This is a genomic window from Pseudomonas sp. HY2-MNA-CIBAN-0224 (assembly GCF_040310285.1).
GTDB classification, from domain to species: domain Bacteria; phylum Pseudomonadota; class Gammaproteobacteria; order Pseudomonadales; family Pseudomonadaceae; genus Aquipseudomonas; species Aquipseudomonas helleri.
Genome location: NZ_JBEOPQ010000001.1, coordinates 221,387 through 394,388, shown reverse-complemented (window position 1 = coordinate 394,388; position 173,002 = coordinate 221,387). Strand labels below are relative to the sequence as shown.

The window sequence follows — 173,002 nt, the reverse complement described above, 5'->3', positions numbered from 1 at the left end:
GGGATGCGCCAGGTTAGTCAGGTTTTCAGCGCACTCATGAACTTTTAAAAGATCGCGAGGCAAGCTCGCTCCTACAGATTGAACTGCCGAACAGGAAGGTTCACCCCAGCGGAATCGGGTACAACCCGTGGGCGCTGTCATGCCAGGCGAACTCCAGGCCGAAGGCCTGCTCCAGCCAGCCCGCTTCCCGCACCACCTGCGGGTTGCCGTGCCCCAGTAAACGCCCATCGGCCAACACCGCAATACGGTCGGCAAAGCGCATGGCCAGTCCCAGATCGTGCAGCACCAGCAATTGCGCGCAGTACGCCAAGCGGCTGCGCAGGTAGCTCAGCAGGTTGAGTTGATGGGTTATGTCCAGCGCCGCGGTCGGTTCATCGGCGAGCAAAATCGGCGAATCCGCCGCCAGCGCCCAGCCTATGCCAGCCCTGGCACGCTCGCCGCCCGACAACTGCGACAGTCGCCGTTGCAGTAAATGGCCGATATCCAGCGATTCAATCAATTGCGCCGACACCGGCTGCCCGACACGGGCGGCATTGCGCCGGGCACCCAAATCAAGCAGTTCCTGGACCTGTAAATCCCATTGGCTGCGAAAGTCTTGCGGCAGATACGCCAACGTTTGCGCACGCTGTGGCGCGGGCCAGTGCTGAAACGCCCGCTGCTGCAACTGCACGTGCCCGGCACTCAGCGCCTGCACACCGGCCAGCGCCCGCAAGGCGCTGCTTTTGCCCGAACCATTGGGCCCCACCAGGACCAGCAATTCACCGGGCATCAAGTCGAGATCAAAATCGTGCAGCACGGCTTTGCCAGCGTGGTGCACGCTCAAGTCGTGTGCCTGTAAAACCGGGTTCGCCTTCATGCTGCGGGCCTCGCACGGGTTAATAGCAGCAGAAAAAACGGTGCCCCCAACAAGGCGGTCAGCAGCCCCAAGGGGATTTCGGCAGGCGGCAAGACACTGCGCGCCAAGCCGTCGAGCAACGCCAGCAAGGCGCCGCTGGTGAGCGCGCTGGCGACTATCAAGCGTTTGTGGGTGGGACCAATCAGCCAGCGCACCGCATGGGGAGCCACCAGCCCGACAAACCCCACCAGCCCGCCCCAGGACACCGCCAATGCGGTAATGGCTGCGGCCAATAACAGCGACAGATTGATAAAACGCTGCGGGCGCAAGCCCATGCTGTAGGCCACATGATCGCCCAGGCCCAGCAGGTCCAGGCCGTGGGCCAGGCGTTGTGCGCAAATCAAGGCCAGCCCGGTCAGCAAGGCCAGCAAACCCAGTGCGGGGAAGTCCGGGGTGTGAATCCCGCCTAGCGTCCAGCTCAACACCACCTGCAAATTCACCGTTTCATCGGACAAAGCGAGCAACAGCAGGCTGCGCAAAGCCCCGAGCAGCGCCGCCACGGCAATCCCGGCCAGCAGCAAGCCGCTGGTGTCGTTGATGCGGGTCAGGCGAGTGATCAGCAGCACCAATAACGTCGCGCCCCAGGCACCGGCGAAGGCCAGCAGCGGCAAACTTAACGACATCGCCAAGGGCAAGGGCACCAGTAACGCGATGGCTGCGCCGACCGCCGCACCCGGCGCGCTGCCCAGCAAGTACGGCTCGGCCAGCGGATTACGGAACACCCCCTGAAAGATCACCCCGGCCAAACCCAGGCAAGCGCCCACGCAAAAGGCCGCCAGTACCCTGGGCAGGCGCCAGGTCATCAGCAGTTGCGCAAACGGGGTTTCATCGCCTCGCCACAGCGCCCACCAGTCACTCCAGTGCGCCAGTTCGGCGCCAAGCCACAGGCCGATAAAAATCGCTGGCAAGGGGGTCAGGCACAGCAGGCGATAGCGTCTGTTGGCGGCGCTCATGGCGAGGTCTCGGCAAGGGGCGGGAACAGTTCAGGGTGCAGCAGCGCGGCTAACTGCTCGACGCCTTCGACCACACGCGGGCCGGGTATTAACAACAAGGCGCTGGGGATGTTGTCGACACGGCCTGCTGCGACGGCCGGAATGCTTTGCCATCCCGGCCGTTGAGTCAGGCTGGCCGCCTGTTGCGGGCTGCCCGCGACGATAATGCGCGTTGGGTTGGCCTGAAACACCGACTCGCCGCCCACCTGGCTCAGGCGGCTGTTAACCAACGGGTTAGTGCCGCCAGCCAAGCGCAAAATATCACTGGTGTAATTGTGCCCGCGCAAGGTCAGGTACTGGCCGCGATCATTGCTGCCGGTCTCCAGATACACCGGCACTGCAGGCTGCCCGGCCAAGCGCGCTTGCACGGCATCCAGTCGCGCCTGCAGGCGTTCAATCAGTTGCTCGGCGCCCAACTCATGGCCGGTGGCCTGGCCCAGGAGGCGGATATTGGCCAGCACGGCCTCCAGATCGCGGTGGTTGAGCACTAGCGCCGGTATGCCGATGCGTTGCAGCGGCTCCACCAGGGTTGCCGCTTGCCGGGCCGGGGTCATGACCACCAGATCAGCTTGCAGGCGGGCGATGGCCTCCACAGAAAACCCTAGACGCCCGCCAACTTTGGCCCGTTCGGCAATGTCGGCGGGGTACCGGGTAAACGCCTCGACGCCGACAATGGCATCCCCGGCGCCGATCGCCGCCAGCATCTCGACGTTACTGGCGAAGATGGCGACGATCCGTTTGGGCGGGTGCGTCAGCGTGACTTCGCGGCCCAGGGCATCGACCACAGTCCGCGGGAAGCCGTCATCGGCCCTGGATACAAGGCTCACCAGCAGACACAGCAGCACAAGCCAGCGCATACGGCTTAGAACCGGTAATGCGCGCCGAGGTACAGCTCACGCCCCGGATTGCTGTTGCCCAAACCGCCGTTGGAGGCCCGTGGGTCGGCCAATGGCGAATCGTTGCCGGTGGCGATAAACAACGTGCTGCGCTCGATATCGAACAGGTTATTGACCCCGCAAAACAGGCTTAATTGCTCGTTCAGGTGGTAATTGCCGCGCAGGTTAAAGACCCAGAACGGTGCCTTGCGGTACACGTAATTGGTGTCCGGGTTGAGAAGTTTTTCTTCGGTGCGGTAGTACACCGGGCCGCGCAAAATGCCGTTGACTCCGACGTCCCAGTCACGTTCGCGGCCATAGGTCAGCGCCAGGCTGGCCTGGTATTGATACATGCGCTGGATCTTGTCGCGGTACGGGCCGGTCAAGGTCGACGCTGCGCCTTTGTCGTCCATGTCGAAGTTCCACACCGCATTGGTGTTGAGGCGCAGGATGCGTTCGTCACCGAGGGCCAGGGCGCTGGCCAGATCGTATTGCCATTGCGCTTCAAGACCCCGGATCACCGCATCGCCGTCGCCATTGACGTACTGGCTGATGCTCTTGGTCACCGGCTGCGTGGTGATGCGGTCCTGAATGCGGTTCTGGAATAACGCCAGGTCAAAGAACTGGTTGGCATTGGTCAGGGTCACGCCCGTTTCGAATTGCAGACTGGTTTCGGGCTTGAGGTTGGCGTTGCCCAGCGTCTGCGTGCCGCTGATGGTGGTGAAGTCTGCTGCCAGCTCGCCTGCCAGCGGCGCACGGAAACCGGTCGATACGCCAGCCCGCAGCTTGACCCCCGGCATGGCCTCGTAGGCGGCGCCGAGGCTGTAGGTGACTTTGTCGAAGTCTCGGGTTTTCTCGTCCAGCAGCGGCATGTAGTCGGTCTTGACCGTGCTCGACTGGCCATAGCTGTAGCGCGCACCCGCGCGCAGGGTCAGGCGGTCGTCCATCATCCGCTGCACGATTTCGGCGTACAACGCGGCGCTCAGGTCATCGGAGTTGATGTCATAAGGCGCCACCTGACTGCTGGTAGAACCGTTGACGGCAATACGGAAGCGATCGTTGCGCAGCTTGCTCTTTTCAAGGTCCAGGCCCACCAACAGATCAGTGCTTGGCGTCAGCAAAAACTGCGGCGTGAGCTTGATACCGTAAGCTTCAAGACGGCGCTCGATGTGGTCTTTGCTGAACCCCGGGTTGCCATTGCCCAGCACTGGCGAACCCCAGTGCAGATCGTCAATGTCACGGAAGGCATAAGCCTGCGAAGACCAGTTCAGCCACTCGGTGGGTTTGGCGACCCAGTCGAGCTCTACCGACTGGTTGTAGCGATTGTCGTAGTTGCCGTAGTTCCACTGCGAACCGCGAAAGCCTGCGTCATAGATGCCGTCTGAACGCACGGTCAGGTCGAGGCGCTGGTCTTCTGACAGCTCGTACCCCAATGCCAACAGGCCGCCGCGGCGTTTCCACGAGGTGTTTTTCTGGGTGCCATCGGCGCTGTGGTAGTCATTACGCCGACCGTTGTCCAGGCCAAGGTAGTAATCCAGCGGGCCTGAACTGCCACTTTGGTACACGCTGCCCTGTGCCAGCCCCCACGAACCGCCCTGCAAGGTTGCGCCACCGCCTTGGGTGTTGCGGCCATTGCGGGTGATGATATTGATCACCCCGCCAATCGCCTGGCTCCCATAAATAACCGAGGCGGGGCCGCGAATTACTTCAATGCGCGCCACTTGCGCCGGGGACAGCTTGGAAATATTCGCCGTACCTGCGCGGCGGCCGTTGACCAGTACCGTGACCTGGCTACGGTAATCGCGGCCCTGGCCATCAGTGTTGCCGCCACGGATGTTGATCGAGGTCTGGCCCGGCGTCCATTCACTGAAAAAGCCCACGGCGTTCTCGGCCAGCAAATCGGTAAGGTTGCGAGCCGAGGAGCGCTCGATCTGGTCACTGTCGATCACCTGCACAGTGCTGGTGACATCTTTGAGCGACTCACCGGCGCGCGGTGCGCTGACCAGGGTTGAGTCCATGTGCAGGACCGAGGGGTTTTCTGCGGCAAAGGCCGCAAGGCTGACACCGAGCCAAAGCGGCACGGCTGCGCTGAACGAATGGCGCAGAGGGGCGTTGCACAGGTTGAGCATGGAGAAGTCCGAAGGCATTTTTATAGGAGTTATTTACGCGTGCCAGATCAAGCTGGCCGCCCGTTTCGGGGCACTGGCAAGCCAACCCCCAGGCACTTTTTGCAGGTGGTCTTGCAGGTGGCGTTCAAGCAGCCCTTGCGCCGCACCATCCAGGGCACCGAGTTTTTCCATAAAGTGCATCAAGGCCGCATCCGGTGAGGCAAACAGCGTGCTAAAGGCCCAGTCGGTGAAGTGGATCTGGTCGGGTTGCCAGCGATCCGGCAGCTCGGCCAGCGTCAGTTGGTAGCCGGGGGTCATGTCACTGCGGTGCAGTTGCGGCGGCAAGAAGCCGGACAGGCAATACGTGCGCGGGCCTTCCTGCGCGGGCAGGTTCCAGACCAGGGTGCGCGTGGCCAGCGGGCGAACCTGCTGAACAAACGCCAGGGCCTGGCCGTCTGCCACCGGGATATTCGCGCACAACACGGTTGCGGTCGGGGTGATCGGCAAACTCGGCAAGTCCTGCCAAAGGCCGTTGTGCAGGTTCAGTTCAACACTCGGTGCCTGGGCTGCCAGTTGCTCAATGCTGCTACGCATGAAGGCGTTGGGTTCAACCACCGTCCACTGCCCACAAGGCATCAGCAAATGGCGACCGAGAATCCCCGAGCCGGCGCCAATATCGAGCAATTGCTGTTGCGGGCCGAGCAGCTCGAGCAAGCGTCCGCCCACGCGCTCCACATAATTGGAGGCGGCCAGATGCTCGGCATAAAACGCAGCCTCACGGTCGGGCCAGACAAAAGGGGTAGCAGCGGGCAGTCGGGTTGCAGGGGTCATGGAGGCGCCGTCGGGTTGAACCAAAACGGGCACTCAGGGAGCTCACGCAGAAAAATGACGGGCAGGGAGGGACTATGCGCGCGCCAAGGCCTGCATCCGCCCACCGCGGAGTGCCATATGTTGGATCAGGCCGGTCTCCGGGCTCACGAGGGTCATGAAACATTCGCCTTCCCATGCCAAAGCACAGTGGCTACTTGAATGTTTCGCTCGCATACCGTTGCGGGGGCAGCGCCGGATTGACCTGAAAAGGCGTACCGGCTTCCCGTTTCACCCTGGGCGCGATGGCCAAGGACACCTGAAACAGGCGCGCATCTGACCATTGGTCACCCGATGCGTCAACCATGAACATGAATAATTATTCATGAACATACGATCTGTAGGGGCGAGCTTGTCTCGCGATCTTTTGATCTTTTAAAAGATCGCGAGGCAAGCTCGCTCCTACAGAGTTTTATATAAATCAGATAGATAGGAGATAAATCTAAGGTTGAATATTAACTGCGATCATGGGCTGCATCCGCCAACTTCCCGGCATCGACCCGCACAAACACTGAGTCCCCGACCGCCGTCAGCACGTCCCCGGCATACACCTCGCAGATCACCCGGCTCTTGCGTCCGACATCCCCCTCAACCCAGGCACGCAGCGTTAGCGGGACGCCCATCGGGGTGGGTTTGATGAACTTGATGCCCAGGTTGCCGGTGACGCAGTTGATCCTCGGCAAGCTCTCTGGCTGGCGATCTTCCGCACGGTAGTGATACGCCATCACCGTCCAGTTCGAGTGGCAATCCACCAGCATCGCAATCAACCCGCCGTACACCAGGTCAGGCCAGCCGCAATAACGCGCATCCGGCAAATGCTCTGCGACAACGTGAACACCGTCTTCATGCCAGTAGCTCTTGATGTGCAGGCCATGGGGATTATTGCTGCCACAGCCATAGCAAACGCCTTCAGGCGCAGCGGTGTCTTGCAAGGAAGGGGAGATGTGGTGCATACCGTGATCGTCCTTTACTGGATTTCAAATCTTGCCATTCCCCTTACGTTAACGTAAAGATTGGTAACAGTGCGCAGATCTAAAATAAAAATCGCAAAGCTCACTGCTGTGGAGCGCCTGATGACTCTTACAAAAACACTTCTGCCCAAGCCCCTTCACGAAGTTCGCCTGGCCAGGGAAAAACTGCACCTCGAAGGTCTGGTGCCCAGTGGCGTATTGCGTGCCGAAATCGACGCCTCATGGCGTCGCAGCCTCAACCACGGTGTGCCCGTGAGTGGCCAGCATGAACTGAGCCTGCAAACCACCGCGAGCCTTGACCTGTTACTGGCCAACAACCAGTTACTGATCGACGCGGCCATGCCGGCCATTGATTACTTGAACCAGCGTCAGGGCAAGGACGGCTTGATCATTCTGGCCAACGCCGACGCCACTATTCTGGCCGTGGAGGGCCGCGCCGACCGCCTCAAAGGCAGCGGGGTGCCGGACATTACCCTCGGCGCCTGCTGGAGCGAAGCCGCACGCGGCACCAACGCACTGGGCACCACGCTGGTCGAAGGCCGACCCATGTTGATCGACTGTGGCGAGCACTATCTGGATCGTCTGAGCCGTTTTTCCTGCACCTCAGTGCCGATTCATTGCCCGCAAGGCGACATACTCGGCGTGCTCGACCTGACCCGTGAAGGGCCGCTCGGTCGCGTGCACGACAGCACGGCGTTACTGGGCATGGCTGTCAGCCAGATTGAAAGCCGGGTGTTCAATACCAGCTATTCGGAGCACATCGTGCTGGCCTTCCACAGCCGCCGTCAGTACCTGGAGTCCCCGTGGCAAGGCTTGTTGGCGGTCAGCCTGAGCGGGCAGATCCTCGCGGCCAGTGGCCAGGCCTGCCAATTATTGCGCACTGAACGCTCGGCGCTGGTAGGGCACCGTTGCGAAGCGTTCCTCGGGCTTGATGGCCTGCAATTGCTGGCTCGTCTGCAACAAGGCGCCCTGGGCAGCCTGCAAACTGCCCAGGGCGAATTTTTCTACAAAACCCTGCGTGCGCCACAACGTTCGCCGAATGTGCTGACGGCGCCACGCACGGCGCCGAAAACCACGCCGCCCGCGCCTGATCTGGAGGCGCTGGCCGGTAACAACGCTCGTTACGCCCGTGCCTTGCGTATGGCGCGCCAGGGCCTGGCCAATGAGCTGCCGGTATTGCTGCTGGGAGAAACCGGCACCGGCAAAGAGGTGGTCGCCCGTGCCTTGCACATGGCCGGCAGCCGCAGCGCCAAGCCGTTTGTTGCGGTTAATTGCGCGGCAATCCCTGAAGGCCTGATTGAGTCCGAGCTGTTTGGCTATCGCGAAGGGGCCTTCACCGGCTCGCGCCGTGGCGGCATGATCGGCCGCTTGCAACAGGCCCACGGCGGCACCTTGTTTCTGGATGAAATCGGCGACATGCCACTGGCCCTGCAAGCGCGCCTGTTACGGGTGCTGCAAGACCGCAAGGTCGCACCTTTGGGCGCAGGCGAAGAGCAAGACATCGACGTCGCGCTGATCTGCGCCACCCACCGTGACCTCAAACAACTGGTCCACGAACAGCACTTTCGCGAAGACCTGTTCTACCGGGTCAATGGCATCAGCGTGATGCTGCCGGCCCTGCGCGAGCGTGAGGATTTCAGTGCCTTGATTGCCCGCTTGCTGGGCAAGTTGCAGGCCCCGCACGTGACTCTGCACCTCGACTTGCAAGCCTTGCTCGACGGTTATCACTGGCCGGGCAACATCCGCCAACTGGAAATGGTCCTGCGCACGCTGCTGGCCATGCGCGAGCCTGACGAGTCCGAGCTGACCCTTGAGCATCTGCCTGACAGTCTGCTCGATGACCTGAGCGCCAGCGAGCGCCCACCGGCGGGCAGTATTCGCGAAAACGAACTCGAGCTGATTCGCCAATCCCTGGACAACCACCAGGGCAATGTGTCTGCGGCCGCTGAAGCGCTGGGCATTAGTCGGGCCACCCTGTACCGCAAACTCAAACAGTTGCGCGTGTGATGCGGCGCCTGATCGTCGGGCTGATCGACAGCCCCAACCCGCAAGCGTTGCATCAGGCATTGCACTGGCTGTACGGCTTTGTTCGCCCGCACCGCTTGGCGATTGCCGGGCTGCTGGGCTTGTCGGTGTGTGCCTCGTTGCTTGTGCTGGTACAGCCGTGGCTGACCAAACAACTGATTGATGACGGCTTGCTCGCGCGCAATTTCCCGGTGCTGGCGACGGTGGCCGGGCTGATGATCGTTGCCGGGCTATTGGGCACGGCGCTCTCGGGGGTGAATCGTTACCTGCACACCCGGCTGTCCGGGCGGATTCTGTTTGCCCTGCGTGATGACCTGTACCAGCACCTGCAAACCTTGTCGCCGGGGTTCTACGGGCAACGGCGTATTGGTGATCTGATGTCGCGGATCGACGGCGATGTCGCCGAAATTCAGCGCTTTGCCGTGGATTCACTGTTCTCGGCCGTGTCCAGCATCATTGGTTTGCTGGTGGCCTTGGGCATGTTGCTGGCCTTGTCGTGGAAGCTGTCGCTGCTGGCCTTGATCCTGATCCCGCTCGATGTGCTCTGGCTGCGCTGGATGCGGCGAAAAGTGGAACGTGATGTTCGGCAATTGCGCGAGCGCTCGGCTGACGTCTCATCGTTTATGGTCGAGACGCTGCCGGTGATGAAGTTTATTCAGTCGGCCGGTCAGCAGCAGCGTGAAGCCAAGCGCCTTGAAACCCTGGGCCAAGGCTATATGAGCCAGTTACTGCGCCTGCAAGTCACCGAGTTTTTCACCCAGGCCGTGCCAGGCACCTTGACCTCGTTGTCACGGGCCTGCGTGTTTTTGATCGGCGGCTATTGGGTCGTGCAGGGCACCTGGCAACTCGGTGCGCTGATCGCTTTTTCAACGTATCTGGGCATGGCCATCGGGCCGGTGCAAAGCCTGCTCGGGCTGTACGTGGCGATTCAGCGGATGACCGTCAGCCTCGGCCGGGTCATGGAATTACGCGGCGAACAGCCTGCCGTGCTAAGCCCTTCGAACCCCAAACCGCTTCCAGACGAGGGCGACCTGCGTTTCGAGGCCGTGCACTTTAGCCATCCGGGCCGCCCCAGCACCCTGAACGGCATTAATGCGCATATCCCGTACGGCAGCAAAGTCGCCCTCAGCGGCGGCTCCGGGGTTGGCAAGTCGACCCTGGTTGACCTGCTGCAACGCCACCACGACCCACAGTCCGGTCGGGTGTTGTTGGGCGGTGTTGACCTGCGCGAACTGGACTTGCTGGCGCTGCGCCGCCGGATTGCAGTGGTCAGCCAGGACATCGTGCTGTTTCGCGGCAGTCTGGCCGATAACCTGGCTTACGCGGTGCCAGGGGCCAGCCGTGAAGCGGTCGCCGCAGTTGCCAGGCTGGCGCAACTCGATAGCTTGATTGCCGAGTTGCCCGAAGGCCTCGACAGCCCGTTGGGCGAGCGTGGTCAGCAGTTGTCGGGCGGGCAAAAGCAACGGATCGCAATTGCCCGGGCGTTGTTGCAAGACCCGTTGATTCTGGTGCTGGACGAAGCCACCTCGGCCGTCGATGAGGCCACTGAACGCGAAGTGATTGAGGCCATCGACCGCCTGTTTGCGCGGCGTACGCGAATACTGATCAGCCACCGGCCTTCAACCCTGGCCAACGCCGACCTGTGTTTGCATTTGCAGGCCGGCCAACTGACAGCAAACAAGGTGCTGCATGAAGCCTGAACTCAGAATTGGCGTGGTTGACAGCGGCCATGCCCCCGCGCAACAGCCGCAGGTGGTGGCAGGGCGCAGGTTTGCCCTGCTCGATGGGCAACTGTTGCACAGCGAGTTGCAGAACGATCCCTTGGGGCACGGCACTGCGGTCATTCAGGCCATCGCCCAGAGGGCACCGGCTGCCGTGTTTTGCGTGGCGCAAGTGTTCGATGAGCGCGGGGTCACCAGCACCTTGCAGATTGCGGCGGCAATTGACTGGCTGCTGACGCAAAACGTGCGCCTGATCAACTTGAGCCTTGGCTTGCGCCAGGACCGCAGCCTGTTGCGCGAGGCGTGTGAATTGGCGGTGGCACGCGGGGTGTTGCTGTGTGCCTCAAGCCCGGCGCAGGGCGAGGGCGTGTACCCGGCCAGTTACCCGCAGGTGCTGCGAGTGACCGGCGATGCCCGTTGCACGCAAGACCAATGGTCGTGGCTGAATACCGCACAGGCGGATTTTGCCGCCTGCGTACGTTCAAACACTGCCGGACAATCGGGGGCGAGCCTCGGTTGCGCGGCCTTGAGCGGTCATCTTGCCAGCCAACTGCTTGCACAGCCGCAAGCAACCAATGCGCAATTGCTGGAGTGGCTCAAAACCAATGCCCACTATCACGGGCCTGAGCGGCGGGTGTGCTGATGAGCGCGATTGTGGTGTTGGGTGCAGGCCCCGCGGGTGCGGCGGTGGCCATGGGTTTGCGGCGATTGGGCTACCCGGTGACGCTGGTCAGCGAGTGGCGCCGGTTTGCCGCGCTGGAAGGCATTTCCCAGCGAGTGCTGGAAGCTTTACGTGCAGCGGGTTTACAGCGGGCAGTGGCCGACGCGGTATTGCCTTCACAGCGGCAAGTGGCGTGGAACGGCCAGCAGCACGCACAAAACATCGAGTGGTTGCTGGATCGGCCGTGTTTTGATCGCGGGCTGCGTGAAGACCTGCGTCTGGCCGGGGTCAACGTGATCGAGGCCCGTGTGTTGACAGTGGCGTCATCAACCACCGGCCACAGCATCAGCCTCGAAGGGCGCGAGCCGCTGCAGGCAGATTTTCTAGTGGAAGCCCGAGGACGTCAGGCGCCTGCCGCCAGCAAAGGCCTGCGCGGCCCGGAGACGGTGAGTTTGCTTAATCGCTGGCAAGCGACGCCGGGCCACACCGCCAGTGCCGTTGAAAGCCTGGCGCAGGGCTGGGCATGGATGGCACGCCGGGCGGACGGCCAGTGTTATTGGCAATGGACCGTGGACGTGGCCAGTGCCGAACTGCCGGGCAAGGCGCAATTGCTGGAGTACTGCCAGCAGCAGCGAATGGCCTCGCCGCTGGCCCGAGCATTTTTTCCCGATTCAGGGCAACACGGTGTGCAACTGCATGCCCGCAGCAGCACGGCAATCTTGAGCCCGCAGGTGTGCGGCGAAAACTGGATTCGGGTCGGGGATGCGGCGATGGCGGTTGACCCGCTGTCGGGCAACGGGATTTTCCAGTCCTTGTCATCCGCGTTACAGGCCCCGGTAGTGATCAACACGCTCCTGCGTAAACCTGAACGAGCGGCCCTGGCCCAGCGCTTTCACCGGCAGCGGGTCGAACAGCTGTTTATGCGCTTTGCGCGCATTGGCCGGGATTTCTACGCCGAAGAACAGCGCTGGCCGCAACAACCGTTCTGGGCTGCGCGACGCTACTGGCCGGACAGCCAGATAGCCCATGCCGAGGCAGATTTTGCCGCGCTGCGAATAGAGCGGGCGCCGGTGTTGCGCGATGGCTTTGTCGATGAAGCCGAGGTTGTGATCAGCTCGGACCAGCCACTGGGGATCTGGCATGTGCAAGGGGTAGAAGTCGCGCCTGTGCTGCGGCGTTTGCAGGCTGAGCCTGCACAAAACGTGTTGGCGGGCCTGACCCAGGAGCAAGCGCGCGCGCTCAAAAGCTGGTTAGTAAGCCAGGGCTACCAACCCGTCCTGTAGGAGCTGCCGCAGGCTGCGATCTTTTGATTTTTAGAAGATCGCAGCCTGCGGCAGCTCCTACATGGGTGTTAAAGCTTGATCAACACCGATTTCAGCTCGGTGTAATGCTCAATCGCCGCATAACCCATTTCACGGCCCACGCCGGACATTTTGTAGCCGCCAAACGGCAGCGCCGGGTCGAGGGCGCTGTGGCAGTTGACCCACACCGAACCGGACTTGATGCGCGGGATCATCCGGTGCACCGCGCCAAGGTCGTTTGACCAGATGCTCGCACCCAACCCGTAGGGGCTGTCATTGGCCATGCGCAGGGCGTCAGCTTCGTCATCAAACGGGATCGCCACCAATACCGGGCCGAAGATTTCTTCCTGCACCAGTGAATGTTGTTGATCAACGTCAACAATCACAGTTGGTTTAACAAAAAAACCGGGCCCGTATTGCTCGCCGCCACAGGCAATGGTGGCGCCACTTTCACGGCCCATTTCAATGTAATGCGCGACACGTTCCTGCTGGCGGGCGGAAATCAGCGGGCCCATGTCTACGCTGGAATCCAGGCCATTGCCCAGCTTCATGGCGTTGGCAATGTCGGCGATATCGGCCACCACATTGTCGAAATGCTTGCGCTGCACATACAGCCGCGAACCCGCGCAGCAGACCTGGCCCTGGTTGAAGAAGATGGCACTGGCCGCCCCGGCAGCGGCGCTTTTCAGGTCGGCGTCGGCCATGACGATGGTCGGGGACTTGCCGCCCAGTTCCAGGGTCACGCGGGTCATGGAGTCCATGGCGATCTTGCCGATCTGCTTGCCCACGGCGGTGGAGCCAGTGAAGGTCAGTTTGTCCACCAGCGGGTTGTGGGTCAGTGCCGAGCCTGCGGTGATCCCGGTGCCGGTCACCACGTTAAACACGCCTTCGGGGTAACCGGCTTCTTGCACCAGTTCGGCCAGTTTAAGCGCGCTCAGCGGGGTTTCATCGGCAGGCTTCAGCACCACGGTGCAGCCGGTTGCCAACGCCGGGCCGAGTTTCCAGCAGGCTAGCAGCAGCGGGAAGTTCCAGGCCACGATAGCGCCGACCACGCCCACCGCTTCACGGCGAATAAAGCTGTGGAACTGATCGTTGGGCATCAGCGGCAACGAAACTTCGACGCTGGAACCCTCGATCTTGGTCGCCCAACCGGCCATATAACGCAGGAAGTCGATGGACAACTGCACGTCCATGACTTGGGCCACGGCAGCACTTTTACCGTTGTTCAGGCATTCCAGTTGCGCCAGTAACTGCGCATCACGCTCCATCAGGTCGGCCAGTTTCCACAGCAGGTTTTGTCGTTCCCGTGGCCGTGTACGGGTCCATGCAGAGTCATCGAATGCGTGGCGGGCAGCCAGAACAGCGCGGTCAACGTCCTCAGGCGTAGCCTTGGGCACGACGCAAAGCACTTCGCCGGTGGCCGGGTTATGCAGGGGCATGGTCTGGCCGTCTGCGGCCTCGACCCAGGCGCCGCCAACCAGCATGCGCGGGGCGCGTTGAATAAAAGCCGTAGTGGCAGGGAGCAGAGCAGCAAGCGACATGATGAGTCCTCGTCTTGTTAGTGTCCGAGGGCATTCGCAACGGTTGTGCCAGTTTGTCGTTACCCCGTATTTGCAGGGTTTTGAGGCCATACAGCGTCTGCCCGGCTTGGCCAGTTGTCGCAATCTGCGACAGGTTTGAGACGGTTTTCGCAACAAGGGCGCCTTCTGGCCGCGTCTCAGAGTGCAACAGCTGTCTCGATATAAAACGCCCCAATGCCTGTAAACACGGGGGGCAAAACTCGTATCGCCGCCCATCTCGCTGATTTACCGGGCTTTTCGTAAGCTGGCACGCTCCGTGTATTACTCCATTCAGACGTTTCAAAACGATAAGCCACAACAATAAGAAAGCACCGTGCGAGGTCCGACGTTGATGAAGATAAAACTCCGATCAGGCTTGAACGCCAGCCTGCTGGCCCTGGCCGTTTGCGCAGGCTTGCATGCACCGGACAGCCTGGCTGCCCGCGATGCCCAGAGCATCCTCCAGCAAAACTGTATGGGCTGTCATATTCCCGAAGCCAACAACGGCCTGAGCCGTATCAGCCATCAGCGCAAAACCCCGGAAGGCTGGCTGATGAGCATTGCCCGGATGCAGACCATGCACGGCTTGCAGATCAGCGATGAGGATCGCCGCACCTTGGTCAAATACCTGGCCGACACTCAAGGCCTGGCGCCGAGCGAAACGGACGGCGTGCGCTATGCCCTTGAGCGACGCTTGAACACAGTCGAACATTTCGACGAGCAAACCACGCAAATGTGCGCCCGTTGCCACTCCGGCGCGCGGATTGCCCTGCAACGGCGTCCGGCCCAGGAATGGGAGCGGCTGGTGAACTTCCACCTCGGGCAATGGCCGTCGCTGGAATACCAGGCCTTGTCCCGCGACCGTGACTGGTTTGATCTGGCGCGTACCCAAATGGTGCCGATGCTGGCCGAGCGTTATCCGCTGGACAACCCGGCCTGGCAGCAATGGCTGAAAGCTGCTCCTAAAAGCCAAACCCTGGCAGGCAACTGGAGCTTTAGCGGGCACTTGCCGGGCAAAGGGGAAGTGGCCGGGGTGATGGCTGTTGCGCCAGACGGCGAGGATACTTTCAAGGTCAAGATCACCGGCCAATATGCCGATGGTGCGCCGTTCAACGGCGAAGGCAGCGCCTTGCTGTATAGCGGCTACGAATGGCGCGGCAACGTTAAGATCGACGGGGTCAACATGCATCAGGTGTTCGCCGCCAAGGACAACACCCTGCAAGGGCGCATGTTTGAAGCCGATCACGACGAGCGCGGGCTGGACTTTATCGCCGCCAAAGAGGGCAGCAACCGTGTGCTTGCGGTGCAGCCGGGCTACGTAAAAGCCGGCAGTGAAAGCGAAATCACCCTGATCGGCAGCGGCCTCAGCGGCACCCCGAATCTGGGGCAGGGCGTACAGGTGCTTGAAGTGCTGGAGCAGAGCCCGTCGCGTATCAAGCTGAAGGTAAAGGCTGGCGCCGATGCGCAGCCGGGCTTGCGTGAGGTCAGCGTGGGCGCGCTCAAGGGGCCAGCTCTGGCGGTGTACAACCAGATTGCCGAGGTCAAGGTGGTACCTGAGTTTTCGGTGGCACGGATTGGCGGTGGCGGCGGTTCGACGCCCAAGGTTCAGGGCCGCTTTGACGCCGAAGCGTGGGGCAAAGGGGCCGATGGCAAGCCTTACCGCATCGGTGTAGTGCCTGCAAAGTGGCATGTAGAGCCGTTCAACGAACAGGCCAAGGAAGACGAAGACGTCAAGTTCGCGGGTGTCATGCAGGCTGAAACCGGCATCTTCACCCCGGGCGATGCCGGGCCGAACCCTGCGCGCAAAATGTCCACCAACAATGCCGGCAACCTCAAGGTGATTGCTGCGGTCGATGATGCAGGCAACGCGCTGACTGGCGAGGGCCACATGATCGTCACCGTGCAACGCTGGAACAATCCACCCATTCCCTAAGCAAGGCCTTTGCAAGCACTGGCGACAAACACTTTTCGGAATGACCGCAAGCCCCGCCGACGGGGCTCGCACTGGAGGTTTGGCATGGGCGCAATCTTGAATCTGGTCGAACGCAACCTGCACGAAGTGCACGTGGATGCTGACCGCATGCTGTTTCACATACCCAGCTCATCGCTGTTTGCCAGCGATGAGCTGACCGGCACCATCATCGATACGCTGCGTGGCCCCGGCTGCTCATCGGATGACCTGATCCAACGCTTGGCTTCACGCTTTAACGGTGAAGAAATCACTGAAACCTTGCGTGAGCTGATGTCCCTGGAGCTGGTCAGCGACGGTTCACCACTGACTCCGGACATTGCCGCCAAGCGGGTTGAGCGCACGGCCATCAACACCGTGGTGCTCAACGTCAACACCGGCTGCAACCTGAGCTGCACCTACTGCTACAAAGAAGACCTGGACAAGCCCTCCGAGGGCAAAAAAATGGACATCGACACCGCTGTGGCGTCGGTGGAAATGCTCTTGCGCGAGTCCCCGGACGAAGAGCGCTTTACCGTGGTGTTTTTTGGCGGCGAGCCGTTGAGCAACCGCAAGCTGATCGAGCATATGGTCGATTACTGTGAGAAGCGCTTTGCCGAGGCGGGCAAGTCGGTGGAGTTCGTGATGACCACCAACGCCACGCTGTTGAACGAAGACACGGTGGACTACCTCAACGCCCATCGTTTCGGGTTGTCCGTGAGTATTGACGGGCCAAAAACCGTGCACGACCGCAACCGCATCACCGTGGGCGGGCAGGGCACCTATGACGTGGTGCGGCGCAAGGCCGAAATGCTCTTGTCGCGCTACAACAGCCGCCCGGTCGGTGCCAGGGTGACGCTGACCACTGGTGTCACCGATGTCGAAACTATCTGGGACCACCTGTTCAACGAGCTGAGGTTTGCTGAAGTCGGTTTTGCCCCGGTGACCTCCGGTGATATCAGCAGTTTCAACCTCAGCAATGACGAACTGGTTGAAGTCTTTGCCAGCATGAAGCGCCTGGGCCGCCGTTATCTGGAGGCGGCACTGGAGCACCGCAACATTGGTTTTTCCAACTTGCACCAGTTGATTACCGACATCCATGAGGGCCACAAAAAAGCCCTGCCATGCGGCGCAGGCCTGAAAATGCTGGCCGTCGACTACAAGGGCGAACTCAACCTGTGCCACCGCTTTACCGGCTCGACCTTGCCCACGTTTGGCAACGTGCACAGCGCGGTAAAACAAGTGGAACTCAATGACTTTTTGTCGCAACGCCTGGACCGCACCAACACGGGCTGCGATGACTGCCAGATCCGTAATCTGTGCTCCGGTGGCTGCTACCACGAGAGTTACGCCCGCTATGGCGATGCAACGCACCCGACTTATCACTACTGCGAATTGATGCGTGACTGGGTCGACTTCGGCATCGAGGTGTACACCCGGATCATGGCCCAAAACCCTGCGTTCATCAGCAGTTACATCACTCCGCGCAAGGCTCACTGATATGAAACATCTCAAGGCAATCAATAACAAAGCGTTGAAACTCGATGAGGCTGCGGCCGAAAACCGGATCGAGGAAGTGGTGGCGATGAACTCGGTGGCGGGGTGCACCTCGACCACCGACCCAGGTTGGGAAATTGATGCGTTTGGCGGCGTCTCGTCGTTGTGCCAGCCCATGGAGTCTGACCTGTACGGCTGTTCCGACCCGTGCTGGTGGCCAGCCCAGGTGCCCGACATGATGAGCACCTACCCGGACTGGAACAAGGACGCTCAAGCGTCCAACGAAAACTGGCGCAACCTTGGGACTGTCTTTCCAAAAGACAAATGACTTGCCTGGGTAAACAAGAATAAGGATTCCAGCATGCCAAGCATCAAAACCTGCGGCCAGGCCGCGCTTGCCGTTCTCAGCGCCTTTTCGCTGACCGTGTTGGCCGATGACAATCGCGCATTGCAAACCGGCCATGAGTACATGGTGCTCACCAACTACCCGAACAACCTGCACGTGGTGGATGCGGCCACCGACACGCTGTTTAAAACCTGCAAGATGCCGGACGCATTCGGGCCGGGCTCGGTGCAAATATCGCCGGACCATAAAACCGCGTACGTGCTCAATAATCACTACGCCGATGTCTATGGCGTCGAGCTGGACACCTGCAAGCAGGTGTTCCATGCCAGCATCACGCAAAAACCGGGGGAAAAGGCCCGCGCCATGTTCAGCTTCACCCTCAGCCCGGACGGCAAGGAGCTGTACACCATCGCCAACCCGACGTTGATGCTCAACGACCATTACGAGGTGCAGCAACCGCGGCTTGATGTGTACGCCACCGATGCCGGTCTGAATGCCAAGCCGATCCGCAGTTTTCCGGCGCCCCGGCAATTAAGCATCATGCAGGCGGGTGACGACGGCAGCTTGTACGTGGCCGGGCCAGACCTTTATAAAGTCAACCCGCAGACCGGCAAGTTCGATGTGCTGCTCCCCACCCGCCACTGGAACCGCCCAGGCTACAGCTCTCCGGACGTGCTGTATTTCTGGAACCATCAGAGCTACCTGCACGATTTCTCGCTGCTCTACACCGCGGCCAAGTTCAAGGACGAGAAACAGGATCTGGCCACTGCCGATTATGTGTATGGCCAGCTCAGCGTTGACCTTAAAACCGGCAAGGCGACAACCACCGATTTTGGCCCGCTGACCGAAATTTACTTCACCGGCATGCGTTCACCGAAAGACCCGAACCTGATGTTTGGCCTGCTAAACCGTCTGTCCAAGTACGACATCAAGCAACAAAAGCTCTTGCAGTCGGCGCCGCTGGACCATTCGTACTATTGCATCGCGTTCAACAAGGACGGCAGCAAAATCTACCTCGCCGGGACCTACAACGACGTGGCGGTGTTTGATGCTGACAGCATGAAACAAGTGGGCAACATCAAATTGCCAGGTGGTGACATGGCCATCACCACCTCGCAACTGTTTGTGCGTTAACCCCAGTCCCAAAACACTTATGTGGGAGCGGGCTTGTGTGGGAGCGGGCTTGCTCGCGATTGGACCGACGCGGTGTAAAAGTTACATCGTGTTGCCCGTATCGCGAGCAAGCCCGCTCCCACAAAAAGGGTTATCTAGCCACTGACAGTGTCGCAAAACTTGCGAATCGCTTTGCAGGCGGCCAGCAATGACGCCTCATCCAGTGCATAGGCAATGCGGATGTAAGGCGCCAGGCCAAACGCGCTGCCCGGCACCACCGCCACATTGGCTTCGTCGAGCAGGGCATGGGCGACGTCTTCGTCGGTGTGCAACACGCACCCACCGGCAGACGTTCTGCCAAGCAGCCCTGCACAGTTGGCAAACACGTAAAACGCACCCGCCGGTGTCGCGCATTCCAGTCCGGGTGTGGCGTTCAACTGTTCGACCAGCAAATCCCGTCGGCCCTGGAACGCGGCCCGGCTCTGCCCGATGAAATCCTTGGGACCCTCCAGGGCCGCCAGCGCCGCTTGTTGCGACACAGAGCACGCTCCGGACGTCTGCTGGCCTTGGAGTTTTTCCATGGCCTCCAGCAACCAGCGTGGCCCGGTGGCAAAACCAATGCGCCAGCCAGTCATGGCGTAAGCCTTGGAAACGCCATTCATGGTCAAGGTTCTGGCGGCCAGACGCGGTTCAACCTGAGCCAGGGTGAAGAACGCCTGGTCATCGAAAATCAGATGCTCGTAGATGTCGTCGGCCAGGATCAGCACATGCGGGTTGGCCAGCAGCACCTCGGCCAGCGCTTGCAGCTCCGCCCGGCTGTACACCGCGCCGGTCGGGTTGGACGGCGAGTTGAGGATCAACCAGCGGGTGTGCGGCGTGATTGCCGCGGCGAGCAAGGCCGGGGTCAATTTGAACTCGGCATCACAGGTGACAATACGGGTTTGGCCGCCGCACAACTGAACCATCTCCGGGTAACTGACCCAGTAGGGCGCCGGTACGATGACCTCGTCACCTTCGTTCAAAGTGGCCGCCAGGGCGTTGTAGATCACTTGTTTGCCGCCGCTGCACACCAGGGTGTCGGCCCAGGTCACGGGCAGGCCGTTCTCACGGCGGAACTTGGCCGCAACGGCTTCGCGCAACGAACGCACGCCCGCCACCTGGGTGTAACGGGTATGGCCCGCTTCGATGGCCTGGATGGCAGCGGCGCGCACATGCGCCGGGGTGTCGAAGTCCGGTTCGCCTGCGCACAACGAGATGATCGTCGCCCCTTGCGCCCGGCGTTCTGCCACGCGGTCCATGATGCGGTAAGTGGCCGAGGGTTGGGCGCTGGCCAGTCGCTGGTTCAGGCGCTGGATGTCAGTACTGATACTCATCGGTGCTTACTCTGCAAGTGGTGATAGCCCAACGCCGCGCGGGCGTCTTTCAAGGATTTGCCCTGAGCGATCTGCTGACGGATTTCGGCTTCTACCGACTCGATCTGACGGGCGCACGCGGCAACTTCAGCAGCACGGGCACGCGGCACGATGACCACGCCGTTGGCGTCGGCCACGACGATGTCGCGGGCGCACACACGGGCGCTGCCGATGGACACGGGCTGATTCACCGACTGCACTTGCACGCGGTCTTTGCCGGTGCGCATAAAACGCCCTTTGCTGAACACCGGGTAGCCGTCATGCAAGGCTTTGCTGACATCCCGGCAAACCCCGTCGATGACCGTGGCGGCGATGGCCCGGCTGCCTGCGTACTGGGTCATGATGTCGCCCCAGACCGTGCAGTCGGTACGCCCACCGTTGTCGATCACCACCACGTCGCCTGGGGCTACGTCATCAATAAAATCGCCCACTGTTCCCGGCGGAACACTCGCCGAAACGTATTGCACGGTAAATGCAGGCCCCACGACCACTTGGGTGTAGTTGGCCAGGGGGGCGATGCCCAGGCACTGGCCGGGCAAGCCGAGTTTGTCCAGGGCATCAGAGACGCCGGGAGTGTCCAGCCCTTCAAACAGGGCGACCAACTGCTGATCATTCATTGTGCGTGCTCCGTATTGATGGCATCGAACTGACTGTCGTGCATGACCTCGGCCACTGAGCGGCCGGCGCGAACGGCGTCAACCATGGCGTTTTGGCGGCGGGTGATGCGCTCGCCGATCGTCACAACCTGCTCAATGGAGGCTTGAGGCACAAACACCGTGCCGCAGTTGTCGGCTATTACGTAGTCGTCTTCACTGACCTCGACGCCTGCGACCGTGATCGTCACCGCCGAGTCGATCTGCACCACCCGGTTGCGTGCGCTGATCATGGTTACGCCACGGCCAAACACCGGGTAACCAATGGACGCGTTGCCGTCGATGTCACGGCTGAAACCGTCAATCACCGTGCCGCGCACACGTTTGCTGACAGCGGCATTGGCCAGGGTATCGCCCCAGCACGAGATGCCCTCAAGGCCTCCGGCGATCACCAGCACCCGGTCATCGCTGTCGATACGTTCAACTACCGGGGTGATCAGGTGCACGGTGGGCAGGTTGTCGCCTTTGGGGCCGAGCAGCACGGTGCTGGCGCGGCCGACGATTTTGGGGCAGTTCCACAAGGGCCGCAGGCCAGCGGTGGCGCCTTTGATGCCAAGGAAATCGAGGGCATCAGACACCGTGTTGGTGTCCAATGCGGCCAAACGGTCAAGCAAGCAGAGGGGCTTCATGGGGGGAACCTCGGTGGTGACGAAGGCGCCCAGTGTCGAGGAGTGTGTTTGATAGGTATATTACGAATCAAATAAGCGTTAGATACGCCAAACCTATGGATAAGCCATGATCAATTTCCGTCTGATCCGTCACCTCTGGTTGTTCCTGGCCGTGGCTGAAGAGCAAAACTTCGGCCGCGCCGCCAAACGCCTGGGCATGTCGCAGCCACCCTTGAGCGAGCAGATTCAGGTGCTTGAGCAAGCGCTTAAGGTCAAGTTGTTTGATCGCTCCCGGCGCGGTGCCAAATTGACCCCGGTGGGCGCGGCGATCCTGCCGGCGGTACGTAAATTCGCCGAGCAACTGGAGCGTCTGGAACTGGCCGTTGAAGAAGCCGTGGCCGGCCAGTCGGGGGTTCTGACCATTGGGGCAATTTCTACGGCGATGTTCGATGTACTGCCGGGCTTGATTGAACAATTGAAAAACGACTATCCGCACCTGACCGTCTCGGTGCGTGAAATCGACAGTGTTGAAGCCGTACCGGCCCTTGAATCATCAGACATTGATCTGGCGTTTGCCCGCCTGGACGGTGACTTGGGCGCATCAATCAAGTCGTTGCCATTGCTCGAAGACCGACTGGTGGTGGCGATGGCCGCGGATCACCCCCTGGCTTCGCGCAGCCGGATGAACCTGTCCAGCCTGGCCAATGAACCGTTGGTGATGTTCTCGCGCAAAGTCAGCCCGGTGTATTTCGACAACCTGATCGCCACCTGCAAGGCCAGCGGTTTTTCGCCACGGGTGTTGCACGAAGTACGCTCGGTGGCGTCACAGATTGCCTTTGTCAGTTATGGGCAGGGTATTGCGCTGGTTCCGGCGTCCTTGAAGAAGCTGGCCCCGGCCAACGTGGTTTTTCGCTCGTTGAGCCAGAAGCTCAATGTGGTGACCACCGCGGTAGCCTGGAATACCGAGCGGGCCAACCCGCTGATCGATGAAATCATTGCCAGGTTCCGCGACAAGGTTTGAGTCCGGGTCTGTGGTTTTGATAGGTTTGGCCTATCAAAATCTAACGGAATAAGGAATGTACAGCCGCAGCAATTGCCCCGACATTGGCGCTTTATTTTTAGTGCCAGAGGTTTTACGTGCCAACCCTTGCCAGCTTTACCCACCACCAGTTGCCGCTTAACGTCGAGGGCGTGCCGGTGAATGTCGCCGCCATCCACCGCGAAGGCGATTTGGCCCCGATTGTGTTCCTGCATGGTTTTGGCTCGACCAAAGAAGACTACGCAGACATTGCCTTGCAGCCAGCGTTCGCCGGGCATCCATTCCTGGCCTTCGATGCCCCGGGGTGTGGTGAAACCCGCTGCGATGACCTGTCGCGGGTCAGCATTCCTTTCCAGTTACAAACCGCCCTTCAGGTGTTGGAGCATTTCGCGATTGAGCGCTTTCACGTGGTCGGCCATTCCATGGGCGGGCTGAATGCGCTGTTACTGGCCCACCAGTACCCTGATCGGGTGCTGAGCTTTGTCGATATCGAAGGCAATATTGCCCCCGAAGACTGTTTTCTCAGCCGCCAGATCGTGGATTACCCGGCCCAGGATCAGCAGGCGTTTTTCAACGCCTTTATCGAGCGCACCCGCCATGCTCCGGCATTTGCCAGCGCGCTGTATTCAGCAAGCTTGCGCCACAAGGTGCGAGCTGAGGCGGTGCGCGGGATATTCGAGTCGATAGTCGATTTGTCTGATAACGCCGACCTGATGGGCAAATTCCTTGGCCTGAGTTGCCCGCGCCTGTTTATGTATGGCGAACAGAACGCCTCGCTGTCGTACCTGTCATCCATTCAACGTGCGGGCGTGCAACTGGCGCAGATACCGGCCTGCGGACACTTCCCCATGTACTCCAATCCGACCGAAATGTGGCGCCGGATCGCCGGGTTCTATGCGCAACACTGTCAAATTGGTTAATTGATGGCAGCCAGCGATAAGTATCCACGCGGCGGTAAAGTTTGTTTTTGGAATGGTCCGGGAGTCAATTCGCTTTGTTGAAGGTCGTACTGAGTGTGCCCATCACAGATCCGCACGATCACGCATGACAAGGAGAAGCGATGAACATCCAATTCAATGACAAACGCGCATTGGTAACGGCTTCCACCGGGGGTATCGGCTTTGCCATCGCCCAGGGCCTGGCAGAGGCGGGCGCGCAGATCGTTCTCAATGGTCGCAGTACGGAGTCTGTGGCTGAGGCCGTTGGCAGGTTGACGAAAGCGGTACCGGGCACGTCGGTGCAGGGTATTGCTGCTGACTTGAGCACCGCCGAGGGTGTTGCGGCGTTGGTTCGCGATGCCGGTGAGGTGGATATTCTGGTGAACAATGCCGGTATCTATGGGCCTCAGGACTTTTACGAAACCGATGACGAGGTCTGGGACAGCTATTGGCAAACCAATGTGATGTCCGGGGTTCGCTTGAGCCGGGCGTTGCTGCCGGCCATGGTCAATAAAGGTTGGGGGCGGGTGGTGTTTATGTCGTCGGAGTCGGCACGCAATATTCCGGCTGACATGATCCATTACGGCGTGTCCAAGACAGCGCTATTGGCGTTGGCGCGAGGGTTGGCCAAGCGGGTTGCAGGTAGCGGCGTGACGGTTAACAGCGTATTGCCGGGGCCGACCTTGTCCGAAGGGGTTGCAAACATGCTGAAAGACGAGGTTGAGCGTACGGGTAAAACCCTGGAGTCAGTGGCGACTGCATTTGTTTTACACAATCGGCCCAGCTCGATCATTCAGCGCGCAGCAACGGTTGAAGAAGTCGCCAACATGGTCGTCTACGTGTGTTCACCTCAAGCGTCGGCGACGACAGGGGCGGCACTGCGGGTAGACGGCGGTGTGGTAGATGACATCGTCTGACGTAACGCTCTCCATGCGGTCGTTGTCCAACCACAGGTCTATCAAGGTGGTGAGATAACGGCCGTGTTATCCAACCGGTGGTGAATCACTCTTTTACGTCCATGAACTCTTTGGCCCAGGCCACGTAGTCTTCCGGCTGGGTGTAGGTGTGGGTCAGTTCGGTCGCGCTGAGGTTATTGGTGCTGTTGGTGAGGTGACGCTGGGCACGCAGGCTGTCGTAGGTGGCCTTGATCGATGCAAAGTAAGCGGCGTGACCGGCGACGACAATGCGTACACCCAAGCTGGCCAGACGCTGGCTGTCATTGAGTTTCGGGTTGCCATAAGTCACCAGCATCAACGGCACTGTGAGCTTCTCGCTGATTTGCTCAAGCTGTGCAAAGTCGTCGATCCCCACGATGCAGATGCCGTCTGCACCGGCTTTTTCGTAAGCCTGGGTGCGTTTGATCACGTCTTCGGTAGACAACACGCCAGCGTTGGTCCGCGCGATGATCGAGAGCGCCGGGTCTACACGGGCTTCCAAGGCGGCCTTGATTTTGCCGATGCCTTCATCGATAGAGATCAGGTCGGTGGATTTGCGGCCAAATTGTGCGGGCAGCAAGGTGTCTTCAATGGTCAGTGCAGCAACACCGGCACGCTCGAGTTCTTCGACAGTGCGCATCACATTGAGGGCATTGCCATAGCCGTGGTCAGCATCGGCAATGAAAGGCAGTTGAGCGACGCGGCCGATACGGGTGGCCTGCTCGACGAACTCACTCAAGGTGATCAGGGCAAAATCAGGGGCTGCCAGGACTTGCAGCGACGCCACCGAGCCACCGAGGATACCGACCTCAAAACCCAGGTCAGCGGCGATACGTGCGGACATCGGGTCAAAAACCGAAGCCGTTTCGAAACACGCAGGGGTGGCAAGCAATTGGCGGAAATTATTGCGCAGGGCGGTGTGGGACTTTTTGGGCATGATCTTTCCTGTTTCTGGCCATCATCGAATTACGATCTATGCCTGTTCATGGTTCTGCGAGACTACCACGCAGCAAAACACAGGTTTATGACGTTTCAGAATGGGCTATGCCGCAACTGCATACCTTAAGTGTGGCGAGATGCCTTTATGAAGAAAGTTTCATCAATCGGAGGCTCCATTGAGGCTGAAGCGTTTCTGCCCCTCGCGGTTGCTGTGCGCATGGACGTCGCCTCGCAAAGCTCGACAACTGCTACGGGATTTGGGGCCGGGCAAATCAAAAGCGCCCTCTCCCGAAGGAGAGGGTGGCTGTTAATCAGAACTGATAGTTCAGCCCCAACGTCAACGAACGTTGCGGTGCAGGTTGGCGGCCCCACGGGCTGGTGTCGATGCCACGGAAGTAATACTCGCGGTTGAACAGGTTGCTGATGCCCGCAGAGGCAGTCAGTACGCTGTGGTCTTGCAACTTGAACTGGCGCTCGATGGCGGTATTCCACAGCCAGTAGGCGGGCAGCCGGCCGACCGAGGCAATGGCGTCTTCGTCGACGCTGTTGGCGGCGTCGGTGTAGGCGCTGCTCACGTACAGGCCATCGAGGCTGTAGCTCCAGTGTTCGGCAAAACGGTAATGACCGTCGACGCTGAACTGGTTGCGCGAAGCGAAGGGCACGTCATTGCTTTTGTAGATACCGTTACGCTGCTTGGCATCGAGGTAGGCATAACTGGCGTGCAAGTCAAGGGCGGGCAGGGCTTGCGGGGTCCAGAAGATTTCACTTTCGATGCCCTGGTGACGGGTGCTGCCCAGGTTGACGAAGCGGTCGGTGGTGCCGTTGTAGACGATCTGATCCTCAAAATCGATGCGGTACAGGCCCATATCGACGCGCAGGCCGTCCCAAGGTGTATAGCCCACGCCCGTTTCGTAGTTCCACGCCAGTTCAGCACCGACCTGACCTTCCTTGACGATCTGCGTGACTTGCGGCGGCCGCAGGGATTTCTGCGCGTTGGCGTACACGTACCAGTCGTCACTGGCCTGGAAGCCGACGGTCAGGCCCGGCAACCACTCCCGGGAGGTGTTCTCGTTGGTAAAGCCGGTGATGCCGTCGTCGTAATCCATGCGCGCATTTTCATAACGCGCACCGGGGGTGATGGTCAGGCGGTTGTCGAACAGGCCGATGGCGTTGCTGATGTAGAACGCCTTGGCCGAGTCATTGAACTGCCAGTCACGGAACGGCGTGGTTTTGCCCGTGGCAACGCTTTGGCGATCGACCTTGTAGTCGATGTCTTCCTTGACGTAGCGGGCACCCAGCAACCAGGTCTGGCTGACCTGGTCGCCGTCGATGTTCATGCTCAGGCGCGGCTCGCTGCCCCAGACCTTAAAGTCTCGCGGGCCATCCTGCTTGGTAACGGCGGTGCCATCCGGGGTGAAAGGCAGGCCCACGACAAAGTTGCGGTAGCTCTTGTGGGCGAAGTTGGTCCAACTGAACTGCACCGAATCGAACGGCCCAATAGCGCCCAATTGTTGGGTGTAGGTGCCCCAGACGCGGTCGGTATTGCCTTCGAAGTTGTCCAGCGGGCGGGTCGACTGGCGCGGGTTGTCTTTGTAGTCGCGCACGCTGAGGGCGCCCGGCAGGTCCATGTCGGCGCGGTAGTGCTGAATGCCGAAGCTCAGGTCACGGTCATCGTCGATGTTCCATTGGCCGCGCAGGCGGTAGTTCTGGATATCCGTGTCGGAGTGTTCACGACCGGTTTCACCGTTGATGCTGTTGAGGTCCAGTTGCAGGCCGAAATTGTCGGTCAGGTAACCGCCGGTGCCCACGTAGGTGTCCCATAACTGGCGGCCACCGGGGTTGAAGGTGGTACGCTCTTGAACCGTGTTTTGCCACTCGCGGGGGATGGGTTTGCTGATGAAGTTGATCACTCCGCCGACGTTGTTCGGGCCGTATTGCACCGCCGCGCCGCCGCGCACCACGTCGATACGATCCACCGTCGCCATGGTCACCGGGAATAATGAAAGCCCGGTCTGGCCATAGGGCGCCAATGCCAGCGGAATCCCGTCGGACAAAGCTTGAACCCGGCCGCTGCGGCTTTCATAGAGGCCGCGCACGGCGATTTGTGGCAGTGCGCCGGTGCCGGTTTCGTCAAACACCTTGACCCCCGGCACACGTTGCAAGGCTTCATCGACCCCGCGCACGCTGGCTTTTTGCAGTTGCTCGTTGCCAATCACCGTACGGCTGCCCGCGTAGGTGCGAACTTCCGGGTCGGTGGCGCTGCCCAGCACATCGCCCTTGATCACCATGGTGCCCAAAGCTACCGGCTCAGCAGGTGGTGGTGGGCTGAGGGTACTGGCCCGCGTGTCTTGCGCGACGATAAAAAACGTCTGCTCGTCGCGCTTTTGCACGTTAAGGCCATGTTTATCGAGCAGTCGGTGCAGGGCTTCTTCGGCGGTATAGCGACCCTTGAGCGCCGGGGTGGTGCTGTTGCCGACCACGTCGCTGGCGAAAATGATTTGCATGCGGGACTGTTGGGCCAGCGTATTCAGCGCTTGCTCCAGGTTGCTGCTCGGCAAGTCGACGTCGAAGGTGTCCTTGTCCTGGGCATTGGCCGAGAGGGCGAACAGAAGGCTGGTGGCGAGTACAGACAGCGACAGATACTGACGCGCCGGCAAGCGTTGTTTCATGGACGGGGCTCCTGAGAACGTTAGGGTTAGTTCTATTGCCGTCTCCCGCACGGCAAAACCCTACCTCGTCACTGAATTATTTTTTTGCAGGCTTGTGGGTGATGTGCAACGTACCGTCCGCATCCCGCGCCATCGTCAGCGGCAAGATATGCGGAAACAGGTCGAGCAGGTCTTCAACGTTGTCGGTGTTGAATACGCCGCTGATGGGCAATTGCGCCAGGGCTGGATCTTCGAGGCGAATCGGCGCCTGACGATAACGCTGGATCTGCGCAATGGCTTGTACCAGCGGGGTGCGGGAGAACACCAGCTTGCGTTCTTGCCAGGCCAGCACGCCGGGCAGGTCGGCGTTACGGGTTGGCTGTAGCTGACCGTCAAGGACCGCCAACTGCTGCCCCGGAATCAGCCGCTGTTGCTGTGCCGGATCGGTGATTGACTGCACGTTGACGCTACCGCGCACCAATGCCACGTGCACGGCATTCTCTTCGCGGGCCACATTGAACAGGGTGCCCAACACGGTCACGCGGGCAGCACCGGCATCCACCTGGAACGGGCGCCACAGCGTCTTGCTGACATCGAACAAGGCCTGTCCGCTGTTGAGTGCCACGCGACGCGAACGCAAGTGCCAACTGACTTCAACCTGGGTGCCGCTGTCTAGCACCACCCGGCTGCCGTCTGCCAGATCGAGCACGCGCCGCTCACCCAGTGCACTGCTGTACTGCTCGATGCGATAGCTGGGGTCTGTCCAGAGCAGGCCTGCACCCACCAGCGCGACCAGGGCCCCAACCACCAGCGGCGTGCGCGGTTTGCGCGGCTTGGGGGTGGGCATCGGAAAGCGCTTGCGCAGCTCTTCGCGATGGCGGGCCAGGGTTTGGTCTTCGGCGGACAGCGGTTGCTCGGGTGAAGAGGGCGTGTTCATAAAGGGCCGGGCGGACGATCCAGGTGTGCGCGGCAGGCAGCAATGCCCAGGCGCAGGTGTTTTTCAACGGTTTTTAGTGAAATGCCCATACGTACAGCCACTTCAGCCTGGGGCAACTCGTGAATCTTGTGCATGACAAAGACCATCTGGCAACGCTCCGGCAATTGGCTGATGGCCTGGGTGAGCAACTCCAGCTCCCGAGCCGACTCATACTGGCGCGTTGGTGACGGCGCCGGGCAGACAGCATCCAGCGGTTCGGGCATCTCAATGAGCCAGGCCTGGCTGCGTCGCTCACTGCGGTAGCGGTTGACCGCTTGATCGTGGGATATCTTGCGCAACAAAGCCAACGGCGTGTGGACGTTATCCTTTTCGCGTTTTTCAAGCAATTGCACGCAGACATCATGGACCACTTCGCGGGCAAAACCGCGATCGCCAAAACGCCGACGCACATGATCTACCAGCTCGTCGTAGTGACGCACCAGTGTACTGAGCAGTGAGGGTTTGACGGGGTCGAAGGGCATGATCGGCCTGAGCGGGAGCAGAGCGGCAGCAAATATAAATGAGAAATGTTTCCATTCATAGTGAAGATTGCCACGCCGTGCTTGCGCGCATGGGTGGAGGATTTACCGGCCGTAAAAGGGTTTCAAAACCCAAGAATGCGTCGTACAGTCTCGCGCGGCAAAACGCTAGTCGCTACGGCACGCACCCACGGTCAACCAAGGCATAACCATGATCGATTTGAACCAGGTCAGCGCTTTTCAACAGCAAACACAGGTCTTCGACCGCGTCTCGCTGCACATAGGCTACAACGAACGCGTGGCCATCCTTGGCCCTAACGGCGCCGGCAAAAGCACCCTGTTAAAGCTCATCAACCGCGAGATCTACCCGGTTGAGCGTGAAGGCAGCTACCTGAAGCTGTTCGGCGATGAAACCGTGAACCTGTGGGCCCTGCGCAGCAAGATCGGCTTTGTGTCCCAGGACATGCAAGAGGATTACACCCCGTACACCTCGGCGCTGGATGTGGTGGTGTCCGGCTTCTTTGGCGCCATGGGCGCCCACGCTCACTTGCAGCCCAATGAAGAACACATCACCTTGGCCCGCAACCTCATGCAGCAATTGGGCATCGATATTGAAGAACAGCGCATGTTCCAGCGCTTGTCCACCGGGCAAAAGCGCCGCTTACTGCTGGCCCGCGCCCTGGTTCACCACCCGCAAGCGCTGATCCTCGACGAACCCACCAGCGGCCTGGACATGGGTGCCAGCCTTGGTTTGTTGTCGCTGATGCGGAATTTCTGTGGCGAAGATCGCGCCATGATCATCACGACTCACCACATCGACGAGATCATTCCGGAAATCGACCGGGTGATTCTTATCAGCCAAGGCAAATTGATTGCCGACGGGCCCAAGCGCGAGATCCTCACCAGCGAGAAGCTTTCGGCGCTGTATCAAACTGAACTGCAAGTCTCGGAAAACAACGGCTGGTATCGCTGCTGGCACGCGTAACAGCGCTTTAGCCATGACAAGCCGGGCTTGGCAGCTTAACGCCCGGCAACCGATGACGCCTCGCCGCCCAGACCACGCCGCCCACCAACAAAGCAATCGACAGCAACTCGATGAGGCTGGGCAGGCGTTGGGCGTAAAAGAAGCCATAAATACAGGCGAACAGCGTTTCAAAGACAATCAATTGCGCGCTGAGCGACGCTGCCATGCGCCTTGAGCAGGCATTCCATAGCCCATTGGCAATCCACGAACCGCAGAACGCCAGGAACAGGCACACCCACAAAAAGTCCATCCAGCGACTGCTGTCGATGTTGGCAGGCATGAGGTTGGGGAACAGCAACCAGGCCACCAGGCCAAACACCACGGCGACGATCCCGGTAGCGATGCCTAGCAGGGTTGACCATTCGCTGCTGTTGAACGCGCTCTGTTTTAGGTAACGGGCATTGTGGGTGGCATACCACGACCAACTGACCACACCGCAGAACCCGCAAGCGATGCCCAGCAGTTGCGTGGTCAACTCTGTGCCCGATGAATGGGCCCCGGTATGTTCCAGGCTGATCGATACGATTCCGAGGAATACCATCAATAAAGGCAGCTTGAGTTTGCTGATCGGCAACGAGCCCGCATCGGCGCGGCCCAAAAACGTGATGGCCACCGGCATGATGCCGTTGATCAACGAGGCCGCCGTGACCCCGCTGAGCTGCACAGAGGCGCCCAGCAGTGCATAGTTCAACACGTTACCGGTGAGTGACAGACGCACCAGCATGCCGACATCGGCGCGGTTGATTTTGGCGAGCAAGCGTTTTGCCATGGGCAGTGCAACGGCCAGGGAAATAAGGCCATACATCGCAAAGCGGACGCTGCTGATCAGTACCGCATTAAATTCCGGCAGCAGGGATGGCCCAAGAATCACTCCGCCCCAAATGGCCCCGGCCAGCAACGCAAACACAATCCCGCTTTTCATCACGCCCACTCAAATAATGACTTTGGCGAGATTCTATCGGTAGCAATTCAACGTCACCTGCGATAAAAAATCAGTCACCCATTCCGCTACGGAATATCTTGCTGTTTGTCGCCACAAGGAGCTGCATCATAAACCGTTACCTGCGTGCCTTGCCGCCTTTGGAAACCCTGATCACCTTTGAAGCAGTCGGCCGCCACTCAAGCTTTACCGGCGCTTCCAGAGAGTTGTTCCTGACCCAAAGCGCCGTGAGCAAACAAATGCGTCAGCTGGAAGACTGCATTGGCGTGCCGCTGTTCGAAAGAAAACCGCGCGGCGTCATGCTCACGCCTGCCGCGCAGGAACTGCTGATAACGGTCAATACACTCCTGACCACGCTGCACCAAAGCGTGACGCGGATCCGCAATGTGCATCAACCCAACACCGTCTCAATTTTGGCGACCCATGCCTTGGCGCAGTTTTGGCTGTTCCCCAAGCTGATCGAATTCAACAAGGCCTATCCCGACATCGCCGTGCACGTGCACGCAATGAATGAATTCGATGAAGCCAGCCTCAAGGATTACGACCTGGGCATCCTCTACGGCCAAGGCGAGTGGGGGGCTTTAAACTGCGACTTCCTGATTCCTGAAATCGTCTTCCCGGTTGCCCATGCAGCCCTGGACGTCACGGATATACAAACCCTGGAACAACTGGCCAGCGCCAACCTGGTGCAGATCGACACCTCGGCCTGGCATTGCCTGGACTGGGAGCAGTGGTTTGAGCATTTCGGCATCGACTACCTCGCCCCGGAAAAAGCCCCGGTGTTCAACCAACTGACCTTGGCTTTTCGCGCGGTGCAACAAGGCATGGGCATTGGCCTGGCGTGGACCTTCATGGGCGACGAAGCCTTTGCCAAAGGCGAGCTGCAGCGCGTCACCGGGTTTGAATGCGTGACAGGGCGCGCCGAGTACCTGGTGTCGGTCAAGCATCGGCCGTTATCGCCCTGTGCGGTGATTTTTCGGGAGTGGGTGTTGGGGATGGGGGGGCTGACGCACTCCCAAGTAGTAATGGGTCCGAGCGCCCAAGGTTAAGCGCTCGGATTTAGCGAGAAAAACAGGTCAGAGCAGCGGCGGTATGGTCGCTTGCACCGGCACTTCCAGTACCGTTGGCACGTTACGGGTGAAGGCCTCGCTGCAGGCCTTGCGTATCTCATCGAGGGTATTGGCGCGCACCCCGTGGGCGCCATAGCCTGTTGCCAGAGCGACAAAATCCAGACCTGGCAAATCCAGCCCCGGCACGTTCGGCGTTTGTTCCAGCACAGCAAAGGACTTCAAAATCCCGTATTGCCCGTTGCGAGGCACGACAAAGAGAATCGGTAACTTGTGCTGCACCGCCGTCCATAAGCCTTGAATGGAGTATTGGAACGAGCCATCGCCGATGATCGCCAGCACGGGGCGATTGCGCCCACTGTCACGCTCAGCCAACGCAATACCGATACTGGCCGGAAGGTTCCAGCCCAAGCTGCCACTGGCAAAGGTATAAAACGAGTCGGGCTGATCCACAGGCCATGCGCTGTGCAGTTCTGCGAGGTTAGAAGGCGACTCTTCAATCAGAACCGTATTGGCGGGCGTTGCAGCGCGCAGGGCCTGGAACACACTGAGCGATGACAACAACCCATCGGTGCTTTCTGCGTGCGTAGCTGCTGGGTGCGGAGCCAAGCCATGTGCCTGGCGCTTGACCGCAGCACTGCCAACAGGGCGCGGCTTGACCTGAGCAATCAGGGCATCAAGTGACAGGACCGCATCCCCCAGCACACTGTCGCCGACCGGTGCGCGAGCTGCCTCACTGGGGTCGTCAGTGATGTGTAAAAGGCGTAAGCCCGCAGGCAAGTAGTCGCCGGCAACGTAGGGATAATAGCGAAACACTGGAGCGCCAATGACGATGGCCAGATCATGGCCGGTAAGCTTTTGCGATAAAGGCGCAATGGCAAAAGGCAAGCCGCCGGCATACAGCGGATGGCTTTCCGGGAAAGGACGGCGTTCAGAAGCAGGCGCGGCGTACACCGTAGCATGCAACTGCTCAGCCAGGGCAATGGCTTGCGGCCAGCCCTGGCCACGGGCGATGGCCGCACCATAAATCAGCGCCGGATTAGTGGCGTTGGACAATGCCTGAGCAAACGCGCTGAGCACCTTAGGGTCCGGAGCAATTCGCGTGGCCACAGAGCGCACAACGGCAGGGCCTTTGGCAGGCTTGTCCCAATCATCCAGTGGAATCGACAAAAACACCGGGCCGGCCGGCGGCTGTACGGCGATGGCGTAAGCGCGCATAAACGCGGCCGGGACATCTTCAGCGCAAACCGGCTCATAACTCCACTTCACCCAAGGCTTGGGCAAAAGAGCCGGCTCAATATTGGTCAGCCACGGCTCCATCAGCAACATGTCCCGGGTTTGGTTACCTGCGGTGATGATCAACGGCGTTCTGTTCTGGAACGCGGTCAAAATGTTGCTCATGGCATTGCTCAGGCCGGCACTGGTATGCACGTTAACGATCGCCGGTCGCCGATTGGCCTGCGCAAAACCATCCGCCGCACCAACCGCAGAAGACTCATGCAAGGTTTGGATGTAGCGAAAATCGGCCGGGAAATCCTTGAGAAAGGTCTCCTCAGTCGAGCCAGGATTGCCAAACATGGTGGTAAGCCCCAGCTCTCGTAGCAACTGATACGTCACATCGCGGACGGTTTTGCCTGTCATGGAAACTCCGATCAATTCATATTGAAGACATTGCGAAATAGCTGATGGGCAGGGTAGGTATCTCGCGTGTGTTCACCACAAGCCAGCGCTGGAGCTGCGCGGTGATCAGAACGGAGGGTAGGCGAAGAGGACGGTTAAAGGGTTATGGGCGACGAGTGGTTTGGGTGTGGGTATGGAGGATCAGGTTAAAGGCGGCCGTTTGACCCGTGAGGCGATTATATTTATTATTCTGGAAACCTACCGACCGGTAGGTTGTTAATAAATCGAGATCAAATAATGAATACCGTGCAACAGCAGCGGGTCCCCATGAAGTTGGCGATTGGCTTAGGGGCAATAGGGGCCTTGGGACCTTCCGCAGTGGACATGTACCTTTCTAGCCTTCCCGAAATTGCGCGTGATTACGACGCAGGCTTCGCCAGTGTCCAACTCACTTTGACATTTTTCCTGCTTGCCATGGGGGCAGGGCAACTACTGTTCGGACCCTTCGTGGACGCCTACGGGCGTAGACGGCCGCTATTGATCGGGTTGGTCGTCTTTATCCTTTGCTCCTTGGGCTCGGCGTGGGCGCCAACACTCTCAGTATTGTTGGGTTTTCGCTTCGTACAAGGCCTTGGGAGTGCGCTGACGCTGGTGGTGATCATGAGCACCGTACGTGATGTCAGCCGAGGGGCAACGGCAACCAAACTGTTTGCCTTGTTAATGACTATCGAAGGTGTGGCGCCCATCTTGGCTCCGGCATTGGGTGGATTTATAGACTCGTATTTTGGTTGGCGGGCAGTGATGCTCACCCTCGCCATTCTTGGCATGGCGGTGCTCATCAACAGTTGGCTGAACCTGCCTGAAACCTTGGCAACAGACAAACGTGAACCCTTGCAACTGGGCGCTGCATGCCGTACTTACCTGGCAATCGGCTGCGACCGGCGCTTTTTACTGCCTACATTGGCCGTTGCTGCGGTGTTTTTTTTCCTGTTCGCTTATATCGGTGGCGCGACACTGGTGTACCAGGAGATCTACGGGCTGACGCCGCAAGCATTCGGTATCTTGTTTGGCGTGACGGGCTGTTCGATCCTGTGTGGGGCAATGGTCGCTGGCAAATTAATCACTACGCTGGGCCTCAAACGTCTTACTTGGATCGGTGTGAGCTGCATTGTTTTAGGCGCATTCACGACTTTAGTAGCGACCGTCACAGGCGTTGGGCTTGCAGGTATTGTTACGGGCATGGCGCTGGCACTGTTCGGGTTGGGTATCGCTGAGTCGACGCTAATGTCGCTGGTCATGTCTTCCCAAGAGCGCGCCTTGGGGTCGACGGCAGCGTTGCTGGGGGCATTTCAACTAACCGTCTCATCGAGCGCCACACCCATTTCGGCTATAGCATTGACGCATGGAGCCATTGCGTGGACTGTGCTGCTGAGTCTAAGTGCATTGATAGTCTGCGCCTTGACATGGATTAGCTTGTCTACAAGCGACGATGCTTCCTTTAACCTCGCTGGGCACTGAGAAAAAGGGCAATTGATGACTTCAACGACTTTAACCCCGGCAGCGGAACGGATTGTTCATGTTGCCTTGTTACATTTTGCCGATCGCGGCTACGACGCGGCATCACTTAATGACATTGCCGGCAGCGCCGGGATCAAAAAAGCCTCGCTGTACGCTCATTTTTCTGGAAAGGATGAGTTGTACTCGGCTGTACTAAACCTGGCGTTGCAAAGTGAGCAGGCCTACGTAAGCGGGCAATTCTCGACTACACAGGCAAACCAGGCTCCTGGTGAGCGTTATGTTGACAACCTGCAAGGACGATACGCCGAAAGTGCGGCGTTACGGTTCTTGCTGCGCGCAGCTTTTTATCCACCAGCGGCCATTGAGCAAAACGTCAAATCCGGTTTCGAACGTTATTTGGCTGATATACGACGGCATTTCCAGGCGTCTCTGAAAGACACGTATCCGGCGTTTGAACAACCGCATGTCGACTTGCTGGCCGAGGCCTATCTGGCGTTGATCGACAGCCTGAATGTCGAACTTATCTATGGAGACGAGGCCGCCTATGCACGGCGTTTCGATGCGCTGCGCGAATTGTTCGGCTTGATTTATTTGCCGTTGGTGAGAGGTAATGCGCCTGAGTAGGCTCGGGCGCAACGTGATCAGTATCGATCAGCTTGCTGGAGCAATAGATGAGTCTTTTCTGACGACTTGCCATGTACACACGAAGTACATGGCTTGTCCAGAGAGTTGACGGCAAATGCGGGCTGTTAAACCTGTGGGGGAGCTATAAAGTCTTCGCAGCATGAAACATCATTTAACATAATATACATTATGCGAATATTGACATTACGCCAACAGACCCAGCGCAGGCCAGATTTAAAGCCAGGAAATGGCGATCCTCTACAACCCCTGAAATCTTCAGATCAATCCTTCTCTATCAATCCACACACACCATGCGCACCTCACTGAATGCTCTCCTGCATACATAATCACCACCTTCGCATTCACCAACCTTTGGAACTAAAAATGATCAGAAAATTTGAACCACGCGACATGGATCGACTGCTGGATATCTGGCTGAGTGCATCCATCAAGGCGCATGATTTTATCGACGCGTCTTTTTGGCAAGCCAATATTGAGTCGATGCGAGACGTTTATATTCCTGCTTCGGAGACCTTTGTCCTTGAGGATTCAGAGGATGTATTCGGGTTTTATTCTTTGTTGGATAGGCAATTGGCTGCTTTGTTTGTTGATCCCGCGCATACCCGCGCATAGATGTAAAGGCTTTGGTAAACAGTTACTCGATCATGCCAAGTGTCTTCGCAAGGAGTTGAGCCTTTCTGTTTACAAGGAAAACACGCCCAGTGTCGGCTTCTACACGTCGCAAGGTTTTAAACGGGTCAAAGAGCAAATTGACGAGCAAACAGGCCAGGCCGAATACCTGATGTGCTACCCAAGCTGATCTTTGTGCTAGATTTGGCCCCTTGCTACAAGCCCTCGTTCATGGAGAAAGCATTGTGTTTGCAGTAGGAATCTCGATGTTAGCCGTGGGTTTAGGCACTGGAAACGCTGGTTTCTGGATACCGGGCTGTGTCTTTATGGCTATAGGGTTTTCTCAAAAATCCAGCAGGAAATGAATAACAGTGCCCTGACCAGTCACACACATATGTTTAGCCGCCGCCTTCTCTAAGCACTCTTTGGGTATAACTCAACTAAACAGTCATTTAGTAGAGTTAAATAACCCCAACTTCTAACCTTTTACTTCGCTTTATAAGCCACCCGCCTTTGTTCGCGTTCTGCGGCAAATTGTTCGCTGATTTTTGCTTCCAGGTCTTTACGCTCAACGTGTATGCCACAGTTTGGGCACACAGTTCCCAAACCAATGTCGTGCCCGCACTCGCGATGGGTAAAACGTACGGCAATCTCATCTTCCTCGCCCTTGGACCAGGTTTCTCCCCACGAACGCGGCATCGTGCCTGTTCGTGGGCCCCACAAATAGCAAACAAACCCGCCTTTCTCCTTCTGTATCGCCCTCCTTCTCCCCTCGATTATTACGCGTTCCACAACAGTGTTTCTCGCTCATGACGACTGACAATTTGTCGCAGGCGCGATTTTTTTGATATTGTGTCGGTAATTAACCATTTAGTTCATAACCCATGTGCATCTGTCTGCTCCAGACGATGCGGCATCCGCCTGAGCTTCCTTCGCGGAAATCAGCGCTAGTGTTATGGGCTGGTTACCCTGAATTCCTTATCACTTTCATGCATCTATAGGGTCATGCGCCATGAATAAGTCTCAACCTGCGGCCACTGTCAGCCGTTGGCCAATCTGGATCGCCGCCTTGGGCGTGTTGGTCTTCGCCTTGCTGTTTATAGCGGGCGGCGGTTATCTCGCCACGCTCGGCGGCAGCCTGTACTTCGTCCTCGCCGGTATCGGGATGCTCGTTGCTTCGGTGCTGATGTTTAAACGCCGTGTGGTCGGTGCCTGGCTGTTTGCAGCGGTGATGGTGGCATCGGTTATCTGGTCGGTCGTAGATGCCGGTCTGGTGTTCTGGCCATTGGTTTCACGACTGTTTGCCCTGGCCGTATTGAGCCTGGTAGTGGCGTTGGCTTACCCGACGCTGCGCAAGGCCAATGGTCTGCAGGGTAACGGTGGTTATGCGCTGAGCGCTGCCCTCGCAGTGGCCATTGTTGTGGGTTTCTGGGGAATGTTTCAGCCCCACGCGTCGGTTGCACCTACAGGTAACGGCCCCGGCCTGACCAAGGTTGATCCAGCCAAAGCGCAGAAAAACTGGGAACACTACGGTAATGATGAAGGTGGCAGTCGCTTTGCCGCACTGGATCAGATCAACCGCAGCAACGTGTCCAAGCTGGTGCCGGCCTGGACTTACCACACCGGCGACATCGCGTTCAGCGATGGCAACGGCGCAGAAGACCAAATGACCCCGCTGCAAGTGGGCGACAAGGTGTTTATCTGCACCCCGCACAACAACATCATCGCGCTGGATGCCGACACCGGCAAAGAGCTGTGGAAGAACGAAATCAACGCCAAATCGGCTGTCTGGCAGCGTTGCCGTGGCCTGGCTTACTTTGATGCCACCGCTGCCATCGCTGCTCCAACCGATGGCAGCACCCCGGCCGCTACCGTCAATGTGGCGTCGGGTGCTGCTTGCCAGCGTCGTCTGTTGACCAACACCATCGACGCCCGCCTGATTGCTGTCGACGCCGATACTGGCAAATTCTGTGAAGACTTCGGTACTCACGGCCAGGTTGATTTAAAGGCCGGCCTGGGCGATGTGCCTGACTCTTATTACCAGCTCTCGTCTGCGCCGTTGATGGCCGGTACGACCGTGGTGGTAGGTGGTCGGGTTGCCGACAACGTGCAGACCGACATGCCAGGCGGCGTGATTCGTGGCTTCGACGTGGTCACCGGCGCCATGCGCTGGGCTTTTGACCCGGGCAACCCGCAAGACAAACAAGCTCCGGCTGACGGCAAAACCTATGTTCGCAGCACACCGAACAGCTGGGCGCCGATGTCTTATGACCCGCTGATGAATACTGTCTTCTTGCCGATGGGCAGCTCGTCCACCGACATTTATGGTGTTGAACGTACGTCGCTGGATCACACCTACGGCGCCTCGATACTGGCACTGAACGCTACCACCGGTGATGAAAAGTGGGTGTATCAAACCGTCCACAATGACTTGTGGGACTTTGACCTGCCGATGCAGCCAAGCCTTATCGACTTCACCAAGGCCGATGGTTCTCAAGTGCCTGCCGTAGTGATCGGTACCAAGGCCGGGCAGATCTATGTGCTGGATTGCCACACCGGTCAGCCGCTGACTGAAGTGAAAGAAGTTCCGGTCAAGGCCTCGAACATCCCGAACGAACCCTACTCTCCAACCCAGCCAAAATCGGTGGGCATGCCGCAGATCGGCGCGCAAACGCTGACTGAGTCGGACATGTGGGGCGCCACGCCGTTTGACCAGATGCTGTGCCGTATCGCCTTCAAGAAAATGCGCTACGACGGCCTTTACACCGCGCCGGGTACTGACGTTTCGCTGAGCTTTCCAGGATCGCTAGGTGGTATGAACTGGGGCAGCCTGTCGACTGACCCGGTGCACGGTTTCATCTTCGTCAATGACATGCGTCTGGGCTTGTGGAGCCAGATGGTGCCGCAGAAAAAAGACGCCAAGGCCTCTTCCGGTGGCGAAGCGCTGAACACGGGTATGGGCGCTGTACCGCTTAAAGGTACGCCGTATGCTGTAAACAAAAACCGCTTCCTGTCCGTGGCCGGCATTCCGTGCCAGGCGCCGCCTTTCGGCACGCTGACCGCTATCGACATGAAAACCCGGAAAATTGCCTGGCAAGTACCCGTGGGCACCGTTGAAGACACGGGCCCAATGGGCATCAAAATGAAGTTGCCACTGCCAATTGGCATGCCAACCCTGGGTGGCACCCTCTCTACTCAAGGCGGCCTGGTATTTATTGCAGGCACCCAGGACTACTACCTGCGCGCCTTCAACTCGGCCAACGGTGAAGAAGCCTGGAAGGCCCGCTTGCCCGTCGGCAGCCAAGGTGGCCCGATGACCTTTGTTTCGCCGAAAACCGGCAAGCAATACGTAGTGATCACCGCCGGTGGTGCACGCCAGTCACCTGATCGTGGTGACTACGTGATTGCTTATGCATTGCCTGACAACCAGTAAGTTGCTGTAAATAAAAAACCCGCCTCAACAGGCGGGTTTTTATTGTCCGGCTCCCAAGGGTTTCCATCGTAGCACTTGCCGAGCTCCGCGAGGCTACGTTCGATTGCGAAGCAATCGTACATCCATAACTCCGGATATGACTGAAGGCTTACGACGGCTGCGCCACCGGACGCAGCCTCGTAAAACTCGGCAGCTGCTACACCCCTTCCTTCGTCAAAAACACTCGCGTCACGCGGCGTTCTTCGACTTCAACCACGGTCAGGCTCCAGCCTTCCCACGTCAGTTTGTCGCCAACCACCGGCAATCGATCGAGCAAACTCATGACCATGCCGGCGAGTGTTTGATAATCATCCGTCGGCCTTGCGGTAAAGCCGGTATGCCGACTGATCTGGCTCAGGTTCAAGGCGCCACTGACCAAATACCCGTCCCCTTGCGCCACGATATTCGGGCCTGCAATTTCGCTGGCGTCCGGCAGTTCACCGGCAATCGACTCAAGAATGTCGGTCATGGTCAGGATGCCGATAAAGTCGCCAAACTCGTTGATCACAAACGCAATGTGAGTCGACTCTTTGCGCATCTGCTCCAGGGCATTGAGGATGGTGAAGCTGTCCAGCAGGTTGATTGCCTTGCGCGCCATCGCCTCAAGGTCGGGTTTGTGACCGGCCAACAGTTCCTTTAACAGCTCTTTTTTGTGTACAAAACCCAATGGTTCATCGATGCGCCCTTCCCTGATCAAAGGCAATCGCGAGTACGAAGAATGCATCAGAGTGGTGCGGATCTGTTCCTCAGAGTCGGTCAGATCAATATGATCAATCTCGGCACGCGGGGTCATCACCGTGCGAATCGGGCGTTCTGCCAATTGCAGCACACCGCTGATCATGATCCGTTCACGTCGGTGGAAGACCTCTTCAGACTCCCCGCCTTCGAGCATATCGGCAATTTCCTCACCCACTTCATCCTCGTTCAGCTTGCGACCGCCCAGCAGGCGCATTACCGCATGGGCCGTGCGCTCACGCATCGGCCGCAGGCCTTGCAAGCTGCGTTTGCGGCGCGAGCGGGCGATCTGGTTAAACAGCTCGATCAAGATCGAGAAACCGATGGCCGCATACAGATAGCCTTTAGGGATGTGAAAGCCCAAGCCTTCCGCCGTCAGGCTGAAACCGATCATCATCAAAAAGCCCAGGCAGAGCATGATCACGGTCGGATGGCTGTTGACGAATTTGGTCAACGGCTTGCTGGCAATAATCATCAGGCCGATGGAGATTACAACGGCAATCATCATGACCGACAAGTGCTCAACCATGCCCACTGCCGTAATCACGGCGTCGAGGGAGAACACCGCGTCCAGCACGACGATTTGCGCAACGATCGGCCAGAACATGGCGTACACCGCATTCGACTTGCGCTCGGCAACGTGGCCTTCCAATCGTTCATGCAACTCCATAGTCGCCTTGAACAACAGAAACAGGCCACCAAACAGCATGATCAAGTCTCGACCAGAGAAGGACTTTTCAAACACTTCAAACAACGGCTCGGTCAGCGTGACCATCCACGAGATGCTGGCCAGCAGGCCCAAACGCATCAACAGGGCCAGCGTCAGGCCGATAACCCGTGCACGGTCGCGCTGCTCAGGTGGCAGCTTGTCCGCCAGAATGGCAATAAACACCAGGTTATCGATGCCGAGTACCAACTCCAGCACGATCAAAGTCAACAGGCCAAGCCAGGCCGTGGGATCTGCAATCCATTCCATATCGGTTATTCAGCCTCTCGAAACATCGGGGTCAACGAATGACGCGCACAAGCATGCGAAGCAACGGGCGTATTGCCCGTGCCCAATAAATTTGGGAAACGCGTGGGAGATTCAAGGGTGGCGACTAAGCGCAAAACGGATGCGGGGTGCAAGAAAAAACTGGGAGGCTCCAGGAGGGTGTTCATATAGGCCTTGATGAAATTCGGGAGGCAATCCTACAGCGACTCCCGCATCAGTCAGCGCATATTGTTATTACAAGATTTTACATCACCTGCTGCTCCACCTTCCTATGCCACAGCAAGCGACACATGCGATGGGCGTTAGCGATTATCCGGGCTGGACAATCGCAACGTTCATCATCGCCAGGCATGGCGCTAGCTCGAAGACTTAGGGTGGGCGTGTTTTTTGGCGCCCACCAGCAACCACGCCAACATGCCGAACAGCGGCACAAAGATCACCACGGCCACCCACATGCACCGGCTGTTCACCGGTGCATTGCTTCTCAGCACCCCGCGAATGGTCCATAGCTCCAGTAGCAGCAGAATGACGGCTATCACAGCCCAAAACGTAGGAATTTCCATACATCACCTCGCTAGTTGTAAAACTTTAGGCGGGCTGTAGGCGCGAGGGTTCATTAATTTTTCAAAATGCTTCGGCGGCTGGTGCGGATTACAGCGAAAAGCGGTCAGTGGCATTGCGTCGCTCGTTGTCATCGCGCATGTCATAGCTGACGGTAGTGGCAATGTTGGCGTGGTGGGCGAGTTTCTGAGCAATCGACACGTCATATTCCTCAATCACCCGCGTAATGAACGAGCGCCGAAAGTCATGGGGCATGATATCCACGCCCACCTGTTTACCGCGCTGCTTGGCGATGTAGTAAATCGCATGTTTGGTGATGCGCTCACGGGTGATGTGGCTGCCACGGCGAATCCGGTTGAACAAAAACGTGTCGTCGCTGACGCCTTCTGGCAATTGCTCGCGGCGAAAATCGAGCCAGACCTGGAGCTTTTCGAAGGCCCAGGCCGGGGCGAACTTGATCAGCTCTTTGTTGCCTTTGCCCAAGACCTGCAAGCTGCGCTCGGCCATGTTGACCTGACGCAAGTCCATATTCACCGACTCAGATTTACGCATGCCCGAGCCATACAGAATTGCAATGATCGCGGCATCCCTCAGCCCCTGAGGGCGCGGGTCCGCAGCGCAGACATCCATCAGCTCGCGGATCAACGTGCGGCGCAGGTTGCGGCCCTTGATCAGCCGCGAACCACCGCCCGCCTTGACCGCGCGAATTTTAAGCAGTTGATCCTGAGTGATCAGGCTCTGCTGCCAGGCCTGATTCATCACGCCGCGAATCGCATTCACATACAAAGACGACGTATTGGGCGCATAACCATCGGTACGCAGGGCCGCCACCAACGCCGTGATATGCCCCGGCTGCAGTTGATGCCAGGGGAATTCCTCAATCGCGACATCATCGACGCCCAAACGATCAGCCGCGTCCTGCAGCACATAGCGCATGGTCTGGCGGCTGGACGCTGCCAACTGTTGCAGGTAAAGCGCTACAGGCGCTTGAACAAGCTGTAATGCTGCGGGGTCTTTAATCGACACAACCACTCTCGGTACGGGTTGAAACACGCCGTAATATAACCCAAACCTATAGATCCGACGCGCACTTATAGCCGCAGATTGACTCATTGCAGGCGTTGCCGAAGCACGCTGGCTGCAATCTTTTAATTATTAAGATCAAAAGATCGCGAGGCGAGCTCGCTCCTACGAGGTATAGGTGATCTGATATTAATTTGTAACTGTCATATAAGTGCCTTATTGAAACTTAATGTTCAATGCGCTCTTTCAAGTTTCTGAACACTCCCTGTACCGCCCGCACTTGCTGGTGTTTAACGTTGACTTGATATACCCGTCTCAGTAGATTGCATGGGCCGACTCAGTCGGCACTTTACTCACTCACAAAAGAAGCTAATGGACACAGTATCTAGTCGCTGCCCGGCCTGCGTGAAAACGCCTGACCGGGCACCCAATCCAGACATTGACGGGACTCGCCTGCTGGGCGAGGTCAACTGCGCTAGAGCTTGACGCTCCAACGTAACGACCTCCCCGGCAGCCGTCCGGTTACGAGGTGTGTTATGACCTTTAAAGCCTTTGTTCTACCTGGCGTTCGCGCCTTTACCTCAAGCATGCGGGTTAAATTGGCCCGTGAGCCCGGCACTGCGCGCTCCGCTCGCACGCCCTTCTCATCCCCCGTTTTCGGCGCAAAACCTGCGCACCATCAGGTGCATTGGCGCGTCAGCCCTGCCACAGGTCAACTGGAGCAGCGCTGGAGCATGGCCGACCTTCAGGAGCCTCAGAGTCGCGCCTGGCGCTGACCACTGACAGGCTTTAAACCACTGTTGAATAACTGGAGTTCCCTATGGAAGAAGCCAGTAGCCACCCGCTGCGCAACTAGTAAGTTAATTGTTGTAGCGGGATTTTAAAGCGCACTTAAACACTTATTAAAACCGATCGCGATATCTGCGACTCGGCATACTTTGGCTCGTCGTTAATACGGCAAGCCAAGGTATGTTTTGTCGAGCGTTGGCGACAGGAGCATGACCATGAGCGCGGTAAAAAACAGCAACGTTCGAGACAAGAACAATGCAGGCGAAAACAGCAAATTGTCGATGCGCGCTGCACGGGAAGCGCAAAACGGCCTGGCCGCCACCCTGGCCAATGTCCGGGCCACCACGGATGGCCTGACCCTGCTGGATGCAACTGATCGCCTGGAACATGAAGGCTATAACGAAGTGGCTCACGACAAGCCGCCTCACGCGGTCGTGCAGTTCATGATGGCGCTGCACAACCCTTTCATTTATGTACTGCTGACCTTGGGAGTTATCAGCTTCTTTACCGATTACTGGCTGCCTTTGCGTGACGGTGAAGAAACCGACCTGACCAAAGTCATCATCATCGCCTTGATGGTGGGCCTGAGCAGTTTTCTGCGCTTCTGGCAGGAGCACCGCTCGGCCAAATCAGCCGAAGCCCTGAAAGCCATGGTGCGCACCACGGCGACGGTATTGCGCCGCGAACGCGTTGGCGCACCCGCCAAAGTGCTGGAAATCCCCATGCGTGAACTGGTGGCCGGCGACATTGTGCAACTGTCCGCCGGGGACATGATCCCCGCCGACATACGCCTGATCGAATCCCGCGACCTGTTTATCAGCCAGGCGGTGCTGACCGGTGAAGCCTTGCCCGTAGAGAAGTACGACACCCTGGGCAATGTGGCGCAAAAGTCTGCCTCCAATGCAGCGGCTGATCAAAGCAACCTGCTGGACCTGCCCAACATCTGCTTTATGGGCACCAACGTGGTCAGCGGTACGGCCCGAGCTGTGGTGGTTGCCACCGGCCCGCGGACTTACTTTGGCTCTCTGGCCAAGGCGATTGTCGGCTCCCGTTCGCAAACCGCATTCGATCGCGGGGTTAACAGCGTCAGCTGGTTGTTGATCCGCTTCATGCTGGTGATGGTGCCGGTGGTGTTCTTCCTCAATGGCTTCTCCAAGGGCGATTGGGGCGATGCTTTCCTGTTTGCCCTGGCGGTGGCGGTCGGTCTGACCCCAGAAATGCTGCCGATGATCGTCAGTGCCAACCTGGCTAAAGGCGCCACCGCCATGGCCAAGCGCAAAGTCGTGGTCAAGCGCCTCAATGCCATCCAGAACCTCGGTTCGATGGACGTGCTGTGTACCGACAAAACCGGCACCCTGACCCAGGACCACATCATTCTGGAGCACCATGTCGGCCCTGACGGCCAACGCGATGAATCGGTACTGGCGCTGGCCTGGCTCAACAGCCATCACCAAAGCGGTATCCGCAACCTGATGGATCAGGCGGTGGTGCAGTTTTCCGAGCGCGATCCAAAGTTCAAGCTGCCTTTCGCCTACAGCAAGGTCGATGAACTGCCGTTTGACTTCGAGCGTCGTCGCCTGTCGATTGTGGTCAAGGACAACCGTGGCGATCACCTGCTGGTGTGCAAAGGCGCTGTCGAGGAGATGCTCGGCATTTCGACCCATGTGATGGAAAACGGTGTCCAGGTAGCACTCGATCCCGTGCGCCGCGCTGAACTGCTGGCACGGGCCACTGAATACAACGAGGACGGCTTCCGGGTACTGGTGGTGGCCACCCGAGACATCCCCAAGGCTAACGCGCAGAAGCAGTACACCACCAAAGATGAACGCGACCTAGTGATTCGCGGCTTCTTGACCTTCCTTGATCCGCCAAAAGAAACCGCAGGCCCGGCCATCCGCGCCCTGCAAGACATTGGCGTAGCGGTGAAGGTACTGACCGGCGATAACGCGGTTGTCACCAGCAAAATCTGCCGTCAGGTTGGCCTTGAACCCGGAACCCCGCTATTGGGGCCGGAAATCGAAGCCATGAACGATGCCACCCTCAAGCACGAAGTCGAGCAACGCACGGTATTTGCCAAGCTCACACCGTTGCAGAAGTCCCGGGTACTTAAGGCGTTGCAGGCCAATGGTCACACCCTAGGCTTCCTCGGTGACGGCATCAACGATGCCCCGGCGTTGCGTGATGCCGATGTGGGGATTTCCGTGGACAGCGGCACCGACATTGCCAAGGAGTCGGCCGACATCATCCTCCTGGAAAAGAGCCTGATGGTGCTCGAAGAAGGCGTGCTCAAAGGTCGCGAAACCTTCGGCAACATCATGAAGTACCTGAACATGACCGCCAGCTCCAACTTCGGCAACGTGTTCTCGGTACTGGTGGCCAGCGCCTTTATCCCGTTCCTGCCCATGCTGTCGATTCACCTGCTGCTGCAAAACCTGATGTACGACATCTCCCAACTGGCACTGCCATGGGACCGGATGGACAAGGAATACCTGCAAAAGCCGCGTAAATGGGACGCCAAGAACATTGGCCGCTTCATGATCTGGATCGGGCCAACCTCGTCGATCTTCGACATCACCACCTTTGCCCTGATGTGGTACGTGTTCAAGGCCAACAATGTCGACGTGCAGACCTTGTTCCAGTCCGGCTGGTTCATCGAAGGGCTGCTCTCGCAAACCCTGGTGGTGCACATGCTGCGCACCCGCAAGATCCCGTTCTTCCAGAGCAACGCCGCATGGCCGGTGATGATGATGACCGTCATTGTCATTGCACTGGGTATCTACGTACCGTTCTCGCCGCTGGGCACCCTGGTGGGCCTGGAGCCGCTGCCATTGGCGTACTTCCCATGGCTGATCGCGACGCTGGTCAGCTACTGCTGCGTCGCACAACTGATGAAGACTATTTACATCCGCCGTTTCAAACAGTGGTACTGACGTAAAAAGCCGGGCTGACGCGGTTTCGCGTCAGCCCGGCCTTGTGTGTAGATGGCGTAAACATGAATGTTTGTTTTGTGGAGATTCCTCATGTCAGGAACCACTCTCTTGCTCAACCTGGCCGGTGCGATTGCACTGTTGCTGTGGGGCACTCATATGATTTCTACCGCGCTGCTGCGCGGTTTCGGCACCCAACTGCGCAACTGGATGGGGCGCAATCTGAATAACCGCTGGATGGCACTGCTGTCCGGCATTGGCATCACCGGCGTGCTGCAAAGCAGCACCGCCGTGAGCATGATGGCCACCTCTTTTACCGCCGCCGGCACCTTGAGCCTGGCGCCAGCGTTGGCCGTGATGCTCGGCGCCAACATCGGCTCAACCCTGGTGGTGCAACTGCTGAGCTTCGACACGTCGCTGGCCACACCAATCATGCTGCTGGCCGGCTTTATCGTGTATCGCCTGCGCGACGACTCACGCTACGAAAGCATCGGCTGCGCGCTGATCGGGTTGGGGCTGATGCTACTGGCTTTGGGTTTGCTCAGTGCAACCCTGAGCCACATGGAGGCCACCTCGGTGTTTCGTGCGGTCATGCAAAGCCTGGATGGTGACTTGATCATTGCCGTCGTGGCCGCGGTGTTGCTGACCTGGCTGTGCCATTCAAGTGTGGCCGTGGTGCTGTTGATTGCTTCCCTGGCCGGTGCCGGAATGATGGCCCCGGTCACCGCCATGGCCTTGGTACTGGGTGCCAACGTCGGCGGCGCGTTGCCCTCGGTACTCAGTGCCGGCTCAACCGTGGCGCGTCGTCTGCCCGTAGGGAACTTGCTGATTCGCCTGCTGGGCACCGTGCTGTTGTTGCCGTGGCTGCCGCTGCTGGCCAACCAACTGGCCCAGACCAACCTCGGCCCTGCGCACTTGGTGGTGTACCTGCATACAGCGTTCAACCTGGCGTTGGCGGTGCTGTGTATCGGCCTGATCGAACCAATGGCCAACGGCCTGAGCCGCCTGTTCCCGCAGCAAGAACGTCCTGCAGACCCGGGCATGCCGCAATACCTGGACGAAGCCGGGCTGGAAGTGGCCAATATCGGCCTTTCCAATGCAGTGCGTGAAGCGTTGCGGCTGGCGGACATGGCGTCGCTAATGCTCAATCAGGTGCTGCAACTGTTCGAAAAGCCCGATCAAGCGGCTTTCGACAAAGTGCGCCAGCTGGACCACTCCGTGGATATGTTAAGCGCGGCGATTCGCGCCTATCTGGCGGACATAGGGCAGGACGGCTTGAGCGACGATGACGCCGATCGCGCCCAGGAAATCCTCATGTTCGTGATCAACCTGGAACATGCGGGCGACATCCTCAGCAACCTTGCGCAACTGGCGATTCGCCGGGCTCGCCGTGGCGAACATTTCTCGACCTTTGAGATGCAGCACATCCAGGGCCTGCACTTGGCCTTGCTGGACAGCCTAAACCTGGCGATCACCGCTTTCTTGCGCGAAGACATAGCGGCGGCAAACAGGCTGGTGAGTCACAAAGAAATCGTGCGCCAGCTCGAAGCCCGCGCCAGCCGCGAGCACTTTCGCAAACTGCAAAACGACAAAACCGCCTGGGCCGAGTCAGGCGATATCTTCCAGCGTGTACTGCGCGACTACCGCCGCGTGCACCACCACATTGCGGCGCTGGGCTATCCAGTACTCGAACGCAACACCCTAGACACCCCAAATCTGTAGGAGCGAGCTCGCCTCGCGATCTTTTCATCTTCTGAAAGATCGCAAGGCAAGCTTTACAGCGTTGCCCGCAGCTTAAGCGGATCCACCAGCCCCGCCGCTATCGCCATGCCCACCAGGTCCGGCAAGTGCTCAGCCTGCATGCGCTTCATCACGCGGGCCCGATACAGGTCGATGGTTTTTGCACTCACCGCCAATTGCTCAGCAATTTCACGGGTGGTGTAGCCCTTGACCAGCGGCAACAACACATCGCGCTCACGGGGTGTCAGGCTGTGCAGGCGAGCTTCAAGCTCCGTCAGTTCCTGGCCGGCGCTTTGCCGCGCATTACCGCCGCTCAAGGCCTGCTGCACACTGTCGAGCAGCAACTGCTGGTTGTAGGGTTTCTCGATAAAGTCATGGGCGCCCGCCTTGAACGCACGAACCACAATAGGCACATCGGCATGCCCACTGACAAAAATCACCGGCAGGGTTAACCCGCGTTCCTGTAACGCTTGCTGCACATTCAGGCCACCCATGGCGGGCATGCGGACATCCAGGACCACACAGGCGTTAAGGGCCGGATCCACGGCGCTCAAAAAAGCCTGGCCACTGGTAAAGGGCACTGCATTCAGGCCGACCGACTCCAATAACCAGACGGTTGAATCGAGCATGCCCTGATCGTCATCGACGACGTAGACCACGTGGTGCTGCGGGGTTGTCATGGCTTAATTGCTCTCTTCTAGTTGTGGGGTGACGGCCATTAATGGCAGACGGCAGCACATGCGCAGCCCGTGGGGTTGTGGCTCGGCATCAAGCTCACCGCCCAAGCCCTCGATGATACTGCGGCTCATCGACAAACCCAGCCCCAGTCCTTCGGCCTTGCTGGTGTAAAACGGGGTGAACAGTTGCTCAAATTGTTCGGCTGTGACGCCTGGGCCCTGATCCTCGACGCTAATGCTTAACTCGCCAGCACGTGCGGCCTGCACATTTATACGGATACGCGAAGGCTGCCCCGGCTGCTGCTCGCAATTGGCGTCAATGGCATTGCGCAGCAGGTTGAGCAACACCTGTTCCAGCAACACCCGGTCGGCATACACCAACGGCAGAATGGCCGGCAACTCCTGCTCAATCGTCACTTGACGCTCACGGGCTTCCCACGCGCACAGATTGACCGCTTGGCGCACCACTTCACTGACGTCCAGCGCTTGTAACGTGCGCCGGCCCTTGCGTAAAAAACCGCGCAAACGCTTGATGACTTCAGAGGCATGCCCGGCATGCAGGGTAATTCGCTCCAACCCTTTAGCGACACGGGTTGCAGCCTCGGGGGTGGTGGCCAGGTTTTGCAAATAACGCTGGCTGGCATTTGCATAATTCATCACCGCGGCCAGCGGCTGGTTGATTTCGTGGGCAATGCCGGACGCCAGTTCCCCCAGGGTCACCAGCCGGGCGGTATGGGCCAGTTCATCCTGATGATGGCGCTGCTGGGCTTCACGCAGTTCGCGCTCGCGCATGTCACGGGCCACCAGTGAGAAAAACCGTTCACCCGAGGTGGCACGATGGGCAAGCAGCAATAAAGACACCGGCACCGAGGGTTCGCCATTCAACGGCTGCAGACGGGCCTCACTGCTCCACAAGCCGTGTTCTTCAGCACTGCGCCAGCCCACAGACTGCAGTTGCGCCAGATCGCCAGCGCTTAAAAAATCCGCCAGCGAAATAACACTTTTCCCACACGATAAACCGAGAATTCGCTTGGCCGCCGGGTTGAGATAAGACACCCCGCCCGCCGGATCAATAAACAACACCGGATCAGGATTGACCTCGACTACTTCTGCCAGGCGCCGCTTGTTTTCTTCCGCCTGAATGCGCGCGGTGATGTCTCGCGACACGCTGACCACCTCAACCACCGCGCCGGTATAGGTTTCGCGAATTGCCCGGCTGGCGGTTTCAAACCACAGGTAATGCCCGGCTTGATGGCGAATCCGGTAGGTCATGGTGTGATACCCATCGAGCTCAAGTGCATCACGGGCCTGGCGCAACACCTGGGCCAGATCATGCGGGTGAAACAAACGCTGTGCCCGGCTGCCGCGCAGTTGCTCGGGCCAATAGCCAAGCAACGTCCAGGACGCTGGCGAGGCATCGAGAAAACGCCCGTCCGGGGTATGCCGTGAGATCAGGTCGGTGGTGTTCTCGGTAATCAGCCGATACAGGCGCCGGGCTTTGGCGGCTTCACGTCCGGCCAGCAGTTCGGCACTCGCCTCCCGGCCACGGGCCACGACACACTGGCTTTCAGGTATCGGTATCAGCGTCCACAGCCACAGGTGTTGCGCAGACTGCGCCTGGACCTGCTCAATCGCCCGTTCTTGTTGCAAACAGGCGCGAACCAGCTCATCGATATTGCCCGGCAGCAACTTGCGCACCTCGGCCAGTGGCGTGCCTGCCAGCAGCCGTGACAATGCCGGATTGACCGCCAACGGCGCGCCAACGGCGTCAAGGACTACTGAAGGTTGCGGGTCATGGGTGAGCAGTGAAACAGGCATGGGGCATCCGCGGGTCAGGTCACGATTAAATATAGAACAAATACTATATTGCTTAGGTATTACTTCCATATCAAATACAAACTGAGCTATAACTCAGACCGGACATAAAACTGACCCTCTCGACAGCATAAGAGCGGGCAGCCATTAGAGCTAACAATCAGCCACCGGAATGACCATCATGTCGATTTTTGAGCAGGGCCTTGAGCCTACTGCCGTCAACCATATTGCCCTGTCGCCTCTGAGTTTTATCGAACGCACCGCCAGCGTCTACCCCGACTACCCCGCCGTTATCCACGGTTCTATTCGCCGCACCTGGGCGCAAACCTACAGCCGTTGCCGTCGTTTGGCCTGCGCGCTGGCCGGGCGCGGGATTGGCAAGAACGATACCGTCGCCGTGATGTTGCCCAATATCCCGGCCATGCTCGAAGTGCATTTTGCCGTGCCCATGGTCGGCGCCGTATTGAATGCCCTGAATGTGCGCCTCGACGCCGAGGCCATCGCCTTCATGCTTGCGCATGGCGAGGCCAAGGTACTGATTGCCGACCGCGAATTCCATGAAGTGATCCACGCAGCAGTGGCCATGCTTGATCATCCACCATTGATCATCGACGTGGATGACCCCGAGTACGGTGAAGGCCAGCCGGTTAGCGCGCTGGATTACGAAGCGGTACTTGCCGAAGGCGATCCTGACTACGACTGGCAATGGCCCGCAGATGAATGGCAAGCCATTGCGCTCAACTACACCTCGGGCACCACCGGCAACCCCAAAGGTGTGGTCTATCACCATCGGGGCGCGTACCTCAACTCCCTGGGCAACCAGATGGTCTGGGCCATTGGCAATCACCCGGTGTACCTGTGGACCCTGCCGATGTTCCACTGCAACGGCTGGTGCTACCCCTGGATCATCACCGCGCTGGCCGGGGTGCATGTGTTCCTGCGCCGGGTCGACCCGCAAAAAATCCTTACCTTGATTCGTGAACACCAGGTTACCCACCTGTGTGGCGCCCCCATTGTGCTCAATGCACTGGTGAACATGCCGGAATCAGCAAAGGCAGCTATCGATCACCCAGTAAACGCCATGGTCGCAGGCGCGGCGCCCCCGGCCAAAGTGATTGGTGCCGTGGAAGAAATGGGCATTAAAGTCACCCATGTGTATGGCCTGACCGAGGTCTATGGCCCGGTGACCATCTGTGCCTGGCATGACAAATGGAACGAACACACCCTGGCCGAACGCGCCCAGATCAAATCTCGCCAAGGCGTGCGCTATCCCACGCTGGAAGGCGTGATGGTGGCCGACCCGAAAACCCTGAAGCCGACCCCGCGTGACGGTGAAACCATGGGCGAGATATTCATGCGCGGCAACACGGTGATGAAGGGCTACCTGAAAAACCCCAGCGCCAGCGCAGAAGCCTTCGAAGGCGGCTGGTTCCACACCGGCGACCTGGCCGTGTGCCACCCGGACGGTTATGTGGAAATCCGCGACCGCCTTAAAGACATCATCATTTCCGGTGGCGAGAACATCTCTACCATTGAAGTTGAAGGGGTCTTGTATCGCCATCCCGGGGTCATGGAAGCGGCCGTGGTGGCGCGCCCCGATGAAAAATGGGGCGAAACCCCTTGCGCGTTCATCACCCTGAAGGCCGATCACCAGCAGGTGCGCGAAGCCGACATCATCAGCTTTTGCCGCGAGCATCTGGCCGGGTTCAAAGTACCGCGCACCGTGATTTTCACTCTTCTGCCCAAGACTTCTACAGGCAAAGTCCAAAAATACGTACTGCGCGACATGGCCAAAGCCTTGTAACCCTCCATTTGTGTAAATGTTTGACGAGGTTTTGTGATGCCTGAATTCAATGCCCCGCTGCGTGACATGCGTTTTGTGCTGCACGAAGTTTTTGACGCGCCGGCGCTATGGGCGCGCCTGCCCGCCCTGGCCGAGCACGTCGATGTCGACACCGCTGACGCAATTTTGCAAGAAGCGGCCAAAGTCACCAGCCAATTGATCGCCCCGCTCAATCGCAGTGGCGACGAAGAAGGCGCGCAATGGCACGCGGGCAAGGTCAGCACGCCGCAAGGGTTCAAGGCGGCCTATAACACGTATATAGAAGGCGGCTGGGTTGGCCTGTCTGGTAACCCGGACTTTGGCGGGCTGGGCATGCCCAAGATGCTCGCCGTGCAATTTGAAGAAATGCTCTACGCCGCCAACTCCAGTTTTGCCCTGTACTCGGCGCTGACATCCGGCGCCTGCCTGGCCATTGACGCTCACGCCAGCACGACGCTTAAAGAAACGTACCTGCCGCCGATGTATGAAGGTCGCTGGGCAGGCTCGATGTGCCTCACCGAAGCCCATTCCGGTACCGATCTGGGGCTTATCCGCACCCGTGCCGAACCCCGGGCCGACGGCAGCTTCAGCCTCAGTGGCAGCAAGATTTTCATCACCGGTGGCGATCAGGACCTGACCGAGAACATTGTCCATCTGGTCCTCGCCAAACTGCCGGACGCGCCGGCCGGTCCACGCGGCATTTCGCTGTTCCTGGTGCCCAAGGTGCTGGTTAATGCCGACGGCACGCTGGCTCAAGCCAATGCTGTGAGCTGCGGTTCTATTGAACACAAAATGGGTATCAAGGCGTCCGCAACCTGCGTGATCAACTTTGACGGCGCCCAAGGCTGGTTGATCGGCGAAGCCAACAAGGGTCTGGCGGCCATGTTCACGATGATGAATTACGAGCGCCTGTCCATCGGTATTCAGGGTATCGGTTGTGCCGAAACGTCATACCAAAATGCCCGTACCTACGCCCGCGAACGCCTGCAAAGCCGGGCGCCAACCGGTGCAGTAGCGCCCGATAAAATGGCCGACCCGATCATCGTTCACCCTGATGTGCGGCGCATGCTGCTGAGCATGAAGGCCATGACCGAAGGCGGTCGCGCGTTTGCCAGCTATGTCGGCCAGCAACTGGACCTGAGCAAGTATTCAACCGATGCACAAGAGCAGCAGGACGCCGCAGCGCTGGTGGCTTTACTGACGCCGGTGGCCAAGGCCTTTTTCACTGACACCGGGCTCGACAGCTGCGTACTGGGCCAGCAAGTGTTCGGAGGCCACGGTTATATTCGTGAATGGGGACAAGAGCAATTGGTGCGCGATGTTCGCATCGCGCAAATTTACGAAGGCACCAATGGTATTCAGGCGCTGGACTTGCTGGGCCGCAAGGTCATTGCCAATGGCGGCGTAGCGCTGCGTTTGTTCACCGCGCAGATCCGCGAGTTTGCCGCGCAACCGGGCAAGCCTTATCAGCACCAACTGTTACAAGCGGTGCAACGGCTTGAAGACTTGAGCGACTGGCTGCAAGCGCAGGCCAAGCTCAACCCCAATGAAATCGGCGCGGCCTCGGTGGAGTATCTGCAGGTCTTTGGTTATGTGGCATACGCCTGGTTGTGGGCGCGCATGGCGGATGTTGCGCAGGGTTCCCTTGAGGCAGATCCGGCGTTTTATAAGGCCAAACTGGCCACAGCGACGTTCTATTTCAAGCGGCTTTTGCCACGCATCACGGGGCTGGAACAGTCGATACGCGCGGGCAGCGAATCATTGTATGAGCTGGACGCTGCGAGCTTTTAAGAGGCCCACTAAAAACGGCGGCCCTTTCAAGGCCGCCGTTTACGGGTTAGAGACTCAATTCATCCAGCACCAGCACCTCACGGTGCTCCAGCAAGTCCGCAACGGCCTTGGCCATTGCTAAATAGTGTGGCGTTGTTTTGTGGTGCTCGATGGCCGCCAGGTCTTTCCAGCCTTCGATAAACACAAAGCGCTGCGAGTCTGTACGGTCAATATGCAGATCGTAGAACGTGCAGCCCTCTTCTTCGCTCGAGCCTTTCACACACGTCAGCAGCGCTTGTTTGACGGTCGTTTCTTGACCGGCCTTGGCGCGCAATACAGCAACGATTTTGATGATGTTGGACATTTCGGCTTCCTGGGAGTGGTGTTCTTGAACACGCCAACCCTACTACGGCACAGAGACAGAAACATCTGCAGCGTGCAAAAAATTGGCCGCCAAGAACACCTTCAAAGGATTAGCGGGCCGCCTGGCTGGCCAGACGGCTTACGATGTCGTCCTTGATTTTCAGCCGCTTCTCCTTGAGCGCCAGTAACACTTCATCAGTCACACCCAGCGCACTGGGCGCCTCGGCCTCTACCACCTGCTTGTCAGCCACTGTGTATTTCTCAATTAACGCAGCCAAGTGCGGGTCTTGACCTTTAAGCGTGTCGAGAGCCTCTTTGGAGAAGCCCAAATCCAATGGCAAATCATGTTTGACTGGCATAGATGCACCTCATTGAACGTTTCGGTGACGGTTTCAGACTCTGAGGATGAGCCTGCGCAAAAGGTTCCATCCGTGATGAACCCACTACAGCAATAGCACGCATCCGGGCAGTGAGAAAGCCGCGCTTGTCTTTCTGTCAGCGAGCAATGAATGTGTACATAAAGCAATAGCCCCCTCACTGCCCTCTCCCGAAGGAGAGGAAACCGATTGGGGAATACTGAAGATACTCGATGGCCCAGGAGGCACCGTTTATGAATGGCTGCTCCAGAACAGCGCGGTGGCCGCTACCAGGATGACCAGGAAAAGAATGGCCCACGCATCGACTTTGCTGCTGGTTTTACGCACTTTCATTTGAGTTCTCATAGCATCGCCTTTTTTCGGTTTTATGGGTGAATGCTTAGAAGAATGTCTCTAAGTAAAGACCCGCAATACCCTTTGTTCAAGTAAGTGATTGAGAATCAGCCTCTTATAGTCGCTTTGGTTCTTTGCATATGCTTAAACATCACTTTTGCGCATAACTACAAACTGGTATCTTGCGACCGCTCCGTGGGGAGTGCGCGGCCGTGCGCGCAGATAAGCTGTAAGCAGCCTGAGAACAGGACCTATATGTACGTATATGACGAGTACGATCAGCGGATCATCGAGGACCGCGTAAAGCAGTTCCGAGATCAAACCCGACGCTACCTGGCAGGGGAGCTGAGCGAAGAAGAGTTCCGCCCTCTGCGCCTGCAAAATGGCCTTTATGTCCAGCGTTTTGCGCCAATGCTGCGGGTTGCCGTGCCGTATGGCCAACTGACTTCGCGTCAAGCGCGAATGATGGCAAAGATTGCCCGCGACTACGACAAGGGCTACGCCCACATCAGTACCCGCCAGAACGTACAGTTCAACTGGCCGGCTCTCGAAGACGTGCCCGATATTCTGGAAGAACTGGCCACCGTGCAAATGCACGCCATCCAGACCAGCGGTAACTGCCTGCGTAACGTCACCACCGACCAGTTCGCCGGTGTGGCGGCGGATGAGCTGATTGACTCGCGCCCATGGTGCGAAATCGTTCGTCAGTGGACCACCTTCCATCCGGAATTTGCCTACCTGCCACGCAAGTTCAAAATTGCGATCAATGGCTCGGCGTCTGACCGCGCAGCCATCGAAGTACACGACATCGGCCTGGAGCCTGTGTTCAACGAAGCTGGCGAACTGGGCTTCCGTGTGCTCGTGGGTGGCGGCCTGGGCCGTACGCCGGTGGTCGGCGCGTTCATTAATGAATTCCTGCCGTGGCAAGACTTGCTGAGCTACCTCGAAGCCATTCTGCGTGTTTACAACCGTTATGGCCGTCGTGACAACAAGTACAAGGCCCGGATCAAGATCCTGGTAAAAGCCCTGACGCCTGAAGTCTTCGCTGAACGCGTTGAGGCCGAAATGGTTCACCTGCGTGGCGGCTCGACCACGCTGACCGAAGCTGAAGTTCAACGGATCGCCAAGCACTTCATTGACCCGGCTTACAAAGCCCTGCCTGACTTCGGTGCTGAACTGGCCGAACTGGACAAGCAGCATCCAGGCTTTGCCCGCTGGCGTAGCCGCAACACCCTGGCCCACAAAAAACCGGGTTATGTTGCCGTTACCCTGTCGTTGAAACCCACCGGTGTTGCGCCGGGTGACGTGACCGACAAACAGTGGGACGCGATTGCCGATATGGCCGACCGCTACAGCTTCGGCCAGTTGCGCACCTCCCACGAGCAGAACATCATCCTGGCCGATGTTGAAGAAGGCCAGTTGTTCACCATGTGGGGCGAGTTGCGCGAACAAGGTTTCGCCACGCCGAACATTGGTTTGCTGACCGACATGATCTGCTGCCCGGGCGGTGACTTCTGCTCGCTGGCCAACGCCAAGTCGATCCCGATTGCCGAATCGATCCAGCGCCGTTTTGAAGACCTGGACTATCTGTTCGACATCGGTGAGCTGGACCTCAACATTTCCGGTTGCATGAACGCCTGTGGTCACCACCACGTCGGTCACATCGGTATTTTGGGTGTAGACAAGAAAGGCGCTGAGTTCTACCAGGTGTCGCTGGGTGGCAACGCCAGCCGTGATGCCAGCCTGGGCAAGATCCTTGGCCCATCGTTCGCGCAAGATGACATGCCGGATGTGATTGAAAAGCTGATCGACGTCTATGTTGAAAAACGCAATGAAGATGAGCGTTTTATCGACACTTACCAACGTATCGGCATCGACCCTTTCAAGGAGCGCGTCTATGCAGCGAATAATTAAGAACAACGAAGTTATCGACGAAACCTGGCACTTGCTGCCAAAGGACGCGACCTTCGACGGTATTTCCAACTGTGACGACCTGATCGTGCCGCTGGCATTGTGGCGCGAGCATGCTCACGCCCTCAAAGCCCGTGACGGCGGCCTGGGTGTGTGGCTGGACAGCGATGAAGAAGCCGAAGAGATTGGCCAGGACGTTGAACACTTCCAGGTAATTGCCCTGAATTTCCCGGCATTCACCGATGGCCGCAGCTACTCCAACGCCCGCCTGCTGCGCGACCGCTATGGTTTCAAAGGCGAGTTGCGCGCCATTGGCGATGTACTGCGTGACCAGTTGTTCTATCTTCACCGCTGCGGCTTTGACGCGTTTGCCATTCGCGCTGACAAAGACCCGTATGAAGCACTGGAAGGTCTGAAAGATTTTTCGGTGACCTACCAGTCTTCAACCGACGAGCCGATGCCTTTGTTCCGTCGTCGTTAAGCCATAAATGACAGCCCTGATCAGCATTCAGGGCTGTTTATGCGCCTTTAGACCCTTGTGGATCGTGTTTCTCCCGCTTTAGAAACCGCCAGTGGATGGGTCTCAAGGACCAATTTCGTTAGCTGTGTAACCACCTCAGCAATAGCCTTCTTGCGCTCATTGCCCACTCTTTCAGACTGTCGCTTGTATTCATCACTGCTGAGCGTGGCACGCTGCGAGTACACCTCATCAAGCAGCGCCTGATACCTGTCCATTACCGCGGTGAATGCCGACGGCGTTTTTTTCTGCAAATAATCGCCCCAGAAATCCTGCCCTGAGATGGACTCAAGCAATGCAGGCATCTGTTCTTGATCAAGTACGTACTGCCTGGCGGACTCGAGTTCCGCAGCGGATACGTTGGCAATGTTGCCGAAGCGCATGCTAGTAGGCCGTGCCGGAAGCTCCAGTGAATTGGCCAGATTGACGTGGTAAAACATCTGGATCTCCAGCGGATCAAGACGCGCTATCTGTTGTTGCACGCTTCCCGGGCTGAGCAAAGCGGCCAACCTTATACCCTCTGCAGAACCCAGCCGATAGGCAACACCTTGGCGCTCCACTGCGGGCATCTCGGCCAGAGGCCTTGGTGCCAGATTCGTGCCTGCGGCATCAACCAGTTCCTGCAGTTGCTGTACATACTCATTCTGAGTGGCATGGATGGTATTGATGCGCGCACTGATGATGCTCAAGACATGCTTGTTGAGCATATCGATACGAAACATCCCGCGTGCCAGCTTAAGCATTGCGTCTTCGCTATGGGCTGAATGCTCCGCCAGAAACACCAGGTGATCCAATTCAAGTTCAGCAAACACCATCGCAATACCATCACCACAGGTGCTCAGATGTCCGGCCAGACCGAACAAACGGTTGCGTAGCTCAGTGCTGTCATGGGCCGCTTGCAGCAGCGCCCAGACGCGCCGAGTCAAATCCACTCTGGCATTTGCAAATTGCGATGACGTACTCAGGTCTTCAATGACGGCAAAAAAATCAGCAGAGCCGGGTTCGCGCGCCAAAGCCGCCCATAGACTGCTTTGCACAGCAGAAGGTTCGTCAGCCCAATGATCAATGCCCTGAACTCTTGTGGCATGCTCACGGCCCCTCGCCATGCTCAGCGTATTTTGCTGATTGTCACGGTATAGATTTAAACGCCTTACCGAGTCTGGAGTCAGCGGATTGTCGTGCAAGGAGGTAACCCGATTGATAGAAGCCATTGCCTGGGTGAGCATTTCTTCCGGGATATGGCTAATGGTGTTGTTGCGCAGGTCCAGTGTTTGCAAATGATTGAGTGCCTGAATCCCTGTCGGCCAGGTGTTCAAGCCGGTGTGGCGCAGAATTAAATGCTGCAGGTCGGGCATCTGTTGCACCGAAAAACTTCTACCCAGCGGGTTACCGGTCAATACCAGCGTCTTCAGCTTTGTCATCGCCGATAAGACCTCCACACTCTCAGGGGTCAACACAATTTGATTGTTGCGAAGATTCAAATGTGTCAGCTCTGGCATATTGGCAATAGAGGCCGGAAGCTCGGTCAACTGAGTGGTATTGAGTGACAGATGGCGCAGTTCGGTGAATTTATCCAGCAAGACAGCGGGAACCTTACAGGTGGTGTTGGCCAGGTACAAAGAGAGGACATGACTAAAATTGGCTTCGAAAGAGGGCAAGGCATCGACCGGCCAGCCATTAAGATTTAACTCGTACCCGGCAACCCCCTCCAGACTTACCTCCGTACTCAACCTGCGCCAGGCGCGGATCAGTACTCGACTCATGGCACGTTTGGTTTGAATCGGTACCAACGTGCGCAACCCTCTGACTGGATAGGTCCATACACTGGCCTCTTCCCACTCCTGCAAGGTTTTACGCAACATATCCAGTTCTGCCTTGCGCGCCACCAACTCACTTGCAACCAACTCCGGTGAAAGCTGCAAATTACGCAGAAACTGGCCTGTCTGAGCTTCCGACATGTTTGGATAAAGCTCTTGAACCAAATCCTTTAATATCGGCGCCTTGGTTGCTTCGCTGAGACGCCCGGCCTTCCCGCCCAACGTATAGCCGACCCTCCCGTCAGCAAGACGCATGGGAGACTTGAACCAGGGCTTGATATCTTGCATGCCCATAGCCTTTGCTGAGCCGCTTCGCTGCTGGGTTGCCAGCGTTGCTATGTTCGACATGAACGCTGCATAAGACAATGGTGCACCGCCATTGAGTCCTTTACGTTCATTATCAGTCAACGATTTGTACACGCAGGCTGTCAGATCCGGGCTTGTGAAGGGTTGGCCGGTGCTTGCGCCGGAATACTCATAGAGCTCACCCTTTTTAAAAATTTCACGCCTAGATGTTCCTGTCTCACCTTCAATGACGCTCAACTGCTCGTTGTTTAAATGATTGCGGACAGAAATTGTCACCTTTTTCGGCCATCCAGCCAGCTGTGGCATCGTGTGCCAGGCCAGTGTCTGGCTGTCAGTGTTGCTCAGGGCTTCGCAAAGAATTCCTTCAAAAGCGCGATTTAAACGCAGTTCTTGTACGTAACGGCGCGCTTCTTCGCCAGCACGCAATGGTAAGCGAGCAAGATAGGTCAGCCCCGTCAACTCTTCCTGCGAAAGGTGACTGGCCAACTCTTCCAGGACGCCTACCGGCAAGCCAGGGAACTGCAGCCTTATGTTTCTCAGCCCCGGGTCAAGGCTTTCGTTAGCCGTATAAAGGCGTGCCACCAGTTCACGCTTGGTTGATTGAGCCAGGTTGCCCAGTTTACGTGCCAATGCCAACGCTTGATCTTTAGTGCCAATGACGAGCTCTTCCAGCAGCGTCTGGATCTGTGTACCCGTCAGGGACTCCAGTGTTGCCATGAGTAATTCGCCCTTATCAATGCGCGCCTGAGTGATTTCCGTCCTGGCACGTACTCTTTCAGGGCTCACACCGAGGTCTTTGAAGGTACCTCGCTGCAGGTCTACCACGCGCAAGCCTTGATCGTCTGGCCAACCGGGCAATCGGGGCAGCAGTTCGAGTTGCATGGCTGCCAAGTCAGCCTTGCCATGCAAACCCTGTTGCATCTGTGAACTAAAACTTTCGACTTGTTCACTCAAACGCATGCGCTTGATGCTGTCGGCCAACAGCGCAGGTCTTGGCAGGATATCAACATACATCTTTCGCAACTGCGCCTCGCTCGTGCCACTCAGCGATAAGATGTGCTCGGCCATAGCATCGGAAAATAGCTGAGTGTCGGGCCCAAGGCGCCGAAATAGCTGCAAGCGAGACCATTGCATCGGCGCGTCAAACTCATGGGTCCATGCCCCGCTGCCGCTGTGTCTCAAGATGGGGCTGTAAGCATCCGGTTTTAGTACCGGCTCTATAGACATCCTCCCCGAACTTACTTCTCCCCGCACTTGATAAACCTTTTTCTCAAGTTCAAGGTAGTGCACGCCCTTTAACTGGTACAACCCATTAGCATCAGGTTTGAGGCCTGACAAAATTTCAGGTCGACGCTCATACAGTTTCAGGTCTGGCTTCCACAAGCGTTTCTGGCCAGTCCCCAGAGTAATTTGGGTCAGACGATTAACCACCGGTGAAGAGTTTAATGATTTGGCCGCCCCTGGTGCCGCGACCATTGTGAGGTTTTGCGCCACATCAAACAGGTGCTCAAGGGCTGCAACTTTATCGTTACGCTCCCAGGCTTCAATACCGTCGTAGATATCAACGCCCAACTGAACCACACCAAATAACAACATCATTTCTCCCACCACTGGCACAAACCCCATCGCAAGCGTCAGGGCACTTAGTCCGGCATTCCAGAACGCTGCCTGCCGTGCAAGGCGCGATTGGCTGTCTTCGTCTGCAGTAGGTACGGCCAGCAGGCGGGCGTCATCTTTGATCTGCGACAGTTGCAGTTGCCAGGCCTTTTCAAAAGGATCACCCAGTTGTGCAATTAATTTAGATTCGCCGAAAATGGCAGGTGCATTAATAATAGGCGGGCGACGTAATAACAAAGAATCCCAAGCAGCTTTTTTAAGATCGATCCTTCTGATAAATTCAGCACGATAACGCAACGGTACCAACTTCACGAAATAGTCTGAAAATTCACGCTGTCTAAGCAGCTCACGTAAATCAATTTTGAACTGATCGATAGTTGCGAATTCGTAAAATGCCTGTTTTGGCGCCTGTGGCAAGTACACGATGCAGCGCTGCAATTGACTCGCCTGCAGCTTCTCGGGCCACCAGATAATCATCCCGGGCACTTCAAAACCCATAATCTCTAACGTGCTGTGAACGTTGCGCCTATTGTGCCAGGCGAGTTGATTGTTCAAGAGCTCAGCCAGTATGAAATTATAGTTTTCGACAGCCACATGCCGCTTCATGAACGCCACGTGCAACTCAGCGGTAAACTCAAGACGCTTATTTTGAATGAACGCCACTTTAAGTTGAAAGGCTTTGGAGCGCTGATCCGTGACCTCATAGTCTTTTTCAACGGGCGTGAAGATACTGTCCAGGTGCGACTGATATTGCTCGCCAAGATTGAGGTCGCGGCAGATGCGAGCAAATTTTTCAGGTTCATACTCCGGTAAATTAACAAACCCGTTGCTTTGAACGTTGTAAAGGATTGTGCCCGGGTCAAATCCACCCTTGACTGTTTCAGCGTGCTCAAAATTCTGTAAGGCCGCCTGCATCACGTCATGGTGGCTTGTACTGGAAATCAGATTGATTTCCAGAGACGTGGGGATCAAAGACTCGGGCAATATCAATTTGGCCAGACTATCGACCAGACTCGTTTGCTGATTGGCTAAGAACAAGACCGCATTGCTTAACAAACGGACCTGTTTGAAACCATGGGTCCTGAGGTTGATAGTGCCCCATCCATGGGCCGTCAAGGCGGTTTTCAATAAGGGCTCAGCAAACTGTTCTATCGACTGGATACTGGCGAATACAGGGGAAATTTCGGTTTGAGCCGTGTGCCACTGCAGCATGGTTTGGCGCAATGTTTCGCGCAATGTCGGCGATGCATCCTTGAACCATGCAGGCAATTGCTGCTCAATAAAATTCTGATGAGGGTGTTGCACTTCAGTATTAAGCCATTGCTCAGCAGTGAGAGGGGTTACTTGGGCGGGGGATAACTCGGGGACATTCTGTGTGTCTGTCATGGCATAAGCCCTCATCTAAAAGTTGAAAAATCAGCTTATAGACAGAGCACAGATAAATTTAATTGAATACCTGATGGTTCAGCGTGTGAATGCAACTGTAATTCGAACAAGCCGCCTATATAAGTAACGCACATTTAATAAAAACCCGGTTGCGCAATCAAATCGCAACCGGGACGCTCGTTACCAGAAACGTTGTTGGGTCAAACGCCCCCACAGTGAGTCAGCCACGCGCTCAACAGAGTGACTGGCGGCAAGGCCAACACGCTCTTGCAAGCTTTTACGCTGGGCATAATGCAAATGAAACAGCTGCGCTTGTTTGGCACGCTCTGACAAGTACTCATCGCTGGTTTTCAACTCATCGACCAGCAACTTGTCCACCGCAGCCACACCTAGCCAGACTTCCCCGGTGGCAATCTGATCAATCTCCAACTGCGGGCGGTACTGGGCCACGAAGTTCTTGAACAATTGATGAGTGATATCCAGGTCCTGCTGGAATTTTTCACGGCCTTTTTCGGTGTTCTCACCGAATACCGTTAACGTGCGCTTGTACTCGCCAGCGGTGAGTACTTCGTAATCAATGTCGTGCTTTTTAAGTAGGCGGTTGACGTTTGGCAACTGCGCCACCACCCCGATAGACCCTAAAATCGCGAACGGCGAACTGATAATTTTTTGCCCGATACACGCCATCATGTAACCGCCGCTGGCGGCCACTTTGTCGATGCAGATCGTCAGCGGGATGCCGGCCTGACGAATACGCGCCAGCTGCGATGAGGCCAAACCGTAGCTATGGACCATGCCACCGCCGCTTTCCAGGCGCAAAACCACTTCGTCAGCCGGTGTGGCCAGCGTCAGCAATGCCGTAATTTCATGGCGCAGGCTCTCGGTTGCCGAGGCTTTAATATCACCTTCAAAGTCCAATACAAAGACCCGTGGCTTTTCTTCCGGTTGTTTCTTCAGCTTTTTATCGGCCTTGGCCTGCTGCTTGCGCAACGACTTGAGTTGATCCTTGGACAGCAGTGATTGCTCGAGCTTGTCGCGCAGGCCTTTATAGAACTCGTTCATCTTGCTGACTTGCAATTGCCCGGCAGTCTTGCGACCTCTGCCACGCAATGCTGCGAGGGTCACCAGGACTACCAGAATGGCAACCACCACGGTGACGGTTTTAGCCAAAAAACTGGCGTATTCGGCAAGAAATTCCACAGCCTCTCCTTACAAACGCTTGCAGCCCTCGGGACAGGGCCACGTAATGCTGCCCAGCATACCGACGTGATACCGGGGCTGCCAGCCGTGAAACACCTTGTCGACGGTGCTTACAGACAATTCAAACAAGCGTATGTTTTTTTATTGACAGGCTCCCGGCATCCTCCTAACCTCGCCAGACTTTCAACGTGCCGGGAAGCGGACGTGGGCATCATCTATTTGATTCGACATGGGCAGGCCTCATTCGGTGCAGACGACTACGACGTGCTGTCGCCGCTGGGTGTACGTCAGGCGCAAATCACAGGTCAGCATCTGGTTGACTTGGGGATACGCTTTGATCGCTGTCTGTCGGGTGATTTACTGCGCCAGCAACACACCGCAGAACATGCCCTCGCCCAGTTCACTGCCGCCGGCTTACCCACGCCCGCACTGGAAATAGACCCGGCGTTTAATGAGTTTGATGCGTTCGGGATTCTCGATGCCCTGCTGCCAGGCATTTTGCCGCAAGAACCGAACGCCCTGCACACGCTGAAAAATGCAGCTGAACAGCCAGAAGAGTTTCAGCGCATCTTTGATCTGATTATTGCGCGCTGGCTCAGCGGTACCTATGACACCGCGCAGATCGAAAGCTGGTTGGCCTTTGTCGAGCGCGTACAAGGCGGCCTCAATCGCGTGCTTGACCACGCCGGGCATAAACAAAACATTGCCGTGTTCACTTCCGGCGGCAGCATCACTGCCCTGCTCCACCTTTTGACCCAAATTCCTGCCAGCGAAGCCTTCAAGCTGACCTGGCAAATCGTCAATACCTCACTCAGCCAACTCAAGTACCGTGGCCGTGAGGTAACCCTGGCTTCCTTCAACAACCATGTGCATTTGCAGTTGTTGAAGACGCCATCGCTGATCACCTACCGATGAGCGCTGGCAACCGCGACCTGCGGGTCGCCGTAACCCACCCTAAAAGGATCGAACCATGACTTCTGTAGCTGATGCCGTTCAAGCAATGAAAGCCAAATTCAACCCAGCCGCTGCTGCCGGCCTGGACCTGGTATTCGGTTTTCGCATTGATGAAGACAAGCACTTCTCGCTGGTAGTCAAAGACAGCACGTGCGAATTGCTGGAAGGCGAAAACCCGGACGCACAAGTGACTCTGGTGATGGACGGCGAAACCCTGGAAGGCATCGTCAGCGGCGAAACCGACGGCATGCAAGCGTTCATGGGCGGCAAGCTGCGCGCTGAAGGCGACATGATGCTGGCCATGAAGCTGAGCGAACTTTTCCCGTCGTAAGCCACACGCAACATCCTGAAAACCGAAGCCCCGTGCTTCGGTTTTTTTTTAGCTGTGCTTCACTCAATGCCAATCAAGGACACTGATTATTCACTAACACGCGTACCTATTAAGGCTGTGCTTGGCGTTACGGCGCATTAGATTAGCGAATGTTGTCAGGTCACAAAAATAAGCAGAAGAGATAAACATGACGCTTACCGACTCATCTACCCGTATCCGTTCTGGCGAAGAGCTCGACGCCAGCCAGATTGATCCTTACCTCAAAGCTCATATTCCGGGGCTTTCGGGGCAACCGGCAATTAGCCAGTTTCCGGGTGGGGCCTCCAACCTGACCTACTTGATTGAGTACCCGGGCGTTGAGTTGGTCCTTCGCCGCCCGCCGTTCGGCCATAAAGCCAAGTCGGCTCACGATATGGGCCGCGAGTTCCGCATTCTCAACCAACTCAAGGATGCGTTCCCGTACTGCCCCAAAGCCTATGCCCATTGCACCGATACCAGCCTGATCGGTTCCGAATTCTATGTGATGGAACGGGTCAAGGGCATCATTTTGCGCTCAGACCTGCCGCGCGAACTGGCGTTGAGCGCCGACGACACCCAAGGTCTGTGCCAGAGCTTTATCGACAAACTGGTGGAGTTACATCGGGTTGATTACGCCGCCTGCGGTCTGGGCGAACTGGGTAAGCCAGAAGGTTATGTCCAGCGCCAGATCTCGGGCTGGAGCGATCGCTATGAAAAAGCCCTGACTCCCGATGCTCCGCTTTGGGAAGAGGTCAAGGCGTGGCTTGATGCCAAGATGCCCGCAGACCATTCAACCCCTGCGATTGTTCATAATGACTACCGCTTCGACAACGTGATCCTTGATCCAAACAACCCGATGCAGATCATCGGCGTGCTGGACTGGGAACTGACTACCATTGGCGACCCATTGATGGATTTGGGCAATACCCTCGCCTACTGGATCGAAGCTGACGACCCGGCACCGGTCCAACTGATGCGCCGCCAGCCCAGCAATGCCCCCGGCATGTTGACCCGCCGCGAGTTCGTCGACTACTACGCCGAACGATCAGGGATTCAGGTCGATAATTACGACTTTTACTACACCTACGGGCTGTTTCGTCTGGCCGGTATCGTTCAGCAAATTTACTACCGCTACTACCACGGCCAGACCCGGGACAAACGCTTTGCACCGTTCGTACATATGAACGCACTGCTTGAGCAGATGAGCCTCAAGGTCATCCGCCAGTCCAGCCTTTAAGCCCGCGATAAACAGGGAATCAGCATGTCCAAGACTCAATTGTTCGACCTTGACGGCAAAATCGCCTTTGTTTCCGGCGCCAGTCGCGGCATTGGTGAGGCCATCGCCAAGCTTCTGGCCCAGCAAGGCGCCCATGTGATTGTCTCGAGCCGCAAGCTCGAAGGTTGCCAGCCGGTGGCTGAGGCGATCATTGCCAATGGCGGCACCGCGACAGCCATGGCCTGCCACATTGGTGAAATGGAGCAAATCACCCGGACCTTTGCGCGTATTCGCGAAGAGTTTGGCCGCCTCGATATTCTGGTCAACAACGCGGCGACCAACCCTCAGTTTGGTAACGTCCTGGATACTGACCTGGGCGCGTTCCAGAAAACAGTCGACGTGAACATTCGTGGCTACTTCTTTATGTCGGTTGAAGCCGGCAAGCTGATGCGCGAACACGGCGGCGGCAGCATCATCAATGTGGCCTCGATCAACGGTGTCTCGCCGGGGCCATTTCAGGGCATTTACTCAATGACAAAAGCTGCAGTCATTAACATGACCAAAGTTTTTGCCAAGGAGTGTGCGGGTTTTGGTATCCGCTGCAATGCACTGCTGCCAGGCCTGACCGACACCAAGTTCGCCTCGGCGCTGGTCAAGAACGACGCCATTCTCAAAGGCGCACTGCAACAGATCCCGCTCAAGCGTGTGGCCAATCCGAACGAAATGGCCGGTGCAGTGCTGTATTTGGCCAGCGATGCGTCCAGCTACACCACGGGTGTGTCGTTGAATGTGGATGGCGGTTTTTTGTCCTGATCACACTTGCACAGAGGCCGACCGGCCTCTGTGCGTCACTCTGCAGTCCAGGCGTACAACACTTAGCGTGATGATGTGCGCCACAGGCTTGATAAGCGGCTGTAACCCTGTCTGGCGGTTAGCATCAAAATGCCACGGAACTCTGTGAGCGCCGTCGCCACTCCGCGTGCCGCAGCGACCCAGAAACGGGCCCTCGAGCTTTGCCCGGAAGCGGACTGGCCAGTGGCATAAGCGGCGATGGCTTCCATCCCCGCCCCCGACCAATACCCCCACGCTTGATTGAACATTCGGCTTAACCCGCCGTGGCCAGTGGCCGCAAGGTCAGGCAGTTGAATGGCGTCGACATGAGCGTCGTACACAGAGGTTGAGTGACCAGCCCGAATGGCGCTGCCTGCCGCGGCATCATAAGCCTCAATAAAAGGCCCGACATTGGGAATTAAAGATTCGGGAATTGAACCGCTGTAAATCGCGTTCGGCACCGTGGCCAAACCATAAGCCGCTGCGGCCATCAGTGTTCTAGGGGCTCGTGCAGCCAGCGGCGTTTGCCCCCATGACACAGTCGTACCCAGACCTCGTACCACTTGTTGCCCTACCTCCCTGGAAAACGCCCTTACATGTCCAATCAAGCGCTGTCGGGCTACGGGGTCCCATTCCTGTTCAAGGTCAACTGCGCCGGTATCGTTCATGCTTGCAAAGCCTCTGTCGGCAGTTGCAAGAGCTGCTATTCCAGCCAGCGGGCTGAACCGGGTCCAATTACCCAATAATCCCGTCGTCATGTGAAAGACTGCCAGGGAATCCAGCCCCGCAACGACTTGCCTCAGTACGTTATTCAAGACGCGGGTCGGTTGCCTGCCTGCAAACAACAGCAGATCGACCCCCACCCCAAGCGCGTTGCTTGCGTAGGTCGCCAATGAGTCACGGATGGCAGCCGAGCTTGCCGCCTGCAAGGCCGGGCGAACTCGTTCGGAGAAGCGTGCGGCTGCGCCGCGAATCTGCGAAAAACGACTGACCGGGCCGCCTAAGGCCACTTTCTTCGACGCCATCCCTTGGCTGTCGACATAACTGACGGGGTTGCCACGTGCCATTGCGTACAGGTTTAAACCATCGATGTCTGCGCCTGAATCGGCATTGATCCAGCGCCCAAGCCACGGCGCATAGTAGCGATACCCGTAGTAATAGAGACCGCTGGCATCGCGCTCTTTACCCGAGTAACGAATGGTTTTATAGGACGCTTCAACCGCGCTCTTTGCCGCCCACCAGGCGGTGCCGCCATAGGGGTAATAGGTTTCCTGACTCAGCACTCGAGCGCTGCCATCCAGCTCCAGCGTACTGCTGCCCAGGTTATCCGAAAGAGCAAAGCGTATTTGCTGATTTTCAATGCCCTCAGGGCGACCTTGCTCCCACTGCAAGATCCGGATGCTGTGCAGTGCGCCTGAGACGATAACGGTGTTCAGCCACTCGCCGGTAGCACTATTACGCCGGATCTCCAGGCCGGGCAAGCAACGTACGGTGGTTTGATGGGTCTTGTTTTTGGACAGACTACGGCGGATCTTCAGCACTCGCTGCCCACTGCTGTCATAGCGATAGGTTTCGTCATCGTCCTCACCATCAGGGCGCACGACCTGGATGGCACGCTGCAACTGATTGCGCACATTCCAACTGAGCGTCTGCCCCGGCTGCAGTGCCAACTGGTTACCATTTTTATCAAACCCGCTGCCTAATCCTGGCGCTAATCCAGCCGGAGCCTGTTCTACAGCGTGGTTGCTATGGGTGGCGATGCTCATCTGCCGGGTGTAACCCGTGGCCTGGGCAGGCAGGTGTCGCAGGGCGCTCAGATTGCCGCTGGCATCGTAGCGGTAGCTTTGCCGGTAGTGACGGCACAGATTGGCCTGGGTCGAGCCAAAAGGCTCGGCATCCAACAGCCCCGACCCGCTGGCAGCGCGGCTACTTTCACGGCCTGTGGCGTCAATCAGTTGGTAGAGGCTGTCATAGCGGTAGGTGTTCTGCGCCTTGGTTCGCGTGTTATCAAACCACTGCACCGGCTGCGCCGCGTCACTTACGCTCAACACATTGCCAACACGGTCATACGTGTAGGCCAGGTCTTGCAGTGACTCTTCGGCCTTGCCCGACCGATAGCTGCGCAAGCGCTGCAGGCGCTGATCAAGTGCGTTGTACTCAAGCGCGCTGACAACGCCATTACCCGCGCGCTCACTCAGCACTTGCCCGGACGCGCTGTATACCCGCTGCTCAAGCAAGGTTTGAGCGCTGCCACCGGCAAGCTTAACGCTCACGCTGGCCAGCAAGCCATCCACGGCATAGCCCGTATGCTGAAGATTGCCCTTGGCATCAATCTGCCGGGCAAGTTCACCTGAGGCCTGATAACGCCAGGTGCTGGTATGACCTTCACTGTCCTGCGGTTCGTCACTGAAGCGGCGTATTTGCTTCGACAGTTGACCAAGTACGTCGTAAGACTCAAAGCGCACATCACCTGCCGGATCGGCATGAGTAATCAATCGGCCACAACGGTTGTGCATGGCCTCATCAGGAGTTGAGGACCCGTAGGTCAACTGCTCGACCACCGTGGGGGCGCTTTCATCACTGGCTTGCTCAGATACCCGGGTCAGGCGTAACAAATGATCGTACTCGAAGGTTTGGCAGGCGCCGCGAGAGTCCCAGCGCTGGATGACTTGACCACAATTGCCCAGCCAACTGATCCCCTGCCCTTGATCGGCGCTGTCACTCAACAGCAGGCGGCCGGACAGTGAGTAACTCATGCATTGGTTGGGCCTGACACTCGTGTCGTTTTCATGCAGGGCTGATAAGCGCGGATCCCACTGCTCCTTGAGCACGCCGATAGGGCTGAAGACGTGTCGGTTAGTCCGCGCCTGCACCGCCTCCTAAGCGTTTTGGCGGTAATAAGCCACTTGGCGAATACTCAGCCCGCGTGGGTCGAGCGCTATCAGCGATGGGGTGTGTTGGTGTAAAGAAGCAGACATAAGGTGTTGTCCTGAACGGCACAATAATTAAAAAGTGTAGAGATCAGGTTCCATGCCTCATGACTAATAAGGGCGCGTTTTGTATCCATATAAGTACGCTTACAGCATTTAAAGCGTCTTCGAAGGCTCACTGCTGACTGCCCTGACTGTGTGCAGAGCTGTAGTGTGCAGGGATTCCCAAAGATGCGATGACTGCGGGTACAATTCCCGGCTTTCTCTCTCAACCAAGGGTTGCCAATGTCAGGGCTGGTGGTGGTGCTGCGCACATGAAGGTCGTGGTTTTGGCAGGTCCGGAATCCAGCGGCAAGAGCTGGCTCGCGGCGCAGTTACAGGCTCATTTTGGTGGCGTGTTGGTGGGCGAGTATGTGCGCTACTTCATTGAGCAAAACCCGCGCGATACCTGCCTGGCCGACATTGCGACCATCGCCCGCGGGCAACTCGACTGGGAAGATCACGCCCGCGCCAGGCAGCCTGAATTGTTGATTCTGGATACTCACTTGTTGAGCAACATACTCTGGAGCCAAACGTTGTTTGGCGACTGCCCGGACTGGCTGGAGCCGCAGTTACTCAACCGTCACTACGACCTGCACTTGCTGCTATCACCCGACGACGTCGAATGGACGCAAGACGGTCAGCGTTGCCAACCGCTGCTGGCCGAACGCAAAGCTTTTTTCAACGCCAGCCGGCAATGGCTCGAACAGCACCAGCAACCGCTGCAAGTTCTGACCGGTGATTGGGGCGTTCGGCAGCAACAGGCCTTTGCGGCCGTACAGCGTTTACTCGCGTAAACCCGCTGAAACACTCGCCGGGGCTTAACGCCTTATAACACTGGGGTTTAAGGCTTTTAAGCAAAACTGTAAAGAGGTTGATACATCATTGCTTTGCCAATACAGGCGTTAACACTTAATCCGACTCATATTTGAAACACTGTGCTGCGTTACCGCCAAACAAGTTCTTGCAACTTACTGTTTTGAAAGAGTTGTTTAACAACGGCACAGGTATTGCTCTGTTCTGCTTACCGTTTAAATCAACAAGAACACGAAACACGTTGGTCTGGTGAATAAAGTTCGGAGTCTGCAATGAAATCCGCTGATGCTCTCAAGCCTTTGGTTTATGCCCTCGCCGCACTGATGGCAGCTGCCGCACAACCACCGCGTCCTAGCGAATTTGATGCTTGTGCAACAACCGATAAAAAGTAGGCCGGGACACACCGAGCACTTTGGCCGCAACGCTCAGGTTATTCGAGTGGAGATGCAATACATCACACAGTGCTTGCCGTTCAGCCCGATGTTTATAGTCTTCAAGGGTCTCCATGACTTGCTGAGTCGTGGTGTGGGACTCCAGGCCCAGGTCAACCGCTTCGATTTGTCGGCCTTCAGCCAGCACCAGGCCACGACGAACCCGGTTGGCCAGTTCGCGAACATTGCCCGGCCAGGCATGATTGCCCATCGCGATCAGGGCGCCCTCACTGAACGAGCGTGGGCGCCGGCCAGTCTCCTGGCTGTAAAAGCGCGCAAAGTGATTGGCCAGCAGGCTCAGGTCGCCATGCAATTCACGCAACGGGACGGTAGAGACCTGTAACACGTTGAGGCGGTAGTACAGGTCCTCGCGAAAACGGCCTGACTGGATCGCTGCTTCAAGGTCGATATGGGTGGCCGCCAAAACTCGGACATCGACGGCGATAGGTTCACCGCCACCGACCCGTTCAATGTGTTTTTCCTGCAAAAACCGCAAGAGGCTGGCTTGCAACTCCAGCGGCAGGTCGCCGATTTCATCGAGGAACAGCGTGCCACCGTTGGCCGCCTCGATACGCCCGATCTTGCGTTGGTGGGCGCCGGTAAATGCGCCCTTTTCGTGACCAAACAGCTCGGATTGAATCAGGTTTTCGGGAATTGACCCGCAATTGATCGCCACAAACGGCTTGTCGGGACGCAGGGACTGATGATGCAACGTTCGCGCAACCAACTCTTTGCCAGTACCGCTTTCGCCACGGATCAGGATCGGCGATTCGGTGGGCGCGAATTTGCCGAGCAGTTTGCGCAATTCGCGCAAACTGCGGCTATCACCCAGCAAATCATGCCCTTCAGTCTCGACAAGGTTGACCACCTGATCACGCAACCGGGCCATGCCGAATGCGCGACCGAGTGTCACCTCAACCCGTGGCACATCAAAAGGCAAGGTGTGGAAATCAAAGAACCACTCGCAGACAAAGTCCCCGACATTTTTGAGTTTCAACACCTCGGGGCTGACGACAGCGATCCATTGAGTGCCACTGCGGTTGATCATTTTTTTGAGCGGGTCGGGCCGCTCCAGGTGCTCAGGCAGCAAACGAAACAAGCCGACGTCACACGATCGGTCGATCACGGACTCCAGGCTGCAACTGTCCACCGACCAGCCGATACTCTGAAGCCCTGGTAATAACTGGTGACAATCTTCGAAAGGATCTACTACTAACAGACGCCGAGGTGATGACATTCCAAGCATGGCTAATCCCTCGCGCCATTGAGTAAAAAGAGTCGTAGAAACAAAGTGTTGATATGGGTGAGCGTAACGTTAGCAACTGGATTGGCAGTGACTTGAACCGTTTCTTTATAACGGTAATAGCCAATTAAACTTTGCCAACCCAAAGTGACATCATGCCGCTGCAACAGCCATTTAAGCGGATGCAGGCAGCCTTTCAGAATTGATTTAAATCAATGAGGTAAAAAAAAATTTTAAAAAAGTGACGCGCGTGTGTGACCCGAAGCAGGTCTCAGGACATCAGTACAAGTAACCAACCGAACGGTACGCCCAGCCGACGGTTAATCATTTGATGGGCACACATGAGAGAAGACCCTATGAACGCCCCGCTCCGTTTCAACGAAGCACTTTTGATTGCCGGCCACGCCTTTGAACCTTTTCAGTGCGTTGCCTGGGCAGCGCCCGATGGCCAAGGCGAATTGAGCCTGACAGTTATTGACCGCACCAACACCCGTATTGGCCGCAAACAAATCTCGCTGAGCGCGCTGTCTGATGCCACCCAACTGAAAAACCTGCTGGCCCAGGCCCGTACCGAATTGAGCGACGAAGGCTACGCGCTACAGCCTTGGGTAATGCCGGCTTAATAGCCGCCCTACTTGTAGGAGCGAGCTTGCCTCGCGATCTTTTGATTTTTTAAACGATCGCGAGGCAGTTGGTTACGCGTCAATATGCCGGTAATCGATCTGCAACTGCGCGGCCATTTGCTCAGCACGCCCCAGACGAATCGGGCCTCGCTCGATATCAATCAACAGGCCCGGACAGTCCAGTTTCGGTAACGCCTGCCCTTCTTTTAAACGCCCGTCGGTGATCAGCAAAAAGCGCTGTTGCTCTTGAGGCAACTGCTTGCGACGCACTTCAAGCCAGCGCGATACCTCTTGCAACGCTTCCAGCAACGGCGTGCCGCCACCCGCTCCCAAACTCTGCAACCAGTTATCCAGCGCTTTTGAAGCCTTGGCACCGCTGACGTGCCAGTGTGGTGCGCTGCCACTGGCCGTCATCACGGCAACTCGGGCACGTTGGCGGTAAGCATCTTCAAACAGTTGCGCCAACAAACCTTTGGCATCGCCCAGCGCCTGGTGCCGACGGGTTGAAGCCGAGGCATCAATGACCACCAGCCACAGTTCCTGCGCAGCACTTTTACGGCTTTTAAAAGCCAGGTCGTTGCGATTCTGTGGACGGCCTCGCAACAGTGTTTGCAGCCAATCAATGGCGCCGCTGTCAGCACGGCGACTGGCGCCCTGCCGACCTTGCTCAAGGGTGCCCGACTGAGGTTTGGCATCCACCCCCGCCGTTGTACGAGGGCGAATGCCTAAGGCTTTTTTGGCCAGCTCGGCACTTCACGTCGAGCGCCCATGGCTTGCGGCTGCGCAGGCATTTCACCCCACTGGCCTTGGCCTGAACGGCTGGAGCTTCCCGCCGACTTATCCTGAGACTGAGGCTGCTCGGGGGTTGGCGCTTGTGGCGGCTGTTCGCGGCGACGATGGCGCAAGGCGAACTCGGCCACGGCATCAATGTCTTCGAGGCTGATTGCCGTTGCCCCCCGCCATGCGGCATGCGCCCTCGCGGCACGCAGCCAGACCAGGTCGGCGCGCATGCCATCAACGCCTGCAGCGAAGCAGCGTTCAGTAATAATGGCCAGCGAGTCATCGTCCAGTGCAATGCCCTGCAAACTCTTGCGGGCCTGCTGGCAGCGCTGGCGCAAAGTCTCTTGTGCCTGTTCCCAGTGCGCGCAGAAACCCTGCGGGTCGCTGTCAAAGGCCAGCCGGCGACGGATGATTTCACTGCGTTCAGCCGGCTGCGGCTGCCCGTTCATGGCCACGTTCAGGCCAAAACGGTCGAGCAATTGCGGGCGTAGTTCACCTTCTTCGGGGTTCATGGTGCCGATCAGCACAAAGCGCGCCGGGTGACGATGGGAAATGCCGTCACGCTCCACCACATTGATGCCGCTGGCCGCAACGTCCAAGAGCACGTCCACCAGATGATCGGCCAGCAGATTGACTTCATCGACATACAGCACGCCGCCATCAGCCTTGGCCAACACGCCGGGTGAAAACTGCGCCTTGCCTAGGCCCAGTGCAGCGTCCAGATCAAGGGTGCCCACCAGCCGCTCTTCGGTGGCGCCCAGCGGCAAGGTGACAAATGGCCCGCTGGCCAGCACATCCGCCAGGCCGCGGGCCAAGGTTGATTTGGCCATGCCACGCGGGCCTTCGATCAACACACCGCCGATTTTCGGGTCAATCGCCGTCAGGCACAGCGCCAGTTTCAATGAATCCGCGCCAACCACCGCCGACAGCGGGAAATGCGGGGTGTCCGTCATGGGTTGAGCCCTTTCAAAAGTCAGTCTTCTTCAATGTCCAGCAACAGGTTTTCCAGCGCCTCGCGGTAGTCGCCCGGTTCGCTCCAGAGCCCGCGCTGCTGGGCTTCCAGCAGGCGTTCGGTCATGTCGCGCAAGGCATGCGGGTTGTGTTGCTGGACGAAATCACGGTTGTTCGGGTCGAGCAAATAGGCATCTGCGAGCAACGCGTACTGGTGGTCGTCGATCAATTGGGTGGTCGCGTCAAACGCGAACAGGTTGTCGAGCGTCGCTGCCATCTCGAACGCACCTTTGTAGCCATGACGTTTTACCCCTTCGATCCACTTTGGATTCGCGGCACGGGAACGAATCACCCGATTCAACTCTTCCTTGAGAGTGCGTACTTTCGGCAAGTCCGGCTGGCTGTGATCGCCATGGTAACTGGCGGCCGTCGTACCGCTCAGGCTCTCGACGGCCGCCAGCATGCCGCCCTGGAACTGGTAATAGTCGTTGGAATCGAGCAAGTCATGCTCGCGGTTGTCCTGGTTCTGTACCACCGCCTGCACCTGGCTCAAGCGCTGGGCAAACTGCCCGCGAGCAGCGGTGCCTTCATCGGCGCCACCATAGGCGTAGCCGCCCCAGTTGAGGTAAACCTCGGCCAGGTCTTCGCGGCTTTGCCACAGACGCCCGTCAATCGCGTTTTGCACGCCAGCGCCATAGGCACCCGGCTTGGCACCAAAAATGCGCCAGCCCGCCTGCCGCGCGGCAAGTTCCGGCGCCAGGCCGTCCCGTTCAAGCTGTTCGCGTTCGCTGCGCACTTTGGCCGCCAGCGGGTTGAGGTCATCCGGTTCATCCAGCGCAGCCACCGCCTGCACCGCCGCATCAAACAGGCGGATCAGGTTGGCAAAGGCGTCCCTGAAGAACCCTGAGACCCGCAAGGTCACGTCTACCCGAGGCCGGTCGAGCAAGCTGACCGGCAAAATCTCGAAGTCATCGACGCGCTGACTGCCCGTGGCCCAGACCGGGCGCACGCCCATCAGCGCCATGGCCTGGGCGATGTCATCGCCGCCCGTGCGCATGGTCGCCGTGCCCCACACTGACAACCCCAGTTGCCGCAAGTGATCGCCATGGTCTTGCAGGTGACGTTCAAGAATCAGGTTGGCTGACTGAAAGCCAATCCGCCACGCAGTGGTCGTGGGCAGGTTGCGCACATCGACTGAAAAAAAGTTACGCCCGGTGGGCAGTACATCCAGACGCCCGCGACTCGGCGCGCCACTGGGTCCCGCTGGTACAAAACGCCCGTTCAGGGCATCCAGCAAACCTTGCATCTCTGCCGGCCCACACGCGTCCAGACGCGGTGCGACAACATCCAGCAAAGCATCAAAAATCGAGCGCACTTCAGCCCATTGCTCACTGCCCGGCAACTGCAAGCAGCCGTCCAGCGCTTGCTCGATTAACTGTGCGGCGTACAGCTCAAGACGCTCACGGGTGTCGCCTGCGGTGCGCCACAGCGCCTCGCTGACGGCTTGCAGCTCAGGTGGCTGACGCTGGGTCCAGGGTTCGGCCAGCGCACAGTCCAGCGGGTCGAAACCCAGTTCAAAGGCTTTGGCCAATGCCCGCAACAGACTTGATTGGGCGCCACGACCATCACCACGGGGGATGCGCAGCAACGCAAGCAAGGTGTCGATACGCAGTCGCCCGGCCGGGGATTCGCCGAAAATATGCAGCCCGTCGCGGATTTGCGACTCTTTGAGGTCGCACAAATAGGTGTCCAGACGCGGCAACCAAATAGCCGCATCGGCGTCGCTGTCGAGGTTGTCGTCCAGTTGCAGCTCGCGATCAATGTGGGTGTCGCGCACCAGCTTGAGAATATCGCCCTGCAATTCACGGGCGCGGCGCGGGTCGAGCAACTGCGCCTCGTAATATTCATCGGCCAGCAGTTCCAGATCACGCAGCGGGCCGTAGGTTTCGGCGCGGGTCAGCGGCGGCATCAGGTGGTCGATGATCACCGCCTGGGTGCGCCGCTTGGCCTGTGCGCCCTCGCCCGGATCGTTGACGATAAACGGGTAAACATTGGGCAGCGGGCCGAGTATCGCATCCGGCCAGCAGTGCTCGGACAGGCCGACGCCTTTGCCCGGCAACCATTCCAGGTTGCCGTGTTTGCCCACGTGCACCACGGCATGGGCGCCATAGGTGTGGCGCAACCAGAAGTAGAACGCCAGATACCCGTGCGGCGGCACCAGATCCGGGTCGTGATACACCGCGCTGGCGTCCACCTGATAACCACGGGCAGGCTGAATGCCGACAAAGGTCAAACCAAAACGCAGCCCGGCAATCATCATGCGGCCACTGCGAAACATCGGATCGTTGTGCGGCGTGCCCCAGCGCTCGTTCACGGCCTGGCGATTGGCTTCGGGCAACTGATTGAACATTGCCCAGTACTCATCCAGGCCCAGACTCTGATGGCAGGGCCGCAGGTCCAGGCTGTCCAGATCGTTACTGACCCCGCCCAATAGCGCTTGAATCAACGCTGTGCCCGACGCGGGCAAGTCGTCTTGCAGCGGATAACCCTGAGCCTGTAACGCGCGCAATATATTCAGCGCCGCCGCCGGGGTATCAAGCCCCACGCCATTGCCGATGCGACCATCTCGGGTCGGGTAATTGGCCAGAATCAGGGCAATGCGTTTTTGCGCGTTGGGTACGCGGGCCAATTCGACCCAGCGCCGTGACAGCTCGGCGACAAAGTCCATACGCTCGGGCTGTGCGCGGTAGCACACCACGTCTGACTGGCTGCGCTCACTGCGCCAGGCCAGGTCTTTGAAACTGATGGGGCGGCTGATAATTCGCCCATCCAGCTCGGGCAAGGCAATGTGCATCGCCAAGTCCCGCGGGCCCAGGCCTTGCTCGCTGTCGCGCCAGCCGGGCTCATTGTCTTGAGCGCAAATCGCCTGGATCACCGGGATATTGCGCCGGAACGGCCGCAGATGCGGCGCTTCCGGGCTGGATTGGGCAAAACCGGTGGTGTTCAGGATGACCCCGGCGTCGACCTCATCGAGCAGATCTTGTACCACCGCCAGGCAGTCCGGCTCTTTAAGGCTGGCCACCACCATCGGCAAAGGGTTAAGCCCGGCCGCCTGTAAGCGCTGGCAAAACACATCGACAAATGCGGTATTGGCCGCCTGCAAGTGCGAGCGATAGAACAATAACGCCGCTACCGGCTGCCCGGCCTGCCAATCGGCTTGCCAGTGGGCAAGTTCGGCGCTGCCGTGCTGCGGGTGGTAGATGGCCGTACGCGGCAAGGTCTGTGGCTCGCCCCATGGATAATCGCGCCCCAGCCACAGGCTGGCCAGGCAACGATAGAGTTGCAGCGCGTTAGCACGGCCGCCCTGGCGTAAAAAGTGCCACAGGCGCTCGGCGTGTTCGGCGGGTACGTTGCACAACGCGCTGAGCTCCGGGTCGGGACGGTCATCGCCCGGCACCAGAATCAAAGTCACGCCGCGCTCGGCCAACTGCATCAACCGCTCGATGCCATAGCGCCAGTAACCAATCCCGCCGTGCAATGACAGCAGAATCACTTTGGCGTGTTGCAGCACCTGATCGACATACAGATCGACCGAGCCGTGGTTTTGCACCTGCATCGGGTTAGCCAGACGCAGGCTTGGATAATCTTCAGGCAACTGCTGCGCGGCGTCCGCGAGCAGTGCCAGGCTTGAATCACCGCTGCACAGGATCACCAGCTCGGCGGGTGTCTGGCCTAGGTCGGCAATGTTGTCGTCCGATACAAAGCCACCGGGCTGGGTCCTGAGCAAATGCATGGCTTAAGCGCCCAACGCTGTACGCAGTGTGGACTCGAGCAAGGCTGCGTCCAGGTCCTGCCCGATCAGCACCAGTTTGGTGGTGCGTGCTTCGTCGCTGCCCCAAGCGCGGTCGAAGTGCTTGTCAAAACGCGTGCCCACGCCCTGAATCAGCAAGCGCATCGGTTTGCCAGGAATGGCGGCAAAGCCTTTAACGCGCAGGATGTCGTGTTTGACAACCAGCTCGGTGAGCGCATCCAGCAACTGGCGCTCTTCTGCTTGTGGCAGCTCGATGGAGATCGAGTCAAAGGCGTCGTGGTCGTGATCGTCGTGGTCATCATCGCCATCGTGGTGATGGTCGTGATGGCTGTGGCGGCTGTCGATATGGTCTTCAGAGCCTGCACCCAGACCCAGCAACACGTCCAGCGGCAGGCGACCGCTTCTGGCTTCGATGATTTTTACCGCCGGTGGCAGTTCTTCAGCGACTTCGGCACGGACTTTGGCCAGGTCTTCGGGGTTGATCAGGTCGGTTTTGTTGAGGATCACCAGATCTGCGCTGGCCAGTTGATCAGCAAACAGTTCGTGCAATGGCGATTCGTGGTCCAGGTTCGGGTCGAGTTTGCGCTGGGCGTCGACCTGGTCCGGGAAGGCGGCGAAGGTGCCACGGGCAACGGCCGGGCTGTCAACCACGGTGATGACCGCGTCAACGGTGCAGGCGCTACGGATTTCTGGCCACTGGAAGGCTTGAACCAACGGCTTTGGCAGGGCCAGGCCCGAGGTTTCGATGAGGATGTGGTCGATGTCGCCGCGACGGGCAACCAGTTCGCGCATGACCGGGAAGAACTCTTCTTGCACGGTGCAGCACAGGCAACCGTTGGCCAGTTCGTACACGCGGCCGTTGGCTTCTTCTTCGGTGCAGCCTATGGAGCATTGCTTGAGAATTTCACCGTCGATGCCCAGCTCGCCGAATTCGTTGACGATCACGGCAATGCGACGACCTTGAGCGTTGTCCAGCATATGGCGCAGCAAGGTGGTTTTGCCCGAGCCGAGAAAGCCGGTAACGATAGTGACGGGGGTTTTGGCCAGTGTTTTCATCGGATGCCCTTTGGCAAAGCGGCGGGCATGCGGGACGAGAACCGCCCGGTGTGCGCGGTTACTCTTCGCCACCGGATCACCCCGCCCGGTTGAAGTAAGAATCTGGTACGAGGCAGGTCTCCTGGCTTACGGCTGGAAGTCCGCCAGCGGCTGACCTCTGCCCTGCGCCTTCCCGCTGAATCAGCAGTGGCCTGGCAGGGTTATTGACCGTTTACAGTTGCGGGGGCAGCCGCGGCATACCGCGTTCCCGTCTTAGCTTCGCGTTGCGAAGAACCTCGAAAGTGCAAGGCTACGCAGTGCTTTGTAACAGGTCAATGTTGAGGTAGTTGTCCACTCCCACAATCGAGTTGGTCATACACAACCGACTGGGCGACAATTGCGGCTTTTTTCAGCCTCCACGCGCTCCAAGGATCTGCTCATGTCGTTACCCCGCCCTACCCACGTCCTGATCATTGGCTACGTGTGGCCCGAGCCACGCTCCTCGGCGGCAGGCGGGCATATGATGCAAATCATCGAGAGCTTCTTGCAGGAAGGCTGGCACATCACCTTCAGCAGCCCCGCCGGGATTGGCGAACACAAGGCAGATCTGGCGGCCTTGGGCATTGCTGAGGTTGCTATCGAGTTGAACAACAGCAGCTTTGATGCCTTTATCAGTGAACTGGCCCCGGATATCGTGTTGTTTGACCGCTTCATGATGGAGGAGCAGTTCGGCTGGCGGGTCGAAAAGCACTGTCCGAATGCCCTGCGGGTGCTGGAAACCTCAGACCTGCAAAGCCTGCGTGATGCTCGCCACCTGCAACTCAAGGCTCACTTAAAAGATCATCCCGAGCAGGATGACTTCAGTCGCCTGTTTGCGCCCTCGCCCGTGCAGACCTTCGAACACATGGCCGATGCCGATCTGGCGCAGCGAGAAATTGCCGCCATCTATCGCAGCGACCTGAACCTGATGATCTCCGAATACGAGATTGATCTGCTGGTCGAGCAATTCCACGTGCCCGCCGCCTTGTTGCACTGGTGCCCGCTGATGGTCGACAAGGTGCCGACCGAGTTCGTGCCGTTTGAGCAGCGCCAGCACTTCTTAAGCATTGGCAACTTTCGCCATGCGCCCAACTGGGACGCGGTGCTATGGATGAAAACTCAGATCTGGCCGCTGATCCGCCAGCAGTTGCCCGATGCCCAGTTGCATATCTATGGTGCCTACACGCCGCCCAAAGCCACGGCCTTGCATAACCCCAAGCAAGGTTTTCACGTGTTGAACTGGGCCGAAGACGCGCTGGCGGTAATGAGCAGCGCCCGCATCTGCCTCGCGCCGCTGCGCTTTGGCGCCGGGATCAAAGGCAAAATCGCCGACGCCATGCTGTGCGGTACGCCCAACGTGACGACCCCGATCGGCGCCGAAGGCATGCACGGCGACATGCCGTGGGCCGGTGCCATTGAACAAAGCGCCAGTGCCATTGCCGCCGCCGCGGTTGAGCTGTATCAAAACCCGCAGGCCTGGCAAAACGCCCAGCAAAACGGCCAGGCATTGCTCCAGGCGCGCTACCTGCACAGCGACCATGGCCCGGCGCTGGTGCAACGGATCAACGCGTGCCGCATCGGGCTTGAGCAGCATCGGCGCAACAACTTCACCGGTGCCATGCTGCGTCATCACCAGCATAAAAGTACGCAATACATGTCTCAGTGGATCGAGGCGAAAAACCGTGTGTAAGGCTTGCTCCAGATCTGTAGCAGGAATTGGATGAAGGATGCTTCAAGCACCCGGTTGCCATGGGCGCTCAAATGGTTTGAGTCAAAGAACAAGGGCACATGACTGACATCATAAGCAGAGCAGACTGGATCAGGACCCAGCAGTGGAAATGGGTCCCATACCTTCAGATTTGAATACTCGTGCTGCAACTGCTCCAACAAACGCATCTGCGGTGCGCGCAGTTTTTCAAGCACATCGCGATTGATCGTCAGCCCTCCTGCACACAGCGGGTTCATTCGGTTGAACCAGTCCGAACAGCGGTGTGCTGGCGCTTTAAAGAGGGGTTTGGGTGCATCCAGCAGCACGTAAAGTCCGCCTGCCTGCAAGCGCGAAAGCACTGCCTCTGCAGAGCGTCGGGCCTGCACATTTCGGTCGGGCGTCTGTTCATCGAGGATCTCGTCCAGCATCACCTCATCACCATGCGCCCAGTTACGATCCTGAATCTCAGGCATTCTCAATGAGGCTAAAAACACGATATCGCCCGGTTTGGCGCGTGCTTCAATATCTTTCAAATCAGCTTCTCTACGGGCCGCGCAACGGGCCGGATCTGCGGCCATCAAACTGACAACACTGCACCCGCCTTGCTCATATTCAAACACTTTGATCCCCAGGCGCAGCGACACGAGGTTAAGCAATGTGCGATAGCCAGCCGTGTGCGAGTCGCCAAGCACAAACAACTGGCGCCCCGACACACGTGAATCTTCAATTCGCGTAAACGGCTCTCGAGGGTAGTGCTTATAGGCATACCAGTTATAAGTGTCACGCGTCTGACTGAGCGAAACGCGCTCGGTGTTCTGGCTGATGACATACGCCACTAGACCGATCGACACAGTAGCCGTGACGCTCGCCGTGACGGTGACCCAGGCTTTGCGCTGCCAAAGCGCTTGCCCTGTACGCACGGGTAATTCAATAAAGCGGCAGGTAGCGGCCGCCAGCCCCCACACCACCAACGGGTACAGCAACTGCACGGCGAGCCATTCTGTGCCAATGGTCCACCTCAGTAACACCAGTACCGGCCAGTGCCATAAATAGAGTGAGTAAGACAAGCGTCCGATATACGTCAGTAAAGGCGCTTGCAGCAACTGCTGGAACGGCGATCTATGGCTTTCTGCAGGCAATATGACGGCAGCGATCATTAGCATCGCCCCGCAGACAGTCACTATTGCCCATGGGAAGGGAAAAGCATGCCCGCCTGCGAACAGAAAGCCCACTATCAGAAGACCAAAGCCACCGCACAGCAACGCCGTTGCCAGCGCTCTAGAGCACAAAGAACCGCGTTGCCGAGCTGTTAGCTGAAACAGCAGTGCTCCGGCCGCCAACTCCCAAAAGCGTCCAGGCAGGAGGTAGAAGGCTGCGAGTTGATCAGTTTTGGTCTCATAGATACTGATGCCAAACGAAATTATCGCGAGTATCGGCAGCACAGCCCAAACCACGACTGTGCGTTGTTTAAAGCGCAGCCAAATGAAGAAAAGCACAGGAAATATCAGATAAAACTGCTCTTCTACTCCTAGCGACCAAGTCTGTACATAAGGGTTGAGATCATTGCCGGGCGCAAAGTAAGTGTCTGCATTCCAGGCCAGTACTACATTGCTCACGCCAAAGAAGGCGGCCAACCCTGTGTTGTTGATCTGCTCACTGAGCCAGAATGGTGGCATAAACAGGGCGGACATCAGGAAGCTAACCAGCAAAACCACTATTAGCGCCGGTAAAATGCGCAAGAAACGGCGGCGATAGAAATCCATCAGATAATCAGTAAAGCGGGCATGGCCTCGCTGGCTCAAGGATTGGCTGATCACATAACCGGAGATCACAAAAAACAGATCGACCCCGGTAAATCCTCCAGGAAAAACATCCAGAAACTCGGCATGGAAAACAATCACCGCCAGCACTGCAATGGCTCGTAAACCGTCTAGTGCGGGGATATAAGCGTGTGAAGGCTCACGCATCGTACGTATCCTTGGTGAGGGCGGGTGCAAAAAACGAAACTACCCCTCTCCTTAGATAAACGCCGTCATCACTTTCCCTTTTAGATGTAGGACGAAGATCTATTATCGGCCGCTCAATACTTATTCTTCCCCGCCTCTGCGCAGCAAGTAGGTGTCCATGATCCAGCCTTTGCGTTGTCTCGCGGCTTCGCGGGTGTGTTTGATCTGCTCGCACACATCGACGAGCTTGCCGGCAATCAGGATTTCATCCGCGGTGCCCAGGTAAGCGCCCCAATAGATGTCGAGATTTTCCTGGGTAAACGCCTGAAACGCGCAGTGGGCATCGAGCATCACCACCACGTTGTCCAGGTCTGCGGCGGTCAGACGTCGCCCGGTGGTGATACAAATCGGCTGACCAATACCGTTCAAGGGCACGCGATGGCGCGCCGCCAATGCCTGCACACTGCTGATGCCGGGGATCACTTCGTAGTCGAAGCCGGTACAGCCATTCGCCCGCACCCGCTCCAGAATACGCAACGTACTGTCATACAACCCTGGCTCGCCCCATAACAGGAACGCTCCGGACTCGCCCTCGGCCAGTTCATTCTCAATCAGGCGCTGGAACACTTCGGCGCGCTGCTCATGCCAGTCTTCCACGCCCTGAGTGTAGGAAGGCGTCGAGCTGTCACGCTGCGGATCACTGACCTGTACCACCCGGTACGCGGGTTCGCGGATGTAACGCTCGCAGATTTCCAGGCGCAGACGCACCAGATCTTCAGTGGCCTGGCCTTTATCCAGCACAAAAAATACCGATGCGCGGTTGAGGGCGTTAATCGCCTGGACGGTGATGTGCTCCGGGTCACCCGCGCCGATGCCGATCAGTAACAGTGTTTTCATTGAACCAGGCCCTTTGCGTACAGATCGTCGCTTCAATTGCGACGGAGTAATAACCGTAGCTGGTAGGAATTTAGATAAGGCGGCATGATCGCCCCATAACAATCCGAATAAGCGCGAAATCATGACGCGACTCGCCAGAGCTACCGACCCTTCCTACGAACTGATGGACGACCATAACGGCTTGTCGATCATTTATCGCCAGCATGGCTTCCCCTGCCCCTTGGTCCGCTGGCACTTCCACAAGGAATACGAGCTGCACCTGATTATGGCCAGCAGCGGCAAAGTGTTTGTCGGCGACTATATCGGCAATTTTTACCCTGAAACACTGTTTCTGACCGGGCCCAACCTGCCCCATAACTGGATCAGCCAGGTGGGCGAAGATGAAGTGGTGCCCCTGCGCGACATGCTGGTTAACTTCACCGATGAAATGCTCGAAAACGCGAGCACCGTGTTCACCGAGCTAAAAGCCCTGACCCCGATGCTTGAGCGGGCGCAGTACGGCATCGAGTTTCGTTGCGCAAAAACCATTCGCCGGGCGGTCAACCTGATGCAGGCTATTGCTGACGCCACCGGCACCACACGCCTGGGGCATTTTTTGATCCTGCTGCAGTTGCTGGCCGACTGCGACGATTATCAGCTGTTGTCTGGCGTGACGGCCGGGCACTTGGCTGACGAGCAGACCATCGACCGTACCAACCGCGCCGTTGATTATATTTTTACTCACTACGCCCGCGAGCTGACCCTGGAAGAAGTAGCCGCGTACATGGGCATGAAACCGACCTATTTCTCGCGGGTGTTCAAACAGGCCACCGGGCGTTGTTTTATCGAGTTTGTGAACCGTTTGCGCATCAGCAAATCCTGCGAGCTGCTGGCCGATGGCGAAAAAGCCGTCACCGACGTCTGTTTTGAGTCGGGCTTCAACAATATTTCCAACTTCAATCGGCGTTTTCAGCAGCTCAAAGGCATGACTCCATCACACTATCGGCGCCTTGCGGTCCAGCGTTTAACCGAGCAAAACCAGCCGCTGCCGGGTGAACGTCAGCGCAGTACAAAATAGTATCGGTTCAAGTGTTTCCAAAGCTTTGTCACGACGGTGATTGAGGGCTGTAATCAGCCCACGTGCAGGTCTCTGGGCCGGCAGCTATAAAAACAATAACCGTCCTTCAAAAGCCGCCTGGCCGATGAAGAGGAGTGCTCAATGAATATTCCTGTCAAAGCGTTATGTGTGGCGACTTGCATGACCCTCAGCGGCATCGCCTTGGGCGCGCAAACCCTGACCATCGCCACGGTCAACAACAGCGACATGATCCGTATGCAAAAGCTCGCGAAAACCTTCGAGAGCGAACACCCCGATATCAAGCTCAACTGGGTCGTTCTTGAAGAGAACGTCCTGCGCCAGCGCCTGACCACCGATATTGCGACCCAGGGCGGCCAGTTCGACGTACTGACCATTGGCATGTACGAAGCCGCACTCTGGGGCGCCAAAGGCTGGCTCGAACCTATGACCGACTTGCCCGCCACGTACGCCATAGAAGACGTGTTCCCGTCTGTACGTGATGGTTTGTCAGTCAACGGCACGCTCTACGCCCTGCCGTTTTACGCCGAAAGCTCCATGACCTATTACCGCACCGACCTGTTCAAAGAGGCAGGGCTGACCATGCCTGAGCACCCGACCTGGGAACAGATCGCAGGCTTTGCCAAACAACTGAACAAACCCGATAAGGAGCAATACGGCATTTGTCTGCGCGGCAAAGCTGGCTGGGGCGAGAACATGGCCCTGATCGGCACCGTGGCCAACGCCTATGGCGCGCGCTGGTTCGATGAGAAGTGGCAGCCAGAATTTACCGGCCCTGAGTGGAAGAACGCCCTGAACTTCTACGTCAACACCCTGAAGGAGTCCGGCCCTCCAGGCGCAACCAGTAACGGTTTTAACGAAAACCTGGCACTGTTCAACAGCGGTAAATGCGCGATCTGGGTTGACGCAAGCGTCGCCGGGTCATTTGTCACTGACAAAACCCAGAGCAAAGTTGCTGACCATGTCGGCTTCACCTTTGCCCCGCATCAAGTCACCGACAAAGGCAGCGCCTGGCTTTACTCCTGGGCACTGGCCATTCCTACCAGCTCCAAAGCCAAAGACGCCGCAAAAACCTTCAGCACCTGGGCAACTTCCAAGGAGTACGCCGCTTTAGTGGCTGAAAAAGACGGCATCGCCAATGTGCCGCCGGGCACGCGCAACTCGACCTACACCGACGCTTACCTGCAGGCCGCGCCATTTGCCAAGGTCACGCTGGAGTCGCTCAAAGCCGCAAACCCCAAAGATCCGACCCTCAAGCCTGTGCCTTATGTGGGTATTCAGTTGGTGACGATTCCTGAGTTCCAGGCCATCGGCACCCAGGTCGGCAAATTGTTTTCGGCAGCGCTGATTGGCCAGACCACGGTGGACCAAGCCCTGGCGGCCGCCCAGCAATCCACTGAGCGCGAAATGAAACGTGCGGGCTATCCAAAGTAGTCGACCCAACGCCAAAAACTTGTGGGAGCGGGCTTGCTCGCGATACAGGCAACTCGGCACACCTGATTCACTGAGGTGATGCGATCGCGAGCAAGCCCGCTCCCACAAACGCTTTGCGTTATTTTTCAGGTATTTACCATGACAACTTCGACTGTTACGACAGCGATTGACGCGCCGCCGCAGGTGCGTAAATCACGGCTGCTCAACCCCGGCTGGTTTCTGGTCTCACCCTCCGTGGCACTGTTGCTGCTGTGGATGATCGTGCCGCTGGGCATGACCCTGTACTTTTCGCTGATCCGCTACAACTTGCTCTACCCCGGCGAAAACCAGTTTGTCGGGCTGGAAAACTTCACCTACTTCCTGACCGACTCGGGCTTTTTGCCGGGCGCCACCAACACCTTGCTGCTGGTCGGCAGCGTGTTGTTGATCAGCGTGGTCTTTGGGGTGTTGATCAGTGCCCTGCTGGAAGCCACTGAGTTCATGGGACGCGGCATTGTCCGGATATTGCTCATTTCACCCTTTTTCATCATGCCCACGGTGGGCGCGCTGATCTGGAAGAACCTGATTTTCCACCCGGTATCCGGGATTCTCGCGGCCGTCTGGAAGTTCTTCGGCGCCCAGCCGATTGACTGGCTGGCGCATTACCCGCTGCTGTCGATCATCATCATTGTTTCGTGGCAGTGGTTGCCGTTTGCAATCCTGATTCTCATGACCGCCATGCAGTCGCTGGATCAGGAGCAAAAAGAAGCCGCCCGCCTCGATGGCGCAGGCCCGATTGCGATTTTCTGGCACCTGACCCTGCCGCATCTGGCCCGCCCGATAGCCGTGGTGGTGATGATTGAAACCATCTTCCTGCTGTCGGTGTTCGCCGAAATCTTCACCACCACCACCAACGGCGGCCCCGGCTACGCCTCGACCAACCTCGCCTACCTGATCTACAACCAGGCACTGGTGCAGTTCGACGTAGGCATGGCGTCGGCCGGTGGGTTGATCGCCGTGGTTATCGCCAACATCGCCGCCATTATTCTGGTGCGCATGTTGGGCAAAAACCTGACAGACAAGTCGTGAGGATCACGTGATGACACTCCAACAATCCCGCCGTCTGCAAAGCGTGCTGCTCGGCACCCTGGCCTGGGCCATCGCGATCCTGATTTTCTTCCCGATCTTCTGGATGGTGCTGACCAGCTTCAAGACCGAACTCGACGCGTTTGCCTCGCCGCCGCAGTTTATCTTCACCCCGACCCTGGAAAACTACCTGCACATTGAGCAGCGCAGTGGCTACTTTCACTTTGCCTGGAACTCGGTGGTGATCTCGTTCACCGCGACCATCTTGTGCATGTTGATCGCGATCCCGGCCGCCTACTCCATGGCGTTCTACGAGACCAAGCGCACCAAAGGCACGCTGCTGTGGATGCTCTCCACCAAGATGTTGCCGCCGGTGGGCGTGCTGATGCCGATTTACCTGTTGGCCAAAACTTTCGGCCTGCTCGACACCCGCGTCGCGCTGATCATTATCTACACCTTGATCAACCTGCCGATTGTGGTCTGGATGATTTACACCTACTTCAAGGACATCCCTAAAGACATCCTCGAAGCCGCCCGCCTGGACGGCGCCACCCTGTGGCAAGAGGTGATTCGCGTGCTGCTGCCCATCAGCAAGGGTGGCCTGGCGTCGACCTTGTTGCTGTCGCTGATTCTGTGTTGGAACGAAGCCTTCTGGTCGCTGAACCTGACGTCCTCCAGCGCTGCACCGCTGACCGCCCTGATCGCCTCTTATTCAAGCCCTGAAGGGTTGTTCTGGGCCAAATTGTCGGCCGTCTCGACCCTGGCCTGCGCGCCGATCCTGATTTTCGGCTGGATCTGCCAGAAGCAACTGGTGCGCGGCTTGTCTTTCGGCGCTGTTAAATAAAAATAACGACTGGAGGCTCATCATGGCCAACCTGAAAATCAAGAATTTGCAAAAAGGTTTCGAAGGGCTGTCGATCATCAAGGGCATTGACCTTGAAGTGAATGACCGGGAATTCGTGGTGTTTGTCGGCCCGTCGGGCTGCGGTAAATCGACCCTGCTGCCTGATTGCCGGGCTTGAAGAAGTCACCGGCGGGACTATCTCCCTGGACGGACGTGACATCACCGAAGTCAGCCCGGCCAAGCGTGACCTGGCGATGGTGTTCCAGACCTACGCGCTGTACCCGCACATGACCGTGCGCAAGAACATGTCGTTTGCCCTTGATCTGGCGGGCGTGCCCAAGGCCGACGTCGAGAAAAAGGTCAACGAAGCGGCGCGCATCCTTGAACTGGCGCCCTTGCTTGAGCGCAAGCCCAAGCAGTTGTCCGGCGGGCAACGCCAGCGCGTGGCCATTGGCCGGGCGATTGTGCGCAACCCGAAGATTTTCCTGTTTGACGAGCCGCTGTCCAACCTTGATGCAGCACTGCGGGTGCAAATGCGTCTGGAACTGGCGCGCCTGCATCAGGAACTGCAAGCCACCATGATTTACGTGACCCACGATCAGGTCGAAGCCATGACCCTGGCCGACAAGGTAGTGGTGCTCAACGCCGGTAAGATCGAGCAGGTCGGCTCGCCGCTGGAGCTGTATCACCACCCGGTCAACTTGTTTGTCGCAGGCTTTCTCGGCACGCCGAAAATGGGCTTTTTGAAAGGCAAAATCAGCCGCCTCGATAGCCAAGGCTGCGAAGTCGCGCTGGATGCGGGCACGCGCATTCAACTGCCTTTCATCGGCCCTTCGCTGAGCCTGGGCAGTGAGGTGACACTGGGCATTCGCCCCGAGCACCTGAACCTGGCCAAGCCCGGGGACTGCACCCTGACGGTCACCGCTGACGTCGGTGAGCGTCTGGGCAGCGACACCTATTGCCACGTGATTACTGCCTGTGGCGAACCCCTGACCATGCGTATTCGCGGTGACATGGCGAGCCAGTACGGCGAGCAATTGCACCTGCATCTGGACAGTGAACATTGCCATTTATTTGATGCCCAAGGGCTGGCCATAAGCCGTTCCTTGCGTGCTGCTGCCTGACCCTGACGCGCTTTTTTTGAGATCGCACCCATGAAATTGAACCGTCGTAACCTCGACAACCTGACCCCAAAAGTGGCCAAGCCAACCTACCTCGACCGCGACACGCAGCACGGCATCGCGCATTTCGGGGTCGGCGGCTTTCACCGCGCGCATCAGGCGTTTTATACCGATGCGCTAATGGATCAAGGGCGCGATCTGGACTGGAGCATCTGCGGCATCGGCCTGCGCCCCGAAGACCGCAAAGTGCGTGACGACCTGGCAGGCCAGGACTACCTCTATACCTTGTTCGAACTGGGCGACAGCGACGACACGCAAAGCCGCATCATCGGCTCGATCAGCAACATGCTGCTGGCCGAAGACGGCATCCAGGCGGTGATCGACAAACTGGCCAGCCCGCACATCCGCATCGTCTCGCTGACCATCACCGAAGGTGGCTACTGCATCGACGACAGCACCGGCGAGTTTATGGCTCAGTTGCCGCAGATTCAGCAGGACCTGGCCCAGCCGCACGCACCGCGCACGGTGTTTGGCGTGTTGTGTGCCGCCCTCGCCCAACGCCGCGCCAACCACACCCCGGCCTTTACCGTGATGTCGTGCGATAACCTGCCGCATAACGGCAACGTGGCCCGTAAAGCCCTGCTGGCCTTCGCCGCATTGAGCAACCCGGACTTGCACGACTGGATCGCCGCCAACGTCAGCTTCCCCAATGCAATGGTCGACCGCATTACGCCCATGACCAGCAACGCCCACCGTTTGCAGCTGCACGACCAGTTGGGCATCGACGATGCCTGGCCGGTGGTGTGTGAACCGTTTATTCAATGGGTGCTGGAGGACAAGTTCAGCAACGGCCGCCCCGCCTGGGAAACGGTGGGCGTGCAGCTCACCGATGACGTCACGCCCTATGAAGAAATGAAGATCAAACTGCTCAACGGCAGCCATCTGGCGCTGACGTACCTGGGCTTTTTGAAGGGCTATCGCTTCGTCCACGACACCATGAACGACCCGCTGTTTGTGGCGTACATGCGTGCCTATATGGACAAAGACGTCACCCCGCAACTGGCGCCCGTGCCAGGCATTGATCTTACGGCCTACAAAAACACGCTGGTGCAGCGCTTCTCCAATCAGGCGATTGCCGACCAGTTGGAGCGCGTGTGTTCTGACGGCTCATCGAAATTCCCTAAATTCACCGTGCCGACGATCAATCGCCTGATTGCCGACGGCGCCGAATTGAAGCGTGCCGCCTTGGTGGTCGCGGCCTGGGCGTTGTACCTCAAGGGGGTTGATGAAACCGGGCAAACCTATGCCATTCCGGACCCGCGTGCTGAGTTCTGCCAGGCGCTGGTGGCTGACGACGAGCTGATCGTGCAGCGCCTGCTGGGGGTTGAGGAGATTTTTGGCACGGCAATCGCGCAGTCGGCCGAGTTTGTGGCGGCGTTTGAGTGGTGCCTCAACAGTTTGCGTGAAGTGGGCGTGAGCGGGACGCTGGAGAGTCTGGCGCGGCTGTAAAAGCGCCTATCCCCCCCTCGTCCGCGACCACACGTACTGCAAGGTTAGGTTTCTATGAAGCATTTATACCTGGGCATCGATTGCGGCACCCAGGGCACAAAAGCCCTGGTCCTCGACAGCCAGTCCGGCCAGGTACTGGGGCTGGGGGCTGCCGCACATACATTAATCCAGGGCGAAAACGGGCGTCGCGAGCAAGACACAGGGCAATGGCTAGAGGCCTTGCAGATCGCCACCCGCCAGGCCCTGGACAACGCCGGGGTCAGCGGCCTGCAGATTCAAGGCATCGGCGTTAGCGGCCAACAGCACGGGCTGGTATTGCTCGACGCAGACGGTAATGTCCTGCGCCCGGCCAAACTTTGGTGTGACACCGAGTCCAGCGCCGAAAACCAACAACTGCTGGACTGGCTGGGCGGTGATGCCGGTTCGCTGGAACGCCTGGGGCTGGTGATTGCACCGGGTTATACCGTGTCCAAACTGCTCTGGACACGCCGTCACCATCCGCAGGTACTTGAACAGACCGCGCATATTTTGCTGCCCCACGATTACCTGAATTTCTGGCTGACGGGGCGCTATTGCAGTGAATACGGCGACGCTTCCGGCACCGGTTATTTCAATGTGCGAACCCGCCAGTGGGACCTCGGCATGTTGCGCCATATCGACCCCGACGGGCGCCTGGAACAGGCACTGCCGGAGTTGCTGGAGCCCAATCAAGCGGTCGGCACACTGCGCCCGCACGTCGCCCACTTGCTGGGCCTCAACCCGAATGCCGTGGTGTCCAGCGGAGGCGGCGACAACATGCTGGGCGCCATCGGTACGGGCAATATCAGCCCGGGGATCATCACCATGAGCCTCGGCTCGTCGGGCACCGTGTACGCATTTAATGCGCAAGCGCAGATCAGCCCGGATGCCTCTGTGGCGAGCTTTTGTTCCTCCAGCGGCGGCTGGCTGCCGTTGATCTGCACCCTCAACCTGACCAATGCCACCAGCGCTGTTCGCGAATTGTTCGGGTTGTCCGTCGAGGCCTTTAATACGCTGGCCAGCCAAGCTCCGATTGGCGCCGACGGGGTCAGCATGCTGCCGTTTTTGAACGGTGAACGGGTGCCCGCTCTGCCCCATGCCACCGGCAGTGTTCAGGGCCTGACCCTGACCAATATGACTCAGGCCAATCTGTGCCGCGCCGCCATCGAAGGCACCACCTTTGGTTTGCGTTACGGTCTGGATTTATTGCGCCGTAACGGCCTGCAAAGCCAGGCCATCCGCCTGGTTGGCGGCGGCTCCAAAAGCGCACTGTGGCGCCAGATGGTGGCCGACATCATGAACACCCCGGTGGTCTGTACCGAGCAAAGCGAAGCGGCGGCACTGGGCGCGGCCATTCAGGCGGCATGGTGTGTCAGCGCAGGTACCGAGACCCTTGAAGACCTCTGCCAACGTTGCGTGCGGCTAGAGTCAAACAGTCAGACAGACCCCGACCCGACCCATATCCTCGCCTATGAACAGGCTTATCAGCGCTACCGAGAGCAGGTAAGCGCCTTAACCGAGTGAGACTTATGTACCTGGTATGCGGTGAAGCGTTATTTGATTTTTTTGCCCAGGCGGACACGGCCGGCTTGCCGAATAAAGTCGGCTTTAATGCGATTGCCGGTGGTTCGCCCTTCAACGTGGCTGTGGGCTTACGTCGCCTGGGCGTCGAAGCCGGGCTGTTTGCCGGGCTTTCCACGGACTATCTGGGCAAACGCCTGAAACAGGTCCTGCTCAACGAAGGCGTGGCGGATCAGTACTGGTGGGAGATCAATGCACCCACCACCTTGGCCATGGTCGCGCTGGATGCCAATGGCGTGCCCAACTACAGCTTTCGCGGAGAAGGCTGCGCCGACCGGCAACTGCACGTGCAGCACCTGCCAACGTTGGGGCCGCAGATACGTGGAGTACACGTTGGCTCGTTCTCGCTGGTGGTGCAACCGATTGCCGATACGTTGCTGGCCTTGGTGCAACGCGAAAGCGGCAAGCGCCTGATCAGCCTTGACCCGAATGTGCGGCTCAACCCTGAGCCTGATATTGAGGTATGGCGCCAGCGGATCAAACAACTGATCCCCTATGCCGACCTGATTAAAGTCAGCGATGAAGACCTTGAGTTGCTGTATCCGGGACAAGACCCGGAGCAGATCGCGCAATCCTGGTTAAGTCAGCTTTGTCAGTTGGTGTTTTTGACCCGGGGTGCCCAGGGCGCAAGCGTATTCAGTCGCGAACACGGGCAATATTCGGTGCCAGCACAGTCGGTAACCGTGGCCGATACCGTGGGCGCCGGTGACACCTTTCAGGCTGCGGTGATTGCCTGGTTAACCGAGCAGCAGCGGGATTCAATCGAAGGTTTGCAGCAGTTGAGCAAAGCGGACATCGCCGCCCTGCTCGATTTTGCATGCCGAGCGGCGGCGCTGACCTGCAGCAAAACCGGGCCGGATTTGCCGTACAGGCACCAATTGGATTGAGACGACGTCCTTACCTCGCGATACTTTTGAAGATCAAAAGATCGCGAGGCAAGCTCGCTCCTACAGGGGGTGGTTACCAGATCGACAGGTTATAGCCGACAATCACTCGTGTTTCGTCGACGTCGCGGGCGAATTTTGAGTAGTTGGTGCGGTAGGTCGCATTTCTGAAGCGCACGCTGACGTCTTTGAACAGACCGCTCTGCACCACGTATTTCAGCTCGCTGTCGCGCTCCCACTCTTTGCCTTCTTCGTTGCGGCCAACCACTTTGATGTTGTCGCCGTTTACGTAACGGGTCATGAAGGACAAACCGTCGATGCCCATGGCTTTAAAGTCGTAGTCGTAACGCAGTTGCCACGAACGCTCTTGCGCGTTGGCGAAGTCGTTGACCTGAACATAGTTGACCAGGTACGGATTGGTCCCATCCAGGTACGGCATTGAGGTCTTGCCGTTCAGGGTCTGCCAACCGGCACCGAACTTATGACCGCCCAACGAGTAAGACAGCAGAGTGCCAAAGGCGCGGTTATCGATGGTACCGGCTCTGGACGAGCCGCTGTCATCGCTTTTCAGCAAGCGCACATCGGCGGCCAGTACACCCGGCCCCATCGGCTGCTTGGCCAACAGGCCAATGAACTGCTGACGGTAAATGTCTTGCAGCTCAGCGTAGTGGTACTGCGCCGTCAATTGCTCGTTAACCTTGTAATCGAGGCCGTACATCGTGAAATGGTCAGCCGTGATGTTGCAGGCATAACGCTTGTTTTTGCAGTTCAGCCGCAGGTCCTGGGAGTCGGTGGAGTCCCGTGCGGTGTAGCGATCCAGACGCGAAGCCATGAACTTCAGGTCTTTGATTTCCTGGGACTCCAGCATCGCGCCGTTGAAGATGTTGGGCAGCAAACGGCCGTCGTTGTACTTGAGCAACGGCAGATCAGGCAGCAAGGTGCCGTATTTGAGTACGGTCTTGGAAACACGCATTTTGGCGGTCAGGCCACCTTTGGCGTATTGATCTTTGGAACGACGCGGATCGCTGCCGGTCGAAGGCAGCAGGCCGCTGTTACTGTTGGCCGGGCTGGAGTCCAACTTGATCCCCAGCATGCCCAGCGCGTCGAGGCCAAAGCCGACGGTGCCTTCGGTGTAGCCCGATTGCAGGTTGAGGATAAAGCCTTGCGCCGTCTCGTCGCGCTTGGAAGCGCCTTGAGGGCTTGAACTGCTGCCATCGCGGAAGTCGCGATTGAAGTACACCGTGCGCGACTCCAGCGAGCCGCTGCTGTCTTCAAAAAAACCGCCGGCCTGCGTCTGGGCAGCGAAACCGGCACACACGGCCAGTGCACTCATACGCGCCATGCGGCTTTGCTTCAACGATGAAAAAGGATGAACCATGACCATGCTCCAGCAGCGAATCTTTCGCGCAACAAAAACAAGGGACGTCGCACCTGCGGTGAAATACCGAAGCGAATCCCTTGCCTGTAAAAACGGGGCGCAATTGTACGAAAGGCTAAGCTGGACACTCATTGGACCTTAGTCGCACGCTCAAGCACGGGCTTTTCAAGATCATTAATAGCCTTTAGCCGCTATCCGGCATTAAATACACTTCTTTTAGCTTCACACTCGGGACTTATCCATGAGCGCCGTTTTTACCACCCGCCAACTCACGGCGTTGGCACGCAGCCCTTTGGGCCAGATCACTGACTGGCCGCAAAGCCTGCGCACCAGTGCGCAAATGGTCATGCACTCACCCATGCCAATGTTGTTGCTGTGGGGCGAAGAACTGACGCAAATCTACAACGACAGTTTTGCCGCACTGGCGGGCAACAAGCACCCGGCAGGCTTTGCTCAGCCGCTGCATTTCAGCTGGCCGGAATACGCAGAATTCAGTCGACCGGTGATTGCCTCGGTACGGGCCGGGCAAAGCCGCTCGTACCTGGACCAGTACTTTCTTTACCCGGACCAGAAACACGCCACCGAACTATGGCTGGATCTGACCTTCAGCCCGGTTCACGACGAGCATGGCAACGTGGCGGGCATCTTGATGACGGCAGTCAAGACCTCGCGCCGCAGACGCACCGCCATCAAGTTGCGCCAACGCTCGCTGGCCAGCCGCAAAGCCCGGCATGACACTGAAGAGCGCCTGCAACTGGCACTCACCGCCACCAACGGCGTTGGCACCTGGGACTGGAACATTGACCAGGACCTGTTTGTGACCGACAGCCGTTTCGCGCAAATGCACGGCATCGAGCCGCAATTGTCCGGGCAACTGCCGATCACCGCCTACTTGCAAGGCGTGCACCCTGATGACCGCGGTTTATTGACGCGTACGATCAAGGACTGCGTGACCCACAACGGCGAGTATGCCCAGGAATATCGCCTGCAGAACCTGGACGGCAAGGTGCGCTGGATTTTTGCCAGGGGCCGTTGTTTTTCCGGCGGCCCAGGCAGTGCTCAACGCTTTATGGGCGCGGCGCTGGACATCACCGAGCGTAAAAAAACCGAACAAGCGCTGCTCAATCTCAATGAAACCCTTGAAGAGCGCGTGGCGCAGCGCACCCAGGCATTGGCCGAAGCCAACGCGCAACTGCAACGTGAGATGCACGAGCGTGAACGAGCCGAAGAGGCCTTGCGGCATGCCCAAAAAATGGAAGCCGTGGGCCAGTTAACCGGCGGTATTGCCCACGATTTCAACAATATGCTCACCGGGATTCTCGGCAGCCTGGACTTGATGAAGCGTTATATCGCGGCCGGGCGGATCACTGAAGTGGGTCGTTTTACCGACGCAGCGGTGTCTTCGGCACAGCGTGCAGCTGCCCTGACACACCGATTGCTGTCGTTCTCCAGGCGCCAATCACTGGACCGCAGGCCGCTGGACCCCAACCAACTGGTCAGCTCACTGCAAGCGCTGTTCAGCAGTACCAAAGGGGCCAACATTGATTTGCACGTTGAGCTGGGTGAAGACGTCTGGGCCGTGAACACTGACAGCGGCCAGCTCGAAAGCGCCCTGCTCAACCTGATTATCAATGCCCGGGACGCCATGCCTGACGGCGGCGAGTTGGTCGTACGTACCGCCAACACCTACCTCACGGACAGCCAGTCCAGCACGCTTGAGCCGATCAAGGCCGGTGAGTATGTGATGTTTGAAGTCAGCGACAACGGTGCGGGCATGACTCCGCAAATTCTTGCCAAGGCCTTTGACCCGTTCTTTACCACCAAGCCGGTGGGTCAAGGCACCGGTCTGGGCCTGTCGATGATCTACGGCTTTGCCCAGCAGTCCGGCGGGCACGTCAGTATCATCAGCGAAAGTGGCTCCGGCACCCGCGTGCGCTTGCACTTGCCGCGCTACCTGGAGAAAACTCAGGCATAATCCGCGCCCTCGTAAAAAGCCCCACAGTTGCAAGGTATCTGCCCCATGAAAGCTCAAGCCCGCCACATTCTGGTCAAGACCGCCGAAGAAGCCGAGTCGCTCAAGCAGCGCATTGCCAAAGGCGAAGCCTTCGATGTGCTGGCAAAAAAGTTCTCGACCTGCCCGTCAGGCAAGCGCGGGGGTGACTTGGGCGAAGTGCGTCCGGGGCAGATGGTCGGGGTGATTGATCAGATCATCTTCAAAAAGCCGCTGCGCGTGGTGCACGGCCCGGTGAAGAGCAAATTTGGCTATCACCTGGTGCAAGTGTTTTACCGCGACTGAATCGGTTAACCCTGCGGGAACAAACCCCTACCTCCTTTATGTTATTGCCCTGCACCTTCCATAGCCTCAAGCTATGCACTTCCTAAAAATCATAAAGTGCGTTTCAACGAGGCTGTTGTGTCCAAAGGTATTGTTTTATCGGTTCTGGCATCGAGCCTGTTCGGTGTCATGTATTACTACACGTCCATGCTGTGGCCCCTGAGCGGGGCTGAGATATTCGGTTGGCGGATGCTTCTGACGCTGCCATGCATGACGCTGTTCATGTTTTTCTCGGGTGACTGGCGACACGTCCCGGTGATCTTCTCTCGCCTGCGCAAGCAGCCTCGGTTGTGGGGCGTGCTGGCGGCTTCCAGCGCGCTGGTTGGGGTGCAACTCTGGCTGTTCCTGTGGGCGCCGCTTAACGGGCATAGCCTGGATGTGTCGCTGGGGTACTTTTTGCTGCCGCTGACCATGCTGCTGACCGCGCGCATCGTGTTTGGCGAGCACTTGTCGCACTTGCAAAAAATCGCTGCTGCCCTGGCCACCATCGGTGTGGCCAACGAGGTCTATCGCGTGGGCGGGTTCTCATGGACCACGCTGCTGGTGGCCATTGGTTACCCGGTGTATTTCGTGCTGCGCAAACGCATGGCGACCGACAACCTCGGCGGTTTGTGGTTTGACATGTTGTTGCTGATCCCGATTGCCTGGTGGTTCGTGCAAAGCGGCGAACACGGTTTCGACGTGGCCAGCGAGCGAGCAGCGTTGTATGTATTGATTCCGATTCTGGGGGGCATCAGTGCCCTGGCCCTGATCAGCTACATCATTGCCAGCCGGATGCTGCCGTTCAGCCTGTTTGGCTTGCTCAGCTATGTTGAACCGGTGTTGCTGGTCCTTGTGGCCCTGTTGCTGGGCGAAAGCATCAGCTCAGGCCAATGGCTGACGTACATCCCGATCTGGCTGGCGGTGATGGTGCTGATCTTCGAAGGGTTTAAACACTTGGTGCGCCAACGTCGCTCTGTGTAACGTTTGAGTCTGCCAGGGTGTGGCACACACTACCGTTAATCACTTTTTCAGAAAACACGAACGCTCGTTTAAAACGACTTTGGCCCAGTATTTGCTTGGACTTTTAGAGTTTGATCGTTTTCTGTAAGTCTTTAAGCCAAGTCACTGGTTTAAAAGGGATTTGCCAACGACCTCCAACAACCTCAATCTATGTGCCCACTCTCATGAGTAACGCTGTAGATCCATTGAGGTTGTTGTGTCTAAAGGTATTGTTTTATCGATTTTGGCTTCGTGCTTGTTTGGCGTCCTGTACTACTTCACTTCCCTGCTTTGGCCCCTTGATGGCCAGGAAATCTTCGGCTGGCGAATACTGATCTCGCTGCCCTTCATGACTCTGTTTATCTGCTTCTCTGGTGATTGGAAATGGGTTCCCATAATTTTCAGTCGCTTACGAGACAAACCTCTACTAATTCCTTGCGCACTGATCACCAGCTTTCTGGTCGGCGTGCAGCTATGGATGTTTATGTGGGGGCCACTCAACGGGCACGGCCTGGATGTGTCGTTGGGTTACTTTCTGCTGCCGCTGACGATGATTCTCACCGGGCGAATTGTCTACGGCGAGCATCTCTCGCATTTGCAGAAAATAGCCACCGCCCTGGCCGTGATTGGCGTTGCAAACGAGTTATACCGCACCGGCGGGTTCTCCTGGACCACACTGGTTGTGGCCATCGGCTACCCAATGTACTTCGTACTGCGCAAGAAAATAGGCATCGATAACCTGGGCGGTCTGTGGCTGGACATGCTGCTGATGGTCCCGGTTGCGCTGTGGTTTGTGCTGGCAGGCCAGCATGTAGACCTCGATGCGCAACGCCAGGCACTGTATTGGCTGGTGCCCTTGATGGGGATCATCAGTGCGGCCGCCGGCTTTTCTTATATTCTCGCCAGCCGTTTGCTGCCCTTCAGCTTGTTTGGCCTGCTCAGCTACGTTGAGCCAGTGCTGCTGGTGGCCGTCGCCCTGTTACTGGGCGATAGCCTGGAAGACGGTCAATGGCTGACCTATGGCCCGATCTGGCTGGCCGTTGCGGTTCTGGTGCTTGAAGGCTTGAAACACGTGAGCCGCCAACGCCGCTTGATCTGAGCCAAGGCGCCGGTTCGCCCGCGCTAAGTTGCGTCAGACTGGCAACCACAGCTTGAAACGCGCCCCGCCCAACGGCGATTGCTCAACATTCAAGGTGCCGCCCTGGGCTTCCAGGGCTCGCCTGCTGATGGCCAACCCCAGACCAAAACCACCGGTTGCCCGATCGCGGCTGCGGTCCAGGCGATAAAAAGGTTCGAAAACTCGTTCCCGCTCTTGCTCGGGAATGCCGATGCCGTCGTCATCCACCCACAATGAGCAGCCTTTGGCATTGAGGCTAACCCCCACCTGAATCCGTCGATCGCAGTAACGCATGGCATTGCGCAACAGGTTTTGCAAGGCCCGGGCCGTCAGCCTCGGGTCGAGGACAAATCGCTCTTCGGTGCCGTGCAGCATCACGTCGAGGACGATTTCCGGGGCTTCAAGCTCTTCGTCAAAACTGCCGAGGATGCTGTCGATAAACTCTGCCAACGACACCTCGATGCGCTCCGGTACCAGCGCCGGGTTTTGCAGACGGCTGAACGACAGCAATTCCAGCACCAATTCATCCAGCTCGCGGATATGCCCGACCAGCACTTGCAAGCGCTCACGACTGGCAGGCGGCAGGTCGTCACAGAGTGCCAGCGCCAGGCCAAAATCGAGGCGGGTCAATGGGGTACGCAACTCATGTGAGACCGCGTTGAGCAAATCCCGCTGCTGGTTGAGCAGGTTCTCGATGTCCTGGGCCATCGTGTCAAAGGCGCTGGCCAGGCTGTAGATGTTGGAGCGTGGAGATATCTGCGTACGCTCGCTAAGCTGCCCCTGGCCGATACGTGCTGCCGTGCGCTTGAGGCGCTCAAGATCGCGCCAATGCGGGCGTAGCCACAGCAATAAGCCCGCGAGCAATGCCGCACCAATCAACACGTTGATGCTCCAATACAGCACGTTCAAGTCGAACGGATCAGGCGGCATCACCAGTTCGATGGCCTGCTCGCCGTTCAACGGTGAAACCACCCGCGTGCGCCAGCCCCACTCACCGATGCGCAACACGCCCTGCCCCTGATGCAACTGGTGCTGCTCGGCGGTGCTGAACTGCGGGTCGGTAATGGGCAGCAGGTTGATCCGCAGCGGCGCGAATTGGCTATCAAGGTCCTGTGCCAGCGCGGGCCACTGCTGCGCAGGCACCTGGTCAAACTGCTTGACCAGCAAGGCTTGCATGCCGCGTGACATATCAACGTTGTAGTTCATGAAGCGGTCGTGAAACACCGCCACGATCATTTCCGGCACCAGATAAATGGCCCCGGCGAACGTGACGATGGTCACCAGGTACAGGCGGATGAGAATTTTGAACACGAATCAGCATTCCCATTCCGAGCGGCTGAACAAGTAACCCTTGCCCCACACGGTTTTGATTTTGCGGGCCTCACCGGCGTCATCGTCGAACTTACGGCGCAATTTGGAAATGGCCACGTCAACCGAACGATCGGTGCCATTGAATTCGATGCCGCGCAGACGCTGCAGAATTTGGTCACGACTGAGCACTTCGCCGGCATGCCGGGCTAACACCACTAAGAGGTTGTATTCGCCGCAGGACAGTTCGATGATGTCGCCGCGCCATGTCACTGTGCGTTCCGACAAGTCGATGCACAGGTTGCCCATCAGGATCCGGTCACTGGCGACGTGAGGCTCTGCCAGGCTGCTGCGCCGCAATAAAGTGCGTACACGCGCCAACAGGACGCGAGGGTCGCAAGGTTTTGTCACATAATCGTCGGCCCCCATCTCTAGCCCCAGAACCTGATCATGACTATCGTCGCGCGCAGTCAACATCAGGATCGGTAAGCTTTCGGAGTCGGCGCGCAGCAATCGGCAGACCTGCAAACCATCCAGCCCCGGCAACATCAGGTCGAGAATCACCAGATCCGGGGGGTTGTTTCGCGCTCGATCACGCACTTGGTCACCGCGCGCAATGACATTGACCTGGTAACCATTGCGTTCCAGATAGCTGGCGATCAGTTCGGAGAGTGCAGCGTCGTCTTCGACCAGCAAGATAGTGGGCATAATAAATGCTTACAACCGGGGGAAAACCCAAAGGATATACAACCTCTCAGGGATAGGAGCAGAACCTTCACACTTTTTCACACACCGCCTACACAGCTTCACAACGCCTTTTGCGTGCTGCGCTTAGCATGCCAAGGTCTTTTACAGACTTAACCTGCATATATAAGAAGGCACGAACGTTGAAAAAGCTCTTCGTCCCGCTATGTCTTTCGGCACTGGCTTTAGCCTTGAGTGCCTGCGGTAAAACTCCGGCCACTGAAGAAAAGACGCCTGTGGTCAAGGTCAGCACTGAAGTCATCGTCCCGCAAGCGCTGTCGATCAATAACGAACTGAGTGGCCGCGTGGTTGCGCCGCGTGTCGCGCAGGTCAGCGCGCGAGTGGCGGGTGTTGTCCTCAAGCGCGCTTTCGAAGAAGGCAGCGAAGTCAAACAAGGTGACGTGCTGTTTATTATTGATCCTGCTCCGTTGCAGGCCGATCTGGACAGCGCGCAAGCAGCACTGCGCAAATCCGAGGCACTTGCCCTCCAGGCAAAGCTGCAAGACCAGCGCTACAGCGCCCTGGTCGACAGCAATGCCGTGAGCCGTCAGGACTACGACAATGCCCGCGCGCAATCGCTGCAGGCCCAGGCCGAAGTTGCCGCCAACAAGGCCGCTGTCCAGCGGGCAAAACTGAATCTGGGCTATGCCACCGTGACAGCGCCGATTTCCGGGCGTATCGGTCGTGCGCTGGTCACAGAAGGTGCACTGGTTGGCCAGGGTGAAGTGACACCGCTGGCGCGCATCCAGCAGTTGGACCCGATTCAGGTCGACCTGATGCAATCAACCCGTGACCTCGACAATCTGCGCGATTCATTCCGCGCCGGGGACTTGCAACAGGTTGGCAAGAATCAGGCACGCGTCACCTTGATCCGCGACAACGGCAGCCTCTACCCGGTACCGGGCAAACTGTTGTTTACCGATGTCAGCGTTGACCCGAGCACCGGGCAGATCATCCTGCGCAGTGAGTTTGCCAACCCGGACCGCGACTTGTTGCCGGGCAGCTTTGTCCGCGTGCGCCTGGAACAGGCGGTCAACAAGCAAGGCATCAGCGTGCCGCAACGGGCCATTCTGCGTGACAGCGCGGGGGTGGCGCAGGTGCTGCTGGTAGATGCTGAAAGCAAGGTCAAACAACAGCCTGTGCAACTGGGCGGCGTGATCAATGATCGCTGGATCGTTAACGAAGGCCTGAAGGCGGGAGACCGCATTGTGATCGAAGGCCTGCAACACGCACGTCCCGGTGAACAGGTGCAAATTGATGACCCGACACCTCCCCTCGCACACTCCACGGATCGGTGAGCATGCCGCAGTTTTTTATCGATCGCCCGATCTTTGCCTGGGTCGTAGCGTTATTTATTGTGCTGGCCGGAGCATTGGCGCTGCCGAAGCTGCCCGTGGCCAAATACCCGGTGGTGGCACCGCCGCAAGTTGAAGTGTATGCGGTGTACCCCGGCGCGTCGGCGCATACCCTGGACGAAAGCGTGGTCAGCCTGATTGAGCAAGAGCTCAACGGCACCGACGGCCTGCTGTATTTCGAGTCCCAAAGTAGCCTGGGCAGTGCCAGCATTACGGCCACGTTCAAGCCGGGTACTGACCCGGAAATGGCTCAGGTCAACGTACAAAACCGCCTCAAAGCGGTGGAGTCGCGTTTGCCACAAGCAGTTATCCAGCAAGGCTTGCAGGTGGAGAAAATCTCCTCGGGTTTCTTGATGCTGGTAACGCTGACCGCAGACCCGAGCAGCGGGCTGGATGAGGTTGCCCTCAGCGACTACCTGGCGCGCAACGTGATGAACGAGATCAAGCGCGTTGAAGGGGTCGGCAAGGCTCAGCAGTATGGCTCTGAACGGGCCATGCGGATCTGGATCGACACGCAAAAACTCATTGGTTTCAACCTTACGCCTGCGGACGTCAACCAAGCGATTGCCAGCCAGAACGCGCAAGTGTCTGCTGGCAGCATCGGAGATTTGCCGGGGCGCTCGACCCAGGAAATTACCGCCACGGTGCTGGTTAAAGGCCAACTGTCGAGCCCGCAAGAGTTTGGCGATATTGTCCTGCGCGCCAACCCGGACGGTTCCACGGTCCGGGTCAGCGATGTGGCACGGGTTGAGATCGGCAGCCAGGAATACCAGTACGGCACCCGCCTGAACGGTAAGTCGTCCAGCGCTTTCAGCGTGAAATTGGCGCCAGAAGCGAACGCCTTGAGCACCGGCAATATGATCCGCGCCAAGATGGATGAGCTGAGCCGCTACTTCCCTGAGGGCGTTGAGTACAAGATCCCTTATGACACCACGCCGTTCGTCAAAGTCTCGATCACCAAGGTGGTGTACACCCTGATCGAAGCCATGGTGCTGGTGTTTGCCGTGATGTTCCTGTTTTTGCAGAACATCCGTTACACGCTGATCCCGACCCTGGTGGTGCCTGTGGCCCTGATGGGCACATTCGCCACGATGCTGGTCCTGGGTTTCTCGATCAACGTACTGACCATGTTCGGCATGGTACTGGCCATCGGGATTCTGGTGGACGACGCGATTGTGGTGGTAGAGAACGTTGAGCGGATCATGCTCAGCGAAGGCTTGCCGCCCCGCGAGGCCACGCACAAGGCCATGACGCAAATTAGCGGGGCGATCATCGGCATTACTCTGGTACTGGTGGCCGTGTTCATTCCCATGGCGTTTATGCCGGGCTCGGTGGGCGTGATCTATCAGCAGTTCTCGGTGGCGATGGCAACCTCGATTTTGTTCTCGGCGTTCTTGGCCCTGTCGCTGACCCCGGCCCTGTGCGCGACACTGCTCAAGCCCATTGCCAAGGGTGAGCACCATGCCAAGGGCGGCTTTTTTGGCTGGTTCAACCGCAAGTTTGAGCGTCTGTCTGAAGGCTACGAGCATTGGGTGGTGCACCTGATCAAACGCAGCGGCCGTTATCTGTTGCTTTACGGTGCCTTGCTGGTGGTGCTGGTGGTGTGTTTTGCGCGCCTGCCCTCCTCTTTTCTGCCCGTTGAGGATCAGGGCTTCATCATTACTGATATTCAGTTGCCGCCGGGGGCCAGCCAGGGCCGGACGATCGCGGTGGCCAAGCAGATCGAAGCTCACTACGCCGAAGAGCCCGGGGTCAGCAACGTGACCATGATTCTGGGCTTCAGCTTCTCGGGTAGCGGACAGAACGCCGCGTTGGCGTTTACCACCTTCAAGGACTGGTCGACACGTGGCATCAAGGATTCCGCTTCGGCCATTGCAGATCGAGCGAACGCCGCGTTTGGCGAGCTCAAAGACGCGGTGGCGTTCTCCATTCTGCCGCCTGCGGTCAGTGGTTTGGGCACCTCCAGCGGTTTTGAATTGCGCCTGCAAGACCGTGGCGGTGTCGGTTATGACGTGCTGATGCAAGCGCGAACCGAGTTGATGGCCCTGGCCGAGAAAAGCCCGGTGCTGGCCAACGTGCGCGAAGACTCCCTGGCAGAAAGCCCGCAAGTGCAACTCGAAGTCGACCGTAAACGGGCCAATGCACTGGGCATTTCGTTTGCCGACATCGGTAATGTGCTGTCGACCGCCGTGGGCTCTGCCTACGTCAACGACTTCCCCAATCAGGGGCGCATGCAACGGGTTGTCGTACAGGCTGAAGGCGATCAACGCAGCCAGGTTGAAGACCTGCTGAAGATCAATGTGCGCAATAATCTGGGGAAAATGGTGCCATTGTCGTCGTTTGTCGAAGCGCGCTGGATTCAAGGCCCGTCGCAGATGTCCCGCTACAACGGTTATCAGGCGGTGAGTATTTCTGGCGAAGCAGGCCCGGGCCACACAACGGGTGAAGCCATGCTTGAAATGCAACGCCTGGTTGATCAGTTGCCGGCAGGCATCGGCCTTGAATGGACGGGGTTGTCGCTGCAGGAAAAGCTCTCCGGCTCTCAGGCGCCGTTGTTGTTGGGCCTGTCGTTACTGGTGGTGTTCCTGTGCCTTGCGGCGCTTTATGAAAGCTGGTCGATCCCCACCGCAGTGCTGTTGGTAGTGCCTTTGGGCGTGCTCGGTGCGGTGTTGGCGGTGACGTTGCGCGGCATGCCGAATGACGTGTTCTTCAAAGTGGGCTTGATTACGATTATTGGCTTGTCGGCCAAGAATGCCATTTTGATCATCGAATTCGCCAAGACCCTGTACGACGAAGGCCATGACCTGGTTGAGGCCACGGTGAAAGCCGCCCGCCTGCGTCTGCGGCCGATTGTCATGACCTCGCTGGCCTTTATTCTCGGCGTTGTGCCTCTGGCGATTGCCACGGGCGCCAGCTCGGGCAGCCAGCAAGCCATTGGTACAGGCGTTATCGGCGGCATGATCGTCGCCACATTGGCCGTGGTATTTGTGCCGGTATTCTTTGTGGTGGTGATGAAACTGACCCGCAGCAAACCGCGTAAACGTTAACGCCTGCTTCACGTGCTAAGGTTCGGCAATGCCCAGTAACATGGATTGTATTGACGATGCCGCACCTTGCACGCACTCACCCTCGCCTGACCGCTGGCACCTTATTGGGGCTGGCGGTCGGCATCTTTAATCCCGCCACCTCGTTGACCACCAAGTTTCTGTTGGGCTGGAACGCCGGTGTCTGGCTGTACTTGCTCCTGACCCTGTGGCTGATGCTTCGCTCTAAAGTGGGCGACGTCAAACGCACCGCAGAAATAGAAGACGAAAATGCCAGCATGGTGCTGTTCACCGTGAGCTTCGCGGCTGTTGTCAGCCTGGCGGCGATTACCCTCGAACTCACCGGTAACAGCCAACTGCGTCACTCTGAGCAATTGCTGCATTACGCCTTTACCGGGCTGACTGTGGTGGGTTCATGGCTGATGATCGGGGTGATTTTCGGCCTGCACTATGCGCGGCTGTTTTATAACAATGAAGGGACGGAGCCAGCCTTGCGCTTCCCCGAAGGTGAATTGAACCCGGATTATTGGGACTTCATGTATTTCTCTTTCACCCTGAGCGTTGCGGTACAAACGTCAGACGTAGAAGTCGCTACCCGCGAGATGCGCAAAGCAGTGCTGGGCCATTCGCTGCTGGGGTTTTTGTTCAATACGGCAGTACTGGGGTTTTCGATCAACATTGCAGCGGGGCTGTTTTAACACCAACCGCCGAACGTACAGGAGCGAGCTTGTCTCGCGATCTTTAGCGTGTTTAAAAGATCGCGAGGCAAGCTCTTTACTTAGTTGGCTTCAAGCACGCCACGACGAATCTGGTCGCGCTCAATGGATTCGAACAGCGCCTTGAAGTTGCCCTCGCCAAAGCCATCATCGCCTTTGCGCTGGATAAACTCGAAGAACACCGGACCCATCAAGTTTTCCGAGAAGATTTGCAGTAACAGGCGCTTGTCACCTTCAACCGACGAGCCATCCAGCAGAATACCGCGCGACTGCAGCGCTTCGACCGACTCACCATGGTCAGGCAGACGACCTTCGAGCATTTCGTAGTAGGTGTCTGGCGGTGCGGTCATGAAGCGCATGCCGATTTTTTTCAATGCGTCCCAGGTCTTGATCAAGTCATCGGTCAAGAAGGCCACATGCTGGATGCCTTCACCGTTGAACTGCATCAAGAACTCTTCGATCTGACCAGAGCCTTTGGACGACTCTTCGTTCAACGGAATACGGATCATGCCATCCGGTGCGGTCATGGCCTTGGAGGTCAAGCCGGTGTATTCGCCCTTAATGTCGAAATAGCGAATTTCGCGGAAGTTGAACAGCTTCTCATAGAAGTTAGCCCAGTAAGCCATACGGCCGCGATACACGTTGTGGGTCAGGTGGTCGATGATCTTCAGCCCTGCTCCCACTGGATGACGCTCAACACCTTCAATAAACACGAAGTCGATGTCATAAATCGAACTGCCTTCGCCGTACCGGTCAATCAGGTACAACGGCGCACCGCCGATGCCTTTGATGGCAGGCAGGTTTAATTCCATCGGGCCGGTCGGGATTTCGATAGGTTGAGCGCCCAGCTCCAACGCGCGGTTATACGCTTTTTGCGCGTTGGCTACGCGAAACGCCATGCCACATACAGATGGCCCGTGCTCTGCGGCGAAGTAGGAAGCAACGCTGTGCGGCTCGTTATTGAGGATCAGGTTGATATGGCCCTGGCGATACAGGTGCACGTCTTTGGAACGATGGGTGGCCACCTTGGTGAAGCCCATGATTTCAAAGATAGGTTCGAGGGTATTGGCTACTGGCGCTGCGAATTCGATGAATTCAAAGCCCATCAGGCCCATTGGGTTTTCGTATAGATCGGCCATTTTGGCGCCTCATCAGAGTCATTTTTACAATTAACAGTAGGTTATTTGCCAAGAATGCTGAGGGACACAGGTGGCGCACAGGAGATCCCGCGTACACTGCGCGCCAGGAAATCTCCGTAGATCAGTTGAAACCCGAATATCTTCATTTACCCATCTCTTACGCGGTGGTGACGCCTGATGACAGGGGTCATTATTCTTGTATGCGTAAGCGGATTCTACATGGCGTAATCATGTTTGTCTTACATCATGTGAAATGACCCTGAACCAATGCTAGGCTTTGTCTATTCATCTCACCTTGCCGCAGTCGCCATCAGTCCTCGGGATCTTGAATGCAATTAACGCTCAAACGGACCCGAAAATGGACCGATCGCTACGCGCTGGTCGTACTCAGCGCGTTACTGCCCATCGTCCTCGGTGTTTTTATCATTGTCTGGCAGGCCAATCGATCACTGATATCAGAAGCCAGTGATACCGCTAAAGAGGCCGTTCGCCAATTCGATCTCATGTTGGACAATGCCAAGCTGGCCGCAGATTTTGTATCCCCTCTCGCAGGCCAGCCGTGCGAACAGGTTGAACTGGACCTGCGTGAACAGGTGACGCGCCGCCCTTTTGTCCGCTCAGTGAATCTGGTCTGGAATAACCAGATTTATTGCACATCCCTGTTTGGCAACTTTAAAGAACCGGTCAATGCGGCTGACTATAACAACGGCGTGTTGTGGCTCATGCCCGGCAACGCGGTTACGCCAGACCAGCCGCTGCTGGTTTATCGCCGCGAAAAAGACCAGGCCGGTGCCATTGTCAGCCTCTACGGCCTGCACTTGATCAATGTCTTGAGTCTAATCAACCCGTACACGCAAATGATGTTTCAAGTGGGCAACAATTCCATAGACCGCTACGCAGTGGTCCGCAATACACCGTCTGCACCTTATCCTGTTGCATCTGTAAGCGTGTCGTCTGCGCAATATCCTTATCGCGTCATAGCAGGGTTTAGCGAAGGCACGCTATGGCGTTTTATTAAAGCTCGGTACTTGGGCTTATTGGCCCTGTTTGTATTTTTGGGCTGCGTTTCTGGCGCGACTGTTCTCTGGCTACAAAAGCGTATGTCTTTATCCTCCCCCACCCACGAGCTGCAACGCGGGCTTGAAGCCGAGGAGTTCATTCCTTACTTTCAGCCAGTGGTGCGCAGTGACACACAACAATGGGCCGGTGCCGAAGTCCTGATGCGCTGGCAACACCCAACTGAAGGGTTGGTGCGGCCTGATTTGTTTATTCCACTGGCGGAACACTCGGGTCTCATTGTGCCGATGACCCGTTCACTGTTTCGTCAAACTGCACAGTTACTGGCGCCTCACGCCAACAGCATGGCGCCGGGCTTTCACTTGGGCTTCAACATTAGCGCTCATCACTGCCACAGCCTTGAACTGATAGACGATTGCCGTGCGCTGCTTCAGGCATTCCCGCCGGGACGCATCACGTTGGTACTGGAGTTGACTGAGCGCGAGTTGGTGATACCCAGCGTGATCACCCACCAGTTGTTTGCCGAGCTGCGCGCGATGGGGATCATGATTGCGCTGGATGATTTTGGTACCGGGCACTCAAGCTTGAGCTACTTGCACGAGTTCAATGTCGATTACTTGAAGATCGATCAAAGCTTTGTCGCCATGATTGGGGCAGATGCATTATCCAGCCCGATCCTAGACAGCATCATTGACTTGAGCGCCAAGCTGAACCTCGGGCTGGTGGCTGAGGGCGTCGAAACACAAGAGCAAAGTGAGTACCTGGCACTTAAAGGCGTAGAGTTTTTGCAGGGGTATCTATTTGCCCGTCCGTTAACCGCCGACGATTTCATTAAGTCTTTAATGGCGCAACATCGAGTGTCGGTTTAAACGCTCAAGATGATTCTTCAGCAAAAGTGAATATCGGCTGGCGCACGGAAAAATGACAACTACAATTTCGATCAGGTTGAAGTTTATTGACAGTCAATAACAAAGCCCTCGTGTTTCGGCTGAACTGTTGACTCGGGTCTCTGTCTACCCCTTGCTGCCTCGCCTCATTAATTCACTTCGGCCCTGTCAATGCCGAAGCCATGACCGGAGTAATGACCTTGTCCAGACTTGCTGAATACCGTGCTGCCGAAAAGGCCCTTCAAGAACAAATGGCTCAGTTGGAAGCCTTGAAGAATGATGCCGGGCTTAAAAAAGAAATCGAGTTTGAACAGAAACTTAAGGCGCTGATGAGCTCTTACGGCAAAGGCCTGCGAGAGATTATTGCCATTCTGGATCCAAACCCTGCAGCTGCGCGCCAAACAGCAGCACCAAAACAGCGCAAGGCTCGTGTTTTAAAAGTCTATAAAAACCCGCACACCGGCGAATTGATTGAAACCAAAGGTGGTAATCACCGTGGTTTGAAGGCATGGAAAGAACAATACGGCGCAGCCACTGTTGAGTCCTGGGTACGCACTTAATGCTTTAGTAGTATTAAAAACCCTGCCTGGCAGGGTTTTTAAATATCACTAAACCCAGACATAACTAACGTGACTTACAGACAGTGTGAGGCCCGTGTAACACGCGCCGTTAAGCAAAATGTTAATAATCACTCACGATCAATTGTCACAATGATGACCCTCGCAGAAGACACAATAAGCCCATTTCCCGAGAACGGAGTCTCCCCGGATGAAAGGCCAAATTAACCGATGCCCTTTCACAGTTTTTTCACACGATTCATCACAGGATAGAGCCTGCTAAAGGACTAGCGCCCCATGCCCGCTTCGGCGGGCTTCTTTTTGCCTGAATTTTGCCAATCCCCCTCCCCGCACTGCCGCGGAACATCCCAAACAACGATCTTTTGTTGCCCACGGGGTTCGCGCAGGCCATCACATTCCGTATCATTCGTGCATCGACTGTTTACCCATGCATCACTTTCGGAGGGTTCATGAGCCTGCAAGAGCTGAACAACGTCCCTGGCGTAACCGCACAACCGAATAGCGCTACCCAACAATTCGTTTTCAACCACACCATGCTGCGCGTCAAAGACATCGAGAAATCCCTCGATTTCTACACCCGCGTCCTGGGCTTCTCGCTGCTGGAAAAGCGCGACTTCCCGGAAGCCGAATTCAGCCTGTACTTTCTGGCGCTGGTTGATAAAGCCCTGATCCCGGCTGACGATGCTGCCCGTACCGTGTGGATGAAGTCGATCCCAGGCATCCTGGAGCTGACTCACAACCACGGCACCGAAAATGATGCCGATTTTGCTTACCACAACGGCAACACTGACCCGCGTGGATTCGGCCATATCTGCATCGCGGTACCTGATATCGTCGCCGCCTGCGAGCGCTTTGAAGCCTTGGGCGTGGACTTCCAGAAGCGCCTGACTGACGGCCGCATGAAATCTCTGGCCTTTATCAAGGACCCGGACGCCTACTGGGTCGAGATCATTCAGCCGACCCCGCTGTAACGTTCGCACGTCAAAAAACCCATGATCGCTCATGGGTTTTTTTACGCCTGAAACATGAGCGTTGTTCAGAAGCGATCAAGCCCGTAGCATTAGATACGCCACGTATGTTGTATGGATTGAATTGGATTCAGGAGATCTGCGCCTCTATGGTACGAACACGCAAAGAGATGATCGAAGACACGCGGCACAGGCTTTTGGCAGCAGGCAGGCAAGCATTCGCGAGCAAAGGTTATGCCGAGTCCTCAATGGATGACTTCACTGCCAATGTCGGCCTGACCCGTGGAGCGCTTTATCACCACTTTGGCGACAAGAAAGGCTTGCTTGAGGCCGTCATCCAGCAAATAGACGCCGAGACGTCTGTACGCCTGCACGCCATTACCGCTCAGGCGAGCTCCACCTGGGATGGCTTTCTCAATGAAAGCATCGCCTACATGGAGATGGCGATAGAGCCGGAAATCCAGCGTATTGTGCTGCTAGATGGCCCCGCAGTACTGGGCAACCCTGCCCTGTGGTCAAACCAGAACGCCTGCATTCAGGGCACCATGGAGTGCCTGGAAAAGCTGAAAAGCGAGCACGTCATCCAGGACATCGAGGTTGAAGCAACAGCCAGGCTGTTGAATGGTGCCACATTGAGCGCCGCCTTGTGGATCGCCGCTGATCCACAACCACTGGCCGCACTGGAGAAAGCAAAAAATGCATTCGTCGCGCTGGCCAATGGTTTGCTGAAAGATTCAAGCCCCAAGGCGTAATCCATGTTGCACACAAAAAAAGCGCAGCCCGTGGGCTGCGCTTTTGTTTACTGAGAGGCTTTGCTAACGCAACGCGACTCTAGTGCCGAGCAATCAATCCGGCGCCGATGTGCGGATCAAGTGATCGAAAGCGCTCAGAGAGGCTTTGGCACCTTCGCCGACCGCAATCACGATCTGCTTGTAGGGCACGGTGGTCACGTCACCGGCAGCAAAGATCCCGGGGATCGATGTTTCACCGCGAGCATCAACCACAATCTCGCCGCGTGGCGTCAGCTCGATGGTGCCTTTGAGCCAATCGGTGTTAGGTAGCAGACCGATCTGCACAAAAATACCTTCCAGCTCGACGGTGTGCAGCGCTTCTGTCGCACGGTCTTTGTAACGCAGACCGTTGACCTTGTGCCCGTCACCGGTCACTTCAGTGGTCTGGGCGTTAGTGATCACCGTTACGTTTGGCAAGCTGTTGAGCTTACGCTGCAACACGGCGTCAGCGCGCAACTTGGTGTCAAACTCGAGCAATGTCACGTGTGACACAATGCCTGCCAGGTCAATGGCCGCCTCGACACCCGAGTTACCACCACCGATTACCGCAACGCGCTTGCCTTTAAACAGCGGGCCGTCACAGTGCGGGCAGTAAGCCACGCCACGGCTGCGGTATTCCTGCTCGCCCGGCACATTCATTTCGCGCCAGCGGGCACCGGTCGCCAGAATCACGGTCTTGGCTTTGAGCGAAGCACCACTGGCGAATTTAACTTCGTGCAGCTCGCCCGCTTTGCCCGGCAACAGCTTGTCGGCACGTTGCAGGTTCATGATGTCGACGTCGTATTGCTTGACGTGTTCTTCCAGGGCAGTGGCCAGTTTCGGCCCTTCGGTTTCCTGCACCGAGATAAAGTTCTCGATCGCCATGGTGTCGAGCACCTGGCCGCCGAAGCGTTCTGCCGCCACACCGGTACGAATCCCTTTACGCGCAGCGTAGATGGCTGCAGCAGCACCGGCTGGACCGCCACCGATAACCAGCACATCAAAGGCTTCTTTGGCGCTGATTTTTTCGGCCTGACGCTCAATGGCGCTGGTGTCCAGTTTGCCAAGGATCTCTTCCAGGCCCATGCGGCCCTGACCGAAGTTAACCCCGTTGAGGTAAACGCTCGGCACCGCCATCACTTGACGCTCGGTGACTTCGTCCTGGAACAGCGCGCCGTCAATCGCCACGTGGCGAATATTCGGGTTCAACACTGCCATCAGGTTCAGCGCCTGCACTACATCTGGGCAGTTCTGGCATGACAGCGAGAAATACGTCTCGAAGTTGAACTCACCTTTGAGGGAGCGGATTTGTTCAATCACTTCGGCACTGGCTTTCGATGGGTGGCCGCCGACTTGCAGCAGGGCCAGCACCAGCGAAGTAAATTCGTGGCCCATCGGGATACCAGCAAAACGCAAGCTGATATCGCCGCCTGGACGGTTCAACGAGAACGACGGTTTGCGCGCATCGTTGCCGTTTTCCAGCAAGGTAATCTGGCTGGAGAGGCTGGTAATTTCTTTTAACAGGTCATGCATTTCACGGGATTTCGCACCGTCGTCGAGAGACGCAACGATCTCGATCGGCTGTGTGACCCGCTCCAGGTATGACTTCAACTGTGCTTTTAGATTGGCGTCCAACATACGGGCGATCTCCTAACTGTTTAATTCTGTGTCAAAAAAAACGCCCGAGCGAATGTCGCCCGGGCGTTTTGAGGGCGATGCTGCTGACAACTCAGGTGCGGATCACCGCCCTAGTCTTCACAGACTTAGATCTTGCCAACCAGGTCCAGCGAAGGAGCGAGGGTGGATTCACCTTCTTTCCATTTAGCTGGGCATACTTCGCCTGGGTGAGCAGCAACGTACTGAGCAGCCTTGATTTTGCGCAGCAACTCGGAAGCGTCACGGCCAACACCGCCGTCGTTCAGTTCAACGATTTTGATCTGACCTTCCGGGTTGATCACGAAAGTACCGCGATCAGCCAGGCCTGCTTCTTCGATCAGAACGTCGAAGTTGCGGGAGATGGTCAGCGTAGGGTCGCCGATCATGGTGTACTGAATTTTGCCGATGGCTGGCGAAGTGTTGTGCCAGGCAGCGTGAGCAAAGTGGGTGTCAGTCGACACGCTGTAGATTTCCACGCCGAGTTTTTTGAACTCTTCGTAGTTGTCAGCCAGGTCTTCCAGCTCGGTTGGGCAAACGAAGGTGAAGTCGGCTGGGTAGAAGAACACTACAGACCACTTGCCTTTCAGGTCAGCGTCCGACACTTCCACGAAGCTGCCGTTTTTGTATGCAGTAGCTTTGAACGGTTTTACTTGGCTGTTGATGATAGGCATCGTTGACTCTCCGTCAGGGTTGAAAAGTTGATGGGGTGAATCCTAACAACTCATTTCGTATCTGGCTCATTGGTAAAGCTGATGCTCACGATTGGTTTTGACTATCAGCCGACCCTATAAATAGTCAAAAACTAAATATGGACCGAATGGCCGGCTTTCAAGTTGACGTCGATCAGCTACCAATGCGTTTTTCAGCGGTCATGCTCATCCCGGCAAACGGGGTGGACTCAACATAGCGCATGGCTGACTTGATGTCTTTCCAGCCGACGTAATTCATCAGCGACTTCAAGTCCCATCCACTTTGATGCGCCCATGTTGCAAAACCGCGACGCAGCGAGTGACTGGTGTAATGTTCGGCTGAAATACCGGCGCGCTCCAGCGCCTGGCGCAGCAGCGGGATCACGCTATTGGCGTGCAAGCCCTCCTCACTCAGATTGCCCCAGCGATCAATCCCCCTGAACACCGGGCCACGTACCAGGGCTGCTGTATTCAGCCATTCGATGTAAGCCCGCACCGGGCATAGCCTCAGCAGCGCCGGGGTTTGAAAGGTCTTGCCCAGATTGTCGCGATCACTTTTGCTGCGCGGTAAATACAAGGTAATGCCTGAGCCTGCCACCGCCTGCACGTGCTCGACTTGTAAGCGACACAACTCATCGCTACGAAACCCGCGCCAAAACCCCAGCAGGATCAACGCCGCATCGCGTCGCGCGCGCAGCAGCCCCGGTTGATCCTCATTGACCTGCGCGATATTCGCCTCACTTTCAAGCCAAGCAATGACTTGCTCCAGATGCTGCAACTGTAGCGGCGCAGCTTGTTTCTCTTGGGCCGGATGCAGCGCGCGAATGCCCTTGAACACTTTGCGCACCACTGGCGACTTGGTCGGGTCGGCAAAGCCCTGGCTGTTATGCCACTGCGCAATCGCGGATAGACGCAGCTTGAGCGTGTTGATCGACAACTGCCCAGCGTGCGCAACCAGATAGTGCGCCACGCTGTCGCTGGTGGCGGGCAAAAAGCCGCCCCAAGTCACTTCGAAATGCTCGATGGCTGCCCGATAACTGCGACGGGTGTTATCGCGGGTCGCGGCGTTTAAGTAGCGATCCAGCTCGCTCATGCCCTGTTCTCTTGGTTGACGTACTGAAATAGCGCCTAAAAAACGGCTCAGGCGCTATGACACGGGATAATACCAGTATATCCCGCCTCAAAATCAGCAATTAAAAACAAAAATAAAGTGCTAATATAGTACGTAATTACAGGGTACATACCACAGTACATAATCGTAGGAGAATGCAATGGCTCGTGGCGGCGTAAACAAGGCGGTGGTGCAAATAGCGCGCACGGCGATACTGGCTCGCGGCGAACACCCCAGCATCGATGCAGTACGGATTGAAATGGGCAACACCGGGTCGAAAACCACGATCCACCGCTACCTAAAGGAGCTCGACGAGACTGACTCCCGGCGTGGCGTGCAGCACGAACAGCTAGGTGATGAGCTAAGTGAACTGGTCGCCCGCCTTGCCCAGCGCCTCAAAGAGCAGGCACAAGAGCCGATCGACCGCGCCGAAGCGCACTACGAGCAGCTCAAAGCAGAGTTACGCGATCAACTGGCGCAAGCGCAGCAAGACCACCTGCAATTGCAGAAAGAGCTGGACATCCAGAGCACGGCCTTGCAGCAAGAAACGGCGAACCTGGAAGCCACCCGCTCCATGCTGCAAACCGAGCAAACGCGCAACGCCGCGCTCAACCAGGCGTGCAGCGATTTCGAGTTGCGCCTCAACGACCGCGACGAGCAGATCCGCTCACTGGAAGAAAAACACCTGCACGCCCGCGATGCGCTGGAGCACTACCGCAGCGCGACCAAAGAGCAGCGCGAGCAGGAACAGCGCCGCCACGAAGGGCAGTTGCAACAACTACAAATGGAATTGCGCCAAGCGCAGCAAAGCGCGCTGGTGCGCCAAGACGAAATCACCCAACTACACCGCGATAACGAACGCGTACTCAGTGAAAGCCGCGCATTAAGTAAAGAGTTGAACCAGGCCAGCGATCAGCAGCACAAGCTGAGCAACCTGAATGAACGACTGACCGCACAACTGAGCCAGCAAGAAAGCGAACGCACATTGCTGCAAGAACGCTTGCGGGTCGCCACCCAAGAAAGCCAGGCATTAAAAGAAGCGCAAAACCAGGCCCTTGAAGCCAGCGCAGCTTTGACATTAAGAGCCCTGAAGGCCGAGGCGGCGCTGGAGACCCTCACTGCCAGCCTAAGCAATACTCCAAAAGAGGCTACCGACCTTTAACCCATCAGCAGGCTTGCCCGTCAGCGCCACCAACTCCACGTGCAAGCCCAAGCCCAGAACATGCGTTCAGCAACCGTTCAGCCAATGAAATCGATTCTTGTTTAGCAATACGTATCAGTATGTTACAAATTAGCCACTACTAATTCGTGACGCGGTGCTCTCTTCATGCTTGTTCCTTTTCTGATCATGCTGCGCGAGGGCATTGAAGCCGCGCTTATCGTCGGCATTATTGCCAGCTACCTTAAGCAAACCGGGCGTGGGCAGTGGATGCCAGCGGTATGGATCGGGGTTTTCCTTGCCGCAGCCTTGTCCCTGCTGGTCGGTGGCGGCCTGGAGTTGATGAGCGCCGAATTCCCGCAAAAGCAACAAGAACTGTTTGAAGGCATCGTCGGCTTGATTGCCGTCGGCATCCTCAGCTCGATGGTGTTCTGGATGCGCAAAGTCGCGCGCTCCATTAAAAGCTCGCTGCACACCTCCCTTGATCATGCCCTTGCCGGTTCCAAACATCAGGTCACTGCGCTGATCGCCATGGTGTTTTTTGCCGTGGCCCGTGAAGGCCTGGAAACCGTGTTCTTCCTGCTCGCGGTTTTCCAGCAAAGTGAAGGCCCAGCAGCGCCTTTGGGCGCCCTGCTCGGTTTGATCCTGGCGATCTTTGTCGGTTTTGCGATCTACACCGGCAGCATGCGCCTGAACCTCGGCCTGTTTTTCCGCTGGACCGGGCTGTTCATTCTGGTGGTAGCGGCGGGCATTCTGGCCAACTCAGTCCAGGCCCTGCACGAAGCCGGCTTGTGGAATGCCCTGCAAGGCGTGGTGTTTGACATCAGCAGCACGCTGCCGATGGACGGCCCGCTCGGCTCGGTCCTCGCTGGCATGTTCGGCTATCAAGATGCGCCCACCGTCAGCGTGCTCGGCGCCTATGTTATTTATCTGGTCGTGGCCCTGGTGATGTTCTTCCGCTCCCCGCCCGCGCCAAAGGTTGCCCAACCCTCTTCAGTGACGAACTCATAAGGTCCTGCATGTCTACCCCTGCAAGCGGTACACCCCCTCGCGCACTGCGCTGGGCGGTGGCCGGCTCGGTGATCGTTATGATCGCGGCCGGCGGTTTGTTCTATTACGCCTCGCAACTGGCCGCCGCCAAACGCAAGGTTCACAGCAATGAAATCACCGTAACGATCCACCCGCACAGCTGCGAACCGAATGAGCTGACAGTTCCGGCAGGCTTTAACAGCTTCCGCATCGTCAACGCCTCGGAACGCGCGGTGGAATGGGAAATCCTCGACGGCGTACTGGTGATCGAAGAGCGCGAAAACATTGCCCCCGGTTTGAGCCAAGTGATCAATGCCACGCTCAACCCCGGTGATTACGCCATTACTTGCGGCCTGCTCAGCAACCCGCGCGGCAAGCTCCACGTCACACCGACCGCCGAATCTGAAGCCAAGGCCAAGGCACGCCCATCAATGGTGGCGTTTATCGGTCCGCTGTCTGAGTTCCGGGTGTACTTGAGCAGCCAGAGCAACGCGCTGATCAAGGCGGTAGAAGCTCTGTCGCAAGCCATCAGCAGTGGCGACCTTGCCCAGGCGCAAACACTCTATGTACCGGCGCGCGAGGCTTATCAGCGCTTGGCACCCGCCGCGCAACGCTTGGGCGAACTGGACAACACCCTGAATGCCCGCGCCGACTATTTTGAAAAACGCGAGCAGGATCCGGGTTTCAGCGGATTCCATCGTCTCGAATATGGCCTTTTTGATCAACGCAGCACCCAGGGCCTGGCGCCTGTGGCCGAACAACTGCAAGCCAATGCGGCGCTACTCAAGCAGCAACTAATGGCGCAATCACTCCCGCCCGAGCAGTTAGTCAGCATCGTTTCGCGCACGCTGCACAACATGGCCGACACCCGCGCCACCAGCGGCGAAGAAGAGCGCTACAGCCATATCGACCTCAACGGTTTTGCCGCCAACCTGCAAACCACCCGCAAAGTGGTTGACCTGTTGCGCCCACTGCTGGCCAAAAACAATGCTGACATCTTGCTCAACATTGATAACGCCAGCACTGCACTCGACACCGAGCTCGACACCTTTAAAACCGCACAGGGCTACGCCACGTACGACACGGTAAGCGCCGCCCAGCGTCAAGCAATCAGTAACAAGGCCAAGGCTCTGGCCGATGCACTCGATGGAATCGATCCAGCCCTCGGCCTTTCAGGCCTGTAATGCAGACGAGACGTACATGAGCGATTCAGACAACACCCAGAATGAGATCAACCTGCAACGTCGTCGCGTACTGCTCGGCATGGGCGTCGCCGGCGCCGCGCTGGCAGGCAGCGCTCTGAGTTGCCCGGCCATGGCCGCCAGCGGTGCAGCCAATGCGCAAGTGACTCAGGCACCCAGCAGTGACAAGACCCAGGATCATCACGAGTTCCACGGCCAGCACCAAAACGGCATCGTCACGCCTCGCCCGGCCGCCGGCATGCTGGTGTCCTTTGATGTACTGGCCACTGATCGTGCAGACCTCGAACGCCTGTTCCGCACCCTGAACGAACGCATCGCGTTTTTGACCAAGGGCGGCCCGGTGACACAAGTCGACCCCAAACTGCCACCCACCGACTCAGGCATCCTCGGCCCGGTGGTTACGCCTGACAACCTGACCGTGACGGTGTCGGTCGGAGAGTCGCTGTTTGATGAGCGTTACGGCTTGGGCAGCGTCAAGCCCAAACACCTGAGCCGCATGCAGGGTTTTCCCAACGACGCGCTGGAGCCTGCCTTTTGCCATGGCGATTTGAGCCTGCAATTTTGCGCCAACACCGCCGACACCAACATCCACGCCCTGCGCGACATTGTTAAAAACCTGCCAGACCTGCTGCTGGTGCGCTGGAAGCAAGAAGGTACAGTACCGCCGCAAGCGCCCACCAAGCCGGGCGTACCCCCGCAGAGCGCGCGCAACTTCCTGGGTTTTCGTGACGGCTCAGCCAACCCGGATTCCAACGACAACACCCTGATGAACAGCATCGTCTGGGTCCAGCCAGGCAGCGACGAACCCAAGTGGGCGGTCGATGGCAGCTACCAGGCGGTGCGCATCATTCGCAACTTTGTCGAACGCTGGGACCGCACGCCGCTGCAAGAGCAGCAAAGCATCTTCGGCCGCAACAAGGCCAGCGGCGCACCGATGGATGGCCATCACGAAACCGACGTGCCGGACTACAGCAAAGACCCCGAAGGCAAGGTCACCAAGCTGGATGCGCACATCCGCCTGGCCAACCCGCGCACCGCCGAAACCAGCAAAAGCTTGATCTTGCGCCGCCCGTTCAACTACTCGAACGGCGTCAACAAGAACGGCCAACTGGACATGGGCCTGCTGTTTATCTGCTACCAGAGCAACCTGGAAAACGGCTTTATCGCCGTACAGACCCGACTCAATGGTGAGCCACTGGAGGAATACCTCAAGCCGATTGGCGGAGGTTACTTCTTTACCTTGCCGGGCGTACGCGACGACAAGGACTTTATTGGGCGCTCGCTGCTGAATGCCGCAGCCCCCCTGACTCGAACTTGATTTCACCCCCCCAACCTGAACCTAAAACAAACCGGAAAAGTCCCATGAAGAAGACGCCGCTCGCACTGTTTATCGCTCTAGGTTTGCTCCACACCCCGCTCTCGGTATTCGCGGCGAATGCACCACTGGACCTGGTGCAACCTGTATCGGACTACAAAATTTACGTCACCGAAGAAATCGACACGCTGGCGCAAGAAACCCAGAAGTTCACCGACGCCATCAAAAAGGGCGACCTGGCCACTGCCAAAAAGCTCTACGCACCGACCCGCGTGCATTACGAGTCGATTGAGCCGATTGCCGAACTGTTCAGTGATCTCGACGCGTCTATCGACTCCCGGGTTGATGACCATGAGAAAGGCGTGACCGCTGAAGACTTCACCGGCTTCCACCGCATCGAATACACCTTGTTCTCCGAGAACACCACCAAGGGTCTCGATGTGCTGGCCGACAAACTCAATACCGACGTCAAAGACTTGCAAACCCGCGTTGCCGGTCTAACCTTCCCGCCAGATAAAGTCGTGGGCGGTGCGGCCGCGCTGATGGAAGAAGTGGCTGCGACCAAGATTTCCGGCGAAGAAGACCGCTACAGCCATACCGACCTGTATGACTTCCAGGGCAACGTAGACGGCGCGAAGAAGATTTTCGACCTGTTCCGTCCGCAAATTGCGGCCAATGACAAGGCCTTTGCCGATAAGGTCGACAAGAACTTCGCCACGGTTGACAAGATCCTGGCCAAGTACAAAACCAAAGATGGCGGTTTTGAAACCTACGACAAGGTCAAGGATAACGACCGCAAAGCGTTGGTTGGTCCGGTTAACACCTTGGCCGAAGACCTGTCTACCTTGCGCGGTAAGCTGGGCTTGAATTAAGCCTGCTTGAGTGGCGCCATCCTGTGTGACGCATGTCACAAATCCGCAGGTTGGCGCTGCTTTTTTTCGTCCGTTAAAAAAAGTCTTTTTTTGTGTAATGACTGATTTGGGTCATTGTTTAAAATCGCTAAAACCTCATCCTTGTCACCCGATACATTCCCCTCACACTTTTACCCATAAAGCCGCGGGCCAAGCGCTACACGGGGTTTCCTGAATAGCACCTGTCTACCCCCTAAAAAACATGGCCTTTTGATTCAACTTTCATAGGTTTTTCACACCTCTGCGTTTAACGTAGAGGGCAGCTTTTAGGATTATCGAAAATAGTTTGTAAGAAAAATCATACAGATAACGTAGTTCGATGACTTTACCTTCGTCAGTTTTAGGCTTTAATGCCTGCAGGCGTAGTCTATGTATCGCGCCTGAACAGGCCGACTTCTCAGACAAGTCATCTTGTGCCATTGAAACTGACTGGAACGAATACCTTGAAACCCTACCCTATCCAGTGCGTGTCGATCGTCATTCCGGTCTACAACGAAGAAGAGAGCCTGCCTGAGCTGCTGCGCCGTACCGAAGCAGCCTGTGCCCAGCTTACCCAAGCTTACGAAATCGTACTGGTCGACGATGGCAGCCGGGACAAATCGGCGCAAATCCTGCAAGACGCTGCCGAGCGTGAAGGCAGTTCCGTAGTGGCGGTGATACTCAATCGCAACTATGGACAACATGCCGCCATCATGGCCGGCTTTGAAAATTCCAAGGGCGATGTGGTCATCACCTTGGACGCTGACTTGCAAAACCCTCCAGAAGAAATCCCGCGTCTGGTTGCCCAGGCAGCCTTGGGCTATGACGTGGTTGGCACTGTGCGCAACAACCGTCAGGACTCGGCCTGGCGCCGCTGGCCTTCGCGCCTCATCAACCTGGCCGTACAGCGTTCCACCGGCGTTGCTATGAGCGACTACGGCTGCATGTTGCGCGCCTATCGCCGTTCAATTGTCGACGCGATGCTGGCGTGCCGCGAGCGCAGCACCTTTATCCCGATTCTCGCCAACAGCTTTGCCCGCCACACCACCGAGGTGCTGGTGCAGCACGCTGAGCGTGAACACGGCGATTCGAAATACAGCCCGATGCGCCTGATCAACCTGATGTTTGACTTGATCACCTGCATGACCACCACCCCCCTGCGCCTGCTGAGCATCATCGGCTTCAGCATGGCCTTGCTGGGCGGTATATTCGCCATTCTGCTGATCGTATTGCGCCTGATCTTTGGCGCAACCTGGGCGGGCGACGGCACCTTCGTGCTGTTTGCCGTGCTGTTTGTGTTCACCGGCGGCCAATTCATTGGCATGGGCCTGCTGGGGGAATACCTGGGACGTATGTACAGCGATGTACGTGCACGGCCACGGTTCTTCATCGAGAAAATCGTCCGCGCTGAACCGGCCACTGAAACTGCTACACCTTGCAACTCGTCTTCTTCTACTTCGACACAGGTCTAACCATGAGTTTGAAAGCCGTTGTTTTCGCCTATCACGATATTGGCTGCACAGGCATCGAAGCCCTGCTCAATGCAGGCTACGACATTGCTGCCGTGTTCACCCATGCTGATGACCCCTCGGAAAATAACTTCTACGGTTCTGTGGCCCAACTGTGCGCCCGTAAAGGCATTCCGGTACACGCTCCGGAAGATGCTAACCACCCACTGTGGATCGAGCGCATTCGCAAGCTGAATGCCGACTACATTTTCTCGTTCTACTACCGCAACCTGTTGGGCGAAGAACTGCTGGCCAGCTCCAGCAAAGGCGCATTCAACCTGCACGGTTCCCTGCTGCCCCGCTACCGTGGCCGCGCTCCAGCGAACTGGGTACTGGTCAACGGCGAAACCGAAACCGGCGTAACCCTGCACCGCATGGTCAAACGTGCCGATGCCGGTGACATTGTTGCCCAGGAACGCATCAGCATTGAGCGCAGCGACACCGCGCTGAGCCTGCACGCCAAGCTGCGTGAAACCGCTGCAAAACTGCTGGCAGAAACCTTGCCTGTGCTGCCTGAAGGCAAGCTCAAAGAAACCCCGCAAGACGAATCCAAGGCCACTTACTTCGGTCGCCGCACAGCCGCTGACGGCCTGCTGCAGTGGAATCGCCCGGCAGAAGAACTGTTCAACCTCGTTCGTGCAGTTACCCAGCCGTACCCAGGCGCGTTCTGCGCCGTTGGCGAGCACAAACTGATTGTTTGGGCCAGCGAAGTGGTTGCCGGCAACGAAGGCCAGGCACCGGGCAACGTGATCAGCTGCGACCCGCTGCGTATCGCTTGCGGCAAAGACTCGCTGGTGATCACCGCCGGTCAGCGCAACGACAACGGCCTGTACCTGAGCGGCCCGCAACTGGCTCGTGAACTGGGTCTGGTTGATGGCTCGCGTCTGCGTGGCAGCGAATCCGGCCGTCCGGCCCGTCGTACCCGCGTTCTGATCCTGGGCGTTAACGGCTTTATCGGTAACCACCTGTCCGAGCGTCTGCTGCAAGACGACCGTTACGAAGTGTACGGCCTGGACATCGGCTCCGACGCTATTGACCGCCTGCGCAGCCACCCGAACTTCCACTTCGTGGAAGGCGACATCAGCATCCATACCGAGTGGATCGAGTACCACATCAAGAAGTGCGACGTGATTCTGCCGCTGGTAGCCATCGCCACGCCGATCGAATACACCCGCAACCCGCTGCGCGTATTCGAACTGGACTTTGAAGAGAACCTCAAGCTGGTTCGCTACTGCGTCAAGTACAACAAGCGCGTGATCTTCCCGTCCACGTCCGAAGTGTATGGCATGTGCCAGGACCAGAACTTCGACGAAGACACTTCCAACCTGATTGTTGGCCCGATCAACAAGCAGCGCTGGATCTACTCCGTGTCCAAGCAACTGCTGGACCGCGTGATCTGGGCTTACGGCACCAAAGGCCTGAAGTTCACCCTGTTCCGTCCGTTCAACTGGATGGGCCCGCGTCTGGACCGTCTGGATTCGGCTCGTGTTGGCAGCTCGCGCGCCATCACTCAGTTGATCCTGCACCTCGTGGAAGGTACCCCGATCCGTCTGGTTGACGGTGGTGCTCAGAAGCGCTGCTTCACTGACGTAGCTGACGGCATCGAAGCCCTGGCACGCATCATTGAAAACAAAGACGGCAAGTGTGACGGCCAGATCATCAACATCGGCAACCCGGAAAACGAAGCCAGCATTCGTGAACTGGGCCATGAGTTGCTGCGTCAGTTCGAAGCGCACCCGTTGCGTGACAACTTCCCGCCGTTCGCCGGTTTCCGCGATGTTGAAAGCCAGTCGTTCTACGGCACCGGCTACCAGGACGTGAGCCACCGCAAGCCAAGCGTTGAGAACGCACGTCGCCTGATCGACTGGACACCGACCACCGAGCTGAGCGAAACCATCGGCAAGACTCTGGATTTCTTCCTGCGTGAAGCCATGGTTGAAATCGCGGAAAAACGTTAATGCAAGCTGGACTACGTATTGATGTCGACACCTACCGAGGCACCCGTGAAGGGGTGCCCCGGTTACTCGAACTGCTCGACGAAGCCGATGTAAAAGCCACGTTTTTCTTTAGCGTGGGGCCGGACAACATGGGTCGCCATTTATGGCGCCTGATCAAGCCCCAGTTCTTCTGGAAAATGATGCGCTCCAAAGCTGCCAGTCTGTATGGCTGGGATATTTTGCTGGCCGGCACCGCCTGGCCAGGCAAACCGATCGGCAAGGATCTGGGGCATTTGATGCGCCAGACCCTGGCTGCGGGCCACGAGGTAGGCTTGCACGCGTGGGATCACCACGGCTGGCAGGCCAACACCGGGCGCTGGAGCGAGGCACAACTGATCGAGCAGATTCGCCGGGGTGTTGACACCCTGAGCGACATCACCGGGCAAGCGGTCGAGTGTTCGGCCGCCGCCGGTTGGCGCGCAGATGAACGCGTAGTCCAGGCCAAAGAAACTTTTGGCTTTCGTTACAACAGCGATTGCCGCGGGCACAGTCTGTTTCGGCCAAGGTTGGCCGACGGCAGACTGGGCGCGCCGCAAATCCCTGTTGATTTGCCTACATTCGATGAAGTAGTCGGGCCCGAGCTGAGTGCTGCCGACTTCAATTCATACATTCTTGATCGCTTCAGCCCGCAAAAGCTGAACGCGTACACCATCCATGCAGAAGTAGAAGGGATTCTAATGGCCAATGACTTTCGTCAATTGCTGACGCAGGCCCGTGCCCGCGACATTCACTTTCAGCCGCTTAAGGACTTGTTACCCGCCGATATCGACAGCCTGCCCGCCGGCCAATTGAGCCGTGGCGTGCTGGAAGGTCGTGAAGGTTGGCTGGGAGTGCAGAAGCCATGACTCAACGCTGGATGATTCCGCTGCTGGTATTGGCATTTGTTGCTTTCTACCTGTTGCCCCTGGGTACCCACGGCCTGTGGATCCCGGACGAAACGCGTTATGCCCAGATCGGCCAGCAAATCCTGGTCGATGGTAACTGGGTCACCCCGCATTTCATGGACATACGCTACTTCGAGAAACCGATTGCCGGTTACTGGATGATCGCGATCGGCCAGGCCATTTTTGGTGAAAACCTGTTTGGCGTGCGGATTGCCTCGGCGATTGCTACGGGCCTGAGCGTGTTGCTGGCCTACCTGGTCGCCCGCCGCCTGTGGAACGACCCGCGCAAGAGCTTCGCCTGCGCGCTGGTGTACATGACCTTCGGCCTCATTGCTGGTCAGGCTGGCTACTCCAACCTCGATCCGCAGTTCACCCTGTGGGTCAACCTGAGCCTGGTTGCCCTGTGGTTTGCAGTCGATACCCAAGACTCACGCCAGCGCCTGTTCAGTTGGGCGCTGCTGGGCTTTGCCTGCGGCATGGGCTTTATGACCAAGGGCTTTCTGGCCCTGTTACTGCCGGTTCTGATCGCCCTGCCCTACATGATCTGGCAAAAGCGTTTTCTGGAGCTGGTCAAGTACGGCCTGGTCGCCATGTTGGTCGCGGCTGTGGTGTCGTTGCCGTGGGTACTGGCGGTGCACGCACAAGAGCCGGACTACTGGCGTTTCTTCTTCTGGCACGAGCACATCCGCCGCTTTGCCGGTGAAGATGCCCAGCACGGTCGCCCATGGTGGTTCTACCTGCCGCTGATGGTGGTTTCCAGCTTGCCGTGGGCAGCCCTGCTGCCTGCCACCCTCAAAGATGCCTGGAGCCAGAAGCGTCAGACCGGCGTGATCTTTGTGCTGATGTGGATGTTGCTGCCACTGGCCTTGTTCAGCCTGAGCAAGGGCAAACTGCCGACCTACATCATGCCGTGCATGCTACCGCTGGCCCTGTTACTGGGCCACGCCCTGATGGATCGCGTTGATCAGGCGAAAACCCTGTCGCTGCGCCTCAATGGCCTGGTCAACCTGCTGATTGGCGCCGTGGCCTTGCTGGCCCTGATCTTCTTCCAGATCAAAAAACCGTTCTACGACAACGAGCCGCTGCACATGGCTTTGCTGGTCGTGGTCTTGCTGACCTGGATCGTTACCGGCCTGCTGGCCATGACCCGTCCGCTAAAAATGTGGGCGGCGCCTGCAGTCGCCATGGGCGTTCTGGTCCTGGTGTTGCCAGCCAGCATGCCAAGCAGCGTGGTGCACAACAAAATGCCTGACCAGTTTGTGCTGCATCATCTGGACGCATTGAAGCCTGCGACTGCCCTGCTGAGTAACGATCTGGGCGCGGCATCGGCACTGTCATGGCGCCTGCGTCGTCCAGACGTGACGCTGTACAACACGCAAGGCGAGGTCAAATACGGCCTGACTTATGACGATGCCAAAGGCAAAAGCATCGGTCTGGAAGACGTTCAGCAATGGCTAGCCGATGCACGTCTTAAAGGCCCGGTAGGTGTTGTGATGCGGGTCAAGGACAGCGATGAAACCCACGAAATGGACATGCTGCCCAAAGACGCCCAACGTTTTGACGAAGGCAACATGGTGATTTTGATCTACCCGCAGACCACTCCATGACCCTCACCCTGTTGCTCATGGCATGTCTGTTGACGTGTGCAGGCCAAGTGGCCCAGAAGTACGCCGTTGAAAGCTGGCGTGGGCCTGAGTCGGGGATCGCGCAAAAGCTGCGCTCCCCCTGGCTATGGTTGGCCCTGCTATGCCTGGGTCTGGGTTTGCTGGTGTGGTTGCTGGTGTTGCAACGCCTTGAAGTGGGCATCGCTTACCCGATGCTCAGCCTCAACTTTGTATTGATCACTCTGGTAGCCCGCTACCTGTTTAAAGAAACCATCGACCTGCGCCACTGGTGTGGCGTGGGCCTGGTGATTGCCGGTGTGGTTCTGCTGGGGCAAAACGCATGAGCCTGCGCCGTGGTTTTACCTTTGCCTGCTCAAGTGTATTGCTGGTCAGCGGCGCCCAGTTGGGCATGCGCTGGAGCATGACGCGCTTGCCGGAGCCGACACAGTGGCTGGAGGCAATCAGCCAAGGAGACGTTTCAATCAGCGCATTGGCAGTCGTGTTTGCCGCGATCATGGCCTACGCACTGTCAATGCTCTGCTGGTTGCTGGCCTTGCGTGACCTGCCCTTGGGGCGGGCCTATTCGCTGCTCAGCTTCAGCTACGCCCTGGTCTATCTGCTGGCGGCCAGCCTGCCGGTATTCCATGAAAGCTTCACCCTTTCAAAAACCCTTGGGGTGGCCTTGGTCATTCTGGGGGTGCTGACGATCAACTCTCGACGTACCCCAAGTTCCAGGAACAGCGCATGAAAATCAGTGTATTTGGTAGTGGTTATGTAGGCCTGGTGCAGGCAACGGTATTGGCGGAAGTCGGCCACGACGTGATTTGCATGGACATTGATCAGAAAAAGGTCGAGCTGTTACAGCAAGGTCACGTCAGCATTTTTGAGCCCGGGCTTTCGAGCCTGGTGCGTGAAAACCTTGAAAGCAAACGCCTGCGCTTCACCAGCGACGAAAAAACCGCTGTTGAGCACGGCCAGGTACTGTTTATCGCCGTTGGCACTCCGCCCAGCGAAGACGGTTCGGCAGACCTTAAAGCGGTATTCTCGGTGGGTGACGCAGTAGCCCGTCACCGCGTAGAACCGGTGATTCTGGTCGAGAAATCCACCGTGCCCGTGGGCACCGGTGACGCACTGACCGCGCACATCAACAAAGCGCTGGAACAAGCCGGCCGCGCGTTGCAATTCGACGTGGTGTCCAACCCCGAATTTCTCAAAGAAGGCTCGGCTGTCAGCGACTGCCGCCGCCCGGACCGCATCATCATTGGTTGCGAGCGAGACGAAGTACGCGACGTGATGCGTGACCTCTATGCCCCGTTCAACCGCAACCACGACCGCATCATCAACATGGACCTGCGCAGCGCCGAGCTGACCAAGTACGCCGCCAACTGCATGCTGGCGACCAAAATCAGCTTCATCAACCAGATCGCCGAACTGGCCGAACACCTGGGTGCGGACATTGAGTCGGTGCGTCTGGGCATTGGTGCCGACACCCGTATTGGCTACCACTTTATCTACCCTGGCTGCGGCTATGGCGGTTCGTGCTTCCCTAAAGACATGCGCGCGCTGATCCATAGCGCTCAGCAAGTCAATTGCTCCAGCGACCTGCTGCAAGCTGTAGAAGCCATCAACGAGCGTCAAAAGCACAAGCTGTTTGATCGCATCAATGCCTATTTCAAAGGCGACCTCAAGGGCAAAACCTTTGCCTTGTGGGGCCTGGCGTTCAAACCCAATACCGACGACATGCGCGACGCGCCTAGCCGCGTACTGATGGAAGCCTTGTGGGCCGCGGGTGCAGACGTTCGCGCCTTCGACCCTGAAGCCATGCAAGAGACTCAGCGCCTGTACGGTGATGAGCCTCGCCTGAGCCTGATGGGCACCCCGGAATCCGTGTTGCAAGGCGCCGATGCTTTGATCGTGTGCACTGAATGGCAGCAATTCAAGGCGCCAGATTTTGACCTGATCAAACAACGCCTGAAAACCCCGGTGATTTTCGACGGTCGTAACCTGTACGACAGCGAGCGCCTGACCCGCGCGGGCTTGCAGTACTTCCCGATGGGACGCGGTGAGTCTATCAACTTGCCGGTTTCACAAGGCGCTACAGCCGTTTAACGCTTCAACAGCGCCGCCATTGGCAACAATGGCGGCGTTTTTTATGGATGAAATTCGACTGTTTGCCCCTGCACGCCCCCTATTGAGTCAAGGAAACTCGACATGCCGGCTTTCTCTTCCCCCAGCGTTTTACGTGCCTTGCACCGACAGTCACTGCTACTGGGTGCGTTGACCTTACTGCTGTTTATTGTGGGTGATATTCACCAGGCTGCGATTGGCTTTGACTCGCGCTTTGTGATGTTTGCCAAGGAAATGCTGCGTCACGGCCCAAGCTTTTTCCCCACCACCTATGGCGAGCCCTACGCCGACTACAACGCCACCACCACCGTGTTTACCTGGCTGCTGTCGTTGCCATTTGGCGAGGTCAACAGCCTCACCGCCTGGCTACCCACCGCCATTGCCAGCTCGGTCATTGTGACCCTGATCTATCGCCTGGTAGCCCCGCAATCCACGACGTGGGCCTTGCTCAGCGTGGCGCTGCTGTTACTCAGCATGACCTTTATCACCGAAACCCGCGCCGTGTCGCTGGACCAAATGCTCGCGGCCGTCAGCCTTGGCGCGTTCTATCTGGCGTATGCCCACGATCACTTTGAAGCACCGCGCCGACACTTCTGGCTGCTGCTGTTGCTGATCCTCGGTTTTGCCATTCGCGGCCCGATTGGTCTGGTCATTCCGACCGGTATGTTGTGCAGTTACTTCCTGCTCAGCGGCCAATGGCGACGCATGATCAGCGTGGGTTTACAGGCACTGGTAATTTTGCTGCTGTGCATTGGCCTGCTGTTGTTTCTGGCCTGGGTCAGTGGCGGGCAAGCGTTTGTGCAAGACGTGATCCGCATGCAGGTTACTGGCCGTATCGACGGCTCTGAAGGCGCCAGCGGCCCCTTTTACTACTTCACCAGTTCCATGGGTAACTACGCCCTCGCCTATCCATTGGCCGTACTGGTGCTGGTTGTTGTCTTGATCGCCGGGCGCAAGCCGTCGAGTCCGGCCTTGCATCTGGTCAAGTACTGCGCCGCAGCGGGCTTGATCGTGATGATCGGCCTGTCGGTGCCGCAAGCGAAAAAAGCCCGTTACTTATTGCCGATGCTGCCGATGGCCGCAATTATTGCCGCGTACCCGTTTCAAGGCGTTCGAGGTCGGGCATTCGCCGCATTGCGCGTATTTATCCAGGCCATTTTGCTGGTGTTGCCAGCCTTGTTGATTGCCGGGCTGATGGTCGCAAGCAAGCGTTTCGCCGACCAACTGCCGCCCCTTAACGCGATCTTTATCATTTTGGGCGTGTTGCAGGTCATAGCACTGGGCCTGCTGTTCAAAGCGCACTTGCGCGCTGTGGGCTTGGGTGCGTGTGCGGTATTGGCGATGTGGAGCAGCTACATTCTGGTGCTCGAACCGGCTGAGCAGAACGCCTACAACACCCGCGATTTCACCCTCAACGCCATGCATCTGATCGACCAGGCACCCGCGCCGCTGGTGCTGCACGGCATGGGCAAAGACGCCAAGGCCATCAAGTTCATGGTTAACGTGGATCGCGACTTGCTGCCGGTATTCACCCAGTCAGCGGTTGAATTGACGGCCTTGCAAGCGCCGGTATGGATCGTGATGGATCGCAAGGACTATCAAGCGCTGCAAGGCACCGAGTTGGGCAATATCGTTCCGGCATTGACCGGTCAGTTCGACAAGAACGACTTCGTGTTGCTGCATTTGCCCTGAACCTTGGGTAAGCACAGAGGCTGCGGCATGTGCGCCGCAGCCTTGATCACTCCATACTTATTGACCCGCTGAACGCGCCTGATAGTCGTCAATCAGCTTGCGGGTCAGCTCAAACGATGACAGCTCAGCCGTGCGCCCAGGGCTCAACGGGAACGCCTGACCAGCCCACAAGTTGATGAAATCGCCTGAGCCGGCAGGCTCGGATTTGGCTTTCAGGGGCAGCAACACACCGCCAGCCAGCGGAAACGCCGGGGCTTGCGGGTTAATCGGGCCAATCTCTCGCATCACTCGATTCAGAATGCCCCGCGCCGGTCGCCCGGTGAATAGATTGGTCAATGCGGTATCACTGGAGCTGGCTTCGCGCAGCGCACGGTGATGAGGTCTGGATATTTTCGCCTGCGGGCAAAACAGGTACGCGGTACCGATTTGCACGGCGCTTGCGCCCAAGGCAAAGGCTGCTGCGATACCTCGTGCATCGGCAATCCCGCCAGCGGCAATCACCGGCACCGAGACCGCATCAGCGATTTGAGGGACCAGCGCAAAGGTGCCGATCTGACTGGTCCACTCAGTGGTTAAAAACATCGCCCGATGGCCACCCGCTTCATTGCCCATGGCAACAATGGCATCGCAGCCGTGGCGTTCGAGCCACTGTGCTTCTTCGACAGTGGTTGCCGAGCTGAGAATCTTCGCGCCCGTGGCTTTGACCCGCGCCATCAGTTCAGGGGCTGGCAGCGCAAAGTGAAAGCTCACCACCGCAGGCCGCAGCTCCTCGACCAGCGCACACGTGGCCTCATCAAAAGGCGCACGGACGGAGACCGGAGTGGGTGCGTCAAAGTCGGCACCGAGTTCGGCGTAATAGTCTTTAAACAACGCCTTCCAACGCTGAATGTGCGCCTCGTCGTATGCCGGGGCCTGGTGACAAAAAAAGTTCAAATTGAACGGCTGGCCAGTGACCGCACGGAAGGCGGCGACCTCCTCACGGATCGCATCAAGACTCAATGTGGCGCAGGCCAGAGAGCCCAGACCACCCGCCTTTGCCACACCGATCATTACATCGGCGCCAGCACCGAGCATGGGCGCCTGAATGATCGGGACGTTAATGCCAACCAGGTCGATAAAACGCGAGTCAGGCCATTGAGCCATCGGGGTTCTCTCTACGGTCAATAATCGGAAGCTGGATAGTAACGTGTAGGAGCGAGCTTGCCTCGCGATCTTTTAAACAATCAAAAGATCGCGAGGCAAGTTCGCTCCTACAGGGGGTTTAGGTCAGCGCTTGCTGCTCAGCGCCGTTATCAGGGCCGGATCACGGTTGTAGATGTCCGGGGTGTAGATCACTTTGCCGGTTTTATCGGCTTGGGCCGTCCAGTAGGTCATCAGGATCGGTTTGGGGTTAGACAAGCGAAATTCATGGGTTTTGCCGGTACTGAGCAAGTCTTCGGTGCGGCTTTTTTCCGCCGGGGTGACCAGTACGTCGCGCAGCTGGAATACCGATTCAACGCGCACACACCCCGAGCTGAATGCCCGCGGGCCTTTGCTGAACAGCGCCTGGCTTGGCGTGTCGTGCAGGTACACCGAAAACGGGTTGGGGAAGCGCAAGACAATCTTGCCCAACGGGTTTCTTGGCCCGGCGCCCTGACGCAGGAGGATATTGCCGGGGCGGTCCCAATCAATACTCTGCGGCGAGACTGGCTGCCCGTTGCTGTCAATAACCTGCAAGTCGTGCCGGCTCAGAAAGGACGAATCACGGCGGATTTGCGGCAGTTTGTCTTCCTTGAAAATGGTCGGCGGGATGGTCCAGGTCGGGTTCAGGGTCAGCCGCGTGACCCGCGACTTGAGCAGCGGCGTTTGTCGGTCTGCGCGCCCCACTTGCGTTCGGGTTTGCCAAATCGGTTGGCCGTTTTCATACACCGTTAACTGCGCCGCAGGCACATTGACCAGCAGCATGGACGGCTCAACGTCCTGGGCCATCCAGCGAAAGCGCTCCAGGTTGATCCGCAACTGTTCACGGCGGGTCGCCGGGCTGACGTTAAGCTCTTTTACCGTGCCCGCCCCGATGATGCCATCGGCCTGCAAGGAATGGTTGAGCTGAAAGCTTTTGACCGCAGACACCAGCTCATTGCTGTAGACGTTATCCGCTGTCGCGATTTTATGATCCAGATAACCCTCACTCATCAGCCGCTGCACCAAGGCCGGTACGCGAGAGTCTTGCATGCCGGGGCGCAGCACAGGGCCGTCGCCGATAGTTGGCCATTTGGGTAGCGGTTGCAGACGTTGCCTGGCGTAGACCTGACGCAAGTTTTTGTACTGCTCGAACGCAGGGCGCGCCTTGTCGAAGGCGTCACTGATGTTATTCAAACCGGCTTCGGCAATCGGCAGAATCTCGCGCCTGTCAGGTACTACTTCATTGGCATGCCAGACCGGCTCAAAACGCGCTTGCGGCAGGCGCCCGTAATGCAGGTCTTGCAGGGCTTGCAGGTACTGGCGGCTGATGTCGATATCGGCGCACAGGTCCTGACCCTTGGGCAACAGGTAGTTCTGTGGGTCGAGGCCATCATCGGCCAGGGTTGGCAACGTGGCTTGCAAGGCCGCCAAACGCACTTTGTCGGCCCAGATTGGCTGGTAATTCTGGCTCTGGTAAAAAGCCTCAAGCAGTGCCTGTGTGGGCTCATTAATACTGCCTGCCAGGGTCGGGCATGCTTGCGGCAGTTGCGTCAACGCCACATGCACCGGGTTCGACGGCTCTACTGGCGGCTCATCAGCCAGTGCGACCAGTGGCGCAGCGAGCAAGGTCAGGGTCAAGTAACATGCGTGTTTTTTGATCAACTGCTTAACTCCAGTCCGTGGCCTTTATGTGAGGGTCACCGTGTTGCTTGTCGCGCTATACAGTCAGGCTAGCAGCTAAATCGCGGTGGCCCTTGGATCAGCGCAATGTCATTCGTTTATTTAATGTGGAAGTTTTCTTTATATGCTGATTTTTTTGCGACGACTTTTTCTGGTCGCCGCGACCCTGGGCTCAGTCTGCAGCCCGGCGTTCGCCGCCAATACTTCCGCCCCGGTGCTCTACAACAGCCTGTCCAAGGCCGCTCCGGAACTCAATCCGCAAGTCCTGCAAAGCGCCCTCAGCGCCATGCAATGCGCCGTTAACAACGGTGCCAGTCAAGCTCGGCACCTGGCGGTCATCGACTACTCCATGCCTTCAACCGCCCGACGCTTATGGATCTTCGACCTGACCTCTAAAAAGCTGGTCCTGCGTGAGCTGGTCGCTCATGGGCAAAACTCCGGTGAAAATTTTGCCACCCGTTTTTCCAACAGCGAAGGCAGCTTCCAGTCCAGCCTCGGGCTGTTTCGTACCCGCGAAAGCTACCAGGGTGCCAACGGCTACTCCTTGCGCATGGATGGCCTTGAGCCGGGCATCAATGACCGGGCCCGTGACCGCGACATCGTGATCCATGGCGCCAGCTATGTGAATCCACTGTGGAGCCAACGCCAGGGCCGCATCGGGCGTAGCCAGGGCTGCCCTGCCGTACGCCCGCAAGTGGCACGCCAAGTAGTGGACAACCTCAAGAACGGACAGTTCATGTTTGCCTGGTACCCCGATCAGCGCTGGCTCAAATCGTCGGCTTACTTGAACTGCAAGCCACAGCTGGTGGCGAGCATCGTTTCGACTAAATAAATCACTGGCTTTTCCTGTAGTCGCTGACGAGGCACGAGGCTGCGAGGGGTTGCGAGGGGTTGCGAAGCGACCCTTAACGGCGGTCCTGCGGCCCGCACCGCAGCCTCGTACCTCGTCAGCGGCTACACCGAGCATATCCATTCCCGACCCCTTTTCTCTGAAAACGACACCTCGCCCGGTCGATGGTTGACTGCGCCTGCGCAGATCTATTTATTACTATTTATCCGCATTAATACGATAAATAGACAACATGCTTAATCGCCCGATTCGCCGCAAACGCCAGAAGCTGTCCGATGTGATTGTCGAATCGGTGAAGCGTTCGATCGTGACTGATGCACTCAAGCCCGGTGACCGTTTGCCCACTGAGCGTGAGCTGATGGAAAGCTTTCAATGCTCGAAAGGCTCAGCCCGCGAAGCTTTGAAGGCGCTGGAGGTCGAAGGTCTGGTGAGTACCCGTACCGGCCCCAGCGGCGGTGCATACCTGAATCAGGCCGGAACTGAGCCCGCCAGCCGCGCCTTGCGAAACTACCTGCACTTTCAGCATCTGGATGGCGAGCAGGTCTATCAGTTGCGCAAGGTTATTGAGGTCGAGTTGGCGGTTTCTGTTATCGGGCGTTTGAGCGCCGAAGATTATCAAGCGCTGCAAGCCAACGTAGATTTCTGCAGCGCCCCTGAAGACAGCGAGGCTGGCCAGCGGGAGCAGCGTTTGGCCGAGCTTGAGTTTCATACCCTGCTGGCCCGGGCCTGCCCTAACCCGCTGTTAAGTTTTATGGCGCAGTTTCTTAACGATTTGCTGCGCGATCTGGTGGTCCTGAAAAAGGCCTACAAACCCAAACGCAAGCAGTTTGATGCCGCCAACCTCGATTATCACAAGCAGTTGCTGGTTGCCCTGCGTGCCGAGGATGAGGCGCAAGTGCGCACCTTGATGCACGAGCACATGTGCGACGCCGAGCACCACATGACCGCCCTCGAAGGCCAGGTCAACCCGCATTTCTTGCTGGAGTTCGATCACCACCACTGACCCGTTTAGCCGTAACTGTGTGTTAGCAAGCGCTCCACCCCTATCCAATAAAAGGCCTGCCCACAGGACCTGATCCGCCGTTTGCCATTGCTACTCCTGCCAATAATTAAACCAGGGAGTTACCCCATGCAACGTCGTACTTTGTTGAAAGCGGGCCTGGCTGCTGCCAGCGCTTTAAGCCTTCCGCTTGGCATACGCCAGGCCTTCGCCGCCGAGCCCTTTACCTTCTATGGGTTGAAGTCCATGTCTGGAGCCTTTGCCAGTTATGGCAAGTTTGCCGACATGGGCTCGCGTCTGGCCGTCGAGCAATACCCGCAATTGCTGGGCAGACCATTGGTCTACAAGGTGATTGATACCGAAGGCAATGCCGGCAAAGCAGTACGCAAGGTTCAGGAAGCCATTGGCCAGGACGGCGCACGTTTTTTCCAGGGCTGCACCCTGTCATCGTCTGCCCTGGCCGTGGCCAAGGAAGTGAACAAGACTGGCGGAGTGTTCATGACCCCGGTCGGCGCCGATGAAGTCACCGGCAAGGACTGCAACAGTTCGACGTTTCGCTGGTCCGTGCCCACCTATGGCGCGGTGCGTGAAACCCTGATCCCGCTGATCAAACGCCTGCCGGAGGCCAAGCGCTGGTACACCATCACCCCGCAATACGTGTTCGGCGAGGCACTGCTTGATGGCACCCGGGAGGTGCTCAAGGAACACGGGCTGGAGCTTGTCGGCAACAGTTACCACTCTTTGCAGGAGCAGGAATTCTCCGGCTATTTGACCAACGCCATTTCAGCCAAGCCCGACGTGCTGGTGCTGCTCAATTTTGGCAGCCAGTCCAACAACACCCTGCGTCAGGCCGTGAATTTCGGCATGAAAGAGCGCATGAAAATTCTGCTGGTGTGGTCCGCCGGGCTGGATCAATTCCAGGAGCTGGGCAGTGATGTGCTTGAAGGCGTATACCTCGGCGCCCAGTACTGGCATCAGGTCGACACCCCGCTCAACCGCGAGCTGGTCAAGGCGACCCGGGACAAATACGGCATCAACCCGAACTACCCGCTGGCGGCTGACTACATCAGCACCAAGGTCATGCTCGACACCATCGCCGCCACGGGCAGTTTCGATGGTCCCACAGTGGCCAACGCCATGCAGGGCTTGAGCTACGAAGGCCCGACCGGCAAAGAAACCATCCGCGCCGGTGACCATCAAGTGATCAAGGATTACTACCTGATGCTGGGCAAACCGGAGCGCGAAATGACCGACAAGGACGATCTGGCGCTGGTGGTCAGTTCCGGTCAGTCGTTTGCCCCCGTCGCCGACACCGGCTGCGTACTCAGCTAAACCACCGACTATTTAGCACTTGCTACACGCAGCCGGTCAGCCAAGACCGCCTGCAGAGGGTATCTGCATGCTCGAACTTTATATGTTTCAGATTCTCAATGGCCTGGGCCTGGGGATGATCTACTTTCTGATTGCGGTTGGACTGACCATCATTTTTGGCCTGTTGAACTTCGTCAACTTCGCTCACGGTGCGTTCTTTCTGCTGGGCGCCTACCTCTGCTACACCGCCGTCAGCCTGACCGGCAACTTCTGGTTGTCGCTGCTGATCGCGCCGCTGCTGGTTGCCGCCCTCGCGTGGGTGATCGAGCGGGTGCTGATTCAGCGCATTTATAACCTGCCGCACATGTTCCAGATTTTGGTGACGTTGGGTATTGCGCTGATTATTCAAGAAGCCAGCGTGATGATCTGGGGCCCGGTCGGTAAAAGTGTCGCGGTGCCGCCGTTACTGCGCGGCGTGGTGGAAATTGGCGACTTTGTGTACCCCTACTACCGCTTGTTCCTGATTGCCTTCTCGGCGCTGGTGGGTTTCGCCCTGTGGTTGCTGCTGGAACGCACACGCTTCGGCGCGCTGGTGCGCGCCGGCAGTGAAAGCACCGAAACCGTGTCGCTGCTGGGCACCAATATCTTCCGCCTGTTTTCCATGACCTTCGCCCTGGGCGCCGGGCTTGCCGGCATTGCCGGGGTGCTGTTCGCGCCATTGCGCGGCGCCCAGCCTTTTGTCGGCCCGGAGATTCTCGGCGTGGCCTTCGTGGTGGTGGTGATTGGCGGCATGGGTTCGTTCAGTGGCGCACTGGTGGGCGGTCTGCTGGTGGGTGTGGTGCAAAGCCTGATGACAACTATCTGGCCCCAAGGTGCGAGCCTGATGATCTACGGCGCGATGGCCGTGGTGATTTTGCTGCGTCCTTACGGCCTGTTTGGGAGAGCCTGACATGAGCGAGAAAAACCCCCTGCCCTTCGCCAAAACCCAGTCGCGCTCGATGCTGCTGTGGGTGATTGCGGTGCTGATCGGCCTGCCACTGCTATTGCCATCGGCCACTCTGGCCACTGAAATCCTGATCTTCGCCATGGCCGCGCTGGCCTGCAACCTGTTGCTGGGTTACACCGGGTTGCTGTCCTTCGGCCAAGGCATCTTCTTTGGTGCCGGTTCTTACTGCGCTGCCTTGCTGATGATTCATCTGCAATGGGGGCTGTTCAGCGCACTGCTGGGCGCGGCTATCGCCGGGGCCTTGCTGGCGTTTCTGGTCGGTGCCCTGGCGATTCGCCGTACCGGTATTTACTTTGTGATGCTAACCCTGGCGTTCAGCCAGATGGCGTACTTCCTGACCTACACCCTGAGCGGCTGGACCGGCGGCGACAACGGTCTGCTCGATGTGCCACGGCCAGAAATCCGCATCGGCGACACGCTGCTGATGTCGCTGAGTGATGCGCGCTACTTCTACGGCTTTGTCGCGGTGCTGTTTTTGCTGATTTTCATTGGCGCACGCCGGGTGATTGCCTCGCCCTTTGGCAGCACGTTGATGGCAATCCGCGAGAACGAAACCCGTGCCGCCGCCATCGGCTACGACACCCGCCACTTCAAGATCCTGGTGTTCATGCTGTCGGGCGCGGTCACCGGGGTTGCCGGGGCGCTGTACGCCATGCTGCTGCACTTTGTGCCGTTGTCCAACATCGACCTGATGATGTCCGAAAACATCCTGATCATGACCATTGTCGGGGGCACCGGATCGCTGTTTGGCTCCTTGCTTGGGGCCGGTTCCATTGTGCTGCTGGGTGATTTCCTGTCAGACCTGTGGCCGCGCTGGCTGATGCTGCTCGGGATCATTTTGATCGTCGTCGTGGTGTTTATGCGCGGCGGTTTGTGGGGTGGGTTTACCAGCGCTTTCGAACGCATCAAAGGCTCGCGCAAAAGCCGCCTGCCCATTCAGGAGGAACAGCCATGAGTGCTAAAACACCTTACCTGCTGGAAACCGAGAACCTGAAGCTGTGCTATGGCGCTTTCAATGCCGTAAACGGGGTCAACCTGAAGGTCGAGCAAGGCACCATTCATACCGTGATCGGCCCCAATGGCGCGGGTAAAACCAGCCTGTTCCATTGCTTGACCGGCGAGCGCCGGGCCACCGACGGGGCGATTGTGTTTGGCGGTAAAAACATCATCAAAAAGCCGTCCCATGGCCGGGTTGCGCTGGGCATGGCGCGCTCCTTTCAGCTCACCAGCCTATTCCAGAACCTCAGCGTGCGGGAAAACCTGCGCCTCGCTGCACAGGGCCGTGACGGGCTGGCCGCACTGAACTTCTGGCGTCGGGTAGACAGCAAACGTGAACACCTGGACATGGCAGACCAGGTGCTCGAACGCCTGCAATTGACCCAACGCGCCAACACCCTGGCGGGTGAACTGTCCCACGGCCAGCAACGGGTGCTGGAGGTGGGCATGTCGATTTGCTCCAAACCCAAACTGCTGATGCTCGACGAGCCCACCTCCGGGATGGGCATTGACGATATTCCGATCATGACCCAATTGATCAGCGACCTGGGCCGCGATCACACCGTGCTGTTGATCGAACACAACATGAGCATTGTGATGTCCATCAGCCAACGCATCACGGTGATGAGCCACGGCCAGATCCTGGTCGAGGGCACCCCTGAATTTGTCCGCGCCGATGAGCGTGTGCGTACTGCCTACCTTGGAGAAGCCGCCTGATGCTAATCGTCGACGATATCCATTCCTACTACGACAAAAGCCACGTGCTCGAGGGCGTCTCGCTACAGGTCAACCCCGGTGAGCTGGTGACCTTGCTGGGCCGTAACGGTGCGGGCAAGACCACCACGTTGCGCAGCATTCTGGGGGTTGTCTGCCCGCGTAAAGGGCAGATCCGCTTTAACGGTCAGGACATGGTCGGACGCAAGATTTTCGAAATCGCCCGCGAAGGCCTGGCCTTGGTGCCGGAGCATCGCGGAATCTTCCGTCTGCTGAGCGTTGAAGAAAACTTGCGCATTGCCCAGCGCAAAAGCAGCCGCTGGCAGCTGGAAGACGTCTACAGCATGTTTCCACGCCTAAAAGAGCGCCGTAAAAACGCTGGACATGCGTTGTCCGGCGGGGAGCAGCAAATGCTCGCCATCGCCCGCGCCCTGCTCAACGATCCCAAACTATTGATACTCGATGAACCCACCGAAGGCCTGGCGCCGGTGATCGTTGATGAACTGGTGAAGATCCTGCGCAAGATCAAAGACGACGGCCTGCCCGTGCTGCTGGTGGAACAAAACCTGATGGTCTGCGACAAGCTTGCAGATCGCCATTACGTGCTTGAACAAGGCCGCGTGGTGTACGAAGGCAGCGCCGCCGATTTCCGTGCCAACCCAACGATCAAGAACCGTTACCTGGCTCTTAGCGCCTGAAGGGAGACTCGTGTCCATGAACAGCCCTATCGTGTTATCCGACCTTTTCAACAGCAACGCGCCGCTGATCAACCGCGACCGCCTGTGGCAATCGCTGATGGACCTGGCACAACTCGGCGCCACGGCCAAGGGCGGTGTCTGCCGTCTGGCCCTGACCGACCTCGACCGCCAGGCCCGCGACCTGTTTGTGCGCTGGTGTGAAGAAGCCGGCTGTACGGTGACCGTTGACGGCATTGGCAATATATTTGCCCGCCGCGCGGGCCGTCAGCCCGACCTGCCACCGGTCATGACCGGCAGCCACATCGACACCCAACCCACCGGCGGCAAATTCGATGGTTGCTACGGGGTCATGGCCGGGCTGGAAGTCATCCGCACCCTGAACGATCTGCAACTGACCACCGAAGCGCCCATTGAAGTGGTGGTCTGGACCAACGAAGAAGGCTCACGCTTCCCGCCGTGCATGATGGGCTCCGGGGTGTTTGCTGGCAAATTCGACCTGGACGAAACCCTGAGCAAAGTCGATGAGCAAGGCTTGTCAGTCGGCGCCGAGTTGCAGCGCATTGGCTACGCTGGCAACCGGCCTGTGCTCGGGCACCCGGTGGGCGCGTATTTTGAAGCGCACATTGAGCAAGGCCCGGTGCTGGAAGACCGCAACACCACGATTGGCGTGGTCATGGGTTGCCTCGGCCAGAAGTGGTTTGACCTGACCCTGACCGGCGTTGAAGCCCATGCAGGCCCTACCCCCATGCATTTGCGCAAAGATGCGCTGGTCGGCGCCGCGCACGTGGTAAGCGCCGTCAACCGGATCGCCCTCCAGCATCAACCCCATGCCTGCGGCACCGTTGGCTGCCTGACCCTGCACCCAGGCTCGCGTAACGTGATCCCCGGGCAAGTGCACATGACCATCGACCTGCGGCACCTGCATGCCGATCACCTGCAAGCCATGGTGGATGAAGTGCGTGAAGCCATTGAAGTGGCCAGTGTCGAGCACGGCTTGAGTGTTGAGCTGACCCCGACCGCTGACTTCCCGCCGCTGGACTTCAATCCTGGGTGTGTCGATGCCGTGCGCCAGGGCGCGCAACAGTTGGGCTTGAGCCATATGGACATCGTCAGCGGCGCCGGGCACGACGCGATTTTTGTCGCCGAGCTGGGCCCGGCCGGGATGATTTTTGTGCCATGTGAAGGCGGCATCAGCCACAACGAAATCGAAAACGCGGCCCCTCAGGACTTGGCTGACGGCTGCGCTGTACTGCTGCGGGCCATGGTCAATGCCGCGCAAGGAGGTAAACAATCATGAGTAATACACCTGACATCGGCCAGTTGAACGCCGTCGAATTGCTGGCCCGTTACCGCGATAAAAGCCTCTCTCCAGTCGAAGTGGCCGAGGATGCCCTGCTGCGCATTGAGCGCTACAACCCGGCAGTCAACGCGTACTGCCATGTTGACCCGCAAGGCGCGCTGCAAGCGGCCCGGGCATCGGAACAGCGCTGGTTTAAGGGCACGCCTTGCGGCGCGCTGGATGGCGTACCGGCCTCGATCAAAGACCTGACTCTGACTCAAGGCATGCCCACCCGCAAAGGCTCTCGCACCACCACGGCGCAAGGTCCATGGGAGATTGACGCGCCTTTTAGTGCTTTTATGCGCAAGGCAGGCGCGGTCTTGCTGGGCAAGACCACGACCCCCGAGTTCGGCTGGAAAGGCGTCACCGATAACCCGCTGTATGGCATCACCCGTAACCCCTGGAACACCCGGCTGACCGCAGGCGGCTCATCCGGCGGGGCTGCCGCTGCCGCCTCGCTAAACCTGGGCGTGCTGCATCAGGGCAGCGATGCCGGCGGCTCGATCCGCATCCCTTGCGCGTTCACCGGCACATTTGGCATCAAGCCGACCTTCGGCTACGTACCGCAATGGCCGGCCAGCTCCATGACCATCCTTTCGCACCTGGGGCCGATGACACGCACCGTTGAAGACTCGGTGCTGATGCTGCAAACCGTGGCCAGGCCCGATGCCCGCGATGGTTTGATCGGCGCCCCGCGCACCACGCCCTGGCTTGCACAGAGCGATGACCTCAAGGGTTTGCGCATCGCCTACAGCCCCAACTTCGGCTATGTCGACGTTGATCCGCAGGTCGCCCGCGTCGTGGCCCAAGCTGTGCAGCGTCTGGCCGAACTCGGCGCCCATGTCGAGCAGGTTGACCCAGGTTTCAGCGACCCGCTGGAGACCTTCAACACTCTGTGGTTTGCCGGTGCAGCGCGCCTGGCTGGCCAACTCAGCAGTGCCCAGCGCGAGCTGATGGACCCGGGGCTGCAACGGATTGCCGGCCTTGGCGAGCGCATCACCCTTGAGCAATACAGCACCGCGCTGGAAGCACGGGCGGCATTGGTCGCGCACATGAACGACTTCCATCAGCGCTACGACATTCTGGTCTCGCCCATGCTGCCCATCACCGCATTTGCGGCCGGGCACAACGTGCCGCCCGAGTCCTCATTGACCGACTGGATGCAATGGACCCCGTTCACCTACCCGTTCAACCTGACCCAACAACCAGCGGCATCAGTGCCCTGCGGGCTGGCCGACAATGGCCTGCCGGTAGGCCTGCACGTGGTCGGCGCGCGCTTTGCCGATGACCAGGTACTGCGAGTTTGCCGGGCCTATGAAAAAAACTTCGCGCAAAGCCACCCGCACGCGCCCATAACGCCTTAATTAAAAAGTACCCAATCTGTAGGAGCGAGCTTGCTCGCGATCTTTTGATCTATAAAAAGACCGCTCGCGCCTACAGATTGTCATCAATAATCGTCAGCCATGGCCAACGCGCTTGGTAGCTTCTGGCCTTGTGCATGAACAAATCAGGCTGTGGGGTTAACGGATTATTGCGTAACAGCCCCTCCCCGATGTCATCCAGCCCATAAGGCGCATACACCTCGCCGCTTTCAGCGCAAAGCCCCACGCAGGTCCCGGCCACCAGATAACGATCAATACCGTCACGGGCGGTAAACAACTGCGGATAAGGCCTGCCGAAACGTTCGGGATACCAGAGGTGCACCCGGGCCTGGTTCTTGATATCGACGTTCACACCCAGATCCTCGAACAGCTGCCGTGCCTTGATGATGACTTCGTTTTCTGCCTCCCAGGACACGTCTTGATCAAAGTAAAAAACGTCGTAATCCTTAACCCCAAACGCCGGCGGCAGGTTTGAGCGATAGTTCCAGACCGCCTGAAACAGGCTGCCCGCCGTCAACAAGCACTGTTCAACGCCCAGCCTGGGCAAGCGCTCCATGAGCTCAGCGTTGATCGGGTTACCCATTGCCAGGCTGACAAAGTGTTCAGGCGTCAAATTCATCGGCAGTCCTTTAGCTTCTGCGTTCCAGTTGGGCACAACTCTAGCCGGGTTCCATGACCGGTTCTAGCCGCACACACCGGAGCGATTCTGACCGGCGGCTGTCATATCCCGTTACCTATGCCGCACTATAACCACCATGCCTATACGCCCTGCACAACTCGCCCCTGTTTATGAATACCCTGAGCACCTGCGCGCTCAAGTCGCTGCAGCACCGCGAGCACCGGGGGTTTACTTCTTTTATGCGCAAGACGACTCAATGCCGCTGTACATCGGTAAAAGTGTCGATATCCGCAGCCGACTGCTGGCACACCTGCGAACACCCGAAGAAGCCCGCATGCTGCGCCAAGCGCAAAGAATCGAGTATGTGCAAACCGCCGGAGAAATCGGCGCGCTGCTGCTGGAATCGCGCCTGATCAAAGAACTGCAACCCCTCAAAAACAAGCGATTACGCAAGCAACGCCGGTTGTGCTCAATACGCGTCATCAAGGGTGCTGTAGACATCATCGACACCACCGATTTGCCCGACGCCAGCCCGTTGTACGGGCTGTTCCGCAACAAGCGCATGGCCACTGAAGCGTTGATGCTGATCGCTGACGAGCAGCGCCTGTGCCACAGCCTGCTCGGCATCGAAAAAGCGATGGGCCGCAGTTGTTTCAGAGCACAAATCGGCAAATGCGCGGGCGCCTGCAGAGGCGATGAAAGCCAAGCAGCCCATACCGAACGTTTGTTAACTGCGCTTGCCCGCTGGGCCGTACATCGCTGGCCGTTCCCCTGCGCAATCGCACTGCACGAACGCCACGGTGAGCATGTGGAATACCACGTCGTGGACGGCTGGCATTACATCGGCACCTACGCAACGGAGGCTGAAGCCAGACAGGCGCCGAAAAGCACCGGCCAGGCATTTGATGCCGATTGCTACAAGATCCTCGTGCGTCCGCTGCTGCTAGAGGGTGCCGAGTTGATCATGCTTGGGTAGTGGTCGGCCCCTACCCACCTTCTTGACATCTTTAACGTGCCCCGGCAAATTGGCCGCCCATTCTTTTTCGGCCCCTCTTAAGTGCACCGCCCAGGCGTTAACTCGCGAAGCGGTCATACCTGAAGCCGACTCTTAATCGGTCGCCACTGCCCGGCGCCCCCATCATCAGACCTAAAGAGAAGAAGGATGATTTCATGATCATTCGCAAGGGTAACGCTGTGGACCATCCGCAGTTGCTGAACATCTGGCTGCGCGCAGTTCAGGCCACTCACGATTTTTTGCAGCCATCCGACATCGAAGCACTGACCCCGCAGTTACGTGACAGCTACTTGCCAGCCGTAGAACTGTGGGTCGCGGCAGATACTGGAGACTGGCCACTAGGTTTCATTGGGCTAAGTGACAACCATGTGGAAATGCTCTTCGTAGACCCAAAACAGCATGGCCAAGGCATTGGCCGAGCCTTGCTGGACCATGTCCGCACGTCGCGCGCGACGCTCAGCGTGGATGTCAACGAGCAAAACCCACAGGCCGCAGGGTTCTACCTGCACTACGGCTTCGTGCAAACGGGGCGTTCGCCACTGGACGGCGAAGGACGACCCTTCCCGTTATTGCACATGAGCTTGCCTGAGTAAAAAGGGTTGGGGCTGTGTGTCTTTCGGCATACAGCCTTCAGGCCTTTGAACATTTAATTGCCTGCGCCCTCATCACAACTCTAGAAAAATTCGTCCAACTGCTCGAAAAACTCGCGCTTGGCCGGTTCATCTCCCTCGCCCAACTCAGTTAGAAACTCACCGGCAACGCCCAAAGAGACGTCTTTACGCAAAAAGCGATGAACAAAGGCAATGTCTAACCATCGATCGGCACTCCCGCCACGACCCAAATCAATGAAGTGCAGCGTGTCATGGGCATCGACAAACACATTGGCCCCACACAGATCTCTGTGACTGAACATCCGGTCCTCTGTCGGCTTCGTTTTATGCAGGTGAGCGACAAGATCCAGCGGAGTCTGCAAGTAAGGCCACTGCTGCAGGTTGTAACAATCCTCGTCCAAGTTATGTGCCAGCAGATAGTCCAGCTCATGCAGACGCGTTTCAACACTTGAATCAAACGGGCAATCGTGGATTGGCACAGCCTGTAACTGCCGCACCGCCTCGCAAAAAAACATGATGATCGAAGACGGGTCATTGATACGCGCCTGAAGGGGTTGCCCTTCGACACAACGCGTAATCATGAACTCACCTTCAACGCTTTCCGCGATAGCCACCACTTCAGGGACTCTCAGGCGATCTGCGAGCCAGGACAAGACCCGCGCCTCTCGTAACACGCTATACGTGGTAGGTGCCAAGATAGCCGGGCAAGTCTTGAGAAATAAACGATCGTTACCACGTTTGAAGCTATAAACATCGCAGGGGGATTCACCGATCTCGTCGGCTCTCAGCGCGGCGCCACCTATGAATTGTTCAATAGTGCGAGGCAGTTTGATGATCATCGGTACTCGACTCGACAGGCTTTGAAACTCATTTCAGCCGTCACCATAACAAAATTGTAGGAGCGAGCTTGTCTCGCGATCTTTTGCTTTTGAAAATCAAAAGATCGCGAGACAAGCTCGCTCCTACAGGCTCAATGTTTACATAAGTCAATTGCCACTAGGATTCCTGATAAACTCCCGGCCATTACGCCTCAGCAGAAGCTAAAAGGCTTTGCTGCACTGTGCTTCTCCAAGCAGGCGAAACGGCTGAAAAGCACATATTTGAACGATAGATCATGACCGAAAAACACTCTAAATCCACTCATCTAGAGCGCTCAGAATCCTCCAGAAGATTTTCTGTGGCCCCCATGATGGATCGTGCTGATCAGAATTAAAATTCTATATATTTCATATAGTTAGAAATGCAACCCGCATTGCTTAAGCAAAATTTCAGCAACAATCAGCATTCTAAGCAAATTCAGCAAAGAGACTCTCGCTCAGTCCGTCCAATCACAGGCAGAACGGGCAGCTGGTTTTCCCCTCCCTGATTTACTGCCGACCGCAAACTACCGCCTAGCACCCCATGCCCGTAGGAGCATGGCAACCCCTTGGATTATGGCTGTTGTCTCTGGCGCTCGCTGCAATCGAATAGCCATAGATGCCTATAGGTGCGTGAGAGAGAGTCACGCAAAAGTCACGCACGGCTCACCCTCTACTTTCCGTCCTCCTGAGACAAAACAAGGACTCAAAACACTATCATTCAGGTGGAAATGGGCATTTACTAGAAATCACCTTCCAATGGAGCTCCGACATGCCTAATTCAGATTTGCTCCCAAGCCTCCTCTATAAAATCAACGAGAATCAGCTTGCCCTCGAAGCAGCCATTCTTGAGCTAACCTCTTGGGCTGAGAAGCATGGGGCGTCGGAAGCCGGGAGTAACGTTAGAGGCGCCCTAGAGACCCTCGATAAAAATGAGGACTTTATAACCATGACGCTCGCGATACTAATGAGCTCAACGTAGATTTTTAGAGTCATTCCTGACCATGTGCTAGAGTCAGCATGCAAGTGTTTTAACTATTCAAGCTTATCAAGCGACCATAAACAATCAGAACAGCTTTATAAGAACTAATCAGCTAAAACGCAGATAAATACAGGAACACTGAAGAACAAACAGCACCTCACAGGGAATTAAAACAATGAAAACCGAAGGCCACGCTGACCCTTTACAAGAGTTTAGTTTAACATACAGAATTCGTAATGATTTAAACCAAAAAATTCAAGAAATCAAATCCTCAAGCAGCACATCAGAAATCAATTTAACTACTGAGAGAGCAGAGGGGTTTATTGATGGCCTCGAATCTGCTCGTATTCTAAAGCCAGAGCAAATTTTTAAAGTCAGACAGATTATTGAATCAGCAGCACAAGCCAGAACTATGGTTTTAATTATTTAATTACATGCCTTCAACAACAGTTAGTGAATTTCGATATTGCGTCTATTAAAGCAGCTATTGGCACGCAAGAATTGCTGTAACTAACTCCTTCTCATAACCTATTCGCTGACGGCGCTCTGCAAGGAGCGCCCTCACCTTTATCTCGAGCGAATCAGCTTTCTGCAATCCGGCTGCCGCCCAAGGCGGCACCGCTACCTCTTTCGTCTTGCACGGGACTAGTACCGGAACCTCGACACGCACAGTGCGTACCTCCGGCTCGCGGGTACCACAGCCGGCTAGTACCGCCATGAGCCCTATCAGCAACCACCTCATAACCCCAACTCCTGATCAATGATTGAAGCAGCAGCCTCGGCCGGATCGCCGCCGGTTCGCTCCTGCATCAATCTGTTGGCTGCGGCGTAATCCGCCCCGGCCTCTTCCTTGGCCTTGGCAATCGCCTGGGCCGCGTTCCGCTCTCGCAGTTCGCCAGCAATAACCAACTCGCCCAGCTTGCGGTCCTGCTCACCCGCCAGCTCTTCAAGGTTGTCCCGTGCGAGCTTGGTCTTGGCCAGGTCGGCGTAAGAGGTGTCGAGCAATGGCCTGTAGTGGTTGGCAGCTAGCCAGGCCCCGCCAGCGACACCCAGGCTCAACAGCAGAGCCAGGGCAAGGCCTATTCCGGCGAACTTCCACGCAACGGGGGTCATGCCAGCACCTTCAGCGCCCGGGCGTAGATTGCCTGGCGATCAGCCAATCCCGTCAGCCCACCGTTCACGCACCGGGTGATGGTTTCGATATCGCCCTTGTCGGCCAGCGAGTTCAGCCCGTTGCTGGACCAGAACCACGCGGCGGCCATGCAGGCGTGCTGCGGCTTCTCCAGCAGCTCGGGCTGTGTGAGCAGGTCCAGACCCAGCGCTTCACCGCACAGCCGGTAGTTGGTCTTGCCGGTGAGTTGGATCAGGCCGCGCCCGCGATACTTCCAGCCGTCGCCCGGCGCGGTGTTGCCCATGCGTCCGGCGTAGACGTTGTTGGCGATCTGCTCAGGCTTGCCAGCAAGGCTCAGGCCCAAGGCATTGGGCTTGTTGCGTTGTCTGTCCTTGACCAGAACTTTGAAGTAGCCGCCCTTGCCGTCCGGCTCGGCGTAGCGATTGGGCCAGGCGTTGGCCAGCCCGTCAGCGCTGTAGTTCAGGTTCTCCACCAGGCGCGTCAAATGACCGGACTCATGGCCGACCTGCGCGATGAAGGCAGAAATGCGCTTCAGGCCAACGATTTGGTACCGGTTCATTGCAGTGTTTAAGACAGGAACAAAAAAGCCGGCAACCTGGCCGGCGTTCGGGAGGATCTGCAGCAGTTGCTGCACTGTGATTGGCATAGCCTTCTCCGGGAGAAAGAGCAAAGTAAGGGCAATGTTCCACGCGGCCCGTAAATGGGGAGTATTTAGTGGGGAGGTAAAAATTTGGCGTTATAAAATGTCAAAGTTCCCGCACCTCCACCGCCAATAGCAAATTGCTATATTTCAAATTCCAATAAATAGAGCAGATGCACATCATGGAAACAGTCTCGAAGCGTGGTTGGCTGTGGGCGTATAAAAAAATTCGAAGCCTTCACTGTTCGAGATGGATATCCTTTTATAGAGCAACTCTGTACGCAATTCGTGGAGACACCGGTACTTTCCGCAGCAATTTGACGATGGGAAAAATTCATATTCGCCGTTAAGCCTATAGCGACTAATCACCTAACTTATACTTGTTCGAGATTCGCTAGAGTCTGCAGCAGTTGCTGCGATGTGATGGGCATGGGCTTCTCCGGGCGTAAAAAAGCCCGCGCTGGGCGGGCTGGCAGGTCTTGTCAGGTCAAGCAATTCAACTTGCTCAGGAGAACCCCCCCTTCGCCGATGCATAATCAGCTGCGGCAGCAGCAGCTACACTTCGCCGCGCCACGGTTAAGTCCTCCAAGAGGATGCGATGTAACGTCGTGCTCTGTCGGGCAGTTTGCGCAATAAGATCGTAACCCGACAAGTCCAGCAGCTTCTGGTTGATATTTGTTATCGTCTTAACTACGACCCCATTCAGAATTACGTCGACAAAGCCAAGACGCCAAGCTACTCCAATTTGATGTACGGCATCTGGCGTAAAGCCCGGGACATCTTCATAAACCGGCACGTTGTTTTGGTTGTTAGCCACTACTCGCGGCGCCCTTCCGTTAAACCCCGTATCAATCGAGAACAATGTGTTTTGAACGCTGCTCCCCTGCAGCTTGAAAATCCCTTGATAGGCATTGGCCACGGCGTTGCTCGGGCATTTAACCCAGGCTAGTGCAATGAAACTTGGGTTCGTAGCGTGGAGGCTGTATGACCTGCCGAGGTTTATAAGTTGACCATTCGCACCGCTGGCTGGCGACCTGATTCCGCCAGTTGAGCCGCGCTCATTGATAAGAGGGGCGGCGTCTGCACCTCCGATAACCGCCCCGGGCGCTCCATCTACAAGATTGGCAAAGCCGGATCCAAACTTAAGGGCGCCATCTGGATTTGGATTACTGTAGCTGTTTGAAAAGTCGAATAAAAGTCGCGTGCCAGAAGACACGGCCCTGTCTCGAACTAATTTATCCATCGTGCTATCGCTGAATTTATTTTGCAGATGTGTAATCAAGCTCGCCATTATTTAATCTCCGGCACCAATGCAATAACACGCTCGCCTAAAACCTGGTATGCAGACTTCACTAGATGGTTAATATCCGTATTGTTTTCTTTGTACCATTTGTTGTTTAGCATCTCAGCATTAGACGTAATATTTTCAAGGTCGATAAAAGAGATTCGCTGCGCAACCGAGAAAGACTTCGCTGCGCGGCGATAAGACAAAAGCTTTGATGCATCTGGCGTTGAAATTGGATGCGAAGGCATGACCAGGAAGAATAGCTCCGTCTCATCCCATCCCGCTTTCTGCCATACATCGCTAACCCGTTTTACTATGGCCTCAAGGTTGTCAATGTAGGCAGCCGGAGACGTTGGCGAATCACTTTCCCTCCAGCCTAAACTTGGTTTCAGTGTCTCGTTTTGGTCGTTCAGCCCACTGTTTACATACACGACAACAATCGGCTTCTGCTCTGCCAGCAACTGAAGTCGTCGAGTTTCGCCAAACCAGTTGATAAGCACTTGATCGGGCGCACCAAGAAGGTAAGCCGCCATATCGTACAAGCTCTGACCGCCTGAGCCGTATATCGTACTTACCGATACCCCGCTGGCCTTCGCTGGATTTTCGACGCGGAACCATGCCGCCGCAAATGGTCCGGTTATCGGCGTGCCACCCGGAGTGAACCACTTGCATTCAAGCCCTGTAGTTCGAGATGCCGCCGGTATATCCAGCGTCTGCCGGTGGAGTGAATGCTCTCCCGTATTCGTAGGTGTAACCGGGCCTTGCGCCACCTTAGTCCAGGGAGGGCCGTCTAAACGAGCTTCAACTCGGAACTGGCCAGCGCCGTCCTTCATGCTTACCCAGTCATAATGAATGCGAAGCTTGTTAGAGGCGCCGATTGCGTGGTCGGCGGATATGCCTACGCCACCGCTGTTGTTGGCGTTCGCTATGGACTCCCCAGCAGGCAACCAAGCGTATCCGATGCCCCCTTTGCCCGCGCCGATGGTAAAAGAGAACCCCGGAAAAACGCTCTCTACGCCGTCAGGCGCGCCGCTATAAGTCGCAGGGGCGTTTAAGCCATAGCTGCTCTCCCCCGTAGTCGTGTAAGTAGACATGGTGATAGGTGACTGGGTAGCCACCCCCGTGGCATAGCACCCAAATCGGTTATGAAGCGCGCGCATGAGCCCGCCACCCCAGCCATAGCCATCCATCCGCTGATTGCTGTCACCGATCATTACGAAATCTACCCGGCGTCGAGCGGCTTCAGCTAGCGCGCCCAAGGCCGTGGTAGGCCATGCGCGAACGGGGCCTGATGGGGCTCCGCCTGATTCATCAATCATATCTTGAATAGTCGCGAGTGCCGGAGCCCCAAGCACAAGCTTGGGGATTACAACGCTCCCGTCCTCCAAGGTGACAATTGATGCGCTGAAACCTTCATCAGCCTCCCCGCTGTAAACCCGTTTGCCGTTGTAAAAGCGGTCAGAGCTTCTGTCAGCGATAATTTTCAAGTCATCTTCAAGCGCATCTACAGCTCTTGCATTTGGATAACGGTCAATTTCTTTCGCGGCTCCCGCATTGTTCTGATACAAAATCAGATATTCAGTTGACTCAAGACTGGGCACACTGAAATAACTGCCTTGCGCAGTACTCGCCAACCCCAAAGCCACAGACGTATAAATCTGCGCACCATTCATCTGAGTTGCCAGATCGGCCAGTACCTTGGCGTTAGTTGGACGCATTAACCCGCCCCCCACATCGACCATCTTTGGCTCTTCCGACAGGAACAGCTCGTTGGCCTTATCAATCGTAACCGTCAGGCGTGCGAGATCATCGGCTCCGCTCATAAATACTCCAGGCGAAAAAAAGCCCGCGCGGCGGCGGGCATGGGAATTCAAAAATCAGTTCAGAGTGGGGTTATCTGGCGCCGGGCCAGGACTTGGTGTACCAGCGCTGCATCAGTCCTCGGAGCTGGGCATTCATGACGCCAATGTCCATACCTGCCAGCAGGCTGGCGTACTCGGCCTCGTTGACTACCGGCATTTCAAACAGTTCGACCGTGGCCGAGTAGCGCCACATGTTGACCCCTACAAGCTCGGGGCCCTGGTAGAAGTCGTCAGTGAACCTGACGCGGGTTAACTTGAGACCCAACGGGGTTCTGATCGGGCAGAGAAACCAGGCAGCCCAGCCAAGCTCCCACTTGCAAAAGCCCTCAAAAAGCTGCGCCTGCTCTGCGGTAAATAGCCACGACACGTTGGCCGCGGTGGGCACACTTCTATAAAGCCGACGCTGAACGGCACGGCCACTCACCTTGTTTGACCGTTTTATCGGACTGACAGGCGTGAAGCCATAACCCTCCCGCAGCGGCAGGGACAAGCCCTCCGGATAGGTAAGCATGAGCAGTCCTTATGTAGGTGCGTAATTGTCGTCATCGGCGTAGTAGTCGTCTCGGTACTCGACTGCTGAGAAGCTGCAAGAGCCGTCGGCGTCTGGCGCGATTTCAGTGAGCATGGCGCTGTAACCAATTTGTGCTGAGGCGGCGAACAGCAAGCGCGCAGGCTCAATCGTAAGGTCAGTGATTAGGTTAAAGTCCAGGGCCTTGGCCGGGATGCTCATCGTGAAATCAGACAGCCGAGTCGGCGCGATCATTGGCGTGCCTGAGCCGTCGTGTCGGCGAATTACAATTCGGGGATTTTCTATATCCCAGTCCAGCGGCTCGGTCAGCTCAAGCACCACGCGATCGCCCACCAATTCAGCGTCAACAATCAGTGCCGACTGACTGGTGCCTGGTATGTCATCCGCAAGAGTGACGTGATCAAGGCGCTCAAAGCACAGCGCCTCCAGATCGGTGTTGCCTGAGTAGCTCCAGCGCTGGTACAGATGCTTGCGCAGTTGTCGCCTGCCAATGCGCCATGCTCGATCTCGGCTCTGCACGCCATCAAGCTCGAGTACATCCACCTTCAGGCCCAGACTTCCCTCAAAACGGCACTGAACCGTTTCGATAGCCCAGGTTTGCGGACTCATGTACTTGACGTCCACGCCGTCAAAGTCGTCCGAACTGATCGCCTTGAACGTTGAAACCAGTTCAGTCGTCATTTCGTGGTTGGTGATTGGGCCGCGCGAAGGTTGCACGCCCTCGCGGGTACAACCGATCAGACCGTCAGCCAACCGCAAATGACTCATGCCGGCAGCGAAGATGGTTTGCAGCGCCTCGCGCACTGTCACCTGCTCGGTAAAGGCAAAGTCGAACGCCTCGCCTCGCGGCGTCCAGAACTGAGCTTCCAACTCATTGAGTGTGGCCACGTCGATTTCACTGCGATCAATGCCGCGACTATCAAGAACATGAAGCGCGGCGCCGCTGATTGTGCGCCCTGCCTTGCCCTCGTAAAGCCGCTCGGAAACCATACTGACGCGACGGTCGGACTGAGCACCAAGACGATCGCCCGTCCTGATATCCGCTGTGAAGATGGTCACGCCCTCGTATGAGGTGGGCGCATCCAGCTTTGAGCGAAGACCAAACCAGTAAACCGTGTCCCGCGTGTTCCCGCCCTCTTGCGGCGCATCCCGACGCACGCGGATCTGAGGCCGCATCCGATACGGAAGCTTCAGCGTGAACGTGAACCCCAAGGCATCCTCGGTGCTCTCGGTGATGGTGTGCACAACGTTGTTCCAGGCACCGCCCACCGCAGCATCCCGCCAGTTAACGTGGACTATGACAGTACCTGCCCGGCGGTGACCGTTGCTTTTGTACCAGGCCAGCCCGGCAGGGAGGTAAAAGTCATACTCAAGAGTGTCTGTCAGCTCTTGCTCTGGAGTGCCCATAAACGAGCCAAGCCAGTTGAGCGAACCAACAAAGTCAGAACCCAGCGCAAAGTCCAGCAGCGTGCGAGCGGCGAATCCTGACCATCCCGAGTCGACATTGCCCGCATCGTTTAGGCGCTGAATCGTCATGGTCAATGCGTCCAAGCTAGCAATCCGGTACCGCTGACCGCGATATCCGATCGACATGCGCTGCGCCCCGTCATTCAGCCCGGCAAAGGGGGCGCCGCTGTCGTAACGCAGCGTAATGAAGGCTTCGCGCTCAGGCACACCACCTGCCGAGGCAGTGCCGACTGTGTAAACGGGACCAACGCCAAACAACGCAACCGGTGCGTTGGACTGCGAGATAGCACCGCCTTTGTAGGGACTGTACGGCTCAGCAATCAGGAGTCGACCCGAATTGTCCTGCGCGGTCAGGCCAATACCTGAAAGCTGGGCATTGATTGCCGACACCACGCCGCTCATGTTCACAAAGTCTGAAGCCAGCGATATGGTTCGGCTGTCACCCCGGTAGGTGATCGTCCAAACCGCAGGGGTATCACTAAAATCGTACGTGGTCGGTGAAGAGGAAGACTGAACCGACGATGGGTTACCGCCGGTGCCGGGTACAGGCGGTATATACGGTGAGTAGCTGGCCACCACCAGGTCATAGTCAGTATCAACTGACAGCGTGACCTTCATCCCCACAAAAGGGGCCAGATCACCCAACGGGCCCGCAATCTGGGTGTACGACCCCGCGTTACTGACCTTGAAGGTGTTAGGCGCTTTCAGCGTGACGGTGGTGCCCACGGCCCAGTTATCTGGAAACTCAGGGTTGGCACCGGCCAGGCTTACGCTCAATCCGGCCAGAACCAGCGCATCGGCCACCACGGAAGAACCACTAGAAGCTGTGGACGCCGTGTCCAGGCCGGCCGTACCGGCGCTGGTACCACCAACCTCACCCACGATGTACCAGTTTTCGGCCCGGCGATCACCCGCAACGCTCGCGCCGGGTTTGTAAAACATGTACGACACATCAGAGCCGAAGGCCGCAACCGGCGTGTCGCCGATCTTGATACTGCTGGCCAGTGTCGATAGCTCCCCGGCGCCAAGGCACAAGCATAAGCTGGTGTGCATTTCGCGTTTGTTGACGAACCGCGACACCGGCTGCACCACACAGTCCGGGTAAATCTTGCTGCGACCAAGAATTTCGGGGACCGGCTCGTTCACCTTTGCCCGGTTAACCTTCGCCGGGTTGGTGTCGAGTGATTTGCCCTGCCCCGGCTGCGTCATGCCTGGCGTGGTCATGCTCATCATCATGACCAGCGATACGGCTGCAAGCGCCACCGCCACCCACGCAACAATCGCCACGGCGCCGCGCACTTGGGGGTAGATCCGCAGGTCTGTTTCCGGTTGCACAACAAACGTCGCCCAGCGCTCTACCGGCAACACCACGCCATCAACTTCAATGAAGATCGGATGCTCGCGATCTAGTTCAAAGTCCGGCGCCTGACCTTTCAGCCAGTCCACCAGCAGGATCGGTCCGGTGATAGCGTGACTCTCCAGCGGCGCGCCCTCCAGGCGGCTTGGGTAGATGCGAATCATCGGTAGTACTCCACGCTGAAAAACCGGCGCTCAAAGCGGCGCAGAGGGGTGAAACTGACGTTGCGGCCCTTGTTGATTTCCAGCACCTCAAGCAGGCCGTTCATCCTGACCACGATCCCGATGTGATCCTGCACGCTGCCGCGATAGGCCACGGCAGCAACGCCGTGGTCTGGCTCACAGAGCGTCAACTGGGTTTGGATCATTTCCTTGCAGGCCCGCACCAAGCCGCCATCCGCCTTGCGCATTTGCGACCACTCAGGCCAATCCGACAGGCCCAAGTCCCGACGCACCTCCAACACCAGGCCGTAACAGTCAACGTGCGGCCACAGTCGGCCGCCCTCGACGTATTGGCCGAGGGTGTATTTTTCGAGGTTCATAGGTAGCGAATGCCCGGGAATTTGACGAGGTTGTAGGTGTTGCGCAGGTAGTTGGTGTCCAGCAGGTTGAAGTAGCCAGCGGTGACGGACACCTGGGTAGCTGTGCACTGCCCACCTTTGATCTTGAAGCGGCTCGGCGCAGTGGCCGGCGCTCCCAGATCGTTTGAGGTGAAGGTGAACAGCTCAAGGTGCATTTCGCGACCGTCCTTGATCGCGGCTCGGATAAAGCCCGACGCCTGTCCGTCGACGTTGCTCAGGGCAAAGTTCAAGTCCTGAGTCCCGTCGTCGTTGCGCGCCGGGATGGCCAGCTCCATGCCGCACGGCGTGCACGTCACAACCGTGCCATTCCCCAGCCCCACTACCAGCTCATCCCAGCCGTTGGTGAGGTAATACGTGGTGATGCCGTCCGTGACCTTTAGCACCGGGTGAATGATTTCAGGCCCAGAGCTCGCGTAAAGCCTTTTTAAAATGCTCATCGAGGCACTCTCCGCAGCCCATAGCCATTTGTCAGCGCGCGCGTGATATCACCATTGCCGCTGGCAAGGTCACCGGCAATCTCGCGCTTGGCTCGCTTGATGATGATGTTCCAGTCGTCGCCGTCCCGCTGGGCTTCAACCTGGTTGCCGCCGTAGTTGTGGATGTTGACGTTTCCGCCCGGCTTGCCTGAGCCTGCCTCTTGGCCTCCAGATCCTGAGCCTGAGCCCGAACCTGTTGCACCAGGACGAATCGGAGAAACGTTGCCTTTGCGTAGAGATTCGACCGTGGCCACGCCGCCGTGACGGCTAATGTCAGCCTGACTCCACACAACCTCGCCCTTGTGCACGACGCCAGCCGGCTCGTTGACGCCGCCGGGGCCGGTGTACCCGCCAGAAGAAAAGCCTTTCAGTAATGCGTATGCCGCCACAAGAGCGCCACCACCGACAACTGCTGCCGCACCAAACGACCCAATAGAGGCAACGAGTGCCGCCGGGAGCCAGGATGCAACGGTGGTGGCTGCGGCCGCGACGTTTGCGCTCAATATGGTTGCAATGGAAGCCAGGGATGAGCCTGTCGCGACCGCATCACCTGTCACCTTCGCAGTCGTCTTGATTCCTTCTGACGCGACGACCGCACCTGTTTCAGCCTCAATGCCGGCCATTTTCAGGGCTTGCGTAACAATCCACTTTGCAGCGATGTCCGAAAGCGCCTGAAGGATGGAACTGCCCATTGTCTGACCAAGGTTGATGAAGGCGTCGCCCAGATCTGTCGTCCCTTTTAGGAGGCCTTGTATCTGGTCCGAGATCGATGATGTTGTACTCCCCAAAACCTGCGTCACACCATCCTGGGCTTGCTGGTTGTAGTTCGTGGCCATGTCCACGTAGCTCTGCCAGGCAGTTGAAACCCCGAATATCCAGTTGTTCTGGGCGTCATCCAGATTGCGGTAATACTCTTTTTGCATCGCCAGACGCTTGCTGAGGGCGTCTTTTTCTGCGGCGATCTCGTCGTCATAGAGCTGTTTGCGGCCCGCAGACTTGTCGGTGCTGTTGCTGAAGTCATTGGTCAGCTTGTTAACGCGCTTCTGGTAGTCCTGCTGGATTTTCAGGTCGTCCTGCAAGCGTGATCGAGCCTTATCACTCAACCCAAATGCCGCAATCTGATTGTCAAACCCCTCTTTAAACAGAGCAAGCTGAGTACTGAGGTTGTCCCTGTAGGCCTTTAATCGCGCAGCATTTTCCAGCTGCACCGCTGACAGCTGATTTTGCTTTTCAAGCCCGGCGTTGAGCTTCTGTTGGGCAACGTTCAGCTCTCCCATTGCCAGAATTTGCTTCTGGGCGGTAGTCAGCGTGCCCTTTTTCTTAAGCTCAGCCAGCGTAGTCTCAAGTGCTATGAGTTTTTTGGCTTCGGTGCCTAACGTCACAGTTCCTGTCGTTTGATCCGCGATTACCTTTGCTTGCTCTTGGAGGACTGAAAACTGTTGGCGGGCCTGGTCCAGCATCCTCTGGCCTGCGTCCTCGCGATAAGCTGCGGTCTTCGGGATTTTGGGGTCTTTATACTTCTCCTTGATAGCTGCAATATCTTTTTCCTGCTGCTCAGCAGAAATAAGTAAAGATTTGTCGTTCTTTTTCTTTGCCTCAATTTCGCGACGCGCTACAACTGCCTGATATTCCTCAATCTTTTTGTCACGTTTCTTCTGATTTGATGCTGAGTCGTCCCTGATCTTATCAAGCGTCAACTGATCATCAAGCGACTGCTGTTGCATTTGCTGGGCAAACCCCTTGGCCGAGGCGCGGCGCTCATCCTCGGCTTTCTGGATCAGGAGTTGAGTTTCCTGAGCTTGCAGAGCCTGCTTTCGGAAATCGTCGTTTGGGGTCAGGTTTGAAATTGGGTCAGCCTGGCGCCCTCGTGGGTCACGCTTGTCTCTTAGTGCTTCTGCCTCTGCAATAGCGTCAAGCTGCTCTCGCAAAGCCTTTAACTTGTCATCGACGGTCTTCTCTCGGCCGATGTTGAGAGCTGCGTCCCAGGCACCTTTGGCTGCATTAGCGACAGCATTCCAGCTCGATTCGAGATAGCCGAGGTTTTCACGTACGGTTTTTGATGTTCGCGACAAGCCTTTTTCGTATGCATCATTCGCAATGGCAGCCGCCCCTTGCATATCCCCGTGTTCCTGCAAGGCTTTGATTTGCTCGTAGGTCGAGGCCGTGAGGAAATTCATCGACTCGTTTAGCCTGAGAATCTCTGCGGTCGGGTCCTTGGCGATCTTTTCAAAGTTCTTCACGGTCTCCTCGGCTGCCTGCCCGGTCGCCGACTCATAGTCCATGGCTGCTCGAGTAATGGCCTCGAATGACGAAATGGGAATTCGCACCGATGCAGCAAGTTGAGCAAGAACCGATGCAGCCTTGCCCGTGGTTCCTCCAGTGCTGGAAATTTGCTTCGCCAATGTTGCCAACTGCGCGGTGGTCGTCCCCGCCGTATTGCCAGTCGCCGCCAATGACAGTGTGAATGCTGAGGCCTCGTCACTTCCTTGCTTGTAAGCCAGGGCCAATAGAGCCGCAGCAGCCCCTGCAACAGTGAGCGGGTTCACAACCCCAAGCGCGGACCCGCCGAGAGACCTCAAGGCCTGGGAGGCTCCACCAGAGGAAACGCTGATTTGCTGGAAATTCCGGGCAGCACCTTGCCAGTCGCCGGACTTCAGCGCGTTGAGCAACTGCGCAGCATCGCGCTGCGAGCCCTTTGTAGTCAGCCCGAAGCTCTTCAGGTCGTCGTCAATACCTCCGATAGCTTTGCGCGCTGCAGCTATCTTTGATTGATAGTCGGCAAATGTGTCGGCATCGAGAAACTTCTTGTTTTTCGCAAGCTCTTTCTCAAGCCGATCAATTTCGGTCAGCTTGCGGGTCACAGGGTCGATCTGCCCAAGCAACTTTTCAAGCGCCTGTGCCTGCTCATCAGTAGCTACTGCAGCCTTTCTCGAGCCGCCTGCAAGGGTGGTATTGGTTTTTACGTTGGCGTCAGATTCGGCCCGCATGCGGCGCGCAAGATCCGAAAGCCTCTCGGCCTTGTCGGCTGCATAATCGAAAGAATTGCCGGCCTGCGTAGTGCTGGCAGAAAGCGACTTTACGTAATCGCTTGTCTCAAGCGATCTTTTTGCCATCGCCAACAGTCGCGCCGAAGCTTCAGCGGCCGTCTCGCCCATCTTTAGGCTTGATTCCGCAACCTTGTCCGACGACTCCGAAAGCCCATCAATAGCCCCCGTAGTCTTTGTCGAGCTTTTCCCAACACCATCAATCCCCGATGCCGCCTTGGTCATCGCTCTTTGGGTGGGGAGGCCGAGCGCCTCAAGAGCTTCAAGAGCCTTATTGATGTCAGCTGCTTTTTGCTCGGCGTCACGGCTGTCAATTTCAAGCACCAGGCGGGATTTTTGCTCGGCCATGCTTTTCTCCGGACGTAAAAAAACCCGCCGGAGCGGGTCTTGATACCTAATTATTTATTCTTGCGATCAAAAGAGACGATTGGCTAAGCCGCTAGGAGAAAGCTGGTTACCCCTGACTAGCTTCCCATTCTGAAAGAGAAACTGATAAGTCTGCATGCCTACATAGCCGCCATAGCTGTTCTTTGCGTTGACTCTTGCAGTCACGATGTAGCCTGCGTACAGCTGGCGTCCCTCGAAGGAGCTGCTGATCATGTAGCCCTTTTCCGGGACGCCAAATTCATACTGTGCAGAATAGGGGTCTTTCAGATGCCCTTCAAAATAGGACTTCAGTTGCGCGTCTGTAGACTCTTTTTCTACGGGTGTACCGTAATCGGCATTCGCAATGTCCTGCGGTGTTGGGCCAGATGCACAGCCAGCCAAGGAGGCGGCCACAAAAAAAGCCATAAGCAGTTTTGTAATTGTTTGGCGCATTAGGATTCCCTTCAATTAAAGATGGCGGCAATCTACCATCATCGCAAGGAAGCGCCAAAGCCCGACCTAGAAGCTGAGAAGACTGGCTGCGACCGCTGCAGCGGCGGCCTTGATAGTGTCGAACGACAGATCCACCCCCTTTTCTCTCAGCAATCCGACTGTCTTGTTCCAAACACTCTGCGATCGAATCTGATCGAGAAACTCGTGGCCAGCCCAAGTCATTTCTTGTGCGAAGCACTGGCGCGGCTCGTTGATGGAGTTTGAGCACAACGCCCTTACAAGACCTGCTTCCTTCATCAGAAAAATGTGATACGACACCACTGGCGCATCATATCCAGCAATGCTTGAACCGTCGACGGACTGACTATGGCCCTGCAGCTCTTCTACCGCTATAAGTATCTTCCTGACCAGTTCCCAGTCGCGTTTCATGCTTGCTCCGAATTTATCCAATGATGACATTCTATGCTGAGTCGTAAGGGGGCGCCAAAGCCCTGGGCGCCCTCAAGCCCCATGCTTCTGTCCAGGCATCCAGCCTGGATGTAATACCAGTAGCTGCTCGGCGGAAGAGCGTAGTAGCGTTCCGCCTTCAAATAAATGGGGGCGCTCACAGCGGCGACGCCAATAGCCCTCTCAATAATTGTGCAAGGAGCCATGCAATGAAAGAAGAACCTGAAGTTGCCGCGGTGCTGTCAGATGTTATGGCGAAAACTCCAATTGGGAAGACAGTGCGAGTCAACTTCTTAGGGGATCCGACCCCTGTCGTTGTTACCTTCAAGTTTGTCGGTGGGTGGGTAGTCGAGCAGAAGCTCAGCCCTGGAATGCCGCTTGAGTTCACTCGAGGGGAAGATAAATACCTCGAAAACATTAGCATCGATCTTTTGCCGTACGACGGCCTCAAGTGATGCCTGTCCACCGCTCAGGTTGCGAACAGTTACGTTGATCATTTGCACTCCTAATGCTGGGCCAGATCGTCTTTTCAGTCTGGACCGGCCATCATAATTTTAATCATCCCCACCTTCCTCTTCCTCCAGGCAGATCGCATCCAAGGCAAAGATAACCTCATCGACATACCGTCTCGGCAATGGTGCTGGGTACGCGTCCAGCCAGCCCGAGATCTCTATACCTGAAAGAGGAAGAGGAAAAATGCCAGACATCGTCGCTATAAATCGCCGACCCCGACTGACGTTGCGAAACGTACTCAGCAAATAGCCGGTGATTGCGTCGGTCGGCGGCTCGTCGGGGACCTCCAGGTTTAACTTGGCGTAAATCAGTCTTCGCTTTTCGCTACCTGACCAGTCACGCTCCCATTCAAATCTGGCGATGGCTTTCCCAACGTCTCATCCAGCTCCCTTTCGCTCTCGGAAGCGATCTCTTTGCCTTTGCGCAACACAAACAGAAGGAAGTCAGGGTTCATCTCCAGCAACTGGGCGGCAGCGTCTGTGGAGTAGCTCAGTTCGTTGCCGTTCTCATCCTGAACCCCTTTCCAGTCTTTGAGGACGAAGTGAGCAAGCAGCATTGTGTGATTCTGCAGATCGGTCAGCTCTCCATCAACAACGCCAACCTCGCCTTCACCAAAGCGCGCGTCATTGCGCTGAACACGTCGCGCATATCGCTCCATGGCAATGCGGTATTCGGTGTTGTTGGTGCCAGACAACAGCACCTTGGTGTCCTGGTCAAAGTCCAGCCACTTGGAGTCGCCACGCAGAACTTCTTTTTTCTTGAGTTTGAGAGCCATGTGAATTCCTCAACGCCACGCCAATAAAAAAGACCCCTCCGGCAGGCGTTATCACCGGAGAGGTCAAAGGGTTGAACTGTTTAAGCGGTGACGGTGATGGTTGCCGTCGCGGTCTTGGTTGGATCGGAGACGCTTTTCGCGGTGATCACTGCGGTGCCGGCAGATACGCCCGTTACCAGCCCGCCAGCGCTCACAGTTGCGACACCAGGCGTTGCGCTGGTCCAGGTGACGTTCTGGCCAGCCGTTGCGGGCAAGGCCGAAGCGGTCAGTTGGCGGGTTGCCGCTACCGCGATAGAGGCAGTCGCAGGCGCCACGGACACGCTGGCTACAGGCACAAACGGAACACGCGTGATGGTCGGGCTGACCTTGGCTACGGTGTAGTTGAGCGTTACCTCAACCAGATCGCGCTTGCCGCCATTTGGCAATTCGCCGTCGACCTCTACAGCCGGGAAGTCAAAGATGTACTTGTTGCCCAGGCTGTCAGTGATCGGGAACTGAACGGCAATAGGCAGGCGGGTAAACGTGTTCTTCCAGATTTGCCATGCCGTAGGCGACCAGGCCAGCACGATGGTGCCGGTGATTGCGGCCTCGGTTGCGATCTGCGCACCCGGCCCCAGGCGGTTGGAGCCGATGCAGCGTTGAGCTTGCAGGCTGTTGTCCAGACTGACCGTCATGGCCGACACACAGGCCACGCCTTCCAGCGACTTGCCGTCCACCAGAATGGTGCCGACGTCCTTGTTGCTCAGGAATGGCGTGGTGGTTGGCCTATCCGGTGCGGTAACGATTGGGGTGTCGCTATCGTCGTAGTCCAGGCAGGCCATGCCGAAGGTGGTCGTGATCTTGCCGTCGGATGGAATGTCGAGGGCAAAGGTCGAGACGTGGGCGCCTTTGAACAGGCTGTAAACGCCCACATCCGTATAGCCTTTAGCGATGCTGAAGGTGTGGCGAACATCGCCAATCGCCAGCACGTTGTTGATCCAGTTGCCGTAAAAGGCTGCTTCCAGCAGTTGGTCGAACGAGCCAAACGACAGTTCGGCCGTCAGGTCGCCGTTAATGTCCACGCTGGTGGCCACCGAACCCTGGCTGAGGCGAGAGTCAGTGATCTCGTCACTCGCCGCGGTGTTCACGGTCGGAGTCAGCGCATTGCCTGTCAGGCGCAGCGTGCTCCACTTGCCGGTTGCTGGGGTGATGCCTGGGGTCACTTCGGGAATGATGTGACTGACGATCTTTGCGCCGGAGCTCATTCTTTCCACCTTTGTGTAGGTAATAAAAAACCCGCACAGGGCGGGTGGGATGGGTGCTACCGCTCTCTAATTGAGCAAGAGCGACGGCTGTATTTGTTCAGAAAGCGATTCGATTCGGGCTTCCAGTGGCTGTTTCTGGGTCTGCCACTGGCGTAAGCCACGCCCGCACAGACTGGCAACCGCTTTCTTTCCGCTGTACTCCAGCAGAGTCTGGTGAAATTCGGCTGTCAGCGTTCGCGCGGCTCCGACTTCGTTATCCAGAATATCCAGCACCTGGCGCCGAAACCGCTTGGCCCGCTCAGTACGGGCAAACATGCCCAGCAGGTGAGCGCCTCGTAGACTGAAGACGCGGACCTCTTGCTCGCCGCCGCGAGTGCGCATCTTGACAAGAGCTGTCATGGTCGACGTGAACTCATCTGCGTGCCGTCGATACAGGTCTCTAACGCGAGAATCAAAGGGGGTCGCAGTTTCATCCCCCCCTTTGCCATACAGCGCGATCGCGACTTCAGCCAGAGTCAGACACGGCTGACCGCCATGATCCACAACCTTTAACTCGATGCCGTCAAAAATCAGCTTGTCCATAGTCATCCCCTACAATGCCCGGAATAAATCGGTCGCAGAAACGCCCCAGGGAAAGCGCTTTCGGATGCCTCCTATCTGCGACCAGAAACAGAAAGCCCCGGCAAGTGCCAGGGCTTGAGCGGTGGGAGCGGTAGCGCAAGTTTCAGCCGGCGCGGAACCGGATGTTCACGTTGATCTGATAGAAGCCTTCAAACTCGCCCGCATCGACCTGAGAGGCCTCCAGGCATTCAAGGTCCCCGGACGACCAGTAGCCGAAGTGCGCTTCAAGCTGGTCTGCCAGCTCAGTCAAAGCCATGGTGCCGGTTCTCGCCCGGGCGAAGCACTGGATGCTGACCCGGCCCGGCTTGCGGGTGTAGGGCTTGTCGGCCATGCCTGCCATGAAGGCCGTGCCGTGCTGCACATTAAAGCGGCACCACAAACCGGTTGCGGGAGGTTTGAAAATGCCGGAGCCGTCCGTGTATTCCGCTGGGTATGGCGCGTTCGGGTAGAAGATTAGCTTCTGCTCAATGCCGCCAAACGCTGCCATGCGCCCAACAAGCAGCACGCGGATCTGCTCGTAGGTCATCGGAACACCTCGGAAACGCTGATAAATGCCAGCTCGTAAACGCCGTCGGGCGCCTGAGTGGAGTGTCCGTTCTCCAAGCGCTCGGCATACGGCAGGTTGGTCTGAATAAACACTTGGGTGTAGGGCTTGATGCCTTCGAGCGCTGCCTGGCCCTTGCCCATGGTGATTGAGCCAGAGCGGTCAACTTCCGTTGTTACGGTGAAGTCTTCCGACCCAATGCTGACAATGTGACTACCCCGGAACCGCCCGCCCACATATCCCTTGCCGGCTGCCAGGTCGTTTACGAAGTAGTTCTGCGCGCGATCTGCCTTGGTCAGCTTTTTGAATTTCTTCTTGCCGGTGTTCTCGGCGTTGCGGGCGTCGACGTTGGCGTCGTAGGCATCGGCCAGCGCGACGTTCTTTGCCCGGAAATCGATGTTGGCCTTCCACAGATCGGGGTTGCCGACCGGCGAGCGCTCGATCACTTCTGTCAGCATGGCCAGGGCGATCGTTCTGACCTTGGTTTCCATTTCCTGATCGATCTGCTCAACGAATGCCGTGGGCGGTGTGCTCCAGCCGCTGTTAGCCATTAGACCTCCCGCAGGTGAATCTCGTAATGGGCGCCCACTGGATCAACATCGGGCTTCAGCACGTCATAGGTCGTCTGCTGGCCGGTCAACAAGTTCTTGGTGGTGATCTTGTGGCCGATCTGTGGGATGCCGGTTGTTTCGTTGGTCAGAGCGATCAGATTCTGGTCAGTGGCCTTGATGTTCACGCCGTCGACCAGTTCCACCTTGAAGGAATCGAGGATGCCGCGCCCTGAGTAGCTGATAACCACCGGCTCGCCGCCGGTTTCGGTAACCGGATCCCACTGCTCACTGGGCAGCGTCACGCCGCCAGTGAACGAGTGCACGGCATCTGCCAGCTCGTTATCGAAAGCCTCAGCCAACTCGGCCTGTAATTCTTCACGCATGCCCATATCAGCCTCTCACCATCTTGATTTGACCGCTTGAGGCCCAGGGTTTGATCAGGGACAGCGCGAATGCTTCACCTGCCGTAATGGCCTTTGAGCCTTCCGTGAACGACTTGGTTGTCGCCACAGAGCCTGCTTTGACTGAGGTGGTCGTAACCTCCCGCCCCTGCGCCGCGTAGAGATTCCCTTGCGCCGCTTCTCGGGCAACTTCGGCCCCGGCCTGGATGATGGGCTTGGGAACCGGCCTGATATTGGGTCGGACGCGCTCATCAAGCCAGGCGTTTGCCATCAGTACCGCCCGAGACTTCTTGTCTTCGGTGGTCCAGTCTGGCCCGAGGGCGCCGTCTACGTCTGCCACGGTGATGTAGGCTGCCATTGGGCCTCCGCTTGAATGAATGGGGCCGTGGCCCCGGTGTTACGCCTTCGGCAGCTCGTCAACCTGCTTTTGCAGCGACTCTTTCGAGGCGTTGGCTCGGTAGGTGACTTGGGCAGCGTCAAGCTTGGCTTTGAGTTCGGCAATTTCCGCCGCGTCTTTCGAGTCCTTTTTCTCAGACTCGGCGCTGGACAGCTTCGCCAGCAGTTCGTCAACCTTCGCTTGCAGGGTGACCACCTTCTGGGCTTCAGCATCGCGCTGTTGCGTCAGCGACTGAATGCCTTGGGTCGTGGACTCCAGCACCTGGAACAGGCGCTCAGCGGTCTGGCCAAGCTCACTCTCGGGGCGGTGAAGGTCTTGGCCTGCTAATGACTCAACGATCACGCCAACGTCCTGCAGCTCGCGGCGCAGTGACTCGATAACAACGCTATGCGAGTCGTCAGCCACAAGCACGACTGGCGTCGGCGCCTGCTTGAGCGTCACTTCCGGCGTATTTTCAGCTGCGCCGTCACGGTCGGTGGTCACGTTTGCATCAATGATGCGCAGGCCTGCCTCAGCGGCCAGGGCCTTCACATCTTCCTGATACTGGTAGAACGGACCCGGGAGATACCAAATATTGCTGTTCATGCATCATCCTCGCCGAGTCGAGCGCCTGGCTCGACCCGGTATCTGGGGTTACTTGGAAGCGTCACCGATGGTCAGAACGCCGGCGGTGTGCTTGTTCGACGTGGCGTTCTTGACCCAGTTGGTGCCAGTGGCCAGCGCGGCGTCACTCGGCGACTTGCCGCCGTTGACTTCATCCCAGGTGTAGCCCTTGACGCCCAGCCCGAAGGTGTAATCCACCTGCATGGTGGTTTCGATGCGCTGTTGACCGTTGGAGGTTTCGATGTTGCTGATCAAGTCAGAGCCATCGAACACGCTGGCCGCGCCCTCGGTCAGCGACAGCACCTTGAGCTTCGCCGGGCCTGCTGGGTTGGTTGTCGCTGCGGATGACAAGGCCGGAGCGTCAGTAACAACCACAGCCTTGCCGAGGATGTCGACAACGCGCACGTTCTGCGCCTGGAACAACTGGCTTGCGTTGTTCAGGTTGGCGCCGATCAGCTTGTGGAAGGTGACGCCGTTCATGATCTGCGCCACCAGGTTGCCGCTGTGATCGCCGAACTTGCCGTGGGCTTCGTTGATCGCCACGTAACTGATACCAGTAGTCGCCGACACATCGTTGACCACTGCCGCGTTGTTGCCGATCGCTGCGACCAGTGCGGCGATAGCGGTGTTCAGTTGGTCGGCCATCAAGGCTTCAGCGAAGTTACGCGAGGCAACCTCGACCCCCTCTGCGGTCGGCTTGTTCAGCCAAGTCAGCTGCGACGGCTCAAAGCGAATCGGACCGAAGCCGCCAGCAATCTTCACGCTGGAGTGCTTCAGTTGGGTCAGGTCGGTTGGATTCGCTGTACCGTTCGCGGCATAACGATCAACACGGCGCTGAGCCGAGTGAATGGCAGCAAAGAACGACTCCTGCAAGAAGTCGCCATCAAAGCCTTCAGTGGTGAGACGGATCGCACCGGCACTGGCCGCGTTGAACTTGTCCACCATCTGCGCCAGCGTCTCGATGGTCGCCGGCATGATGTATTTGTTGAAGACCTGCATTTGCGAAAGTGACATGTTCTATCCCTTCTGGGTTTTGCTCGGATGAGCGAGGTTTTAAATGAGTTGAGGCGTCCGCCTCTTGCGCCGAATCTCATCCGAGATACCAGCAGGAAGGCAGACCGTGAGGCCTGCCCTGTTTCGATTGGCGTGGTTAGCCCGCGCTATTAAGCTCGGGGAAGCGGCTTGCAATGGCGTTCGCGCGCTCCTGGCGGCTGCCACCCAAATCGCCTTTAAGCTGGTTCGGAAGACCATTTTTGCTGTCGCCTGCCCCGCCACCGTTACCACCCGAGCTTTTCAGGATCTGGTCCTTGTTCGGGTACTGGCTGACATACACCTCGATGGCTTCCTCGAAGTCGGCGTGCTCACCGTGGCGAACAGCCGAAAACAGAGGGTTGCCGTTGCCGTCGAGAGGAATCAGCTTGCCGTTTTCGACCTTCAGGCGATCAGAGAACACCTTCTGCGCAATGTCGGCCGGGATGGCCAACTTCTCGGCGATGTACTTGGAGCTCGCGAAACTGTTACCGATCAAGTAGTTGTTCAGGTTCTGCGTCAGTTGGGCGTTCTGCTCAGTCAGGACGCGCTTTTCTTCGGCAGCGGTGCGGGTTGCAGCCTCAACGGACTCGCGGGCCGACTTTGCGGCCGCGTCTTTGATTTCCTGAACCTTGCCCGCCGTGATCAGCTCGCCTTCTTTGATGTTCTTGACGGTAGCCAGGGCCGCAAGAGCTGCCGCACCGTCTTCGATACCTTCAAAGGACTTGAGCTTGCCTTCTGCGGCCTCCTTGGCCTCGCGGTGTGCCTTGGCCTCGCCGTTCAGACGGCCAATGGTGGCTACGGTCGCGGCGGCATCGTGTGGCACCTCGCGGCCGTCCTCCATCACATAAACCGGCTTGCCGTCTTGAACAACCACGTGACCGTTTTCGTCTAATTTCAGTTTCAAGATTTTCTCCTAGGCCATCCGGCCAGCGTTTTCGGCATCCGCCGTTCTGCGCCCCGTTCATCCGAACCGCGGGCATAAAAAAACCCCAGCGAATGCCGAGGCTTGAATTTTGGGTATGAAAAAGCCCGCACTAGGCGGGCTCTGGTGTTTCTGGTGCAGGATTATGTCAAGACAACCCGCTCACCCAGCATGAAGCAAAGGGCGCACAGCAACTGCTTGGTGCCGCCGACGGCTTTGCCATCCTTGTACATCATGCCGATTTTGGTCTGAATCACTTCAGCACCGCCGCATCTGTGGCAACGGATCATTGACGGCGGACGCGGCATGGCGCGCAGACGCTTCATCGCCTTTTCGTTTGGCGTGTCAGGCGCGGGCGTTCCGTCAATTACGTGGAATTTCGGTTTATCTGTCATGTGGCCATCATAGCCCAGCTTTGACGAACGCTGCAGCATCCCTTTCACGCAGTTCTTTGAGCGTGAGGAACTTCCCTTTGTCATTGTAGAAGTCGCCCGGCTTCAGGCCGCCATCGCGCAACAGTTTGGCCCGGTTGGGGCCGAGTATCTCGTCCTGCCTTGCAGCGCTCTGACCTTCCAGCCATTCGCCGTATGACGTTGACTTCGGAACTTGTCCGTCCATGCTCGCCCTTGTGCTCTCGGGCAACCCCTTGGACAGTCGCAACTCTTCCCAGCCCTTGATAATCGGGGTCGAAGTGCTGCGACAGCAGAAGTGAATACGACCGGGACCACTGAGCCACGGCACCTGGTGCCCCACCGGCTGGTGAGTGTCGTTCGTGTAGATCAGGCGATCGCGGAGCCTGCACTCTTCAGAGGTTTTGTTATCCAGGGTGCTGAGCCACGCCACCTCAGAGATCAGATCGCCATTGGCTTTGTAGTGCGCGTCCCTCGCGCCCTGCGCCGTATGGCTGATAGCCGTCCTGACCACCGCCTCAACATCCCTGCGGCTGCGATTAAGCAGACCATCAGCGTAGCCTTCCTCCTTGACGCCCATCACCCGCCGGACGATCTGCTCGGTCGTCTGGCCTTCAGTCATGCCGATTCTGATGCCGTTTCTGATTCGGGCGGCGCGCTCTTTCTCGAGATCGCCCATCCACTCCTTGAGCAGCTTGCCTTGGAATGGCCTTACCAAAGCAATCTGGCGCACCTGGGCAAGGTTGACCGTGTTCAGGGAGACCGTTACCAGCGCCTCTTGAGGAATGATCGCGGTGAACAGCGCCTTCTGATAACCAATTTCGTAGGCCGCGAGTTCGCTGACCACTTCAACCATGGCCTCACCGACTGAGGCGTAGATTGACTTGTTCAATTCCAACACCGAACGAAGCACGGTATTCATTCGTTGTACGGTGTAGGTGTCAGCCCCGGCCTTCATGACAGCTTCGATCAACAGCTTGCGAAGGTCCGCGTCAGCGCTGTTCAGCAGCGAGACGATCTTGCGCACCTCGGCGTTACTGAGGTGCTGCAGGTCGACCGCATGGCCGATTGATGCTGACTGTAAGCGCTCGTTAACCGTTGCCATTTACATAGTCCCCAGTGCTGGCCCCTGCTCCTCGATCCGCGCCCTTTCATCAGCCCAGTCGAACTCATCGCTGATCACGCCACGGCGCTGCATTTCAGAGAACAGCGTTTCATGGCTCAGCAAGCTTGAGTTGGTCATGTTAATGAGGCTTGGAATGCTGGTTTCAGGCGCATAGTCGATATCGAAGTTACCTTTGATCTCGACATGGCCACCTTCCGGAAGATTGCGATAGTTGGCCATGAGCTGAAATATCTGGGCGATGCAGTCAGCAAAATGGTGAGCCATGCGCATCAGCGGGCTTGTCTCTTGGCTCGCATCTTCCTGCGCCTGGGTCGCCGTCTTCGTGCCCGACTGATCCTTGCGCAGCAGCTTGGCGCCGGCCATTCGCATTTCGTCGATCAAGTCCAGCAGCGATTGGCGGCCCGCTTCGATAGCCTTGCCGCCATGTTCGACGAACTTCATATCGGCATTCATAGGCAGCACGGTTGCCGCTCCGGTACCCACCACCAGCTGGAACGGCAGCAAGTTACCGTTGCTGTCATGGTTCTGAGTTGGACCAATCACCGCCAGCATTGGCACGCGTGCGACATGAAGGATGTTGTCCTGATCGCTCTGGCTCTGCCAGTGTTTGATGTTCAGGTGCGCCAGTTCCATCATCAGAGGCTTTGCGCACATCAGGCCTACACGCTTGGTGTAGAACGTCACAAGCGGGATCACGTTCAGGCTTGTAACGCCCTCGTCGTGTAAAGCGTGCCCATCCTTGGTCTTGCGGTAAATCTTCCAAATGCCCGGCTCAAGGACACGCACCTGCTCAATAATTTTGATGCCGAAGTCACCGTCATCCTCGGTCACGGTCTCAAGGTAGCGAACCTGCGTCAGCTTGGTGCCGTCGTCCCGCCAGCCGAGAATCTGCATGGGGTGGATCATGACGACATAAGGGCGAAGACCTGCTGCATCTTCCTCGGCCTTGGTGCGCACACCGTCAGCCTTGGGGTACTCAACCAGGGCATGGCTCAGCCCGTAGGAAAGGCCAACCCGGAACCAGTTAACGCCCCAGGCGCTCAAGTCGTTGCCTTGGCGGTCAATGTCCGATGCAAACCCTTTCAACTCGTCCGGTATGTCATCACCGAGCTGAATAGGCTCAGCAAACACCCGATCGGTCATCGACACAACGGTTTCCGAGTAGGCCGGGAACAGCGTGGCGACACCCAGGCGCGTGGCGTAGGCCTCGTCTTCTTCGGCTGGATGCTTGGGCAACAGGGCTTGACCAGCTTTACGCATGGCCAGCGTGCCGCCCATCAAAGGCTCAGTGATTGCCCACTCGGCACGCATCGCCTTGATTGCGTCGGATACGGCGAATGGGTCATTACTCATGGCTAGATTCTCAAAGACTGTACGGTTGCTGTGTGTTGAGTGATCGGGAAGCGCTTGACGATGAAGTAGCCGGCGGCGTCATTCATGTGGTCATGACCCTTTTTCGGGTCTTTATCTGGCTCGCCCTTGTCGGTGTAGGTTTGACGCTCCAGGCACAAGGCCAGTTGGGGGCACTGATCGATATTGACCTTAAGGCGGCGCTCACCGTAGGTGTTGAGCAATATGGCATTCAGCGAATTG

At 57.6% G+C, this 173,002-nt stretch carries 148 protein-coding genes, 2 pseudogenes and 2 riboswitches (1 of these 152 only partly in view); of the genes and pseudogenes, 79 read left to right on the top strand and 71 right to left on the bottom strand.

Annotated features, from left to right (window positions below):
• Nucleotides 1–100 precede the first annotated feature (100 nt).
• The 6 genes from AAEZ03_RS01935 to AAEZ03_RS01910 form a co-directional block, all read right to left on the bottom strand.
• Nucleotides 101–856 (bottom strand): ABC transporter ATP-binding protein, encoded by a 756-nt coding sequence (locus tag AAEZ03_RS01935; RefSeq protein ID WP_350575531.1) that lies wholly within the window; start codon nucleotides 854–856, stop codon nucleotides 101–103.
• Nucleotides 853–1,848: a FecCD family ABC transporter permease gene (locus AAEZ03_RS01930; protein WP_153332588.1), complete on the bottom strand. Its 996-nt coding sequence runs from the start codon at nucleotides 1,846–1,848 to the stop codon at nucleotides 853–855. Before AAEZ03_RS01930 ends, AAEZ03_RS01935 begins: the two co-directional genes overlap by 4 nt.
• A complete protein-coding gene (locus AAEZ03_RS01925; RefSeq protein WP_350575528.1) occupies nucleotides 1,845–2,744 on the bottom strand; it encodes an ABC transporter substrate-binding protein in 900 nt (299 codons plus the stop codon). The genes AAEZ03_RS01930 and AAEZ03_RS01925 overlap by 4 nt, the downstream gene beginning before the upstream one ends.
• Nucleotides 2,745–2,749: 5 nt before the next feature.
• Nucleotides 2,750–4,891, bottom strand: coding sequence for a TonB-dependent receptor (locus AAEZ03_RS01920; RefSeq protein ID WP_350575525.1), 2,142 nt, complete (start codon nucleotides 4,889–4,891; stop codon nucleotides 2,750–2,752).
• Between the two features lie 33 nt (nucleotides 4,892–4,924).
• Nucleotides 4,925–5,701 (bottom strand): class I SAM-dependent methyltransferase, encoded by a 777-nt coding sequence (locus AAEZ03_RS01915; RefSeq protein WP_262125064.1) that lies wholly within the window; start codon nucleotides 5,699–5,701, stop codon nucleotides 4,925–4,927.
• 111 nt (nucleotides 5,702–5,812) lie between these two features.
• A riboswitch (cobalamin riboswitch) is annotated at nucleotides 5,813–6,015 on the bottom strand.
• Between the two features lie 177 nt (nucleotides 6,016–6,192).
• Nucleotides 6,193–6,690 carry a PaaI family thioesterase gene (locus AAEZ03_RS01910; RefSeq protein WP_262125063.1) on the bottom strand — a complete coding sequence of 166 codons (498 nt, stop codon included), beginning with the start codon at nucleotides 6,688–6,690 and terminating at the stop codon, nucleotides 6,193–6,195.
• A gap of 120 nt (nucleotides 6,691–6,810) precedes the next feature.
• Here AAEZ03_RS01910 and AAEZ03_RS01905 point away from each other — a divergent pair, with 120 nt between their 5' ends.
• From AAEZ03_RS01905 to qhpG, 4 genes are read left to right on the top strand one after another with little or no spacing between them, the layout of a single operon-like run.
• Nucleotides 6,811–8,715 (top strand): sigma-54-dependent Fis family transcriptional regulator, encoded by a 1,905-nt coding sequence (locus AAEZ03_RS01905; protein ID WP_350575521.1) that lies wholly within the window; start codon nucleotides 6,811–6,813, stop codon nucleotides 8,713–8,715.
• A complete protein-coding gene (locus AAEZ03_RS01900) occupies nucleotides 8,715–10,433 on the top strand; it encodes an ABC transporter ATP-binding protein (protein WP_350575519.1) in 1,719 nt (572 codons plus the stop codon). The genes AAEZ03_RS01905 and AAEZ03_RS01900 overlap by 1 nt, the downstream gene beginning before the upstream one ends.
• Nucleotides 10,423–11,097: a subtilisin-like serine protease QhpE gene (gene qhpE / locus AAEZ03_RS01895; protein ID WP_350575516.1), complete on the top strand. Its 675-nt coding sequence runs from the start codon at nucleotides 10,423–10,425 to the stop codon at nucleotides 11,095–11,097. The genes AAEZ03_RS01900 and qhpE overlap by 11 nt, the downstream gene beginning before the upstream one ends.
• Nucleotides 11,097–12,398 carry a flavin-dependent monooxygenase QhpG gene (qhpG, locus tag AAEZ03_RS01890; protein WP_350575513.1) on the top strand — a complete coding sequence of 434 codons (1,302 nt, stop codon included), beginning with the start codon at nucleotides 11,097–11,099 and terminating at the stop codon, nucleotides 12,396–12,398. Before qhpE ends, qhpG begins: the two co-directional genes overlap by 1 nt.
• Nucleotides 12,399–12,466: 68 nt before the next feature.
• Here qhpG and AAEZ03_RS01885 read toward each other — a convergent pair whose 3' ends face one another.
• On the bottom strand, nucleotides 12,467–13,957 hold the full coding sequence (locus AAEZ03_RS01885) for an aldehyde dehydrogenase family protein (protein WP_088500402.1): 1,491 nt from the start codon (nucleotides 13,955–13,957) through the stop codon (nucleotides 12,467–12,469).
• Between the two features lie 370 nt (nucleotides 13,958–14,327).
• On the opposite strand from AAEZ03_RS01885, the gene peaA reads away from it, so the two are divergent.
• The 4 genes from peaA (at nucleotide 14,328) to peaD (ending at nucleotide 18,900) form a co-directional block, all read left to right on the top strand.
• The gene (gene peaA / locus AAEZ03_RS01880; RefSeq protein WP_350575510.1) at nucleotides 14,328–15,908 is read left to right on the top strand and encodes a quinohemoprotein amine dehydrogenase subunit alpha; all 1,581 of its coding nucleotides are present in this window, start codon (nucleotides 14,328–14,330) and stop codon (nucleotides 15,906–15,908) included.
• 84 nt (nucleotides 15,909–15,992) lie between these two features.
• On the top strand, nucleotides 15,993–17,423 hold the full coding sequence (gene peaB / locus AAEZ03_RS01875) for a quinohemoprotein amine dehydrogenase maturation protein (protein ID WP_048387612.1): 1,431 nt from the start codon (nucleotides 15,993–15,995) through the stop codon (nucleotides 17,421–17,423).
• Between the two features lies 1 nt (nucleotide 17,424).
• Entirely contained in the window at nucleotides 17,425–17,748 is a 324-nt protein-coding gene (qhpC, locus tag AAEZ03_RS01870; RefSeq protein WP_048372098.1) for a quinohemoprotein amine dehydrogenase subunit gamma, read from the top strand.
• Nucleotides 17,749–17,781: 33 nt separating this feature from the next.
• Nucleotides 17,782–18,900, top strand: coding sequence for a quinohemoprotein amine dehydrogenase subunit beta (gene peaD / locus AAEZ03_RS01865; protein ID WP_350575505.1), 1,119 nt, complete (start codon nucleotides 17,782–17,784; stop codon nucleotides 18,898–18,900).
• 134 nt (nucleotides 18,901–19,034) lie between these two features.
• On the opposite strand, the gene AAEZ03_RS01860 is transcribed toward peaD, so the two are convergent.
• From AAEZ03_RS01860 to AAEZ03_RS01850, 3 genes are read right to left on the bottom strand one after another with little or no spacing between them, the layout of a single operon-like run.
• The gene (locus tag AAEZ03_RS01860; protein WP_350575550.1) at nucleotides 19,035–20,246 is read right to left on the bottom strand and encodes a pyridoxal phosphate-dependent aminotransferase; all 1,212 of its coding nucleotides are present in this window, start codon (nucleotides 20,244–20,246) and stop codon (nucleotides 19,035–19,037) included.
• A gap of 2 nt (nucleotides 20,247–20,248) precedes the next feature.
• On the bottom strand, nucleotides 20,249–20,908 hold the full coding sequence (locus tag AAEZ03_RS01855) for an RraA family protein (RefSeq protein ID WP_123749231.1): 660 nt from the start codon (nucleotides 20,906–20,908) through the stop codon (nucleotides 20,249–20,251).
• The gene (locus AAEZ03_RS01850; RefSeq protein ID WP_350575502.1) at nucleotides 20,905–21,573 is read right to left on the bottom strand and encodes an RraA family protein; all 669 of its coding nucleotides are present in this window, start codon (nucleotides 21,571–21,573) and stop codon (nucleotides 20,905–20,907) included. Before AAEZ03_RS01850 ends, AAEZ03_RS01855 begins: the two co-directional genes overlap by 4 nt.
• A 106-nt stretch (nucleotides 21,574–21,679) precedes the next feature.
• Here AAEZ03_RS01850 and AAEZ03_RS01845 point away from each other — a divergent pair, with 106 nt between their 5' ends.
• From AAEZ03_RS01845 to AAEZ03_RS01835, 3 genes are all read left to right on the top strand, one after another.
• Nucleotides 21,680–22,573: a LysR family transcriptional regulator gene (locus AAEZ03_RS01845; RefSeq protein ID WP_350575499.1), complete on the top strand. Its 894-nt coding sequence runs from the start codon at nucleotides 21,680–21,682 to the stop codon at nucleotides 22,571–22,573.
• Between the two features lie 116 nt (nucleotides 22,574–22,689).
• Nucleotides 22,690–23,511 (top strand): alpha/beta fold hydrolase, encoded by an 822-nt coding sequence (locus AAEZ03_RS01840; RefSeq protein WP_350575496.1) that lies wholly within the window; start codon nucleotides 22,690–22,692, stop codon nucleotides 23,509–23,511.
• A 140-nt stretch (nucleotides 23,512–23,651) separates the two neighbouring features.
• The gene (locus AAEZ03_RS01835; protein ID WP_153372057.1) at nucleotides 23,652–24,446 is read left to right on the top strand and encodes an SDR family NAD(P)-dependent oxidoreductase; all 795 of its coding nucleotides are present in this window, start codon (nucleotides 23,652–23,654) and stop codon (nucleotides 24,444–24,446) included.
• Nucleotides 24,447–24,531: 85 nt separating this feature from the next.
• Here the strand turns inward: AAEZ03_RS01835 and AAEZ03_RS01830 are convergent, their stop codons facing one another.
• From AAEZ03_RS01830 to AAEZ03_RS01815, 4 genes are all read right to left on the bottom strand, one after another.
• Entirely contained in the window at nucleotides 24,532–25,401 is an 870-nt protein-coding gene (locus tag AAEZ03_RS01830) for an oxaloacetate decarboxylase (protein ID WP_048372137.1), read from the bottom strand.
• 313 nt (nucleotides 25,402–25,714) lie between these two features.
• Entirely contained in the window at nucleotides 25,715–28,072 is a 2,358-nt protein-coding gene (locus AAEZ03_RS01825) for a TonB-dependent siderophore receptor (RefSeq protein WP_350575492.1), read from the bottom strand.
• Between the two features lie 76 nt (nucleotides 28,073–28,148).
• Nucleotides 28,149–28,988, bottom strand: coding sequence for a FecR family protein (locus tag AAEZ03_RS01820; protein WP_350575489.1), 840 nt, complete (start codon nucleotides 28,986–28,988; stop codon nucleotides 28,149–28,151).
• On the bottom strand, nucleotides 28,985–29,509 hold the full coding sequence (locus tag AAEZ03_RS01815) for an RNA polymerase sigma factor (protein WP_350575487.1): 525 nt from the start codon (nucleotides 29,507–29,509) through the stop codon (nucleotides 28,985–28,987). The genes AAEZ03_RS01820 and AAEZ03_RS01815 overlap by 4 nt, the downstream gene beginning before the upstream one ends.
• Before the next feature lie 208 nt (nucleotides 29,510–29,717).
• Between AAEZ03_RS01815 and AAEZ03_RS01810 the strand changes: the two genes are divergently transcribed.
• Nucleotides 29,718–30,491: an ABC transporter ATP-binding protein gene (locus AAEZ03_RS01810; RefSeq protein WP_350575484.1), complete on the top strand. Its 774-nt coding sequence runs from the start codon at nucleotides 29,718–29,720 to the stop codon at nucleotides 30,489–30,491.
• A gap of 7 nt (nucleotides 30,492–30,498) precedes the next feature.
• Here AAEZ03_RS01810 and AAEZ03_RS01805 read toward each other — a convergent pair whose 3' ends face one another.
• On the bottom strand, nucleotides 30,499–31,455 hold the full coding sequence (locus tag AAEZ03_RS01805) for a DMT family transporter (protein WP_350575547.1): 957 nt from the start codon (nucleotides 31,453–31,455) through the stop codon (nucleotides 30,499–30,501).
• Between the two features lie 146 nt (nucleotides 31,456–31,601).
• Between AAEZ03_RS01805 and AAEZ03_RS01800 the strand changes: the two genes are divergently transcribed.
• Nucleotides 31,602–32,519: a LysR substrate-binding domain-containing protein gene (locus AAEZ03_RS01800; RefSeq protein ID WP_350575481.1), complete on the top strand. Its 918-nt coding sequence runs from the start codon at nucleotides 31,602–31,604 to the stop codon at nucleotides 32,517–32,519.
• Nucleotides 32,520–32,546: 27 nt separating this feature from the next.
• Here the strand turns inward: AAEZ03_RS01800 and mdlC are convergent, their stop codons facing one another.
• Nucleotides 32,547–34,178 (bottom strand): benzoylformate decarboxylase, encoded by a 1,632-nt coding sequence (gene mdlC / locus AAEZ03_RS01795; RefSeq protein WP_350575478.1) that lies wholly within the window; start codon nucleotides 34,176–34,178, stop codon nucleotides 32,547–32,549.
• A 276-nt stretch (nucleotides 34,179–34,454) separates the two neighbouring features.
• Between mdlC and AAEZ03_RS01790 the strand changes: the two genes are divergently transcribed.
• From AAEZ03_RS01790 to AAEZ03_RS29220, 4 genes are all read left to right on the top strand, one after another.
• Nucleotides 34,455–35,675 carry a multidrug effflux MFS transporter gene (locus AAEZ03_RS01790; RefSeq protein WP_278938460.1) on the top strand — a complete coding sequence of 407 codons (1,221 nt, stop codon included), beginning with the start codon at nucleotides 34,455–34,457 and terminating at the stop codon, nucleotides 35,673–35,675.
• A 15-nt stretch (nucleotides 35,676–35,690) separates the two neighbouring features.
• A complete protein-coding gene (locus AAEZ03_RS01785; RefSeq protein WP_350575474.1) occupies nucleotides 35,691–36,299 on the top strand; it encodes a TetR/AcrR family transcriptional regulator in 609 nt (202 codons plus the stop codon).
• 384 nt (nucleotides 36,300–36,683) lie between these two features.
• Nucleotides 36,684–36,932 (top strand): GNAT family protein, encoded by a 249-nt coding sequence (locus AAEZ03_RS29225; protein ID WP_502947879.1) that lies wholly within the window; start codon nucleotides 36,684–36,686, stop codon nucleotides 36,930–36,932.
• Nucleotides 36,856–37,119 carry a GNAT family N-acetyltransferase gene (locus AAEZ03_RS29220; RefSeq protein ID WP_502947877.1) on the top strand — a complete coding sequence of 88 codons (264 nt, stop codon included), beginning with the start codon at nucleotides 36,856–36,858 and terminating at the stop codon, nucleotides 37,117–37,119. The genes AAEZ03_RS29225 and AAEZ03_RS29220 overlap by 77 nt, the downstream gene beginning before the upstream one ends.
• Nucleotides 37,120–37,415: 296 nt before the next feature.
• Here AAEZ03_RS29220 and AAEZ03_RS01775 read toward each other — a convergent pair whose 3' ends face one another.
• The gene (locus AAEZ03_RS01775; protein ID WP_123749146.1) at nucleotides 37,416–37,628 is read right to left on the bottom strand and encodes a hypothetical protein; all 213 of its coding nucleotides are present in this window, start codon (nucleotides 37,626–37,628) and stop codon (nucleotides 37,416–37,418) included.
• 313 nt (nucleotides 37,629–37,941) lie between these two features.
• On the opposite strand from AAEZ03_RS01775, the gene AAEZ03_RS01770 reads away from it, so the two are divergent.
• Nucleotides 37,942–40,362, top strand: coding sequence for a glucose/quinate/shikimate family membrane-bound PQQ-dependent dehydrogenase (locus tag AAEZ03_RS01770; RefSeq protein WP_350575471.1), 2,421 nt, complete (start codon nucleotides 37,942–37,944; stop codon nucleotides 40,360–40,362).
• A gap of 196 nt (nucleotides 40,363–40,558) precedes the next feature.
• Here the strand turns inward: AAEZ03_RS01770 and AAEZ03_RS01765 are convergent, their stop codons facing one another.
• The 3 genes from AAEZ03_RS01765 to AAEZ03_RS01755 all read right to left on the bottom strand — a co-directional run bounded on the left by AAEZ03_RS01765 (nucleotide 40,559) and on the right by AAEZ03_RS01755 (nucleotide 43,717).
• A complete protein-coding gene (locus AAEZ03_RS01765; protein WP_350575468.1) occupies nucleotides 40,559–42,112 on the bottom strand; it encodes a TerC family protein in 1,554 nt (517 codons plus the stop codon).
• Between the two features lie 374 nt (nucleotides 42,113–42,486).
• On the bottom strand, nucleotides 42,487–42,693 hold the full coding sequence (locus tag AAEZ03_RS01760) for a PLD nuclease N-terminal domain-containing protein (RefSeq protein ID WP_350575466.1): 207 nt from the start codon (nucleotides 42,691–42,693) through the stop codon (nucleotides 42,487–42,489).
• 88 nt (nucleotides 42,694–42,781) lie between these two features.
• Nucleotides 42,782–43,717 carry a site-specific integrase gene (locus tag AAEZ03_RS01755; protein WP_502947876.1) on the bottom strand — a complete coding sequence of 312 codons (936 nt, stop codon included), beginning with the start codon at nucleotides 43,715–43,717 and terminating at the stop codon, nucleotides 42,782–42,784.
• Between the two features lie 533 nt (nucleotides 43,718–44,250).
• Here AAEZ03_RS01755 and AAEZ03_RS01750 point away from each other — a divergent pair.
• The 3 genes from AAEZ03_RS01750 (at nucleotide 44,251) to AAEZ03_RS01740 (ending at nucleotide 49,152) form a co-directional block, all read left to right on the top strand.
• Nucleotides 44,251–44,490 (top strand): hypothetical protein, encoded by a 240-nt coding sequence (locus tag AAEZ03_RS01750; RefSeq protein WP_082158144.1) that lies wholly within the window; start codon nucleotides 44,251–44,253, stop codon nucleotides 44,488–44,490.
• 228 nt (nucleotides 44,491–44,718) lie between these two features.
• Nucleotides 44,719–47,433, top strand: coding sequence for a magnesium-translocating P-type ATPase (gene mgtA / locus AAEZ03_RS01745; RefSeq protein WP_350575462.1), 2,715 nt, complete (start codon nucleotides 44,719–44,721; stop codon nucleotides 47,431–47,433).
• A 90-nt stretch (nucleotides 47,434–47,523) separates the two neighbouring features.
• Nucleotides 47,524–49,152 carry a Na/Pi cotransporter family protein gene (locus AAEZ03_RS01740; protein ID WP_350575459.1) on the top strand — a complete coding sequence of 543 codons (1,629 nt, stop codon included), beginning with the start codon at nucleotides 47,524–47,526 and terminating at the stop codon, nucleotides 49,150–49,152.
• Nucleotides 49,153–49,205: 53 nt separating this feature from the next.
• Here the strand turns inward: AAEZ03_RS01740 and AAEZ03_RS01735 are convergent, their stop codons facing one another.
• Nucleotides 49,206–49,850: a response regulator transcription factor gene (locus AAEZ03_RS01735; RefSeq protein WP_350575456.1), complete on the bottom strand. Its 645-nt coding sequence runs from the start codon at nucleotides 49,848–49,850 to the stop codon at nucleotides 49,206–49,208.
• A gap of 3 nt (nucleotides 49,851–49,853) precedes the next feature.
• Nucleotides 49,854–51,665, bottom strand: coding sequence for a PAS domain-containing sensor histidine kinase (locus AAEZ03_RS01730; RefSeq protein ID WP_350575453.1), 1,812 nt, complete (start codon nucleotides 51,663–51,665; stop codon nucleotides 49,854–49,856).
• Between the two features lie 178 nt (nucleotides 51,666–51,843).
• On the opposite strand from AAEZ03_RS01730, the gene AAEZ03_RS01725 reads away from it, so the two are divergent.
• A complete protein-coding gene (locus tag AAEZ03_RS01725) occupies nucleotides 51,844–53,466 on the top strand; it encodes an acyl-CoA synthetase (RefSeq protein ID WP_350575450.1) in 1,623 nt (540 codons plus the stop codon).
• 36 nt (nucleotides 53,467–53,502) lie between these two features.
• Nucleotides 53,503–55,275 carry an acyl-CoA dehydrogenase C-terminal domain-containing protein gene (locus AAEZ03_RS01720; protein WP_350575447.1) on the top strand — a complete coding sequence of 591 codons (1,773 nt, stop codon included), beginning with the start codon at nucleotides 53,503–53,505 and terminating at the stop codon, nucleotides 55,273–55,275.
• 46 nt (nucleotides 55,276–55,321) lie between these two features.
• Here AAEZ03_RS01720 and AAEZ03_RS01715 read toward each other — a convergent pair whose 3' ends face one another.
• Both AAEZ03_RS01715 and AAEZ03_RS01710 read right to left on the bottom strand, forming a co-directional pair.
• Nucleotides 55,322–55,618, bottom strand: coding sequence for a putative quinol monooxygenase (locus AAEZ03_RS01715; RefSeq protein WP_350575445.1), 297 nt, complete (start codon nucleotides 55,616–55,618; stop codon nucleotides 55,322–55,324).
• A gap of 109 nt (nucleotides 55,619–55,727) precedes the next feature.
• Nucleotides 55,728–55,976, bottom strand: a complete 249-nt coding sequence (locus tag AAEZ03_RS01710) for a DUF465 domain-containing protein (RefSeq protein ID WP_048371676.1) — start codon at nucleotides 55,974–55,976, stop codon at nucleotides 55,728–55,730.
• Between the two features lie 606 nt (nucleotides 55,977–56,582).
• Here AAEZ03_RS01710 and AAEZ03_RS01705 point away from each other — a divergent pair.
• Nucleotides 56,583–58,241: a nitrite/sulfite reductase gene (locus tag AAEZ03_RS01705; RefSeq protein ID WP_350575441.1), complete on the top strand. Its 1,659-nt coding sequence runs from the start codon at nucleotides 56,583–56,585 to the stop codon at nucleotides 58,239–58,241.
• Nucleotides 58,225–58,719, top strand: a complete 495-nt coding sequence (locus AAEZ03_RS01700; RefSeq protein ID WP_153328907.1) for a DUF934 domain-containing protein — start codon at nucleotides 58,225–58,227, stop codon at nucleotides 58,717–58,719. Before AAEZ03_RS01705 ends, AAEZ03_RS01700 begins: the two co-directional genes overlap by 17 nt.
• Nucleotides 58,720–58,766: 47 nt before the next feature.
• Here the strand turns inward: AAEZ03_RS01700 and AAEZ03_RS01695 are convergent, their stop codons facing one another.
• Nucleotides 58,767–63,881, bottom strand: coding sequence for an NEL-type E3 ubiquitin ligase domain-containing protein (locus AAEZ03_RS01695; RefSeq protein ID WP_350575438.1), 5,115 nt, complete (start codon nucleotides 63,879–63,881; stop codon nucleotides 58,767–58,769).
• 180 nt (nucleotides 63,882–64,061) lie between these two features.
• Nucleotides 64,062–65,081: a protease SohB gene (gene sohB / locus AAEZ03_RS01690; RefSeq protein ID WP_350575435.1), complete on the bottom strand. Its 1,020-nt coding sequence runs from the start codon at nucleotides 65,079–65,081 to the stop codon at nucleotides 64,062–64,064.
• 204 nt (nucleotides 65,082–65,285) lie between these two features.
• On the opposite strand from sohB, the gene AAEZ03_RS01685 reads away from it, so the two are divergent.
• From AAEZ03_RS01685 to AAEZ03_RS01670, 4 genes are all read left to right on the top strand, one after another.
• Nucleotides 65,286–65,996, top strand: a complete 711-nt coding sequence (locus tag AAEZ03_RS01685) for a histidine phosphatase family protein (RefSeq protein ID WP_123749122.1) — start codon at nucleotides 65,286–65,288, stop codon at nucleotides 65,994–65,996.
• A gap of 55 nt (nucleotides 65,997–66,051) precedes the next feature.
• On the top strand, nucleotides 66,052–66,366 hold the full coding sequence (locus AAEZ03_RS01680; protein WP_123749121.1) for an SCP2 sterol-binding domain-containing protein: 315 nt from the start codon (nucleotides 66,052–66,054) through the stop codon (nucleotides 66,364–66,366).
• A 187-nt stretch (nucleotides 66,367–66,553) separates the two neighbouring features.
• A complete protein-coding gene (locus tag AAEZ03_RS01675) occupies nucleotides 66,554–67,621 on the top strand; it encodes a phosphotransferase family protein (protein WP_350575431.1) in 1,068 nt (355 codons plus the stop codon).
• 24 nt (nucleotides 67,622–67,645) lie between these two features.
• On the top strand, nucleotides 67,646–68,413 hold the full coding sequence (locus AAEZ03_RS01670; protein ID WP_350575428.1) for an SDR family oxidoreductase: 768 nt from the start codon (nucleotides 67,646–67,648) through the stop codon (nucleotides 68,411–68,413).
• A 62-nt stretch (nucleotides 68,414–68,475) separates the two neighbouring features.
• On the opposite strand, the gene AAEZ03_RS01665 is transcribed toward AAEZ03_RS01670, so the two are convergent.
• Nucleotides 68,476–71,187, bottom strand: a complete 2,712-nt coding sequence (locus tag AAEZ03_RS01665) for an RHS repeat-associated core domain-containing protein (protein ID WP_350575425.1) — start codon at nucleotides 71,185–71,187, stop codon at nucleotides 68,476–68,478.
• Between the two features lie 488 nt (nucleotides 71,188–71,675).
• On the opposite strand from AAEZ03_RS01665, the gene AAEZ03_RS01660 reads away from it, so the two are divergent.
• Both AAEZ03_RS01660 and AAEZ03_RS29215 read left to right on the top strand, forming a co-directional pair.
• Nucleotides 71,676–72,197, top strand: coding sequence for an AAA family ATPase (locus AAEZ03_RS01660; protein WP_278938857.1), 522 nt, complete (start codon nucleotides 71,676–71,678; stop codon nucleotides 72,195–72,197).
• A 291-nt stretch (nucleotides 72,198–72,488) separates the two neighbouring features.
• A pseudogene (locus AAEZ03_RS29215) lies at nucleotides 72,489–72,599 on the top strand (amyloid-like fimbrin subunit FapC); the annotation flags it as partial.
• On the opposite strand, the gene AAEZ03_RS01655 reads toward AAEZ03_RS29215, so the two are convergent.
• Nucleotides 72,568–73,893 (bottom strand): sigma-54 dependent transcriptional regulator, encoded by a 1,326-nt coding sequence (locus AAEZ03_RS01655; RefSeq protein WP_350575421.1) that lies wholly within the window; start codon nucleotides 73,891–73,893, stop codon nucleotides 72,568–72,570. The pseudogene AAEZ03_RS29215 and the gene AAEZ03_RS01655 overlap by 32 nt on opposite strands.
• A 353-nt stretch (nucleotides 73,894–74,246) precedes the next feature.
• Between AAEZ03_RS01655 and AAEZ03_RS01650 the strand changes: the two genes are divergently transcribed.
• On the top strand, nucleotides 74,247–74,513 hold the full coding sequence (locus AAEZ03_RS01650; RefSeq protein ID WP_153335391.1) for a hypothetical protein: 267 nt from the start codon (nucleotides 74,247–74,249) through the stop codon (nucleotides 74,511–74,513).
• A gap of 72 nt (nucleotides 74,514–74,585) precedes the next feature.
• On the opposite strand, the gene AAEZ03_RS01645 is transcribed toward AAEZ03_RS01650, so the two are convergent.
• The 4 genes from AAEZ03_RS01645 to cobW all read right to left on the bottom strand — a co-directional run bounded on the left by AAEZ03_RS01645 (nucleotide 74,586) and on the right by cobW (nucleotide 81,111).
• On the bottom strand, nucleotides 74,586–75,128 hold the full coding sequence (locus tag AAEZ03_RS01645) for a vWA domain-containing protein (protein WP_350575543.1): 543 nt from the start codon (nucleotides 75,126–75,128) through the stop codon (nucleotides 74,586–74,588).
• Between the two features lie 110 nt (nucleotides 75,129–75,238).
• Nucleotides 75,239–76,246: a magnesium chelatase ATPase subunit I gene (locus AAEZ03_RS01640; protein WP_282362786.1), complete on the bottom strand. Its 1,008-nt coding sequence runs from the start codon at nucleotides 76,244–76,246 to the stop codon at nucleotides 75,239–75,241.
• Nucleotides 76,247–76,266: 20 nt separating this feature from the next.
• Nucleotides 76,267–80,037 carry a cobaltochelatase subunit CobN gene (gene cobN / locus AAEZ03_RS01635; RefSeq protein ID WP_350575416.1) on the bottom strand — a complete coding sequence of 1,257 codons (3,771 nt, stop codon included), beginning with the start codon at nucleotides 80,035–80,037 and terminating at the stop codon, nucleotides 76,267–76,269.
• Nucleotides 80,038–80,040: 3 nt separating this feature from the next.
• Nucleotides 80,041–81,111, bottom strand: a complete 1,071-nt coding sequence (gene cobW, locus AAEZ03_RS01630; RefSeq protein WP_350575414.1) for a cobalamin biosynthesis protein CobW — start codon at nucleotides 81,109–81,111, stop codon at nucleotides 80,041–80,043.
• Nucleotides 81,112–81,205: 94 nt separating this feature from the next.
• A riboswitch (cobalamin riboswitch) is annotated at nucleotides 81,206–81,404 on the bottom strand.
• A 125-nt stretch (nucleotides 81,405–81,529) separates the two neighbouring features.
• Here cobW and AAEZ03_RS01625 point away from each other — a divergent pair.
• The gene (locus AAEZ03_RS01625) at nucleotides 81,530–82,819 is read left to right on the top strand and encodes a glycosyltransferase (RefSeq protein WP_350575412.1); all 1,290 of its coding nucleotides are present in this window, start codon (nucleotides 81,530–81,532) and stop codon (nucleotides 82,817–82,819) included.
• Here AAEZ03_RS01625 and AAEZ03_RS01620 read toward each other — a convergent pair.
• Nucleotides 82,789–84,804, bottom strand: coding sequence for an acyltransferase family protein (locus AAEZ03_RS01620; RefSeq protein WP_350575410.1), 2,016 nt, complete (start codon nucleotides 84,802–84,804; stop codon nucleotides 82,789–82,791). The two genes, AAEZ03_RS01625 and AAEZ03_RS01620, sit on opposite strands and share 31 nt — an antisense overlap.
• Nucleotides 84,805–84,924: 120 nt before the next feature.
• A complete protein-coding gene (gene cobF, locus AAEZ03_RS01615; protein ID WP_350575407.1) occupies nucleotides 84,925–85,680 on the bottom strand; it encodes a precorrin-6A synthase (deacetylating) in 756 nt (251 codons plus the stop codon).
• A 121-nt stretch (nucleotides 85,681–85,801) separates the two neighbouring features.
• On the opposite strand from cobF, the gene AAEZ03_RS01610 reads away from it, so the two are divergent.
• The 8 genes and pseudogenes from AAEZ03_RS01610 to AAEZ03_RS01575 all read left to right on the top strand — a co-directional run bounded on the left by AAEZ03_RS01610 (nucleotide 85,802) and on the right by AAEZ03_RS01575 (nucleotide 95,214).
• A complete protein-coding gene (locus AAEZ03_RS01610) occupies nucleotides 85,802–86,737 on the top strand; it encodes an AraC family transcriptional regulator (protein WP_350575405.1) in 936 nt (311 codons plus the stop codon).
• 141 nt (nucleotides 86,738–86,878) lie between these two features.
• Complete coding sequence (locus AAEZ03_RS01605) at nucleotides 86,879–88,189, top strand: ABC transporter substrate-binding protein (protein ID WP_350575402.1); 1,311 nt, start codon at nucleotides 86,879–86,881, stop codon at nucleotides 88,187–88,189.
• A 138-nt stretch (nucleotides 88,190–88,327) separates the two neighbouring features.
• Nucleotides 88,328–89,257, top strand: coding sequence for a carbohydrate ABC transporter permease (locus AAEZ03_RS01600; protein ID WP_350575400.1), 930 nt, complete (start codon nucleotides 88,328–88,330; stop codon nucleotides 89,255–89,257).
• 7 nt (nucleotides 89,258–89,264) lie between these two features.
• On the top strand, nucleotides 89,265–90,098 hold the full coding sequence (locus AAEZ03_RS01595; RefSeq protein ID WP_278938869.1) for a carbohydrate ABC transporter permease: 834 nt from the start codon (nucleotides 89,265–89,267) through the stop codon (nucleotides 90,096–90,098).
• Between the two features lie 22 nt (nucleotides 90,099–90,120).
• Nucleotides 90,121–91,222 (top strand): annotated as a pseudogene (locus AAEZ03_RS01590) (ABC transporter ATP-binding protein).
• A 30-nt stretch (nucleotides 91,223–91,252) separates the two neighbouring features.
• On the top strand, nucleotides 91,253–92,728 hold the full coding sequence (locus AAEZ03_RS01585; protein WP_350575397.1) for a mannitol dehydrogenase family protein: 1,476 nt from the start codon (nucleotides 91,253–91,255) through the stop codon (nucleotides 92,726–92,728).
• A gap of 54 nt (nucleotides 92,729–92,782) precedes the next feature.
• Complete coding sequence (xylB, locus tag AAEZ03_RS01580) at nucleotides 92,783–94,270, top strand: xylulokinase (protein ID WP_350575394.1); 1,488 nt, start codon at nucleotides 92,783–92,785, stop codon at nucleotides 94,268–94,270.
• Between the two features lie 5 nt (nucleotides 94,271–94,275).
• Nucleotides 94,276–95,214 carry a carbohydrate kinase family protein gene (locus tag AAEZ03_RS01575; RefSeq protein WP_350575391.1) on the top strand — a complete coding sequence of 313 codons (939 nt, stop codon included), beginning with the start codon at nucleotides 94,276–94,278 and terminating at the stop codon, nucleotides 95,212–95,214.
• Nucleotides 95,215–95,287: 73 nt separating this feature from the next.
• Here AAEZ03_RS01575 and AAEZ03_RS01570 read toward each other — a convergent pair whose 3' ends face one another.
• The gene (locus AAEZ03_RS01570; RefSeq protein WP_350575389.1) at nucleotides 95,288–96,589 is read right to left on the bottom strand and encodes an OprD family porin; all 1,302 of its coding nucleotides are present in this window, start codon (nucleotides 96,587–96,589) and stop codon (nucleotides 95,288–95,290) included.
• A gap of 241 nt (nucleotides 96,590–96,830) precedes the next feature.
• Between AAEZ03_RS01570 and AAEZ03_RS01565 the strand changes: the two genes are divergently transcribed.
• From AAEZ03_RS01565 to rarD (AAEZ03_RS01550), 4 genes are all read left to right on the top strand, one after another.
• Complete coding sequence (locus AAEZ03_RS01565; RefSeq protein WP_502947874.1) at nucleotides 96,831–98,564, top strand: ATP-binding protein; 1,734 nt, start codon at nucleotides 96,831–96,833, stop codon at nucleotides 98,562–98,564.
• A gap of 45 nt (nucleotides 98,565–98,609) precedes the next feature.
• Nucleotides 98,610–98,885, top strand: a complete 276-nt coding sequence (locus AAEZ03_RS01560) for a peptidylprolyl isomerase (RefSeq protein WP_019409622.1) — start codon at nucleotides 98,610–98,612, stop codon at nucleotides 98,883–98,885.
• Nucleotides 98,886–99,002: 117 nt separating this feature from the next.
• Entirely contained in the window at nucleotides 99,003–99,887 is an 885-nt protein-coding gene (gene rarD, locus AAEZ03_RS01555) for an EamA family transporter RarD (RefSeq protein ID WP_048371730.1), read from the top strand.
• A gap of 235 nt (nucleotides 99,888–100,122) precedes the next feature.
• A complete protein-coding gene (gene rarD, locus AAEZ03_RS01550) occupies nucleotides 100,123–101,004 on the top strand; it encodes an EamA family transporter RarD (RefSeq protein WP_350575385.1) in 882 nt (293 codons plus the stop codon).
• Between the two features lie 33 nt (nucleotides 101,005–101,037).
• On the opposite strand, the gene AAEZ03_RS01545 is transcribed toward rarD (AAEZ03_RS01550), so the two are convergent.
• Both AAEZ03_RS01545 and AAEZ03_RS01540 read right to left on the bottom strand, forming a co-directional pair.
• Nucleotides 101,038–102,333, bottom strand: a complete 1,296-nt coding sequence (locus tag AAEZ03_RS01545; protein ID WP_350575382.1) for an ATP-binding protein — start codon at nucleotides 102,331–102,333, stop codon at nucleotides 101,038–101,040.
• Nucleotides 102,334–102,336: 3 nt separating this feature from the next.
• Nucleotides 102,337–103,038: a response regulator gene (locus AAEZ03_RS01540; RefSeq protein ID WP_350575379.1), complete on the bottom strand. Its 702-nt coding sequence runs from the start codon at nucleotides 103,036–103,038 to the stop codon at nucleotides 102,337–102,339.
• A gap of 179 nt (nucleotides 103,039–103,217) precedes the next feature.
• On the opposite strand from AAEZ03_RS01540, the gene AAEZ03_RS01535 reads away from it, so the two are divergent.
• The 3 genes from AAEZ03_RS01535 to AAEZ03_RS01525 are packed head-to-tail and all read left to right on the top strand — an operon-like array spanning nucleotide 103,218 to nucleotide 108,171.
• A complete protein-coding gene (locus AAEZ03_RS01535) occupies nucleotides 103,218–104,372 on the top strand; it encodes an efflux RND transporter periplasmic adaptor subunit (RefSeq protein ID WP_048371737.1) in 1,155 nt (384 codons plus the stop codon).
• A 2-nt stretch (nucleotides 104,373–104,374) separates the two neighbouring features.
• Nucleotides 104,375–107,476 carry a multidrug efflux RND transporter permease subunit gene (locus AAEZ03_RS01530; RefSeq protein ID WP_278938881.1) on the top strand — a complete coding sequence of 1,034 codons (3,102 nt, stop codon included), beginning with the start codon at nucleotides 104,375–104,377 and terminating at the stop codon, nucleotides 107,474–107,476.
• A 56-nt stretch (nucleotides 107,477–107,532) separates the two neighbouring features.
• Entirely contained in the window at nucleotides 107,533–108,171 is a 639-nt protein-coding gene (locus AAEZ03_RS01525) for a DUF1345 domain-containing protein (RefSeq protein ID WP_048371741.1), read from the top strand.
• An 80-nt stretch (nucleotides 108,172–108,251) separates the two neighbouring features.
• On the opposite strand, the gene hppD is transcribed toward AAEZ03_RS01525, so the two are convergent.
• Nucleotides 108,252–109,328, bottom strand: coding sequence for a 4-hydroxyphenylpyruvate dioxygenase (gene hppD, locus AAEZ03_RS01520; RefSeq protein ID WP_048371743.1), 1,077 nt, complete (start codon nucleotides 109,326–109,328; stop codon nucleotides 108,252–108,254).
• A 329-nt stretch (nucleotides 109,329–109,657) separates the two neighbouring features.
• Between hppD and AAEZ03_RS01515 the strand changes: the two genes are divergently transcribed.
• The 4 genes from AAEZ03_RS01515 (at nucleotide 109,658) to AAEZ03_RS01500 (ending at nucleotide 113,530) form a co-directional block, all read left to right on the top strand.
• A complete protein-coding gene (locus AAEZ03_RS01515; RefSeq protein ID WP_350575375.1) occupies nucleotides 109,658–111,214 on the top strand; it encodes an EAL domain-containing protein in 1,557 nt (518 codons plus the stop codon).
• A gap of 218 nt (nucleotides 111,215–111,432) precedes the next feature.
• Entirely contained in the window at nucleotides 111,433–111,792 is a 360-nt protein-coding gene (locus AAEZ03_RS01510; RefSeq protein WP_048371921.1) for a histone-like nucleoid-structuring protein, MvaT/MvaU family, read from the top strand.
• Nucleotides 111,793–112,259: 467 nt separating this feature from the next.
• Nucleotides 112,260–112,781, top strand: a complete 522-nt coding sequence (gene gloA / locus AAEZ03_RS01505) for a lactoylglutathione lyase (RefSeq protein ID WP_350575372.1) — start codon at nucleotides 112,260–112,262, stop codon at nucleotides 112,779–112,781.
• A 146-nt stretch (nucleotides 112,782–112,927) separates the two neighbouring features.
• Entirely contained in the window at nucleotides 112,928–113,530 is a 603-nt protein-coding gene (locus AAEZ03_RS01500) for a TetR/AcrR family transcriptional regulator (protein WP_502947873.1), read from the top strand.
• A gap of 93 nt (nucleotides 113,531–113,623) precedes the next feature.
• Here AAEZ03_RS01500 and ahpF read toward each other — a convergent pair whose 3' ends face one another.
• From ahpF to AAEZ03_RS01485, 3 genes are all read right to left on the bottom strand, one after another.
• The gene (gene ahpF / locus AAEZ03_RS01495; protein WP_350575367.1) at nucleotides 113,624–115,186 is read right to left on the bottom strand and encodes an alkyl hydroperoxide reductase subunit F; all 1,563 of its coding nucleotides are present in this window, start codon (nucleotides 115,184–115,186) and stop codon (nucleotides 113,624–113,626) included.
• A gap of 125 nt (nucleotides 115,187–115,311) precedes the next feature.
• Nucleotides 115,312–115,875 carry an alkyl hydroperoxide reductase subunit C gene (gene ahpC / locus AAEZ03_RS01490; protein WP_016780891.1) on the bottom strand — a complete coding sequence of 188 codons (564 nt, stop codon included), beginning with the start codon at nucleotides 115,873–115,875 and terminating at the stop codon, nucleotides 115,312–115,314.
• Between the two features lie 172 nt (nucleotides 115,876–116,047).
• Nucleotides 116,048–116,986 carry a site-specific integrase gene (locus AAEZ03_RS01485; RefSeq protein ID WP_278938886.1) on the bottom strand — a complete coding sequence of 313 codons (939 nt, stop codon included), beginning with the start codon at nucleotides 116,984–116,986 and terminating at the stop codon, nucleotides 116,048–116,050.
• A gap of 178 nt (nucleotides 116,987–117,164) precedes the next feature.
• Between AAEZ03_RS01485 and AAEZ03_RS01480 the strand changes: the two genes are divergently transcribed.
• The 13 genes from AAEZ03_RS01480 to AAEZ03_RS01420 all read left to right on the top strand — a co-directional run bounded on the left by AAEZ03_RS01480 (nucleotide 117,165) and on the right by AAEZ03_RS01420 (nucleotide 132,411).
• Nucleotides 117,165–118,166, top strand: coding sequence for a DNA-binding protein (locus AAEZ03_RS01480; RefSeq protein WP_350575364.1), 1,002 nt, complete (start codon nucleotides 117,165–117,167; stop codon nucleotides 118,164–118,166).
• Nucleotides 118,167–118,331: 165 nt separating this feature from the next.
• On the top strand, nucleotides 118,332–119,174 hold the full coding sequence (efeU, locus tag AAEZ03_RS01475) for an iron uptake transporter permease EfeU (protein ID WP_048391618.1): 843 nt from the start codon (nucleotides 118,332–118,334) through the stop codon (nucleotides 119,172–119,174).
• An 8-nt stretch (nucleotides 119,175–119,182) separates the two neighbouring features.
• Nucleotides 119,183–120,376: an iron uptake system protein EfeO gene (gene efeO / locus AAEZ03_RS01470; RefSeq protein WP_350575360.1), complete on the top strand. Its 1,194-nt coding sequence runs from the start codon at nucleotides 119,183–119,185 to the stop codon at nucleotides 120,374–120,376.
• Nucleotides 120,377–120,392: 16 nt separating this feature from the next.
• A complete protein-coding gene (efeB, locus tag AAEZ03_RS01465; RefSeq protein WP_123749084.1) occupies nucleotides 120,393–121,712 on the top strand; it encodes an iron uptake transporter deferrochelatase/peroxidase subunit in 1,320 nt (439 codons plus the stop codon).
• A 44-nt stretch (nucleotides 121,713–121,756) separates the two neighbouring features.
• On the top strand, nucleotides 121,757–122,581 hold the full coding sequence (efeO, locus tag AAEZ03_RS01460) for an iron uptake system protein EfeO (protein ID WP_350575356.1): 825 nt from the start codon (nucleotides 121,757–121,759) through the stop codon (nucleotides 122,579–122,581).
• 482 nt (nucleotides 122,582–123,063) lie between these two features.
• On the top strand, nucleotides 123,064–124,071 hold the full coding sequence (arnC, locus tag AAEZ03_RS01455; RefSeq protein WP_350575353.1) for an undecaprenyl-phosphate 4-deoxy-4-formamido-L-arabinose transferase: 1,008 nt from the start codon (nucleotides 123,064–123,066) through the stop codon (nucleotides 124,069–124,071).
• Nucleotides 124,072–124,073: 2 nt separating this feature from the next.
• Nucleotides 124,074–126,065 (top strand): bifunctional UDP-4-amino-4-deoxy-L-arabinose formyltransferase/UDP-glucuronic acid oxidase ArnA, encoded by a 1,992-nt coding sequence (arnA, locus tag AAEZ03_RS01450; RefSeq protein ID WP_048371769.1) that lies wholly within the window; start codon nucleotides 124,074–124,076, stop codon nucleotides 126,063–126,065.
• Nucleotides 126,065–126,949 carry a 4-deoxy-4-formamido-L-arabinose-phosphoundecaprenol deformylase gene (gene arnD / locus AAEZ03_RS01445; RefSeq protein WP_048371772.1) on the top strand — a complete coding sequence of 295 codons (885 nt, stop codon included), beginning with the start codon at nucleotides 126,065–126,067 and terminating at the stop codon, nucleotides 126,947–126,949. Before arnA ends, arnD begins: the two co-directional genes overlap by 1 nt.
• Nucleotides 126,946–128,595: a lipid IV(A) 4-amino-4-deoxy-L-arabinosyltransferase gene (gene arnT / locus AAEZ03_RS01440; protein ID WP_153432708.1), complete on the top strand. Its 1,650-nt coding sequence runs from the start codon at nucleotides 126,946–126,948 to the stop codon at nucleotides 128,593–128,595. The genes arnD and arnT overlap by 4 nt, the downstream gene beginning before the upstream one ends.
• Complete coding sequence (gene arnE / locus AAEZ03_RS01435; protein WP_350575348.1) at nucleotides 128,592–128,936, top strand: 4-amino-4-deoxy-L-arabinose-phosphoundecaprenol flippase subunit ArnE; 345 nt, start codon at nucleotides 128,592–128,594, stop codon at nucleotides 128,934–128,936. The genes arnT and arnE overlap by 4 nt, the downstream gene beginning before the upstream one ends.
• Nucleotides 128,933–129,340, top strand: a complete 408-nt coding sequence (gene arnF, locus AAEZ03_RS01430; RefSeq protein ID WP_048391328.1) for a 4-amino-4-deoxy-L-arabinose-phosphoundecaprenol flippase subunit ArnF — start codon at nucleotides 128,933–128,935, stop codon at nucleotides 129,338–129,340. Before arnE ends, arnF begins: the two co-directional genes overlap by 4 nt.
• Nucleotides 129,337–130,701: a UDP-glucose dehydrogenase family protein gene (locus AAEZ03_RS01425; protein WP_278939017.1), complete on the top strand. Its 1,365-nt coding sequence runs from the start codon at nucleotides 129,337–129,339 to the stop codon at nucleotides 130,699–130,701. The genes arnF and AAEZ03_RS01425 overlap by 4 nt, the downstream gene beginning before the upstream one ends.
• A 102-nt stretch (nucleotides 130,702–130,803) precedes the next feature.
• Nucleotides 130,804–132,411: a phospholipid carrier-dependent glycosyltransferase gene (locus AAEZ03_RS01420; protein WP_350575345.1), complete on the top strand. Its 1,608-nt coding sequence runs from the start codon at nucleotides 130,804–130,806 to the stop codon at nucleotides 132,409–132,411.
• A 57-nt stretch (nucleotides 132,412–132,468) separates the two neighbouring features.
• Here AAEZ03_RS01420 and AAEZ03_RS01415 read toward each other — a convergent pair whose 3' ends face one another.
• Nucleotides 132,469–133,554 carry an NAD(P)H-dependent flavin oxidoreductase gene (locus AAEZ03_RS01415; protein ID WP_350575342.1) on the bottom strand — a complete coding sequence of 362 codons (1,086 nt, stop codon included), beginning with the start codon at nucleotides 133,552–133,554 and terminating at the stop codon, nucleotides 132,469–132,471.
• Nucleotides 133,555–133,677: 123 nt separating this feature from the next.
• The gene (locus AAEZ03_RS01410) at nucleotides 133,678–135,234 is read right to left on the bottom strand and encodes a L,D-transpeptidase family protein (RefSeq protein WP_123749078.1); all 1,557 of its coding nucleotides are present in this window, start codon (nucleotides 135,232–135,234) and stop codon (nucleotides 133,678–133,680) included.
• A 142-nt stretch (nucleotides 135,235–135,376) separates the two neighbouring features.
• Between AAEZ03_RS01410 and AAEZ03_RS01405 the strand changes: the two genes are divergently transcribed.
• The 9 genes from AAEZ03_RS01405 to AAEZ03_RS01365 all read left to right on the top strand — a co-directional run bounded on the left by AAEZ03_RS01405 (nucleotide 135,377) and on the right by AAEZ03_RS01365 (nucleotide 144,530).
• A complete protein-coding gene (locus AAEZ03_RS01405; protein ID WP_123749077.1) occupies nucleotides 135,377–136,084 on the top strand; it encodes a murein L,D-transpeptidase catalytic domain family protein in 708 nt (235 codons plus the stop codon).
• 250 nt (nucleotides 136,085–136,334) lie between these two features.
• Nucleotides 136,335–137,105, top strand: a complete 771-nt coding sequence (locus tag AAEZ03_RS01400; protein WP_048371789.1) for a FadR/GntR family transcriptional regulator — start codon at nucleotides 136,335–136,337, stop codon at nucleotides 137,103–137,105.
• A 126-nt stretch (nucleotides 137,106–137,231) separates the two neighbouring features.
• Nucleotides 137,232–138,434: an ABC transporter substrate-binding protein gene (locus tag AAEZ03_RS01395; RefSeq protein ID WP_153330294.1), complete on the top strand. Its 1,203-nt coding sequence runs from the start codon at nucleotides 137,232–137,234 to the stop codon at nucleotides 138,432–138,434.
• A 67-nt stretch (nucleotides 138,435–138,501) separates the two neighbouring features.
• On the top strand, nucleotides 138,502–139,362 hold the full coding sequence (locus tag AAEZ03_RS01390) for a branched-chain amino acid ABC transporter permease (RefSeq protein ID WP_048371794.1): 861 nt from the start codon (nucleotides 138,502–138,504) through the stop codon (nucleotides 139,360–139,362).
• A 1-nt stretch (nucleotide 139,363) separates the two neighbouring features.
• Nucleotides 139,364–140,374, top strand: a complete 1,011-nt coding sequence (locus AAEZ03_RS01385) for a branched-chain amino acid ABC transporter permease (RefSeq protein ID WP_350575336.1) — start codon at nucleotides 139,364–139,366, stop codon at nucleotides 140,372–140,374.
• Nucleotides 140,371–141,132 carry an ABC transporter ATP-binding protein gene (locus AAEZ03_RS01380; protein WP_350575333.1) on the top strand — a complete coding sequence of 254 codons (762 nt, stop codon included), beginning with the start codon at nucleotides 140,371–140,373 and terminating at the stop codon, nucleotides 141,130–141,132. The genes AAEZ03_RS01385 and AAEZ03_RS01380 overlap by 4 nt, the downstream gene beginning before the upstream one ends.
• Nucleotides 141,132–141,827, top strand: coding sequence for an ABC transporter ATP-binding protein (locus AAEZ03_RS01375; protein WP_350575331.1), 696 nt, complete (start codon nucleotides 141,132–141,134; stop codon nucleotides 141,825–141,827). The genes AAEZ03_RS01380 and AAEZ03_RS01375 overlap by 1 nt, the downstream gene beginning before the upstream one ends.
• 16 nt (nucleotides 141,828–141,843) lie before the next feature.
• The gene (locus AAEZ03_RS01370; RefSeq protein ID WP_350575329.1) at nucleotides 141,844–143,124 is read left to right on the top strand and encodes a Zn-dependent hydrolase; all 1,281 of its coding nucleotides are present in this window, start codon (nucleotides 141,844–141,846) and stop codon (nucleotides 143,122–143,124) included.
• Nucleotides 143,121–144,530: an amidase gene (locus tag AAEZ03_RS01365; protein ID WP_350575326.1), complete on the top strand. Its 1,410-nt coding sequence runs from the start codon at nucleotides 143,121–143,123 to the stop codon at nucleotides 144,528–144,530. The genes AAEZ03_RS01370 and AAEZ03_RS01365 overlap by 4 nt, the downstream gene beginning before the upstream one ends.
• Before the next feature lie 70 nt (nucleotides 144,531–144,600).
• Here AAEZ03_RS01365 and AAEZ03_RS01360 read toward each other — a convergent pair whose 3' ends face one another.
• The gene (locus AAEZ03_RS01360; protein WP_350575323.1) at nucleotides 144,601–145,167 is read right to left on the bottom strand and encodes a nucleotidyltransferase family protein; all 567 of its coding nucleotides are present in this window, start codon (nucleotides 145,165–145,167) and stop codon (nucleotides 144,601–144,603) included.
• A 136-nt stretch (nucleotides 145,168–145,303) separates the two neighbouring features.
• Between AAEZ03_RS01360 and cho the strand changes: the two genes are divergently transcribed.
• Together cho and AAEZ03_RS01350 are read left to right on the top strand one after the other, a co-directional pair.
• On the top strand, nucleotides 145,304–146,143 hold the full coding sequence (gene cho / locus AAEZ03_RS01355; protein WP_350575320.1) for an excinuclease Cho: 840 nt from the start codon (nucleotides 145,304–145,306) through the stop codon (nucleotides 146,141–146,143).
• Nucleotides 146,144–146,337: 194 nt separating this feature from the next.
• Nucleotides 146,338–146,775 (top strand): acetyltransferase, encoded by a 438-nt coding sequence (locus AAEZ03_RS01350; RefSeq protein ID WP_350575317.1) that lies wholly within the window; start codon nucleotides 146,338–146,340, stop codon nucleotides 146,773–146,775.
• Between the two features lie 80 nt (nucleotides 146,776–146,855).
• On the opposite strand, the gene AAEZ03_RS01345 is transcribed toward AAEZ03_RS01350, so the two are convergent.
• The gene (locus AAEZ03_RS01345; protein ID WP_350575313.1) at nucleotides 146,856–147,632 is read right to left on the bottom strand and encodes an APH(3') family aminoglycoside O-phosphotransferase; all 777 of its coding nucleotides are present in this window, start codon (nucleotides 147,630–147,632) and stop codon (nucleotides 146,856–146,858) included.
• Nucleotides 147,633–148,422: 790 nt separating this feature from the next.
• Here AAEZ03_RS01345 and AAEZ03_RS01340 point away from each other — a divergent pair.
• Nucleotides 148,423–148,632, top strand: a complete 210-nt coding sequence (locus AAEZ03_RS01340) for a hypothetical protein (protein WP_278940670.1) — start codon at nucleotides 148,423–148,425, stop codon at nucleotides 148,630–148,632.
• A gap of 175 nt (nucleotides 148,633–148,807) precedes the next feature.
• Nucleotides 148,808–149,062 (top strand): hypothetical protein, encoded by a 255-nt coding sequence (locus AAEZ03_RS01335; protein ID WP_350575310.1) that lies wholly within the window; start codon nucleotides 148,808–148,810, stop codon nucleotides 149,060–149,062.
• A 54-nt stretch (nucleotides 149,063–149,116) separates the two neighbouring features.
• On the opposite strand, the gene AAEZ03_RS01330 is transcribed toward AAEZ03_RS01335, so the two are convergent.
• From AAEZ03_RS01330 to AAEZ03_RS01275, 12 genes are all read right to left on the bottom strand, one after another.
• On the bottom strand, nucleotides 149,117–149,374 hold the full coding sequence (locus AAEZ03_RS01330) for a hypothetical protein (RefSeq protein ID WP_350575308.1): 258 nt from the start codon (nucleotides 149,372–149,374) through the stop codon (nucleotides 149,117–149,119).
• Nucleotides 149,371–149,745: a hypothetical protein gene (locus AAEZ03_RS01325; RefSeq protein ID WP_350575305.1), complete on the bottom strand. Its 375-nt coding sequence runs from the start codon at nucleotides 149,743–149,745 to the stop codon at nucleotides 149,371–149,373. Before AAEZ03_RS01325 ends, AAEZ03_RS01330 begins: the two co-directional genes overlap by 4 nt.
• The gene (locus AAEZ03_RS01320; RefSeq protein ID WP_350575302.1) at nucleotides 149,742–150,410 is read right to left on the bottom strand and encodes a glycoside hydrolase family 19 protein; all 669 of its coding nucleotides are present in this window, start codon (nucleotides 150,408–150,410) and stop codon (nucleotides 149,742–149,744) included. The genes AAEZ03_RS01325 and AAEZ03_RS01320 overlap by 4 nt, the downstream gene beginning before the upstream one ends.
• Nucleotides 150,411–150,909: 499 nt before the next feature.
• Nucleotides 150,910–151,695 carry a hypothetical protein gene (locus AAEZ03_RS01315; protein ID WP_350575299.1) on the bottom strand — a complete coding sequence of 262 codons (786 nt, stop codon included), beginning with the start codon at nucleotides 151,693–151,695 and terminating at the stop codon, nucleotides 150,910–150,912.
• On the bottom strand, nucleotides 151,695–153,512 hold the full coding sequence (locus tag AAEZ03_RS01310) for an SGNH/GDSL hydrolase family protein (RefSeq protein WP_350575296.1): 1,818 nt from the start codon (nucleotides 153,510–153,512) through the stop codon (nucleotides 151,695–151,697). Before AAEZ03_RS01310 ends, AAEZ03_RS01315 begins: the two co-directional genes overlap by 1 nt.
• A gap of 70 nt (nucleotides 153,513–153,582) precedes the next feature.
• Entirely contained in the window at nucleotides 153,583–154,062 is a 480-nt protein-coding gene (locus AAEZ03_RS01305) for a hypothetical protein (protein ID WP_350575293.1), read from the bottom strand.
• Nucleotides 154,063–154,071: 9 nt separating this feature from the next.
• Entirely contained in the window at nucleotides 154,072–157,068 is a 2,997-nt protein-coding gene (locus tag AAEZ03_RS01300) for a host specificity factor TipJ family phage tail protein (protein ID WP_350575290.1), read from the bottom strand.
• Nucleotides 157,065–157,445 (bottom strand): nitrite transporter, encoded by a 381-nt coding sequence (locus AAEZ03_RS01295; protein WP_350575287.1) that lies wholly within the window; start codon nucleotides 157,443–157,445, stop codon nucleotides 157,065–157,067. Before AAEZ03_RS01295 ends, AAEZ03_RS01300 begins: the two co-directional genes overlap by 4 nt.
• Nucleotides 157,442–157,921, bottom strand: a complete 480-nt coding sequence (locus AAEZ03_RS01290; protein ID WP_350575284.1) for a DUF1833 family protein — start codon at nucleotides 157,919–157,921, stop codon at nucleotides 157,442–157,444. The genes AAEZ03_RS01295 and AAEZ03_RS01290 overlap by 4 nt, the downstream gene beginning before the upstream one ends.
• Nucleotides 157,918–161,352 carry a phage tail length tape measure family protein gene (locus tag AAEZ03_RS01285; protein ID WP_350575281.1) on the bottom strand — a complete coding sequence of 1,145 codons (3,435 nt, stop codon included), beginning with the start codon at nucleotides 161,350–161,352 and terminating at the stop codon, nucleotides 157,918–157,920. Before AAEZ03_RS01285 ends, AAEZ03_RS01290 begins: the two co-directional genes overlap by 4 nt.
• A gap of 66 nt (nucleotides 161,353–161,418) precedes the next feature.
• Nucleotides 161,419–161,823 (bottom strand): hypothetical protein, encoded by a 405-nt coding sequence (locus tag AAEZ03_RS01280; RefSeq protein WP_350575278.1) that lies wholly within the window; start codon nucleotides 161,821–161,823, stop codon nucleotides 161,419–161,421.
• A gap of 66 nt (nucleotides 161,824–161,889) precedes the next feature.
• The gene (locus tag AAEZ03_RS01275) at nucleotides 161,890–162,252 is read right to left on the bottom strand and encodes a DUF2513 domain-containing protein (protein WP_350575275.1); all 363 of its coding nucleotides are present in this window, start codon (nucleotides 162,250–162,252) and stop codon (nucleotides 161,890–161,892) included.
• Between the two features lie 227 nt (nucleotides 162,253–162,479).
• On the opposite strand from AAEZ03_RS01275, the gene AAEZ03_RS01270 reads away from it, so the two are divergent.
• The gene (locus tag AAEZ03_RS01270; protein ID WP_350575272.1) at nucleotides 162,480–162,725 is read left to right on the top strand and encodes a hypothetical protein; all 246 of its coding nucleotides are present in this window, start codon (nucleotides 162,480–162,482) and stop codon (nucleotides 162,723–162,725) included.
• Nucleotides 162,726–163,090: 365 nt separating this feature from the next.
• On the opposite strand, the gene AAEZ03_RS01265 is transcribed toward AAEZ03_RS01270, so the two are convergent.
• The 14 genes from AAEZ03_RS01265 to AAEZ03_RS01200 form a co-directional block, all read right to left on the bottom strand.
• Complete coding sequence (locus AAEZ03_RS01265; protein WP_350575269.1) at nucleotides 163,091–163,558, bottom strand: phage-derived protein YdaY family protein; 468 nt, start codon at nucleotides 163,556–163,558, stop codon at nucleotides 163,091–163,093.
• An 80-nt stretch (nucleotides 163,559–163,638) separates the two neighbouring features.
• Complete coding sequence (locus AAEZ03_RS01260) at nucleotides 163,639–164,802, bottom strand: phage tail tube protein (protein WP_350575266.1); 1,164 nt, start codon at nucleotides 164,800–164,802, stop codon at nucleotides 163,639–163,641.
• A gap of 66 nt (nucleotides 164,803–164,868) precedes the next feature.
• Nucleotides 164,869–165,384, bottom strand: a complete 516-nt coding sequence (locus tag AAEZ03_RS01255; protein ID WP_350575263.1) for a hypothetical protein — start codon at nucleotides 165,382–165,384, stop codon at nucleotides 164,869–164,871.
• A gap of 142 nt (nucleotides 165,385–165,526) precedes the next feature.
• On the bottom strand, nucleotides 165,527–165,949 hold the full coding sequence (locus tag AAEZ03_RS01250) for a phage tail terminator-like protein (protein ID WP_350575260.1): 423 nt from the start codon (nucleotides 165,947–165,949) through the stop codon (nucleotides 165,527–165,529).
• Nucleotides 165,946–166,518, bottom strand: a complete 573-nt coding sequence (locus AAEZ03_RS01245) for an HK97 gp10 family phage protein (protein ID WP_350575257.1) — start codon at nucleotides 166,516–166,518, stop codon at nucleotides 165,946–165,948. Before AAEZ03_RS01245 ends, AAEZ03_RS01250 begins: the two co-directional genes overlap by 4 nt.
• A complete protein-coding gene (locus AAEZ03_RS01240) occupies nucleotides 166,518–166,901 on the bottom strand; it encodes a hypothetical protein (protein WP_048371933.1) in 384 nt (127 codons plus the stop codon). Before AAEZ03_RS01240 ends, AAEZ03_RS01245 begins: the two co-directional genes overlap by 1 nt.
• A gap of 7 nt (nucleotides 166,902–166,908) precedes the next feature.
• Complete coding sequence (locus AAEZ03_RS01235) at nucleotides 166,909–167,277, bottom strand: hypothetical protein (protein ID WP_048371855.1); 369 nt, start codon at nucleotides 167,275–167,277, stop codon at nucleotides 166,909–166,911.
• 39 nt (nucleotides 167,278–167,316) lie between these two features.
• Nucleotides 167,317–167,901: a hypothetical protein gene (locus tag AAEZ03_RS01230; protein WP_350575253.1), complete on the bottom strand. Its 585-nt coding sequence runs from the start codon at nucleotides 167,899–167,901 to the stop codon at nucleotides 167,317–167,319.
• Nucleotides 167,902–167,949: 48 nt separating this feature from the next.
• Nucleotides 167,950–168,933, bottom strand: coding sequence for a major capsid protein (locus AAEZ03_RS01225; protein WP_350575251.1), 984 nt, complete (start codon nucleotides 168,931–168,933; stop codon nucleotides 167,950–167,952).
• 136 nt (nucleotides 168,934–169,069) lie between these two features.
• Entirely contained in the window at nucleotides 169,070–169,855 is a 786-nt protein-coding gene (locus AAEZ03_RS01220; protein ID WP_350575248.1) for a DUF6651 domain-containing protein, read from the bottom strand.
• A 161-nt stretch (nucleotides 169,856–170,016) separates the two neighbouring features.
• Nucleotides 170,017–170,268, bottom strand: a complete 252-nt coding sequence (locus AAEZ03_RS01215; RefSeq protein ID WP_350575246.1) for a hypothetical protein — start codon at nucleotides 170,266–170,268, stop codon at nucleotides 170,017–170,019.
• A gap of 7 nt (nucleotides 170,269–170,275) precedes the next feature.
• On the bottom strand, nucleotides 170,276–171,388 hold the full coding sequence (locus AAEZ03_RS01210; RefSeq protein ID WP_350575244.1) for a hypothetical protein: 1,113 nt from the start codon (nucleotides 171,386–171,388) through the stop codon (nucleotides 170,276–170,278).
• Nucleotides 171,389–172,762 (bottom strand): DUF4055 domain-containing protein, encoded by a 1,374-nt coding sequence (locus AAEZ03_RS01205; RefSeq protein ID WP_350575242.1) that lies wholly within the window; start codon nucleotides 172,760–172,762, stop codon nucleotides 171,389–171,391. It lies immediately after the preceding gene.
• A 2-nt stretch (nucleotides 172,763–172,764) separates the two neighbouring features.
• Nucleotides 172,765–173,002, bottom strand: partial view of a phage terminase large subunit family protein gene (locus tag AAEZ03_RS01200; protein WP_350575240.1) — the final stretch only. Its footprint extends 1,082 nt past the window's final position; 238 of the gene's 1,320 nt are visible here — the last part of the coding sequence; its start codon lies off the right edge, out of view; the stop codon is at nucleotides 172,765–172,767.

Coding starts and splice junctions, on each gene's coding strand:
- AAEZ03_RS01935 (WP_350575531.1), bottom strand. CDS start 856: ATGAAGGCGAACCCGGTTTTACAGGCACACGACTTGAGCGTGCACCAC.
- AAEZ03_RS01930 (WP_153332588.1), bottom strand. CDS start 1,848: ATGAGCGCCGCCAACAGACGCTATCGCCTGCTGTGCCTGACCCCCTTG.
- AAEZ03_RS01925 (WP_350575528.1), bottom strand. CDS start 2,744: ATGCGCTGGCTTGTGCTGCTGTGTCTGCTGGTGAGCCTTGTATCCAGG.
- AAEZ03_RS01920 (WP_350575525.1), bottom strand. CDS start 4,891: ATGCTCAACCTGTGCAACGCCCCTCTGCGCCATTCGTTCAGCGCAGCC.
- AAEZ03_RS01915 (WP_262125064.1), bottom strand. CDS start 5,701: ATGACCCCTGCAACCCGACTGCCCGCTGCTACCCCTTTTGTCTGGCCC.
- AAEZ03_RS01910 (WP_262125063.1), bottom strand. CDS start 6,690: ATGCACCACATCTCCCCTTCCTTGCAAGACACCGCTGCGCCTGAAGGC.
- AAEZ03_RS01905 (WP_350575521.1), top strand. CDS start 6,811: ATGACTCTTACAAAAACACTTCTGCCCAAGCCCCTTCACGAAGTTCGC.
- AAEZ03_RS01900 (WP_350575519.1), top strand. CDS start 8,715: ATGCGGCGCCTGATCGTCGGGCTGATCGACAGCCCCAACCCGCAAGCG.
- qhpE (WP_350575516.1), top strand. CDS start 10,423: ATGAAGCCTGAACTCAGAATTGGCGTGGTTGACAGCGGCCATGCCCCC.
- qhpG (WP_350575513.1), top strand. CDS start 11,097: ATGAGCGCGATTGTGGTGTTGGGTGCAGGCCCCGCGGGTGCGGCGGTG.
- AAEZ03_RS01885 (WP_088500402.1), bottom strand. CDS start 13,957: ATGTCGCTTGCTGCTCTGCTCCCTGCCACTACGGCTTTTATTCAACGC.
- peaA (WP_350575510.1), top strand. CDS start 14,328: ATGAAGATAAAACTCCGATCAGGCTTGAACGCCAGCCTGCTGGCCCTG.
- peaB (WP_048387612.1), top strand. CDS start 15,993: ATGGGCGCAATCTTGAATCTGGTCGAACGCAACCTGCACGAAGTGCAC.
- qhpC (WP_048372098.1), top strand. CDS start 17,425: ATGAAACATCTCAAGGCAATCAATAACAAAGCGTTGAAACTCGATGAG.
- peaD (WP_350575505.1), top strand. CDS start 17,782: ATGCCAAGCATCAAAACCTGCGGCCAGGCCGCGCTTGCCGTTCTCAGC.
- AAEZ03_RS01855 (WP_123749231.1), bottom strand. CDS start 20,908: ATGAATGATCAGCAGTTGGTCGCCCTGTTTGAAGGGCTGGACACTCCC.
- AAEZ03_RS01850 (WP_350575502.1), bottom strand. CDS start 21,573: ATGAAGCCCCTCTGCTTGCTTGACCGTTTGGCCGCATTGGACACCAAC.
- AAEZ03_RS01845 (WP_350575499.1), top strand. CDS start 21,680: ATGATCAATTTCCGTCTGATCCGTCACCTCTGGTTGTTCCTGGCCGTG.
- AAEZ03_RS01835 (WP_153372057.1), top strand. CDS start 23,652: ATGAACATCCAATTCAATGACAAACGCGCATTGGTAACGGCTTCCACC.
- AAEZ03_RS01830 (WP_048372137.1), bottom strand. CDS start 25,401: ATGCCCAAAAAGTCCCACACCGCCCTGCGCAATAATTTCCGCCAATTG.
- AAEZ03_RS01825 (WP_350575492.1), bottom strand. CDS start 28,072: ATGAAACAACGCTTGCCGGCGCGTCAGTATCTGTCGCTGTCTGTACTC.
- AAEZ03_RS01820 (WP_350575489.1), bottom strand. CDS start 28,988: ATGAACACGCCCTCTTCACCCGAGCAACCGCTGTCCGCCGAAGACCAA.
- AAEZ03_RS01815 (WP_350575487.1), bottom strand. CDS start 29,509: ATGCCCTTCGACCCCGTCAAACCCTCACTGCTCAGTACACTGGTGCGT.
- AAEZ03_RS01810 (WP_350575484.1), top strand. CDS start 29,718: ATGATCGATTTGAACCAGGTCAGCGCTTTTCAACAGCAAACACAGGTC.
- mdlC (WP_350575478.1), bottom strand. CDS start 34,178: ATGACAGGCAAAACCGTCCGCGATGTGACGTATCAGTTGCTACGAGAG.
- AAEZ03_RS01790 (WP_278938460.1), top strand. CDS start 34,455: ATGAATACCGTGCAACAGCAGCGGGTCCCCATGAAGTTGGCGATTGGC.
- AAEZ03_RS01785 (WP_350575474.1), top strand. CDS start 35,691: ATGACTTCAACGACTTTAACCCCGGCAGCGGAACGGATTGTTCATGTT.
- AAEZ03_RS29225 (WP_502947879.1), top strand. CDS start 36,684: ATGATCAGAAAATTTGAACCACGCGACATGGATCGACTGCTGGATATC.
- AAEZ03_RS29220 (WP_502947877.1), top strand. CDS start 36,856: ATGTATTCGGGTTTTATTCTTTGTTGGATAGGCAATTGGCTGCTTTGT.
- AAEZ03_RS01775 (WP_123749146.1), bottom strand. CDS start 37,628: ATGCCGCGTTCGTGGGGAGAAACCTGGTCCAAGGGCGAGGAAGATGAG.
- AAEZ03_RS01770 (WP_350575471.1), top strand. CDS start 37,942: ATGAATAAGTCTCAACCTGCGGCCACTGTCAGCCGTTGGCCAATCTGG.
- AAEZ03_RS01765 (WP_350575468.1), bottom strand. CDS start 42,112: ATGGAATGGATTGCAGATCCCACGGCCTGGCTTGGCCTGTTGACTTTG.
- AAEZ03_RS01760 (WP_350575466.1), bottom strand. CDS start 42,693: ATGGAAATTCCTACGTTTTGGGCTGTGATAGCCGTCATTCTGCTGCTA.
- AAEZ03_RS01750 (WP_082158144.1), top strand. CDS start 44,251: ATGACCTTTAAAGCCTTTGTTCTACCTGGCGTTCGCGCCTTTACCTCA.
- mgtA (WP_350575462.1), top strand. CDS start 44,719: ATGAGCGCGGTAAAAAACAGCAACGTTCGAGACAAGAACAATGCAGGC.
- AAEZ03_RS01740 (WP_350575459.1), top strand. CDS start 47,524: ATGTCAGGAACCACTCTCTTGCTCAACCTGGCCGGTGCGATTGCACTG.
- AAEZ03_RS01735 (WP_350575456.1), bottom strand. CDS start 49,850: ATGACAACCCCGCAGCACCACGTGGTCTACGTCGTCGATGACGATCAG.
- AAEZ03_RS01730 (WP_350575453.1), bottom strand. CDS start 51,665: ATGCCTGTTTCACTGCTCACCCATGACCCGCAACCTTCAGTAGTCCTT.
- AAEZ03_RS01725 (WP_350575450.1), top strand. CDS start 51,844: ATGTCGATTTTTGAGCAGGGCCTTGAGCCTACTGCCGTCAACCATATT.
- AAEZ03_RS01720 (WP_350575447.1), top strand. CDS start 53,503: ATGCCTGAATTCAATGCCCCGCTGCGTGACATGCGTTTTGTGCTGCAC.
- AAEZ03_RS01715 (WP_350575445.1), bottom strand. CDS start 55,618: ATGTCCAACATCATCAAAATCGTTGCTGTATTGCGCGCCAAGGCCGGT.
- AAEZ03_RS01710 (WP_048371676.1), bottom strand. CDS start 55,976: ATGCCAGTCAAACATGATTTGCCATTGGATTTGGGCTTCTCCAAAGAG.
- AAEZ03_RS01705 (WP_350575441.1), top strand. CDS start 56,583: ATGTACGTATATGACGAGTACGATCAGCGGATCATCGAGGACCGCGTA.
- AAEZ03_RS01700 (WP_153328907.1), top strand. CDS start 58,225: ATGCAGCGAATAATTAAGAACAACGAAGTTATCGACGAAACCTGGCAC.
- AAEZ03_RS01695 (WP_350575438.1), bottom strand. CDS start 63,881: ATGACAGACACACAGAATGTCCCCGAGTTATCCCCCGCCCAAGTAACC.
- AAEZ03_RS01680 (WP_123749121.1), top strand. CDS start 66,052: ATGACTTCTGTAGCTGATGCCGTTCAAGCAATGAAAGCCAAATTCAAC.
- AAEZ03_RS01675 (WP_350575431.1), top strand. CDS start 66,554: ATGACGCTTACCGACTCATCTACCCGTATCCGTTCTGGCGAAGAGCTC.
- AAEZ03_RS01670 (WP_350575428.1), top strand. CDS start 67,646: ATGTCCAAGACTCAATTGTTCGACCTTGACGGCAAAATCGCCTTTGTT.
- AAEZ03_RS01665 (WP_350575425.1), bottom strand. CDS start 71,187: ATGAGTTACTCACTGTCCGGCCGCCTGCTGTTGAGTGACAGCGCCGAT.
- AAEZ03_RS01660 (WP_278938857.1), top strand. CDS start 71,676: ATGAAGGTCGTGGTTTTGGCAGGTCCGGAATCCAGCGGCAAGAGCTGG.
- AAEZ03_RS01655 (WP_350575421.1), bottom strand. CDS start 73,893: ATGCTTGGAATGTCATCACCTCGGCGTCTGTTAGTAGTAGATCCTTTC.
- AAEZ03_RS01650 (WP_153335391.1), top strand. CDS start 74,247: ATGAACGCCCCGCTCCGTTTCAACGAAGCACTTTTGATTGCCGGCCAC.
- AAEZ03_RS01640 (WP_282362786.1), bottom strand. CDS start 76,246: ATGACGGACACCCCGCATTTCCCGCTGTCGGCGGTGGTTGGCGCGGAT.
- cobN (WP_350575416.1), bottom strand. CDS start 80,037: ATGCATTTGCTCAGGACCCAGCCCGGTGGCTTTGTATCGGACGACAAC.
- cobW (WP_350575414.1), bottom strand. CDS start 81,111: ATGAAAACACTGGCCAAAACCCCCGTCACTATCGTTACCGGCTTTCTC.
- AAEZ03_RS01625 (WP_350575412.1), top strand. CDS start 81,530: ATGTCGTTACCCCGCCCTACCCACGTCCTGATCATTGGCTACGTGTGG.
- AAEZ03_RS01620 (WP_350575410.1), bottom strand. CDS start 84,804: ATGCGTGAGCCTTCACACGCTTATATCCCCGCACTAGACGGTTTACGA.
- cobF (WP_350575407.1), bottom strand. CDS start 85,680: ATGAAAACACTGTTACTGATCGGCATCGGCGCGGGTGACCCGGAGCAC.
- AAEZ03_RS01610 (WP_350575405.1), top strand. CDS start 85,802: ATGACGCGACTCGCCAGAGCTACCGACCCTTCCTACGAACTGATGGAC.
- AAEZ03_RS01605 (WP_350575402.1), top strand. CDS start 86,879: ATGAATATTCCTGTCAAAGCGTTATGTGTGGCGACTTGCATGACCCTC.
- AAEZ03_RS01600 (WP_350575400.1), top strand. CDS start 88,328: ATGACAACTTCGACTGTTACGACAGCGATTGACGCGCCGCCGCAGGTG.
- AAEZ03_RS01585 (WP_350575397.1), top strand. CDS start 91,253: ATGAAATTGAACCGTCGTAACCTCGACAACCTGACCCCAAAAGTGGCC.
- xylB (WP_350575394.1), top strand. CDS start 92,783: ATGAAGCATTTATACCTGGGCATCGATTGCGGCACCCAGGGCACAAAA.
- AAEZ03_RS01575 (WP_350575391.1), top strand. CDS start 94,276: ATGTACCTGGTATGCGGTGAAGCGTTATTTGATTTTTTTGCCCAGGCG.
- AAEZ03_RS01570 (WP_350575389.1), bottom strand. CDS start 96,589: ATGGTTCATCCTTTTTCATCGTTGAAGCAAAGCCGCATGGCGCGTATG.
- AAEZ03_RS01565 (WP_502947874.1), top strand. CDS start 96,831: ATGAGCGCCGTTTTTACCACCCGCCAACTCACGGCGTTGGCACGCAGC.
- AAEZ03_RS01560 (WP_019409622.1), top strand. CDS start 98,610: ATGAAAGCTCAAGCCCGCCACATTCTGGTCAAGACCGCCGAAGAAGCC.
- AAEZ03_RS01540 (WP_350575379.1), bottom strand. CDS start 103,038: ATGCCCACTATCTTGCTGGTCGAAGACGACGCTGCACTCTCCGAACTG.
- AAEZ03_RS01530 (WP_278938881.1), top strand. CDS start 104,375: ATGCCGCAGTTTTTTATCGATCGCCCGATCTTTGCCTGGGTCGTAGCG.
- AAEZ03_RS01525 (WP_048371741.1), top strand. CDS start 107,533: ATGCCGCACCTTGCACGCACTCACCCTCGCCTGACCGCTGGCACCTTA.
- hppD (WP_048371743.1), bottom strand. CDS start 109,328: ATGGCCGATCTATACGAAAACCCAATGGGCCTGATGGGCTTTGAATTC.
- AAEZ03_RS01515 (WP_350575375.1), top strand. CDS start 109,658: ATGCAATTAACGCTCAAACGGACCCGAAAATGGACCGATCGCTACGCG.
- gloA (WP_350575372.1), top strand. CDS start 112,260: ATGAGCCTGCAAGAGCTGAACAACGTCCCTGGCGTAACCGCACAACCG.
- AAEZ03_RS01500 (WP_502947873.1), top strand. CDS start 112,928: ATGGTACGAACACGCAAAGAGATGATCGAAGACACGCGGCACAGGCTT.
- ahpF (WP_350575367.1), bottom strand. CDS start 115,186: ATGTTGGACGCCAATCTAAAAGCACAGTTGAAGTCATACCTGGAGCGG.
- ahpC (WP_016780891.1), bottom strand. CDS start 115,875: ATGCCTATCATCAACAGCCAAGTAAAACCGTTCAAAGCTACTGCATAC.
- AAEZ03_RS01485 (WP_278938886.1), bottom strand. CDS start 116,986: ATGAGCGAGCTGGATCGCTACTTAAACGCCGCGACCCGCGATAACACC.
- AAEZ03_RS01480 (WP_350575364.1), top strand. CDS start 117,165: ATGGCTCGTGGCGGCGTAAACAAGGCGGTGGTGCAAATAGCGCGCACG.
- efeU (WP_048391618.1), top strand. CDS start 118,332: ATGCTTGTTCCTTTTCTGATCATGCTGCGCGAGGGCATTGAAGCCGCG.
- efeO (WP_350575360.1), top strand. CDS start 119,183: ATGTCTACCCCTGCAAGCGGTACACCCCCTCGCGCACTGCGCTGGGCG.
- efeB (WP_123749084.1), top strand. CDS start 120,393: ATGAGCGATTCAGACAACACCCAGAATGAGATCAACCTGCAACGTCGT.
- efeO (WP_350575356.1), top strand. CDS start 121,757: ATGAAGAAGACGCCGCTCGCACTGTTTATCGCTCTAGGTTTGCTCCAC.
- arnA (WP_048371769.1), top strand. CDS start 124,074: ATGAGTTTGAAAGCCGTTGTTTTCGCCTATCACGATATTGGCTGCACA.
- arnD (WP_048371772.1), top strand. CDS start 126,065: ATGCAAGCTGGACTACGTATTGATGTCGACACCTACCGAGGCACCCGT.
- arnT (WP_153432708.1), top strand. CDS start 126,946: ATGACTCAACGCTGGATGATTCCGCTGCTGGTATTGGCATTTGTTGCT.
- arnE (WP_350575348.1), top strand. CDS start 128,592: ATGACCCTCACCCTGTTGCTCATGGCATGTCTGTTGACGTGTGCAGGC.
- arnF (WP_048391328.1), top strand. CDS start 128,933: ATGAGCCTGCGCCGTGGTTTTACCTTTGCCTGCTCAAGTGTATTGCTG.
- AAEZ03_RS01425 (WP_278939017.1), top strand. CDS start 129,337: ATGAAAATCAGTGTATTTGGTAGTGGTTATGTAGGCCTGGTGCAGGCA.
- AAEZ03_RS01420 (WP_350575345.1), top strand. CDS start 130,804: ATGCCGGCTTTCTCTTCCCCCAGCGTTTTACGTGCCTTGCACCGACAG.
- AAEZ03_RS01415 (WP_350575342.1), bottom strand. CDS start 133,554: ATGGCTCAATGGCCTGACTCGCGTTTTATCGACCTGGTTGGCATTAAC.
- AAEZ03_RS01405 (WP_123749077.1), top strand. CDS start 135,377: ATGCTGATTTTTTTGCGACGACTTTTTCTGGTCGCCGCGACCCTGGGC.
- AAEZ03_RS01400 (WP_048371789.1), top strand. CDS start 136,335: ATGCTTAATCGCCCGATTCGCCGCAAACGCCAGAAGCTGTCCGATGTG.
- AAEZ03_RS01395 (WP_153330294.1), top strand. CDS start 137,232: ATGCAACGTCGTACTTTGTTGAAAGCGGGCCTGGCTGCTGCCAGCGCT.
- AAEZ03_RS01390 (WP_048371794.1), top strand. CDS start 138,502: ATGCTCGAACTTTATATGTTTCAGATTCTCAATGGCCTGGGCCTGGGG.
- AAEZ03_RS01385 (WP_350575336.1), top strand. CDS start 139,364: ATGAGCGAGAAAAACCCCCTGCCCTTCGCCAAAACCCAGTCGCGCTCG.
- AAEZ03_RS01380 (WP_350575333.1), top strand. CDS start 140,371: ATGAGTGCTAAAACACCTTACCTGCTGGAAACCGAGAACCTGAAGCTG.
- AAEZ03_RS01375 (WP_350575331.1), top strand. CDS start 141,132: ATGCTAATCGTCGACGATATCCATTCCTACTACGACAAAAGCCACGTG.
- AAEZ03_RS01370 (WP_350575329.1), top strand. CDS start 141,844: ATGAACAGCCCTATCGTGTTATCCGACCTTTTCAACAGCAACGCGCCG.
- AAEZ03_RS01365 (WP_350575326.1), top strand. CDS start 143,121: ATGAGTAATACACCTGACATCGGCCAGTTGAACGCCGTCGAATTGCTG.
- AAEZ03_RS01360 (WP_350575323.1), bottom strand. CDS start 145,167: ATGAATTTGACGCCTGAACACTTTGTCAGCCTGGCAATGGGTAACCCG.
- cho (WP_350575320.1), top strand. CDS start 145,304: ATGCCTATACGCCCTGCACAACTCGCCCCTGTTTATGAATACCCTGAG.
- AAEZ03_RS01350 (WP_350575317.1), top strand. CDS start 146,338: ATGATCATTCGCAAGGGTAACGCTGTGGACCATCCGCAGTTGCTGAAC.
- AAEZ03_RS01345 (WP_350575313.1), bottom strand. CDS start 147,632: ATGATCATCAAACTGCCTCGCACTATTGAACAATTCATAGGTGGCGCC.
- AAEZ03_RS01340 (WP_278940670.1), top strand. CDS start 148,423: ATGCCTAATTCAGATTTGCTCCCAAGCCTCCTCTATAAAATCAACGAG.
- AAEZ03_RS01335 (WP_350575310.1), top strand. CDS start 148,808: ATGAAAACCGAAGGCCACGCTGACCCTTTACAAGAGTTTAGTTTAACA.
- AAEZ03_RS01330 (WP_350575308.1), bottom strand. CDS start 149,374: ATGAGGTGGTTGCTGATAGGGCTCATGGCGGTACTAGCCGGCTGTGGT.
- AAEZ03_RS01325 (WP_350575305.1), bottom strand. CDS start 149,745: ATGACCCCCGTTGCGTGGAAGTTCGCCGGAATAGGCCTTGCCCTGGCT.
- AAEZ03_RS01320 (WP_350575302.1), bottom strand. CDS start 150,410: ATGCCAATCACAGTGCAGCAACTGCTGCAGATCCTCCCGAACGCCGGC.
- AAEZ03_RS01315 (WP_350575299.1), bottom strand. CDS start 151,695: ATGGCGAGCTTGATTACACATCTGCAAAATAAATTCAGCGATAGCACG.
- AAEZ03_RS01310 (WP_350575296.1), bottom strand. CDS start 153,512: ATGAGCGGAGCCGATGATCTCGCACGCCTGACGGTTACGATTGATAAG.
- AAEZ03_RS01305 (WP_350575293.1), bottom strand. CDS start 154,062: ATGCTTACCTATCCGGAGGGCTTGTCCCTGCCGCTGCGGGAGGGTTAT.
- AAEZ03_RS01300 (WP_350575290.1), bottom strand. CDS start 157,068: ATGATTCGCATCTACCCAAGCCGCCTGGAGGGCGCGCCGCTGGAGAGT.
- AAEZ03_RS01295 (WP_350575287.1), bottom strand. CDS start 157,445: ATGAACCTCGAAAAATACACCCTCGGCCAATACGTCGAGGGCGGCCGA.
- AAEZ03_RS01290 (WP_350575284.1), bottom strand. CDS start 157,921: ATGAGCATTTTAAAAAGGCTTTACGCGAGCTCTGGGCCTGAAATCATT.
- AAEZ03_RS01285 (WP_350575281.1), bottom strand. CDS start 161,352: ATGGCCGAGCAAAAATCCCGCCTGGTGCTTGAAATTGACAGCCGTGAC.
- AAEZ03_RS01280 (WP_350575278.1), bottom strand. CDS start 161,823: ATGCGCCAAACAATTACAAAACTGCTTATGGCTTTTTTTGTGGCCGCC.
- AAEZ03_RS01275 (WP_350575275.1), bottom strand. CDS start 162,252: ATGAAACGCGACTGGGAACTGGTCAGGAAGATACTTATAGCGGTAGAA.
- AAEZ03_RS01270 (WP_350575272.1), top strand. CDS start 162,480: ATGAAAGAAGAACCTGAAGTTGCCGCGGTGCTGTCAGATGTTATGGCG.
- AAEZ03_RS01265 (WP_350575269.1), bottom strand. CDS start 163,558: ATGGCTCTCAAACTCAAGAAAAAAGAAGTTCTGCGTGGCGACTCCAAG.
- AAEZ03_RS01260 (WP_350575266.1), bottom strand. CDS start 164,802: ATGAGCTCCGGCGCAAAGATCGTCAGTCACATCATTCCCGAAGTGACC.
- AAEZ03_RS01255 (WP_350575263.1), bottom strand. CDS start 165,384: ATGGACAAGCTGATTTTTGACGGCATCGAGTTAAAGGTTGTGGATCAT.
- AAEZ03_RS01250 (WP_350575260.1), bottom strand. CDS start 165,949: ATGACCTACGAGCAGATCCGCGTGCTGCTTGTTGGGCGCATGGCAGCG.
- AAEZ03_RS01245 (WP_350575257.1), bottom strand. CDS start 166,518: ATGGCTAACAGCGGCTGGAGCACACCGCCCACGGCATTCGTTGAGCAG.
- AAEZ03_RS01240 (WP_048371933.1), bottom strand. CDS start 166,901: ATGCGTGAAGAATTACAGGCCGAGTTGGCTGAGGCTTTCGATAACGAG.
- AAEZ03_RS01235 (WP_048371855.1), bottom strand. CDS start 167,277: ATGGCAGCCTACATCACCGTGGCAGACGTAGACGGCGCCCTCGGGCCA.
- AAEZ03_RS01230 (WP_350575253.1), bottom strand. CDS start 167,901: ATGAACAGCAATATTTGGTATCTCCCGGGTCCGTTCTACCAGTATCAG.
- AAEZ03_RS01225 (WP_350575251.1), bottom strand. CDS start 168,933: ATGTCACTTTCGCAAATGCAGGTCTTCAACAAATACATCATGCCGGCG.
- AAEZ03_RS01215 (WP_350575246.1), bottom strand. CDS start 170,268: ATGACAGATAAACCGAAATTCCACGTAATTGACGGAACGCCCGCGCCT.
- AAEZ03_RS01210 (WP_350575244.1), bottom strand. CDS start 171,388: ATGGCAACGGTTAACGAGCGCTTACAGTCAGCATCAATCGGCCATGCG.
- AAEZ03_RS01205 (WP_350575242.1), bottom strand. CDS start 172,762: ATGAGTAATGACCCATTCGCCGTATCCGACGCAATCAAGGCGATGCGT.